At 62.6% G+C, this 207,099-nt stretch carries 160 protein-coding genes, 2 tRNA genes and 3 pseudogenes (1 of these 165 running past the window's edge); 74 read left to right on the forward strand and 91 right to left on the reverse strand.

The features are described 5' to 3' along the window. From mdcH to madM, 3 genes are all read left to right on the forward strand, one after another. On the forward strand, positions 1-13 hold the final stretch of the coding sequence (mdcH, locus tag ALTERO38_RS20285) for a malonate decarboxylase subunit epsilon (RefSeq protein ID WP_159969500.1). 923 nt of this gene lie to the left of the window's left edge; 13 of the gene's 936 nt are visible here — the last part of the coding sequence; the start codon falls outside the window, past its left edge; its stop codon occupies positions 11-13. Positions 14-139: 126 nt separating this feature from the next. Then, the gene (gene madL, locus ALTERO38_RS20290; protein WP_159969501.1) at positions 140-538 is read left to right on the forward strand and encodes a malonate transporter subunit MadL; all 399 of its coding nucleotides are present in this window, start codon (positions 140-142) and stop codon (positions 536-538) included. Positions 539-541: 3 nt separating this feature from the next. After that, positions 542-1,306, forward strand: coding sequence for a malonate transporter subunit MadM (gene madM, locus ALTERO38_RS20295; protein WP_159969502.1), 765 nt, complete (start codon positions 542-544; stop codon positions 1,304-1,306). Positions 1,307-1,353: 47 nt separating this feature from the next. On the opposite strand, the gene ALTERO38_RS20300 is transcribed toward madM, so the two are convergent. Continuing rightward, a complete protein-coding gene (locus ALTERO38_RS20300; protein ID WP_159969503.1) occupies positions 1,354-2,274 on the reverse strand; it encodes a LysR substrate-binding domain-containing protein in 921 nt (306 codons plus the stop codon). A 343-nt stretch (positions 2,275-2,617) separates the two neighbouring features. On the opposite strand from ALTERO38_RS20300, the gene ALTERO38_RS20305 reads away from it, so the two are divergent. Beyond that, positions 2,618-2,812, forward strand: a complete 195-nt coding sequence (locus ALTERO38_RS20305; protein WP_148925681.1) for a hypothetical protein — start codon at positions 2,618-2,620, stop codon at positions 2,810-2,812. Between the two features lie 168 nt (positions 2,813-2,980). Here ALTERO38_RS20305 and ALTERO38_RS20310 read toward each other — a convergent pair whose 3' ends face one another. Continuing rightward, the gene (locus ALTERO38_RS20310) at positions 2,981-3,349 is read right to left on the reverse strand and encodes a PH domain-containing protein (protein ID WP_102837622.1); all 369 of its coding nucleotides are present in this window, start codon (positions 3,347-3,349) and stop codon (positions 2,981-2,983) included. 138 nt (positions 3,350-3,487) lie between these two features. Between ALTERO38_RS20310 and ALTERO38_RS20315 the strand changes: the two genes are divergently transcribed. Further along, positions 3,488-5,656, forward strand: a complete 2,169-nt coding sequence (locus tag ALTERO38_RS20315; RefSeq protein ID WP_178114611.1) for a TonB-dependent siderophore receptor — start codon at positions 3,488-3,490, stop codon at positions 5,654-5,656. Between the two features lie 9 nt (positions 5,657-5,665). Beyond that, positions 5,666-6,390 (forward strand): annotated as a pseudogene (locus ALTERO38_RS20320) (DUF4198 domain-containing protein). Positions 6,391-6,670: 280 nt separating this feature from the next. Here the strand turns inward: ALTERO38_RS20320 and ALTERO38_RS20325 are convergent. Beyond that, positions 6,671-6,747: transfer RNA gene (locus ALTERO38_RS20325), tRNA-Arg, on the reverse strand. A 330-nt stretch (positions 6,748-7,077) separates the two neighbouring features. On the opposite strand from ALTERO38_RS20325, the gene gabD reads away from it, so the two are divergent. From gabD to ALTERO38_RS20345, 4 genes are all read left to right on the forward strand, one after another. Next, a complete protein-coding gene (gene gabD / locus ALTERO38_RS20330) occupies positions 7,078-8,526 on the forward strand; it encodes an NADP-dependent succinate-semialdehyde dehydrogenase (RefSeq protein ID WP_159969504.1) in 1,449 nt (482 codons plus the stop codon). A gap of 439 nt (positions 8,527-8,965) precedes the next feature. Beyond that, on the forward strand, positions 8,966-11,071 hold the full coding sequence (locus tag ALTERO38_RS20335; protein ID WP_159969505.1) for a 3-hydroxyacyl-CoA dehydrogenase NAD-binding domain-containing protein: 2,106 nt from the start codon (positions 8,966-8,968) through the stop codon (positions 11,069-11,071). Between the two features lie 43 nt (positions 11,072-11,114). Next, positions 11,115-12,311 carry an acyl-CoA dehydrogenase family protein gene (locus ALTERO38_RS20340; RefSeq protein WP_159969506.1) on the forward strand — a complete coding sequence of 399 codons (1,197 nt, stop codon included), beginning with the start codon at positions 11,115-11,117 and terminating at the stop codon, positions 12,309-12,311. Between the two features lie 11 nt (positions 12,312-12,322). Then, the gene (locus ALTERO38_RS20345) at positions 12,323-13,465 is read left to right on the forward strand and encodes an acyl-CoA dehydrogenase family protein (RefSeq protein WP_159969507.1); all 1,143 of its coding nucleotides are present in this window, start codon (positions 12,323-12,325) and stop codon (positions 13,463-13,465) included. Between the two features lie 216 nt (positions 13,466-13,681). On the opposite strand, the gene ALTERO38_RS20350 is transcribed toward ALTERO38_RS20345, so the two are convergent. Further along, positions 13,682-14,584, reverse strand: coding sequence for a serine aminopeptidase domain-containing protein (locus ALTERO38_RS20350; protein ID WP_159969508.1), 903 nt, complete (start codon positions 14,582-14,584; stop codon positions 13,682-13,684). Positions 14,585-14,683: 99 nt separating this feature from the next. On the opposite strand from ALTERO38_RS20350, the gene ALTERO38_RS20355 reads away from it, so the two are divergent. Further along, a complete protein-coding gene (locus ALTERO38_RS20355) occupies positions 14,684-15,265 on the forward strand; it encodes a TetR/AcrR family transcriptional regulator (protein WP_102836427.1) in 582 nt (193 codons plus the stop codon). Between the two features lie 87 nt (positions 15,266-15,352). Here the strand turns inward: ALTERO38_RS20355 and ALTERO38_RS20360 are convergent, their stop codons facing one another. Next, positions 15,353-16,135: an IclR family transcriptional regulator gene (locus ALTERO38_RS20360; RefSeq protein ID WP_102836428.1), complete on the reverse strand. Its 783-nt coding sequence runs from the start codon at positions 16,133-16,135 to the stop codon at positions 15,353-15,355. Positions 16,136-16,753: 618 nt separating this feature from the next. On the opposite strand from ALTERO38_RS20360, the gene rpmB reads away from it, so the two are divergent. Next, positions 16,754-16,990, forward strand: a complete 237-nt coding sequence (gene rpmB / locus ALTERO38_RS20365) for a 50S ribosomal protein L28 (protein ID WP_019339373.1) — start codon at positions 16,754-16,756, stop codon at positions 16,988-16,990. Between the two features lie 11 nt (positions 16,991-17,001). After that, on the forward strand, positions 17,002-17,157 hold the full coding sequence (gene rpmG / locus ALTERO38_RS20370; protein ID WP_025243687.1) for a 50S ribosomal protein L33: 156 nt from the start codon (positions 17,002-17,004) through the stop codon (positions 17,155-17,157). A 196-nt stretch (positions 17,158-17,353) separates the two neighbouring features. Here rpmG and ALTERO38_RS20375 read toward each other — a convergent pair whose 3' ends face one another. After that, a complete protein-coding gene (locus tag ALTERO38_RS20375) occupies positions 17,354-18,673 on the reverse strand; it encodes an aspartate aminotransferase family protein (protein ID WP_159969509.1) in 1,320 nt (439 codons plus the stop codon). Positions 18,674-18,876: 203 nt separating this feature from the next. On the opposite strand from ALTERO38_RS20375, the gene ALTERO38_RS20380 reads away from it, so the two are divergent. Beyond that, positions 18,877-20,370, forward strand: a complete 1,494-nt coding sequence (locus tag ALTERO38_RS20380) for an aldehyde dehydrogenase (RefSeq protein ID WP_159969510.1) — start codon at positions 18,877-18,879, stop codon at positions 20,368-20,370. 96 nt (positions 20,371-20,466) lie between these two features. Here ALTERO38_RS20380 and ALTERO38_RS20385 read toward each other — a convergent pair whose 3' ends face one another. From ALTERO38_RS20385 to ALTERO38_RS20430, 10 genes are all read right to left on the reverse strand, one after another. After that, complete coding sequence (locus ALTERO38_RS20385) at positions 20,467-21,870, reverse strand: glycosyltransferase family 2 protein (protein ID WP_159969511.1); 1,404 nt, start codon at positions 21,868-21,870, stop codon at positions 20,467-20,469. Next, positions 21,867-22,982: a HEAT repeat domain-containing protein gene (locus ALTERO38_RS20390; protein WP_178114612.1), complete on the reverse strand. Its 1,116-nt coding sequence runs from the start codon at positions 22,980-22,982 to the stop codon at positions 21,867-21,869. Before ALTERO38_RS20390 ends, ALTERO38_RS20385 begins: the two co-directional genes overlap by 4 nt. Then, positions 22,972-24,111 (reverse strand): YaiO family outer membrane beta-barrel protein, encoded by a 1,140-nt coding sequence (locus ALTERO38_RS20395; protein WP_256663926.1) that lies wholly within the window; start codon positions 24,109-24,111, stop codon positions 22,972-22,974. The genes ALTERO38_RS20390 and ALTERO38_RS20395 overlap by 11 nt, the downstream gene beginning before the upstream one ends. Further along, a complete protein-coding gene (locus ALTERO38_RS20400; protein ID WP_159969512.1) occupies positions 24,108-24,497 on the reverse strand; it encodes a response regulator transcription factor in 390 nt (129 codons plus the stop codon). The genes ALTERO38_RS20395 and ALTERO38_RS20400 overlap by 4 nt, the downstream gene beginning before the upstream one ends. After that, on the reverse strand, positions 24,494-27,364 hold the full coding sequence (locus tag ALTERO38_RS20405) for an ATP-binding protein (RefSeq protein WP_159969513.1): 2,871 nt from the start codon (positions 27,362-27,364) through the stop codon (positions 24,494-24,496). The genes ALTERO38_RS20400 and ALTERO38_RS20405 overlap by 4 nt, the downstream gene beginning before the upstream one ends. A 175-nt stretch (positions 27,365-27,539) precedes the next feature. Continuing rightward, positions 27,540-29,171 carry a diguanylate cyclase gene (locus tag ALTERO38_RS20410; RefSeq protein ID WP_159969514.1) on the reverse strand — a complete coding sequence of 544 codons (1,632 nt, stop codon included), beginning with the start codon at positions 29,169-29,171 and terminating at the stop codon, positions 27,540-27,542. Continuing rightward, positions 29,164-29,553: a response regulator gene (locus ALTERO38_RS20415; RefSeq protein ID WP_159969515.1), complete on the reverse strand. Its 390-nt coding sequence runs from the start codon at positions 29,551-29,553 to the stop codon at positions 29,164-29,166. Before ALTERO38_RS20415 ends, ALTERO38_RS20410 begins: the two co-directional genes overlap by 8 nt. Continuing rightward, a complete protein-coding gene (locus ALTERO38_RS20420; protein WP_159969516.1) occupies positions 29,550-31,952 on the reverse strand; it encodes a PAS domain S-box protein in 2,403 nt (800 codons plus the stop codon). Before ALTERO38_RS20420 ends, ALTERO38_RS20415 begins: the two co-directional genes overlap by 4 nt. Before the next feature lie 34 nt (positions 31,953-31,986). Further along, on the reverse strand, positions 31,987-32,373 hold the full coding sequence (locus ALTERO38_RS20425) for a response regulator (protein WP_102836436.1): 387 nt from the start codon (positions 32,371-32,373) through the stop codon (positions 31,987-31,989). A 96-nt stretch (positions 32,374-32,469) separates the two neighbouring features. Next, complete coding sequence (locus tag ALTERO38_RS20430) at positions 32,470-35,424, reverse strand: PAS domain S-box protein (RefSeq protein WP_159969517.1); 2,955 nt, start codon at positions 35,422-35,424, stop codon at positions 32,470-32,472. 269 nt (positions 35,425-35,693) lie between these two features. On the opposite strand from ALTERO38_RS20430, the gene desA reads away from it, so the two are divergent. Both desA and ALTERO38_RS20440 read left to right on the forward strand, forming a co-directional pair. Next, positions 35,694-36,884, forward strand: a complete 1,191-nt coding sequence (gene desA / locus ALTERO38_RS20435; protein ID WP_159969518.1) for a delta-9 fatty acid desaturase DesA — start codon at positions 35,694-35,696, stop codon at positions 36,882-36,884. Positions 36,885-37,025: 141 nt separating this feature from the next. Then, on the forward strand, positions 37,026-38,024 hold the full coding sequence (locus ALTERO38_RS20440; protein ID WP_159969519.1) for a sensor domain-containing diguanylate cyclase: 999 nt from the start codon (positions 37,026-37,028) through the stop codon (positions 38,022-38,024). Positions 38,025-38,088: 64 nt separating this feature from the next. Here the strand turns inward: ALTERO38_RS20440 and aguA are convergent, their stop codons facing one another. From aguA to ALTERO38_RS20460, 4 genes are all read right to left on the reverse strand, one after another. Beyond that, on the reverse strand, positions 38,089-39,204 hold the full coding sequence (gene aguA / locus ALTERO38_RS20445) for an agmatine deiminase (RefSeq protein WP_159969520.1): 1,116 nt from the start codon (positions 39,202-39,204) through the stop codon (positions 38,089-38,091). 139 nt (positions 39,205-39,343) lie between these two features. Continuing rightward, entirely contained in the window at positions 39,344-40,222 is an 879-nt protein-coding gene (gene aguB / locus ALTERO38_RS20450) for an N-carbamoylputrescine amidase (RefSeq protein ID WP_159969521.1), read from the reverse strand. Positions 40,223-40,357: 135 nt separating this feature from the next. Then, a complete protein-coding gene (locus tag ALTERO38_RS20455; protein ID WP_159969522.1) occupies positions 40,358-41,014 on the reverse strand; it encodes a TetR/AcrR family transcriptional regulator in 657 nt (218 codons plus the stop codon). Between the two features lie 148 nt (positions 41,015-41,162). Then, positions 41,163-42,539 (reverse strand): glutamine synthetase family protein, encoded by a 1,377-nt coding sequence (locus tag ALTERO38_RS20460; RefSeq protein ID WP_102836442.1) that lies wholly within the window; start codon positions 42,537-42,539, stop codon positions 41,163-41,165. Between the two features lie 251 nt (positions 42,540-42,790). Between ALTERO38_RS20460 and ALTERO38_RS20465 the strand changes: the two genes are divergently transcribed. From ALTERO38_RS20465 to ALTERO38_RS20500, 8 genes are all read left to right on the forward strand, one after another. Then, a complete protein-coding gene (locus ALTERO38_RS20465) occupies positions 42,791-43,537 on the forward strand; it encodes a gamma-glutamyl-gamma-aminobutyrate hydrolase family protein (RefSeq protein ID WP_159969523.1) in 747 nt (248 codons plus the stop codon). Positions 43,538-43,582: 45 nt separating this feature from the next. Beyond that, positions 43,583-44,941: a glutamine synthetase family protein gene (locus tag ALTERO38_RS20470; RefSeq protein ID WP_102836444.1), complete on the forward strand. Its 1,359-nt coding sequence runs from the start codon at positions 43,583-43,585 to the stop codon at positions 44,939-44,941. Between the two features lie 68 nt (positions 44,942-45,009). After that, positions 45,010-46,368 (forward strand): aspartate aminotransferase family protein, encoded by a 1,359-nt coding sequence (locus ALTERO38_RS20475; protein WP_159969524.1) that lies wholly within the window; start codon positions 45,010-45,012, stop codon positions 46,366-46,368. A 205-nt stretch (positions 46,369-46,573) separates the two neighbouring features. After that, positions 46,574-47,671: a polyamine ABC transporter substrate-binding protein gene (locus tag ALTERO38_RS20480; protein ID WP_102836446.1), complete on the forward strand. Its 1,098-nt coding sequence runs from the start codon at positions 46,574-46,576 to the stop codon at positions 47,669-47,671. A gap of 228 nt (positions 47,672-47,899) precedes the next feature. Then, a complete protein-coding gene (locus ALTERO38_RS20485; RefSeq protein ID WP_102836447.1) occupies positions 47,900-48,985 on the forward strand; it encodes a polyamine ABC transporter substrate-binding protein in 1,086 nt (361 codons plus the stop codon). 105 nt (positions 48,986-49,090) lie between these two features. Further along, positions 49,091-50,242 (forward strand): polyamine ABC transporter ATP-binding protein, encoded by a 1,152-nt coding sequence (gene potA, locus ALTERO38_RS20490; RefSeq protein WP_102836448.1) that lies wholly within the window; start codon positions 49,091-49,093, stop codon positions 50,240-50,242. Continuing rightward, positions 50,239-51,135 carry an ABC transporter permease subunit gene (locus ALTERO38_RS20495; RefSeq protein ID WP_019340812.1) on the forward strand — a complete coding sequence of 299 codons (897 nt, stop codon included), beginning with the start codon at positions 50,239-50,241 and terminating at the stop codon, positions 51,133-51,135. Before potA ends, ALTERO38_RS20495 begins: the two co-directional genes overlap by 4 nt. After that, complete coding sequence (locus ALTERO38_RS20500) at positions 51,132-52,034, forward strand: ABC transporter permease subunit (protein ID WP_102836450.1); 903 nt, start codon at positions 51,132-51,134, stop codon at positions 52,032-52,034. The genes ALTERO38_RS20495 and ALTERO38_RS20500 overlap by 4 nt, the downstream gene beginning before the upstream one ends. Before the next feature lie 12 nt (positions 52,035-52,046). On the opposite strand, the gene ALTERO38_RS20505 is transcribed toward ALTERO38_RS20500, so the two are convergent. Next, a complete protein-coding gene (locus ALTERO38_RS20505; RefSeq protein WP_159969525.1) occupies positions 52,047-52,664 on the reverse strand; it encodes a DUF6436 domain-containing protein in 618 nt (205 codons plus the stop codon). Between the two features lie 86 nt (positions 52,665-52,750). Here ALTERO38_RS20505 and ALTERO38_RS20510 point away from each other — a divergent pair, with 86 nt between their 5' ends. After that, positions 52,751-53,689 carry an alpha/beta hydrolase gene (locus tag ALTERO38_RS20510; protein ID WP_159969526.1) on the forward strand — a complete coding sequence of 313 codons (939 nt, stop codon included), beginning with the start codon at positions 52,751-52,753 and terminating at the stop codon, positions 53,687-53,689. A gap of 25 nt (positions 53,690-53,714) precedes the next feature. Here ALTERO38_RS20510 and ALTERO38_RS20515 read toward each other — a convergent pair whose 3' ends face one another. Further along, positions 53,715-54,467: a hypothetical protein gene (locus tag ALTERO38_RS20515; RefSeq protein WP_102836453.1), complete on the reverse strand. Its 753-nt coding sequence runs from the start codon at positions 54,465-54,467 to the stop codon at positions 53,715-53,717. 107 nt (positions 54,468-54,574) lie between these two features. On the opposite strand from ALTERO38_RS20515, the gene ALTERO38_RS20520 reads away from it, so the two are divergent. Continuing rightward, positions 54,575-55,183, forward strand: coding sequence for a 2OG-Fe(II) oxygenase (locus tag ALTERO38_RS20520; protein WP_102836454.1), 609 nt, complete (start codon positions 54,575-54,577; stop codon positions 55,181-55,183). 60 nt (positions 55,184-55,243) lie between these two features. On the opposite strand, the gene dctM is transcribed toward ALTERO38_RS20520, so the two are convergent. The 9 genes from dctM to rfbB all read right to left on the reverse strand — a co-directional run bounded on the left by dctM (position 55,244) and on the right by rfbB (position 65,462). Beyond that, entirely contained in the window at positions 55,244-56,524 is a 1,281-nt protein-coding gene (gene dctM / locus ALTERO38_RS20525; RefSeq protein ID WP_102836455.1) for a C4-dicarboxylate TRAP transporter large permease protein DctM, read from the reverse strand. Next, the gene (locus tag ALTERO38_RS20530; RefSeq protein ID WP_159969527.1) at positions 56,525-57,151 is read right to left on the reverse strand and encodes a TRAP transporter small permease; all 627 of its coding nucleotides are present in this window, start codon (positions 57,149-57,151) and stop codon (positions 56,525-56,527) included. 239 nt (positions 57,152-57,390) lie between these two features. Beyond that, positions 57,391-58,386, reverse strand: coding sequence for a C4-dicarboxylate TRAP substrate-binding protein DctP (gene dctP, locus ALTERO38_RS20535; protein ID WP_159969528.1), 996 nt, complete (start codon positions 58,384-58,386; stop codon positions 57,391-57,393). Between the two features lie 380 nt (positions 58,387-58,766). Then, positions 58,767-60,158: a sigma-54 dependent transcriptional regulator gene (locus ALTERO38_RS20540; protein WP_159969529.1), complete on the reverse strand. Its 1,392-nt coding sequence runs from the start codon at positions 60,156-60,158 to the stop codon at positions 58,767-58,769. A gap of 1 nt (position 60,159) precedes the next feature. After that, positions 60,160-61,959, reverse strand: coding sequence for an ATP-binding protein (locus ALTERO38_RS20545; RefSeq protein WP_159969530.1), 1,800 nt, complete (start codon positions 61,957-61,959; stop codon positions 60,160-60,162). Between the two features lie 113 nt (positions 61,960-62,072). Beyond that, positions 62,073-62,984, reverse strand: coding sequence for a dTDP-4-dehydrorhamnose reductase (rfbD, locus tag ALTERO38_RS20550; RefSeq protein WP_159969531.1), 912 nt, complete (start codon positions 62,982-62,984; stop codon positions 62,073-62,075). Beyond that, positions 62,981-63,526 carry a dTDP-4-dehydrorhamnose 3,5-epimerase gene (gene rfbC / locus ALTERO38_RS20555; RefSeq protein WP_159969532.1) on the reverse strand — a complete coding sequence of 182 codons (546 nt, stop codon included), beginning with the start codon at positions 63,524-63,526 and terminating at the stop codon, positions 62,981-62,983. Before rfbC ends, rfbD begins: the two co-directional genes overlap by 4 nt. Further along, entirely contained in the window at positions 63,523-64,395 is an 873-nt protein-coding gene (gene rfbA, locus ALTERO38_RS20560) for a glucose-1-phosphate thymidylyltransferase RfbA (protein ID WP_148925644.1), read from the reverse strand. Before rfbA ends, rfbC begins: the two co-directional genes overlap by 4 nt. Further along, positions 64,392-65,462 carry a dTDP-glucose 4,6-dehydratase gene (rfbB, locus tag ALTERO38_RS20565; RefSeq protein WP_159969533.1) on the reverse strand — a complete coding sequence of 357 codons (1,071 nt, stop codon included), beginning with the start codon at positions 65,460-65,462 and terminating at the stop codon, positions 64,392-64,394. Before rfbB ends, rfbA begins: the two co-directional genes overlap by 4 nt. A 332-nt stretch (positions 65,463-65,794) precedes the next feature. On the opposite strand from rfbB, the gene ALTERO38_RS20570 reads away from it, so the two are divergent. Continuing rightward, positions 65,795-66,094, forward strand: a complete 300-nt coding sequence (locus ALTERO38_RS20570) for a hypothetical protein (protein ID WP_159969534.1) — start codon at positions 65,795-65,797, stop codon at positions 66,092-66,094. Here ALTERO38_RS20570 and ALTERO38_RS20575 read toward each other — a convergent pair. The 7 genes from ALTERO38_RS20575 to ALTERO38_RS20605 all read right to left on the reverse strand — a co-directional run bounded on the left by ALTERO38_RS20575 (position 66,091) and on the right by ALTERO38_RS20605 (position 74,634). Continuing rightward, a complete protein-coding gene (locus ALTERO38_RS20575) occupies positions 66,091-67,218 on the reverse strand; it encodes an ABC transporter permease (RefSeq protein ID WP_159969535.1) in 1,128 nt (375 codons plus the stop codon). The genes ALTERO38_RS20570 and ALTERO38_RS20575 overlap by 4 nt on opposite strands. 1 nt (position 67,219) lies before the next feature. Further along, positions 67,220-69,961, reverse strand: coding sequence for a ribosome-associated ATPase/putative transporter RbbA (gene rbbA / locus ALTERO38_RS20580; RefSeq protein WP_159969536.1), 2,742 nt, complete (start codon positions 69,959-69,961; stop codon positions 67,220-67,222). Continuing rightward, a complete protein-coding gene (locus tag ALTERO38_RS20585; protein ID WP_159969537.1) occupies positions 69,958-71,034 on the reverse strand; it encodes an HlyD family secretion protein in 1,077 nt (358 codons plus the stop codon). Before ALTERO38_RS20585 ends, rbbA begins: the two co-directional genes overlap by 4 nt. Positions 71,035-71,154: 120 nt before the next feature. Continuing rightward, positions 71,155-71,769: an ABC-type transport auxiliary lipoprotein family protein gene (locus ALTERO38_RS20590; RefSeq protein WP_178114613.1), complete on the reverse strand. Its 615-nt coding sequence runs from the start codon at positions 71,767-71,769 to the stop codon at positions 71,155-71,157. Next, positions 71,766-72,704, reverse strand: a complete 939-nt coding sequence (locus ALTERO38_RS20595) for an MlaD family protein (RefSeq protein ID WP_102836469.1) — start codon at positions 72,702-72,704, stop codon at positions 71,766-71,768. The genes ALTERO38_RS20590 and ALTERO38_RS20595 overlap by 4 nt, the downstream gene beginning before the upstream one ends. Then, positions 72,704-73,489: an ABC transporter ATP-binding protein gene (locus ALTERO38_RS20600; protein WP_372239389.1), complete on the reverse strand. Its 786-nt coding sequence runs from the start codon at positions 73,487-73,489 to the stop codon at positions 72,704-72,706. The genes ALTERO38_RS20595 and ALTERO38_RS20600 overlap by 1 nt, the downstream gene beginning before the upstream one ends. Continuing rightward, entirely contained in the window at positions 73,486-74,634 is a 1,149-nt protein-coding gene (locus ALTERO38_RS20605) for an ABC transporter permease (protein WP_234484683.1), read from the reverse strand. Before ALTERO38_RS20605 ends, ALTERO38_RS20600 begins: the two co-directional genes overlap by 4 nt. Positions 74,635-74,979: 345 nt before the next feature. Here ALTERO38_RS20605 and ALTERO38_RS20610 point away from each other — a divergent pair, with 345 nt between their 5' ends. Then, positions 74,980-75,387 carry a VanZ family protein gene (locus ALTERO38_RS20610; RefSeq protein ID WP_102836472.1) on the forward strand — a complete coding sequence of 136 codons (408 nt, stop codon included), beginning with the start codon at positions 74,980-74,982 and terminating at the stop codon, positions 75,385-75,387. 15 nt (positions 75,388-75,402) lie between these two features. On the opposite strand, the gene ALTERO38_RS20615 is transcribed toward ALTERO38_RS20610, so the two are convergent. Beyond that, positions 75,403-76,056 carry a DUF2238 domain-containing protein gene (locus tag ALTERO38_RS20615; RefSeq protein WP_159969539.1) on the reverse strand — a complete coding sequence of 218 codons (654 nt, stop codon included), beginning with the start codon at positions 76,054-76,056 and terminating at the stop codon, positions 75,403-75,405. 138 nt (positions 76,057-76,194) lie between these two features. Between ALTERO38_RS20615 and coxB the strand changes: the two genes are divergently transcribed. The 6 genes from coxB to ALTERO38_RS20645 are packed head-to-tail and all read left to right on the forward strand — an operon-like array spanning position 76,195 to position 82,651. Further along, positions 76,195-77,214, forward strand: coding sequence for a cytochrome c oxidase subunit II (coxB, locus tag ALTERO38_RS20620; protein ID WP_159969540.1), 1,020 nt, complete (start codon positions 76,195-76,197; stop codon positions 77,212-77,214). Next, positions 77,211-79,739 carry a cytochrome c oxidase subunit I gene (gene ctaD, locus ALTERO38_RS20625; RefSeq protein WP_159969541.1) on the forward strand — a complete coding sequence of 843 codons (2,529 nt, stop codon included), beginning with the start codon at positions 77,211-77,213 and terminating at the stop codon, positions 79,737-79,739. Before coxB ends, ctaD begins: the two co-directional genes overlap by 4 nt. Further along, entirely contained in the window at positions 79,736-80,161 is a 426-nt protein-coding gene (locus ALTERO38_RS20630; protein WP_159969542.1) for a hypothetical protein, read from the forward strand. The genes ctaD and ALTERO38_RS20630 overlap by 4 nt, the downstream gene beginning before the upstream one ends. Then, entirely contained in the window at positions 80,158-80,787 is a 630-nt protein-coding gene (locus tag ALTERO38_RS20635; RefSeq protein ID WP_102836477.1) for a cytochrome c oxidase assembly protein, read from the forward strand. The genes ALTERO38_RS20630 and ALTERO38_RS20635 overlap by 4 nt, the downstream gene beginning before the upstream one ends. Beyond that, the gene (locus ALTERO38_RS20640; protein ID WP_218581733.1) at positions 80,768-82,039 is read left to right on the forward strand and encodes a c-type cytochrome; all 1,272 of its coding nucleotides are present in this window, start codon (positions 80,768-80,770) and stop codon (positions 82,037-82,039) included. Before ALTERO38_RS20635 ends, ALTERO38_RS20640 begins: the two co-directional genes overlap by 20 nt. A gap of 3 nt (positions 82,040-82,042) precedes the next feature. Continuing rightward, a complete protein-coding gene (locus ALTERO38_RS20645) occupies positions 82,043-82,651 on the forward strand; it encodes a DedA family protein (protein ID WP_159969544.1) in 609 nt (202 codons plus the stop codon). Positions 82,652-82,701: 50 nt separating this feature from the next. On the opposite strand, the gene ALTERO38_RS20650 is transcribed toward ALTERO38_RS20645, so the two are convergent. The 8 genes from ALTERO38_RS20650 to ALTERO38_RS20685 form a co-directional block, all read right to left on the reverse strand. Next, positions 82,702-83,886 (reverse strand): polysaccharide pyruvyl transferase family protein, encoded by a 1,185-nt coding sequence (locus ALTERO38_RS20650; RefSeq protein ID WP_102836479.1) that lies wholly within the window; start codon positions 83,884-83,886, stop codon positions 82,702-82,704. Positions 83,887-83,894: 8 nt separating this feature from the next. Further along, positions 83,895-84,953 carry a nitroreductase family protein gene (locus tag ALTERO38_RS20655; RefSeq protein ID WP_159969545.1) on the reverse strand — a complete coding sequence of 353 codons (1,059 nt, stop codon included), beginning with the start codon at positions 84,951-84,953 and terminating at the stop codon, positions 83,895-83,897. Next, positions 84,950-86,278: a flippase gene (locus ALTERO38_RS20660; protein WP_159969546.1), complete on the reverse strand. Its 1,329-nt coding sequence runs from the start codon at positions 86,276-86,278 to the stop codon at positions 84,950-84,952. Before ALTERO38_RS20660 ends, ALTERO38_RS20655 begins: the two co-directional genes overlap by 4 nt. Before the next feature lie 600 nt (positions 86,279-86,878). Then, on the reverse strand, positions 86,879-88,537 hold the full coding sequence (locus tag ALTERO38_RS21665; protein ID WP_306109793.1) for a diguanylate cyclase: 1,659 nt from the start codon (positions 88,535-88,537) through the stop codon (positions 86,879-86,881). Positions 88,538-88,761: 224 nt separating this feature from the next. Beyond that, positions 88,762-88,837 (reverse strand) — tRNA-Thr (locus ALTERO38_RS20670). Positions 88,838-88,912: 75 nt separating this feature from the next. After that, positions 88,913-90,142 carry a methyltransferase gene (locus tag ALTERO38_RS20675; RefSeq protein WP_159969548.1) on the reverse strand — a complete coding sequence of 410 codons (1,230 nt, stop codon included), beginning with the start codon at positions 90,140-90,142 and terminating at the stop codon, positions 88,913-88,915. A 93-nt stretch (positions 90,143-90,235) separates the two neighbouring features. Then, a complete protein-coding gene (locus ALTERO38_RS20680; RefSeq protein WP_102836483.1) occupies positions 90,236-91,612 on the reverse strand; it encodes a TRAP transporter large permease subunit in 1,377 nt (458 codons plus the stop codon). Further along, on the reverse strand, positions 91,605-92,150 hold the full coding sequence (locus ALTERO38_RS20685; protein WP_159969549.1) for a TRAP transporter small permease subunit: 546 nt from the start codon (positions 92,148-92,150) through the stop codon (positions 91,605-91,607). The genes ALTERO38_RS20680 and ALTERO38_RS20685 overlap by 8 nt, the downstream gene beginning before the upstream one ends. Positions 92,151-92,344: 194 nt before the next feature. Here ALTERO38_RS20685 and ALTERO38_RS20690 point away from each other — a divergent pair, with 194 nt between their 5' ends. Beyond that, positions 92,345-93,445, forward strand: a complete 1,101-nt coding sequence (locus tag ALTERO38_RS20690) for a TRAP transporter substrate-binding protein (protein ID WP_148925617.1) — start codon at positions 92,345-92,347, stop codon at positions 93,443-93,445. Positions 93,446-93,505: 60 nt separating this feature from the next. Here ALTERO38_RS20690 and ALTERO38_RS20695 read toward each other — a convergent pair whose 3' ends face one another. The 4 genes from ALTERO38_RS20695 to ALTERO38_RS20710 form a co-directional block, all read right to left on the reverse strand. Continuing rightward, positions 93,506-93,931: an OsmC family protein gene (locus ALTERO38_RS20695; protein WP_102836486.1), complete on the reverse strand. Its 426-nt coding sequence runs from the start codon at positions 93,929-93,931 to the stop codon at positions 93,506-93,508. Positions 93,932-94,030: 99 nt separating this feature from the next. Beyond that, positions 94,031-94,339, reverse strand: coding sequence for a DUF2388 domain-containing protein (locus ALTERO38_RS20700; protein WP_159969550.1), 309 nt, complete (start codon positions 94,337-94,339; stop codon positions 94,031-94,033). 79 nt (positions 94,340-94,418) lie between these two features. Continuing rightward, on the reverse strand, positions 94,419-99,116 hold the full coding sequence (locus ALTERO38_RS20705) for a PAS domain S-box protein (RefSeq protein WP_159969551.1): 4,698 nt from the start codon (positions 99,114-99,116) through the stop codon (positions 94,419-94,421). A 223-nt stretch (positions 99,117-99,339) separates the two neighbouring features. Continuing rightward, the gene (locus ALTERO38_RS20710; protein WP_159969552.1) at positions 99,340-100,989 is read right to left on the reverse strand and encodes a murein L,D-transpeptidase; all 1,650 of its coding nucleotides are present in this window, start codon (positions 100,987-100,989) and stop codon (positions 99,340-99,342) included. A gap of 239 nt (positions 100,990-101,228) precedes the next feature. On the opposite strand from ALTERO38_RS20710, the gene ALTERO38_RS20715 reads away from it, so the two are divergent. Next, entirely contained in the window at positions 101,229-101,939 is a 711-nt protein-coding gene (locus ALTERO38_RS20715) for a murein L,D-transpeptidase catalytic domain family protein (RefSeq protein WP_159969553.1), read from the forward strand. Positions 101,940-102,006: 67 nt separating this feature from the next. Here the strand turns inward: ALTERO38_RS20715 and ALTERO38_RS20720 are convergent, their stop codons facing one another. Together ALTERO38_RS20720 and ALTERO38_RS20725 are read right to left on the reverse strand one after the other, a co-directional pair. Further along, a complete protein-coding gene (locus ALTERO38_RS20720) occupies positions 102,007-103,791 on the reverse strand; it encodes a GspE/PulE family protein (RefSeq protein WP_159969554.1) in 1,785 nt (594 codons plus the stop codon). 327 nt (positions 103,792-104,118) lie between these two features. After that, positions 104,119-105,483 (reverse strand): inorganic triphosphatase, encoded by a 1,365-nt coding sequence (locus tag ALTERO38_RS20725; RefSeq protein ID WP_159969555.1) that lies wholly within the window; start codon positions 105,481-105,483, stop codon positions 104,119-104,121. Positions 105,484-105,587: 104 nt separating this feature from the next. Here ALTERO38_RS20725 and ALTERO38_RS20730 point away from each other — a divergent pair, with 104 nt between their 5' ends. The 4 genes from ALTERO38_RS20730 to argA all read left to right on the forward strand — a co-directional run bounded on the left by ALTERO38_RS20730 (position 105,588) and on the right by argA (position 110,229). Next, the gene (locus tag ALTERO38_RS20730; protein WP_045164191.1) at positions 105,588-106,265 is read left to right on the forward strand and encodes a TIGR00153 family protein; all 678 of its coding nucleotides are present in this window, start codon (positions 105,588-105,590) and stop codon (positions 106,263-106,265) included. Between the two features lie 38 nt (positions 106,266-106,303). After that, positions 106,304-107,569: an inorganic phosphate transporter gene (locus tag ALTERO38_RS20735; RefSeq protein ID WP_102836492.1), complete on the forward strand. Its 1,266-nt coding sequence runs from the start codon at positions 106,304-106,306 to the stop codon at positions 107,567-107,569. 101 nt (positions 107,570-107,670) lie between these two features. Next, complete coding sequence (argE, locus tag ALTERO38_RS20740) at positions 107,671-108,825, forward strand: acetylornithine deacetylase (protein WP_159969556.1); 1,155 nt, start codon at positions 107,671-107,673, stop codon at positions 108,823-108,825. A gap of 102 nt (positions 108,826-108,927) precedes the next feature. Continuing rightward, entirely contained in the window at positions 108,928-110,229 is a 1,302-nt protein-coding gene (gene argA, locus ALTERO38_RS20745) for an amino-acid N-acetyltransferase (protein WP_159969557.1), read from the forward strand. A gap of 28 nt (positions 110,230-110,257) precedes the next feature. Here the strand turns inward: argA and ALTERO38_RS20750 are convergent, their stop codons facing one another. From ALTERO38_RS20750 to ALTERO38_RS20765, 4 genes are all read right to left on the reverse strand, one after another. Continuing rightward, entirely contained in the window at positions 110,258-110,437 is a 180-nt protein-coding gene (locus ALTERO38_RS20750) for a hypothetical protein (RefSeq protein ID WP_148925608.1), read from the reverse strand. A gap of 173 nt (positions 110,438-110,610) precedes the next feature. Beyond that, a complete protein-coding gene (gshA, locus tag ALTERO38_RS20755; RefSeq protein WP_159969558.1) occupies positions 110,611-112,200 on the reverse strand; it encodes a glutamate--cysteine ligase in 1,590 nt (529 codons plus the stop codon). 131 nt (positions 112,201-112,331) lie between these two features. Continuing rightward, positions 112,332-112,718, reverse strand: coding sequence for a PaaI family thioesterase (locus ALTERO38_RS20760; protein ID WP_159969559.1), 387 nt, complete (start codon positions 112,716-112,718; stop codon positions 112,332-112,334). A gap of 2 nt (positions 112,719-112,720) precedes the next feature. After that, positions 112,721-115,042, reverse strand: coding sequence for a Tex family protein (locus ALTERO38_RS20765; RefSeq protein WP_159969560.1), 2,322 nt, complete (start codon positions 115,040-115,042; stop codon positions 112,721-112,723). Between the two features lie 228 nt (positions 115,043-115,270). On the opposite strand from ALTERO38_RS20765, the gene ompR reads away from it, so the two are divergent. From ompR to ALTERO38_RS20800, 7 genes are all read left to right on the forward strand, one after another. Next, positions 115,271-116,005: a two-component system response regulator OmpR gene (gene ompR, locus ALTERO38_RS20770; RefSeq protein WP_102836504.1), complete on the forward strand. Its 735-nt coding sequence runs from the start codon at positions 115,271-115,273 to the stop codon at positions 116,003-116,005. A 109-nt stretch (positions 116,006-116,114) separates the two neighbouring features. Then, the gene (locus ALTERO38_RS20775; protein ID WP_159969561.1) at positions 116,115-117,455 is read left to right on the forward strand and encodes an ATP-binding protein; all 1,341 of its coding nucleotides are present in this window, start codon (positions 116,115-116,117) and stop codon (positions 117,453-117,455) included. Positions 117,456-117,537: 82 nt separating this feature from the next. Then, positions 117,538-118,152, forward strand: a complete 615-nt coding sequence (locus ALTERO38_RS20780) for a response regulator transcription factor (protein WP_159969562.1) — start codon at positions 117,538-117,540, stop codon at positions 118,150-118,152. Further along, positions 118,149-119,945, forward strand: coding sequence for a hybrid sensor histidine kinase/response regulator (locus ALTERO38_RS20785; protein ID WP_218581734.1), 1,797 nt, complete (start codon positions 118,149-118,151; stop codon positions 119,943-119,945). The genes ALTERO38_RS20780 and ALTERO38_RS20785 overlap by 4 nt, the downstream gene beginning before the upstream one ends. A 287-nt stretch (positions 119,946-120,232) precedes the next feature. Beyond that, positions 120,233-140,281, forward strand: a complete 20,049-nt coding sequence (locus ALTERO38_RS20790) for a leukotoxin LktA family filamentous adhesin (RefSeq protein ID WP_159969563.1) — start codon at positions 120,233-120,235, stop codon at positions 140,279-140,281. 56 nt (positions 140,282-140,337) lie between these two features. Beyond that, complete coding sequence (locus ALTERO38_RS20795) at positions 140,338-141,933, forward strand: ShlB/FhaC/HecB family hemolysin secretion/activation protein (RefSeq protein ID WP_159969564.1); 1,596 nt, start codon at positions 140,338-140,340, stop codon at positions 141,931-141,933. 48 nt (positions 141,934-141,981) lie between these two features. Further along, positions 141,982-142,710, forward strand: a complete 729-nt coding sequence (locus tag ALTERO38_RS20800; RefSeq protein WP_159969565.1) for a SapC family protein — start codon at positions 141,982-141,984, stop codon at positions 142,708-142,710. 58 nt (positions 142,711-142,768) lie between these two features. Here the strand turns inward: ALTERO38_RS20800 and rimK are convergent, their stop codons facing one another. After that, positions 142,769-143,674 (reverse strand): 30S ribosomal protein S6--L-glutamate ligase, encoded by a 906-nt coding sequence (rimK, locus tag ALTERO38_RS20805; RefSeq protein WP_019340871.1) that lies wholly within the window; start codon positions 143,672-143,674, stop codon positions 142,769-142,771. After that, a complete protein-coding gene (locus ALTERO38_RS20810; protein ID WP_256061602.1) occupies positions 143,671-144,138 on the reverse strand; it encodes an ATP-dependent zinc protease in 468 nt (155 codons plus the stop codon). Before ALTERO38_RS20810 ends, rimK begins: the two co-directional genes overlap by 4 nt. 101 nt (positions 144,139-144,239) lie before the next feature. On the opposite strand from ALTERO38_RS20810, the gene ALTERO38_RS20815 reads away from it, so the two are divergent. From ALTERO38_RS20815 to ALTERO38_RS20835, 5 genes are all read left to right on the forward strand, one after another. Further along, on the forward strand, positions 144,240-144,635 hold the full coding sequence (locus ALTERO38_RS20815; RefSeq protein ID WP_159969566.1) for an RNA-binding S4 domain-containing protein: 396 nt from the start codon (positions 144,240-144,242) through the stop codon (positions 144,633-144,635). 135 nt (positions 144,636-144,770) lie between these two features. Then, complete coding sequence (gene hslO / locus ALTERO38_RS20820; protein ID WP_372239390.1) at positions 144,771-145,664, forward strand: Hsp33 family molecular chaperone HslO; 894 nt, start codon at positions 144,771-144,773, stop codon at positions 145,662-145,664. Between the two features lie 155 nt (positions 145,665-145,819). Next, positions 145,820-147,361 (forward strand): phosphoenolpyruvate carboxykinase, encoded by a 1,542-nt coding sequence (locus ALTERO38_RS20825; RefSeq protein ID WP_148925601.1) that lies wholly within the window; start codon positions 145,820-145,822, stop codon positions 147,359-147,361. 256 nt (positions 147,362-147,617) lie between these two features. Further along, complete coding sequence (locus ALTERO38_RS20830; RefSeq protein ID WP_159969567.1) at positions 147,618-148,220, forward strand: nitroreductase family protein; 603 nt, start codon at positions 147,618-147,620, stop codon at positions 148,218-148,220. A 251-nt stretch (positions 148,221-148,471) separates the two neighbouring features. Continuing rightward, on the forward strand, positions 148,472-150,397 hold the full coding sequence (locus tag ALTERO38_RS20835; protein ID WP_159969568.1) for an ATP-dependent DNA helicase RecQ: 1,926 nt from the start codon (positions 148,472-148,474) through the stop codon (positions 150,395-150,397). A gap of 17 nt (positions 150,398-150,414) precedes the next feature. Here the strand turns inward: ALTERO38_RS20835 and ALTERO38_RS21885 are convergent, their stop codons facing one another. Both ALTERO38_RS21885 and ALTERO38_RS21890 read right to left on the reverse strand, forming a co-directional pair. Further along, entirely contained in the window at positions 150,415-150,954 is a 540-nt protein-coding gene (locus ALTERO38_RS21885; protein WP_372239433.1) for a methyl-accepting chemotaxis protein, read from the reverse strand. A gap of 327 nt (positions 150,955-151,281) precedes the next feature. Continuing rightward, positions 151,282-152,436, reverse strand: a pseudogene (locus tag ALTERO38_RS21890) (FIST signal transduction protein); the annotation flags it as partial. A gap of 328 nt (positions 152,437-152,764) precedes the next feature. Between ALTERO38_RS21890 and ALTERO38_RS21895 the strand changes: the two are divergent. Then, a pseudogene (locus ALTERO38_RS21895) lies at positions 152,765-153,541 on the forward strand (MCP four helix bundle domain-containing protein); the annotation flags it as partial. A gap of 78 nt (positions 153,542-153,619) precedes the next feature. Further along, complete coding sequence (locus ALTERO38_RS21900; RefSeq protein ID WP_372239434.1) at positions 153,620-154,399, forward strand: methyl-accepting chemotaxis protein; 780 nt, start codon at positions 153,620-153,622, stop codon at positions 154,397-154,399. A gap of 29 nt (positions 154,400-154,428) precedes the next feature. On the opposite strand, the gene ALTERO38_RS20850 is transcribed toward ALTERO38_RS21900, so the two are convergent. Further along, positions 154,429-154,572 carry a hypothetical protein gene (locus tag ALTERO38_RS20850; protein WP_256663927.1) on the reverse strand — a complete coding sequence of 48 codons (144 nt, stop codon included), beginning with the start codon at positions 154,570-154,572 and terminating at the stop codon, positions 154,429-154,431. A 324-nt stretch (positions 154,573-154,896) separates the two neighbouring features. Between ALTERO38_RS20850 and ALTERO38_RS20855 the strand changes: the two genes are divergently transcribed. The 5 genes from ALTERO38_RS20855 (at position 154,897) to ALTERO38_RS20875 (ending at position 159,092) form a co-directional block, all read left to right on the forward strand. Then, positions 154,897-155,814, forward strand: a complete 918-nt coding sequence (locus tag ALTERO38_RS20855; RefSeq protein WP_159969572.1) for an aldo/keto reductase — start codon at positions 154,897-154,899, stop codon at positions 155,812-155,814. Positions 155,815-155,851: 37 nt separating this feature from the next. After that, complete coding sequence (locus ALTERO38_RS20860; RefSeq protein ID WP_159969750.1) at positions 155,852-157,144, forward strand: NTP/NDP exchange transporter; 1,293 nt, start codon at positions 155,852-155,854, stop codon at positions 157,142-157,144. 67 nt (positions 157,145-157,211) lie between these two features. Then, a complete protein-coding gene (locus ALTERO38_RS20865; protein WP_159969573.1) occupies positions 157,212-157,793 on the forward strand; it encodes an Sbal_3080 family lipoprotein in 582 nt (193 codons plus the stop codon). 179 nt (positions 157,794-157,972) lie between these two features. Continuing rightward, a complete protein-coding gene (locus ALTERO38_RS20870; protein ID WP_102836518.1) occupies positions 157,973-158,395 on the forward strand; it encodes an HPF/RaiA family ribosome-associated protein in 423 nt (140 codons plus the stop codon). A 133-nt stretch (positions 158,396-158,528) separates the two neighbouring features. Next, positions 158,529-159,092, forward strand: a complete 564-nt coding sequence (locus tag ALTERO38_RS20875; RefSeq protein ID WP_102836519.1) for a fructose-2,6-bisphosphatase — start codon at positions 158,529-158,531, stop codon at positions 159,090-159,092. A gap of 731 nt (positions 159,093-159,823) precedes the next feature. Here the strand turns inward: ALTERO38_RS20875 and ALTERO38_RS20880 are convergent. Both ALTERO38_RS20880 and ALTERO38_RS20885 read right to left on the reverse strand, forming a co-directional pair. Next, positions 159,824-160,036 carry a cold-shock protein gene (locus ALTERO38_RS20880; protein WP_148925592.1) on the reverse strand — a complete coding sequence of 71 codons (213 nt, stop codon included), beginning with the start codon at positions 160,034-160,036 and terminating at the stop codon, positions 159,824-159,826. A 773-nt stretch (positions 160,037-160,809) separates the two neighbouring features. Then, on the reverse strand, positions 160,810-161,724 hold the full coding sequence (locus tag ALTERO38_RS20885; protein ID WP_102836776.1) for a LysR family transcriptional regulator: 915 nt from the start codon (positions 161,722-161,724) through the stop codon (positions 160,810-160,812). 102 nt (positions 161,725-161,826) lie between these two features. On the opposite strand from ALTERO38_RS20885, the gene ALTERO38_RS20890 reads away from it, so the two are divergent. From ALTERO38_RS20890 to ALTERO38_RS20905, 4 genes are read left to right on the forward strand one after another with little or no spacing between them, the layout of a single operon-like run. Continuing rightward, positions 161,827-163,065: a 3-hydroxyacyl-CoA dehydrogenase gene (locus ALTERO38_RS20890; protein WP_159969574.1), complete on the forward strand. Its 1,239-nt coding sequence runs from the start codon at positions 161,827-161,829 to the stop codon at positions 163,063-163,065. Between the two features lie 2 nt (positions 163,066-163,067). Then, positions 163,068-164,858: an acyl-CoA dehydrogenase C-terminal domain-containing protein gene (locus ALTERO38_RS20895; protein ID WP_159969575.1), complete on the forward strand. Its 1,791-nt coding sequence runs from the start codon at positions 163,068-163,070 to the stop codon at positions 164,856-164,858. A 24-nt stretch (positions 164,859-164,882) separates the two neighbouring features. Then, a complete protein-coding gene (locus ALTERO38_RS20900; protein ID WP_159969576.1) occupies positions 164,883-166,046 on the forward strand; it encodes an iron-containing alcohol dehydrogenase in 1,164 nt (387 codons plus the stop codon). 59 nt (positions 166,047-166,105) lie between these two features. After that, positions 166,106-166,549, forward strand: a complete 444-nt coding sequence (locus tag ALTERO38_RS20905) for a thioesterase family protein (protein WP_159969577.1) — start codon at positions 166,106-166,108, stop codon at positions 166,547-166,549. An 89-nt stretch (positions 166,550-166,638) separates the two neighbouring features. On the opposite strand, the gene ALTERO38_RS20910 is transcribed toward ALTERO38_RS20905, so the two are convergent. Continuing rightward, entirely contained in the window at positions 166,639-167,100 is a 462-nt protein-coding gene (locus ALTERO38_RS20910) for a YMGG-like glycine zipper-containing protein (protein ID WP_159969578.1), read from the reverse strand. A gap of 575 nt (positions 167,101-167,675) precedes the next feature. Here ALTERO38_RS20910 and fdhD point away from each other — a divergent pair. Continuing rightward, on the forward strand, positions 167,676-168,521 hold the full coding sequence (gene fdhD / locus ALTERO38_RS20915) for a formate dehydrogenase accessory sulfurtransferase FdhD (RefSeq protein ID WP_159969579.1): 846 nt from the start codon (positions 167,676-167,678) through the stop codon (positions 168,519-168,521). Positions 168,522-168,594: 73 nt separating this feature from the next. Here fdhD and ALTERO38_RS20920 read toward each other — a convergent pair whose 3' ends face one another. Together ALTERO38_RS20920 and yrfG are read right to left on the reverse strand one after the other, a co-directional pair. Continuing rightward, the gene (locus tag ALTERO38_RS20920) at positions 168,595-170,700 is read right to left on the reverse strand and encodes a PAS domain-containing sensor histidine kinase (protein ID WP_159969580.1); all 2,106 of its coding nucleotides are present in this window, start codon (positions 170,698-170,700) and stop codon (positions 168,595-168,597) included. A 166-nt stretch (positions 170,701-170,866) separates the two neighbouring features. Continuing rightward, entirely contained in the window at positions 170,867-171,547 is a 681-nt protein-coding gene (gene yrfG, locus ALTERO38_RS20925) for a GMP/IMP nucleotidase (protein WP_102836527.1), read from the reverse strand. A 120-nt stretch (positions 171,548-171,667) separates the two neighbouring features. On the opposite strand from yrfG, the gene nudE reads away from it, so the two are divergent. The 3 genes from nudE (at position 171,668) to ALTERO38_RS20940 (ending at position 176,027) form a co-directional block, all read left to right on the forward strand. Further along, positions 171,668-172,234: an ADP compounds hydrolase NudE gene (gene nudE / locus ALTERO38_RS20930; RefSeq protein WP_148925583.1), complete on the forward strand. Its 567-nt coding sequence runs from the start codon at positions 171,668-171,670 to the stop codon at positions 172,232-172,234. Further along, positions 172,231-173,046: a 3'(2'),5'-bisphosphate nucleotidase CysQ gene (cysQ, locus tag ALTERO38_RS20935; protein WP_148925582.1), complete on the forward strand. Its 816-nt coding sequence runs from the start codon at positions 172,231-172,233 to the stop codon at positions 173,044-173,046. Before nudE ends, cysQ begins: the two co-directional genes overlap by 4 nt. A 116-nt stretch (positions 173,047-173,162) precedes the next feature. Beyond that, positions 173,163-176,027 carry an ATP-binding protein gene (locus ALTERO38_RS20940; RefSeq protein ID WP_372239392.1) on the forward strand — a complete coding sequence of 955 codons (2,865 nt, stop codon included), beginning with the start codon at positions 173,163-173,165 and terminating at the stop codon, positions 176,025-176,027. Positions 176,028-176,036: 9 nt separating this feature from the next. Here ALTERO38_RS20940 and ALTERO38_RS20945 read toward each other — a convergent pair whose 3' ends face one another. Together ALTERO38_RS20945 and ALTERO38_RS20950 are read right to left on the reverse strand one after the other, a co-directional pair. After that, positions 176,037-177,029, reverse strand: coding sequence for an asparaginase (locus ALTERO38_RS20945; RefSeq protein ID WP_159969581.1), 993 nt, complete (start codon positions 177,027-177,029; stop codon positions 176,037-176,039). A gap of 58 nt (positions 177,030-177,087) precedes the next feature. After that, the gene (locus ALTERO38_RS20950) at positions 177,088-178,533 is read right to left on the reverse strand and encodes a sodium:alanine symporter family protein (protein WP_159969582.1); all 1,446 of its coding nucleotides are present in this window, start codon (positions 178,531-178,533) and stop codon (positions 177,088-177,090) included. Between the two features lie 151 nt (positions 178,534-178,684). Here ALTERO38_RS20950 and ALTERO38_RS20955 point away from each other — a divergent pair, with 151 nt between their 5' ends. Further along, on the forward strand, positions 178,685-179,506 hold the full coding sequence (locus tag ALTERO38_RS20955) for a helix-turn-helix transcriptional regulator (RefSeq protein ID WP_102836532.1): 822 nt from the start codon (positions 178,685-178,687) through the stop codon (positions 179,504-179,506). Positions 179,507-179,636: 130 nt separating this feature from the next. Here ALTERO38_RS20955 and ALTERO38_RS20960 read toward each other — a convergent pair whose 3' ends face one another. Further along, the gene (locus tag ALTERO38_RS20960; protein ID WP_159969583.1) at positions 179,637-180,395 is read right to left on the reverse strand and encodes an ABC transporter substrate-binding protein; all 759 of its coding nucleotides are present in this window, start codon (positions 180,393-180,395) and stop codon (positions 179,637-179,639) included. 166 nt (positions 180,396-180,561) lie between these two features. Then, positions 180,562-181,986, reverse strand: coding sequence for an aspartate ammonia-lyase (locus ALTERO38_RS20965; RefSeq protein WP_159969584.1), 1,425 nt, complete (start codon positions 181,984-181,986; stop codon positions 180,562-180,564). A 190-nt stretch (positions 181,987-182,176) separates the two neighbouring features. Here ALTERO38_RS20965 and ALTERO38_RS20970 point away from each other — a divergent pair, with 190 nt between their 5' ends. After that, on the forward strand, positions 182,177-183,103 hold the full coding sequence (locus ALTERO38_RS20970) for a LysR substrate-binding domain-containing protein (protein WP_102836535.1): 927 nt from the start codon (positions 182,177-182,179) through the stop codon (positions 183,101-183,103). A 45-nt stretch (positions 183,104-183,148) separates the two neighbouring features. Here the strand turns inward: ALTERO38_RS20970 and adhP are convergent, their stop codons facing one another. Next, on the reverse strand, positions 183,149-184,171 hold the full coding sequence (adhP, locus tag ALTERO38_RS20975; protein ID WP_102836536.1) for an alcohol dehydrogenase AdhP: 1,023 nt from the start codon (positions 184,169-184,171) through the stop codon (positions 183,149-183,151). Positions 184,172-184,419: 248 nt separating this feature from the next. On the opposite strand from adhP, the gene purE reads away from it, so the two are divergent. The 5 genes from purE to ALTERO38_RS21000 all read left to right on the forward strand — a co-directional run bounded on the left by purE (position 184,420) and on the right by ALTERO38_RS21000 (position 187,610). Then, a complete protein-coding gene (gene purE / locus ALTERO38_RS20980; protein WP_102836537.1) occupies positions 184,420-184,911 on the forward strand; it encodes a 5-(carboxyamino)imidazole ribonucleotide mutase in 492 nt (163 codons plus the stop codon). After that, positions 184,911-185,996: a 5-(carboxyamino)imidazole ribonucleotide synthase gene (locus ALTERO38_RS20985; protein ID WP_159969585.1), complete on the forward strand. Its 1,086-nt coding sequence runs from the start codon at positions 184,911-184,913 to the stop codon at positions 185,994-185,996. Before purE ends, ALTERO38_RS20985 begins: the two co-directional genes overlap by 1 nt. Before the next feature lie 101 nt (positions 185,997-186,097). Next, positions 186,098-186,349, forward strand: a complete 252-nt coding sequence (locus ALTERO38_RS20990; RefSeq protein WP_025243550.1) for a GlsB/YeaQ/YmgE family stress response membrane protein — start codon at positions 186,098-186,100, stop codon at positions 186,347-186,349. Between the two features lie 49 nt (positions 186,350-186,398). Further along, a complete protein-coding gene (locus tag ALTERO38_RS20995) occupies positions 186,399-186,929 on the forward strand; it encodes a DUF3299 domain-containing protein (protein WP_159969586.1) in 531 nt (176 codons plus the stop codon). Positions 186,930-186,932: 3 nt separating this feature from the next. Then, positions 186,933-187,610 (forward strand): uracil-DNA glycosylase family protein, encoded by a 678-nt coding sequence (locus ALTERO38_RS21000; protein WP_159969587.1) that lies wholly within the window; start codon positions 186,933-186,935, stop codon positions 187,608-187,610. Between the two features lie 5 nt (positions 187,611-187,615). Here ALTERO38_RS21000 and ALTERO38_RS21005 read toward each other — a convergent pair whose 3' ends face one another. From ALTERO38_RS21005 to ALTERO38_RS21095, 19 genes are all read right to left on the reverse strand, one after another. Then, on the reverse strand, positions 187,616-188,695 hold the full coding sequence (locus tag ALTERO38_RS21005; RefSeq protein ID WP_159969588.1) for an FAD-dependent oxidoreductase: 1,080 nt from the start codon (positions 188,693-188,695) through the stop codon (positions 187,616-187,618). 221 nt (positions 188,696-188,916) lie between these two features. Further along, a complete protein-coding gene (locus ALTERO38_RS21010) occupies positions 188,917-189,813 on the reverse strand; it encodes a D-hexose-6-phosphate mutarotase (protein WP_159969589.1) in 897 nt (298 codons plus the stop codon). Between the two features lie 144 nt (positions 189,814-189,957). After that, entirely contained in the window at positions 189,958-190,647 is a 690-nt protein-coding gene (locus ALTERO38_RS21015; protein WP_159969590.1) for an ABC transporter permease, read from the reverse strand. Further along, positions 190,644-191,339: an ABC transporter permease gene (locus ALTERO38_RS21020; RefSeq protein WP_159969591.1), complete on the reverse strand. Its 696-nt coding sequence runs from the start codon at positions 191,337-191,339 to the stop codon at positions 190,644-190,646. The genes ALTERO38_RS21015 and ALTERO38_RS21020 overlap by 4 nt, the downstream gene beginning before the upstream one ends. Positions 191,340-191,400: 61 nt before the next feature. Next, positions 191,401-192,156, reverse strand: coding sequence for an ABC transporter substrate-binding protein (locus tag ALTERO38_RS21025; RefSeq protein WP_102836544.1), 756 nt, complete (start codon positions 192,154-192,156; stop codon positions 191,401-191,403). A gap of 16 nt (positions 192,157-192,172) precedes the next feature. Then, the gene (locus ALTERO38_RS21030) at positions 192,173-192,946 is read right to left on the reverse strand and encodes an ABC transporter ATP-binding protein (protein ID WP_102836545.1); all 774 of its coding nucleotides are present in this window, start codon (positions 192,944-192,946) and stop codon (positions 192,173-192,175) included. 295 nt (positions 192,947-193,241) lie between these two features. Then, a complete protein-coding gene (locus ALTERO38_RS21035) occupies positions 193,242-195,299 on the reverse strand; it encodes a BCCT family transporter (RefSeq protein WP_159969592.1) in 2,058 nt (685 codons plus the stop codon). Between the two features lie 307 nt (positions 195,300-195,606). Beyond that, the gene (locus ALTERO38_RS21040) at positions 195,607-196,563 is read right to left on the reverse strand and encodes a DMT family transporter (protein WP_159969593.1); all 957 of its coding nucleotides are present in this window, start codon (positions 196,561-196,563) and stop codon (positions 195,607-195,609) included. Continuing rightward, positions 196,560-197,132 (reverse strand): TetR/AcrR family transcriptional regulator, encoded by a 573-nt coding sequence (locus ALTERO38_RS21045; RefSeq protein ID WP_159969594.1) that lies wholly within the window; start codon positions 197,130-197,132, stop codon positions 196,560-196,562. The genes ALTERO38_RS21040 and ALTERO38_RS21045 overlap by 4 nt, the downstream gene beginning before the upstream one ends. 286 nt (positions 197,133-197,418) lie before the next feature. After that, positions 197,419-197,754, reverse strand: coding sequence for a DUF3325 domain-containing protein (locus tag ALTERO38_RS21050; protein WP_159969595.1), 336 nt, complete (start codon positions 197,752-197,754; stop codon positions 197,419-197,421). After that, positions 197,747-199,324 (reverse strand): PepSY domain-containing protein, encoded by a 1,578-nt coding sequence (locus tag ALTERO38_RS21055; protein WP_159969596.1) that lies wholly within the window; start codon positions 199,322-199,324, stop codon positions 197,747-197,749. The genes ALTERO38_RS21050 and ALTERO38_RS21055 overlap by 8 nt, the downstream gene beginning before the upstream one ends. Continuing rightward, on the reverse strand, positions 199,325-199,666 hold the full coding sequence (locus ALTERO38_RS21060) for a hypothetical protein (protein ID WP_159969597.1): 342 nt from the start codon (positions 199,664-199,666) through the stop codon (positions 199,325-199,327). A gap of 4 nt (positions 199,667-199,670) precedes the next feature. Beyond that, positions 199,671-201,800 carry a TonB-dependent receptor gene (locus tag ALTERO38_RS21065; protein WP_159969598.1) on the reverse strand — a complete coding sequence of 710 codons (2,130 nt, stop codon included), beginning with the start codon at positions 201,798-201,800 and terminating at the stop codon, positions 199,671-199,673. Positions 201,801-203,356: 1,556 nt separating this feature from the next. Continuing rightward, positions 203,357-203,692 carry a hypothetical protein gene (locus tag ALTERO38_RS21070; protein ID WP_159969599.1) on the reverse strand — a complete coding sequence of 112 codons (336 nt, stop codon included), beginning with the start codon at positions 203,690-203,692 and terminating at the stop codon, positions 203,357-203,359. Beyond that, complete coding sequence (locus ALTERO38_RS21075; protein WP_159969600.1) at positions 203,692-205,212, reverse strand: DUF3631 domain-containing protein; 1,521 nt, start codon at positions 205,210-205,212, stop codon at positions 203,692-203,694. Before ALTERO38_RS21075 ends, ALTERO38_RS21070 begins: the two co-directional genes overlap by 1 nt. After that, a complete protein-coding gene (locus ALTERO38_RS21080; RefSeq protein WP_159969601.1) occupies positions 205,209-206,129 on the reverse strand; it encodes a toprim domain-containing protein in 921 nt (306 codons plus the stop codon). Before ALTERO38_RS21080 ends, ALTERO38_RS21075 begins: the two co-directional genes overlap by 4 nt. Positions 206,130-206,132: 3 nt before the next feature. Next, entirely contained in the window at positions 206,133-206,465 is a 333-nt protein-coding gene (locus tag ALTERO38_RS21085) for a hypothetical protein (RefSeq protein ID WP_159969602.1), read from the reverse strand. Continuing rightward, a complete protein-coding gene (locus tag ALTERO38_RS21090; RefSeq protein ID WP_159969603.1) occupies positions 206,462-206,761 on the reverse strand; it encodes a helix-turn-helix domain-containing protein in 300 nt (99 codons plus the stop codon). The genes ALTERO38_RS21085 and ALTERO38_RS21090 overlap by 4 nt, the downstream gene beginning before the upstream one ends. Beyond that, complete coding sequence (locus ALTERO38_RS21095) at positions 206,762-206,983, reverse strand: AlpA family transcriptional regulator (RefSeq protein ID WP_159969604.1); 222 nt, start codon at positions 206,981-206,983, stop codon at positions 206,762-206,764. It lies immediately after the preceding gene. Positions 206,984-207,099: the final 116 nt, after the last annotated feature.

Below are 207,099 nucleotides of genomic sequence, written 5' to 3' on the forward strand. Positions count from 1 at the left end.
CCAGAGCCGATAGATCGCGTGCAACTCAGAGCGAGCCGTACTCGCCACTGTTCGATGGATAAAAACAACGACCTCGACAACACACGCGCATTGGAGCCGGCATCGCCGGGGCTGAGCGCAACCCAAAAGGACAATAACAATGATTATTTTCGGTGTGGCCTTCCTGGCCTTGTGCACGCTGACGGGCATCTTTGTCGGTGAATTGCTCGGCAAGCTCATCGGCGTCCCAGCCAACGTCGGCGGCGTCGGCATCGCCATGGTGCTGCTGATCCTGCTTGGCAGTTATCTCAAGACGCGCGGCCTGTTCACGATGGATTCGGAGCAGGGCATCAAATTCTGGAGCGCCGTGTATATCCCCATCGTGGTCGCCATGGCTGCGCAGCAGAACGTCTATGGCGCGCTGAGCGGCGGCCCGATGGCGATTCTCGCCGGCATCGCCGCGGTCGCCATCGCCTTTGCCCTGGTACCGGTACTCGACCGGATCGGCCGAAAAAAACTTGAAGCCGATGAAGCCAAACCACTGACCAACGAGGGCTGAGCCATGTACGAATCTCTACTCAAGGTCGTTTCCGGCTACGGACTGATCAGCGGCTTCGCCATCATCGGCGCCACCATGTGGTTCTCCTACTGGCTGTCGGACAAGCTCACCAAGGGTCGTCTGCACGGTTCGGCGGTGGCCATCCTCATCGGCCTGTTGCTGTCTTATATCGGTGGTGTGGTGACTGGCGGGCAGAAGGGCCTGGTCGACATCGCCCTGTTCTCCGGTATCGGTTTGCTCGGTGGCTCCATGCTGCGCGACTTCGCCATCGTCGCTACCGGCTTTGGCGTCAGCGTCGAGGAACTCAAACGCGCCGGAATGGTGGGTGTGCTCGCCCTGTTCGTCGGCGTGTTCTCATCGTTTGTTGCGGGCGTTTCGGTCGCCATGGCCTTCGGCTACACCGATGCGGTTAGCCTGACCACCATCGGCACCGGCGCGGTGACCTACATCGTTGGACCGGTAACCGGCGCTGCGATTGGTGCCAGTTCCGAGGTGATGGCGCTGTCCATCGCGGCCGGTCTGGTCAAGGCGATTCTGGTGATGATCGCGACGCCGTTCTTTGCTCCGATGATCGGTCTGAACAATCCGCGTGCGGCAGTGATCTTCGGCGGGCTGATCGGTACTTCCAGCGGTGTTGCCGGCGGGTTGGCGGCGACTGATGCCAAGCTGGTGCCTTACGGCTGCCTGACTGCTGCCTTCTATACCGCGTTGGGCTGCCTGCTTGGCCCGTCACTGCTGTTCTTCATCATGCGCGGGCTGCTTGGCTGACCGGCACGGAGGTGGAAAAGGCGTTGCTGTTTTCCACCTCCCGCGCGTCAGCTTGGATTCTTGAGGCTGTACATGCGGCATTCGGCCAGGAGCGCGAGCAGGTTGGGATCGCGCTCCTTGGCCTTCAGAAACACCACCCCGATATGCTGCTGCAGGTGGTAACGCGCCTGCAGCGGCACCAGTTTGACCCGCGACTCGTAGACCATCCCCACCCGCCCCGGCAGCAACGCATAGCCCACGCCTGAATTGACCATGCTCAGCAAAGTGAAGATGTCATTCACCTGCATCGCCACTTTCGGTACGAACCCCGCCTGCTGAAACACCCGATTGCCGTCCTGGTGCGTCGCAAAACCTTGCGTCAGCGTGATGAATGTGGCGTCGCGCAGGTCGCTCAGGTCGACTTCTGCCTGCTGGGCGAAGGGCGAATCGGCCGGTGCAGCGAGAAAGATGTCATCGGCGAACAGCGGCAGCTGCGCACAGTCCTGGTCATTGCTGACACTCTCGTTCAGCGACACCAGGATGGCATCCAGCTCCATGTTTTTCAGCTTGTAGAACAGGTCAATATTGGAGCCGAGGATGAGGTCGATGTTGAGTTCGCTGCGGCGCAGCTTCAGGCCCATGATCAGCTGCGGAACGGTTTTAACCGTCAGCGAATAAAGCGCCCCGAGCTTGAACCGCTCGGCCGAGAACCCCGCCGCCTCGCGGGTCTGGCGCACGGTTTCGAGCACGTCCTGCACCAGCTTCTGCGCCTTTTCTTCCAGCACATAAGCGCTTTCCAGCGGAATCAGATTGCGTCCCTCGTGCTTGAACAGTGGGCAGCGCAGCGCACTTTCGAGCGAATGAATTGCGCGGTGCACGCTGACATTGCTGGTGTTCAGCTCGGCGGCCGCCTTGCTCAGATTGCCGCTGCGCATGAAGGCCAGAAACACCTCCAGCTTTTTCAGCGTGAGTTCTTCATCGATCTGCATGGCGCTTGCTCAAGGGCGGGTGGCCAATTATGCCCAAAGGCCGGCTTGTGCGTTCACCGGTGGCGAACGCTAACGGCTAGCGTGTTCGGACATGATTTCGGCTCCATTCTGTGACCTGCAGCACAGAAGCGTGAACTTGCACATCGCAAGGGTACAGTTGGCTGATCGTGCATCTTGCAACAGTGACCGTTAAGACGAATACCAGTAAGTCATTGATTTAAAGGATAAAAAAGTCTTTCAGGTGTTGGCACGCAGGATGCTCCAAGTCCGTATCGCCAACAGGCGTAGCGCAACAATTCGAACGCACGGCTGAGTGGGCGCACCAGCCTAGGATATGGAAAGCATGGATAACAGACTGAACGGCAAAACCGAGATATGGGCCGATGGCTATTCATTCATGGAAATGAGCGAGACGTTGTTGGTCGCGTTAGGTATCCGCGCAGAAGAAGCTAAACCTCCCGAGCCAAGTTCGCGCCGTGCCGACCTGGCGTCTTCAACGGCTAAAGAAGCCTGCCCTGGTGTGGGGATCGAACGGTAGCGACGCCCGTTTCGTTTCTGCGGTCGGATTCAAGCTGCTCGCTACCCTATGCTAGCGAGCGGAAGCTGCTGTTGTTTCGTTACCCTATGCACAAACACAACGAGTCGAACCGTGCACCGCGAAGCTGCGGTAAGAGCGCTGCGGCGCCGTCTGCGTTTACTCAACAGTTCAGAGCACGTGTTTGGATATGTACTTCGAGATTTCAACGATCGAAGTCCTGCCGGTGAACTCGAACCTGACCTTCCCCAGTGACGAGAAATACACCTCTAGCTCCGAGTCGAGATCGAAGGTCCCCGACGTCTCCACCGAATAGGCGACGATGTTGTTGTAGGGCAGGGACGTGAAATCCTTCTTGCTGCCGGTGATGCCCTGCACGTTGACGGCAATGATCCGCTTGTCCGTAAACACCACGCCGTCGCGCATGGACTTGTAGGAATCGATCACCTGTTCGTCGTCCAGTAGCAGCGAGCGGACCCGCTCTGCGTATTCATCGTTCTGCTTCAGCTTGAAGAAACCCTTGTTATCGAAATCGATCATCGCTGCGTTCCTCGTCATGGATCGTTGTCGCTGCATGCTGCCCTAGCTGAACGCGGCTTGCCAGAGCGCCCGCGGCCTTGACAGTTGCAGACAGCTTCCGATCAAATGTTACGGTATAACATTTGATCGGAAGCAGGCATGAACAGCAGTAGCGTTGCAGCAAGAATTTTGGGACTGGCCGCCGCGGCAGGTTTGGGCAGCATGTCAGCGTTGGCACAAGAGACGGACAGCGCGGTTCTCGAAGAAGTGGTCGTCACAGCCGATCGCGAACAGGTCGACGCAGAGGGCTACCGGACTCGGCGGTCAGCGAGCGCCACCAAGACGGATACGCCGCTGGAAGAGGTTCCGCAGGCGGTCAGCGTCATCCCCGCCACGGTGCTCGAAGATCTGGACAGTCCGCGTATCGAAAAGGCGCTGGACTATGCGGGCGGCGTGGCGCGGCAGAATGACTTCGGCGGCCTGACCATGTACGAATACAGCATTCGCGGTCTGACCACCTCGGAGTTCTACAAGGACGGCTTCAGCGTCAACCGTGGCTACATGAACCCGCAGGACCCCTCCAACGTCGAGCGCATCGACGTGCTCAAGGGGCCGGCGTCCAGTCTGTATGGCCGTGGTGACCCGGGCGGCACCATCAACATCGTCAGCAAGCGCCCGCAGAACGACAGCTTCGCCCGGCTGGACCTGAGCGCGGGCCGCTGGGATCGCTATCGCAGCAGCCTGGACGTCAACACGCCGCTGGATGAAGAGGGCACGATGCTCTATCGCATGAATCTCGCGGTGGAGGACAACAAGAGCTTTCGTGATTATCGCTCCAGCGAGCGGCAGTTCTTCGCGCCCGCCTTCAGCTGGGAGCTGACGCCGCAGACGCGCCTGCTGGTGCAGGCGGAGGTCATCCGTAGCAGCCAGGTATTCGACCGCGGCGTGGTTGCACCTAACGATCATCTGGGGAGCGTCTCCCGCTCCGACTTTTTCGGTGAGCCCGATGATGGCGACATCGACAACAACAACGAAAGCCTGCAGGCCGAGATCGAGCATGATCTGAACGCCAGCTGGACCGTCCGCCTGGCCAGCCACTACAAACAGGGCCGCCTGAGTGGTGGTGCCACCGAGGCGAGTTTTTTCGAAGACGACGCGCGCACCCTCAACCGTGAGTACCGCTACCGCGATTACGAGTGGCAGGACAGCATCACCCAGCTGGAGCTGCGCGGCCTGGTCTATACCGGCGACATCGAGCACAACCTGCTGATCGGGACAGAATACGAGCGCTTTGCCAAGACTGAAGAAGTGCTGCGCACCCGACCTATTTCGCAGATCGACATCTACCAGCCTGTGTATGGGCAGCCGCGGCCGCCATTCAGCATTGGCTCAGGCGGGCGTAGCACCGATCGCCACGAGTTGATCCATTCCAGATCGCTGAACCTGCAGGATCAGATGCGTTTCAGCGAAAAACTCTTCGGCGTCATCGGCGCGCGCTACGACCATTACGAACAACGGCTGGATAACGAAGTCGCCGGCACCCGTGCCGAGCAAACTCATGAAAAGGTCACGCCGCGCATTGGGGCGCTGTATCAGCTGACACCGGAAGTTGGCGTGTTCGCCAATGCCTCGCAGTCATTCAAACCCAATAGCGGCGCTGATGCGTCAGGCACGGCATTCGACCCGGAAGAAGGCGTCGGCTACGAAGCGGGCTTCAAATTCGACCTGCTTGACAGCCGTCTGGGCATGACCGTCGCTGCCTTTCACCTCACCAAGGAAAACGTCCTCACCGCCGATCCGGTCGACTCCGCGTACCAGATCGCCGCTGGCGAAGTGCGCAGCCGCGGCGTCGACCTGCAGCTGACGGGACAGTTGACCGACGAAATTCGTGTGATCGGCGCCTACGCCTATGTCGACGCTGAAGTCACGGAAGACAACACCCTGGCGCGCGGCAGTCGCTTGCTCAACGTGCCCGAGCACAGCGGCAGTCTGCTCGGTGTGTATGAGTTCCTCGACGGCGAGTTGCGCGGTTTGGAACTGGGCGGCGGGGTCAATTACGTGGGCGAGCGCTCCGGCAACGTAGCGGACAGCGGCTTCGAATTGCCGGGTTACACTTCAGTTGACCTGCTGGCACGCTACAAGGCCACGCAAGACCTTACCCTTGGCGTGAACCTGAATAATGCGTTCGATCGCACCTACTACGAGCGCTCCTACAGCAGTGTTTGGGTCATGCCGGGTGAACCGCGCAACCTCAGCCTGAGCCTGTCGCTAAATTTTTATCACGACCCGGCTCGTTCCCCCGAGTCGGCGTCACAAGGCCACCCTTAAGGAAAAACAATGAACAAGCAACATGCCAAAATCGCCGCTGCACTATTGGCCGCTATGCTGGCCGGACAAGTATCGGCTCACGGCATCTGGACCGCGGAGCGGCGCGGGAACATTGAAGTGATCTACGGTGATGGTGCTGAAGACAACGCCTATGACCCCAAGAAAATCTCCGGAGCCTGGGCAAGCGACCAGCAGGGTAAAAATGTTCCTGTCACTATCGAAAAGCTCGACGACCATGCGCGCCTCAAGCCGCAGAAGTCGCCCGCCGCGCTCAGTGTCGCTTTGGACAACGGCTACTGGACCCAGGCCCCTGACAAGCAGTGGGTCAATGTCGGTGAAACCCAGGTGCCCGACGCGCTGGATTCCGGGCGCTACTACAAGTACACCCTGGCTGTGCTGGAGGAGGGCGCAAAGCTGCCTCCGCTGGACGAGTTGAAGCTGGTCATCGTCCCCAACAGGACCCGTTGACGGTTGAAGCCGGCGAGGAATTGGAAGTTCTGGTCCTGGTTGACGGCAAACCGGCGTCCAACGTCGAGCTCGTCGCCGACTTTGTGAACGCACCCGACGAGGTCGCGACGAAAACCGACGCCGAGGGCAAGGCAAAGATCACCGTGCGCAACCGCGGCCTCAACGTCATTGCAGCGTCTACCACCGTTCCGAGCGATGATCCGGATGCGCGCGTACGTGGCATGTTCTCCTCGCTGAGTTTCGTCGGCGAGAAGCACGAGCACTGATTGAATCGATACCCACAGCAAACCAAGCTTGATTGAAGCGTAACCACCAAGCGTTTCTTGGTGGTTCGCGACGCAGCCAGCGCTCGAGTGCTCAGCGGTAGACCGGCTGTCAGAAAGCAATCATCGTTGAGGTTTTTGCACTATAGGCCATACGGAATCCACATGGGGTCCGTTGGCTCATGCCGATCAGGTCGCGGCGTAGAGCACATAGCCGTCTTAGAGACAGCCCTGAAACAAAAAAGCCCCGGATGAAACATCCGGGGCTTTTTTGCTTTAAAGATGGCGCACCAGGCGGGATTCGAACCCACGACCCCTGCCTTCGGAGGGCAGTACTCTATCCAGCTGAGCTACTGGTGCGTTGCGGGGCGCAATCATACGCATCTCGTCTGCGATCGTCCATGGCGCTTCGGCAGCTGCTCAGCGCGCGGCGCTATTGTTCTGATAGCCGATCGCGGCGTCATCAGGTCTGGTTATGGTGCGTTAATTTTTCCGAACAGGGTGTTGCCCGATGCAGGCCAGCAGGCCTAGCATGCGTTCGATATCTCAAACGCTTTAGCTCGCGGCAGGAACCCTGGGGCTGTCCCTTGCTCTGACTTAACTCGAGCAGTTCCACTGCCAATCGCCATTCCAATCGGCCAGATGGCCTCGGTCCAATCCCGGCACCCTGCCGGCTCTCAGGAGACTGCCATGCAACTCAAAGACACCAAGCTGTTCCGCCAGCAGGCTTATATCGACGGCGCCTGGCAGGACGCGGACAGCGGCCAGACCATCAAGGTCAACAACCCGGCCAGCAACGAGATCCTGGGCAGCGTGCCGAAAATGGGCGCTGCGGAAACCCGTCGCGCCATCGAAGCTGCCGAGCGCGCATTGCCAGCCTGGCGTGATCTGACCGCCAAGGAGCGCTCGCAAAAGCTGCGCCGCTGGTTCGAGCTGATGATGGAGAACCAGGACGACCTGGGTCGGCTGATGACGCTGGAGCAGGGCAAGCCGCTGGCCGAGTCCAAGGGCGAGATCGCCTATGCTGCTTCCTTTATCGAGTGGTTCGCCGAAGAAGCCAAGCGCGTCTATGGCGACACCATTCCTGGCCATCAGAAAGACAAGCGCATCATCGTTATCAAGCAGCCGATTGGCGTCACGGCGGCCATTACCCCGTGGAATTTCCCGGCGGCGATGATCACCCGCAAGGCCGGCCCAGCGTTGGCGGCGGGTTGCACCATGGTGCTCAAGCCGGCGAGCCAGACGCCTTTTTCCGCGCTGGCGCTGGCTGAGCTGGCGGAGCGTGCGGGTATCCCGAAAGGTGTGTTCAGCGTCGTCACCGGCTCGGCAGGTGACATCGGCAACGAGCTGACCGCAAACCCGACGGTGCGCAAGCTCAGCTTCACCGGCTCTACCGAAGTTGGCGCGAAGCTGATGGAGCAGTGCGCCGCGGGCATCAAGAAGGTGTCGCTGGAGCTGGGCGGCAACGCGCCCTTCCTGGTATTCGATGACGCCGACCTCGACGAAGCCGTCAAAGGCGCCATGCAGTCCAAGTACCGCAACGCCGGCCAGACCTGCGTTTGCGTCAACCGGATCTATGTACAGAACGGCGTGTACGACGAGTTTGCGAAGAAATTCCAGGCTGCGGTCGAAAAACTGAAGGTTGGCAACGGACTCGACGAAGGCACCGACATCGGCCCGCTGATCGACGACCGCGCGGCGGCCAAGGTCAAAGAGCACATCGAGGACGCCGTCGCCAATGGTGCACAGGTACTCACCGGCGGTAAGGCGCACCAGATGGGCGGCAGCTATTTCGAGCCAACGCTGATGGTCAACGTGCCGCACAACGCCAAGGTGGCGAAAGAGGAAACCTTCGGACCGCTGGCGCCGTTGTTCCGTTTCGAAGACGAGGCCGAGGGTATCGCCCTGGCCAACGACACCGAGTTTGGGCTGGCGGCCTATTTCTACGCCCGCGATCTGGGTCGGGTGTTCCGTGTGGCCGAAGCCATCGAGTCAGGGATGATCGGCATCAACACCGGGATGATCTCGACCGAAGTGGCACCCTTCGGCGGCGTGAAGTCGTCTGGTCTGGGCCGTGAGGGGTCGAAATACGGCATGGATGACTATCTGGAAATCAAATACCTCTGCCTGGGTCTGTAAGGCCTCAGTTCAGCTGCTCGGGGGGATGGTATTCGCCCCCTCGGGTTTGTGGTTGCTGCGGCTGATTGCTAGGCCGTTACCTCTTAAGCCCTCCCGGAACCGGGTGCCCGGCAGCTTGGAGCGACTGGTCGTCAGGGAGTACCGAGTGCATCGCGCAAGCGATTCGTCGCGGCGACGCCCATTTACCGCTTTCTGTTCCCTGCCACCTCAATGGTGAGCCGCTTCCTACCTTCCATCCCATCTCGTTGCATTTTCTCCAATGGGCGTCGCCCCAGATCTCACTTATGTTTCGAGCGCTGTCGCGGTTATGGCAGTTGCCAGTCGAAGCGATTATTGACAGTCTCTCGACATGCGGAAATGACTCGACTATTCTGCTGTGCGAAACATGATTCCGTGAAATAACAAGTCCAATCATTCATTTCACAAGCGGAGGCCAGCCATGACGGACGCCGTACGGCTCGAACTTCAGGGCGAGATCGCTCTGATCACGGTCAACAACCCACCGGTCAATGCGCTCGGGCATGCCGTGCGCGAAGGCTTGCTGCAGGCCTTTCAGAACGCGGAGGCGGACACGCAGGTGCGCGCCGTGGTGCTGGTCTGCGAGGGCAATACCTTCATTGCCGGGGCCGACATCAAGGAGTTTGGCAAGCCGCCGCAGGCGCCGAGCCTGCCGGAAGTGATCGAGGTCATCGAAGGCTGCAGCAAGCCGAGCGTCGCCGTCATCCATGGCACCGCTCTGGGTGGTGGGTTGGAAGTCGCGCTGGGCTGTCACTACCGCATCGCCCGCAAGGACTCAAAGGTCGGTCTGCCGGAAGTGAAGCTGGGCCTCTTGCCCGGTGCCGGCGGAACACAGCGACTGCCACGTCTGGCAGGTGTCGAGAAGGCGCTGGACATGATCGTCAGCGGCGCGCCCATCGGCGCAGCCGAGGCCGTCGAGCACAACATCGTTGATGAGCTGTTCGACGACGAAATGACCGAGGCGGGTATCAGCTTTGCGCGCCGTCTGCTCAATGCCGACCGCGGGCCGCGTCGCAGCGGCGAGCAAACCTTCGGTCTGGAAGGCGCCGACAACGAGGCGCTGATCCGTGCCAAGCACGCCGAGGTCGCCAAGCGCATGCCCGGGCTGTTCTCGCCGCTGCGTTGCATCGCTGCTGTCGAGGCAGCGACCCAGCTGCCACTGGCCGAAGGCCTCAAGCGCGAGCGGGAGCTCTTTGTCGAATGCCTGAATTCGCCACAGCGTGGTGCGCTCATCCATTCCTTCTTTGCCGAGCGCCAGGCCGGCAAGATCAACGATCTGCCAGCCGATGTGAAACCGCGTGCGATCAACACCGCCGCGGTGATCGGCGGCGGCACCATGGGCGTTGGTATTGCCCTGTGCTTCGCCAACGCCGGGGTGCCGGTGAAGCTGCTGGAAATCAACGATGAAGCGCTGCAGCGCGGTCTGCAGCAAGCCCGTGACACCTACGCGGCCAGCGTCAAGCGCGGCAGCCTCACCGAGGACGCGATGGAAAAGCGCCTCAAGCTGGTCGAAGGCGTCACCGAATACGCGGCCTTGGCAGATGTCGACGTGGTGGTCGAGGCGGTATTCGAGGAGATGGGCGTCAAGCAGCAGGTGTTCGAACAGCTGGACGCGGTGTGCAAGCCCGGTGCGATTCTCGCTTCGAACACCTCATCTCTGGATTTGGATGCCATCGCCGCCTTCACCAAACGTCCGGAAGACGTGGTCGGTCTGCACTTCTTCAGCCCGGCCAATGTCATGCGCCTGCTGGAAGTGGTGCGCGCTGAGAAGACCAGCCACGAAGTGCTCGCCACCGCCATGGCCATCGGCAAAAAGCTGAAAAAGGTTTCGGTGGTGGTTGGTGTCTGCGACGGTTTCGTCGGCAATCGCATGGTCTTCCAGTACGGCCGCGAGGCGGAATTCCTGCTGGAAGAGGGCGCCACGCCAGGGCAGGTTGATGGCGCGCTGCGCAACTTTGGCATGGCCATGGGGCCGTTCGCCATGCGTGATCTGTCCGGCCTCGACATCGGCCAGGCGATTCGCAAGCGCCAGCGCGCGACACTGCCGGCGCACCTGGATTTCCCCACTGTTTCCGACAAGCTCTGCGCTGCCGGCATGCTCGGGCAGAAGACCGGTGCCGGCTATTACCGCTACGAGCCGGGCAACCGCACACCGCTGGAGAATCCCGAGCTGGCGCCTATGCTCGAAGCAGCTTCGGGGGAAAAGGGTATCGAGCGCCGCGAGCTGGATGAGCAATACATCATCGAGCGGACTATTTATGCGCTGGTCAACGAGGGCGCGAAGATCCTCGAAGAAGGCATCGCGCAGCGCTCGAGCGACATCGACATCATCTACCTGAACGGCTACGGCTTCCCGGCCTTCCGTGGTGGCCCGATGTTCTATGCCGACAGCGTCGGCCTGGACAAGGTGCTGGCACGGGTCAAGGAACTGCACGCACGTTGTGGCGACTGGTGGAAGCCCGCGCCGCTGCTGGAAAAACTGGCCGCCGAAGGCCGCACCTTTACCGAATGGCAGGCCGGACAATGAGCGCCGCCCGCCTGCAATCCGAACGCACCATGAGGACCTTCCCATGAACGTCAACTACACGGCCGAAGAGCTCGCCTTCCGCGATGAAGTGCGCGCCTTCCTGACAAACGAGCTGCCGGCGGACATCGCCGCCAAGGTCAAGCTCGGCAAGCATATGTCCAAAGAAGACCACGAGCGCTGGCAGCAGATTCTGGTCAAGCGCGGCTGGTACGCGCCGGGCTGGCCAGTGGAGCTGGGCGGCACCACCTGGGGCCCGGTCGAGAAGCATATCTTTGACGAGGAGTGCGCCCAGTTCGGCGCGCCGCGCACTGTGCCCTTCGGCGTCAACATGGTTGCGCCGGTGATCATAAAGTTCGGCAGCCAGCAGCAGAAAGACCATTACCTGCCGCGTATCCTGTCGGGTGAAGACTGGTGGTGCCAGGGCTACTCCGAACCGGGCGCCGGCTCCGACCTGGCGAGCCTGAAGACCCGCGCCGTGCGCGACGGCGATCACTATGTGGTCAATGGCCAGAAGACCTGGACCACCCTCGGCCAGCACGCCAACATGATCTTCTGCCTGGTGCGCACCGATCCCGAAGCTCAGCAGCAGCGCGGCATCAGCTTCCTGCTGATCGATATGAGCACGCCGGGCATCAGCGTGCGGCCGATCATCACTCTGGACGGCGATCATGAAGTCAACGAAGTCTTCTTCGACAACGTTCGCGTGCCGGTGGTGAACCTCGTTGGCGAGGAAAACCAGGGCTGGACTTGCGCCAAGTACCTGCTGACCCACGAGCGCACCGGCCTGGCCGGCATTGGCGCCTCGAAGGCAGCACTGGCACACCTCAAGCGCATCGCCATGAAGGAAGTCTGCGACGGCAAGCCGATGCTCGATGACCCGCTGTTCCGCGCCCAGGTCGCGGAAGTTGAAATGCAGCTGATGGCCATCGAGATGAGCACCCTGCGCATCCTCGCCGCGGCGAAGGAGGGCGGCGTGCCCGGCGCGGAATCTTCGATCCTCAAGGTCAAGGGCACCGAGATCCGCCAGGCCATCACCAGCCTGCTGCGCAAGGTCATCGGGCCGTACGCGCTGCCATTCCTCGAGGAAGAGCTGCAGCTGGACTACGACGGCGAACTGCTACACGCCGACTACAGCGCATCGCTGGCCGGCGACTACTTCAACATGCGCAAGCTGTCGATCTTCGGCGGCTCCAACGAAATCCAGAAGAACATCGTCTCGAAGATGATTCTCGAGCTGTAAGGGGGCACCGCATGGACTTCAAACTGACTGAAGAGCAGCAAATGCTGCAAGACACAGCGGCGCGTCTGGTGCGCGACGCCTATCCGTTCGAGCAGCGCGAGAAATTCAGCGAGTCGGAACTGGGGTTTTCCGCCGAGTTCTGGGCGCAGCTGGGCGAGCTGGGCCTGACTGCCGTGCCGTTTGCCGAGGAGATCGGCGGCTTTGGCGGCGGCGGCGTGGAAACCATGCTGGTGATGACCGAACTGGGTCGCGGGCTGACCCTGGAGCCCTACCTGCAATCGGTGATTTTCGGTGGCGGACTGCTCACCCATTTGGGCAGTGACGCACAGAAGGAGGAGCTGCTGCCGCAGGTGGCGGCCGGTTCGCTGCAGCTGACGGTGGCGCTGGACGAGCCGCAGAGCCACTACAACCTCAACGACGTGCAGACCAAGGCCGAGTCGGCCGACGGCGGTTATCGCCTGAGCGGCCGCAAGGCTGTGGTGATCGGCGGGCACTGCGCCGGGAAGATCATTGTCTCCGCGCGCACGGCAGGCGCCAGCCGTGACGAAGCTGGCATCAGCCTGTTCTTGATCGACCCGAACGCTCAGGGCGTCAGTCGCCGCGTGTACCCGACCATCGACGGGCGCAAGGGCTGCGAGCTGTTCCTCGACAACGTGCAGGTCGGCGCCGACGCGCTGCTCGGCGAAGTCGGCAATGCTCTTTCAGCGCTGCGCTACCAGCAGGGCCGTGCTATCGCCGCGCAGTGTGCCGACGCGCTGGGCAGCATGGACGAGGCCTGCAAGCTGACCCTGGACTACCTGAAGACGCGCAAGCAGTTCGGCGTGCCGATCGGCAAGTTCCAGGTCCTGCAGCACCGCATGGTCGATATGCAGACCGAGCTGGAACAGGCCACCAGCATGGCGATCCTCGCCGCCACCTTTGCCGATGGCGAAGACAACGACGACCGCCGCCGTATCATCGCCGCCGCCAAATACATCTGCGCCCGCGCCGCACGCAAGGTGGCCGAGGAAGCGATCCAGCTGCACGGCGGTATCGGCATGACCTGGGAATACAACCTCGCCCACCACGCCAAGCGCCTGGTGATGATCGCCCACCAGTTTGGTGACGATGACCATCATCTGAAGGCGTACGCGAAGTTGATGCAGGTGGCGTAACCGGCTGACCGCGTGACTGCAGAACCCGCTCTCAAGAGCGGGTTTTTTTGTCAGAGCAAAACGTTGGCAAGGAACGGCACCGGTAGGGTGGATGTCGCCTTTCACATCCACGCGGGCGGTTTGGCGCGCATTGGTGGATCGGTGGAGCGTGAGCCACCCTATGATCGCAGGCGTGTATAGCGGCTCACGTAGATGATCTGGTTGGTGGCAATGAGGCTACGTCGCCGTTGCCAGTGCACCAGTCTGGCCCTGGTGGCTCTGCTCCAACTCAGGCAGCAAATAATCCGTCCACAACGTTGGCGCGAAGGCTCGGCGGAAGAAGCCGAAGTGGCCGATGCGATCTGCGCCGACTTCACTGGGCGAGATCCGGCGCATGGTCTTTGGCGCGCCGGTATAGAAGCCATGCAACGATTCGGTGTTGCGTGCCGACATCATCTCGTCATCGGTAAATGACAACGACGTCAGCGGCGTGCGCACGGCGGCGAAAGCCTGGCGCATCGGCTCACCTTCGATACCGACCAGATAGTCGGGGTGCAAACACCAGCGCCGCCACTGGCGAATGACGCCGGCGGGCAGGTCGCCCACGGCGCCGATACGGTCCCCCGGAAAGTAGCCGGCAATCGCCGTGAGCGCCGGCGCCAGGCCGTGCCAGAGCAACCAAGCCTTGCGCCGGATCTGCGGGCTGTTCTCGCGCCAGTAGCCGCTGCCCGCCGCAATGGTGACGATGCGGCTCAGCCGTTCATGGCCGTCGACCAGCGGCAGGATCTGCGCGCCAACGCTATGGCCGATCCAATAGATCGGCAACTCGCCAGCGGCTTCCACCACGGTCGCGAGCACCGCGCTACAGTCGTGGCGGGCCCAGTCGAGGATGTCGACCTTCAATTGACGCAGCGGTATCTGGCGGGAGCGGCCCATGCCCAGATAATCGAAGGTGACAACAAGATAGCCCTGGTCGACGAGCCAGCCGGCAAAAGTGGCGTAGAAACCTTGTTTGACACCCATCGCCGGGGCGATCAGCACCGCACCGCGGGGCGCGCCGTCTGGTTGATACCAGTGGCTGGAAATCGGGTGGCCATTGCCGTTGTCGATCGAGCGCTCTTCTGCCTGTATCGTCGCCATCTTGTTGTTCTCCCTCTTCTGGGTTTGCCGCGAGCAATGCAGTATACGAACAGCAGAATATAATTCTAGAAAAATATTCTAGTCGGTTGTGGAGGTTGGATGGCTCGCAGTAGCCGTAAACAGGAAATCTTGCAGGCTGCGCTCGCCTGTTTCACCGAGTGTGGCGTTGAGGCGACCACCATCGAGATGATTCGCGACCGTTCCGGCGCGAGCATCGGCAGCCTGTATCACCATTTCGGCAATCGTGAGCGGATCATCGCGGCGCTGTATCTGGAAGGCATCGGTGAATACGCCGCGTTGCTGGAGGCTGGACTGATCGAAACGCTGGATGCCGAGGCGTGCGTGCGGCTGTTCGTGACCAGTTATATCGACTGGGTGGTGGCGAACCCTGATTGGGCCCGCTTCGTCCTGCATAACCGTGGGCGGGTCGAGGCCGGGGAGATGGGTGAACGGCTGCGCGAGGTCAATCAGGCCCATGGCGAGCGCGTCAGCGCGATCTTGCGTCGACACCGGGAGAGCGGCGCCTTTAGACGGATGCCGGGTGATTGCTTTCTGGCCGTGGTGATCGGGCCCTGCCACGACATGGCCCGCAACTGGCTGGCCGGACGTTCACGTACGGCGCTGGCGGATTGCCGCGAATTGCTCGCGGACATCGCCTGGGCCAGCGTCAGGGCTCAGTGATGGGTTCGTGTGGCGAACGCTTTTGCTGATGACGCTGGATGGCTCCCGGAGCCCTGAACACGGGCCCTTGTCTGGCTGAGCAGCCGGTCAGACGCCCAAACTTTCGATATCACGCGCGAGCATTTCCAACTGGTGCGCCAACGAGCCCCGCAGGGTTTCTTCACTGAGCTGGAACGAGGGCGCGCCGCAGGTCAGCGCCATGATGCTGCCATCGGCCAGGTGCAACGGCACGCCGGCGGCCATTACGTTGCGGTCCCAGTCGCCGAGCGACAGGCAGAAGCCGTGCTGGCGGAACTCGGCAAAGGAGCCGTCCAGAGACTGCTTCATGTTTGCCCAGTCGTCACCGTATTTGGTTTCCAGTGCCCCCATTAGGTGTTCGCGCTCCTTGTCCGGGGTCGCAGCGAGGAAGGCGCGGCCTGCCGCCGTGGTGGCCAGGGGCAGGCGTACACCGGCGTCCATGCGCAGCGTCGAAACCTCGGCCGGCCGGCAGTTTTCGATATAGATCATCGACAACCGGTCACGGCAGGTGAGCCCCACCGAGGTGTTGGTGCGACGCGAGAACTCGTCCATGTACGGTTTGGCCAGCTGGCGCACGCGCAAGTTAGAAACGTAGGCATAACCGAGCGCCAGCACGCCTGAGTCGAGCTGGTACTTTTCCAGCTGCGGCGAGTAGCTCAGGTAACCGAGCTTGGTCAGGGTATAGGTCATGCGCGACACCGTCGGCTTCGGTAACCCGGTGATGCGTGCAATATCCTGGTTGCCCATGACCACCGAGCCGTGAGTGAAGGCACGCAACACATCCAGTCCGCGCGAAAGCGCTTCGACGAATTTGCGGTCCTTGGGAGTATCGGTGTCTTCGATGTTGCTCATGGTTGTGTCGGTCTGTCTGGTGGTAGGGCGGCGGCGCGCACGATAGCAGATCGCCCATTGCTCGGCAGGGCGGGCTTTGCCAAACGGGCAGGCCAGCCTGGGAAGCCGACTGCGGCTACGAGATAAACGCCAATTTGGTCATGATAGCCGAAATTAACGGTCCTGCATTCCGCACAGTAAAACGTTGGTTCGCTTATGGTTAAAAAAGAAGCTATTAGTGGCTTTATCTAGCCTCTTGCCTACGGATAGGATTCAGCGCTAAACGGCCTCGCTCCGTGCGTTTACGGAGTGGCGCCCGGTGGTCTTGGTCGTCTGACAGCTTTCTATATAGAAGTGGGCAATCTCGCAGGCGACGAACGGTTTCTTCCGGTGAGCCTCGCCAGGCGTGGGCTGGGAAGGAATTGAGCTAGAGGAGGCCGACGCCGAAAAGTCACACCGCGCTTGTTGCCAGGGGGGCTTTCTGATATAAAGCAGCGCTCTTTTCTAGGGGCCCGGTTTCTTCGCTTGCCGCGTAGCCGGTAAGACCCCAACGAAACGTGGCGCTGAGCGCCAAATGACATTTGAATTCAAGCGGCCAACCCATGCCGGGTTGGGCATGTGGTTTTAGAGGGCTGAGGCATGTCGAGAGTCTGTCAAGTTACCGGTAAGGGTCCGGTAACCGGGAACAACATTTCCCACGCGAACAACAAAACCCGTCGTCGTTTTCTGCCGAACCTGCAGCATCACCGCTTCTGGGTCGAGTCCGAGAACCGCTTCGTACGTCTGCGCCTGACTGCCAAAGGCATGCGCGTTATCGACAAGCGCGGCATCGACGCCGTTCTGGCTGAACTCCGCGCTCGCGGCGAAAAGGTTTAAGGAGAAATATCATGCGTGACCTGATCCGTTTGGTGTCCAGCGCCGGTACCGGCCATTTCTACACCACCGACAAGAACAAGCGCACCACCCCCGACAAGCTCGAAATCAAGAAATTCGATCCTGTCGTACGTAAGCACGTGATGTACAAGGAAGCCAAGATCAAGTAATTGATCGGCCCTTGAAGAAAAACCCGCCACTAGGCGGGTTTTTTCGTTTTTACAGCGCCGTGTGCGCCATCTTCAGGTTTTGGTGCAGGGGTGAGAGCCGCCCTGTACAGCCGGGAAGGGGCGACTCGTTCGGGCACGCGTTGCATCGAGCGCCCTTGTCGATCGAATGATCGCACCCGCCCCGGTCACCGCTTCGTCAGCCGGCCTTGCGGATCGCGCCGGCCAGGCGCTCGATCATCGCGTCGATGTGCTCGCGCTCGACAATCAAGGCCGGCGATAAGGCAATGGTGTCGCCACTGGCGCGGGCCAGCAGGCCATCTTCGAAACACTGGCGGAACACCTCGTAGCCACGCTTTCCAACGCCGTCGGCGTGCGCTGCGAACTGAATGCCGGCGACCAGCCCGACCGTGCGAATATCGGTCACGTTCGGCAGCTCCTGCAGGCTGAACAGGGCGTCCTGCCAGTAACCTTCGACTTCGATGGCTTTCTGGAACAGGTTCTCCCGCTGGTAGATTTCCAGGGTTGCCAGAGCGGCGGCGCAGGCCACCGGATGGCCGGAGTAGGTGTAGCCGTGGAAGAACTCGATGGTGCTTTCCGGGCCCTGCATGAAGGCCTCATGAATCTTCTCGTCCACCAGCACGGCGCCCATGGGTATCGCGCCGTTGGTCAGGCCCTTGGCACAGGTGAGAATGTCCGGCGTCACGCCCCAGCGCTGGGCGGCGAAGGCCTCGCCAACCCGCCCGAAGCCGGTGATCACTTCATCGAAGATCAACAGAATGCCGTGCTTGTGGGTGATTTCGCGCAAGCGTTGCAAGTAGCCAACCGGCGGCAGAATCACACCGGCCGAACCGGACATAGGCTCGACGATCACGGCGGCGATGTTTTCGGCACCATGCAAGGTGACCAGACGTTCCAGCTCATCGGCTCTTTCCACCCCATGCTTGGGCAAGCCGCGGCTGAACGCGTTGCGCTGCAGATCGAGCGTATGCGGCAGGTGATCGACGCCCGGCAGCAGTGCGCCAAAGGCCTTGCGGTTGTTGGTCATGCCGCCCACCGAGATGCCGCCAAAGCCGACGCCGTGATAGGCCAGCTCCCGGCCGATCAGACGGGTGCGGCTGCCCTGGCCGATCGCACGCTGGTAGGCCAGGGCGATCTTCAGCGCCGTATCGGCCGATTCTGATCCCGAGTTGGTGAAGAACACCCGGTTGAGTCCGGCGGGGCTGATCTGTGCGAGCCGCTCGGCCAGTTCGAAGGGCAACGGGTGGCCCATCTGAAAGGTGGGTGCGAAATCCATATGGGCAATCTGCCGGCTTACCGCCTCGCTGATCTCGCGTCGGCCATGTCCTGCGTTGCAACACCAGAGGCCAGCGGTGCCATCGATCACCTGACGGCCATCGGTGTCCGTGTAGTACATGCCCTCGGCGCGCTCCAGCAGGCGCGGGCTGCCCTTGAACTGACGGTTGGCAGTGAAGGGCATCCAGAAATGTTCGGCGGATGTGGCGTGATCGTGGGCCATGATTGCTCCGGCAAGGCAACGGGTTCGACGGCTATGCTGTAGCGCGACATCACCCAGGCGCCCAGCGGTTTTGGCGAGTCTATGTTTAATAAAACGAACAAAACAAGGCTGGAAAAGGCTGCCGCGTAAAAAATATTGATAGGCCTGGTGCCGCTGGTTTAGGGTGCCTTTCTGATTATTCGACAGATTACTGAGGACGCCCCATGACCACCCTGACACTTGCCGATTGGCAACAGCGTGCCCGCGACCTGCGCATCGAAGGCCGGGCCTTCATCCAGGGCGAATACACTGCGCCCAGCGCCGGCGCCAGCTTCGACTGCATCAGCCCGGTCGACGGGCGAGTGCTGGCTCAGGTGGCGAGCTGTGACGAGGCCGATGCTGATCGCGCGGTGATCAGTGCGCGCATGGCCTTCGAGTCTGGCGTCTGGTCACGGATGGCGCCGGCCAAACGCAAGGCCACGATGATTCGCTTCGCCAACCTGATCCAGGCCAACGCTGAAGATCTCGCGTTGCTGGAAACCCTGGACATGGGCAAGCCGATCGGCGATTCGCTGAATGTCGACATGCCTGGCTCGGCCAATGCGCTGCGCTGGTCGGGCGAGGCGATCGACAAGATTTACGACGAAGTCGCGGCCACACCCCATGATCAGCTGGGCCTGGTGACACGCGAGCCGGTGGGTGTGGTGGCGGCCATCGTGCCGTGGAATTTCCCGCTGATGATGGCTTGCTGGAAATTGGGCCCGGCGCTGGCCACCGGCAACTCGGTGGTCCTCAAGCCGTCCGAAAAGTCGCCCCTGACCGCCATTCGCGTCGCGCAGCTGGCCATCGAGGCAGGCATCCCGGCCGGCGTTCTCAATGTGTTGCCGGGCTACGGCCACACCGTAGGCAAGGCGCTGGCGCTGCATATGGATGTCGATACGCTGGTGTTCACCGGCTCCACCCGGGTTGCCAAGCAATTGATGATCTACGCCGGTGAGTCGAACATGAAGCGCGTCTGGCTGGAGGCCGGCGGCAAGAGCCCGAACATCGTCTTTGCCGACGCGCCGAATCTGCAGGCCGCTGCTGCGGCGGCTGCCGGTGCCATTGCCTTCAATCAGGGCGAAGTCTGCACCGCTGGCTCACGGCTGCTGGTCGAGAGTTCGGTCAAGGAGCGCTTCCTACCGATGGTGGTCGAGGCGCTTAAAGGCTGGAAGCCGGGCAATCCGCTGGATCCGGCCACCAATGTTGGCGCGCTGGTCGATACCCAGCAGCTCGATACGGTGCTTGGCTACATCGAGGCCGGTCGCAACGATGGCGCCAAGGTGCTGATCGGCGGCCAGCGGACGATGCAGGACACGGGCGGTCTTTACGTCGAGCCGACCATCTTCGACGGCGTCAGCAATGCAATGAAAATTGCCCGTGAAGAGATCTTCGGGCCGGTGCTGTCGGTGATCACCTTCGATACGGCGGCTGAAGCAGTGGCCATCGCCAATGACACGCCCTACGGTCTCGCTGCCGCCGTCTGGACGGCTGACCTGTCCAAGGCGCACCTGACCGCCAAGGCGCTGCGGGCTGGCAGTGTCTGGATCAATCAGTATGACGGCGGCGACATGACTGCGCCGTTTGGCGGCTTCAAGCAGTCCGGCAACGGCCGCGACAAATCCTTGCATGCCTTCGACAAGTACACCGAACTGAAGGCGACCTGGATCAAGCTGTAAAGACATCCGTAGGGTGGAGGTCGCTTTTTACCTCCACTTTGCTGCACAGCAAGGGTGGATCGATAACGCTTCATCCACCCTACGGTTTCTCGGCGTTTAGCTTTGCCCCCACTGCCCGCTACGACGCATGGCGCCCCATTGATGCTTGCGCCGTGAAAACCATTGCCAGAGTCCACGGCAGCGCCAGAGGGTGTTCAGTTGGCGGTAACCGAAATTCTCCAGCACGGCCATGAGAAACAGCCGTAGCATGTCGCGGCGCCGCTCGTAGACGCGGAATGACAGGGTTTCCAACAGCAAGCCGTTGACCGAGAGCAGAATGCCCATGCCGATGGCGACCAGCAGAAAGGCGGTCAGCGCCGTGTAGGACACCACGCCAAAAATGAACCCGCCGATCATGAATCCGTAACCCACCAGCTCGATCAGCGGGCCCAGCCATTCGAACAGGGCCATGAACGGCCAGGCCAGCCAGCCGGGCGTTCCACCGCGCAGGCTGAAGGCGAGGCGGGCGTGACGGCCCAGACTCTCGGCAAGCCCGCGTTGCCAGCGACTGCGCTGACGGCCGAGGGTGCCAAGGTCTTCCGGGCATTCGGTCCAGCAGATCGGGTCGGGCAAGTAACGGATGCGGTAGGGAATGCGCTTTTCCCGATGATAGCGATGCAGCCGCACCACCAGCTCCATGTCCTCGCCAACCGTGTCGGTGCGATAGCCGCCTACGGCCATGACCCGTTCCTTGTCGAACAGACCAAAGGCGCCGGAGATGATCAGCACGGCGTTCATCGGCGACCAGCCGAGCCGACCGAACAGAAAGGCCCGCAGGTATTCAACGATCTGGAAGCGCGCCAGCCAGTTGCTCGGCAATCCGGCGCGAATCAGGAAGCCACCGCGTACCTCGGAGCCATTGGCGATACGCACCGTGCCGCCCGCCGCAACGGTGCGTTCGTCTTCGAGAAAGGGTTGGACCACGCGTAACAAGCTGTCGCGCTGCAGAATCGAATCGGCATCCACCCCGCAGAACAAGCCGTGCCGCGCGGCGTTGATGCCGGCATTCAGCGCATCGGCCTTGCCGCCATTGGCCTTGTCGATCACCCGCAGGTTGGCGTAGCGCCGTGAGCGGTAGATGGCCTGCACCGGCTGATGGGCGACGGCCTGACGCAGCGGCTCGGGGTGCGGCACCAACTCGAACTCCTCGATCAGCACCGCGAGGGTGTCGTCCTTCGAGCCGTCGTTGATCACCACCACTTCGAATTCGGGGTACTGCAGCTGCAGCATCGAGCGCACCGAGGTACGGATCGTCGCTTCTTCGTTGAACGCAGGCATCAGTACCGAGACCGGCGGCTCTACGCCCAGATAGGGCGCGATCTCGCCGGTTTCGGCACGTTGGCGGATATAGCCCATCAGGCTGACCATCGATAGCACGTTGAGCAGCAGGTACATGCCGTTGAGCAGCAGGAAATAAACGATGAAGCCCAGTTGCAGCCACCACAGCCAGTCGATAGTCACCGCCTGACCTCCGCCATGGCGCGGCGCAGGGCGTCTTGCCCGTAGCGATCATGCACTTGCCTGAACAGCGTCTGCAGCCGTTCCGCGGTGGCGCCCGGTAGGGTGGCCAGACTGTCTGCGGCGGCCTGGCGAACCCACCAGCTGGGGTCGCCCAGCAACGGCATGAACAGTTCGCTGTCGTCACCGCGGGCTTGTTTATGCAGGGCTTGCAGGGCAGCCAGGCGCACATTCTCGTGGCGGTGTTGCAGAGCCCGCAGCAGCCGACCGCGGTCACGTGGATCGCCCAGCTCGCAGAGGCAGCGCAGGGCGACCTGCAACTGCTCAGGCGCCGCGTCCTCTTCCAGCCGCGCGCGGGCCCAGGGCGCGGCGTGACGGGGGTCGCCATGCACCAGCAAAGGCACCAGTCGCTCGCGGCGCGGATCTTCGGAGCCGGAGAGGGTGACCAGCAATGGCAAGGTCACCGCCTGCTCACCGGCCTGCTGACAGAGGCTCGCCAGGCGCGGCAAGGCCCAGTCGGGGCGGGTCACGGCGGTTGGCAAGATCAGCTGCATGGCGCGTGCCGCGTCCATCGCAATCAACGTTTGCGCCGCGGCCAGTGAAACGGTCACGTTGCGGTTCATCAGCAATGGTTGTACGGCTTGCCAATGGGCGGGGTCGGCCAGATGACGTAGACAGGTCAGGCCGATCAGTTTGCTGCGGACCCGGCCGCGCAGCAGCGCCAGGGCCTGTTGGTCCATCCCCAACGCGACCAGCGCGTGGTTCATCCGCTCACGTGCTGCGCCGCGAAGCTGCAGCTGGGTGCGGTTCCACTGCAGCAGAAACCACAGCTGGTGACCCCGCGGCAGCGCAGGAGCCGGCTCTGGCAGCTCGTCACCCAGGCTGCACAGGGCAAAGAAGGGTCGCCACTGGTCATTGAAGGTTTGCCGTCGTGCTGAGCGGCGCCGAGCGACCTCACCGAGCAGCATGACCTGGAACATCACCAACAGCGTCAGCGCGCCCAGGCTCAGTGCACAATAAAGAGCCAGTTGCAGCATGCCGTCTTCGGGCCAGATGCCCAGCCAGGCTTTGCGCGGCGCCTCGCACAGCCAGACCGGGCAGGACTCAGAAAGCATGTCGCAGGCCGAGTTGCAGCCAGCGCCGCGTGTAATAGTCGCCCTGGCGATGCTGACCGACTTCCCAGGTCAGCGCCCAGCGGCTGTCCAGCCAATGGCGGCCCTGCAGGCTGAGGGCGCGTACGTCGCTGGTGATCAGCTGCTGTTCCTCGACCGCTTCTTCCTCACCAATGGTCATGCGTAGACCGGCATAGCTGAGGCCTGCATAGTAGTAGTCCAGCGCCAGATCATGGCCGACCGGCGTGCCGGCATTGGCCACATCGGTGATGTTCAATGTGTAGCCCGCCCGCCATGAGTCCCAGTAGCGTTCGGCGCTGAGGGCCAGCCGCTCGACGCGGGTGGTCTCGTATTCGGTACGGCGTACGCTGACAGCACCGAGGAAGCCCGCCGGCAGTCGCCGTTGCAGACGTAGATCGGCATGCCATTCGGGCAAAAAATAGGGCGAAGGCTGATAGCCGACTTCGGGTTGCAGCGTCCAGTTGTCGTCCAGCGCGATCACCGCGCCCGCCTCGACGCCCTGGTCCCATTCGCCAAAGCGCTGCTCGCGCAGCAGTGCGCCGTACCAGCCGAGCCCTTCCGGTTGCGTCGAGGTGTAATCCAGCCGTTGGCTGCGCCAGTTGTCGAAGCCGCTGTCCAACCAGTCCTGGCGGGCTGAAAGCTCCAGTTCATGTCGCCGTTGTGCCGTGGTGGCGCTGGCAGCCGGCGCTGTGGTCGTGATGGGCGAGGTCAGCGATGCCCGTGCTTGCTGCATCGCCTGCTGGACGTCCGCATAATCCGGTGCGATCTCCGCGGCGCGCTCCAGCGAGAGCAGGGCGGCCTGGGGGCGACCTGCCCACAGCAATGCCTGGCCCTGGCCGAGCAGGTAGTCGGCGTTATCCGGCTCGCGTTCCAACAGCTGCTCATAGAGTGGCAATGATTGCTCGGGTTGTCCCTGCCAGGCGCGCACACGGGCCAGCAGGTACAGCGCCTCGCTGTCGCCGGGTTGCCTTGCCAGTTGCGCTTCCAGCGTTGCTGCCGCGGCGCCGAGTTGCTGGGCATCGACCTGGCGTTGGGCGGTCGCGACGTCGGCCAGTGCCATGGAGGACAGCAGGCATGCGGGCAATGCCAAGGTAAATGCCGTTCGCATCATCGTGGACGCCTCAGCAGACGACGGATACGCGCCAGTAGTTCCTCCGGCTGGAAAGGCTTGGTGACGTAATCGTCGGCACCCAGTTCCAGCGCCCGGACGATATCCGCCTCACGAGCCTTGGCGGTCAGCATCAACACCGGCACCTGTGCCCAACCGGCCTGTGTGCGGAGCCGCTCGATCAGCTCCAACCCGTCGTGGTAGGGCAGCATGATGTCCATCAGGGTCAGATCGGGCGGGCTCGATGTGGTGATCTTCTCAATGGCCTGGCGACCGTCTGCCGCGTGATCGACGACAAATCCGTGCCGTTCAAGCATGAAGCGAATGAGGAACGCGATGTCCTCCTCGTCCTCAACCATCAAGATGCGCTGGCTAGCGGAGTCGCTCATGCGTTGACCTCTTCGGAAATCTGGGTTTGGCTGGGCGGCCATGTCTGCAGCAGTTGCTGGATCAGCGCGGCGAGCTCGTCGCCGTCATGGCGAGACTTGACCAGCTGGCGCAGGGCCAGGCGGCTGTCGTGCACCGGTGAATCCAGCGCGGAAAATATGATCACCGGCGGCGGCGGCGTGCTTTGGGCCAGCTGGTCGAACAATTCGCTGCCGTCGCCGTCGGGCAGCATCAGGTCGATGATCGCCAGGTCGAAGTATTGCTCGTCTATCAGGTGACGGGCCTCGGTAAGCGTAGAGGCGCCATGGAGATCAATCGCCAATGGCTCGACCAGCCGGGCGAGCAGAACGCGCAGATCCTCGTCGTCCTCGACATGAAGAATTCGCGGGCGGGCTCCGTTGGTTCTGAGACAGGCCTGCACCACCTCCATGACCCGTGACGGGTCGACCGGCTTGTGCAACCAGTCGATCACACCGACAGCCCCGCCGCGCAGGGCGCCATCGTCATTGTCGCGACGTTGTGGCTGCAGGCTGACAATCAGCACCGGCAGATGCCGATAGGCATTCTGGCTACGCAGGTTCTGCAGAAAGGCAATGCTGTCTTCGTCGTTCAGTGCGGGGCTGAGCGTCAGTGCCTGGATGCTGAACTCGGCCAGCATTTCTCGCGCTTGAGCCGCGGTGTCGGCGATCAAGGTGCCGTACCCGTGTTGCTGCAGTGCAGTCGCCAGTTGTTCGGCGGCAGCTGCGTCGGGTTCAAGGACGAGGATACGTTCGACCGGTCCATCCTTGCCCGCCTGCGGCAGCGCTTGCGCAACGGTTGGCGGGCTGGCTGACGGAGTCGACGCGACAGGCAGACGGAGCCAGAAACGCGTGCCTTGGCCTTGCTGTGAGTCGAAGCCAATCCGACCGTGCATCTGCTGCACCAGGGAACGGGTGATCGCCAGGCCCAGCCCGGTGCCGCCACGCTTGCGAGCGTCGGAGGAGTCGGCCTGGGCGAACCGCTCGAATATGCGGGCGCGGAAGTCTTCTGGAATGCCTTGCCCCTGGTCCTGGACGCCGATCTCCAGACTGTCGCCGTGGCGACGTACATCGACACTGACGACAGCGCTAGCCGGTGAGTGCTTGATCGCATTGGACAGCAGATTGGCCATCACCTGGGCGAAGCGGTCTGGATCGAGGTTCGCTTCGCCCAGATGCGCGCCGTTTGGCGTCACGAGAACAAGACCGACGCCGTACTCATCGCCGTACGGCTTGAGATCGACCAATGCCTGTTCAACCAGAGTCAGCACCTCGCAGCGGGCAAAGTGGAACGGCAAGCGCCCGGCTTCGAGTTTTTCGATGTCGAGGATGTCGTTGATCAGGCGGACCAGGCGCTCGCTGTTCTTGTGTGCGATGTCCAGCAGTGGTCGAGCGCCTGCGTCGATCTCGCCGGCAACCCCGCCGACCAGCATACCCAGGGCGCCGCGAATGGCAGTTAGAGGGGTCCGTAGCTCATGGCTGACGGTGGAGATGAATTCGGTCTTCATCTGCTCCATGCCTCGCCTGAGCGACATGTCGACCGCAACGGTCACGACATAGCAGGCCCCGTTGGACATGGTCATGGGGCGCTTGACCACCTGCAGCCAGCGCTCCTGGCCGTGCGTATCGGTGAGGCCGACCTCGGTGATGCGCAGTTCGCCACTGCCACACAGCAGCTCGGCCTCGCCCTGCAACAGTGGCAACAGCAGTTTCGCCCCAGTGATGTCTTCGGCCCGGCGACCTTCAATGGCCTCGGGTCGAGTATCAAGCAGGGCGGCAAAGGCACTGTTGCACAGCAGGAAGCGCCCCAGCTCGTCACGCACGAAGATCAGGTTCTCATCAGTGTCGACGACCCGTCGCAGAAAAACTTTCTGGTCCTCGAGCGTATCGCGGTTGCGTTGCAGCTCGGACACGTCACGTGCAATCGCCAGGTGATCACCGAGACCGGTCGGCACCAGACGAACCTCGAAGATCCGCTGCTGATCCAGTTCGCACCAGGTGGTCTGGCGCAGCTGGAGCGAGTTATCGCTATGGGGAAGCAGCCCGAGCAGCAGCGGCTCGATGGTCTGGGCCGCCGGAGCCTGCACCGCGTTTCCTTGCGACAGGGCGGTGATCCTGCGCTGGCCGTCTATGGCATAGAGGTAGTCGGGAACCGCCTGCAGCAGCGCGCCCAGACGCGCCTCGCCAGCTTGCGCCTTGATCGCCAGGGCCTGACGAATCTGCAGGTTGCGGCGGATGGCCCAGAACGCAGCCAGGGACAACGCTGCAACCAGCAGGCTGCCGATCAGTGCAAGCCTGCGGCTGTGTGCGATGGTTTCGGTCACGGCCTGGTTGGCGGCGGCGAGCTGCTTGCGCTCCTGTCGCTCGACCGCATCGAGCAACGCCCGCAGGCGATCCATGATCAGTTTACCGCCGGCCTGGTGCAGGCGCTCGGCCGCCGCTTGCAAGCCGGCAGTGCGGCGCGTCTGGATGTTGCCGGCGGCTATCAGCAGACGCTCGGCGATATTGCGATCCAGTTGCTCGAACCAGCGCTGGTCCGGAAAGGTCCGTTGCTCCAGGAGCCCCTGCAGCTTGCGGCGGTGCGCCTCAATCTGCCGTAGTCCGAGTTCATAGGAATCGAGGTAGTCGGGATCGCCGGTCAGGACGAAGCCGCGCGACCCGGTTTCGATGTCCTGCAGTGAAGACAGCATCGACTGGGTCGCGGTGATGATTTCCAGGCTATGGCTGACCGAGAGATTGGTCGCCAGAACCTGTTCCTGGGTTTGCTTGCCTTGCCAGCCCAATGCGACGAGCAGAATGAAGGCGATCAGGAACGCGAGCCAATGCCAGCTGATCTGGGTTCTTGCGGGCAAACCGGAACTCCTTTCGCCGGTTGAACGAATAGGGACGGCTTCGAAGGCTGGAGCCAGCGCAGGCGTGCCGTCGCCTGCCAGCGCCTGCGAACCGGCCGCGACTGCTATGCAGTGTAGTTGGAGTCCTCAATCGCGTGACGGTTCGCTCGTTTTTCCCGCCAGCCAGCTCGGGTCGTTAGGCGACCTGCACCTGGTTTCGACCGTTGTGCTTGGCGGCATAGAGCGCCTGGTCGGCCAGTTCGAGCATGGCGCCAGCACTGGAGTGGCCGTCGGTCTCGCTTATTCCAGCGCTGAGTGACACGCTGAAGGTGCGCGCGCCGGCGTGGAAGCTCAAGGCGGCGAAGCGCAGGCGGATCTCGTCAAAGATCCGCTTGGCCTGCTCGGCCGGGCAATCCGGCAGCACCGCGACGAACTCTTCGCCACCGTAGCGGCCGATGCTGTCGATACGGCGCAGCCGCTGGCGCATCAGGTTGGCCAGCGAGCGGATGACGTTGTCCCCCGCGGCATGCCCGTACTGGTCGTTGACCTGCTTGAAGTGATCGAGGTCAAGCATCACCACGCTGGTGGGCTTGCCACTGCGTTGCGCGCGTTCCACTTCCAGCGCCACCTGTTCCTTGATGTCGGCGTGCTTGAGCAGGCCGGTCAGGCTGTCTCGCGACAGCGCCATGCTCAGCGAGCGTGCGCGCTGCACGCGCGAGAACACGGCGGCGGTCAGGGCATTGTCGCTGATGGGCTTGGTGATGAAGTCATCACCGGCCTTGAGCAGGGCGGCCATCTGCCGATTGATGTCGGTTTCAGCCGACAGGTAGATGATGGGCACCCGCAGCCACTCGTCATTCAGGCGAATCATCTGCGCCAGCTCGATCCCGGTGAAATCCGGCATGTTCATGTCGAGCAGAACCATTTCCGGATCGAAATCGCGCATCACCTCGAACAGCCGGCTGGGGTCGCTCAAGGTCTGCACCAGCATCTGCGAGTTACGCAGGACCAGGCTGTAACGCGCGGCAAGGTCGTCGTCATCGTCGACGATCAATACCCGGTAAGGCTCGCTCAGCTGCAGGTTGAGGATGTTTTCCAGGCTGTTCTCCAGCTGCGTGACATCCAACGGCCGGACGAAAAACCCCTTGGCACCGGCTCGCACGGCCGCCAGCTGACTGTCGAAATCGGCTCGATGACCAATGACCAGCAGCGGCAACGGCGCCTCCAGGGTTTGCTGCAGCGCGCTGATGGCATCCAGTTCGCCATCGTGCTGGCTGACGATCAGGGCGTCGGGCAGTTGTCCCTGGACAGCGCTCTGCAGCAGTGGGACGTCTGGAAAAATCAGCACTTCATAGCCGAAGTTGCCCAGGGTCTGGCACATGTTCTGGCCGGCATCAACGTCTTTTTCGAGCAGATAGATCCGGCACCCGGCGGGCAGCGCGTCGGGCATGCCGCTGTGCATCTCGCCATGCTGATCACGGCCCCCGGCGCGCTCGGCCGCGGCCATTTGGTTGACCGCTCGAACAAACGCGGAAAGCGCCTGCCCGCTAGGCTTGGCCGCCTCAAGCCAACGCTCTGCGCGTTGCTCGAGCAACCGCGACTGCTCGCCCAGGGTGGTAAAACCAAAGGTGCCCGCCGTGCCGGCTAGGCGATGCAGGCGTTCGTGCAGGTCGAGCATCAGCTGGCGCCGCTGTTCCTGTTCGCGAACCGACTGCAGCTGCTCGGCGTGTTGCTCGAGTGCTGCCAATTCCTCGCTCAAGCGTTCAGCAAACTTTTCGTTGAGTGCCTGCAGTTGGCGTTGCAGCGCTTCGTTAGCGCCCTCATTCATGCTCGGCATTCCATATTTCGTTCAGTTTTGTCGCCAGTTGAAGTGGGTCGAAGGGTTTATGCAACAGTTTGCGCACGCCCAGGCGCTGCAGTTCCTCAGGGTCGCCCGGCTCGTCCGGCTGACCGGTCAGGAGCACCACGGGGGTCTGCTGCAGGTCGATCAGCGGCGCAAGCTGGCGCAACAGTTCGATGCCGCTGATCTGCGGCAGCATCACGTCGAGCAAGATCATGTCTGGCTTGAATCCGGGTGCCTGCTGCAGCGCTTCCTGAGCAGAGGCGCAGCTGAGCACCTTGAACCCCCCCAGCTTCTCCAGCGCGATGCGAGTCACCACTTGAATGGAGGGCACGTCCTCGACGTGCAGAATGCGCAGCAAGGGCTTCACTCGGAGGCCCCATTCAGCGCATGGCAAGGCAGCTCGAACCAGAAGCAGGCCCCAGCACCGGGCGTCGAGTCGAAGCCGATCACGCCGTCCATGTGCTCGATCAGCTCCTTGCTGATCGCCAGGCCCAGGCCGGTACCGCCTTGCTTTCGCGTATCCGACGAATCGGCCTGGGCAAACTTGCTGAAGATGCGCTCACGAAAGGCCTCGCTGATGCCGGGACCCTTGTCGCAGACGCTGACCCGCACCCGCTGAGGGCCGATGAGCTGAGCGCTCATGGCAACGGTTTCGCCGGGCGGGGAATACTTCGCGGCGTTGGACAGCAGGTTGCTCATCACCTGTTCCAGACGCATCGCGTCGACAGTGATCGACACGGCCGGGCAATCCCCCAGCTCGATACTCACCGCATGGCTTTCTGCATAGCCCTGATTGCTGCGCAGCGCCTGCTCAAGCAAGGGTTGCAAGGGCTGCGCCCGCAACTCAAAACGCATCTTGCCGGCGTACAGCTTGTCGATGTCCAAGAGGTCGTCGATCAGTGTGCTCAGCCGCTTGCTGTTCTGGTGGGCAATCTCCAACAGCTCCTGCAGGTGCTCGGGCACCTCGCCCATGACCCGCCCGCAAATCAGTCCGAGCGATGCGGTAATGGACGTCAGCGGGGTGCGCAGTTCGTGGCTGACGGTCGAGACGAAGTCCCGTTGCAGGTTCTCGATCTGCTTGCGCTCGGTGATGTCGTGCAACACCACCACCGCACCGTTCTGCTGGCCGTTAGAGGCGTACATCGGATCGGCGTTGGCCAGCACATAGCGCGGCGTGCCATGCAGCACGATGGCCATCTCCAGATTACGGATGTGCTCGCCACGCAAGGCGCGTATCAGTGGGAGCTCATCCGTCACCATCGGTGTGGTGCCGTCCGCATGATAGAGATGATAGGCATCGGGCCACTGCTCCGGCGCAATCTGCTCGGCATCGAGGCCGTGCCAGCGGCGGGCGGTGTGGTTGAACAAGGTGAGGTTGCAGTCGGCGTCGCAGGCCACTACCCCTTCGGACAGGGCCTCGAGCAGGCGTCGATTCATTTCCTGTTGCTTGTCCAGCTCCAGCTGCTCGGCCTTGCGCTCGGTGACATCGGTCACCAGCCCGTGCCAAAGCACTGAACCGTCCGCTTGACGCATGGGCGTGGCGCGGGCTTCAACCCAGATTATGCCCTTGCGAGGATGGTCGATCCGGTGCTCGAAGTGCCACGGCGTCAGGGTCGAGGCGGCTTGGCGGATGCTCGCTAGTACATGCTCGCGGTCCTCGGGGTGAACTCGCTCGTAAATCGGCCCGATGCTGGGCGCCATCTCGGCGGCGCTCAGGCCGTAGATGTCTTCGACACCCTCACTGAGGTACGGGAACGAACTGTTGCCGTCGGGGCGCCAGCAGAACTGGAACAGCATGCCGGGAACCTGCGCCGCGATCTGCTGCAGGCGCAGTTGCAGGTGTTCCTGGTGGGCCAGGTCATAGGCACTGACGATGTAGCCGCGCAACAGCTCGCGCTCATCGTGTATCGCCGAGACATTCAGCAGCACCGGCACGCCACTGCCGTTGCGGTGCAGCAGACGCCACTCGCGCATTTCGCGGCGGCCTTCGAGCAGCGGTGCGGTGAGCACGGCGAATCCCGGCTCGATGGGTTCACCCAGCGCATTGCCGAGAATGGTCGCGCGGCGCTGCAGCGCCTCCTCCGGGAACAGCACTGACGTCAGCGGCTGGCCGATCAGCATCTGCTCGGAATAGCCGAACAGGCGCTCGGCGGTGGGGTTGACGCCCGATATGTGCCCGTCGTCGGTGGTTACCAGCATCGCGCTCGCGGCGCTGTTGAGCAAAGCCTGTTGCAGCGCCGCTTGCTCGGCGTAGCGGTGGGACTGCAGGCGTTCTTCGAACAGCCGCATGATCTGTCGACTGAGGCGTTCCAATGCACCGCGTTGCGCTTCGCTGAGCTGTCGCGGCTGACGGTCGATGACGCAAAGGGTGCCGAGGTTATAGCCGTCCGGTGAGATTAGCGGCGCACCGGCATAGAAGCGGATGTGCGGGTCGCCGGTGACCAACGGGTTATCAGAAAAACGCGTGTCCCGATGCGCATCCTCGACTTCGAAGACGCCCTCGCCTTCGATGGTGTAGGTGCAAAACGACAGCTCTCGCGGGGTTTCACTGACCTCAAGGCCGAGGCGGCTCTTGAACCACTGGCGATGGTCGTCGACCAACGAGATCAGCGCGATGGGGGTGTCACAGATGTAGGCAGCCAGCTCGGTGAAATCGTCGAAAGCGGATTCATCAGGCGTGTCGAGAATCTCGTAGCGCAGCAACGCTGCGAGTCGGGACAGCTCGCGGGGCGGGGAGGGGGCGGGTATCGATTTCGATGACTCCATCTGGCTGGGCTCTCTCGGATTCAGGGCCAACGGCTTACTTGCCGCCAGCCTCCCAGATGGCTTGGATCTGGCTGGCCAGGCGCATCGGATCGAAGGGTTTGACGATCACATCGCGGGCACCGAGGTTGCGCAGGTGCTCAATCTCGCTTGGCTGGACCTTGGCGGTCATGAACACCACCGGGACCTGTGCCAGATCGATCCGCTCGCTGAGCCGGGTGAGGGTCTCGGGGCCGCCCATTCCGGGCATCATCACATCCAGCAGGACGAACTGTGGGGCGAAGGCTTCCACCTCTTCGAGCGCCTGGTGGCCGGATGAGCACGACTGCACCTGATAACCCCCGATTGCCTCCAGCGAGACTTTGACCACCGCCTGAATGGACGGATCGTCCTCGACATGCAGAATCCGTTTCAGCTCGCCCATGCGAGACCTCCAACAAAAGCGTGCCTGGCGCGCTCGAAAATGAACAGTTTGCCAGCTTGCTCATCGGCTGACGCGGCACACTAGAAAAATAGTCGCTTAACCAGCTTCCTGCATTGGCAGTTCGAACCAGAAGCGTGCGCCCTTTTCCCGCTCCGAGTCGAAACCGATGCTCCCGTTCATGTGCTCGATCAGCTCCTTGCTGATGGCCAGGCCAAGGCCTGTACCGCCCTTTTGGCGGGTATCAGACGAGTCCGCTTGGGAAAACTTCTGAAAAATCCGCTGGCGGAAGCTGAGGGGAACGCCGGGGCCGGCGTCGTCAACGATTACGCGGATCTGATCACCATGGCGCTGGCTGCTTAAGGTTACGACTGCTCCCGGTGGGGAGAATTTCGCCGCGTTGGACAGCAGGTTTGCCAGCACCTGCTGCAGACGGTGCGCGTCCACGCTAACGGTTGCCGCGGCTTTCTCGCCCAGCTCGATACGTACCCCGAGCTGTTCGGCATAGGCCTGATTCGAGTGCAATGCATCCTCCAGAATCGGCGCGAGAGGCTGCGGCTGCAGCTGGAAACTCATCTGCCCGGCAATCAGCTTTTCCATATCCAGCAGATCGCCGATGAGTAATCCGAGGCGCTGGCTGTTCTGTTGCGCGATGCCGAGCATTTGCCTCATGGCCGGCGGAGCCTCGCCAACGGCGCCGCCAAGGATCAGGCCCAGTGCCCCGGAAATCGAAGTCAGCGGCGTGCGCAGTTCATGACTGACGATGGAGACGAACTCGCTCTTCATTCGATCGACGCGCTTGCGCTCGGTGATGTCGCGCACCAGCCCTATGAACTTACGTTCACCGCGGTGACTGATTTCCGAAACGCGCAGCTCGATGGTGAACAGTTCGCCGTTGCGGCGAACCGCCTGCAATTCGCGGTTCTGCTCCAGGCTGCGACCTTCCCCGCGTCTTTCGTAGTCTTCTAGATACCCGTCATGGGCAGCGCGATGGGGCTCGGGCATGAGAAGCGACAGGTTGCGCCCAAGCACTTCCTCTTCGCTGTAGCCGAAGGTGCGTTCCGCGGCGTGGTTGAAGGTCTCGATCAAGCCGCGCTGGTTGATGATGATGATGGCGTCGATGACATTGGCGATCAGCAGGCGCACGTAGCTCTCGCGCTCATGGGCTTCGCGCTCGGCCAATGCGCGGGCGGTGACGTCGCCGATGAAGCCGTCGTACCACTGCACCCGGCCATCGGCGTCGCGCAGCGCGCGTCGGTTCTCTTGCACCCAGAGCGTTTCACCGCGGGCGTTGATCAGTCGGTAGGTGCGCTCGAACGGGTCCGCGCCATCGTCCTCTAGACTCGTGCGGTCTTCAGGGTGAATAACGCTGCTGTACTGGCGTGTGCCTGGCGCTACGAAGTCGCTGGCGGGGTAACCGGTCAGGCGTTCGATGCCGTCGCTCAGGTAACTGAGGGTCCGTTCGGTATCGACGCCGCGGCGGTAGACCACGCCCGGCAGGTTGCTGACCATGCTGCGGAAGCGGCTTTCGCTCTCACGCAAGGCGAGCGTCGCGCTCATCAGTGGGGTGATGTCAGCGATGAATCCATGCCAGAGGACGGACCCGTCGCGAAGGCGCTCGGCGTTTGCGCGCACTTCAACCCAGATCAGTCCCTTGTTTGGATTTTTGATGCGGTAGCGCGTAGCACCACTGCCCAAAGTGACTACCGAGCGTTCGATCGCGGCTCTGAGGTTGGGGCGGTCAGGGTCATACACGGCGGCAAAGGCAATGTCTGCGTTTTCGACCAGCTGTTCCGGGCTGATCCCGTACAGTTCGCGTGCACCTTCGCTGGCATAAAGGAAGCTGTAGCTGCCGTCGCCGGAGCGCTTCAGCTGGTAGACCATGCCCGGCAGCAGGCTGGTGATTTTCTGGCCGCGTTCGAGCAGGCGACGGCGGGCGCGCTCCTGCTGTGTGGAACGGATCTGGTGAAGACGTTGCACGATGCCGCGGCGGTGCAGCATGAACCCCAGCATGAGCAGCAATGCTTCGGCGATGAGCCACGCCAGGCCCCATTTCAAGAGCAGACGGCGTTCAGCCTGTTGCTGCTCACGAAGTGCCAGGGTGATGTCGCGCCAGACCAGCGCAACCGCCATGGGCAAGCGACCGGGACTGTATTCAGCCCGGACGTCATGCAGCGGAATCTGGTTGAGCAAAAAGCTGCGGCCGTTTGATTCAAGCATGCGCAGGGCCTGCCCCGCTTCGGGTGCCGGGAGCGACTGCTGCTCTGCCCATTGCAGGATCTGGGGTGCCGAGTGGGTATCGAGTAACCAACCGCTTAGGCCCTCGAGCTGGATGCCCACCGGGCGCGCCCAGAGCATTTCCTCCAGTTCGGCACGGTTGACCAGCAGACCGAGACCGGCATTCAACTGATCGCCCAGTTCGGGCAGATCCGGAAGAATCTCGAACCCCACCTCCAGAGCGCCGATCACTTCGCTTTCAGGGCTGCTGCTGGCGCGTATCGGTACGATCGCCCGGTTGCCTGCGCTGTGTTGGCCGATGTCCAGGCCAGAGACGGTCTGTCCTTGGGACAGGGCCTTGTAGAGCAATGGTCTGCGGTCGGCCACCGCGTCGCCAAAGGCGTCCAGGTCCTGCATGCGCAACAGGGCGATCCCAGCCTCGCCCCAGTAGAGCTGCAACTGACGGGCACCATGGGCCTGCATCGCCGTCCAGGTTGGCATCAGCGACTGGGTCAGTTGCTGGCGTATGCGCGCCATGCGCGGGCCGTGCCACTGGGCACCCGCCTTGATGGCCCGGTCTGCCTGGCGCACCAGACGCAAGGTTTCGGGGCTGGCACTGAGCGTTCGGGCAATCAACCGGGCCTGTTTTTCCAGGCCCTGCTGGGCGCTACGCAACGCCAATGCCTGCAGCTCGCCCTGTTGCGCCGTTTGTAACGACCAGAGTGTGCCTCGGGCCTGAAAATCATTGAAGGCCAAACCGCCGAAGAGCAGGGCCAACAGCAGGCTGCCGACGCCAAGTAGCCATCGAGGGCTGGAGGAATGGGGGTGAGTGCTCATGGCTCTGTTCTGGGCAAAGACCGGCGCGCCTCGCGCGGCTTCGCGTGGGGCAGACGTCCGACCGGACGAAAAAGAGTGATGGCTATATGCTATCGCGAAAGCGCCGTCCGTTGCTTTGCTGTATCGGCCGCGTGGGCTGTTTCTGTCAGACCCTGAAACGAAAAAGAAACGCTGAACGACAGGCGGCGGCTTATCCAGGCAGGCAGCGTGGATAATGAGTCAGGTCCGTGTTTGCGGATCGGCTTTCTACACCGCGAGGCAGCGACACTATGTGGTACACCGGTTTTCTCAACCTTTCCGCCTGGCAGGTCGTTGCGACCACTCTCATTCTTACCCATGTCACCATCGTTGCGGTCACCGTTTATCTGCATCGTTACTCCGCTCACCGCTCACTTGAGTTGAATGCGGGGCTCAAGCATTTTTTCCGCTTCTGGTTGTGGCTGACCACGGCGATGAATACCCGCGAATGGACTGCCATCCATCGCAAGCATCACGCCAAATGTGAAACCCCGGATGATCCGCACAGCCCGGTGCAGAAGGGGCTGGGCACCGTATTGCGTAGCGGCGCCGAGCTGTACATGGAAGAGGCGAAGAACGAGGAGACCCTGCGGATCTACGGGAAGAACTGCCCGGACGATTGGATCGAGCGCAACCTGTATTCCCGCTTTCCCAACCTCGGCATCGTGCTGATGCTCGGCCTCGACCTGGCGCTGTTCGGCGTGATCGGCCTGACGGTCTGGGCTGTGCAGATGATCTGGATTCCGCTGTGGGCTGCGGGTGTGGTGAACGGGTTGGGGCATGCGGTGGGCTATCGCAATTTCGAATGCCGCGATGCCGCGACCAATCTGGTGCCCTGGGGCATCCTCATCGGTGGCGAGGAGCTGCACAACAACCATCACACCTACCCGAACTCGGCCAAGCTCTCGGTGCGCAAGTGGGAGTTCGACATGGGCTGGGCGTGGATCAAGCTGTTCAGTCTGCTCGGCCTGGCCAAGGTCAACCGCACGGCACCCATTGCCCACCGCGTCACGCCCAAGCATCAGCTGGACATGGACAGCGCCATGGCCATTCTCAACAACCGTTTCCAGATCATGGCGCAGTACCGCAAACTGGTGATCAAGCCGCTGGTTCAGCTCGAATTGCAGCGTGCCGATGCCTCCATGCGGCATCAGTTCCGCCGTGCCAAGCGGTTGCTGTCGCGTGAGCCGAGCCTGCTGCAGCACGACCAGCAGGCGCATATCGAGGTAATCCTGGAGCAGAGCCAGTCGTTGCGGGTGATCTACGAGCAGCGCCTGGCCCTGCAACAGATCTGGAGCCGCACCAGTGCCAACGGCCACGACATGCTGGCCGCGATCAAGCAGTGGGTCCAAGACGCCGAGGCCAGCGGTATTCAGTCGTTGCGTGAATTCGCCGAGCACCTCAAGACCTATTCGCTGAGACCGGCTGTCGCCCAAGCCTGACCTCTGATCGGCGCGACCTATGGCTGGCGCGCCGGCCGGAACTTTGCCTTCTTGCCACTCTCTGAACTGCATTCTGGTGCTATTGCGACAGTTACCCAGCGGGTCTCCGCCGGTGCCTGACGCCATTTTTTGGAAGCAGGTATGAATCTGGTGAAGCAGCGAAGCGACACGGGTGTCGGGATCCTTCCGCCGACCGAGGCGCAAACCCTTTTAGCGTTGATGCACGCGCGTGCCGAAGTCGAGCGCCTGAGCGAGCGCGAGCAGTTGTTCAGCACCCTGATGGGGGCTGTCAACGCGGTGCTCTGGGCATTCGACTGGCAAGCCCAGCAGATGATCTACGTCAGCCCGGCCTATGAGCAGATCTTTGGCCGCTCGGCCGCCTTGCTGCTGTCTGACTTCGGCGAGTGGCGCAACAGCATCTACCCGGACGATCTGGAGTACGCCCAGCAGAGCATGCTCGATGTGCTCGACAAGGGCGCAGTCGAAGAGCGTGAGTACCGCATCATTCGCACCGATGGGCAGCTGCGCTGGCTCAGTGATAAGTGCTTCATTGCGCGTAACGCGGACAGCACGCACGGGCCGATCATCGTCGGGATCGCCGAGGACATCACCGAAAAGAAGCAGCTTGAAGGCGAGCTGCAGCGCTTGGCCACGATTGACGTCCTGACCCAGAGCAGCAACCGGCGTTACTTCTTCGAATGCGCTCAGCGCGAGTTCGATCTGGCCCGGCTATACGCCACGTCCCTGGCGTTCCAGCTGCTGGACATCGATGACTTCAAGCGCATCAACGACACCCACGGTCATCAGATGGGCGATCAGGTGCTGCAGCGCGTGGCCCAGTGCGGCTCGTCGGTATTGCGCCGCGGTGATCTGTTCGGCCGGATCGGTGGTGAGGAGTTTGCCTTGCTGCTTCCAGGTTGCCAGCCGGACCTTGCCGAGCAGATCGCCGAACGCTTGCAGCGTGAAATCCAGCGGCTGGTGTTCACCAGTCCCGACGGGCAGCGCTTCGGCGTCACCATCAGCCTGGGCGTGACCTACCTGAGAGCCAGCGATCCTGACCTCAGCGCCCTGTTTGCTCGCGCCGATGCGGCCATGTACACCGCCAAACGTCTGGGTAAGAACCAGGTGATCGTCGCCTGAAGCGATGTAATGCAGAAGACCGCTGCGTAGCCTGGGCTAGCAGCGGTTTTTTTGATTCGCGGACTCAACCTTTGTGCGTCAAGGTCGCGATCGGCTGTTGCTGGGTGATGCAGTGGATGTTGCCACCGCCGAGCAGGATTTCACGACCCGGCACCATGACGACCTGATGCTGCGGGAACAGCCTGGCGAGGATGGCCTCGGCTTCGGCGTCCAGCGGATCATCAAAGGAGGGCGCGATGATGCCGCCGTTGACGATCAGGAAGTTCACATAGCTGCCGGCCAGGCGAATCGATGGATCGCGCGGTTGACTGCCAACCAGCGGGACCACGCCAGCGCATTCCTCTTCGCTTGCATGCAGCGGCCCCGGAATCGGCATCTTGTGCACGATCAGCCGACGGTCCCAGGCGTCGGTTGCTGTCTCCAGCACCTGCATGGCGGCCTGACAGCGTTCGTAATTGGGATTGTCGCGGTCGTCGGTCCAGGCGAGTAGCACTTCACCTGGGCGAACGAAGCAGCAGAAGTTGTCCACGTGTCCGTCGGTTTCATCGTTGAACAGGCCGTGCGGCAACCAGATGACCTTGTCGATAGCCAGGTAGTCGGCCAGCACGGCTTCGATGTCTTCGCGTGACAGGTGCGGGTTGCGGTTGCGATTGAGCAGGCATTCTTCAGTGGTAATCAGCGTGCCTTCGCCGTCGACGTGAATCGAGCCGCCTTCCAGTACGAAACCTTCGGTGCGGTAGCGGTCACAGCGTTCGAGTTCGAGGATCTTCTGCGCCACCTCGTCGTCGCGTTGCCATTCGCTGTACAGCCCCCCGTCGAGGCCGCCCCATGCGTTGAAGGTCCAGTCGACGCCGCGTAGGCCGCCCTTGCCATTGATCAGGAAGGTCGGCCCGGTGTCGCGCACCCAGGCGTCGTCGGTGCTCATCTCCACCACCCGGATGCGTGGGTCGTCCAGTTGCGCGCGGGCGGTAAGGAACTGCTCGGCTGTCGCGCACACGGTGACCGGCTCGAAGCGCGCAATGGCTTTGGCGACCGTGGTAAAGGCCGCCTGCGCTTGCGTGGCCTGCTCGCGCCAGTTGTCCGGGCGCTGTGGCCAGACCATCCAGGTCTGATTGTGCGGCGCCCACTCGGCGGGCATGTGGAAATCGTCGGCGCGCGGTGTCGTGGTCAGAGTGGTCATCGGTCTACCTGGGGGACGGCAATCTATCGTGGCCGGATGCAAACGGCCGTTCATTAGCGGCGATATATCTGACCATGGCGGACGGCGTTCAGCCGCAACGCGAGGTGCGACTGAAAGCTTTGCCGATCAAAGGCCAGACTCAGGACTCCAGGGAACCGTCCAGCGTCTTGATCGGGCTATACAGGTTCGGACGGCGATCACGGAACACGCCCCAGGCGCTGCGGATGTGCTCGAGCTTGTCCAGATCGAACTGGTGCACCAGCACGCCTTCGCTGGTTTCGTCCAGCTCCTCGACCTTGGCACCGAAATGGTCAGCAATGAAGGATGAGCCGTAGAAGGTAATGTCGTAGCCGTCCTGCTCTTCGCGGCCGATGCGGTTGCTGGCGATCAGCGGCATCAGGTTGGCGCCGGCATGGCCCTGCTGCACGCGCTGCCAATGGTCGCGCGAGGTGATGCTCGAATCATGCGGCTCGCTGCCAATCGCCGTCGGGTAGAACAGCAGCTCGGCACCCATCAGCGCCATGCTGCGCGCAGTTTCAGGGAACCACTGGTCCCAGCAGATGGCCACGCCAATCTTGGCGTAACGGGTGTTCCAGACCTTGAAACCGGTATCGCCCGGGTTGAAGTAATACTTCTCGTGGTAACCGGGGCCGTCCGGGATATGGCTCTTGCGATAGACGCCCAGCACCTTGCCATCGGCATCGATGATGGCGATCGAGTTGAAGCGTGCTCGCCCAGAGAGTTCGAAGAAGCTTACCGGCAGTACCACTTGCAGCTCAGCGGCGACCTTCTGGAAATGCTGAACGGCCGGGTTGTCTTCCACGGAAGTGGCCAGCTGCAGGTATTCAGGGTTCGGCTTCTGGCAGAAATACGGCGTCTCGAACAGCTCCTGAATCAGGATGACCTGCGCGCCCTTGGCTGCAGCCTCGCGGACCAGCTTCTCGGCATTGGCGATATTTGCTTCGCGATCCCAGGAACAGGCCATCTGGGTGGCGGCAACGGTGACGGTACGGGACATGAGAAACCTCGCGGATGCTGGCGTAAGGGCAGCCCAGTTCGGGCATGGCTAAATCTATTCGATAATTATCCGGAACAAAAGCGCTTTCTATCGGCTCGCTAGGGTGCTGGCACGTATTATTCAGATAAATATCGGCTAATTAGGTGCGGCTCGCTTTGGGAGGAACGGCGGCAGGTACAGCCCCAGGTAAGCGTCGAATACCCGCATGCCTTCCTCTGCCATACGTGGCGTGATGCCGCCATGCAGGTGCACCGAGCGCGCATAGACACGATCGCCAAGCTCCATCGCCAAGGCGAACACGTCCACCTCGCTGGGCAGCGCCGGTAGCTGGAAATGCCGTTCAAAGAGGACCTGCATCAACCCGGCGAGTTCGATGTCGTGCTGGCGGTCAGCCTGGGTGACTTCCGCCAGACCGTGCTGTGCCAGGATCAGCTGGCGAGCCGCGGCATCGCTCTGATAGATGGCGAGCATACGTTGCTCGATCAGTCGCGAGAGATCGTGCCAGCTATTGAGAGCGTCGTGCTCAACCGGCTCCTGCAGGCTGGCCCGGAAGGCTGCGTGGATATCAGCGGTGAGCGCCTCGAGCAGGGCTGGCACGCTGGCAAAGAAGTGGTAGACCGAGGAGGGTGGAATCGCCGCGCGCTCAGCCACGCTGTAGATCGACAGCCCACCCACGCCGGAATCAACGAGCAGCTCTCGAGCGGCGGCAAGAATCTGCGCAATCCGCGCCTGGCTGCTGGCGCGAGGCTTGCGGTGGGAAGACGTACGCGGGGTTGGTTCGGCTGTGCTCATGGCCGTATTGGATGCCAGGCTGCCGACAGATGCAACCGCTGGCATCTCGGCTCATACCGGCTACGCCGCTGCAGGGGCTCACACGGCCGCTGCGAACGAGCCAGGAGACAACCAGGCGGCCCCGTACCCAGCGGTACGGGGCCGGGCGTCAGACGGTGTGCAGGTACCAGTTGTACTCGAGGTCGGAGATCGAGTGTTCGAACTCCTCCAGCTCGCTCTCCTTGCAGGCCACGAAGATGTCGGTGTACTGCGGGCTGATGTAGCGCGCCATGATCTCGCTGTCGTCCAGCTCGCGCAGCGCATCGCGCAGGTTGGAGGGCAGGCTTGGCTCGACCTGCTCGTAGGAATTGCCCTCAATCGGTTCATCGGGCGCGATCTTGTTGGTCAGGCCGTGGTGAATGCCGGCCAGCACGCTGGCCAGCAGCAGATAGGGGTTGGCGTCTGCGCCGGCAACGCGGTGCTCGATGCGCACGGCGTCGGGGCTGTCAGTTGGTACGCGCAGCGCCACGGTGCGGTTGTCCAGGCCCCAGCAGGGCGCGTTCGGCACGTAGAACTGCGCGCCGAAGCGGCGATAGGAGTTTACGTTCGGGCAGAGGAAGGCCATGGACGCAGCCATGGTCTGCTGGATGCCACCAATGGCATGGCGCAGCGTTTCGCTTTCCAGCGGATTGCCGGTGGCGAAAATATTGTTGCCGTTCTTGTCCAGCAGCGAGATATGCACGTGCAGACCGTTGCCGGCCTGGCCCGGGTAGGGCTTGGCCATGAAGGTGGTGTCCATCTCATGGTCGTAAGCGATGTTCTTGATCAGCCGCTTGAGCAACACCGCGTAATCGCAGGCCTTGATCGGATCGGCGACGTGATGGAGGTTGACCTCGAACTGCGCCGGGGCGCTTTCCTTGACGATGGCATCGGCGGGAATGCCCTGCTCCTTCGCACCTTCGAGAACGTCCTGCAGGCAGTCGACGTACTCGTCCAGGTCATCGATCAGATAGACCTGGGTGGAGTGCGGGCGCTTGCCGGAAATGGGCGAGCGCGGTGGCTGCGGACGGCCGTTCACGTTTTCCTGGTCGATCAGGTAGAACTCCAGCTCGAACGCGGCGCAGATGGTCAGGCCCAGCTCATCGAACTTGCTCACTACCTGGCGCAGCACTTCCCGCGGATCGGCGAAGAATGGCGAGCCGTCACGCTCGTGCATGGTCATCAACAGCTGGGCAGTGGGGCGTTTCTGCCATGGCTCGTTGCTGAGCGTGTTGGGAATGGGGAAACAGGTCCGGTCGGAGTCACCGATGTCCATCCCCAGTCCGGAGCTCTCCACAGTGATCCCATTGATGTCGAGGGCGAACAGCGAGGCCGGGAGGTTGATGCCTTTTTCATACACCTTGTGCAGGCTGGCGCGCTCGATGCGCTTGCCCCGGACGACACCGTTCATGTCTGCAATCAGCAGGTCGACGTACTGGACCTCCGGGTGTTCCTTTAGAAATGCGTTCGCTTCGTTGAGCTGAACGGCACGCGGCGGCGGAAGCATGATGAAGCACCTTAATTGTTAAAAATTTCAATCATCAAACAGCTTGTCTTGGAGTCAATCGAAAAGCCCTGTCGCTGTCAATAGCGCCTCGAAATGCCTCGTCAACGCCCACTGTGGGCGTTTTCGGGGCAATCAGGGAGGCAATCCCGAAACGCTGACATGGCTTTGCGAAGCGGAAACCCTCGGCTATTGTCTATAAAAACGAACAAGACTACTCTCCGACGAGCCCTATCTGGAAAGACGAGTATCCCATGCCTCGCGTGCCATTGATCGGCGTTTCCGCCTGTACCAGGCAGATCGGCCACCACAGTTTCCACATAGCCGGTGATAAGTACCTGCGCGCGGCGGCTGTAGCCGGCATGCCGTTGGTCATCCCGGCGATTGGCGATCTGATCGACTCTGCCGCCCTGTTAGATAGCTTAGACGGCCTGCTGTTTACCGGCTCGCCATCCAACGTCGAGCCGCACCATTATGGCGGCCCGGCCAGTGCCGAGGGCACCGATCATGATCCTTCACGTGATCAACTGACGCTGCCGCTGATCCGTGCGGCGGTTGATGCGGGTGTTCCGGTGTTCGGCGTATGCCGCGGGTTTCAGGAAATGAACGTCGCCTTCGGCGGCAGCTTGCACCAGAAAGTCCACGAGGTGGGGCCCTATGCCGATCACCGCGAGCGTGCCGAGGATCCCGTTGAGGTGCAGTATGGTCTAAGCCATCCGTTGCACGTGCAACCGGGTGGTTTGCTGCAGCGTCTCGGATTGCCAGCGCAGATAGAGGTCAACTCGGTGCATGGCCAAGGTGTCGAGCGGCTCGGCGAGGGTTTGCGTATCGAGGCCTTGGCACCCGATGGGCTGATCGAAGCGTTTTCCGTCGAAGGCGCGCGCAGCTTCGCACTCGGCGTGCAGTGGCATCCGGAATGGAAGGTGCATGAGCATCCTTATTACCTGGCGTTGTTCCAGGGCTTTGCCCGGGCTTGCCAGGAACGCGCAGGACGGCGCTGAGCGCGGGCCGGCACGGCGCTCGTTTCATTAATTTCTGAGGTCGATATGTCCAGCAAGCTCGACCAGCTCACCGGCTGGCTGAAAGAACGCAAGATTACCGAGGTGGAGTGCCTGATCAGCGACCTGACCGGCATTGCCCGCGGCAAGATCTCGCCCACCAACAAGTTCCTTGATGAAAAGGGCATGCGCCTGCCGGAGAGCGTGCTGCTGCAGACCGTGACCGGTGACTACGTCGAGGACGATATCTATTACGAGCTGCTCGATCCCGCCGACATCGACATGTTCTGCCGGCCCGACCCAGACGCGGTGTTTCTGGTGCCCTGGGCCATCGAGCCGACTGCGCAGGTCATCCACGACACCTACGACAAGATGGGCAATCCCATCGAGATCTCGCCGCGCAACATCCTCAAGCGCGTGTTGAAGATGTACGCGGACAAGGGCTGGCAGCCCATCGTCGCGCCGGAGATGGAGTTCTACCTGACCAAGCGCTGCGAGGATCCGGACCTGCCGTTCCAGCCGCCGATCGGGCGCTCGGGCCGGCAGGAGACGGGCCGGCAGTCGTTTTCCATCGACGCCGCCAATGAGTTCGACCCGCTGTTCGAAGACATGTACGACTGGTGCGAGGCCCAGGGGCTGGATTTGGATACGCTGATCCACGAAGAAGGCACCGCGCAGATGGAAATCAACTTCCGTCACGGCGAGGCGCTGCACCTGGCCGACCAGATTCTGGTGTTCAAGCGCACCATGCGCGAGGCGGCGCTCAAGCACAACGTCGCGGCCACCTTCATGGCCAAGCCCATGACCGGCGAGCCGGGCAGCGCGATGCATCTGCACCAGAGCGTTGTGGATCTGGAAACCGGGCGCAACATCTTTTCCAACAGCGACGGCACCATGAGCCAGCTGTTCCTGCACCACGTCGGTGGCCTGCAGAAATACATCCCCGAGCTGTTGCCGCTGTTCGCGCCAAACGTCAACTCGTTCCGCCGCTTCCTGCCGGACACCTCGGCACCGGTGAACGTCGAATGGGGCGAGGAAAATCGTACTGTTGGCTTGCGGGTTCCAGACTCCGATCCGCAGAACCGCCGCGTCGAGAACCGTCTGCCGGGCGCCGATGCCAACCCTTATCTCGCCATCGCCGCCAGCCTGCTGTGCGGCTACATCGGCATGGTCGAGGAGTTGCCGCCGAGTCAGCCAGTCAAGGGCCGCGGCTATGAGCGTCGTAACCTACGCCTGCCGCTCACCCTGGAAGCGGCACTGGAGCGCATGGAGACCTGCCGACCGCTGGAGAAGTACCTGAGCCCCAAGTTCATCACCGGCTACATCGCAGTCAAGCGCGCCGAACAGGAGAACTACCATCGGGTCATCAGTTCCTGGGAGCGGGAATTCCTGATGCTCTCGGTGTAACGAACAGCCGTGGGGTGGATGAATTTTCTTTCATCCGTGACCAAACAAACACTACCAAGAGGTGATTGATGAGCGATTCGCAAACCCTGCAATGGCAAGCCCTGAGCCGCGACCATCACCTGCCGCCGTTCACCGACTTCAAGGCGCTCAACGCCAAGGGCACGCGCATCATCACGCGGGGCGAGGGCGTCTACCTCTGGGACAGCGAAGGCCACAAGATCCTTGATGCGATGGCCGGGCTCTGGTGCGTCAACCTCGGCTATGGCCGCGAAGAGCTGGTCGAGGCAGCGACTCGGCAGATGCGCGAGCTCCCTTATTACAACCTGTTTTTCCAGACCGCCCACCCGCCGGCGCTGGCACTGGCCAAGGCCATCGCCGAGATCGCGCCGGAAGGCATGAACCATGTGTTCTTCACCGGCTCCGGCTCGGAAGCTAACGACACCGTGCTGCGCATGGTCCGTCACTATTGGGCGATCAAAGGGCAGCCGCAGAAGAAAGTGGTGATTGGTCGCTGGAACGGCTACCACGGCTCAACCATCGCCGGCGCCAGCCTGGGCGGCATGAAGGCCATGCACGAGCAGGGCGACGGCCCGATTCCGGGCATCGAGCACATTGATCAGCCCTACTGGTTCGGTGAGGGCGGTGACCTCGATCCGGACGAATTCGGCGTTCGCGTGGCGCAGCAGCTTGAGCAAAAGATTCTGGAAGTCGGCGAAGACAAAGTCGCCGCTTTTATCGCCGAACCGATCCAGGGTGCCGGCGGCGTGATCATTCCGCCGGACAGCTATTGGCCGAAGATCCGTGAAATCCTCGCCCGCTACGACATCCTGTTCATTGCTGACGAAGTCATCTGCGGCTTCGGCCGGACCGGCGAATGGTTCGGGAGCGACTACTACGGCAATGCGCCGGACCTGATGCCCATTGCCAAGGGCCTGACGTCTGGCTATTTGCCCATGGGCGGCGTGGTGGTGCGCGACGAAGTGGTGCACACCCTCAACGAGGGTGGCGAGTTCTATCACGGCTTCACCTATTCCGGGCATCCGGTAGCGGCCGCGGTGGCGCTGGAAAACATCCGCATCCTGCGCGAGGAAAAGATCGTCGAGCGGGTGAAAAGCAAGACGGCACCCTATTTGCAAACTCGTTGGCGTGAGCTGGTCGAGCATCCGCTGGTGGGTGAGGCCCGAGGCGTCGGCATGCTTGGCGCGCTGGAGCTGGTGAAAAACAAGAAGACCCGCGAGCGTTTCGCTGACCCTGGCGTGGGCATGCTCTGTCGTGAGCACTGCTTCCGTAACGGTCTGGTGATGCGCGCCGTGGGAGACACCATGATCATTTCGCCACCGCTGGTGATCAACGAGGAGCAGATCGACGAGCTGATCAGCAAAGTCCGGTTGTGCCTGGACGCGACGTTGAAGGATGCACGGGGTTGAGTGAACTGGCGCCGGCAGGATGCTTCCGGCGCCGGATAGCGACTTGAAACGCGTCCGCGCGGAACGTATGCAAGCTGTTGAAAAACAGCCAGCGACCTTGCCAGACTGCGCGCGTGCTTTGGCCTGACTTACCGAGGGTGTGTCGATGCCGGCACACCATGAGCTGCCCACAGCCCAACAGATGACTACAACAGGAGCTGCACGGATGAAAACCTTTGCCAAGACCCTACTTGCGATGACGCTGGCTGGCGCGGTCGCCGGCGCTGCGCAGGCCGAAGACAAGGTACTACACGTCTACAACTGGTCCGACTACATCGCCGAAGACACCTTGGAGAATTTCACCAAGGAAACCGGCATCAAAGTCGTCTACGACGTATTCGACAGCAATGAGGTGCTGGAAGCCAAACTTCTCGCCGGCAGCTCCGGCTATGACGTAGTCGTACCGTCCAACCCCTTCCTGGCGAAGCAGATCAAAGCCGGGGTGTTCCAGAAGCTCGACAAGAGCAAGCTGCCAAACTGGGAAAACCTCGACAAGGATCTGCTAAAAGCGCTCCAGCCGAGCGACCCGGACAACCTGTACGCGGTGCCGTACATGTGGGGCACCATCGGCATCGGCTACAACCCTGAGAAGGTCAAGGCTGCTCTGGGCGAAGACGCTCCGGTCGATTCCTGGGACCTGGTGTTCAAGCCGGAAAACATGGAAAAGCTGAAATCCTGTGGCGTTTCCTTCCTCGATTCGCCCACCGAAATCCTTCCGGCTGCACTGCACTACCTGGGCTACAAGCCTGACACCACTAACAAGGACGAGCTGAAGAAGGCTGAAGAGCTGTTCATGCAGATCCGTCCGAGCGTGGCCTATTTCCATTCCTCGAAGTACATCTCCGATCTGGCCAACGGTAACGTCTGCGTTGCCATCGGCTACTCCGGTGACATCTACCAGGCCAAGGCGCGTGCCGAAGAAGCCGGCAACGAGGTCACGGTCAAGTACAACATTCCCAAGGAAGGCGCAGGCACCTTCTTCGACATGCTGGCGATCCCGGCTGATGCGAACAATGTCGACGAGGCTCATGTCTTCCTCAACTACCTGATGAAGCCTGAGGTAATGGCCAACATCACCAACTATGTGCAATTCCCCAATGGCAACGCTGCCGCCACGCCGCTGGTGGATGAAGCGATTCGTACCGACCCGGGCGTCTACCCGAGCCAGGCCGTTCTGCAGAAGCTCTACACCTTCCCGGACCTCGATCCGAAGACTCAGCGCACCATGACTCGCAGCTGGACCAAGATCAAATCCGGCCGTTGATCCACCCGTCTCGCCAGGCCTGTTCGCGGGCCTGCGCGAGGCTTCACCAACCCTTTCAGGCGGCGAAGTACCGACCCGCAACGCTGGCTTGCGATCCGGCTGCGGTGCCTCCTACGGGCGTGACCGTCTCGTCTGTTACGCCGTGCCAGTTGATTTTTAGAGGTTTTTCCAATAAACAGCCCGCCTTTCGCCCACTGATCGCGCGGTCTGCACCAAGAGGACACTCTCATGCGCTCGACATTGAAGTCGCTTCTTATAGCCGCTGCGGTCAGCGGTGCTGCATCCGCTCAGGCTGCCACGGTGCATATCTACAACTGGTCCGATTACATCGGCGAAACAACACTGGAAGAATTCGAAGAAAAGACCGGCATCAAGCCTGTCTATGACGTGTTCGATTCAAACGAAACCCTTGAGGGCAAACTGCTCGCTGGCCGGACCGGCTATGACGTGGTGGTGCCCTCGAACCACTTTCTCGGCAAACAGATTCGCGCTGGCGCTTTCCAGAAACTGGACAAGAGCAAGCTGCCCAATTGGGAGCACCTGGATCCCGCGCTGCTCAAGCAGCTCGAGAAGAACGATCCGGGCAATGCCTATGCGGCGCCCTATCTATGGGGCACCAATGGCATTGGCTACAACGTAGAAAAGGTCACGGCTGCGCTGGGCATCGAGAAGGTCGATTCCTGGGCGGTAATTTTCGAGCCGGAGAACGCCAAGAAGCTGGCCGGCTGCGGCATTGCCTTGCTCGACTCGCCTGATGAAATGATCCCGGCGATGCTCAACTACCTCGGCCTGGACCCCAACAGCACCGACCCGGACGATTACGCCAAGGCTGAAGCGAAACTGCTAGAAATCCGCCCCTACGTCCGCTATTTCCATTCATCCAAGTACATATCGGACCTGGCGAACGGCAACATCTGCATAGCCGCAGGCTTCTCCGGAGACATCTTCCAGGCGGCGGCGCGCGCCGACGAAGCCGGCAAGGGCATCGACATCGCTTATACGATTCCTAAAGAGGGCGGCAATCTCTGGTTCGACATGCTGGCCATTCCGGTCGACGCGCAAAATGTCGAGGAAGCCCATGCCTTCATCAACTATCTGCTCGAGCCTGAGGTGATCGCGTCGGTCAGCGATTACGTGGGCTACGCCAACCCCAATCTCAAGGCTGGCGAGCTGATGGATCAGGAGGTGCGTAACGATCCGTCGGTCTATCCCCCACAAGCGGTGCTGGATCGTCTGTACGTCTCCGCCGAGCTGCCACAGAAAATCATTCGCCTGATGACCCGTACCTGGACCAAGGTCAAGTCCGGTCAATAGCCACACCGGGCAAGGCGGGAGTCGCTGCTGGTCTTCCGTCCTGTCCTTGCAACATGTCGTTTCCCGGCGTTGTCCGGGTCCATCATTCCAATCGGGAGTTCGCGCATGGCCGTTGCCTCCAGCGCCTACAAAAAGGCTCTCACCGGTGAGAGCCAGAACAAGCAGGTGCTGCTGAAGATCGACCGCGTCACCAAGAAGTTCGACGAAACGGTGGCGGTCGATGATGTCTCATTGAGCATTCACCAAGGCGAAATCTTTGCCCTGCTCGGCGGGTCCGGCTCGGGTAAGTCCACCTTGCTGCGCATGTTGGCCGGTTTCGAGCGCCCCACAGAAGGGCGGATATTTCTCGACGGCCAGGACATCACTGACATGCCGCCTTACGAGCGGCCGATCAACATGATGTTCCAGTCCTATGCGCTGTTCCCGCACATGACCGTGGCGCAGAACATCGCCTTCGGCCTGAAGCAGGATGGACTGTCGAAGAGCGAGGTGCAGACCCGCGTCGACGAGATGCTCACCCTGGTGCAGATGAGCCAGTACGCCAAGCGCAAGCCGCACCAGCTGTCCGGCGGCCAGCGTCAGCGTGTCGCGCTGGCCCGCTCGCTGGCCAAGCGGCCGAAGCTGCTTTTGCTCGATGAGCCCATGGGCGCGCTGGACAAGAAGCTGCGCTCGCAGATGCAGCTGGAGCTGGTCCAGATCATCGAGCGGGTCGGAGTGACCTGCGTGATGGTGACCCACGACCAGGAAGAGGCCATGACCATGGCCGAGCGCATCGCGATCATGCACCTCGGTTGGATCGCCCAGGTCGGCAGCCCGATGGACATTTACGAAACGCCAGCGAGCCGCCTGGTGTGCGAGTTCATCGGCAACGTCAATCTGTTTGACGGCGAGCTGATTGAGGACCTGGAAGACCATGCTGTGATCGCCTGTCCTGGCTTGGACAATCCGATTTACGTCGGCCACGGCATTAGCACCCGGGCCCAGGACAAGCAGATCACCTACGCCATACGGCCGGAAAAGCTGCTCATCGGCACCGAGCTGCCCGACCTGCAGCGCCCCGGCTACAACTGGGCCAAGGGCGTCGTCTACGACATCGCCTATCTGGGCGGCCACTCCGTCTATTACATCCAGCTGCCATCCGGCGGCATTCTGCAGGCGTTCATGGCCAACGCCGAGCGACACGTGAAGCTGCCGACCTGGGAGGAACAGGTGTTCGTCTATTGGTGGGACGACAGCGGCGTGGTGTTGCAGGCATGAGCCGCTCACGCCTGAACCCGGGGCGTCGACTGGTCATCGGCGTTCCCTTCCTCTGGTTGGCGCTGTTTTTCCTGCTGCCGTTCGTGATCGTGCTGAAGATCAGCTTTGCCGAAGCCGATGTGGCGATTCCGCCCTACACGGAAGTTTTTGCCTACGCCGAGCAGCAGCTGCAGATCATCATCAACCTGGGTAACTACGTCTTCCTCAGCGAGGACGATCTGTACTGGGCGGCCTACGCCGGTTCGCTGCGCATTGCGTTTTTCAGCACGCTGATTTGCCTGCTGGTGGGCTATCCGATGGCCTACGCCATCGCTCGGGCGCGCAAGGACCTGCAGACGGTGCTGCTGCTGCTGATCATGATGCCGACCTGGACGGCGATCCTGATTCGCGTCTACGCCTGGATGGGCATCCTCAGCAGCAACGGTATTCTCAACGGCCTGTTGCAGGGCCTGGGCCTGATCGACGAACCGCTGCGCATCCTCAACACCGACCTCGCCGTCTACATCGGCGTGGTGTATTCCTACCTGCCGTTCATGATCCTGCCGCTCTACGCCAACCTGGTGAAACACGACCTTAGCCTGCTGGAGGCCGCGTCCGACCTCGGCGCGCGCAACCTGACCAGTTTCTGGAAGATCACGGTGCCCCTATCCAAAAACGGCATCATCGCCGGCTGCATGCTGGTGTTCATTCCGGTGGTGGGCGAGTTCGTCATCCCCGAGCTGCTCGGCGGACCGGAGACGCTGATGATCGGCAAGGTGCTGTGGCAGGAGTTCTTCAATAACCGCGACTGGCCGGTAGCGTCTGCACTGGCGGTGGTGATGCTGGCGATCCTCTTGGTGCCGATCATTCTGTTCAACAGGAACCAGACCAAGGAACTGGAGGGCAAGCTATGAAGCGTTACAGCTTTTCCAACCTGATCCTGGTGCTCGGGTTGTTGTTCATCTACCTGCCGATGGTGCTCCTGGTCATCTACTCCTTCAACGCCTCACGGCTGGTGACGGTGTGGGGCGGCTGGTCGCTGAAGTGGTATGCCGGGTTGCTGGACAATACCCAGCTGATGGGCGCAGTCATGCGTTCGCTGGAGATCGCTTTCTACACCGCTATTGCCGCAGTGGCACTGGGCACCATGGCCGCCTTCGTGCTGACGCGGATCCCCAACTTCCGCGGCCGCACCGTGTTCGGCGGTCTGGTCACGGCGCCGCTGGTGATGCCCGAGGTGATCACCGGTCTGTCCTTGCTGCTGTTGTTTGTGGCCATGGCGCAGCTGGTCGGCTGGCCTGCACAGCGCGGCATCGTCACCATCTGGATCGCCCACACCACCTTCTGCTCGGCCTATGTGGCGGTGGTGGTGATGGCGCGTCTGCGCGAGCTGGATCAGTCCATCGAGGAGGCCGCAATGGATCTGGGGGCGCGCCCCTGGAAGGTGTTCTTCCTGATCACCATGCCGATGATTGCGCCGTCCTTGGCGGCTGGCGGCATGCTGTCCTTTGCCCTGTCGCTGGACGATCTGGTTCTGGCCAGCTTTGTCTCCGGTCCAGGCGCAACGACGCTGCCAATGGAGATTTTCTCGGCGGTGCGCCTGGGTGTGAAGCCTGAAATCAACGCCGTCGCCAGCCTGATCCTGCTGGTGGTGTCGCTAGCGACCTTCATTGCCTGGTACATCGGCCGTCGCGCCGAAAAGCGCCGTGTGCGGGCGATGCGCCAGGCGATGGATGACAGCCATGCCAACCCGACCTGGCGTCAGGTGATCGACAGCCGCAAGGTGATGACGCCGCCCTCGGCGCACAGCTGACGGCGCTGGCGGTCAGCGATTATCCGCTGACCGCTGGTTGGCGGCGGCTTCAGCCGCCGGCGAAGGCCCCCAGTCACAGAAACAACCCACCGCGAGCGAGTGCGTCGCCTTGACCTGGCGGCCAGTCAGCACCGCTTCGAGGATGGGCTCGATGAAACTGTTGTCGGAGCTGCACACGGCCCCTTCGCTGTAGGGGCCGATGTAGATCAGCCGTCCACCGGCATCCCAGATCCCCACTGCCGGACTGGCAGGCAGGCTGCTGGCCCCCGGCAGATCAGCGAGCGCCTGCAGACCGCCCAACTGGTCCGGCAAGCGGCCCTGGCTGTCCGGCTTTTGCAGCGCGTAAAAGCTGACGCCCCGCCCACCGAAGCGTTGCACCAGCTCGGCCAGGTGTTGCTGATTGCCAGCGTTGCAGGGACAGGCCGGATCCCAGAAATGCACCACACGAACCGGCCCGGGACCGCTCAGTGACTCGGGCAATGCCAGCTGGTCGCCGGAGAACAGCTCGGCCCGCTCTGTCTCGAAGGGTCGCAGGTAGCGTGCTTCGAACCACCAGAAGGCGGCAAGCATGGCGCCACCCCAGAGCAGGGCAACGAGTGCCGCGATCAGATACTTGTTGCGTACGGACATGACGGAGCTCTTGAATGGATGTGCCAGCTTGCCACGTCGCGCGGCAGAGCTGAATATCCCGTTTACCCCTAGCAAGAAAACCGCTCATGCCTTCGCGAATCAATCCCGACGCACTCCGCGCGCAATTAAGCCCGCTTCGCCACGCCGCCGAGCTGACCGCCGAGGCACGTTTCTATCAGGCCTATTACGGGCTGGATCTGCCTCATCACGGCGGTATCCAGCGCCGCCTGGGACGCTTTCAGGTGCACGGTTATGAGGTGGTGGCTCAGGCCTGGTATCCCGAACAGCCGGTGGCGACGCTGCTGGTGCTGCACGGTTACTACGACCACATGGGCCTGTACCGGCACGTGGTGGATTGGGGGTTGCGCATGGGCTTTGCCGTGCTCGCCTGCGACCTGCCGGGGCATGGACTGTCCAGCGGGCCACGCGCCAGTATCAACGAGTTCGAGGAATACCAGGCGGTGCTGCAGGGCCTGTTGCACGAAGCTGCTGCGATGGAGCTGCCGCAACCCTGGCATCTGCTGGGCCAGAGCACGGGTGCGGCCATCGTGCTGGATTACCTGCTGTGCCAGCCGGTGCACCCTGCGCTGGGGCAGAGCATTCTGCTGGCGCCCTTGGTGCGGCCGCGGGCCTGGGGATGGTCACGCTTCAGCTATGAGGTGATGCGGCGCTTCGTCAAACAGATCCCGCGGCGCTTCAGTGAAAACTCGGGCGATCCGGCCTTTCTCCAGTTCATCCAGTCCAGCGATCCGCTGCAGCCGGATATCTTGCCGACTGCCTGGGTGGGCGCGCTGTCACGCTGGATTCAGCGTATCGAAGGCGCGCCCGCCAGTCCGCACAGTCCGCTGATCGTTCAGGGGGAGGCCGATATGACGGTCGACTGGCAACACAACCTGCCGGTCCTGCAAGACAAGTTCGCCGCTCCGGAAATTCTTCGGCTGCCCGCGGCGCGGCATCACCTGGTCAACGAGCAGGAAGTCTTGCGCCGGGAATACTTCGGGTTTCTCAGTGAACGCTTGAAGTAGGTCGGCGCGCTGGCAGGAAGGAAGCTTAAGCCTGAGTCTCGTTGCCGCTCACGCCGACCGCGAGCCCGGCACGCAGGGCCTGGAGGGCTGCGCTGTAATAGCGCTGTCCGACTTCCGACTGGGCGAACTGGACGAATTCCTCCAGTTCGGCGTCGGAGAGGTCGCGATAGATGTACAGCAGCGTGTTGTCCAGATCGCTCTCGACCTGCTGCTGCAGACGCTCGCGCTGGCTTTCCAGCAGCCCCTGCGCCTGGCCACCGCCAAGCAGGCCCGGAATCATCTGGCTGAGGCTGTCGGCCGCGACGCCAGCCAATGCCAGACTGACCTCTGCCCCGGCTTCGGCGGCGGGTATCGCCTGAGCCAGATGGCGGATCAGCAGCTGCCGGTTGCTGCCGGCTTCGATGCGCGGGATGCCGTTTTCATATCGAGCCAACTGCTCGCGGCGGCCGGCCAGGGTCTCGGCGGCGACCACCTTATGGCCTAGCGGCGACTGGAAAAAATCCAGCGCTGGTTGCGGATTGGCGAGGTTGTCGCGCAACGCCTGCTTGGCCCGCTGATCGATAGCATTGACCGCGAAACGGCGGTTGCTGTTCGTTACCAGCGCTTGGTAAACGGCCGGCGGCAGAGTGTTCTTGTAGCGTTGTTGAGCGGCCGTCAGGGCATCGCTGAAATTGGCGCGTTGTTCGGTCCAGCCGGCGGTTTCGTACAGCTCGTCGTAGGTGTCTGCGAGGGTGCTGCAGCTGAAGGCAAGTAATACACAAGCGATTAAAGCGCGCATGGAAGCTCCTGTTGGCGGGCAGTTTATTTTCAGCGCCCTGACGGCTGCTGTCGAGGCGCGAAAGCGCTGCTGCTAGACTCCGAAACAATCCTTTCGGAGTCTCTTCCTTGCAGTTCGATCCCATCATTGACGACCTCGCCGAGCATGGCTGGTCGCTTCGTCATTCGTTCCTGTCAGACGATCTGACCCTCGGTTTGGCAGCAGAGTGCCGCAAGCGTGAGGCACAGGGCGCTCTGGCCCCGGCGGGCATCGGCCGCGGCGACGCGCTGACCATTCGCGAAGGCATCCGTGGCGACCAGATTCAATGGATTGAGCCGGGCCAGTCGCCTTTATGTGACCGCTATCTGGAGCTGATGGATGGGCTTCGACAGCGCATGAACCAAACGCTGTTTCTCGGCCTGGAAGAGTTTGAATGCCATTTCGCCCTGTATCCGCCGGGCGCCTTCTATCAGACGCATCTGGATCGCTTCCGCGATGACGACAGCCGCTGCGTTACTGCGGTGGTCTACCTCAACCCGGATTGGCATCCGGCTGATGGTGGCGAGCTGCGCATGCATTTCGCTGACGGTTCTCAGCGCGACATCCCGCCGCTTGCGGGCGATTTGCTGGTTTTCCTGTCAGGTGACTTCCCTCACGAAGTCTTGGTCACCCATACCGACCGCCTTTCGCTGACAGGCTGGTTTCGCCGGCGTCCTGCGGATGTGCTCGCGCTGTAGTGCAGCGCAAAAAAAGCCCGGCGCGAGCCGGGCTAAAGGGAACGGTTTGACCGATGTGCGTTACATGCCAAGCAGGTTTGGCAGCGCCAGGGAGATCGACGGCACGTAAGTGATAATCATCAGGAAGCTCAGCAGCAGCGCGAGCCACGGCATCACGGCACGGATCACCTGAGTCACTGGCATACCCGTAACGGCCGAGGCGACAAACAGGTTCAACCCCACCGGTGGTGTGATCAGGCCGATTTCCATGTTCACTACCATGATGATGCCCAGGTGAATCGGGTCGATGCCCAGCTCTATGGCGATCGGGAACAGGATCGGTGCCAGGATCAGGATGATGGCCGACGGTTCCATGAAGGCACCGGCTACCAGCAGAACGATGTTCACTACAAGCAGGAACATCCACGGCTGCAGGCCGGCCTCGAGCACCATGGCAGTGATCTGCTGCGGGATCTGCTCAGTCGTCAGCACGTGCGCAAACAGCATGGCGTTGGCGATGATGAACATCAGCATGATCGACAGCTTGCCCGACTCCAGCAGCACCTTGGGGCAGTCGCGAAGCGTCAGGTCCTTGTAGACGAACAGCGCGACGAACGCCGAGTACACCGCCGCCACCGCAGCCGCTTCGGTCGGGGTGAACATGCCCGAGTAGATGCCGCCAAGGATGATCACCATCAGCAGCAGGCCCCAGACCGCCTTGCGTGCGGCGGACAGCCACTCGCGGAAGGTCGCCCGCGGCAGCGCAGGCAGGTTCTTTTTCACGGCAATGATGTAGATCGCCACCATCAGCCCGAGACCCAGCATCAGGCCCGGCACGACACCGGCCATGAACAGCTTGCCCACGGAGGTTTCAGTCGCGGCGGCGTACACCACCATGACGATCGATGGCGGGATCAGGATGCCCAGCGTACCGGCGTTACAGACGATGCCTGCGCCGAATGCCTGGGGGTAGCCCGAGCGGACCATGCCGGCAATCGCGATGGAGCCGACCGCAGCAACCGTGGCTGGCGACGAACCGGACAGGGCGGCGAACAGCATGCAGGCCAGTACGGCTGCGATGGCCAGGCCGCCGCGGATATGGCCGACGCTGGCATTGGCGAAGTCGATGAGCCGCTTGGCGACGCCACCGGTGGTCATGAACGCGCCGGCCAGCAGGAAGAACGGGATCGCCAGCAGGGTGTAGTGCTCGGACGTCTCGAACAGCTTGATCGCCAGCGAGGTGACCGAATCCGGGCTGAACAGCAGGATGGTCAGCGAGCCGGCCAGACCGAGGGAAACGGCCACCGGCACGCCGATGAACATCAGCGCGAAGAGCGCAACAAAGAGGAACAGGATAGTCATTTACTTCGGCTCCTCTGCACCCAGTTTCGCAGCTTCGGCGGCTTCGTCAGCCAGGCCAAGGCCGGTTTGCTCGTTGCGCAGGATGCGCACGAAGATTTCGGCGAAACGGATGAACACCATGGCGAATCCAATCGGCACGATCATGCCGATGTGCCATTGCTTGACCCCGAAATGACCGAGGTCTTCGGCGCCGATGTCTGCGGTGAACAGCGCCGAGATCCAATTGAAGCTGGCAAACGCCAGCAAGCCTGCATAGCCGAGGCAGAACAGGCAGGCCACAAAGCCGATGTAGCGCTGGACGTGGCGCGGCGCCAGTTTGACCAGCGCATCGATGCCGATGTGGCCAGCGGTACGCACACCGTATGCCAGGCCGGAGAAGATCAGCCAGGCGAACAGCGCCTTGGTCAGTGCCGTGCTCCAGGTCATCTCTTGCGCCAGACCGATGGTGAAGTCACCCATGGCGAAGAACAGATCGCTTGCGCCTTCATAGCGATCGCCGAGGCTGTAGAACACGGTGTAGAGGTTGTTCAAGACCACGTAAACGAAGGTCACCAATGTCATGGCGGCCAGAAGGAAGGCGATAAACGCTTCTTCGAAGTGGTCCCAGACGCGCCAGAGGGCGTTCATGGATGACATCTCCTGATGGATTGCATTGTTTCGGTGGGCGTACAGAACGTGCGCCATGGGCCGGTCGGGTGACCGGGTGACAGAACAATGAAAAACTCTTGTTTTACAGGCCTCTGGCTCGGGATCGCCGCGCCGTTGATGTTGCCTGACTGCGTTGTCTTTTCACTGGTCTGTCGATATCGCTGGTATTGCTCTATTCGGGACGCGGAGGGCAGCTTGTGGCTGCCCTCCGGCAAGGCTTACTGAGCCTTGTTGGCTTCTTCGGCGGCCTTGATCAGGTCAGCACCGATGTCATTCTCGAACTTGCTCCAAACGGGCTTCATGGCTTCGCGCCACTTGGCACGCTCTTCCGGCGTCAGGACGAGGATTTCGGTGGTGCCAGCAGCCAGGATGTCCTGCTTGGCTTTCTGGTTCAGGTCATCGGCCTGCTTGTTCACCTCAACGGTGACCTCGTCGATGATCTCGTCCAGCTCGGAACGCACGTCTTCAGGCAGACCGTCCCAGAACTTGGTGTTGGTGATCAGCATGTAGTCGAGCAGACCGTGGTCGGACTCGGTGATGTGCTTCTGCACTTCGTGCATCTTCTGCGAGTAGATGTTCGAGTAGGGGTTCTCGGCACCGTTGACCACGCCCGTCTGCAGGCCCTGGTAGACCTCGGCGAAGCTCATCTTGCGCGGGTTGGCGCGCAGGGCCTTGAACTGCTCGTCCAGTACGGCGGAAGCCTGTACACGGAACTTCAGGCCGCGGGCGTCTTTCGGCTCACGCAGTTCCTTGTTGGCAGACAGCTGCTTCATGCCGTTGTGCCAGTAGGCCAGGCCGGTAATGTTCTTGTCTTCCATCGAGCTCAGCAGCTTCTGGCCGGCATCGCTCTGCTGGAAGCGGTCAACCGCCTGGATGTCGTCGAACAGGAACGGCAGGTCGAACACCTGAACGCCCTTGGAGTAATGCTCGAACTTCGCCAGCGACGGCGCGATCAGCTGTACGTCGCCCAGCAGCAGTGCTTCCATTTCCTTGCCATCGCCGAACAGGGACGAGTTCGGGTAAACCTGAACTTCCACCTTGCCGGGCAGACGCTCTTCAACGAGCTTCTTGAACATGATGGCACCCTGACCTTTCGGGGTGTTCTCGGCAACCACGTGGGAGAACTTGATCAGGATCGGGTCGGCGGCCTGGGCCAGGCTTGCCATACCGAGGGACAGAGCACAGGCGAGCGCAGTAGCAGTCAGCTTGAACATTGTTGTGTTTCCTCTTGTTGTGAATGAGCACCCGCATTGGGAAAGGGCGCTCGGCTGAAACCAGCAAGACAAGTCTAGGCGTAATTGATTACATCGTTGCGCCGCACGACGGCCCGGCTTGCCGATCCATAGATTAGCGGGAGCAAGTGCTGTGCCAAAAATGGCAGCGGTCTCCCGTGCCGCGGGAGTTTACTCGTATGATGGCAAAATACTGACGAGTATTTCTCAGCTAGGCCGCTCTAGCCTGCAGGTTCTATACGGATACATGCGCCATGGGCGACGTGCCGGGCTACAGCAAAAAAACACGGGCCGGCGACATGTCGGCAGGCAATGAAGGTGGACTAGCGTGATCACAGCTTGGGTTGGCGGAAAACCGCCAGCTATTCGCCCTCGTCGGGCGGGGTTCCGCCAGCATCGTTGAACACCAGGCCATGCTTACGCAGTTTGTCGTGCAAGGTCTTACGCGGCAGCCCCAGAGCCTCGGCAACACTGCGCAAGGAGCCATGGGGCCGCGCCAGTTCGGCCGCGATCAGGGCGCGTTCGAACGCGTCCACCTGCTCACCAAGCCCGTTGGCTGCGCCAGCGCCGCTGACGTCAGCAGCGCGAGCGTGATCATCGAGGCCCAAATCAAGCCCGAGCGCGAAACGTTCGGCGGTGTTCTGCAGCTCACGCACGTTGCCCGGCCAGGCATGCCGAAGCAGCTGCGCCCGCTGCTCAGGGCGCAGCTCACGGATTGGCAGGGCGTGGCGGTTGGCGGCGGTTTCGGCAAAATGCTGGAACAGGAACAGCAAGTCTTCGCTGCGTTCGCGCAGCGGCGGGATACGCAGAAGGGCGACGTTCAGACGGTAATAGAGATCGGCGCGGAAGCGCCCCTGGTCGGCGGCCTGGCGCAGATCTTCCTTGGTCGCAGCGATCACCCGGATGTCCAACGGGATCGACTGATTGCCGCCGAGGCGCTCGACGATGCGTTCCTGCAGCATGCGCAGCAGTTTTACCTGAACGTCCAGGCTCATGCTCTCGATCTCGTCGAGAAACAAGGTGCCGCCGTTGGCAAACTCGAACTTGCCGATGCGGCGTTTCTGCGCGCCGGTAAAAGCGCCGGCTTCATGTCCGAACAGCTCGCTTTCAACCACCGACTCGGCCAGTGCCCCGGCATTGATTGCCACGAACGGCCCGTTGCGACGGCTGGAAAGGTCGTGCAGCGCGCGCGCTACGACCTCTTTGCCTGCGCCGGTTTCGCCAAGGATCAGCACGTCGGCCTGGGTCCCTGCGAGCGCGCCGATCTGCTCACGAAGACGTTGCATGGCCGATGACTGGCCGAGCAGCCGGGTCGACAGCTGCTGACGGTCGGCCAGTGCCAGCCGCAGGCTGCGGTTGTCGAGAACCAGTTGGCGCAGGGCGAGGGCGCGGCGCACGCTGTCGAGCAGCGCCTCGCTGGGGAAGGGCTTCTCGAGAAAGTCATAGGCCCCGGCCCGCATGGCTTGAACCGCCAGCTGGATATCACCATGGCCGGTAATCAACAGAACCGGTAGTTCGCGGTCGATTGCGTGCAGTTGTTGTTGCAGCTCCAGGCCGTCGATACCGGGCATGCGGATGTCGCTGACCACCACGCCGCCCCAGTCCTGGGGCAACATGCCCGGCAAACCGCGCGCATCACTCAGACTGAGCACCTTGAGCCCGGCGAGATCGAGGGTCTGGCTCAGCGCCTTACGCAGATGGGGATCGTCATCGACCAGGATGACCTGAGTCTGCGGGTCGATCGGGTGGGTCATGCTAGTCCTCGCTCGGAAAGGCAACGCCGGGGTCGGCGCAATGCAGATGGAGACTGATCTGCGCACCGCCCTCTGGATGGTTGGCCAGTATCAGTTCACCGTCCAGGGCGCGGGCCAGGGTATCGCAGATGGCCAGTCCCAAACCCAGCCCCTGAGCGCTGGTCTTGGTGGTAAAGAAGGGCTCGCGAGCACGTTTCATTGCCTCGTCGGAAAAGCCCGGTCCGTTATCGCGCAAGGTCAGCAGCACACCCTCGCCCTGGCGCTCGGCGCGCAGCCAGATGCGCCTCACCGGCGGGCGTTCGACCAGGGCGTCCAGCGCGTTGCTCAAGAGGTTGGAGATGATCTGCCGCAGGCGCGTCTCGCCGGCCTGTACCCAGAGCGTGGCGTCCGGCAGGTCGCGAATCAGTTCGACGCCCATGGCCTGGCGCCGCTTGGCCAGCAACGCCAGCGCGTCGTCCAGCGCCGGCTGCAGCGCGACCCGCTCCGGTGCATGACGGTCGCGTCGAGCAAAGGCGCGCAGATGAGCAATGATCGAGGCCATGCGCGCTGTCAGCTCGCTGATCAGGCGCAGATTATCGCGAGCCTCGTCGTTTCGCTGCTGGTCGAGCAGGACGCCTGCGTTTTCCGCATAGCTGCGAATCGCCCCGAGCGGCTGGTTGAGTTCGTGGCTGATGCTGGCGGACATGGTGCCAAGCGCCGAGAGTTTGCCGGCCTGAAGCAGCTCGTCCTGGGCACGGACCAGCTCTTGCTGGGCCTGCTCGCGCTCCAGCACTTCTTCCTTGAGCCGGCTGTTCAGCGCTTCCAGATCGTAGGTCCGCTCCTGTACACGTCGCTCAAGCTGCTGGCGCGCCTTGGCATCCAGGGCGATGCGCTCGAGATAATGACGGCGCCGCTGCATCAGCAGGCCAAGCAACAGCAAGAGCGCGGCGAGGGTGGCCGCGCCGATAGCGACGACCGTCTGCACGGGGCGCTCGACCAGGCTGATCGGTGCCAGGATGCGCACCGTCCAACCGGTTTCCTTGAGTTCGCGGCTCTGGATCAGCCAGGTATCGATATCGAGCGTCAGATCCCGAGGTTTGAGCGTGGGGTAGGGACGTTCAGACGCGATCTGCTCGCGCTCTTCAATATCGAGCGCGCGGCTGGCGCGAAACCGCCATTCCGGTTTCGAGGTAAGGATCACCACGCCGAAACTGTCGGTCACCATCAGTTGCTCGGGCGTGCTGCCCCAGAGCGTTTCGGTATGGTCCAGATCCACCTTGACCACCAGCACGCCGAGGACTTCGTCACCGTCACGGACCGCAGCCCCGAAATAGTAACCGCGCTTGCCCGAAGTGGTGCCGAGGCCGAAGAAGCGGCCCAGCTCTCCGGCCATGGCCTCTCTGAAATAGGGTCTGAAGGCGAAGTTTCGACTGACGAAGCTGTCTTCTTCGTTCCAGTTCGATGCCGCCAGCGTGTTGCCGTCGGGGGCCATCAGATAGATGACGTCGGCGCCGGTTTCCTTGCGCAGCTGATTCAGCAGGCGGTTGGCCTGGTCCTTGGCAGCCGGGTTGTCAGGCTGGCGCAGCGCCGTGCGCAGGGTCGGCAGATCACCAAGGATGCGCGGCAGCACTTCGTAACGGCGCAACGAGCCGAGCAGGTTGGCGACGTAGAGATCGAGCGTCTGGCGGTTCTGCTCGATCAGCTCGTTGCTGTAATAACTTTTGGCCAGCTGTTGCAGGGGCCAGAGTAGCGGCGCCAGCAACAGTGCAACCACGGCCAGGTTGCGCCAGCGAGGGCGGCGGGGGGAATCGGGTAAGGTCATGCAGATGCGCCTGTGGTTCGGGCGCCATTATGCACGTCCGGCCAGCTTTGGGGCTTGCGGCTGGTTGAGCGGTGCAGTCAACTCTACCGGCGTACGCCAGCCTCTCGGTGCTATCAGACGCTTTGCGCAGCAGGAACGGCGTGCTCTTCCCGGGCATGGGCCATATCGCCAAGGCACTGCTGCAGGGCGGTTTCCCAGTGCGGCAAGCTAATCTGCCAGTCGTGCTGCAGGCGTGCGCAGTTGAGGCGTGAGTTGAGCGGGCGCTGAGCTGCCGTGGGGTAGTCGGCAGACAGGATCGGCTCGACCCTTGCGCGCAGCCGGCCCTGGTTCTGCAGGTGCTGAGCGATATGACAGGCGAAGCCGTACCAGGACGTCTCGCCGCTGGCGGTCAGATGATAAAGCCCGCCGGGCCCACCGCTACCAGAACGTCGCTTTCGTACGATCTCCGCGGTGACTTGCGCGATAGTGCCTGCCCAGGTTGGCGCACCGACTTCATCATCGACCACCGACAGCGCGTCGCGCTCCTGTAGCAGGCGCTGCATGGTCAGCAGAAAGTTGCGTCCATGCAGCGAGTACACCCAGCTAGTGCGCAGGATCAGGTGATCGCCGCCTACAGCCTGAATCGCCTGCTCACCGGCCAGCTTGCTCGCCCCGTATACGCTCAACGGAGCTGGCAAATCCTCTTCCCGGTAGGGCTCGGTCTTGCTGCCGTCGAAAACATAGTCGGTGGAGTAGTGGATCAGCGGTACACCCAGGGCTGCCGCTTCCTCGGCGAGCACACCCGGGCCGGTAGCGTTTACGGCGAAGGCTCGCTCGCGGTCGCCTTGCGCCGAGTCCACTGCCGTATACGCGGCTGCGTTGACGATCAGATCGGGGCGTAGCAGACGAACCTGTCGACGGATCTGTGTCGGTTCGGCCAGGTCCAGCAGCTTGTGACCCAGCGCGAGGACTTTCCCTTCACCGGCCAACGCCAGTTGCAGCTCCCGAGACAGTTGCCCCGCGCTACCGGTGATGAGGATTTTCATGCAAACAGCTCCGCTTCGCTGAGTACCTTGCCGTCGATATCTTTCTGGGAAAGCTGGGGCGGCTCGGTGAACGGCCAATCGATGCCGATCTGCGGGTCATTCCAGAGCAGCGAGCGCTCGTGGGCTGGCGCGTAGTAGTCGGTGGTCTTGTAGAGAAACTCGGCGCTCTCGCTGAGCACCACGAAACCGTGGGCAAAGCCTTCCGGGATCCACAGCTGGCGCTGGTTCTGCGCGCTTAGATGGACACCAACCCAGCGACCGAAGCTTGGCGAACTGCGGCGCAGGTCAACCGCGACGTCGAACACTTCGCCCGCCACGACGCGTACCAGTTTCCCCTGGGGCTGCTGGATCTGGTAGTGCAGCCCGCGCAGCACGCCGCGCTGGGACTTGGAATGATTATCCTGAACGAAGCTGCGCTTGAGGCCTGTCGCGGCCTCGAAAGCTGCGGCGTTGAAGCTTTCGTAAAAGAACCCCCGCTCGTCGCCGAAGACCTTCGGTTCGATGATCAACACGTCGGGAATGGCGGTTTCGACGACCTTCATGCGTCTTCACCTGCCAACTTGAACAGGTACTGGCCATAGCCGGTCTTGCCCAGGGCATCGGCGCGCTGCAGCAGCTGTTCGCGGTCGATCCATTTGTGCTGATAGGCGATCTCTTCCAGGCAGGCGACTTTCAGGCCCTGGCGGTGCTCGATGGTCTGCACGTACTGCGAGGCTTCCAGCAGGCTGTCGTGGGTGCCGGTGTCGAGCCAGGCGAAACCGCGACCGAAGCGCTCGACATTCAGGTCGCCGCGCTTGAGGTAGGCATTGTTGACGTCGGTGATCTCCAGCTCGCCGCGTGGCGAGGGCTTGATCGACTTGGCTATCTCGACCACGTCGTTGTCATAGAAGTACAGACCGGTCACGGCGTAGCTGGACTTCGGCTTGGCTGGCTTTTCCTCGATGGACAGCGCCTTGCCGGTCTCGTCGAAATCGATCACGCCGAAGCGCTCCGGATCCTTGACCCAATAGCCGAATACCGTGGCGCCTTTTTCCTGCGCTGAGGCGCGCTGCAGTTTCTCGGTGAAGTGCTGGCCATGGAAAATGTTGTCGCCGAGGATCAGACACACCGAGTCATCGCCGATGAATTCTTCACCAATCAGGAAGGCTTGGGCCAGACCGTCAGGAGAGGGCTGTTCGGCATAGCTGATGCTGATGCCGAACTGGCTGCCGTCGCCCAGCAGGTTGCGGTACTGGGGCAGGTCCTGCGGGGTGGAAATCAGCAGGATGTCGCGAATCCCGGCCAGCATCAGCACCGAGATCGGGTAATAGGCCATCGGCTTGTCGTAGATCGGCAGCAGCTGCTTGGATACGCCCAGGGTGATGGGGTGCAGACGGGTGCCGGAGCCCCCGGCGAGGATGATTCCTTTCATGCGTTCTCCAGCGCGCCGAGGCGCTCACGTTGATAGCTGCCGTCCTGAACGCGACGGCACCATTCGAGGTTGCTCAGGTACCACTGCACGGTCTTGCGCAGGCCGGTCTCGAAGGTTTCCTGCGGGACCCAGCCCAGCTCGCGCTCGATCTTGCTGGCATCGATGGCGTAGCGCAGGTCGTGGCCTGGCCGATCCTTGACGAAGGTGATCAGGTCCTCGAAACGCTCAAGACCTTCTGGTTTCCCCGGTGCCAGTTCTTCGAGCAGGGCGCAGATGCCGCGCACCACGTCGATGTTCTTCTGTTCGTTGTGGCCACCAATATTGTAGGTCTCCCCAACCTGGCCTTCGCTGACCACCTTGAACAGGGCGCGGGCATGGTCTTCGACGAACAGCCAGTCGCGGACCTGGGTGCCGTTGCCGTAGACCGGCAGAGGCTTTCCATCCAGCGCGTTGAGGATCACCAGTGGGATCAGTTTCTCGGGGAAGTGATAGGGCCCGTAGTTGTTCGAGCAGTTGGTGATCAGCACCGGCAGCCCATAGGTACGCTGCCAGGCCCGGACCAAGTGATCCGAAGAGGCCTTGCTCGCGGAATAAGGCGAGCTCGGCGCATAGGGCGTGGTTTCGGTGAACAGGTCATCGACGCCGTGCAGGTCGCCGTACACCTCGTCGGTAGAGATGTGGTGGAAGCGGAACGCTTCGCGACGTTCGACCGGCAGCGTCTGCCAGTAGGCACGGGCCGCTTCGAGCAGCTGATAGGTGCCGACGATGTTGGTCTGGATAAATTCTGCCGGGCCGTCGATCGAGCGGTCGACATGGGATTCGGCGGCCAGGTGCATGATGGCATCCGGCTGGAATTCCAGCAGCGCTTCACTGACACGTTCGCGATCGGCGATATCGGCTTGAAGGAATTGATAGCGGTCGCTGCTGTGGACTTCTGCCAACGACTCGAGATTGCCGGCGTAGGTCAGCTTGTCCAGATTGAGGACGCTGTGCCCGGTGTCTTGGATCAGATGGCGGATCAGAGCAGAGCCGATGAATCCGGCTCCGCCGGTTACGAGAATGCGCATGATTGAGTGGCTTCCTTGGCGCGCTACAGAGCTACAGGCTCTTGGCATGTCGGCAGGATAGACCCGCCGAAAATACAAAAATTCCCGCTCACGGCTGTGAGCCATGAACGGGTGTGAATGTGCCGGTCCGCGTTGTTCCGGCAAACCGCTGGCCAGAGCCCTGCCCGCCGTGACGGGCCGCGTAGCCTATTTTTCTCACCGAATTGCCCTGGCTGACGCGAGATTGTCCGGGGTCTGTCCAGACGCTGTAGCGATTCGACCAGAGCGCTGGTGCTGGCAAGTGGCAGAAATGCAGTAAGATCATGGCGATATCAATTATTGGTGGCAATGGAATGCACACTTGTAACAAGCAATTGGCCGAGTTTTTGAGCCTGACCGCACGCAGCCTGTCGCAACTGAGCGACGCTCTGGCCACCCATTCGTTCGAGATGATGGCCAGCGAAGACCCTGCTGTGCGCATCGCCAGCCGCCGTATGGTGTCGCGGGTGGCGCAGATCCAATCGAGCTTTGATCATCAGCTGCGATTGGTCAGCGCGCTGACCGGGTTCGAGCACGCTGCGGGTGGTTCGATTCTCGAGGTCGAACTGCAACCTTCGCCCGAGAGCAACCAGTCCGGCGGCAACGACCGCTAACGCAACGACTGCCGCAGCCGCGACAACGCCCCGAAAAAGAACACCGCGCCAATTGCCAGCAGCGCCAGCAGTTGTGGCCAGATGACCGAGACGCCTGCACCGCGGAAGAGAATGGCCTGCGCCAGTTCGACGAAATGGGTGGTTGGCGCCGCCAGCATGATGTTCTGGATCAGCGTGGGCATGCTCTCGCGCGGGGTCACCCCACCGGAGAGGATCTGCAACGGGATCAGCGTGAGGATCACCAGCAGCCCCAGTTGCGGCATCGAGCGCGCCACCGTGCCGAAGAAAATGCCCATGGATGTCGCGGCAAACAGGTGCAGCGCGGCTCCGCCGGCGAACAGCAAAAGCGAGCCCTGAATTGGAATATCGAGCCAGCCCTCTACCACGATGCGCAGGGCGAACGCCGCGGCAACCAGCACTACCAGCCCCATCGCCCAGACCTTGCCCACCATGATCTCGACGGGCGTCACCGGCATCACCAGGAGGTGCTCGATGGTGCCGTGTTCACGCTCTCGGATCAGCGCAGCGCCGGTGAGGATGATCGCCAGCATGGTGATCTGGTTGATCACCTCATTCACTGCACCGAACCAGGCCCGATTCAGGTTGAGGTTGAATGCCGTGCGCACCACTGCCGTGACCGGCAGGGCATCGCCGCTGCGGTAGTGGCGGACGAACTCGGCGGTCTCGCTGGCGATGATCTGCTGGATATGCCCGGCGCCCGTGAACGCCTGGCTGACCTGGGTGGCGTCCACATTGAGCTGGAGCGTCGGCTGGCGGCCAGCCAGCAAGTCTGCCTGGAAGCCTGGTGGAATGTTCAGGGTAAAGGTGTAGAGGCCGGCATCCATGCCGCTGTCCATCTGCTGCAGGGTGATGGCCTTGGGCTCGATGAAGTAGGGCAGCTGGAAGGCGTTGACGATACGCAGCGAGGCCTGAGAGCGATCCTCGTCGACCACGGCAATGCTGGCGCGGTGTGGCGCCTCGGGCACGGCGGTGGCGCCTTCATAGATGGCCAGGGTGAACGAATAGATGATCAGCACCAGCATCGCCGGATCGCGGTAGAGGCTGCGCAGCTCCTTGAGGCCGAGCTGGATGATGTTGCTGAGCTTGCGCCGAATGCTTGCCATGCTAGCGCTCCTGCTTGCGCAGGCCGGCGACGCTGAGCAGGGTCAGCAGCGGAATCGCCAGTAGCATCGGAATGAAATAGGGGTACAGGTCGGCCAGGCCCAGTGCTTTGGAAAACACCCCGCGGCTTATGATCAGAAAATGGGTGGTGGGATAGAGTTTGCCGATAAAGGCGCCGGCGCCCTCCATGGCCGAGGTCGGATGGATCAGCCCGGAAAACTGGATGGCTGGCAGCAGGGTAACGATGGTGGTGCCAAAAATCGCCGCGATCTGGCTGTTCAGGATCGAGGACATCAACAGGCCCAGCCCGGTGGCGCAGGCCACGTAGAGCAGGGCGCCAAGGCAGAGGGTGAGGATGCTGCCCTTGATTGGAATGCCGAAGACAAACACCGCCAGCAACGCCAGGGTGGCGAAGTTGAACATGCCCAGGGCGATGTAGGGCAGCTGCTTGCCGAGCAGGAATTCCAGGCGGGTGGTCGGGGTGACGTAGAAATTGGTGATCGACCCCAGCTCTTTCTCGCGCACCACGCCTAGGGCGGTCAGCATCGCCGGAATCATCATCAAGAGCAGCGGGATCATCGCCGGCGCCATGGCCGGCAGGCTTTGCACGTCGGGGTTGTAGCGATAGCGGATGGCAACGTCGGCTGGCGCCAGTTGTCCGTCCACGCCGGCTTCGCGGGCCAGTTGTTGCAGGTAGGTCAGATGAATCCCTTGCACGTAACCCTTGATGGTGTCGGCGCGCATGGGCATGGCGCCATCGATCCAGAATGCAACTTCAGGCACGGCCCCGCGTTTGAGGTCGCGGCCGAAATTGGGCGGAATTTCCACCGCCAGGCTGATCTCGCCGCTGCGCAGGCGTGCATCCAGGTCGGTATGGCCGGCCAACGCCGGCTTCTCCAGAAAGTAGCGCGAGCCGGCGATGTTCTGCAGGTAGCGCTGACTGGTGGTGGTCTGGTCCCCGTCGAGTACCGCGTAGGTCAGGTCTTCCACGTCGAAACTGACCCCGTAACCCATGATGAACATCAGCAGCACGCTGCCGAGCATCGCCAGCGTTGCGCGGATCGGGTCGCGGCGCAGTTCCATGGCCTCGCGGCGGGTGTAGCTGAGCAGCCGACGCAGGCTGAAACGGGCCTGGCGGACGCTGGTGCTGGTCGCGTCGATCGGGCCATGCGTAGCGGCTGGCGCGGCTTCTAGCTGCCCGGCAACGTTGGCGGCAGCGGCTTCTTGCAGGTAGGCGATAAACGTCTCTTCAAGGGTCGGCAGGCCGCGCTTGGCCATCAGCGCCTGTGGTGTGTCGCTGTCGAGCACCCGGCCGGCGTGCATCAACGAAATGCGGTCGCAGCGCAGCGCTTCGTTCATGAAGTGGGTGGAGATGAAGATGGTCACGCCGTCTTCCCGTGACAGCTGCACCAGCAACTCCCAGAAGCCGTCGCGGGCCACCGGATCGACGCCAGAAGTGGGTTCGTCGAGAATCAGGATTTCCGGGTTGTGGATCACGGCCACCGCCAGCGACAGGCGCTGACGCACACCCAGCGGCAAGCGACTGGGCAGGCTGCCGGCCTCGCCGCTGAGGTCGAAGCGCGTGAGCATCTCCTGCACGCGCGGGCCACGCCGTTCGGCCGGCAGGTGGAACAGCCTTGCGTGCAGGTCGAGGTTCTGCCGCACGGTCAGCTCGCTGTACAGCGAAAACGCCTGGGACATGTAGCCGACCCGCTGGCGGGTCTGCATGTCATGCGGGTCCACCGGCTTGCCGAACAGCAGCGCCTCGCCCTCGCTGGCTGGCAGCAGACCGGTGAGCATTTTCATGGTGGTGGTCTTGCCGCAGCCGTTAGAGCCGAGAAAGCCGAAGATTTCACCGCGGGCAATGCGGAAATTGACCTGATCCACCGCGACGAAATCGCCGAAGCGCATGGTCAGCCCATGGGCCTCGATGGCAATGCTTTCGCTGTGCGGCTGCGGCGGGATGACCAGTTCACGATGTTGACTGCGCTTGGCTTCCGGCAGCAGGCGGATAAAGGCTTGTTCCAGCGAGTCGCTGCCAGTGCTCGCCAGCAGCTCGGCCGGTGTGCCGGTGGCCAGTACGCGGCCGGCATCCATCGCTACCAGCTGATCGAAGCGCTGCGCCTCGTCCATGTAGGCAGTGGCCACCAGCACGCTCATCTGCGGGCGCTCGTGGCGGATGCGTTCGATCAATTCCCAGAACTGCGCGCGTGACAGCGGATCGACGCCGGTCGTGGGCTCGTCGAGGATCAACAGGTCGGGGTCGTGGATCAGTGCGCAGCAGAGGCCCAGCTTCTGCTTCATGCCGCCGGAGAGTTTGCCCGCCGGTCGTTCGAGGAAGGGCGCGAGACCTGTGCTGCGCGTCAGTTCGGCAATGCGCCAGCGGCGCTCCTCGGTTGCCTGGCCGAACAGGCGACCAAAAAACTCGAGGTTTTCGTGCACAGTCAGTGTTGGATAAAGATTCTTGCCCAGGCCCTGAGGCATGTAGGCGATGCGCGGGCAGACCCTGCGCCGGTGGCCCGCATCAGCGATGTCACCGCCGAGCACCTGTAGCGTGCCTTGCTGAAGCTTGCGCGCCCCGGAAATTAACGCCAGCAGGCTGGACTTGCCTACGCCATCGGGGCCGATCAGGCCGACCATGCATCGCGCGGGCAAACTCAGCGTCAGCTCATCCAGCGCACGCGTCTTGCCATACTGCAGGCTGACACCCGCCACCTGCACCACTGAATCGAGCGGCTCGCTCATGGCGTGACATTGATCTGCAGGTCGGCGGGCCACTCGCTGTCAGCGTCGAGTTTCAGATAGGCCATGCCCGGCAGGCCGGTCTTCACCTGCTCCATGTGGCGCTTGAGCAGTTCAGGATCGATACGTGCCTTGACCCGGAACATCAGCTTTTCGCGCTCGCTTTCGGTTTCCACCGTCTTCGGTGTGAACTGCGCCACGCTGGCCACATAGCTGACCTTGGCCGGGATCACATACTGCGGAGCGGCGTCGATCACCAGGCGTACCTCGGCGCCGATGGCCACGCGGCCGGCCTGACGTTCAGGAAGAAAGAAGGTCATGTAGACGTCGGTCAGGTCGACCAGGTTGAGCAGCTTGCCCCCCGCGCCAAGGACTTCACCGGGTTGCGCCACCCGGTATTGCACGCGAGCCACCCGGTCGCTCTTCAATTCGCTGTCACGAATGTCCGCTTGCAGGCGCTCGACGCCAGCCTGCGCCGCCTCGACAGCTGATCGTGCCTCGACCACCTGGGATCTTGCGGCGGCAATGCCGGCGTCGGCAGATATCACCTGTGAACGTGCGGCGGCCAGCGCCGCCTGGGCGCTTTGCATTGCGGCCAGGTCATCGTCGAGTTGCTGTCGCGCCATGGCGTTGCGTGCGACCAGGGTTTCGGTACGTTGGTGGCGCTTCTGGGCCGCGGTCAGTTCGGCGCGGCGCTGGGTCACCACGGCTTCGGCGGTGGCGCGTTCGCTTTCGCGCTGGGCGACCATGGCCTCTGCGGTAAGGATGGCATTCTCGCCCTGGCGGACCTGCGCACGCGCCTGGTTCAATTGCGCCTGGAGTACATCGGTATCCATACGGGCCAGCACCTGGTCCGGTTGGACGAAATCGCCCTCGTCCGCGAGGATCTCCAGTACCCGGCCGGGGCTCTTGGTGGCGACATCGATTTCGGTCGCTTCGATACGGCCGTTACCGCTGGCGAAACCTTCGCCGAGACCGCTGGGGCGCAGTTCGCTCCACAGCAGCGCGCCGATGACGGCAATCACGGCGACGGCCGCAAGCACCTTGAGGGTGGCTCGGGTACGTGGCTGACTCATGACTCTGCTCCGGCTGTTAAATGTGCGGAGTCATCTTAGGCGCTCTAGTACGCAGTTTGTGTGTATCTGGATCAATTCCGGCGCGATTAGCGCCTAGCGTACGGAATTTGCTCAGGGCTGCTATTGGGCATGGCTCAGCGTCCACTCGAGAATCTCGGCGCTGAGCCTGTCACTGGCCTGACCGAAGGCCTCGACCACACTTTCCACGCTGGGGTCGGCACTCGGCTGACGTACTTCAAAGCGGTGATTGGCCAGGGTGCGCTGGTCGTTGCGATTGACCAGCCGCGCATCGAGGGTGATCACCACCACCGGCTTGCCATCGATGTACACGGCCTGGAAGGCCCGCAGATCGCTATGCAGGCTGAGATCGGCATAGAGGTTGACGTCCTCGTTGCTCACCGAGGGCATGCGCCCGTCACGCTGGAAGGCTTCGATCAGCCGGTCACGCAGCAACGCCGGCGCCGCATCGCTCCAGCGTGCGCTGCCGTAGGCGCTGATCTCATTGCCTTGTGGCACCACGGCGATGCGTTGGCTGGCGAGAATCCGGCTGGCCTGCGGGGTATTGATACGCAGCGCCTGCTGGATGGTCGGCTCGCTGGCCTGTTGCGGTGTCGGTGAGGTCGGCAGCAAGAAGATCCGCAGGGTTTCGGATTCCGGCAGAACCGAACAGGCGGTGAGCGCCGTGATCAGTCCAAACAGGGCGAGGCGGCGCATGGAACGGTGGCGAAAGCTCATGGGTTGAACTCCTGCACTTTGTCGCGGCCGAGGAGGAACCCGCTGGGGTTGTCTTCCAGGCGCTGGGTGACACGGCGCAGCGCCCCGAGAGTGCTGCGCAGTTCGTTGATCGCCGGGCCGAGCTCGTTGAAACCCTGCATGCCGTTGTTCAGCGCGCCCTGATTTTCTTCGAGCAGGGTATCCAGGCGTGATGTGGTGCGGTCCAGAGCGCTCATCGCCTGAGTCGCACTGTCCAACACGCTGCGGCCTTGGTCATCGAGCAGGCCGTTGGCGTTGCGCGCCAGGCTCGACAGCTCACCCATCACGGTATTGGCCTGCTGACTCAGCTGGTTGAATTGCTGGAGCGTCTGGGCCAGATCGCCGCGCTGCTCCGAAAGCACGCTGGTGGCCTGCTCCAGGTGTTCCAGCGTGCGGCTCAGGCGGGTGGTATTTTCCTCGGAGAAGATCTGGTTGGCGCTGAGCAGCAGGTTGTTGATGTTGCTCATCAGGTCTTCGCCGTTTTCCAGCAGGGCGCTGAGCGAGGACGGGTCGGCGATGATCAAGGGTGGATCGTCCCGGTCACCTTCCAGCCGCGGGGCTTCCGGTGTGCCGCCGTGCAGCTGGATGACCATGCTGCCGGTGATATTGGCCAGCGCCAGGCGCGCCTGGGTATCGGTCTTGATCGGGGTGCCGGCGTAGACGCGAATGCGCGCGCGCACCTTGCGCGGATCGTCCGGCTGCAGCCACAGCTCGGTGACATCGCCGACCTTGATGCCGCTGTATTCCACCGAGCTGCCACTGGACAGCCCGCTGACGGCCTGGCTGAAGCCGATGTCGTAATAGCTGTATTCGCGGTCCATGCTGGATTTGCCCAGCCACAGAGCGAAGAGCAGGGCGCAGCCAACCGCGACCACGGTGAACAGTCCGATCAGTACATGATGGGCACGGGTTTCCATTAGGGGTTCTCCAACCGTTGCGCGGCTTCGTGCGCGGCGCGGCCACGCGGGCCGTGAAAATATTCGCGAATCCATTCGTCGTCAGTGGCGGCGACCTTTTCCAGCGTGTCGACCACCAAGACGCGTTTCTGCGCCAGCACAGCAATGCGATCGCAGATGGTGTACAGGGTGTCGAGATCATGAGTGACCAGAAACACACTGAAACCCAGCGCATCGCGCAGGGTCAGGATCAACTGGTCGAAGGCCGCTGCGCCGATCGGGTCGAGACCGGCGGTGGGCTCGTCGAGGAACAGCACTTCCGGGTCCAGTGCCAGCGCGCGGGCCAGCGCGGCGCGCTTGACCATGCCACCGGACAGCTCGTCGGGATATTTGCAGGCGGCCTCCGGCGGCAGGCCGGCCAGCGCCAGCTTCTGCCGCGCCAGGTGTTCGGCATCGGCGCGCTTGAGGCCGATATGCTCGATCAGCGGCAGGGCAACGTTTTCCTGCAGGTTGAGCGAGGTGAACAGGGCTCCGCGCTGGAACAGCACGCCGAAGCGTCGCTCGACTTCCGAGCGGCGCTGGGCTGAAAGCTTCAGCAGGTTCTCGCCAAACACCTTGACGCTGCCTGCATTTGGCTGGCGCAGGCCAACGATGCTGCGCAGCAGCACCGATTTACCAGTGCCAGAGCCGCCAACCACGCCGAGAATCTCGCCGCGGCGGATGTTCAGGTCGAGATTGACGTGCACCGCCTGATTACCAAAGCGGTTGACCAGCCCCTGGACCTGAATCACGGGATCGCCATTCACCAGCCCATCTCCATGAAGAACAGCGCGGCGACGGCGTCCAGCAGGATCACCATGAAGATCGACTGCACCACGCTCGAGGTAGTGTGTTCGCCTACCGACTGGGCGCTGCCGCTGGCCTTGAAGCCTTCCAGGCAGCCAATTACCGCGATCAGGAAGGCGAACACCGGCGCCTTGCCCATGCCCACCAGGAAGTGATTGAGCGGAATATCCCGCTGCAGGATGGTGAAGAACATCGCCGGCGAGATATCCAGCGCCAGGGAGCAGACCACCAGCCCGCCGACGATGCCGCTGAGAATGCCGATAAAGGTCAGGATCGGCAGCGTGATCAGCATGGCCAACACCCGCGGCAGCACCAGCAGCTCGATGGGGCTCAAGCCAAGGGTGCGTATGGCGTCGATTTCCTCATTGGCTTTCATCGCACCGATCTGCGCGGCAAAGGCGCTGGCCGTGCGCCCGGCCAGCAGGATAGCCGCCAGCAGCACGCCAAATTCACGCAGGAAGGAAAAGGCCACCAGGTTGACCGTATAGATGGTGGCGCCGAAATCGGCCAGCACCGTGGCGCCGAGAAAGGCCACGACCGCACCGACCAGAAACGTCAGCAGGGCAACGATGGGGATCGCGTCCAAGCCGGTCTGCTCGATGTGCACCACCAGTGCGGTGATCCGCCAGCGGCGCGGATTGGGCAGCGCCGTGAACAAGGTCTGCAGGGTCAGGCCGATGAAACCGAGCAGGGTGCGTTGCTGGTTCCAGACGCCGGACACGCTACGGCCAACATCCGCCAGCACATCGGCCAGGCCATTGGTTGCCGGCGCCTGCTCGGCTTCAGGCTGGTCCAGCGCGGCGGCCACGGTTTTCAGCAAGGCCTGGCGCTCGGCGGGCAGCTGTGACGCCCAGTCGCTAAGGCGGGCAGCCCGCTCGGGGCCGAGGAGCTCGATCAGCAGCCCGGCACCGGCGGTATCCAGCTCGCCAAGCGAGTCGAGCTTGAGCTGGTCGGAGTCGGTGATCTGGCGCCGCGTGCGCTCGATTTCGCGCCGCAGCGTTGCGTAGTGCTGCAGGGTCCAGTCGCCGCCAATGGTAAGTATGGCGTGTGCGTCCTGTGTGGGCTGCCGCTGCAGACTGCCTGGCAGCGAAGTGGGGTGCGTCAAAATGGTATCCCGTAGTGCTGGTAGCGGAGCGCGGAGCATGCCGTTCCCCGTAGCATTGCCCAGATCCTACCAGTTCGGACCTCGAACACGAGGTTACGTTTGGGTCGCCAGGGTTCTGGATGTCGGCCGTCGGTCATGGCGGCGCAATTTGTTACAGGCCCGCACGAACTATCGATGGGCTTTGGTCCTCCATAGCGTGCACGCCGACGACCATGCTCGGTACGCACCGCGTCAAAGGGCTGCTATGTTACGCCGCCTTTGTAGTCGTCTTCATCACGCCCGCGATTCGGGCCCTGCCAAATTTCGCCTTTTCCATCTCATCTCAGCGAGAGCTTCCGATTGCCTATGAATTACTTGCGCATCCTGCCTTTCTTCGCGGTGCTAGCAATCATCCTTTTCAGCGGGCTGCGGCCCGAACCGGTCCCCCAGGTCTTCGATCAGCAGGACAAGCTGCATCACATGCTTGGCTTTGCCGCGCTGATGTTCTCGTTGCGCCTGGCTGTTCCGCAGTGGCACGTATTCTGGGCCGTGGCGGTGAGCCTGGTCGCGGCCACGCTGATCGAGGTCGGCCAGAGTCTGTTGCCCAATCGACAGGCGTCGCTGGGCGACATGCTCGCCAATACTCTTGGCGTTCTGCTCGGCTGGGGGTGCTCCTACCTGGCTTATCAGTGGTATTTGCGCCGGATCGGTGTGACCACTGATCCCGAGACCCCCGACGCGCCCGAGCGGCTCGGAGACGCCGCCCGACCCTGAAGCCGGTGGCCGTCGTCACTCCTGCGATTCTCTGTGCGGGCGCCGTGCTCGGGCCATGATTCCAGTGACGATCATGGCGATGAGTGCGCCGCCGGCCGCCAGCGCCATGTCCTTTTGCGGGTCCCAGCGATCATTCTGGGTGGCAAGAAAGGTGCGCCCCAGGCCGCCGTCCAACACTTCCGCGCCTGCCCATTCGATCAGCTCGTAGATCGCCGAGGTCGACAGCACGATGTCTATCGGCAGGACGAGGCTCCAGATCCCTGGGCGAATGCCCAGTCGGATCAGCACCTCACGCATTGGATAGGCCAGCAGCAGCCCATAGCTGAAGTGCGCCAGGCGGTCGAACTGATTGCGCTCCCAGCCCAGCTGTTCATTCAGTCCTTCGCCTGTCAGCGCCTGCCACCAGTCGTTGTAGGGCACGTTGGCGTAGGTGTAATGAGCGCCGAGCTGGTGAATGCAGAGGTAAAGGAATATCAGCGTCGCAGCACTGCGGGAGGGCAGGTAGTGCTTGTGGCCCAGCAGCAAAGCTGTGGCCAGCCCCACAACCAACAGGTTCTCCAACAGCCAGTCGTGGCGGTTGAAGGGGTTGATCGCCAACGCGCCCCAGATCAACAGGAACATGCCGACCAAGGTCAAAAGGTAACGTCGGTGGCGTCTGTCTGTAGCCATGGAATCTCCTGAGTCGTTCTCCTTGTTCTTTAGGACAAGCGCAACGACTCAAGGGTCCACCGCTTGCGAATTCGACCGTTTATCCAACTTTTTCTGCCTGCGGAGTGTCACAAAACGTGACCCACAGCGAGGCGGACCATGCGGCTGACTCTGACAAACGACCTCACCGGAGCATGCTTTCGAGCGCGTGGCGTCTCGCTATTGCTGCTGAGCGCCGTGTTAGCGGGTTGCGACGGTCAGCAGTCAGCGCTGAATCCGGCCGGGGTCGGTGCGCAGAGCATCGCCACGCTGTTCTGGTGGATGGCTGGCGGTGCGCTGGTCATCTGGCTGGTAGTGATGGGAATCGCCGTGTATGCCACCCAGGCCCACCCGGAAGCCCACGGCATTCGCGGTGCTCGGTGGTTGATCATCGGTGGCGGAGTCATTTTCCCCGTCGTGGTCCTGACCGGCCTGCTGATCTACGGGCTGATGCTGATGCCGCAACTGCGTTCCTCGGAAGACGTCGCCCTGCATGTCGATGTGTCGGGCGAGCAGTGGTGGTGGCGGGTGCGCTACCGGACCGAGGCGGGAGAGGCGGTCGAGCTGGCGAACGAAATACGGCTGCCAGTGGGGGCGCGAGTGGCTTTCAGCCTGACCAGCCCGGACGTAATCCACTCGTTCTGGATTCCGTCGCTGGGCGGCAAGGTCGACATGATCCCCGGGCGCACCAATGAGCTGGTGCTGGAGCCGACCGAGACCGGCACCTTTCGCGGCGCCTGCGCCGAATATTGCGGGACTTCCCATGCGCTGATGAATTTCGCCGTGGTGGTGATGACGCGCGAGGCCTTCGATCTGTGGCTTGCCAAACAGGCCGAGCCTGCTCAGCCGCCTACCACCGAATTGCAGCAGACCGGCCAGCAGGCGTTTCTCGCCAATGGCTGCGGTGCCTGTCACCAGGTGCGAGGCACCGAAGCAGACGGCACGATCGGGCCTGACCTGACCCACGTCGGCAGTCGTCTGACCCTGGCAGCCGGCACGCTTCCGACCGATGTCGATACGTTCAAGCGCTGGATCGGCCACAGCGGCGCGATCAAACCAGACGTGAAGATGCCCGCCTTTGGCATGCTGCCCGAGGCGCAGCTGAACGCCATGGCGCACTACCTGAAGGGCCTCGAATGAGCGAGCCGATCGAGTACCGCGACCCGCAGGAAGAGGCCCGCGCCAAGGCCCAGGCCGAACGCCTGGCCGCCGCGTGGAAGACCCCCACCGGCTGGCGTTACTGGTCCGCGGTAAACAACACCGAGGTGGGGCTCTGGTATACCGGCGTGTCGTTCCTGTTCTTCCTGTTTGCCGGCGTGCTGGCGATGCTGATCCGCGCCCAGCTGGCGGTGCCGAACAACGATCTGCTGTCTGCCGAAACCTACAACCAGGTCTTCACCCTGCACGGCTCGGTGATGATGTTCCTGTTCGGCGTGCCGATTTTCGAAGCCTTTTCCATCCTCATTCTGCCGCAGATGCTGGGTGCGCGGGATCTGCCCTTTCCCCGGCTGTCCGCCTACGGCTTCTGGTGTTTCATTATTGGCGGCGTGTTCGTCTGCGGCTCGATCTTTTTCGGCGTGGCGCCCCAGGGCGGCTGGTTCATGTATCCGCCGCTCACCACCACCTATCAGGACGGCCTCGGTGCGGATATCTGGCTGCTCGGGCTGTCGTTCATCGAGGTGTCATCGATTGCGGCGGCGGTGGAGCTGATAGTCGGCGTGCTGAAGACCCGGCCTCCAGGCATGCGCATCAACCTTATTCCGCTGTATTCCTGGTACATCCTGGTGGTCGCGGGAATGATCCTGTTCGCCTTCCCGCCGCTGATCGCGGGCGACCTCCTGTTCGAACTGGAGCGTGCCTTCGACTGGCCGTTCTTCGATGCCAGCCGTGGCGGCGATCCGCTCTTGTGGCAGCACCTGTTCTGGATCTTCGGCCACCCAGAGGTGTACATCATCTTTTTGCCCGCCGTGGCGCTGGTGGCGACCATCGTGCCCACCGCGGCCGGGCGGCCCATCGTCGGCTACAGCTTTATCGTGCTGGCTGCGGTGGGCACCGGGTTCATCAGCTTCGGGTTGTGGGTTCATCACATGTTTACCACTGGGATGCCCGGCATCTCGCTGGCCTTTTTCTCGGCCGCATCCGAGGCCGTGGCAATCCCTACCGGCGTGCAGATCTTCTGCTTCCTGGCGACAGCCCTGGCCGGGCGCTTCGTCAAATCGGTGCCGATGCTGTTCGTCGCCGGTGCGCTGGCGATCTTCGTGCTTGGCGGGCTGACCGGGGTGATGGTGGCGCTGGCGCCGTTCGACTTTCAGGCGCATGACACCTATTTCATCGTCGCGCATCTGCACTACGTACTGATCGGCGGCATGCTGTTCCCGGTGATCGCCGGCCTGTACTACTTCTTCCCGCTGGCGCGCAACAAGACGCTCTCGGACCGCCTCGGGCGCATTGCCTTCTGGCTGATGTTCATTGGCTTCAACATTGCCTTCCTGCCCATGCATTTCACCGGTTTGCTGGGCATGCCGCGGCGTGTTTATACCTACGGGCCGGACATGGGCTTCGACATGCTCAACATGGTCTCCACGAAGGGCGCGTTCATTCTGGCCGCTGGCGTGGCGGTGCTGGTCTGGGACGTCTTGCGACCCAAGGGCAAGCAACCCTACAGCGCGCGCAATCCGTGGAACGCCGGAACGCTCGAATGGCTCGCGGAAATGCCCGGCAGGGCCTGGGGTGCACGCTCGATTCCGATCATCAAGAGCCGCTACCCGCTGTGGGATCAGCCAAACCTGATGCGTGACGTCGACGCCGGGCGCTTCTACTTGCCGGACGCCGAGGAGGGTAAGCGCGAGACCCTGATCAGCAGTATCATCGACGCCGAGCCGATTCAGTGCCTGCGCGTGCCGGGCCCTACCTTCCTGAGCATGTGGGCGGCGATCTTCACCGGCGGCCTGTTTATCTTCGCCACCTACAGCTGGTACGTCGCCGCACTGGTCAGCGGTGGCCTTGCGCTGATCACCATTTTGATCTGGCTATGGACCGGCACGGCGGTGATCCCGGAGAAACCGAAAAAGGACATCGGCCTGGACGTGACGGTGCCGCTCTATGCCTCGGGCGCCAAGTCGGTGGGTTGGTGGGCCATGTTCATCACCATGATCGGCGACATGAGCGCCTTCGGCAGCCTGGTGTTCGGCTACTTCTTCTTCTGGACCGTGCACGAGAATTTTCCACCCGCCGATGCGGCCGGCCCCGGCGTGTTCTGGCCTGTGTTGGCGCTGGGGCTGATTGCCGTGTCCTGGGCGCTGACGCTGCTGGCGCGGCGCTGTAACTTCCGTGATCAGGCGGCCGGCTTCTATGGCGCGCTGGGGCTGGCGGCGATCTGCACCCTGGCAGGTGCCTATTCGATGTGGGCCGGGCCGCATTTCAGCGGCCTGGACCCGACCACCAATGTGTACCCCGCCACGGTCTGGGTGCTGGTGCTCTGGTGCCTGATCCACCTGTCCATCGGCCTGATCATGCAGCTCTATTGTCTGGCGCGCCGTGCTGCCGGCCGGATGACGGCGGTGCATGACATCGATATCCGCAATGTCGCGCTGTTCTGGCATTTCATGCTCATCACCATTGGCGTCACTGTGGCGGTCATCGCCGGCTTTCCGGAGGTGCTATGAGTGAACATCTGAACGAACGGCAACGGCCAATCGAGCAGCAGCCGCCCGAGACACCGCCGCAGGAGCGCGACACGCTGTGGCTGATCACCTTCAGCCCGACCATCTGGGCGGCGCATTTTCTGCTGTCCTACCTGGCTGTGTCTGTGTGGTGCGCGAAGGTGGCGGGCCGCAGTGGCGAGCTGGGCGACATTCGACTCGCCATCGGTGTGCTGACACTGATCGCCCTGGTCGGGATTGGATTGACCGGCTGGAAAGGCTGGCGCCACCACTCCTTTGGTCATGCAACGGCACCGCACGACTTCGACACACCGGGCGACCGCCATCGCTTTCTTGGTTTCGCCACGCTGCTGCTTAGCGGCCTGAGCTTCGTGGCGACGATTTTCGTCGCCTTGAGTGTGGTGTTCATCAGGAGCTGCACGTGATCTGGCGTCCGCTCTCGCTGCTGCTCGGCCTGGCCACGCTGGGTGCGGTCTGGCTCGGGCCTTTGCCGGACATGGCGGACCGGCTGTTCGTCGGCCATATGCTGATGCACGTGATGGTGGTAGCGGTGGCGGCACCGCTGCTGGCAATCGGTTTGGCGGGTGGCCGGTTTGATTTTTCCAACCGCATCCCGTTGCTGTTCTCGCCGATCCTGGCCTCGGTGATCGAGCTGTTCGTGGTCTGGGCCTGGCACATGCCGGCGCTGCACCATGCGGCGCGCACTTCGCAGTCGGCGGAGCTGCTGGAGCAGGGCAGCTACCTGTTCGTTGGCCTGCTGGTCTGGCTTGCGGCGTTCGGCGGCGTGCGGCATCAGCGCGCCCTGGCCGGCATCGCCGGTCTGTTGCTGACTTCAATGCACATGACGCTGCTCGGCGTGCTGCTGGCGATGTCGAGCCGACCGCTGTTCGAGCACACCGGCTCGGTGTTGTCGGGCATGAGCCCGCTGGAAGATCAGCAGATGGGCGGTGTGATCATGCTGGCCTTTGGCGGCAGCGCCTATCTCATCGGCGGGCTGTACCTGCTGTTCGGCCTATTACAGGACAAGCGCAATGCCGTTTCAGTCAGCTAAACGCAGGGTTCAGCGATGCTCGGCGCCCATGCGGCGCTGGCTGTGCTGGCTGACCGGCGGTTCCTGGAAGCGCGTCGTAGCGGCTGTCGCGTTGCTGGCGGCGCTCGCGGGGACCGGCACGTTTGTGCTGGTTTCGCTGGGGCTGGTCTCGATCAGTGCCAGCTCGGGTCATTGGAAGGCGACCGGCTGGATGCTGCACTACGCCATGCGCCGTGCAGTGAGCACTCAGTCGATGGGCATAGAGGTGCCGCCGCTGGACGATCCGGCGCTGCTGCTCAAGGGCGCCGGGCATTATCACACCGGCTGTCTGGCCTGCCATGGCGGCCCAGGTGAGGAGCGCTCGCTGATCGTTCAGCAGATGACACCCGAGCCGCCATACCTGCCGCCGCGGATCGAACACTGGGCGCCGCAGGAGCTGTTCTGGATTGTGAAGAATGGCGTGAAGTTCACCGCCATGCCGGCCTGGCCCGCGCAGAAAAGGGACGATGAGGTCTGGGCCGTGGTGGCCTTCCTGCAGGCGATGCCAGGCATGTCGCCCGAGCGCTACAAAGAGCTCGCGCTGGGCGGGCGCCGCGAGGAAACCATCAAACCCATCACGCCTGATCATCTGCGACCATTGCAGGACCCGCTCGGTTCGGTGTTGGCCAACTGCAACCGTTGTCATGCCGAGGACGGCGGCGGCCGAGGCGAAGGCGCTTTCCCGCGGTTGGCCGGGCAGAGCGAGCCTTATCTGCTCGGTGCGCTGCAGGCCTACGCCCGCGGCGAGCGGCATAGCGGCGTCATGCAGCCGATCGCCGCAGGCCTGGAGTCGGAAGTGCTCGAGGCATTGGCGCAACACTACGCCGAGCTGCCGCCGGTCAGCCGAACGGAGGCTCCGGAGCCGGCGCCGGACATTCTCGCCGAAGGCCTAACGCTGGCCGAGCGCGGTGTACGAGCGCGCGGCATCCCTTCATGCGTGCACTGCCATGGACCGAAGGACGGACCACGCAATCCCATGTACCCGAACATTGCCGGTCAGTATGCGCCCTATCTGAAGTTGCAGCTGGAGCTGTTCACCGAGGGTAAGCGTGGCGGCACGGAGTACGCGCATATCATGCACAGCGCTGCGCAGCGGCTTACGTCGGAGCAGATGCAGGCGCTGGCCGACTACTACGCATCGTTGCCGGCTGCGGCAGCGCCGCCCGTCACGGAGGCCACACCAACCCGTGCCGAGACCCCGGCGCAGAATTCTTCCACCCAACAGCAGAGGTAACCGATGTTCGACAAGATTGTGGAAATCGTCTCGGCGTTCGGCTACATCGGCGTGTTCTTGCTGATGTTGCTGGAGAATATCTTCCCGCCCATCCCGTCCGAGCTGATCATGCCGCTGGCCGGTTTCGTTGCGGCGCGGGGTGATCTCAACTTCATCGCGGTGATCCTGGTCGGCACGGCTGGTTCAGTCGTCGGCGCCTTGCCCTGGTACTACGCCGGCGCCAAGCTCGGCCAGGCGCGCATGAAGCGCTTTGCCGAACGTTGGGGGCATTGGCTCACGTTATCGCCAGAGGATGTCGACAAGGCCAGCGAGTGGTTCGACCGGCACGGCAAGGGCGCGGTGTTCTTCGGACGTCTGATCCCGGCGGTGCGTACCTTGATCTCTGTCCCGGCCGGTATTGCCGGGATGTCGATGACCAAGTTCCTGATCTACTCGACGCTGGGGTCGCTGAGCTGGACCGCACTGCTGGCACTGGCCGGCTATCTGCTCGAGTCGCAGTACGAGAAGGTCTCCGAGTACATGAACCCGATCTCCACCGGCGTGGTCGTGTTGATGGTGCTCTACTACCTGTACCGGCTGATCCGTCAGCGCTTCGGCAGGAAAGAGCACTAGGCCGTGACGCCAGCCCGCGACGCCACGGCGATCGGTCAGGTCAGGTCAGGTCAGGCCGCGCCAGCCCTGTGGTGTTGCGGCTGGTGAGCACGCTCGCACTGATCAATCACGGCGAATACCTGCTGCCACATCTGCTCTGACTGTTGCTTGAGTTGTTCAGTACGGGCCTGGATCAAAGTCTGGATCCGCGCCGCATCGTCTGTGATCAGGTCGATCTTGCGCTTGATTTCCGCCTCATCGGTGGTGACCTGAACCAGCCCTTCGGGGAAGCCATAGTCTTCGAAGAGCATCTGATACTTGTGGCTCCAGCCGGTGGCCAGCGCCGGAACGCCCTGTGACAGCGCGCTGACCAGGCCATGAAAGCGGCTGCCCAACGTGCCGCTGCAGGCGCCGAGGATGCCCTTGATCTCCAGCGCGCCGCTTTCCTTGACGATTGGAATGCCGCCCACCGCTGCGGACAATTCGTCAGCCAGGCGCTGATCGTCCTTGCCTTCGTGCACCAGCACGAACGGCTTGGCGCCTTTTTCCAGCAGGTACCGCGTGCAGCTGATGAGAAACGGGAGATAAGCCTCGCGCGTCTTCTGGTCGGTCTTATCGAGCATCCGGCAGTTGGGCACGATGCAAAAACGGTTCTGCTCGGTATCGAAGCCTTGCGGCAGCACGCCGGTCATGAGGTTGGTGAAGTCCGGCGATTGCTTGATCTTGGCCTGTTCACCCACCAGTTCAGTCAGGTGTTCGTAGGACACGCGCTCGCGCGGGAAAATCAGGTCGACGTTTTCGACCACCGTCTTCATCGCCGCGCGGTTTTTCTCGGACTTGAACGGCCCCAGCGCCTGCGGCAGCAGGATCACGCGGGTGCCGTTCTTCTTCCAGCGCCGGGTCGATTGCGCCAGTTCCGCGCAGGGATCCTCGCCCCATTGATCGCTGTAGGCGAAGCCCGCCGCGTCAACGACCACGTCGACTTCCCTATCCAGCACCACGCCGTACATCTCGCGCAGCGGGCGCGGGGCGAAGTTGGCGAGGGTGCCCCACTGTATGCCGTAGCGCCACAGCCAGGCCTTGGGGTAGAAGCCCAGCTGCACCAGCTTACGGAACGGTTGTTCGGCTTTCTTCGGGGTCGGCGCCATGACGAAGGTAGCGTCGGGATACCGGGTCCTCAGCTTCTGCAGCGCCGCGTGCAACATCAGCTCAGCGCCTTTATTGACGAAGCCTGCCTTTCTGATCTCGATAATCATCGCTTACCTCAGTTGTATACGATCAAGTCTTTCTCGGTCTTCTTGTCCGAATAAGGAATCCCTCCCGTTGGATCGGCATAGCCCACCGCCAAGAGCATCACGGTGCGCTCCTGATACGTTAGGCCCAGTATTTTCGCCAGTTGGCGTTCTCTTTCTTCAACGTCTGGCCAGTTGATCGAGCAGCTCGACAACCCCAGGCTTTCCAAGGCCAGCATCAGCTGCATCGCTGCCAGCGAGCCGTCGATATAAACCACGTGGCGGTCGCGTGCTTCCGGGTAGCAGCCGAGGTCGCCGACCACGGCGATCACGCAGGGCAGGTTGTCGTGGAAACCTGCGGTGCCACCGGCGCACTTGGCGACCTCGGCGGCCTTTTCCTTGCCGTTGCTGACATAGAAACGGAACGGCTGGCGGTTGCAGGCCGAAGGCGCCAGCGCGGCGGCCCGCACCGCCTGCTCGAGCAGCTCGTTGCTGACCGGCTTGTCCTGATACCAGCGCACCGAGCGACGACGGCGGAACAGCACCATCAGCTCGTCATAGCTGACCGGGCACTCAGGCAGCTGGCTGTGCGGGTAGGGCACGCAGCGGTTGGTTTCGTCAGGCGTCTGGGTGCTGGTGAAGGCGCGCTTGGCCGAGTCGATGCGTGGCGTGCTGCCAACGGCGGAAAAATAGTCGGTGAGCACATCGTTGGCCCAGCGCTGCTGGCCGTTGATGACCCCCGCCTGGGTCGCATTGGCATAGCAGCGAACTGTCGGGCCGATGTAGTCCTCGGCGAAGGTGCTGCGCCGAGGGCGCATGATCAGCCCTTTCTCCAGGCGATGAACGTTGCGTCGCAGAAAGGCGTCGTTTTCGCCCTGTCCGCGCATCCGTTTGGCGAAATTCAGCCGGCCTAGCAGCACTGCGCGGTGCTCCCGGTCGAACTCGCGGCTGATCAGGCAGTAATAGACAGAGGCCAGGAATCCGCTGGAAGAAAACAGGCGGACCAGGGCCAGGCCAGTGTTGTCGCGGGTGGCCTTGATCGCGTTCTTGACGGGATCAGGCAAGGCTCTGGCGAGCGACATCAGGCTCATCGGGCGGCTCCTACTGCGTTGTATGCGTAACGGACGGGGCTGAACATCGATTTGGTCATCATGTAGAACACCGGGCGGGTCTTCTTGTGCACCAGCAGGGCAGCGTAGGAAGCAACCGCATAAGAAATGAGCGTGGCCATGGCGGCGCCTTCGCCGCCGTAGTGTGGAATCAGCAGCAGGTTGATGCCGATGTTGGCCAGCGCGCCCAGGCCCTGAGTGATCAGCGAAAACATCAGGGCGCCCTCGATCAGAATCCAACGACTGAATGCGGCCCGCATGAAGATGAACACGCCTGCCCAGATATGGATGGTGAGGATCGCGGCGGAGTTCTGGTACTCGTCGCCAAACAGCAGGGCGATCACAGGTTCGGCGACGAGCGACACCAGCACTGCGACGGCAATGGCAAGGATGAACAGGACATCGAACAGCTGCTGGAAGCGCTTGTTGAAGAGCGCCGGGTCGGCGGCGTGCAGCTTGATCAGCTTCGGGAAGAACGAAGCGACAATGGCGATCGGCAGGAAGTACCAGGCTTCTGAGAGTTGCGCCGCAACGGCGTACACGCCGACTTCCTCGGCGCCCACCATCCACTTGAGCATGACCTGATCGATCTTCATGTAGACCACCGCAAAGATCGAACCGAGGTACAGAATCCAGCCCTGGCTGAGCAACTCCTTGGCCTTGGCCAAGCTGGCTTTCCAGCTCATCAGCGAGACGGTGGTGGTGCCTTTATAGAGCAGCGCGAGAATCAACGCCGCCATCGCGAACTGCGCCGTGTGGGCAAAGGCGAAAGCGATGACGCCTGCGCCGCTGAACACCATCAGCAGTTTGAGACCCGCCGACAGCAGGATCGCACTGGACTTGGCGATGGCCGGGTAGCGGGCCTGCACCTGGGACTGGAACCAGTATTCCACCACGTCGAAGGTCTGGAAGAAGATGGCCGAGGCGACGATCAGCAACATCCAGAACTCGGTACCGCCGACCTCTTCGAACAGCGATGCGTAAACGAGCACCAGGACGAAACCAATGGTCATGCCCGTCAGCTTAAGCATGAACGTGGTGCCCAGCGTCTCCGGAACCTTGTCCGGCTGCTTGACCACCTCGCGCACCACCAGGCCCGCCAACCCCATGTGACCGGCCGAGGCGAAGATCGCAGTCATGGAAATGGCGTACGCAAGAATCCCGAACTGTTCCGGTCCCAGGTAGCGGGCCAGCACGATCGCCATGAGAAAGCCCACGCCGATGTTCAGCAACCGCTCCGCCATCATCCATGAAGCATTGAACAGGTACAGTTTGAGTTTGTGGAAGAGGGTGGTGATTGCGCTCATCGAGTGGCTCGGCTCCTCAAGGCTGGCTCCGTGGTGGCAAGCATTGCCTTCAGTTGCGCTGGAGTGGCGACGCACAGCAGACCGTGGTTTGCCTGGCATGTTCCGGGCGTAAACAATTGGAAATGTATCGCGGGTCAGCCGGGCAAGGCGCTGGCGAAAGGCCGTTAGAGCAGGTCGGTTTGCAGGAAACTGGCGGGCTGACAGCAGGCGAAACGGTCGGCCGGAGGCTCATTTGGGCAAGCGTGCCCCATTGCGTAGCCGACTGACGGTTACGCGGGCATTTCCTGGCGGTGCTTAATCTGATGGCCTTTTCATTTCAAAAGTGGAACTTTTGCCATCACACCTGTTCTTAACCCTGCTGCCGCTGCTGGCCGTTCCCTGACCCATCTCGATGTGCCATGGAGCGCCTAGCACGGCGACCAGCCCTCCGCCTTGGGGCTGGTGCAAGGCTGCCGCGAAGGATCTCGCGAAACGTCAGGACTGACGCAAGGAATCGCTGCTGGAAGCGGCCGAAGGGACAGGACTCAGCCAGACAGAAAAGCCCCGCATCGTTTGATGCGGGGCTTTTTTGCGTCTGGCTATGCGACTAGGTTCGCTGACTCATACCGTTTCCGGGTGGTCCTGGTGGACGCTCTCGTTGCTTGCGAAGTTAAAGTTCGCGCGTCCCTTGCCTGCTCCCTTGGCCTGATACAACGCTTCGTCGGCCAGCATCAGCGCTTCAGAAAACTCGCCTCCGGACCAGAGTGCGCCGCCGACGCTGCCGCCGATGGTGATCTTTTCGCCCGCCAGCAATACCGGCTCAGCCAGCCTGGCAATGATGCGCTTGGCCGCGCGCTGCACATTGCGCACGGACTCGCCCTTTCGCAGGCGCAAAAGCAGGACGAACTCATCGCCGCCATGGCGCACCGCGATATCACCGTCGCGGATCGAGGCGGAGAGCCGCAAACCAACCTCATGGAGCAACGCATCGCCGGCGGCATGGCCAAAGCGATCATTGATCGGCTTGAAGCCGTCGAGGTCCAGGCATAACACGCCAAAGCTGCATTGAAGCTCGTCTGCTGTACGCACGGTTTCGACGTATTTCTGCAGCGCTGCTCGGTTTGGCAGTCCGGTTACGGTATCGCGATAAGCAATGCCTTCGACGACCGCCAACTGACTTCTCTTGCGGGTCAGGCTGTCCACCAGATGCCGTATCGCAACGCTCAGGGCTTCAACTTCCCGCGTGCTTGTCAGTAACGGGATGCGGACATCAGCTCCCTCGGAAATACGAGCGGCTGCGTCAACGATCTCCTTTAGCGGTCGTGTGATCATGCCCGCAGCAAACCAGCCAATCGCTGCGAAGGCCAAGGACAATAGGGCGCCCCAGGCAAAGATTTCGTAGCGCAACTGGCGTGCTTCGGCGAACGCGAGCTCAACCGGCTGACGGGCAATGACGGTCCACCCCAGTCCCGGATAGTCTTCGAAGCCCAGGCTTTCGGCAAAACCGGTCAAGTACTGCGTGCCGTCTGGCCAGTGCACAACAGTCCAATTCTGCACGGGGCGATCTTCGAGCCTGATGCCAATGGGCTTGCCGATCATCTCCCTGGGGCCGAGCAGCACCGTCCGGTCTTTGCTGACGACGAGAAACTCCAGCCCGGGCAAACGCTTCTGCAACGGTTCAAACAGTGACCGGCCCACCTCGTCGGCCCACTCCCACGACAGATGGGTCGCCAGCACGCCTACCAGCGCCCCGGCGGCGTCGCGCACCGGCATGCTGATGTCGACAAACTTCATCGCCTCTCCCGACAGGTTCGGGAGCAGCTGGGCCAGGAGCACCGCTTCGTGGACATCGCCGATAAAGGTGGTTTCCAGCCCGTTGGTGAACACGGGTCTGGCCGAAATATCCACGCCCTCCAGCAGGCCGTCGGTCGACGCTACGACCTTGCCACTGGCATTGGTGAGACCAATCCAGGAGTAGCTCGGAAAGTGATCGCTCAGATCATTAAGAAGCGCGCGGGCTTCGCCAACATTCTCCGGATTGCGAAGCGCCTGTAGCTCACTGAGCACAGCCAGTTCCTGGGAGCGCCCGCTCATGTCCCGGTCAAGGCGATCAACCATGGAAAATGCAGCCTCTCCAAGCTGCAAGCCTGTCCATTCCTCCAGACGCGAAATGGACGATTCACCAATGGCGGCGCCGAAGATGCAGCTGAGTACAAGGACAACCGAGGCGACAACGATTGCGAAACGAGCCCGCAAGCTGCGTAGAGGAGAGTTAAGCATCAAGCGCAACCGTGAGAAATTAAGTCAAAACGCCATTGTCTGCCCGGCGTAACACGCCGCTATGTCGGCCTCGGGTCTGGATTCTTCAATAAAATCAATCGTAGCGACCGATTTGCGGGCTCTCGCGCAAAGCCCCGGCACGCCGCCGATGAGGTCATTTCGTCTCGAGCGCGCATGAAACAAAAAAGGCCCACCATGCGGTGAGCCTTTTCTGTTGTTTCGTATGGTGCCGGCACCAAGAGTCGAACTCGGGACCTACTGATTACAAGTCAGTTGCTCTACCAGCTGAGCTATACCGGCTAAAAGATGGGCGCCATTATAGCCATTGCTCGCGGCGAGTAAACTGTTTGTTGCCAGTTGTTTGCATGAGTTTTCTCATGTGCTTGCACTTGGGTGCTCGAACTCGGCAATCAGCATCAGATTGCGAGGGGTCAGCTCGGCTGGGCAGAAGGTGCCCAGGCGTATCGCATAGCCGTTTTCGGCCAGCAGCAGCGCGCGGTCGAGCAGCAGCCAGATCTCTAGCGGCCGCCGAAACAGGCCACGCAGCAATTCCAGATTGCGCACTTCAGCGAGTCGTTGCCAGCCGCGTTTTTCGAGCGCGTCCCAGTCCTGCTCCGGTGGCTCGGGTAGTTGCTTGAGGGCCGCCAGGTCGCGGCAGTAGTGGGCGAAGCTTTTTTTCAGCCAGCTGCTGGGAAGTGACGGTGTGGGCAGGTATTCGTCCTTACTACGCAGATCACGCTGGAGCAGGTCGAAACCGAGGCGCCAGGCCATCGATTGGTCACGCTGACGGCGTTCGCGTGCGCCGGCGGTCACGGTTTCGCTGAGGGGTAGGCCAAGATCGTCGCGTGATAACACAAGGGCGGACTGTCGCGCGAGGGATGACATGGGCTGGTAGCGATTGGTCTGGATGCGGTTGTAGCAGCAGGGCGCTAGCGCCAGCTGGCGACAATGTTGCGCAATGCTCAGGTCGATCAGTCGAACATGCAGATCGCCGCAAGCATGTAGCGCCACTGGCGTCATCGTCGGCTCGATCCGTGATGACGCGCTGTCAGTCATCACGTCCTGCTGACAGTGGGTCGCAACGACGCCCAGCTTCTGACTGAGCTGGGTTCCGGCTGTAACCAAGGCCTTATCCCACTCGAGACAGGTCAGCCCGCCGCCGCGACTGGCCAGTTGACGGCCCAAGTGGCCCTTGCCCGCACACCAGTCGAGCCAGTGCTGGGGTGTTTCTCTGAGCCTCAGCGCTGCACCGAATGCCTGGATCTGCTGCCATTTTCGCCCCGGTACATCGACCGATTGCCGGGCGTCAGTGACGGGCGTCGACGAGGTGGGTAACTCATCCATCCAGCTCAGGGCGGCGGCCTGCGCAGCAAGCTGAGGAAATGGGGCGGGCGCTAGCAGCTGTGCAGGCTGGTTGTGCGCGGCTTCAGCATCTTCCAGCGAGCGGCCCCGCAGCCAGCAGGCAAGCTCGGGGAGTTCGGCTTCCCAGGCAAGGCGCCTATGAGTGAAGGGGCGCGGACGCCACAACGCCTGGTGCTGCAGCAAGAACTCGTCGAGTCGCCGAAAGCGTTCTGCCAGTTGTGCGTAGCTGAATGAGGTCGACATGAGGGTTCGGCGATGGCGGGTTCATGGCTATGATCGCGCCGAAAGCCGCTGCCGAAAAGCCAGACGCCCATCGAAACGGGCGTCTGCTTGGGGCTATTGACCGTAGATCTGTTCGGGTAGCCAGGTAACCAGCCCCGGGAACTGATAGGCAATCACCAGCAGCAGTAGCTGAATCAGGATGAACGGCAGCACACCTTTGTAGATCGTGCTGGTGGGCACAGATTTCGGCGTAACGCCGCGCAGATAGAACAGCGCGAAGCCGAAGGGTGGCGTGAGGAACGAGGTCTGCAGGTTCAGTGCGATCATCACGCCGAGCCACACTGGATCGAGCCCCATGGCCAGCAGTACTGGGCCGACGATCGGGACGACCACAAAGGTGATCTCGATGAAGTCGAGAATGAAGCCCAGCAGGAAGATCACGACCATGACCAGGAAGAAGGCACCGAGCACGCCACCTGGCAATTGGGCAAAGACGTCTTCGATCAGCACTTCTCCGCCGAAGCCGCGGAACACGAGCGAGAACAGCGAGGCGCCAATCAGGATCAGAAACACCATGGCGCTGATTTCAGTGGTGCCATAGGCCACTTCGCGCAGCTGGCCGAAGTTCAGCTTGCCCTTGTAGAGCGCCAGGATCATCGCACCTAGCGCACCCAGCGCCGCGGCCTCTGTCGGTGTGGCGTAGCCGGCAAGGATGGAGCCAAGCACGGCGCTGATCAGCAGCAGCGGCGGCACCAGAGCGTTGATCAGCTTGCCCCACTCGATCGGGCCCAGCTCTTCCTGCGGCAGTGCCGGCAGTTTCTTGGGTTGAAAGATGGCTACCGCGATGATGTAGAGGATGTACATTCCGACTAGCAACAAGCCGGGCAGTAGTGCACCGACAAACAGGTCGCCGACGGAGACGGTCTTCGGCGAGAAGATGCCCATCTTCAGCTGCGCCTGCTGGTAGGCGCTGGACATCACATCGCCCAGCAGGACCAGCACGATCGACGGCGGAATGATCTGGCCGAGTGTGCCGGTGGCGGCCAGAGTGCCGGTCGAGATGGCTGGATCATAGCCGCGGCGCAGCATGGTCGGCAGCGCCAGCAGACCCATGGTTACTACCGTGGCGCCGACAATGCCGGTGCTGGCTGCGAGCAATGCACCTACCACGCAAACGGAGATCGCCAGGCCGCCGCGCAGGGTGCCGAATAGCCGCGACATGGACTCGAGCAGGTCTTCGGCCACTCGACTCTTTTCCAGCATCACGCCCATGAACACGAACAGCGGGACCGCCAACATCGTCTGGTTGTTCATGATGCCGAACAGGCGGTTCGGCAGGGCGCTCAGGTAGCCGCCGTCAAAGGTGCCGGTGATGATGCCGAGGCCGGCGAACAGCAGTGAAACGCCGCCAAGCGTGAACGCCACCGGGTAGCCGGCCATCAAGGCCGCACAGATGCTGATGAACAGGAGTATTGCCATCAACTCAGCCATGCTTCACCTCCTGCTCAGGCAGGCGTCCAGCCATGGCGTAGCCAGCTTTTATGATCTCGGAAACGCCTTGCAGGATGAGGCAAATCACCAGCACGAGGATGATGCTCTTCTGCAGGTAAACGAATTTCAGCCCGCCAGACTCGCTGGAGCCTTCCAGCGTCGCCCAGGAGTTGGCGACATAGTCCCAGCTTGCCCAGCCGAGAAACAGGCAGACAGGCAGGAGAAACAGCAGGGTGCCGAGCACTTCGACCAAGGCCTGGTAGCGCGGGGTAAAGCGCTGGTAGAAGATGTCGACGCGGACATGGCCGTTGCGTTGCAGCACCCAGGCAGCGGCGCCCATGAACACCAGTGCATGTGCGTAAAGGACGGCTTCCTGCAGCGCAGTCGCGCCGATACCGAATCCGTAGCGCAGCACGACGACCACGGCGGTGCCCAGGACGAGGAAAAGGGTCAGCCAGGCGCAGGCCTGTCCGAAGCGGGCGTTCACGGCGTCGATGACTCTGGCGAGTCCGAGCAGTGGAGGGGCATGTTTCGACATGGCAGATCCTTTATTGTTATGGCCAGGCGGCCGGCGATTCTAGGCGGCTGTGCGAACGTGTCGCAACCGGCAGTACTACGTACGTAGTGCCTGTACGTAGTCACGGTGCTTGAGTGAGAGATAGCCATATGATAGCTAGAACTACCTGAGTTCGGGGTTCCGACATTCAGCATTACAACAACAAGGAGTGACTCATGAAACGTCGTCAAATTCTGGCCGCCGCTGGCGTTGGTCTGGCCGCAACCGCACTTGCCGGTTGCAACAAGGAAACCGAAACCGCCGCCAAGTCCGAAGGCACAGCAAGCACCGAGAAATTCAACTGGAAGATGGTCACTTCCTGGCCGAAGAACTTCCCCGGCGTGGGCGTTGGCGCTGAGAATTTCGCCAAGCGGGTCAACGAAATGAGCGATGGCCGGCTCACGGTCAAGGTCTACGCTGCAGGTGAGCTGGTGCCGGCACTCGAAGTGTTCGATGCGGTTTCACGCGGCACTGCCGAGATGGGTCATGGCGCGCCCTACTACTGGAAAGGCAAGGTTCCGGCTGCTCAGTTCTTCTGCGCTCTGCCATTCGGTCCCAACGCCCAGGAAATGAACGCCTGGCTGCATCGCGGCGGTGGCATGGAGCTGTGGGAAGAGGTCTACAAGCCGTTTGGCGTACTGCCCATGGCCTGTGGCGCGACCGGTGTACAGACCGCCGGCTGGTTCAACAAGGAAATCAAATCGGTAGACGATTTCAACGGCCTGAAGATGCGTACCCCCGGCCTGGGCGGTGAAGTACTGACCAAGATGGGCGGCACCGTAGTGAACATGCCGGCCGGCGAGATCTTCACCGCGCTGCAGACCGGTGCCATCGACGCCACTGAGTGGATTGGTCCATACAACGACCTGGCGCTGGGGCTGCACAAAGCGGCCAAGTACTACTACACGCCGGGCTGGCAGGAGCCGAACGTTACCTTCGAACTGGACGTCAACCTCAAGGCTTGGGAAACCCTGCCGGACGATCTGAAGGCCATCGTTCGTTCCGCGGCCCGTGCAGTCAACGGAGACATGCTCGACGACTACAACGCGAAGAACATGGAGGCTATGGAGCAGCTGCGTGAGCAGGGCGTTGAAGTTCGCCGCCTTCCCGACGAAGTGCTGGCCCGCCTGAGGGAAGTGGCTGCCGAGGTGGTCGACGCCTCTGCCGCAGCTGATCCGGTCGCAAGCAAAGTCTGGGAACAGCAGAGCGCCTACCTCAATCGCTTGTACGAATACGCCGAGCTGAACGAGAAGGACATCTACAACATCCGCGGCTGACCCAGCGAACCGCACGAACAAAAACGCCGCCCCATGGGCGGCGTTTTTGTTTGCGCGGACTTAGCTCTCCAGCGTCGCGTCCAGGCTGATCTGTGCATTGAGCACGCGCGATACCGGGCAGCCTTCCTTCGCCTGGTTGGCGATCTGTTGGAACTGCTCGTTGTCGGCTCCAGGCACCTTGGCCTTCAGCGTCAGGGCGATGGCGGTAATGGAGAAGCCTTTGTCATCTTTGTCCAGAGTGACTTCGGCGGTGGTGTTGATGCGTTCGGCAGTCAGTCCCGCCTGGCCGAGCATCATCGACAGGGCCATCGAGAAACAGCCAGCGTGTGCTGCGCCAATCAGCTCTTCCGGATTGGTGCCAGGCGCACCTTCGAAGCGGGTGTTGAAGCCGTACGGATTGTCCTTAAGCGCGCCACTTTCGGTGCTGATGGTGCCTTTGCCGCTTTTCAGATCACCTTGCCAGACGGCGGATGCGGTTTTCTTCATGGAGTTCTCCGGATGCTGCGAGTGGACGAATGGCGATGCGTTCTGCCGCTTCAGTGCATGCGGAGCGACATGCCGGCCGGCTGGCCGGCATCGCGTCACCTAGTGTTGTTCGGCTGCAAGGATGGCGCTGGCCAGCTGCATGTCGCTGGCTTCCAGTTGCGGTTGCTCGTGGCGTAGTTTGACGAGCATCGCTTCGAGATAAGGACCACGGATGGCACCATCGCTGGCCACAAAACTGCTGGCGTCCTCGCGTGCCGCAGCGACCAGCTTGTCGTCGCGGAACGTCATGTAGGTGGAAGCGGTGGTGGCGCCCGACGACAGAATCTGACGAACGAAGCCGTCATCCGCCATCGCCGCGCTAAAAGGGATACAGCTCAGGGTAACGGCTGCCAGAAAAGTTTTGCGCATGATGGATGCCTCTGCTTGATCCTCCATTAGAGAGTGCGCAGCGATCAGCAGAGTTCCTTGGGGCTCTCCGCTCTTGGGGCTATCCGCTGCGCTCGATCAGTTGGCGAACCTTGGCACCTAGCATGTCGATGCTGAAGGGCTTGGCCAGCATGTCCATTCCGGGGCCGAGGAACTCGCCACGGACCTGGGCATTGGGTGCATAGCCGGTGATGAACAGCACGTGCAGGTCGGGTCGGTGCTGGCGAGCAATCTCGGCCAGCTGACGCCCGTTGATGCCGGGCAGACCGATATCGCTGACCAGCAAGTCGATACGTCGCGTGCCCGTCAGGTGCGGCAGTGCACTGTTGCCATCCACCGCTTCGATGACCTGATAGCCGAGCTCTTGCAGCACCTCGACCACCAACATGCGCACCGCGGCTTCATCCTCGACCACCAGCACGGTTTCGTCGGCCTCGGCACCGCTGACGGCTACCGGTTTGCTGGATGGCTCCTCGATATGGGCCGCCTGTGCCCGGTTGCGCGGCAGGAACAGGGTGATCAGGGTGCCTTGTCCCGGTGTACTGTCGATGCGTACGTGGCCGCCAGTCTGTTTGACGAAGCCATAGACCATCGAAAGCCCAAGGCCGGTGCCCTGACCGATAGGTTTGGTGGTGAAGAACGGGTCGAATGCCTTGGCTACCACTTCCGGCGGCATGCCCGAGCCGTTGTCGGCCACGCTGAGGGTGACGTATTCGCCGGGCTCGGGGCCGTCTGGCTGCGAGCTATTGATCTGTACCGAGCCGGTTTGAATGATCAGCTTGCCGCCCTCGCTCATGGCGTCGCGCGCGTTGATCACAAGGTTGAGCAGGGCGTTCTCGAGCTGGTGCGCATCGGTGTAAGCCAACCAGGGGCTTTCCTGCAGACGGGTGTCGAACTCGATGTGCTCGGCCATGGTGCGGCGCAGCATATCTTCCATCGACTCGACCAACAGGTTGACGTTTACCGGTTGCGGGTCCAGCGATTGGCGCCGCGCGAAGGCAAGCAGGCGATGGGTCAGCGCCGCGGCGCGGGTGGCCGAACTGGCCGCCGCATCCACGTAGCGACCGAGATCGTTTACCTGACCATTGGCGACTCGGCGCTGGATCAGGTCGAGGGCGCCGAGCACGCCGGTCAGCATGTTGTTGAAGTCGTGAGCGAGGCCACCAGTCAGTTGGCCGATGGCTTCCATCTTCTGGGCATGGCGCAAGGTGTCCTCGGCGCGTTCCCGTTCACCCATTTCCAGATGCAGCAGATGGTTGATCTCGGCCAGTTCACGCGTACGCTCGGCGACGCGCCGTTCCAGATTGTCGTTCAGCTCGCGCAGTGCTTCTTCTGCGGTGACCTGAGCGGTGATATCGGTGTTGGTGCCGAACCAGCGGGTCACCTGGCCGAAATCGTCGCGAATGGGCACTGCACGCGCAAGGAACCAACGATACTGGCCGCTCTTGCCACGCAGGGGGAAGGTCTCTTCCCAGATCGAGCCAATTGCCACGGCGCGCTTCATCGAGGCGCTGACGCGCTCGTGGTGGTCGGGGTGATGCACCGAGCGCCAACCCAGCGCCCGCATGGCTTCCAGCGTGGTGCCGGTGTAGTCGTACCAGCGCTTGTTGTACCAGTAGATGCGGCCCGCGGGATCGGCCATCCAGGCAAACTGACTCATGTTGTCGGCGAGGGTGCGGAACTGCTCCTCGCTGGCGCGCAGTGCACTTTCCGCGCGCATCCGCTCATCGGCCGTCCAGGCCCGGTCAGCGACTTCGCGTATAAAGGAAATGTCTTCTTCGGCCCATTGCCGCGGTCGGTCCTGCAAGAGAATCAGGGCAGCGCTCAGGACGCCCTGCTCCTGCAGCGGCACGCAGACCAGGCTTTGTATGCGCCGTAGTCGCAGGCTCGCTGCTTGTGCGGCGGTCCGTGGGTCATGCAGCACGTCTTCGACCACCACCAGCTCGTCGTGCTGCAGGTCGTAGATGAAATCACCGTAGTCTGCAAAGCACATGCGCTCGCTGTAGTCACCCAGAGCGCCGTCGCTCCAGTAGCGCTCGACGGTGGCGTACTGTCCGCCCGGGTCGATGGACAGAAAGGCGGCGCGGGTCACCTGCAGCGTAGTGCCCAGCGCGCGCACGGCAGCCGTGACGATGGTGACGCTATCGGGTTGCCCACGCAGCAGATCGCCCAGCTCCATCAGTACCGATTGGCGCTGCTCGGTGATCCGGCGTTCCTGTATCTGCTCTTCGAGCAGCGCGTTCATGCGTAGCAGTTTCAAGGCAGCGTTGCGTTCGGCGGTAATGTCTCGGGCGGTACCGAGCAGGCTAACCCTGCCGTCGCCGTCGATCAGCCGGCGGCCACGGTTGGCCAACCAGCGGAACTGCTCGCTGCGCTCGTCATATACCCGGTAGTCCAGGCTCAACTCGCCGCCGCCGACGCCGTCGAGCGCATTACGAAAGGACGCTATGAGGGTGTGCCGGTCATCCGGGTGAACCCGCGCAAGGAACTGGTCGACCGACAGCGCCGGCTCGTTCGGCCCCAGGTTTGCGAGCATCTTGAGTTGCGCATCCCAGTGCAGGCGGTTGTGCTCGAAATCGTATTCCCAGACGCCGATTGCAGCAATTTCGTTGGCCAGGCTGACGCGCTGTTCGGCTTCCAGCAGGGCCGAGCGCGCGCGTGCCCGGTCGGCGGCGGCACGGATGCGCTCGACCACTTCTCGTACAAACGAAATATCGGTCTGGCTCCAGGCTCGCGGTTGCCGGCTGCCGAACAACAAAAAGGCGCAGTTGGCCGTTTGCTGCAGCAGTGGCGCCAGCAGCAGGCTGCGATAGCCGAAATGCTCATGCAGAACACCGAAACGGCCGTGGCAACCGGCCTCATCGAGGAGGTCGTCGAAGGGCACGATCAGGCCCTGCGACAACCGTAGGCGCAACGGTTCGGCACCGGCGCCCATCGTGTGAGCGGTGCGCGGCTTGCTGACAGCCTGCGGCCAGTACTCATCGACGATCAGGTTATCGCGCTCGTCGAGATGCCCCTGATAGATGCACTCCGCCCCCATCAGCTGGGCAAGCCGCTCGGCCATCATGTCGGCCAGCTCGATGCGGCTGCTGCTGTCCTGGAGCTGGTCGCTGAGCTCCAGCAGATAGGATTGCTGGGCTTCACCGCGGGTTCGTTCACTGATGTCGGTAAAGGTGCAGATCGCACCTTGCAAAACATTGTCCTGGTACAGCGGGGCGACCCGGTACTCGACGGGCAGGCTGCTGCCGTCCAGACGAAAGAACAGTTCGTACTCGACGTGTACCGACTCACCGGTTTTTGCCGTGCGTTGAATCGGACACTCTTCGATTGGGTAAGGCGAGCCGTCTGTGTGACTGTGGTGGATCAACGGGTGCAGCTGCCGGCCAAGCACCTCGTCCTTGCTGGTAAAGCCGAGCAGCTTGACGAACGCCTCGTTGCAGAGCGTGACCAAGCCTCGCGTGTCGATGGAATAGAAGCCTTCGCTGGCCGCATCCAACAGGCTGCGGGTGAACGCCTCGCTTTCCAGGCGCTTGATCTCGGCCAGGCGACGCTCGTGAATGTCCTGCGCGACCAATACCCAGTGCAGCAGCCGGCAATCGCAGTCATAAACGGGCGCCCCGCTGCCCTGAAACCAGCGTGAGCTGCCGTCGGCGGCCAGCAGCGGGACTTCGAAATTGCCGGCCTGGCCGGATTTCAGGGCGCCTTGCCATTGCTGCAGTATGGCGTCGCGGTGATCCGGCGCCACGGCCGACAGCCAGCCCATGCCGGCCGAGGCTTCGGCGCTCATCCCGGTGAAATCGCACCAGTAGCGATTACAGAAGATCAGCTGCCCGTCGGCATCGCACTGCCAGATCACCTGAGGGCTTAGATCGACCAGGGCCCGGTAGCGCTCTTCGGCTTGGCGGATCGCCGCTTGCTCATGAAGACGTTCGGTCAGGTCGCGCAGGATATGCACGAAACCCAGGTGCTGTCCGTGATCATCCTTGAGCGGCATCTGCACGCCGCTGGCCCAGAAGCGGCTGCCGTCCTTGCGCACATGCCAGCGTTCGTTCATTGCCGAGCCGTCGCGCGCCGCAGTGGCCATTTCCTTGTCAGGCACGCCGCAGGCGACGTCCTCCGCTACGTAGAATCGCGCCGCGTGGCTGTCGACGGCCTCGCACGATGGCCAGCCGAGGATGCGTTCGGCGCCCTGGTTCCAGCTGGTGATGACACCCTCGGCGTCGGTGGTGAGGATCGCGTAATCCACCGCACTATCTATGATCTGTCGGTTGCGCTCGTTGGCTTCACGGCTGCGACGCAACTCCAACAGCGCCATGACCTGGCGGCCCAGTGCCTCCAGATGGGCGGATTGGCGCTCCGACAGCTGCCGCGGCTTGCTGTCCAGAACACATAGCGTGCCGAGCGGCAGGCCCTCGGCGGTGCGCAGTACCGCTGCGGCATAGAAGCCCGTCATGCCGTTGGCCAGCGGCTCGTGGGTCAGGTCTTCGATCACCAGCGGTTCTGTGCACTCGAGGGCCCGGGAGCAGAGTGCTTCGTCCCGAGGGCGGTCGGCGCCCTCGACGTTGATCGAGGCCTTTACCCATTGGCGGTCCTCGTCGACAAACACGATGGCGGCGCTGGGACAGGCACATAGCTCGGCAGCAAGCTGCACCAGATCGTCGAATGCCGCCTCGGCGGGGGTGTCGAGAATGCGGTAACGCGCAAGCGCTGCCAGTCGGTCAGCTTCGTTCCATGTACTGCTTGGATTTTTTTTCTTCAAAACGTCTGCTCGGCTATCCGTGGCGGCAACGATCTTGGTGTTCCAGACTGCGTTGACCGAGCGCCTGCAGCGGCGAGGCAATGGCGTAAGTGCAGGCGGTTGTTGCTAGGCAAGATACCTGGGTTCGACCCCAAGGCAAGTAGACATCGGTCGACGATCAATCTGCCAGAGCCGCCGGTCTGGTCCTGAGCGGTAGCTCCCAGCTTATTGTGCTGGGCTGGCGTTAGTGCTCATCAATGGCCGGCATGGCGCGCAGCATGGCGTTGCGATCTGCTGCTTGCAACGCTGCGAGCAGCTTTGGGTCACGGTGATAGACGTCGGGGCGATAGCGTGGCAGGCCGGTGCGGTCGGCTTCGGCTGTCCAGTAGGCCAGGAGTATCGGGGTGGTTTCTGCCGGGCGGTATTCATAGGTCAGGCCGGTTTCAAGCAATTGGCTAACGCGCTCGTGTTCGTCCTCGTTCAATAAAAGATCTACCAATTGCATCACCGATTCGACCCTGACACAGCCCGAGCTGAACGCCCGCTGTGAGCGTGCAAACAGGCCTTGGCTGGGCGTGTCGTGGAGGTAGATGGAGTAGGGGTTGGCGAAACGGATCACCACCCGGCCCAGCGGGTTGTCGGGCCCGGCGGCCTGGCGCAGCAAGATCCGCCCCGGATTGCTCCAGTCGACAGTGGCTGGGTCGAGCACCTGACCCTGATAGTCCAACACCTGCATGTTGTGTTGCGAGAGGTAGTCCAGGTTGTCGCGGATCTGCGGCAGCTTATCCTCGCGCAGGATGGTCGGCGGCACCGTCCAGGTCGGGTTGAGAGTGAGGCGCGTGACGGTCGACTTGATGGACGGCGTCTGCCGGGTATCGCGGCCGACCTGGATGCGCGCTTCCCATTGAGGGCTGCTGTCGCGAAAGTAGATCACCCGTCCGCCGGCGATATCGACCAGCAGCGAGCGCGGCTCGATGTCGGCCGATAGCCAGCGGAACCGCTCCAGATTCACCCGCAGTTGATTCAGTCGGTCGGCTGGAGTGGCATTCAGTTCAATAAGGGTGTCGGCACCGAGGATGCCGTCGTCCTGCAGGGCGTGACGGCGCTGAAAAGCCTTGAGCGCCTCCACCAGTTGATCGCTGTAGCGTTCATTGCGGGTGCCCGGCGTGACTGCCGAAGCGGGCAGGTAACCGTCGGCGCTCAAACGATGGCGCAGTTGGGGAACACGCGGGTCCAACATGCCTGGGCGCAAGGTCTGGCCCGCGGGGATTGGTTGCCACTGGGGCTTGGGTTGATCGCGCAGCTGCGCATAGGCCTTGCGCAGGTTGTTGTATTGCTCCAACGACGGACGCGCTTTATTGAAGGCGTGCTCGAGATGCTCCAGCCCTTCGCTGGCGATCACCATCAGCTGCGCCTCGGCCTGTAGTGTCCCAGGTGCATCAGGGCTGTGCCAGACGGGCTCGATGCTGTCTTGCGGCAGGCGCCCCTGCGCCAGGTGACCCAAGGCCGACAGATAGGCGTGGCTGGCCAGTACATCGCTGCATTCGCGGTGCAGCGGATCACGGGTGGCGGTATGCATGACCCGACGAATGGTTTCGGGGTGGTAAGAAGCAGGTTGGAGCCCATCGTCCGCCAGCGACTCGAGCTGGGCTAACAGCGCGTCAATCTGCGCATAAGAGGTCCACAGCAAGGCAAAGTGGTTGCGTCGGTAGAGCTCGGAGAGCCGCGCCAGAGCTGTTTCGTCCACGTTGGCCATAGGCTGCCCGCACGCCGTCGGGAGGTTCTCCAGGACACCCTCAACTGGGCCGGCGGGCTCTACTGCGGGTTCCGCCATCGCCAGCCATGGCGCCAACAACCAAGCGAATAGCAGACTCGATGTATGTTTTTTGTACAACGCTTCACTCCTGGCGGTCCCGCCGACTGCTAGACTCCGCCGCTGAACAAGCCGCGGTGCCTGAAAAAAACATGGCCCGTTCAGGCTACTAGAACACGATGTATCAGACGACGTGGGAGCGCTTCAGGTCCCGTCTGATTTAATTTCGCTACTTTTTGATTGTTTGGGCCTGGTAGCGAGCAGGTGGCGTCGGTCGGCAGGGATGATCGGCATTGGCGCCCGCCGAGGTTGATCTACGAATGATGGTTTCGCTTCGCCGCCTCTGTCTGGCCGCCGGCTTGCTCTTGTCCATGCCGCTGTTGGCCGCTCCGCCTGCTTATCAGCCGCTGGTGGACGATCTTTCCCGCGTGGCACCAACGCTCGATCCGGTCGTGTTGACCCATGCTGTCGCGGCTATGCAGTGCGCTGTGAATCATGGCGCGACGCCGGCTCAACGGTTAGCCGTCATCGACTTTTCTCTGCCTTCCTCGGAGCGCCGACTGTGGATTTTCGACCTGCAGCGTGGGCGTTTGTTGCTCAAGGATTTCGTCGCTCATGGCAACGGTTCGGGTGAAAACCAGGCCACGCGTTTCTCCAACGTGGAGGGCAGTCATCAGTCGAGCCTCGGGCTGTTCCGCACCGCCGAGAGCTACAGCGGCAAGCATGGCTACTCGCTGCGCATGGACGGGCTCGAGCCTGGGGTGAACGATCTGGCGCGCGAACGGGCCATCGTGATTCACCCGGCCGACTATGTGAACCCGGCCTGGATTGCCACCCAGGGGCGTATCGGTCGTAGCCAGGGCTGCCCAGCGGTTCGCCCGGACGTGGCGCGCATGGTGGTCGATAGCCTCAAGGGCGGGCAATTCATGTTTTCCTGGTACCCGGATCAGCAGTGGCTGCAGTCGTCGGCTTACCTCAACTGCGAGTCGGGCCAAGTGGCTACGCTGGTGGCGTCGAGAGGCGGCAACTAAAAGGTCCTGCTGCCTTAGAGCGGGGAGGGGTTGGAGGCTGGTTTTGCCCTCACTCAAAGCCGTCCCGCTATTTCTGCTCGCTTTGCGGCGTGACCCTGAGAACCTCTTCCAGGGTTGTAAGACCCGCGGCGATCTTCTGCGCGCCGGACAGCCGCAAGCTGTGCATGCCGTCCTTGAAGGCCTGGCGGCGCAGGGCGATGAGATCGGTATCGGCGGTGATCAGCGGCTTGATCGCATCGTTGAGCAGCATGATCTCGTAGACCCCAGCGCGGCCGCGGTAGCCCGTGTCCCGGCATTCGATACAACCCACCGCCTGTTGCGCGTGGCTCGGCAACGGCGCGTTCCAGGGTTTGGTCAGCGCCTGCCAGTCATCCGCATCCAGCTGCACCGGTGCCTTGCAGTGCGGACATAACGTACGCACCAAGCGCTGCGCCATCACGCCCAGGAGTGTGGCCCTAAGCAGGTAATGCGGTACGCCCAGTTCCAGCAACCGCGTGATTGCCGATGGCGCATCGTTGGTATGCAGTGTCGACAGCACCAGGTGCCCGGTCAGTGCCGCCTGGATCGCCATTTCCGCCGTTTCCAGATCGCGAATCTCGCCGACCATGATGATGTCCGGGTCCTGGCGCATCAGGGCGCGCACGCCGCTGGCGAAGGTCAGGTCGATGTTGTGTTGCACCTGCATCTGGTTGAAGGCGCCCTCGATCATCTCGATCGGGTCTTCGATGGTGCAGACGTTCACTTCCGGCGTCGCCAGCTGCTTGAGGGTGGTGTAGAGCGTCGTCGTCTTGCCCGATCCGGTAGGGCCAGTGACCAGGATGATGCCATTGGGCTGACCGGTCATGCTCTGCCAGCGACGCAAATCCTCGGCGGAAAAGCCCAGCTGGTCAAAGCCCTTGAGCAACACTTCAGGGTCGAAGATTCGCATCACCATCTTCTCGCCGAAGGCGGTCGGCAGCGTCGAGAGGCGCAGTTCTACCTCGCCGCCGTCCGGCGTCTTGGTCTTGACCCGGCCGTCCTGCGGCTTGCGCTTTTCGGCGACGTTCATTCGTCCCAGGGACTTGAGTCGGCTGACCACTGCCATCGCCACCTGCGGTGGAAACTGATAGACGTTGTGCAGGACGCCATCGATGCGAAAGCGCACGCTGCCCTGCTCACGACGCGGTTCGATGTGGATATCACTGGCGCGCTGGTCGAAGGCGTACTGGAACAGCCAGTCAACGATGTTCACCACATGAGCGTCGTTAGCGTCGGGCTCCTGATCACTGGCGCCAAGGTTCAGTAACTGCTCGAAATTGCCAGTACCGCTGACCTTTTGATCATTGGCAGTGGCGCCGCTGACCGACTTGGCCAGGCGGTAGAACTCGACGGTGAAGCGCTGCAGGTCGACCGGATTGGCCACTACCCGCTTGATCGGTCGCTGGAGCACATGGGTGAGGTTGGCTTCCCAACTTTTCACGAAAGGCTGGCTGCTGGCGATGGTCACTGCCGAGCTGTCGACCGCCACCGCGAGGATCTTGTGCCGCTGGGCGAAGGCGTAGGACATCAGCGGGGTGACCGCCGCGACGTTGATCTTCAGCGGATCGATACGCAGATAGGGTTGCCCGGCCTGCTCCGCGAGCCAGACGGTCAGTGTTTCGAGATCCAGCTTCTTGCCGGGGCGAGCCAGATCATCGAGTTGTTGAGCGCCGAGAAATTCCAGCGGATGCTGCTGGCTGTTTGCCGAACTGCGCCGCAGGGTCATGCATTGCTCGGCCGTTTCCTGCGACAGTCGCCTCTGCGCGACCAAGTCACGCAGCAGGTCATTGAGGTCGAGGAAGCGATCCTGGCTAGGCGAGTTCAACACGGACATGGGGTCCTTCGGTCATGGCTGAGACGAGGGCCAAGCTTGCCGATAAATCGACGCGCTGTCTGCCGGCCGGTCCAACTTTACGTGATGCCGGGCTGGACCGAACTGGACAGCACGCGGTGGCGCGAACCGGCGACTTTAGGATGGCTTTAGCCCAACGGGGTGGCGGTGCCGGATGTAGGTTGGGTGTCGGATGGGAGGTTGCGGGTCACCGGTGGACTGAAGCCCACCGGTGACGCCGCCGCCCGTGGCGGGGCCCGCTACTTCACCAGTCCTTCACCGAGGGGTGAAACAGGCATAGGCCGAATGCCAGCGGGGCCGCACGGCGCGCTATTTCGTCAGCAGCTTCCAGGATTTGAGCGTCCAGACCACGCGAGCTTGCTCCACACGAGCCTCAAGCAGCTCGTCATCCAGTGGCTGTCCTGCCAGTTCGTACAACTTGGCCAGTTCGCCGAAGAGGCGGTCCGCTTCCGGCAGCTCCAGCGTGGTGCGGGCCAGGTGCAGCCAGACCAGCAGCCGCTCCATGCGCGGCCGTTGTTCGGCGAGGTCTTCGGGCTGTTGCTGGTAGCGCAGCAACTGCAATGCCTCGGCTTCCTCGCCCAGCAGGCGTGGCAGCCAGTTGCCCAGCTCGGCTGCGCCCTGGCGGTTGCCGCGGTTGTTGCGATTGGCGGTCCAGCTGCGCTGCAGCAGCCAGAGTGAGGCGTTCAGCGAGAACAGGCCCCAGCGTTGCGCAGACAATTCAGCGGCAAATCGTTCAGGCGCTGCCTGGCGCACGCTTTCATCGTCGCGTCCGGCTTCGACCTGGGGACGCCAATCCTGGATCAGCGCATCGAGTTGTTCGCGCAGCTCGCGACTGGTGGCGCGCGGAGCGGCTTGACCGAGGCTGCCCAGCAGGGCGCGCAGTTCGACCAGTTGCTGCAGCCATTCGCCCAGCAGTTTCCAGTGGCCTTTGAAACGGTACTGTTCGGCCAACCGCTGGCTATTACCCAGCAGCTGCCAGGCCAGTGCGGCAAAGGCGTCGTCCAGCGGCATGGTCGCCGCGAGCGTTGGTGCGGGCAGGCTCAGCGAGTAGCTGTCGGCGTCATACAGGCGGTAGCCGCGCTCGGCTTTGCTGATGTCGCAAGGCATCAAGGGGAGATCGGTGGCCAGCTCGGCGGCCAGTTCCAGCAGGGCCTCGGGTTCGCCTTGGCGCAGCTCCAGCTCCAGCTCGCAGATTTCCTCGCTCCGCTTGCCGACCACGACCTTGCCCAGGTCCAGCGCCGCTTCGATCACCACTTTGGCCTTGCCGCGACCCCAGGCGATTTCGGCTTTTTCGCGGACGAAGTCCGTGGTGAAAATCGGCTTCAGGGTTTTCTTGTCCAGCTCGGCCAGGCTCGCGGGCCAACACTCATCCGCGAGTTTTTTCAGGTCCAGCTTGGCCTTGTCCAGATACCAATCCCACTCGTTACGCTCGGACAGCCCAGCCACGCTCTGACCGCGGCTTTTCAGCGTCTGAATGAACTGCTCGCCGTCGCGGCGCAGACGCAGCGCAACCTTGGCCTGAGCCAGGTCGCGCTCGGGGGTGTCGTAGTACTGGTTGAACAATTCGTGCCGCTGCCAGCCGCTCTTGTTGCGTTTCTTCAGCAGCGGATGCTCGCGCAGGGCCGCCAGGGTTTCGCGACTGACGCGCAGTTTGATTTCGGTTTCTTTCTGCATGGTGCCGAGATGATGCCTATGTTTGAGTGTGACCTACGTCACTTGGTAGCGGCCCTTTGAGGTCATCCGTATACTTGCCGCCTTCTGAAGCCGGGGTGCTCCCTATGCCAATCAATCCTTTCGTCAGCCTGTTCGGACGTTCGCCCATCGGGCCGATGCAGCAGCACATGGCTAAATCTCACGAATGTGCCGCCAACCTGGTACCGCTGTTCCAGGCGATCACAGCCGAAGATTGGGAACGGGTCGAACAGATCCAGAAAGAGATGGCCCGACTGGAAAACGAGGCCGACAAGCTCAAGAAGAGCGTCCGTCAACATCTGCCCAAGAGCCTGTTTCTGCCGGTTCCGCGCTCGGATCTGCTGGAGCTGCTGAGTGTACAGGACAAAATTGCCAACCGTGCCAAGGACATCGCCGGTCTGATGCTGGGCCGTTGCATGACCATTCCGCCGGCCCTGCAGCCGGAAATGATGGCCTTCGTGCAGCGCAGTGTAGACGCCAGCTGCCAGGCGCTGAAAGCGCTGAAGGAGCTGGACTCGTTGCTGGAAACCGGCTTTGCCGGCCGTGAGGCCACGCTGGTCGAGAAAATGGTCGAGGAGCTCGAGGAAATCGAGCGCGAAACCGACCGCATGCAGATCACGGTTCGCCGTGCCCTGTTCAAGCTGGAAAAGGAATTGCCTCCAGTCGACGTCATGTTCCTCTACAAAATCATCGAATGGATCGGTGACGTAGCTGACCGTGCCGAGCGAGTCGGTAACCGTCTGGAACAATTGCTGGCGCGCTGAGGCGCCAGCGTCTTTTCTGGTTCAACAGGTAATTCCTTATGTCCTTTATCGCGGAATACGGCTTCGTACTTCTCGTGCTCGCCTGCGCTTTCGGTTTCTTCATGGCCTGGGGCGTAGGCGCCAATGACGTGGCCAACGCCATGGGTACCTCGGTGGGTTCCCGGGCGCTGACGATCAAGCAGGCCATCATCGTCGCGATGATCTTCGAGTTCTGCGGTGCCTACCTGGCGGGCGGCGAGGTCACCGAGACCATCAAGAACGGCATCGTCGATGCGGAAGTCATATCGCCCGATCTGATGGTGCTGGGCATGATGTCGGCGCTGCTGGCAGCCGGCACCTGGCTGATGATCGCCACCATGAAAGGCTGGCCGGTTTCCACCACGCACTCGATCATCGGTGCGGTGATCGGCTTTGCCGCGGTCGGCGTGTCCACCGATGCGGTGCATTGGGATGCCATCGGCCCCATCGTGGCCAGCTGGGTGGTGACGCCGATGCTGTCGGGCATCGTCGCCTTTGGCCTGTTCATGAGCGTGCAGAAGCTGATCATCAATACCGATGATCCCTTTCTCAACGCCAAGCGCTTCGTACCGCTGTACATGTTCCTGACCGGTTTCATGGTCGCGCTGATGACCGTTACTAAGGGCCTCAAGCATGTCGGCCTGACGCTGAACGGCGGCCAGGGCATCCTCCTGGCGTTCGCCATCGGCGTCCTGGTGATGCTGGTCGGGATCGCGCTGCTGTCGCGGATCAAGCTTGATGTTGAGGCTGATCGCACCTTTCACTACGCCAGCGTGGAAAAGGTCTTCGCTGTGCTGATGATCTTCACCGCCTGTTCCATGGCCTTTGCCCACGGTGCCAATGACGTCGCCAACGCAGTCGGCCCGCTGGCGGCCGTGGTAGGGGTTATCCAATCAGGCGGTGCGGCTGAGGTTGCTGCCAAGTCGGCGGTGCCGGGCTGGGTACTGCTGCTGGGCGCTGTGGGTATCGTCATCGGTCTGGCCACCTATGGCTACAAGGTGATCGCCACCATTGGTAAGGAAATCACCGAGCTGACTCCCAGCCGTGGCTTCGCCGCAGAGCTGGCAACCGCAACCACGGTCGTTGGCGCGTCCGCCATTGGCCTGCCGGTCTCGACCACTCACACGCTGGTTGGCGCCGTACTCGGTATCGGCATTGCGCGCGGTATCGGTGCGCTGAACCTCGGCGTGGTCGGCTCGATCTTCATGTCGTGGCTGATCACCCTGCCAGCCGGGGCGATCCTTTCGATCATCTTCTTCACCATTCTGAAGGCGATCTTCGTCTGATCTAGCCGTCGCCGCAGTTTTTACCTCGACGGTAAGGCTGCGGCGCCGCGTTTCATGTTTCACTGGGTGCCTCGTCTTTTTCGTCTTTCAGGAGGCTGTCGGTGCCCATCCCCTCGCTTAAAGACCAGTTCGCCGCGCTGATCGCTGCGCCATCGGTAAGTTGCACCCAGGCGCATTGGGATCAAACCAACCGCCCTGTTATCGATTTGCTGGCAGGCTGGTTGAGCGATCTCGGCTTTACCTGCGACGTGCAGGAAATCACCCCCGGCAAGTTCAACCTTCTTGCCAGCTACGGCAGCGGCCCCGGCGGCCTGGTGCTGGCCGGACACAGCGATACCGTGCCCTTCGATGCCGAGCTGTGGACGGCCGAGCCGCTGCAGCTGCGCGAAGCGGATGACCGCTGGTACGGGTTGGGCAGCTGCGACATGAAAGGCTTCTTCGCGTTGATCATTGAGGCCGTGTTGCCGCTGCTGGATAAGCCGTTCCGCCAGCCGCTGCTGATCCTCGCCACTTGCGATGAAGAAAGCTCCATGTCCGGCGCCCGTGCCCTGGCCGACGCCGGGCGGCCGCTGGGCCGAGCTGCAGTGATCGGCGAGCCGACCGGGTTGCGCCCAGTGCGCTTGCACAAGGGCATCATGATGGAAGGCATCGAGATTCAAGGGCAAAGCGGGCATTCGTCCAATCCCGCTTATGGGCATAGCGCTTTGGAAGCCATGCATGACGTGATGAGTGAGCTGATGACGCTGCGCCGGGAGTGGCAAAGCCAATACAACAATCCGTTGTTCGACGTGCCACAGCCAACGCTCAACCTCGGCTGCATCCATGGCGGCGACAACCCCAACCGTATCTGCGGCCAGTGCTCACTGGAGTACGATTTGCGGCCCCTGCCGGGGATGGAGCCTGATCAGCTACGCGAAGCTATCGCCGGGCGCCTGCGTCCGGTGGCTGACAGGCATCAGGTGAAGATCGACCTGGCCCCGTTGTTCCCCAGCGTGCCGGCCTTCGATCAGCCTGCCGAGGCCGAGCTGGTCAAACTGGCCGAACGCCTCACCGGTCATGTCGCCGAGGCAGTGGCCTTCGCCACCGAGGCGCCTTATCTTCAGCAGCTTGGCTGCGAGACGCTGGTGCTTGGCCCGGGTGATATCGCCTGCGCGCACCAGCCGGACGAATACCTGGACCTGGACCGAATCGAACCCACCGTGAGGCTGTTGCGCGGGATGATCGAACACTATTGCCTGCAACCAGGCCGAGGATAGGAGCAGGTCTGGCGACATGTTCGCAGCGTGAACCTGCTCCCTGCATCTCCATACTCGACCCGGCTTCCGGACTGAACAAAGCTGTTATTTAAGGCTTGCGCAATGCACAACTACGTCACCTGGCTTCGCGACTCATCGCCCTACATCAACTCCCACCGTGACCGCACCTTCGTGGTCATGCTGCCCGGCGATGGCCTGGAACACCCCAACTTTGCCAACATCGTTCACGATCTGGTGCTGCTGCACAGCCTCGGCGTGCGTCTGGTACTGGCGTTCGGCTCACGACCGCAGATCGAGGCACGGCTGGCCTCGAGGGGGATCGAACCGCGCTTTCACCGTGACCTGCGGATCACCGACACGGCCACCCTGGAATGCGTGATCGATGCCGTCGGGCATATGCGCATCGCCCTGGAAGCCCGGCTCTCGATGGACATGGCCGCCTCGCCGATGCAGGGCGCGCGGCTGCGGGTGGCCAGTGGCAACTTCGTCACCGCACGGCCCATCGGTGTTCACGACGGGGTCGACTATCAGCACACCGGCGAGGTGCGTCGTGTCGATCGCAAGGGCATCGGTCGGCTGCTGGACGAGCGCACCATCGTGCTGCTCTCGCCGCTGGGGTATTCCCCGACCGGTGAAATCTTCAACATTGCCTGCGAAGACATTGCCACCCGCGCCGCGATTGATCTGGAAGCCGACAAGCTGGTGCTTTATGGCTCCGAGCGAGGCCTGCGTGATGAAAGTGGCAATCTGGTGCGCGAGCTGCGTCCGCCGCAGATCCCGGCCTATCTCGAGCGCCTAGTCGGCACCTACCAGGCCGAGCTGCTGGATGCCGCCGCGCAAGCCTGCAAAGGCGGCGTGCGCCGCAGCCATGTGATCAGCTACGCCGAGGACGGTTCGCTGCTCAACGAGCTGTTCACCCGTGACGGCGGCGACGGCACCCTGGTGACCCAGGAGCAGTTCGAGCAACTGCGCGAGGCGACTATCGAGGACGTCGGCGGGCTGATCGACCTGATCACGCCGCTGGAAGAGCAGGGCATTCTGGTGCGCCGCTCACGCGAAGTGCTGGAGCGCGAGGTCGAGCAGTTCAGCATCGTCGAGCGCGATGGCCTGATCATCGCCTGCGCCGCGCTTTACCCCATCGCCGATTCCGACTCCGGTGAGCTGGCCTGCCTGGCGGTAAACCCGGAGTACCGTCACGGCGGACGTGGCGACGAGTTGCTCGAGCGTATCGAGGCGCGTGCCAGGGCGTTGGGCCTGAAAACCCTGTTCGTGCTCACCACCCGAACGGCGCACTGGTTTCGCGAGCGCGGCTTCGAGCCCAGCGGTGTCGAGCGCCTCCCGGCCGCACGCGCCTCGCTCTATAACTTCCAGCGCAATTCGAAGATCTTCGAAAAGGCGCTGTGATCGAGCGGCGGCCCTGCGCCGCCCCGGTTCAGTCCGGCGTCGGGTAGGGGCTCGCTGAGTGCACCTCGACCGCATCGCCGGTCAGGCGAAGCGCGGGGTCTGGGATAAGTCCATCAATCTGCAGAATCAGCCCGATCAGCAAGGCAATGGTGATTGCCGTGGTCAGGCTGCCTTTGCGGGCGGACACCAACAGGTCCAGTAGCGACATGAATGCACCTCTCTTCTTCTTGTTCTTTTGAGGCTTCGGCGCGCTGCATCGGCGCGGCGAAGACACACATTGGAACCCTGAGAAGGAGGGAAAAGTTCACATTTTGCCGCAGCATATCCGGCGCCCCGCCCAAGCCGCCGGACTAGAGCGATCCGCCGGACTGTTGGTGAGGACTAGGCTCCGCCGAGGCTGGTCAGGCTGCGCTGGTAGTCTTCGACAAAGCTGTCGAAGTCCTGAGTATCGGCGGCTTCCACCTGCGCCTGCTGTGTCAGCGAGTTACGCGAAGCCTCATCGAACCAGGCCATGTCGGCATTGGACAATGCACGGCTACGGAAGTCCTCGGCGTGCTGGCGGGTCTGACGCAGGGCGAACTGGCTGAAGCTTTCACCGTTGCGCTGCAACTCTTCGAGTACGCGGGCCGAAGGCGTCAGGCTGCTGTCGTCGACCTTGGCCTGTTGTTCGGCGACCGCGCGAGCATGCTCGTCACCGCCATGGCTGCGGTCGAGCAACGCGGCGACCTGGCCGATTTGCCCAATCAGTTCGCTCGCCCATTGCTGCAGGCTGACGTCTTCGTTGCAGCGACGCAGTTCCAGCCCCGGTTTGCGACCTTCCTTGACGACCTTGAGGAAGTTGTCGCTGCTGGCCCGGCATTCGCCTTCTATCAGGCAAGGGCTCTGCTGCAATGTGCAGAACAGGAGGAAAGCATCGAGAAAACGCGCTTCGCTGACGTCTATGCCCAGCGGCAGGAAGGGATTGATGTCCAGACAGCGCACTTCGATGTACTGGATGCCCCGCGCGCGCAGCGCATGCAGCGGGCGTTCCCCGGTATCGGTGACGCGCTTGGGACGGATGTTCGAGTAGTACTCGTTCTCGATCTGCAAGACGTTGGTGTTGAGCTGTTGCCAGTTGCCGTCAGCATCCTTGGTGCCCAGCGCTGCGTAATCGGGGTAGGGCGTCGACACCGCCTTGTGCAGGCTGCTGGTGTAACTCGGTAGATCGTCATAGCAGGGCGTAAGGCCAGCCTGGGCGTTGCTTTGATAACCAAGATCACTCATCCGCAGGCTGGTGGCATAGGGCAGATACAGGGTGTCTTCGTCGAGCTGCTCGAGCTGGTGCGACCGGCCCCGCATGAAGCTGGCATTCAGCGCGGGCGAAGCGCCGAACAGATACATCAGTAGCCAGCTGTAGCGGCGGAAGTTACGGATCAGTGCGATATAGCGCCAGGACTGATAGTCCTGCGCAGAGCGCTGGTCGCTCTCATCGGCCTGCAGCGTAGCCCACAGCGCCTCGGGCAACGAAAAGTTGTAATGGATGCCGGCGATGCACTGCATCGTCTTGCCGTAACGCAGCGCCAGGCCTTGGCGGTAAACATATTTCAGTCGACCGATGTTCGAGCTGCCGTACTCGGCGATCGGAATCTGCTCCTCCTCCGGAAGGTGCCCCGGCATCGACGGGCTCCAGAGGTATTCGCCATCCAGCTGGCTATAGGTATAGCGATGGATGGCGTCGAGCTCGGCCAGGGTCTTGGTCGGGTCGGTTTCAGTGCCGGTGATGAACTCCAGCAGCGCTTCGGAATAATCCGTGGTGATCTTCGGATGAGTCAGTGCCGAGCCCAGTGCACGCGGATGCGGCGTCAGCGCCAGCTGACCATCGGCGTCGACACGCAGGCATTCACGCTCGATCCCATGCAGGCATTGCGAGAGCAGCGACAGGTTGTGGTGCTCGGCCAGCAGCGCCAGGCGGTGGGAGAGAAGATCGCTCAATTGGGAATTCCTTCACGCGTCAGTCGGCACAATATGGGGGTGGATCGCACGCTCTACAAGAGGCCGTCAACGATGGAACGCGCACTGCTGCGGGGGCGTTTCCAGCGAATCCGACGCTGCAGTCCGATGACTCAGATAACCGAGAAGGTCGCCTGGGCCTTGGCTACCAATTTTTCGCCCTGATGCACCTCGGCTTCGATGACCTGGGTGCGCCGACCTCCATGCACCACCCAGGCTCGGCAGGTCAGCTCACCTTCAGTAACCGGGCGGATGTAGTTGACCTTGCACTCGAGCGTGACGCTGTTCGGCCCGCCGCCGTTGAGGCTGTGGCTGGCCTGGCCCATGGCGGTGTCGATCAGTGAGAACAGGGCGCCGCCGTGCAGCTTGCCGTGCAGATTGCGCAAGCCATCGTGCATCGCTAAACGCAGCAGTGCTTCTCCATTTGCGACCTGGACGATCTCCAGCCCCAGCAGTCGCCCGAAGGCACTGCTGCTGCCCACCGCTTCGACTTCGCGCACCGTTATTTCCTCAGATTTTTAGCGTTGGCGAACAGCGCAGCCATGGCGTTGTTGGCCGGAGCCGGCTTGGTCTCCGGCTTAGCCGCTTTGCGCTCGCCGCGTGCCTGGCCGCCACGGTTGTTGCCGTTGCCGCGCATGTTGTCCGCCTTTTCGCCGGGGGTATCGCTCATGCGCATGGACAGGCCGACGCGTTGGCGCGGGATGTCCACTTCCATGACCTTGACCTTGACGATGTCGCCGGCTTTGACCACTTCGTACGGATCCTTGACGAACTTTTCCGACAGCGCGGAAATGTGCACCAGCCCGTCCTGATGCACGCCAATGTCGACGAAGGCGCCGAAGTTGGTCACGTTGGTCACCACGCCTTCGAGCACCATGCCAGGCGTCAGGTCGCTGAGCTTTTCCACGCCTTCCTGGAACTCGGCAGTCTTGAACTCGGGGCGCGGATCGCGTCCGGGCTTCTCCAGCTCCTGAAGAATGTCGCTGACGGTTACCAGACCGAAGCTTTCGTCGGTGAACTGCTTCGGATCCAGGCGCTTGAGAAACGCCGAGTCACCAATCAGCGAGCGGATGTCGCGGCCAGTGTCGGTGGCGATGCGTTTGACCAGCGGATAGGTTTCCGGGTGAACGGCCGAGGCGTCCAGCGGGTTGCTGCCATTCATCACGCGCAGGAAGCCGGCGGCCTGCTCGAAGGTCTTGTCGCCCAGCCGCGGCACTTTTTTCAGCTCACTGCGTGCGGTGAACGCGCCGTTGGCATCACGGTAGGCCACGATGTTCTGGGCCAGGGTGGTGTTCAGCCCGGAAATGCGAGCCAGCAGCGCCACCGAAGCGGTGTTGACGTCGACGCCGACGGCGTTCACGCAGTCTTCTACAACGGCATCCAGCGAGCGTGCCAGCTTGAGTTGGGAAACGTCGTGCTGGTACTGGCCGACGCCGATGGCCTTGGGCTCGATCTTCACCAATTCGGCCAGCGGATCCTGCAGGCGACGGGCGATAGAGACGGCGCCGCGGATGGAGACGTCAAGGTCCGGGAATTCCTTGGCGGCCAGCTCCGACGCCGAGTACACCGAGGCGCCGGCTTCGGAGACCATCACCTTGGTCAGCTTGAGGCCGGGCACCTGCTTGATCAGATCGGCCGCGAGCCGGTCGCTTTCCCGGCTGGCGGTGCCATTGCCGATGGCGATCAGGTCGACGGCATGCTTGGCACAGAGCTTGGCCAGTACGGCCAGGGTGCCGTCCCAGTCGTTGCGTGGCGCGTGCGGGTACACGGTGGCGGTATCCAGCAGCTTGCCGGTGGCGTCGACCACCGCCACCTTGCAGCCGGTGCGCAGGCCGGGGTCGAGGCCCAGGGTGGCGCGCGGGCCAGCCGGCGCGGCGAGCAGCAGGTCATGCATGTTGCGCGCGAACACGCCGATGGCGTCGTCCTCGGCCTTGTCGCGCAGCTCGCCGAGCAAGTCGGTTTCCAGGTGGGTGTAGAGCTTGACCTTCCAGGTCCAGCGCACCACTTCGCTCAGCCACTTGTCGGCCGCGCGGCCGCGATTGGCGATACCGAAGCGCTCGCCGATCATCACTTCGCCCGGATGCATGGTGCCGGGTGCTTCGTCGCCCACTTTCAGGCTCACACTGAGCACGCCTTCGTTGCGCCCGCGGAAGATCGCCAAGGCGCGGTGAGAGGGCGCGCTCTTGAGCGGCTCGTCGTGTTCAAAATAGTCGCTGAACTTGGCGCCTTCGTTTTCCTTGCCGGGCACCACGCGCGCGCTGAGCGTAGCGTTGTGGGTCAGGAAATCGCGCAGCTTGGCCAACAGGTTGGCGTCTTCGGCGAAGCGCTCCATGAGGATGTACTTGGCGCCTTCGAGCACAGCCTTGACGTCGGCGAAGCCCTTTTCGGCATCGACGAAACGTGCGGCTTCGGTTTCGGGATTCAGCTCGGGGTCGGCAAAGATCGCATCGGCCAGTTCGCCCAGACCGGCTTCCAGGGCGATCTGGCCCTTGGTGCGGCGCTTCTGCTTATAGGGCAGATAAAGATCTTCGAGGCGGGTCTTGGTGTCGGCGAGGTCGATCTCGCGCTTGAGTTCGGGCGTCAGCTTGCCCTGTTCCTCGATGCTGGCGAGGATCGAGGCGCGGCGATCATCCAGCTCGCGCAGGTAGCGCAGACGCTCTTCGAGCAGGCGCAGCTGGGTGTCATCCAGGCTGCCGGTGACTTCCTTGCGGTAACGGGCGATGAAGGGCACGGTCGAGCCCTCGTCGAGTAGCGCCACGGTGGCGGCAATCTGTTGCGGGCGCACGCCCAGTTCAGCGGCGAGGCGAGAATTGATGCTGTCCATGAACCTACCTGGGTCAGTCAAACCATGCAGGCCGGGCCTGCGCGAAAGGGCGCGATTATAAAGGCAGCGGCTGGCTTGAGGCGGGCAGTCGGACGAAAAAGCCAGCAAGAGGCCTGTCGACCATTCCATTGGCTCTCGGCTTCGCCCTGCAAAATCTGCTAACAATGGCTTCAGTTGCGTTTACATCACTGTGCGCATAATGCATTGACGATTTTTACGGGAGTTTCCATGAGCAGCACTGCGCCCGCCAGCGAAGGCGAAAAGATCCTTATTGTCGATGACGATGCCCGGTTGCGGCGCTTGCTCGAGCGGTTTCTCGATGAGCAGGGCTATCGCGTGCGGACCGTGGAGAGTGCCGAGCAGATGGATCGTCTGCTCAGCCGCGAGCTGTTCCATCTGGTCGTGCTGGACCTGATGATGCCGGGTGAGGACGGGCTTTCCGCCTGTTCACGCCTGCGCGAAGGCGGCAATCAGATTCCGATCATCATGCTGACCGCCAAGGGCGACGAGGCTAGCCGGATCCATGGGTTGGAGCAGGGCGCCGACGACTATCTGGCCAAGCCGTTCAACCCGCGTGAGTTGCTGGCGCGGATTCGGGCGGTGCTGCGGCGCCAGGCGCCGCAGGTGCCAGGCGCGCCGGGCAGCGAGGACGAGACCGTCACTTTCGGCGATTACGAGCTGTTCCTTGGCACCCGCGAGCTCAAGAAGGGCGACCAGGTGCACATGCTGACTACCGGTGAATTCGCCGTGCTCAAGGCCCTGGTCCAGCATGCCCGCGAACCGCTGACCCGCGACAAGCTGATGAACCTGGCCCGCGGCCGCGAATGGGATGCGCTCGAGCGTTCCATCGATGTGCAGATCTCCCGCCTGCGCCGACTGATCGAGCCGGACCCTTCCAAGCCGCGCTACATCCAGACCGTATGGGGCGTGGGCTATGTGTTCGTGCCGGACGGCAACAAGTAAGTCGGCACGCATCACTTCTGGCGGCGGATGCTTCAGACTCCGCCGTTATCGCTAATCAGCCTGTCCGCACGGGCTGCTCGATAACCGGCGTTTGCGCCGTGGCTCTTCTATGAAAACCCCGCTCTGGTTCCCGCAAAGCTTCTTCGCCCGCACGCTGTGGATGGTGCTGATCGTGGTGCTGTTCTCCAAGGTGCTGATGCTCGTGTACCTGATGATGAACGAGGACGTGATGGTCGACCGGCAGTACAGCCATGGTGCGGCGCTGACCCTGCGCGCGTACTGGGCCGCCGATGAGGAGAACCGTGAGCGTATTGCCGATGCGGCCGGGCTGCAGCGAGTTACGACGGAAGATGTACCGCCCAGTGAGTACCACTGGCCCTATACGGAAATTTTCCAGCGGCAGATGCAGGCCGAGCTTGGTGTCGAGACAGACGTGCGGGTTCGCATCCAGCCTGACACGGCCATTTGGGTGCGCGCGCCAAGCCTCGGACCGGACTGGTTGCAAGTGCCGCTGTACGCATACCCGCTGCGCGGACAACGGATCTGGAGCGTGCTCGGCTGGTTTCTCGGTATAGGGCTGCTGTCCACCGCCGCGGCATGGATTTTCGTTAGCCAGCTCAATCTACCGCTCAAGCGCCTGGTCTATGCCGCTCGGCAGATCGGCAAGGGTCGCAGCGTGCGCTTGCCCATCAGCGATACGCCGAGCGAGATGACCGAGGTTTATCGCGCGTTCAATCAGATGGCCGAAGACGTCGAGCAGGCCGGCCGCGAGCGTGAGCTGATGCTGGCTGGTGTGTCGCACGACCTGCGCACACCGTTGACGCGCTTGCGCCTGTCGCTGGAGCTGATGACCAGCGATGCCGAACTCACAGAGGACATGGTTCGCGACATTGAGGACATGAACGCGATCCTCGACCAGTTTCTCGCCTTCGTCCGCGACGGCAGCGACGAGCCGGTGGAAAGCGTCGATCTGGGTGAATTGGTCCGTGATGTAGTAGCGCCCTACAACCAGTACGGAGAAACCGTTCGCCTCTGTGTCGAGCCGATGCCGCCACTGGCACTGCGGCGGGTGTCGATCAAGCGACTGCTGGTCAATCTGATCGAGAATGCGCTGCGTTATGGTGGCCATGGGGTCGAGGTGGAGGCCTGCGTGTCCGGCGACCGGCGCTCGCCCTATGTGGTGCTCAGCGTGCTGGATCGTGGGCAGGGAATCGATCCGGATGCGCTGGCGAGCATCTTCAATCCCTTCATCCGAGGCGATCACGCCCGTGGCGGGAATGGTGCCGGGTTGGGCCTGGCGATCGTCAAGCGCATCGCCGCGCAGCATGGTGGCAGCGTGGAGCTGCGCAACCGTCAGGGCGGCGGGCTCGAGGCGCGCGTCAGTTTGCCGCTGGGTCTGCTGCTACCGCCAGGCGCGGCGACAGCTGCAGGGGATCGGCAGGCTCGCTGAGCTGTCCCTGGCAACGATTGCTGGCATCGAGCTTGCTTGTTGCAATAAGATCGCCCGCATTCAATTGCGAGGTGCTCTTGTCGTGCGCAAGGCCCGATTACTGTTGATCGACGATCACACGCTGTTCCGTACCGGTCTGAAACTGATGCTCGCCCAGCTCGACTGTGTCGGCGAGATATTCGAGGCCGGTACCGTCTCGGACGCAATTACGCAGCACGGCCAGCGTATGGTCGATGTGATCCTGCTGGACGTCAATTTGCCGGGTATCAATGGGCTCGATGGCATCGCCATGCTGAGGCTGCACCTGCCCGCGGCCAGCTTGCTGGTCATTTCGGGTGAGGCCATGCCGGATGAATCTCGACTGTCCGGCCTTGATTTGCAGGGCTATATCTGCAAGTCCGCTGAGCCGGCAGAGGTCGAGCGGGCGGTTCTGGCCTGCCTCCCGGATGGTTGCGCAAGCCTGCCCCAGTCGTTGCCGGCATCAGTGGGTTGCAGCGACTCGGGCCTCACCGCGCGACAGGTCGAGGTACTGGGTCTGCTATGCCAAGGCAAGTCGAACAAGGCCATCGCCTACCTGCTCGGGCTGTCCGAGAACACCGTGCGCGTGCATGTCTCGGCAGTGCTTGACCAGCTACAGGTCAGCAGTCGCACCGAGGCAGTGGTCGAGGCCCAGCGGCGGGGCATCGTGCGCCTGTGAGTCGTTACCGCTGGCTGGGGTTTGATGAGCCGCGCATCCTTGCCGCGCAAATGAAGCTGATCGACGACAGTTACGCGGCCGGTGCGGCGGGCTGCTTTGGCGGTGCGTTGCTGATGGCCGCCACGCTCCGGCATGGTGGTGCAGGCGAGGGTGTGCTGGTCTGGGTCGGGCTGATGGGGCTGGTTTGCCTGGTCGGTCCGCTTGGGCGGCATTGGCTGCCGGATCGTCTGGGCGAGTCGGGTTCCCAGCGTTATGCCTTGCTGATGACCCTCATGTTGAGCCTTGCCGGTGGCCTCTGGGGCGCGGTAGCCCCGCTTTGGCTGGATCTCGGCTCGTTGTCGGGAACCGTCGAAGTCCTCGGCATGCTTGCCGGCATGAATGCGGCCGCGTTGGGCCTGTTCTGCCCGTGCCGGCCGGTGGCCACGGCCTTCTCGCTGGCTTCGGTGGCGCCGACCTGGATGGTCTTCGTCTTCGACGGCGATCCGCGGGCCGATGCGATGATCATCGCAGCGCCACTGTTCCTGATCATGATGATGATCTTTATCGCCCGGAACGCCTCGAACATACGCCGCTCCGTGGCCCTGAATTTCGAGAATCTGGATCTGCTGAACCAGGTGCGGCAGCAGATGGAGGAGGTGCTTCGTGCGCAGCAGCAGGCCGAGGAGGCCAATCGCGCAAAGTCAGTGATTCTTGCCTCGGCCAGCCACGACTTGCGCCAACCGCTGCATGCCCTGGGACTGTTTCTTGCGACCCTCGGGCGCACTCCGTTGCAACCGGCGCAGCAGGAACTGCTCGGCCATGCGCAGGCATCGGCGCTGTCTGCGCAGGAAATGCTCGACACCTTGCTGGACTTTTCCCGCCTCGATGCCGGTGCGATCCAGCCCCGCTGTGTCGGGTTCGCGCTGCAACCGCTATTGCGCAAGCTGGAGCGGGAACTCGCCCCGGAAGCGGAGGGCCGGGGTCTGGTCTACCGCTTGCGAGATACGGCCCTGCAGGTATGGGCCGATCCGGAGCTGGTCGAGCTGATCTTGCGCAACTTCATCAACAACGCGATCCGCTATACCGAGCGCGGCGGCGTTTTGGTAGCAGTGCGCCATAGGCAAGGCAGCGCTGTGCTGGAAGTCTGGGATACCGGCATCGGCATCCCTGCGGCGCAACAACTGCGGGTTTTCGATGCGTTTCATCAGGTGGGCAATCCGGAACGCGACCGCCGCAAGGGATTAGGGCTTGGCTTGGCCATCGTCAACGGGCTGGCCGAGGCGCTTGGCACCGAGGCGACGCTTGCCTCGGTGCCAGGGCGTGGTTCGGTGTTTCGCCTGCGACTGCCTCTGGCTCAAGCTGCGCAGGCGGTTGCGCCGCCTGTTGTTTCATCTCCTGGGCCGGTGCGCGCCAGTTGGTTGGCCGGCCGTGCCGTGCTGGTGCTGGATGATGATCCAGTCAATGGACTGGCCATGATGGCGCTGATTCGTAGCTGGCAGGCTGAATGCCGGGCCTGCGAAACGCTTGAAGAGGCCCTGCAGCGGGTGGCTGAGGGTTACCAGCCGGACCTTCTGATCGTCGACTATCGATTGCGCGATCACACCAATGGCTATCAGGCCATTGATGCGATAAGCGTGGCGCTGGGGCACCGACCGGGTGCGCTGGTCGTCACGGGTGATACCGCGCCCGAGCGAATCCGCGAGGGCCTGGCCAGCGGGGTGCCCTTGCTGCACAAGCCTGTCGGTGAGTCGGCGCTTTGCCAGGCGCTTGAGCTGCTCTCGCGAGATAACGAAAGGCTGGCGCCAATCTCCTGACGACTCTCCGTCATCTTGCTGTCATCTGCAGCGATTCAGACGCTAATAGAGCAAAAAGACTATAGCTGGTGACGGATTAATCTGGCCAAATAGCAATTGGCCAGCGTTGCCTTTCCGATCCCGTATTTTCCGCTTGCGATCCTGCCGCTGTTTTTCAGGGGCGGGCGCTGAGTGCGCGTGTTCGAGAGGAGTGGCACGTCGTCGAAACATCGAATGACGGGCCTGCTAACGATAAAAAACCCAGGTAATCACGAGTGAGGCTTGTCATGTCGGGTAAGGAGCACCCTGTGCGTATTCGCGTATCGACGAAAGGCGCCGTTCAGACATTCCAGCCGAACCGGATCACTCTGGCCCTGATGATGGCGATGGGGTCGACCCATGCGTGGGGCGCCAACATTATCGTCAAGGATGGGACAACGAACACTACCGTCACCACCGCGGGCTCGGTGACTGACATTCGCACCACGAGCGTGCGCGGCCAGACCGGCTTCAACTCGTTCAACCATTTCAACGTCGATACGGCCAACACGGTCAACCTGCACCTGCCAGCCGGCACGGCCAATCTTCTGAACCTGGTGCATGACTCACGCATCGTCATCAATGGCGAGCTAAACAGTCTGCTCAGCAGCGGCAAACTGGGCGGCAACGTCATCTTCGCCGACCCGCACGGCATGGTGGTGGGCGCCAGTGGCGTGGTGAACGTCGGCAGCCTCACCGTGACCACGCCCAACGCGCAACAAATGGCCCTGCTGCACGAGAAGGCCAAGGGCAACGGGACCTGGAGTGATACCGAATTCCTCGCCGAACTCGATCGTGGCGACTGGAACGGCGCCAGCGGCGGGACCGGCGAAGCAGGTGAGGTCCGTGTTGAAGCCGGGGGCAAGATCAACACCTCGGGCTCGATCAACCTGTTTGCCGCCTCGGCTGTGGTCGAGTCGGGTGCGGCGCTCAATGCAGGTGCCGCCATTTTCGGCGCGACGGTTAACACCGAGGGCGTGCTGAACGCCACAGGCGCCGTCCGCCAGGATGGCAGCATTCGTATCGTTGCCGCTGACAGCGTCGAAATCAGCGGCGAGCTGGCGGCGCTGATGGCCGACCAGAGCGGCGGCAGCGTACACGTTGAAGGCGGCAAGACCGTCGCGCTCAAGGGCGACGCGAGCATCGTCACCTCCGGCGCCGCGGGCAAGAACAGCGGCGATGTCACGCTTCGCAGTCGCTCGATTACCCTCGCCGATAATGCGGAAGTGGTCACCCGTGCGACGGGTGCCGGCCATTCCGGCGACATTGAGCTGGCGGCACTCAGCGACATCGGTTTCCAGGCGGGCGACGCCAAGACCCTCGACGACCTGGCTGCCAAGATGGAGGCCGAGCTCAGCGCCGAAGCCAAGCCGGTGCTGGCCACGCACGCCGGCAAGGCCGAGATTATCCTCGGCGCCGGTACTAATCTCGATGCCGGGCACGCCACCGACAAGACCAAGGCCGGCGATGTCACCCTGGTCGCGGCAGCGTTCGACAAGCAGATCAGCGGCTATGCCGATGCCAAGAGCACCATCGACGTCAAGGGCTCGATCACCGGTGGCTCGATCGACCTGCATGCCACCAGCACCTCGCAAGTCACTGGCTCGCTGCTGGGCAGCCTGTTCTCCAGCGATGAAATGAAGGCCGAGTTCGAAACGCTCAAGGGCGAGAAGGGCTGGACCGACGCCGAGACCTGGTCGCACATCATCGGCGTACTCGGCGATGCTGCCTCGCAAGGCGTTCGGCCGTCCGACCTGCAAACCGATAGCGCCATCATCACCGCGCTGGGCCTCGACCCGAGCGGCTGGTCGGAACTGGCCGCGCTGCTGCCCTACATCACCGTGGCCATCGCCAATGCCGATGCCGAGGTGAAGATCGACACTACAGCCGTGCTCAATGCCGTCGAAGACATCGACATCCGCGCCGAAGCCACGCGCCTGGTAGACACCAGCACCGGCTCCATTCCGCTGCTCAATGGCAAGCTGCCGTTCAACCTCGGCGCCGCCTACGGACGCATCAGCGGCAAGACGCTGGTGGATGTGAAGGGCGGCGCTCAGCTGACCAGCGGTCGCGACCTGCGCATGGAAGCGCTGAGCGAAAACACCCTGTCCCTGACGTCCAGCGCAACCAATTCCAAGGACGGCGACGGCAACCAGCTGTCCACCGCCGGCTTCGCCTTCGGCATGGCGCACAGCGATATCGACACCATCGCTCAGGTTGCCAAGGGCGCGGTGCTGAAGGTCACCCGCGACGTCTCTCTGGCCGCAGTGACCGAGCAGACGCTGTCCAACGAGGTGAGTTTCAACGCGATCGGCGAGGGTGCGGTCGGTGGTCCGGCCATTGCCTTGACGTTGTTCGACAGCGACACCAGGGCGGTTTTCAACGCCAACCTGTCTGGCGCTCTAAATCTTGACGTTACCGCCGTCAACCTGGTGCATGAACAGAGCAACAGCTCGACGGTAGAGGCCGGCAAGTCGACTGACGATCACATCACCACCGACGTTATAGCCACGACGAAGCCGCTGACCGACTACATGTTCGGCAAGGTCAAGGAGCTGTTCGGCAAGGACCCCAACCCGACGGAAACGAAGCCGACCGAGAGCAAGTTCCGCATGGCGTCGGCGCTGGCCATTGGTATCGCCGATCATGAAGCCGAGGCCATCATCGGCAGCGACGACACATCGCCAACATTGTCGCTGTCCGGAGACGTCAGTGTGCAGGCGTTGCAGCGTCAGAGCGCGCTGCACAACTCTGCTGAGAGCACCGTCAATGCTGACGCGGAACAGGATGATGGCACCAAGGTCGGGCTCAGCGTCGCCGCCGTATACAGTCAGCTGCAGCAGAATACCCGCGCGCTGATCGGCGATGGCACGAGCATCACCGCCGGCCGCATCGGCCTTGGCGCAAAGAACCAGCAACAGCTCGATCTCAACGGCCTGGACCGCTGGAGTTCGCTCGACCAGGTGTTCGATAACCTCAAGCTGCTGGCCACCTCCTTGCCGGAAATTCCCGGCATGCTCTCGACCAGCTACGCCAACTCCACAGGTGAAGCCGGCAAGCTCTCGATGACGGGCTCGATCTCGGTGCTGCTCAACGACCAGGATGCCACCGCCTGGGTTGGCGATAACGTCACCCTCAAGACCACCAGTACCAGCAACGAGCCATGGACGCGCAACCCGCTGGCTAGCCTGGATGTGCTGATGGATGGCGCCGAGGAAGACGAGGCTCGCAAGGAATTGCGCGAAATGGCCTGGAAGTGGGATGCCCCACTGAGCGTGCAGGCGGCCAACGAATTCGAGCAGCTCGCCATTACCGGTAACCTCTGGTGGTCGCTGTTCAACAACACCTCAGACGGCGGCGCTGTGGGCGCCGGTGTCAACGTCCAGATCACCGACAATGAGGCCATTGCCGGCATTGGCGCCAACGGTTCGGTCACGGCCAAGCGGTTGAACGTTAACGCCAAACAGAATGAGTTGATCGTCGGCATCAGCCCTTCGGCCGGCAAGGGCGCGACCCTCTCGGCCAGCGGTGCGGTGGTGGTCAGCGTGGTCGACTCCACCGTGCACGCCTCGGTGCACAACAGCACCGCGGTCACCGCTGACCAGGTCAGTGTCACTGCCGATCATGGCATCGGGGTTTGGACTGCTGCCGGCGCGCTGGCTGCGTCGGAAAACGCCGGCATCGGCGCCAGCGTGGCGGTCAACGTGCTGACCACCGATGTGCTCGCCCTGGTCGGCGACAACAGTGCCTGGCGCCCTGTCGAGCAGCTCGGCGCGGGTGGCACCGGGCTGACCAAGGCCCAGTGGCGCGTGGATGAAGTGCTGGTCAATGCACAGAGCACGGGCCAGGTCGGTGCCTTTTCGGTCGCCGGCGCGGTGGCGCGCACCGCCGAGGAGCAACAGAAGCAGGACGAAGCCAACGCCTCGGAAGGCGGCGCCGACAGCGGGTCGTCTTCGCTGGCAGGTAGCCTCGGGGAAGCGATCACCCAGACGCTGACCAACGGCGTCGACCTCATCGGCTCGGGCCTCACCTCGGTGAAGGACCAGGCTGTGGAGGTAAAGGACACCATCGTCGAAATACCTGACAAGCTCAAAGGCTACTGGGACAAGCTCAAGGGCATGTTCAGTGGCGGTGGCGGCGACGACAGCGGTCAGCAAGAGCCTGGCAGCAAGGTCAGCCTGGCGATTGCCGGTTCGCTGTCGCTCAACGTGTCCGGGCAGAAGACCCGTGCGCATCTGGGCGATATCGTCCTCGATCCGCGAGACCCGCTCAAGGGCAGCAAGGTCACCGTGCTCTCGCTGAACCAGACCAATCAGCTCAGCGGCTCCGGCTCTGGCGCTCTGACCCTGGCTGGCGGCAAGAAGAGCAATTTCAGCTCGGCTATTGCCGGCGCCATCGCTTACAACCACTTGTTCAACGTCACCGAGGCGCTGCTGGATGACGCCAAACTCAATGCCAACGACCTGTTGAAGGTCCAGGCGGCCAGCGGCGGTGACCAGATCGCCATGGGCCTCGGTCTGGCCGTCTCCACCGGCGGCGAGACCAACGTCGGCGTGGCCGTTTCCGCCTCCGGCGCGGTGGTTGGCAACACCACGCGCGCGGCGGTGGAGAACAGCGAAATCACCCAGCGCGAAGCATCGGTCGACGGCATCAGTGTGACTGCCTATGACCGCTCGCGCCTGCTGATCGGTGGCGGCGCCTTTGCCGGCACCAGCGGCAAAGGCGCTGCGGCGGGTGGCTCGGTGGTCGTCGGCGTGGTGACCAACAAGGTCAAGGCCGAGTGGCTCGGCAGCCAGGCGACCGGTTTCGACCGCCTCGACGTATCCGCCAACAGCGCCTCGCGCGTGTTGGCCGGGGCCATTGCCGGTGCGATTGCCGCCGGGTCCGAAGGCGGCGCGGGCGCCGGCTCGATCCTGGCGGTGGTGGTGAAGAACGACGTGGGCGCCCGGGTCGATGCCGGCACCGGGGCTTCCTCGCTCACCGGCGGCGCGATCAACGTCAACGCGCAGAGCGTCTCCGGCGCTCAGGCGATGGACAGCCTGTTCGACAACGCCGCGCAGACCGCGCTGAGCAATGCCGGACTCGATCTGGACGGCAAGACCACCACCGGGCAGATCGACGGCAAGGTGGAAACCAACGACAACCTGTTCGATGAGGGCGGCGACGCCGGCACCACCAGTTCGCACAATCTGTTCACCGGTGAACTCGCCGGCGAAGCGGTGCTGGGCGTGGCCGGTTCGCTGGCCGCGACTGGCGGCAAGGCTGGCGTCGGCGGCGCCTTCTCGGTGATCTACACCGGCAGCGACTACAGCGCCACGGTGGCCAACACGGCCATCGATCTGACCGGCGACCTGAAGGTCGCCGCCAGCAACAACACCGATGTGCTCGCCGCCGCGATCTCTGCGGCGGGCGGCTCCAATGTGGGCGTGTCCGGCTCGGGCACTGCGGTGATCGCCCGCGGTACGGTGACGGCCAGCGTCGACATGACCGGTCGTACCCTCAAGGCCGACGACCTCAGCGTCACCGCGGTGAAGAGTGGCGGTGCCTATTCGCTGGCCGGCAACGTCACCGGCAGCGCCAACAACGCCTCGGTCGGCGGCGCCTTCAGCCTCAGTGACATGCAGCAGACCACCTCCGCGACCGTTGCCAACGGCAGCTACCGCCTCGGCGGCGACGCCACCATCAAGGCCGGGCAGGAGAGCCGCATCATCACCGCAGCGCTGTCCGGCTCGGTATCCGGCAGCGGCGTGGCGGTTGGCGGCGCGCTGACCTACAACCGCGTGGCCGATACCACCAACGCATTGCTGAGCAATGCCAACCTGCAGGCCGACGACCTGACCGTCTCGGCCAGCCAGCCGAATCTCGGGGCAAGCATCTGGTCGCTGGCCTTCAACCTGGCCGCAGCAGGCGGTGCAGCCGGCGTGGGCGCCGGGGTCGCGGTGAACGTGATCGATGCCGATCGCAGCGCCAAGATCACTGGCAGCACAGTCAACCTGACCGGCAATGCGACCCTCGCTTCAGCCCTGGACGGACAGATCTGGGGCGTCGGCGTCGATGCGGGCGGCGGTGCCCAGGCCGGCGTCGGCGGCTCGATCGTGATCAACGTGATCGACGGCGAAGACAAGGTTTCGGTCGAGGACAGTACCCTGACCACCAGCGGCAGCGGAAAGGCGCTGCTGCTCGATGCCAGCGGCGGCACCGGGCTGATGATCGCCTCGCTGACCGGTTCGATCAAAGGCAGCGGCACTGCCGCGGTGGGCGGTGCGATCTCGGTCAACCGGATCGGTGCCGACCGCATCGCCCTGGCCAAGAACAGCACGGTCAGCGGCTTCTTCGGCGCCAGCCTGCTCAGCGGTGCGAAACAGGACATTTACGCCATCGCCATTGCCGGCGGCGGCGCCGGCAACGTGGCGGTGAACGGTTCATCGACCAGCAACGTGCTGCAGGGCGAGGAGCGCGCCACCATCGAAGGCGGCAGTTTCCAGGTCGGCTCGCTCACCCTGTCGGCCGCCGAGGGCGACCGGACCATCTGGAGTTTGGCCGGTGCCATCAGCGGTGCTGGTACGGTCGCGGTAGGCGTAGCTAACGCCAACAACATCATTCTGTCCAAGCGGATTGCCGAGACGCTGGATACCAGTCTGACCCTGACCGGCGCGCTGAAGCTGGAAAGCGGTGGCTCGGCGCACATTCGTTCCGCCGCTGTCGGTGGCGGCGGTGCGGGTAACGCGGCAGCCGGCGCCTCTATCGCGATCAACGTGATCGAAGGCGAAGAAAGCGCCCTCATCAAAGGCTCCACGGTCACCGGGGCCAGCAGCGTCACGGTCGAAGTGGTGCGCGGCGATGCCGATATCAAGACCCTGGCCGGCAACGTGCAGGGTGCCGGCAACGGCGCCGGTGCCGGTGCCGGTGCGGTCGCCATCAGCACGGTGAACCAGACCCGCCAGGCGCGCATCCTCGACAGCCAGTTGAGCATCGGCAGCGCCGCCGCGCGCGTCGAAGCCGCCACCCGGGCAACCATTACCACGCTGGCCCTCAGCGGCGCCGGTGCTGGCAACGCGGCAGTGGTGTTCTCCAACACCAGCAACAACATCGCCGCACGCACCCTGGCCAGCGTCGAAAACAGCGGCGGTACGGCAGGCAATCTCTCGGTCTTGGCCGCGGACACCTCGAGCATCTATTCCGGTGCCGGCGGTGTGGCAGGGGCGGCCAACGCGGCGGTCGGCGGTGCCACGGCGATCAACCGCGTGGACAGCCAGATCGAAGCGAGACTGCTGGGTACCAAGAACACCGGCTGGGCGCTGAACAACCTGCGGGTCGATGCGCATTCGGCGGCGGACATCGTCTCCGCCGCGGTCGCTGGCGGCGGTTCGGCCAACGCCACGGTGATGGCGGTGGCTGCCACCAACATCATCCAGACCCAGGCGCTGGCCCATGTCGGCAGCGGCGCGCAGGTCGTGGCGCAGAACAACGTCGGGATCAGCGCGCGCAACGTCGACAGCATTCTCGGCACCGCCGCGGTCGTGGCCGGCAGCGGTAACGCGGCGGTCTCCGGCATCGGCACGGTCAACGTGGTGGAAACCCGGACCCGCGCCTACATCGATGGCGCCACTACCGCGGTCAGCGCGCTGGCGAAGAATGCCGCCGATACCTTGCTCATCGACAGTGGCAACCTGGTCAACGCGCCGGGTAGCGACCACCAGTGGATCAGCGGCGATCAGTTCAACCCGCGACCGGACCTGGCCATTGCGCAGCACAGCGTCACCGGCCTGGCCGTACAGGCCAGCTCCGTGCAGCAGGTCGGTCAGTTGGCCATCTCCGCCAGTATCGCGGTGATCCCGCTCTACAGCGGCGCGGTATCGGGGGTCCTCAACACCACGGTACTGGCCGGCGACACCCTCGGCTACATCGACGCAGCCCGGATCAACGGGGCGAGCGGCGCGGGCACCGCGCAGAACGTGCGGGTCGGCGCCGACAGCTACAGCTATACCGGCGGCTACCTGGCTGCCATCGCGGGCGGTCCGAGTGCCGCTGCGGTGTCCGGTGCGCTGGACAGCACCGTCATCACCCGCACCACCCGCGCCTACCTGCGCGGCACCACCCTCAACAGTCGTGGGGCCACGCGGGTCGAGGCCGGCTCGCAGGCCTATGGCTCGACCCTGGTCGCCAGCTTCTCCGGCGCCATCGTCGGCGTCGGCGGTACCTCCAGCGTGCTCGTGCTCAAGGGTGAAACCGAGGCGCTGGTCGATGGGGGCAGCAGCCTGCAGGTCGGTTCGCTGGCGGTCGATGCCACCGCCAGCCAGCACCTGTCACCCAATGCCGCCACGGCCGCAGCCGGTGGCGTCGCTGTCGGCGGTTCGCTGGTTACCCTCTACAACCAGAGCGTCACGCGCGCCTGGGTCGGCACCAGCCTGGATGCGGCGGCCGTGGCCAGCGGGGCGCGGACCTCGGTGCGCGGCGGGGCCGTCACCATCAATGCCAGCAACCGCACCGGTGTGCTGCTCAACGTGGCCAGCGCGGGCGGTGGCCCGGTAGCGGTCGGCGGCTCGGTGGCAATCAGTGTCATCGAAACCACCACCGAGGCCGGCGCCAGCCAGGCCGACTTCGGCACCGCGGGCAGCAAGCTCGGCAGCCTGAGCGTCCAGGCCTTCGATCGTCTCGATGTCCTGAACAACGCCGGCTCCATCCAGGTGGGTGGGATTAGTGTGGGCGGCACCGCCAACGTACTGGTGGTCAACAGCGCCAACCGCGCCCTGTTCGACCGCAGCACACTGCAGGCCAGTGGCGCGTTCAGCCTCAAGGCCCTGCGCGAAGGCGACATCTACCTCAATACCCTGACGGGCGCCGCCGGTGGCATGGGCGCGGTCAGCGGCAGCCTCGGTTTGCTGCTGCTCGGCCCGGGCGCGGTGAGCGTCAGCGCCGAAGGCCAGACGGTCAATCCGCTCGATGAGCTGGACAAGAACGGCAACGGATCGCTGTCGCAGAGCAACCGCGACGGCCAGGCCGACAAGGTCAAGGCCATCGGCTACCAGGATTACGTACTCAACGAAACCACCGGCAAGTACGAACTCAAGGACCTGAGCGACAGCGCGACAGCCAGCGAGGTCAACGACAACAGCCGTGTGAGCATGGGCGACCGGCTCAGCGCCGGTGCGGTCAGCAAGCACCAGACCGTGGCGCGCATCAATAGCAGCACCGTGCAGACCGGCGGCAGCACGACGCTGCTGGCGCAGGACAAGCTGCACAGCAGCAACCTGGCCGGCAACGCGGTAATCGGCGCCGGCACCGCGGTGGGCGGCGCCTTTGCGCTGACCCTGTCCAACGCGCGGGTTGCAGCGGACATCCTCGGCGGCAGCCTGACTGCCGCCAGCCTGAACGTGAAGGCTGAAGCCGCCGACCTTGGCGCTGGCCCCGCCGTGCAGGTTTATGCCGTCAGCGGCGCAGGCGATCTGATTGCCGCGCTGGGTGCCGGCATCGGTGTGGCGATTCTCGACAACGAAGTCTCCAGCACCCTCGGCGGTACGCTGCAGACCAGCGGCAACATGAGTGTCGCCGCCGAAGACCGGCAGAACCTCGATGTTCAGGCACTGGGTGCCTCCTTCGCTGGCACCGTGGGTGCCGGCCTGGTGCTCGGCGTGGCGGCGCACGACAGTGCGGTCAAGGTGTCGGTGCTCGACTCAGCCCGCCTGACGGCAGCCAATCTGAGCATCACCAGCCTGTCCCAGTCGGCGGTCACCCTGACCGGGCGTGGCGCAGCGGCCGGTCTGCAGGGCGGCGTCAACGCGGTCATCCTGGTCGCCAGCGACCACAGCAGCGCCGAGCTGAAGGTTGGCAACAACGCCGAGTTGTCGGCGAGCGAAAACCTGAGCCTCATTGCCGAGGCCAACCCCTATGTGAAGACCGAGAGCCTCGGGGTCGCCCTCGGCGGCTCGCTGGCTGCCGGCGGTACAGTGGGCATTGCCCTGGCCGATGCGCTGGCCAGCCTGGATATCGGCAGCCAGGCGCTGCTACAGGCGAAGAACGCAACCCTGGCGAGCCGTATCGGTCGTCAGTCGGGCCTCGACAGCGTCACCGTCAAGGGGCTCGGCGTCAGCGGCGGCTTCGGCGTATCGGCCAACGCCGTGGTCGCCACCGCGCACAACGAAAGCCGCAGTCTCTTGCAGAGCGCCGATTCGGCCCGCTTCGTGGGCCTGTCCGGTGGCGACTGGACCTTCGCCGCCTCCACCGATGTGCGCCAGCGGACACAGACCGAGGGCTATGCCGCCGGCCTGCTTACGCTGGGCGCCAACATATCGGTCGCCACGGCTGAAACGAGCACCGAAGCGCTGATCAGCGGACGGTTCAGCGGTGATATCGGTGATCTGAAGGTCGCCTCCAGTGCCACGGTCGACAACGAGGCACGTTCCGAAGCCGGCCAGGGCGGCCTGGTGAGCGGTGCCGCCTCGGTGGTACGGACCAGCGACACCAGCACTACTCGTGCCGTGCTCTACGCCCGCGGCGCCACCGACAGCGTCGATGCGGTGTTCGATACCGTCGAACTCTCGGCGTATCACCAGTCGCGCTTCAACGGATTCGCCAACAGCATCAACGCCTCGCTGGTTGGCGCCAGCGGCGCGCATGTCAGCAACAGTCTGAATGTCACCACGCTCAGCGAGCTGGCCTCGGCCTCGCGCGTGCTGACCGGCGCCTACGATCAGAGTGCCTACACCGATGTCGTGAAGTCGTCCGGTGACTACAACGTGCAGTCGGGCTCCGGCGGCGTGGTCGATGCCGCCGCGGTGCGCAGCGCCACGACCATTGCGCTCAACACCCAGGCCAACATCGGCGCCAATGCACGGCTGCGGCTGGATGGCGACTGGCGCAATCCCGAACACCTGCGCGTGCAGGCGTTCAACAACGTCTATGCACGTGACAAGGTCAAACTCGACAGTGGCGGCGCGATTTCCATCGCCCTGGCGCAGTCGCTGATCGACGTTACCCAGGCCAAGGCCAGCGTCACCGTTGGCAGCGGCGCGGATATCTACAGCGTCGGCGATTTGATTCTCTCGGCCAGCGGCTTCTACGACATCGACGCGCGCGTCAACGCCAAGACCTGGGGCGCGGCCGGCGCCGCGCAGGGGCTCAGCCGTGCCCAGGTCAATGCCGACTACGCCGTGACGGTTGGCACCAATGCCAACCTGTTCAGCTATGGCGACGCCAAGTTCTACGCCGGTTACAACGTCTCCGGGCAGATGAACAAGGCGGTGCTCACCGCCCGCACCGACTTGTGGAACAACACCGCCTTCCCGGTGGTGACCGACCCCGAAGCCGACGCCATTTACGTGCGCAACAGCAACCTGCTGCTCAACGGCGGTAGCCATGTGCGCAGCGTGGGGGACATCTACGCCTATGCGGGCAAGGGCTACAGCATCCTCACCGGTGAAGGCATCGGCAAGGACCTGTACCGCGAAGTCGCCTCGGCAATCCTCGGCGCGATCGTCGGTGAGGTGTCGCTGGATATCACCGGCGGCAGCACCCAGAACGGTGGCAGCGCCAAGGTTACCGCCAACGGCACGCTGGATGCGGGCGTCTACAGCCAGCAAAAGCTGCACGTCAGCGGGCTGAAGTACCTGCTCAACGGCGTCGAGGTGGATCCCGCCTCGCTCAACGAAAACACCACCGGCACCCTCAGCATCGTGCCGGTGATCAGCGAGATCAGCGACGGCATCACCTACCGCGTGAAGAGTGGCGAATACTCGCAGCTGATCAGCGACCGGATCGTCCAGCTGAAAAAGCAACTCGCCGACTACGGGCTGTCGCCGTTCGAGAAGACTGCCTTCCAGGCCGAGCTCAACCTCCTCCAGCAGACCCTGGCGCGCATCTACACGCAGATGGGCGGCGACGCCGCCACCGGTACCCTGCCGGGCCAGTTGCAGGTGTGGATGCTGGAGGTCGATCCGATTCTCGCGCGGCCGGGCAACATCTTTGTCACCGGCGACGCGCTGGTAGGCAGCGGCAAGCTCAATGCACCGGGCGATGCGAAGATCGAAGTGATCAACAGCAGCTCGCTGTTCCTGGACATCAAGGGCCTGGAGATTCCAGACCGCGACGGCGGCCAGCTGCTGGTCAACGGCGCCAAGATGCTCAGCAACGCCAACATCCAGGCCGCCAACGTGGCGGGTCTGGGCAGTGCCGGCTTCACCGTGCAGGTGGCCGAGAACTCGCCGGCGCCGCAGGTGATCGTCAAGAACACCTACAACCCGGCCCATGGCTTCACCGATGCTGCCGGGCTGAAGGCACCGGCGCCGGACATCTACATCAACGGTGTCATCGCCAACAAGCGTGGCGATGTATCCATTACCGCCAGCTACGGCAGTATCTATGCCAATGCCGATATCCGTGGCCAGAGCCTGACCATCAGTGCCGGCCAGAACTTCGTGCTCAACAACCCCGATGCCTTCACCCACATCGGCGGCGACCCTGCGCATAACAATTCCGGCGGCGTGCTCACTGGGCCGCGGGCCGGCTCTGGTGTGGTCGCCGGCAATAACGTGGTGATCAGCGCGCTGTACCTGAACATCAACGGGTTCGTACAAAGCGGGGTCGCCGACTGGGCGGTCACCATCAACGAGAGCGCCTTCGGCAGCCTCGACAGCCTGCGCACTGCCTGGCGCAACGGCGGCGCAGCCGTGGTCCAGCTGGTCCAGACTGACGCGCGCACCGGCACCATCGGCTTCAGCTACGACTTCCGTACCGAGAGCATCCTGCTCGACCAGGTTGATGTCGGCGGCGGCTACATGGAGCTGACCGGCCATATCCTCAGCACCGGCAACGGCCAGCTGAAGGTGCTCGACGGCTACAGCCAGGTGAAGGTAGTCAACAACACCACCCGTCAGCTGAACATCGCCGGCATCGACTTGGGCAACGGGGTCGAGGGCACGCTGCGGATTAACGACGTCGGCCGCAAGGGTGGCGACGGCGTCTGGTCGACCATCTACAGCAACGTTGGCGACCAGGTGCAGCGCTACGAGGGCTGGAGCAACCAGATCCAGACCACCGGCGCCTTCTACCAAGGCGCCTCTGCCGGCAGCAGCACCAGCTACGGCACCACCACCGGCCGTAGCTACGTGTGGCTGCAGGGTCGCGACACCACCGACACCACCACCAAGGTGGAGTACTGGGACAAGTTCTGGGGTTTCGTGCCAACTGGCGACGGCACGCTGCTCGGTCCACCGGTGACAGTAAAGGGCGCCAGCACGCCGATCGAAGGCGCCGAGTACATGGGCTATATCGGCACCGATGCGCTAGGCGCAGGTAGCGTGCTGTCGCAGCTTTCCGAGCGTTATGAAACCGGCGGTGACGTGGAAATTGGCAAGTGGATGGGGGGCTACTGCAAGACCCATTTCATCTGGTGCCAGGTGTACCGCACCACGCGTACCACGGTTACCCAGCAGGGCTTCAAGGAGATCGACCGCTACACGGTGCGCGCCGACGTGCCGATTTCGGTGAGCTTCATCGGCTATGAGGCCGGCGGCATCGACCTAACCTCAGCCGGCAATGTGACCCTGCTCGGCTCGCTGTACAACCTGGGCGGCAACACCAACATCAAAGTGACCAACGGGGCGCTGACACAGGGCTCCGATAGCGTGGTTATCGGCGCCAACAGCCTGACCGTCGAGGCGCGCAACGGTCTGGGTGATCTGTCCCAGGCGCTGCGCCTGCAGATCGGCAACAGCCTGTCGGCGTACAGCGCCCAGGGCAACATCAACCTGCAGGCGGTCAATGGCGGCGTCAACCTGGCGCGCCTGGAGGCGGCACAAGGCAACATCGCGCTCAGCGCACAGGGCAACATCACCGGCAACGCCGGGACCGTCGTCACCGGCCGCTCCATCGACCTGCGTTCCACCCACGGCAGCATCGGCACCAGCGGCCAGTGGCTGAACCTCAACACCGGCAGCCATAGCCTGACCAGCACCGCGCTGTTCAACGCCGAAGCCGTGGGCAACATCTATGTCGAGGAAACCAGCGGCAACCTGGTGATCGATCAGGTCAAGGCCGGCGGTGACATCGGCATCAAGGTACGCAGCGGCGACCTGCTCGACGGCAACTCCGAAGTGTCCTATGACGAGCGCTCGCTGGCCGACCTCCAAGCCCTCTGGGCCGAGATGGGCCTGACCGGAGCGCAATCCGAGGCCGCGCTGGCCCAGCAGAAGCAGACCCTGGTCGAGGCCGGTCAGCAGAGCTATGCCCGCTACTGGCAGCTACGCAACCTCAGTCAGGACGGCGATGGCTCCTGGCAGGCCGATGCGTTCGACGCCGACCAGGCACGTCTGGGCAGCGCCCAGGCCGACCAGCTCAAGAGCCTTGGCTGGACCGACGCGCAGATCGATGCCGAGCAGGCGCGGCGCGTGGCGGACTACCAGGCCCTGGATGCGCAGTTCGGTGGGCAGGCCTATGACGCCGGTTACACCTACCAATTGTCCGCCGAGCAAACGGCTCAGCTCGACAACACCGCCAGCTGGACCGAAGACCAGCTGCGTTACTCGATTGCCTCCTCACTGCTCAACCGCGGGAGCGGCAGCTCGGGCTCTACCGAGGCGATGAACATCGAGGGGCGCAACGTCACCCTGATCGCCAACCGTATCGGCAAGTTGCTGGCCGACGACGTCTCGATCGACCTCAGCAACGGCGCCGGTTCGCTGACCACTGCCCAGCGCGTGGCCCTCGCCAGCGCCGAGCAGGACGACGTCTACTTCGACGAAAACAATCCGCTGCGCTTCAGCATCGTCCAGCGTGACGACGTCAACGTCACCGCCACAGGCACGCTCAGCGTCACCGCACAGGGCGACGTGTTCCTCGGTGGCGAGCAGGACCTGAACATCTACAACGTCCAGGGCGACTCGATCCGCATCAAGACCAATGGCAGCATCGAAAGCGCCAATGGCTCGAACGTGGTGATTAATGGGCATGACGTGGTGCTCGAGGCCGCAGGCGGCTCCATTGGCGCCAAGGCCGGCGGGTTGAACCTGCAGGCGACCGGCGACCTCACCGCGCGCGCCAACTACCTCAACCTGATCCAGCATGGCGACCTGAGCGTTCAGCGCCTGACCGGTCTCGACGCGCTGCACCTGAAGGTGCTCGGCAACCTGACCTCGGCTAGCCAGCTTGGCGAGAATCTGCTGGGTGGCTCGGTCAACCTGACGGTGACCGGCAATGTCGGCAGCAGCACCGACCGGGTGCAGATCGGCACCGGCGGTGTGGATGACCGGATCGCGGTGAATATCAGTGGCAACGCCTGGCTCGGCGGCCTGCAGGGCGTCGCGAGCCAGCCGGGCGTGCTGCGCTTCGCCGGTGCGACCGTCGGCGGCACGCTGGACATTGGCCAGACCTATAGCCTGACGCAGTACGGTGACTGGGGGCTCGGCGGGCTGGTGCTCGACCTGAACAACCAGTGGACCATGACCAGCGGTACCACGCTGACCACCAGCGGCGGCCTGTTCGCCGAGGTCGATGGCGCCGCCACGCTGGCGAACGTCAGTGCGACCGGAACCGGTGCCGACATCGATATCCGTGGGTACAGCCTCTCCGTCGCGGCCGATGGCAACCAGTGGCGTGCCGACGACCGGCTGGCCCTGAGCACCTACGGAGACATCGGCGGTGCAAGCCGTCATGCGACGCTCGGCGCCCAGCAGCTGGCAGTGGCCAGCACCACCGGTGCGCTGTTCCTCGATCTGCTCGGCGGGATTGGCCAGGGCAGCCTCGTCAGCGCCGGCGCGCAGACGCTCAAGACGCTCGGCAATCTGACGGTTACCGAGGTCCGCAGCACCGCCGCAGGCGTGACGCTGCAAGGCACCGGCAATGTGCGTATCGACACCCTGGCGGCCCGCGACGACCTGACCCTGGCGGGCGACAGCCTTGCCCTCGTCTCGGCGTCCAGCAGCCACGGCGACCTCAGCGCCACGTTGGTCAACCGCTTATCAGCCGACACGCTCAACGCGCTGGGTGACTGGATGCTCACCGCGGCCAGTGCTGACGTGGGCCTGGCGACCATCGGTGGCAACGTTCAGCAGACCCTCACCGGTACGTTGGACATGACCGATCTCGTCGCCGGCGGCAGCTGGACGCTTGACGGCGGCCAGTCGACCATCGGCAGTGCTGATATCGGTGGCGCGGTCAGCATGACCCAGAGCGGCCTGCTGACCCTCGGTACCCTGACCGGCGACAGCAGCTGGACCCTGAACGGCACCAGCGCCAAGGTCACCACCGCAACCCTCGCTGGGCAAGTCAACACGACCTTGAGTGGCGATCTGGACCTCGGCACGCTGACCGGCCAGCAGGGCTGGATGCTGGATGCGGCCAACGCCACCATTGTCCGCGCCGAACTGACCGGGAATGTTCAGCAGACCCTCGATGGCACCCTGGACATGACCGATCTCGTGGCCGGCGGCAGTTGGACGCTTGACGGCGCCCAGTCGACCATCGGCACCGCCGATGTCGGCGGCACCGTCACCATGACCCAGACCGACCTGCTGACGCTCGGTACCCTGATTGGCGACAGCAGCTGGACCATGAACGGCACCAGCGCCAAGGTCACCACCGCAACGCTCGCCGGGCAGGTCGACACGACCCTCACCGGCGATCTGGACCTGGGCACGCTCACCGGTCAGCAGGGCTGGATGCTGGATGCGGCCAACGCCACCATCGCCAAGGCCAAGCTCACCGGCGACGTGCAGCAGACCGTGACCGGCATGCTGGACATGACCGATCTCGCGGCTGGCGGAAACTGGACCCTCAACGGCGCCAAATCGACCATCGGCACTGCCGATATTGGCGGCACCGTCAGCATGACCCAGACCGACCTGCTGACCCTCGGTACTCTCACCGGTGACAGCAGCTGGACCCTGAAGGGCACCAGCGCCAAGGTCACCACCGCAACGCTCGCCGGGCAGGTCGACACGACCCTCAGTGGCGATCTGGACCTGGGCACGCTCACCGGTCAGCAGGGCTGGATGCTGGATGCGGCCAACGCCACCATTGTCCGCGCCGAATTGACCGGGAATGTTCAGCAGACCCTCGATGGCACCCTGGGCATGACCGATCTCGTCGCCGGCGGCAGCTGGACGCTTGACGGCGGCCAGTCGACCATCGGCACCGCCGATATCGGTGGCGCGGTCAGCATGACCCAGAGCGGCCTGCTGACCCTCGGTACCCTGACCGGCGACAGCAGCTGGACCCTGAAGGGCACCAGCGCCAAGGTCACCACCGCAACGCTCGCCGGGCAGGTCGACACGACCCTCACCGGCGATCTGGACCTCGGCACGCTGACCGGCCAGCAGGGCTGGATGCTCAAGGCGGCCAATGCCACCATCGCCAAGGCCAAGCTCACCGGCGACGTGCAGCAGACCGTGACCGGCATGCTGGACATGACCGATCTCGCGGCTGGCGGAAACTGGACCCTCAACGGCGCCAAATCGACCATCGGCAGTGCTGATATCGGTGGCGCGGTCAGCATGACCCAGAGCGGCCTGCTGACCCTCGGTACTCTCACTGGTGACAGCAGCTGGACCCTGAAGGGCACCAGCGCCGACATCGGTACGGCGAACCTGGCCGGGCCGGTTGTGCTCACGCTGTCCGGCGATCTGATCCTCGATAGCCTGACCGCTGGCGCCGATACCAACCTGAATACCGGCACCGGTTCGGCGATTGGCGATCTGGCTATCACTGGCGACCTGGCGCTCGACGTGGTCGGCGCGCTGAATCTGGGCAGCGCGAGAGTCTACGAGACCGCGACGCTGACGCACACCGGCACTGCCGGCACCCGTCTGAGTTACGGCAAGCTGGCCATCGGCAGCACGCTGGATGTCAGCGGGGCCGGTGATTGGGTCGGGGCCGAGGCAGTGGCGGCTGGTGATGTCACCTTCGATGTGGGTACGGCCAACCTCGGCTCGCTGGAAAGCACTACCGGCAGCCTGTCGCTGAAGGCCGCCGGGCTGTTCGGGGCTGATGAGGTACACAGCCGTCAGCAGTGGGTCGACCTGCAGTCGGGGTCGGCGCTGCTTGGAAACGTCAGCAGCTTGGGCACGCTGACCGTGAACACCAATGGCGACCTGACGATCGCAACGGGCCGCAGCGGCGGCGACATGGCGCTGACCACCACCGAGGGTTCGCTCGGCACCATTCGCTTCGGCATGCTGGCTGACCCGAACGTGCCCGACGTACTGGTCCCGGCGCATCTGAAGTCGGACCAGAATCTCTTGGTGAAAACCGATGGCGACGTCTTCGGCGGCAATGCCGAGGCGGAGCGCGAGGTGCGCATTATCGGGCGCAACCTGTTCTTCGGTCGCGTGCAGAGCCTGGAGGAAGATATCTTCCTGCAGGCGGGCGGTTCGCTGGACGAAGGCCACGGCAACATCACCGGCCTGCTCGTCGAGGCCAAGCGAGATGTTGGGATCGTCGCCAACGGCGACCTGAACATGCCGACCGTGAAGTACGGCGGCACCTATTCGCTGAAGGCGGGGCGTGACCTGACCGTGGGCATCGGCCGCGACCTCAACGTCAGCGGCTACGCCATCGCCGGTCGCGACCTGACCTTCCTCATCGCCGGCAAGGTGGATCTGGAGGGCGCCGAAGCCGGTCGTCACCTGCGGATCGAGTCGGGGCAACAGATAAACATCGCGCAAAGCGTGACTGCCGGTGGTGACATCACGCTGATCGCCCGGAATGGCGATATCACGGTAGGGCGGAGCATCTCGTCTACTGGCCTGCCATACGAGGGCCAAGCGCTGCAGGGTAAGGTGACCATCAGCGCATCGGGCAATGTGGTAACGCCGTTGATTGAGGCGGCGAAGGGCTTGATCGATGTCACCGGTCACGATCTGCTTGTAGACGACTTGCGCAGTAGCGAGCAGGTAAAATTGCAGTCGACGGGCCTGATTCGTATTAGCGGCACCAGCCAGAGCGAGGGCTATCAGCGCTGGGATGCGGCGGAGAGTATCGAGTTCGGCAGCCTGCTTGCTGAAGGCGACGCTAACCTGTCGGCGGTTGACGATGTGACCGGGCAGCGCGTCGTTGCCAGCGATGTTCAGGTCGATGGTTACAGCTTACGCTTCACCGACGTGACCGCAGCTAGCGACGTAGATTTGACCGCGCGGGGGTTGATTCATGTCAGCGGCACGAGCCAGAGCGATGGCTACCAGCGCTGGGATGCGTCCGAGAGCATTGAGTTCGGCAACTTGCTGGCTAAAGGCGACGCCAACCTGTCGGCGGTTGGCGATATTACCGGGGCGCAGATGGTCGCCAACTACGTCAACGTTGACGGACAGAGTCTGCGCCTGTCCAGCCTGACTTCGACCACTAACATCGATCTGCTGGCCCGCGGCGTGATCCAGATCAGCGGCACCAGCCAGAGCGGTGGCAACCAGACCTGGCATGCCGACGAAAGCATTGGCTTCGGACGTCTCCTCGCCAGTGGGCAAGCACTGCTCGACAGTCTGCTCGACACCCGCGGCAAGCTGTTGCAGACGGCTGATGGTGCCACTGTCAACGCCGGTTGGCGCAACCGCGTGGCCAGCAACGCCGGCATTCACCTCGATCAGGCGATTGCTCCGACGTTGAGCCTCTGGGCCGGCAATCTGATCCGTGTTTCCGACGCGGCCATCGGTCAGTCGATGGACCTGCATGGCATGGATATCGAGCTGTACGGCCGGCATACCGGCTCCGGGCAACTGAACCTCTGGGTCGAGGGCTCCGGTGAACGTGCGGCACGTCGTTTCGATACCCGTCTGGTGGCCGCCGACATCGTCTCGCCGCGTCTGTACGCGGTGGACGGTACGCTGCGTACCAGCGGCTCGAAGGTAGACATCAAGGATGCCTCGGCGGTGGATAACCTGCGCCTGTACAGCGCGCAGGCCACAGTGATGGTGGATAACCTGTCGCCGGCCTACCAGCCGCTTGCCGACGTGCAGCTGTACGAGATGGACAAGACGTTCCATCTGCGCCAGGACGGCCTGGTCAGCAGTACCAATGCCTATGTGGTACATCGCAAGACCACTCACCAGGTGCTCGTGCCCAACTTCAGCGAGGCCCATGTCGAGGCGCCCGAGGCGCAGGTGGGCAGCGGCGTGGTGTTCCAGGGCATGAGTGCCGCACGGTATTCCGAACAGCAACTGTCGGGCGGCCTCACCAAGCGCCGCACCGCGTCTGTGCCGCGCATGATCATGCCGGTATTGCCGCCTGAAACGTCATGGCTGCCCAATCCGGCCGCGCGACCCGAAATGCGGATGAATCTGGATCTGAGCCAGCCCTCCGCGCCACAGAATGAGGTTGATCAGTGGGAGCTTTGAATCGAAACGGCTGCGCCTGGCGCCGTGTATACGGCCCTTGCCTGGCGGTCGGCGTGATGGCCTCGAGCGCAGGCGCATTGGCTCAGGCAATCCCGCCGCAGGGCGTTGGACAGTTCGACCCGAACCTGCAGCGCGAGCAGCTCGAGCGCAATCAGCGGCAGCAGGCCATTGAGGAGCGGGCACGGCGCATCGAGGTGCCGGCCCTGCAGGGCGAGGCGCCTGCCGAGCAGGTGTTGCCCGAGCAGGAGGCACGCTTCGTCCTTTCCGGCATCACCTTCAACGCCTCGACATTCCTCGAAAAGCAAAAGCTGGAAGAGATCGCCGCGGCCTTTGTCGGCCGGCCCGTCTCGTTCGGCGAGCTCAACGAGCTGCTACGGACGATCAACAGCCTGTACGAGGCGCAGGGGCAACTGACTGCCCGGGCCATCATCCCGCAGCAGACCCTCGACAACGGCGTACTGAAAGTCGTCCTGGTTGAGGCCAAGGTCGATGCGCTCCAGTGGCAGAAGCCGACGCACGTGCGTCAGGATTTCTACGAGCGGCAGTTGCCGGTCGAAGCGGGCCAGACGCTGGACAGCCCCGCGCTGATCAGTGCGATCCAGCGCTTCAACGCGACCACGCCGGGGCCGCAACTCAGTGCCAGCCTTGCCCCAGGGCAGCGCTTCGGGACCACGCGCGTCGACCTGGAAGCGTTCGAGCCCGATCCCTGGCAATGGTCCTTGTTCGTGAATAATTACGGCAACGAGGCGACCGGGCGCGAACAGTACGGCGGCACGCTGACCTGGTTCTCGCCCACCGGCGTGGCCGATGCTCTGAATGCCGTGGTGGTCGCCACCGCGGGCTCACAATACGGCAGCCTGCGCTACAGCCGCCCGGTGAATCGCTACAACGGGGTGGCTTACGTCGAGGGAGGGGCCAACACGCTGACCATCGAGGCCGGCCCGCTCGCCGCACTGAATATCGAGGGTGAGTCGCAGACCTATGGGGTCGGTTACGACCAGCCCTGGTGGCTGGACGAGAATTGGGTACTGCTCGGTGGCCTCGGCTACAGCCAGCAAACGTCGGAGACCACCATCGAAGGGTTGGTACTCAGCGAAACCAGCGTCGACGAGGTCATCCTTAAGGGCCAGGTCGAGTACCGCGATGCGCCCTGGTATGTGCGCTACGAGCAGCGTATTCGCCAGGCCTCTGCCGACAACCAGGTGACCGGCGAAAGCGGCAACTATTCGCTGCTCGATGGCAACGCCTACCTGCTGCGCGCCTTCGGTCGGACTTTCGAAGCGGTCGGTCGGCTGGGCTGGCAATATGCCAGCGATCCGCAGGCCCTGCCGTCCGCGCTGTTCTACCAGTTCGGTGGTATCAGCAGCATTCGCGGTTACGATTCGGGGGTGATTTCCTCACCACAAGGTATAACCCTGAACCTGGAAGGCTATTGGAACTACAGCGAGTCGCTGCAGCCATTCGTGTTTTTCGACTATGGCCGGGCGATGGAGCTGGGAACCGCCGACGTGGATCTGCAGAGCGTCGGTATCGGCGTGAACTACAACTGGGGCCGTCACCTGAGCGTGAGCGCCGTGGCAGCCAACACGCTCAAGGATGTCGTGCCGGACCAGGACAGCGGCCAGGTCCTGTTGCAAATCACTATTCGCTGATGCGCGGCGGACAAGCCGCCCGCAAGCCTGAACAAAGGGGGAGACACCATGACCACGATGCTGCTTTACAAGGAAATCAAGGCGCTCAACCGTGAAGAGCACAAGGCTCTGCGGCTCAAGCCCGCGGCCGACTGCGCGTTTGCTGAAAGCACCCATCTGGTACCGCTGGCTGGCCTGGAATTCTTCCAGGCGGCCCGTCATTACCCGATCGTGTTCATCGGCGAGGGCGACAAGGCCATGCCGGTCGCGTTGCTGGGACTGAAAGACGGCCACAACGGTTACCTGACCGCCGAACAGCAGTGGCAGGACAATACCTATGTCCCGGCGTTCGTGCGCCGTTATCCGTTCGTACTGGCGCAGGACGAAGCGAACAACTTCACCGTCTGCTTCGACGCAGCCTACAGCGGCTGGAACGAGGAAGAGGGTCGTGAACTGTTCACAGAAGAAGGGCAGAACACACCGTTCCTCGACGAAATGATCCAGTTCCTGCAGAACTTCACTGCCGAGATGGAGCGCACCCGTCTGTTCGTTACCAAGCTCAACGAGCTGGAACTGCTGATTCCGCGAACCCTCAAGCTTACCCACGCCAGTGGTGAGAGCTTCGTTATCCGCGACTTCCACGCGGTCGACGAAGAGAAGTTTCTCAACCTCCCCGACGAGCGAGTGCTCGAGCTGAACAAGGCCGGGTTCCTCGGCTGGGTCTATGCCCATCTGATGTCCCAGGGCAACGCCAACCAGCTGTTCGCCGATTACCTGGCCAAAAAGGCGTCGGATTAACCTCCAACTGAGTGAGCCGGTGCCATCATGAGGCACCGGCTCGAGGTTTTCCCGCTGCTCAGCCCTTTCCCTTCGTTCGCGTCAGATGCGGTCCTGCGTTCTTCTCCAGGTACTGGATGATCAGGCCCGCCACATCCTTGCCGGTAGTTTCTTCGATGCCTGCCAGGCCTGGGGAAGAGTTCACCTCCATCACCAGCGGGCCATGGTTGGAACGCAGGATATCGACGCCGGCCACGCTTAGACCCATCACCTTGGCCGCGCGGATGGCGGTCATCCGTTCTTCCGGGGTGATCTTGATCAGGCTGGCGGTGCCGCCGCGGTGCAGGTTGGAGCGAAACTCACCGGGTTTGGCCTGGCGTTTCATGGCGGCGATGACCTTGTCGCCAACCACGAAGCAGCGGATATCCGCACCACCGGCTTCCTTGATGTATTCCTGCACCATGATGTCCTGCTTGAGGCCCATGAAGGCCTCGATCACCGACTCGGCGGCGGTGGCGGTTTCACACATGACCACGCCGATGCCCTGGGTGCCTTCGAGCACCTTGATCACCAGCGGCGCGCCGTTGACCATCTGGATCAGGTCGGCGATGTCGTCAGGGGAGTGGGCAAAGCCGGTCACCGGCAGGCCGATACCGCGGCGCGATAACAGTTGCAGCGAGCGCAGCTTGTCCCGCGAGCGGGCAATGGCCACCGATTCATTCAGCGGAAAAACGCCCTGCATTTCGAATTGGCGCAGCACCGCGCAGCCATAGAAGGTGACGGAGGCGCCGATCCGCGGGATCACCGCGTCGAAGCCTTCCAGCGGACGGCCGCGGTAATGGATCTGCGGCTTGTGGCTGGCGATGTTCATGTACGCGCGCAGGGTGTCGATGACGACCACCTCATGGCCACGTTGCTGGCCGGCCTCCACCAGACGGCGGGTCGAATACAGGCGTGGGTTGCGCGACAGCACGGCGATTTTCATTGGGCACCGGAAAGAGTGAGAGTCTGGGGTTTTTCCTGCACGTAGGTGCGGGCAGGGTCGACCAGCCATTTGCCGTCCATCAGGGCTTTTGACCCCAGTAGCAAGCGATAGCGCATGGTCTTGCGACAGGTAAGGGTGAATTCGACAGGCCACAGGTGGTCGCCCAGCGCCAACAGCGTACGCACCACATAACGAGTTTGTACGTGCCCGTTCGAGCTTTTGATGATCTTGCGCGCCACCAGCCGCGCTTCGCAGCGGTGGCGGCTCTGCACCAGCGTACCCAGGTGGGCCGTGAAACGGACCCAGCGTTCGCCATTGCGCTTGAATTCGCTGATGTCGGTCGCATGTAGGGCAGAGGTGCTGGCGCCGGTATCGATCTTTGCGCGCAGGCCGACCACGCCGAGTTCGGGCAGGGCGATCCATTCGCGCAAACCGATGATTGTCTGGAGGTCGGGACTGTTCAAAAGCGTATCCAGTAAATTTCCGCGCATTCTAGACAGGCTGCATGACAACCGCATCTCCCTGTTCCAACCTATGACAACGAGACGCTAGACAGAGTTGAACCATGAGTGAGAAAGACGACGGCAAAGTCCGTCTGGACAAATGGCTATGGGCGGCGCGTTTCTTCAAGACGCGGGCGCTGGCAAAGGCGGCCATCGAGGGCGGCAAGGTGCACTGCCGCGGTGAACGGTGCAAGCCGAGCAAGGAGCCCAAGCTTGGCGAAGAGCTGGTGATTCGTGCAGGCTTTGATGAGCGCACGGTGGTGATTCGTGCGCTGTCGGCGGTGCGCAAGGGCGCGCCAGAGGCCCAACTGCTCTATGAGGAGACGGCCGAAAGCTTGTCTCGACGCGAAACCGCCGCCGCCCTGCGTAAAGCTGGGAGTCTGGGTGTGGAAACCGATGGCAAGCCGAGCAAGAAGCAACGCCGCGCTCTGCAGCGCTTTCGTTCTGACGCTGGTTGAATGCGCCTGGTTGGACGGTCGCCACTTTCACCCTAGAATGCGGTCCCTTCTCTTTAGGCGCCGCCAGATTGCCGAGACCTAGACGTTTCGCTATTCGCTAACGGCCCCGAACGCCCACCTGCTCTGGTCATGCCCATGCTCGATACCGATTACACCCAACGCTTTCTCTTCGATGACACCGACGTGCGCGGCGAATGGGTCGGGCTTGAGCGCAGCTATGCCGAAGTCCTGGCCAAACATGCCTATCCCGAACAGGTTGCCCAGTTACTTGGCGAACTACTGGCAGCGGCGGCGCTGTTGGTTGGCACGCTGAAGTTCGACGGCCTGATGGTGTTGCAGGCTCGCTCTTCGGGCGCTGTACCTTTGTTGATGGTCGAATGCTCGAGCAGCCGCGAGATGCGTGGCATCGCTCGCTACGACGAAACGCAGCTGACACCTGGCGCAAGCTTGGCGGAGCTGATGCCCGATGGCGTGATGGCGATGACCATCGACCCGGCTCAAGGGCAGCGTTATCAGGGCATTGTTGCGCTGGACGGCGTGACACTTGCGGACAGCCTGTCTAACTACTTTGCCTCGTCAGAACAGTTGCCGACGCGCTTCTGGCTGGCGGCGGATGGTCGCCGTGCTTGCGGCATGCTGCTGCAGCAGCTGCCGGCCGACCGCATCCGTGACGGCGAGGAGCGTGAAGCCAGCTGGCAGCACCTGCGTACGCTGGCCGATACCCTGTCGACCGAAGAGTTGCTGGGCCTCGATACCGAGACCATCCTGCATCGTCTCTATCATGAAGAGCAGGTTCGGTTGTTCGATCCGCGTCCGATCGTGTTCCGTTGCAGCTGCTCGCGAGAGCGTTCGGCCAATGCCGTCATCAGTCTCGGTCAGCAAGACGCTGAGCAACTACTGTCGGAGCAGGGCGGAGCGATCACCATCGACTGCCAGTTCTGCAACCACAGCTACCGCTTCGACGCGGCGGATATCGCCCAGCTTTTTGCCGGTGCGGGAACGGAAGGTCCGTCCGGCACGCGACATTAAAGGCTTTGCGGGACTAGGAACCTTTTCGCCATCACGGCCTCATACCCAGCGCAGCGTCATTTCTGTCATAATCGCGCGCACTTTTTTTCGGTGTAGTCCACTACTCTGTGGGCTACAAAGCATGGAGGAATCGGCCCAGGGCCGACGGGAAACTCATGACGCAAGCCACTAACGCCGTATACATCGACATCAGCACCGCTCAACTGGTCGAAGAAGCCATCAAGCGCGGTGAAGGTGAATTGGCCGCCACTGGCGCGCTCGTCGTGAAAACCGGCCACCGGACCGGTCGTTCGCCAGCTGACCGCTATATCGTTGAGGAGCCCAGCACCCAGGCTTCTATTGCCTGGGGGCCGATCAACCGCCCGTTCCCGGCCGACAAGTTCGATGCGCTGTGGGATCGCGTCGAGGCGTTCAACCGCGGCCAGGATTTCTTCGTTTCTCACGTGCATGTTGGCTCCGCCGAAGATCACTACCTGCCGGTCAAGATGACCACCGCCACCGCGTGGCAGAACCTGTTCGGTCGCCAGCTGTTCATCAACCCGGAAACCTACAACCCGGCCGGCAAGGAAGAGTGGAAGGTACTCAACGTCGCCAACTTCGAGTGCGTGCCCGAGCGTGACGGCACCAACTCCGATGGTTGCGTGATCATCAACTTCGCAGCCAAGAAAGTGCTGATCGCCGGCATGCGCTACGCAGGTGAGATGAAGAAGGCCATGTTCTCGGTGCAGAACTACCTGCTGCCGGAAAAAGACGTGCTGCCGATGCACTGCGCCGCCAACATTGGCGACGATGGCGACGTGACGCTGTTCTTCGGTCTTTCCGGCACTGGCAAAACCACCTTGTCGGCAGACGAATCGCGTCATCTGATCGGCGACGACGAGCACGGCTGGGGCACTGGCGTGGTGTTCAACATCGAAGGCGGTTGCTACGCCAAGTGCATCGACCTGTCCGAGAAGAACGAGCCGGTCATCTGGAAAGCGATCCAGTTCGGCACCGTGCTGGAAAACGTCGTACTGAACGGTGAGCGCGCCGCCGACTACACCGATGACAGCCTGACGCAGAACAGCCGCGCAGCCTATCCGCTGGAATACGTCGAGAAGCGTAGTGAGAAGAACCTGGGCGGCGAGCCGAACGCAGTGATCTTCCTGACTTGCGACCTGACTGGTGTTCTGCCTCCGGTGTCGATCCTTAACGAAGAACAGGCGGCTTACCACTTCCTTTCCGGCTACACCGCACTGGTGGGCTCTACCGAAATGGGTTCGGGCAGCGGCATCAAGTCGACCTTCTCCACCTGCTTCGGCGCGCCGTTCTTCCCACGGCCGGCCGGTGTCTATGCCGAGCTGCTGATCAAGCGCATCCAGGCGTTCGGCTCCAAGGTCTACCTGGTCAACACCGGCTGGACCGGTGGTGGCTACGGCGTCGGCAAGCGCTTCAACATCCCGACCACACGTGCCGTGATCGCTGCGATCCAGAGCGGTGCATTGGTGGGTGCAGAAACCGAGCATCTGCCAATCATCAACCTCGACGTGCCGAAGGCCGTCACCGGTGTCGACACCCAGTTGCTCAACCCGCGCAATACCTGGTCCGATGGCAACGCCTACGACGAGGCCGCGAAGGAGCTGGCGAACAAGTTCGTCGAGAACTTCAAGAAGTTCGACGTTTCCGACGCCATCAAGGCCGCTGGCCCGCAGCTCTAAGCTGTAACGCCAAGCGTTGGAGAAGCCGCCTTCGGGCGGCTTTTTCATGGGCGTTTTTCTGCCGGTTCACTATGTCGATGGCCTTCCGGTCGCCCTTGGCGGGATTAGCCGCGAGTGCGGCCGTCCCGAACTGCGAAACATTGAACCCGAACCCTTCATCGGTTCGGTTGATAACTTCTATCAACCAAGACGGATGGATTCGATGCCCGTTGGCACATAGCATAACGGCCACGTACACCCCCATTGGAGCCACACCATGCAGATCGAAGAAGCCATCCAGACTCGCCGTGCTGTCAAGGCGTATGACCCCAGCTTTCAGCTCAGCCGCGAAGAGAAGGACGAGCTCTTGCAGTTGGCGTTGCTGGCACCGTCCGCGTTCAACCTGCAGCACGTGCGCTTCGTCGAGGTGAGTAATCCGGAGTTGCGCGCGCAGATCCGCGAGGTGGGCTGGAATCAGGCGCAGATGACCGATGCCTCGATGCTGGTGGTGGTCTGTGCTCAGGTCGACAGCTGGGAAAAGAACGTCCGCCGCGTCTGGGACGGTGCTCCGGCCGAAGTGCAGGACTACATGGCCGGCGCCATCGACAACTATTACCGCGGCAAGCCGCAGGTACAGCGTGACGAGGCCATGCGCAGCTGCGGCCTGATGGCGCAGACGCTGATGCTTGCTGCACGTGGCAAGGGCCTGGATTCCTGCCCCATGGACGGCTTCGATTTCGATGCGGTGGCCAAGCTGATCAACCTGCCGGATAACCACGTCATCGCCATGATGGTCGCGGTCGGTAAGCGCACGGTCGACCCCAAGCCCCGCGTGGGCAAGCTGCCGTTCGACGAAGTGATCATCCGCGACCGCTTCTGAATCATCCGAGCGAGCGCGCGAAGCGTTCTCTGCCTCTGCGCCGCCGCGGCACTTTCCGCGGCGGTGTGTTTTTGTCTGTTGCTGACGACGCTAGCCCGCTGCGTTTGCAGTCTCAAAGCGCGAGCGTCGCAGCTTCCCCATACGCGGCGTCTGTTTCTCTTCGCGAGGCTGTCTGCGCGTGCTAGTCGCTTTGCTGTACCGTCTCCCTCCTTTTGTTACCCTCCGGCCTCCCGTCCAAGGCGTGACCCCGCATGATCGAGCAGACCCTCAAGCAGACATTCGGCTACGACGGCTTTCGTCCCGGCCAGGAACAGGCCATCCGCGCGGTGGTGGCCGGTCGTTCGGCGGCGGCGATCTTCCCCACAGGTTCGGGCAAATCGCTGTGCTACCAGCTGCCGGCAATGCTGCTGCCACATCTGACTTTGGTCGTCTCGCCGTTGCTGGCCTTGATGCAGGATCAACTGGCCTTTCTGCAGCGCCACGGCATCGCCGCCGGCAGTATCGATTCCGCACAGAGCCGCGAGCAGGCCAGCGAGACCATGGCGAGGGCCAAGTCCGGCGAGCTGAAGATCCTGATGATTTCCGTGGAGCGGCTGAAAAACGAGCGCTTTCGCAATTTCATCAGCCAGGTGCCGATCTCGTTGCTGGTGGTCGATGAGGCGCACTGCATCTCCGAGTGGGGGCACAACTTCCGCCCGGATTACCTCAAGCTTCCCGACTACCAGCGGCAGTTCAATATCCCCCAGGTGCTGCTGTTGACCGCGACGGCGACGCCGCCGGTGATCGCCGATATGCAGACCAGATTCTCGATTGCCGCGGACGACGTGGTCACCACCGGTTTCTACCGGCCCAATCTCAATCTGCTGGTGGAGCCGGTCAGCGGTTTTAACAAGCAGCGGCGGCTGGTGGAGTGGCTGGCGGACAAGGGCGGTCAGCCGACCATTGTCTACGTCACCCAGCAGAAGACAGCCGAGCAGGTCGTCGAGCATCTGGCGCAGCGCGGCTTTCCGGCCAGCGCCTACCACGCCGGCATGGCCCATGAAGCGCGCGAAGCGATCCAGCGCCGCTTTATGCACGGCGAGCTGAACTGCATCGTCGCCACCATCGCGTTCGGCATGGGTATCGACAAGGCCGATATCCGCAACGTGGTGCATTACGACCTGCCCAAGTCCGTGGAGAATTACAGCCAGGAAATCGGCCGTGCCGGACGCGACGGCCAGCCGTCCGATTGCTTGGTGCTGGCCAACCGCGACAGCCTCAGCGTTCTGCAGAACTTTGTCTACGGCGACACGCCCGAACGCGAAGGCATCCGCTGCGTGCTGGACGAGTTGCTGCAAGCCGGCCCCGGCGGGCAGTGGGAACTGATGCTCAACCAGCTATCGGACCAGAGCAACATCCGCCAGTTGCCATTGAAAACTCTGCTGGTGCAACTGGAGTTGCGCGGCATCATTGCGCCACGTTTCGCCTATTTCGCTGAGTACCGCTTCAAGTACCTGCTCGAGCCCGAGGCGCTGGTGGCGAAGTTCGACGGCGAGCGGCGGCAGTTCGTCGAGGCCATCGTGCACAGCTCGGCACGGGCGCGAACCTGGTGCACCCTGGATTTCGACGCGCTCTACGGGCAGCACGGCGCCGACCGCGCGCGAGTGGTTAAGGCGCTGGAGTACTTCCAGGAAAAGGGCTGGATCGAGCTGGAGAGCAAGCAGATGACCGAGGTCTATGCGCTGCTCGATCCGCGTTTCGATGCCGATGCCCTGAGTGGCGAGCTGCATGCCTATTTCAAGGGGCATGAAGCCAGCGAAATCACCCGCATCGACAACATGCTGGCGCTGTTCGAGTCCGCCGAGTGCCTGAGTCAGCGGCTGGCGGCCTATTTCGGTGATCGCCAGGCACCGCAGCGCTGCGGGCATTGCTCGGTCTGTCGCGGACAGGTCGCACAACTGCCGGAACCGCCAGCCCTGGCGCCTCTGGAGCAGATGGATCTGAGCGCACGTTGCGCCGATTTCATTCAGCGCTACCGGCAACTCAAGGACGATGCGCCGGGCGCCGAATGCCTGACGCGCTTTCTCTGCGGCATCAGCGTGCCGGTGTTCACCAAGCTCAAGGCGCGCCAGATCTCCGGTTTCGCCTCGCTGGAGGCCTATCCCTACGCCGAGGTTCGCGCGCGCCTGACGCGCTAGATCAGTGGCGGAGAACCTCAGCGCGCGGTCAGACCGATCAGCCGGTCGGCGACGCCTTTGGTTTGCCTCGACGTACCGGCGGTGAGGTTACTCGAGTTTTCCAGCGCATCCAGCAAGCCGGTCAGCGAGCCGACACCGGCCGACTGGGTCTCGATGTGCTGCGCTACCGCACGAATCTCGCTGGCCAGGCGGTCGATGTCGGTGCCGATCTCCTCGGCGTTCTTGCCGGTGATCTCGGCCAGCTTGCGCACCTCGTCGGCCACCACTGCGAAACCGCGACCTTGCTCCCCGGCGCGTGCGGCCTCGATGGCAGCGTTGAGTGCCAACAGATTGGTCTGCCCGGCGATCTGCTGAATGGTCTGCACCACCGACTGAATGCGCTGGCTGGACTGCGCCAGATCGCGGGCGCTGCTGACCACCTCATCGGCTTGGTGGACCATTTGCTTGACCGAGCTGCCGGCCTGTTCGATGACGGTGCCTTGCTGGTTGATGTTCAGCGTCAGATCATCCATCGAGCCGTGCAGTTCGGTGGCGCACTGGCTCAGTTGCTCGGACATGGACTGCCGTTCATGGTCGGCCTGGGAGAGCACCTGGCCAAGGTCGGCCAGGCCGCGAAACACCGGGCGGATGTGCTCGTCGAGGCCGTTGATGTCTACCGCGCTGCTGTAGTCCTGGCGCTTGAACTGCTCGATCTGCTTGACCACTACTTGGCTGAGGCCGGTCAGCTTCTTGATCTGCCGGCGCAGGAAGAAGGCCTTGAACTCGCCGTGGTAGGCGATGAAGTTGTCGGTGTACTCGTCGTGGAACTCATCCTTGCCGTTGGTGCGGAAGAAGAACACCGCGGTCAGTGTCTGGTTGAGGTTGAGGCCGAGAATCTCACCAAAGGTCGAGTAACCGGCCACTGGGACGTCATCGAACACCGGGTCCATGCTACCCAGAGCCTGCTCGTTGTTCAGACGACGCAGGATGCAGTCGTTGAGGATGCCCACCAGCGGCTTGCCGGGCTTGTTCTGCATGAATTTCTGGTAGTCGCGGCGGGTGGTTTCGGCCAGCGGGGTGCGCTTGACCATGATCAGCTCCTCACCGGGCGCAACGTCGCAGAACAGGTGCACGCGCTCGTTGGCGAAGTCGATCTGCGAGATCGAGCGGACGAAAACCTCTTCGCCGACACGGATGGCGAAGGAGTAGTCGGAGAGCCGCTGCTCCAGCTCTTTTGGCGCGCATTTGAGCGCCTCGCACAGTGCCTGGACCATGCTGCGGATGTTGCCGCGGGAATCGATCACCTGGCTGATGTAGCGCTCTTCCAGCGAGGCACTGAGCACGCTCAGGCTGAGCGACGTGGGCTCGAAGTTCTGGCTCTTGAACACCCCGAAACGCACATCCCGCGCACACTTGAGGAAGACGATCAGCGCGTGGTTCTGGTAGCTGCGCTTGCCGTCATGCAGCTGGGTCTTCTGGAAATCCAGCTTGCCACCGGCCGAGCCACCGACGAACAGGCAGGGGAAGCGCCCGGACTCGTACAGCGCTTCCATGAAGAAGGATTCCGAAGCGGAGAGCCCGTCGAAGAAGATGTTGGCGAGGGTGTCGCGGTAGTCGATCTTCATCGACACCTGCACTCGCTTGATCGAGGCCGTCAGTTTGGCGATCCGCTGCGCCATGCTCATGCGGTTGCCCTGGCCGCGGATGTCTTCGCTTTCCAGGGGGACCTGAACGATCTCGGCGGCGGCGATGACGCTGGCGTCGAACAGCTGCAGCACCACCCGATCCCATTGCGCGCCGGTGGCACAGTAGAGCCGCTGGCCCTCGCTGGAGAGCTCTCCCGCCGTGGTGCACAGGCTGATCGTCGCCTGCGGAAAACGCTGCGACACCTGTCTTGCCACGTCATCCAGATTCACATGCGGCGAGACGAAGCCGGCAATGTAGGTCGGATTGAAGCGCAAGGCGGCGAGCTGCTGGGCCAGCTGCTGGGCCGAGCAGAGCAGACTTGCCGTGCCGCTGGATTGCGTGTGGCCTGGCTTGAATCGGGAAAGCGAAATCATGGGCTTTACTCGCGCTTTTAGAAAAGGAAGCGGGACACTCGGCCGCTCCCGCACTGATCAGCCATCGATCAGAAGCTAGTTGTTGTTATCGCCACCGTGGCCGTGAGGCGCATGCCGCTCGGTGGTGCCGTCGTCAGTGACGTTATCGGCCGCTGGATAAAAGATCGCCATGCCACCATGGTCTTCATCCGGAAGTACTGAGGGAGGCGGCGACTCCAGTTGACATGGCTCAACGGAAGTCGACTGCGGCTGTGCAATTGTCGACGAGTGACCTGTTGCCGCAGTGCTTGTGGCCGATAGCAAGGAAAGCCCCACAAGGAGCGACGTCATGTCTCGCTTGTTCACCGATCTCGGATTCCGCTGGAAAATTACCCTGCCCATTGCGGCGCTGGCGCTGCTGCTGGTGCTGATGGGGGTCGTCGGCATGCGTGGCGTCAACCATGTGGCCGATTCGAGCCAGCAGCTGGCGACACGGCACCTGCCCGCCATCGGGCTGCTGCTCAATGCCGACCGTGACCTGTATCAGGCCTTAGTCGCCGAGCGCAGCCTGCTCGACAGCGATGCGGGCGACCACGTCCAGGCGCTCAGGGCCAGCCATGCGGAAAACCTCAAGCAGGCCTACGACCGCGTGCAGCAGTACGCCGCCATGCAGCCAAGTTCGGAAGCGCTGGCGTTGGTCGAGCAGTTCAATCGTGGCTTTCAGCAATGGTCTGGGGTCTCGCAGCGGGTGATCGAGCAGATCGACCTCGATCCGCTGGCCGCCAGTGCACTGAGCTTTGGCGAAAGCGAGTCGAGCTTCGATGCCATGCGTGATGCCATCGACAAGCTGGGCGATCTTGAAGCGGCGGCGGCTAACAGCGAAGGCGAGGCCGCCATCGCTGAAGGCGCGGCGACAGCAGAACAGCAGATCATCGTGTTGGCTGTTGGTCTGCTCGGCTGCGTGTTGTTGGTGGTGGGTCTGCCTCTGGTGGTGCTGCGGCCGATGCAGCGTTTGCTCGAGCGTGTGCAGCAGATTGCCGAGGGTGATGGCGACCTGCGCGCCCGGCTGGATGTGCGGTCGGCCGACGAGTTGGGCCAACTCGGCAATGCCTTCAACCGTTTTCTCGACAAGCTGCAACCGCTGATCGCCGAAGTCGGTCGGGTTACCGGAGAAGTCGATGCGGCGGCGCGTGATATGGCCAGGATGGCGGCGACGAACGATCAACTGATCAGCAGTGAACATGCGGCCGTGGACCAGGTCAGCACGGCAGCGACGGAAATGAGCGCTGCGGTGCATGAAGTTGCGCTGAACGCACAGAACGCTTCCGATGCGGCGCGGAATGCGCAACAGCAGTCAAGCCAGGGCGCAGCGGTGGTCACCAGCACCGTCCAGTCAATCCGCCAGCTGGCGCAGGAGGTGGAGAGTACCTCGCAGACCATCGAGGTCCTGGCTGAAGAGACCGCCAGCATTGGTGCGGTACTCGAAGTGATTCGCGGCATTGCAGAACAGACCAACCTGCTGGCGCTCAACGCCGCCATCGAGGCCGCCCGCGCTGGTGAGCAGGGTCGCGGATTCGCCGTGGTGGCGGATGAGGTGCGGGCGCTGGCAGGCCGTACTCAGGATTCAACCAAGGACATCCAGCTACGCATCGAGCGGTTGCAGAGCGGGGTTGCCAAGGCCGTGCAGGCCATGCACGCCGGCAGTGGCAAGGCGCGCGACAGTGTGGAACGTGCTGCCGGCGTCGATCAGGTGTTGGCCGACACGGCCGAGTCGGTACAGCGCATCAATGACATGGCGACGCAGATTGCCACGGCTTGCGAGGAGCAGAGCAGCGTGACCGAGGAGATTGCGCGCAACATCAGCGATATACGCGACCTGTCCGATGATGCGGCTGCCAATTCTACGAAGAGCATGCAGGCCAGTCAGCAATTGTCCGGGCTGTCGCAGACTCTGGCGAGCCTGGTGGGTCGCTTCCAGGTCTGAACTGGCGCCCGCGCTTGCGCGGCGTCCGGCTAACCGGGGACGCGTACGCCCCATAGCAGTTTGCCCAGCCCGGTGTCGTCCGGTAACAACAACAGGCTGAGCATAAACACCAGCAGCAGGCCGAGCGCATAGGCCAGGCTGATCAGGCGCTGCTGGCGGCGGCGTCGTGTCACGGGTGCTGCTCTGGTCGGTTGTGCACTGGAACGTGAAGGGGATGGGTGCATCGTCCTCTCGATGGATAGCAAGCCATGGCTCATTTGGTGGCGCGGAGCCGACCTGTACCGTTCTGGCGGCGAAGTAAACCCGAAATGAAAGCATAATGCCACTATCGTGAAGACTGTCCCGATGGGCTGTCATTCGGGGTGGCTGCCATCCCCCAGCGTCTGCCATCGCAGCGCTGTCACAATCGGAAAAGCTCTAGCGCGGATATCAGCCGGCGCTCCTGGCTGTGTCGACCATACTCAAAGGTCGCCGCCGCCCGACCTGGAGATCCGCTCATGCAGACTCGCCGCCTGCTGCTAAGTCGTTCCGCCCTGTTAGCCACTGTCGCCGCCCTCGGGCCGCTGCTTCCATTGCTGGCAAGAGGGGCCGAACCGTTGCGCCAGCGCGCGATTCCCGCGACCGGCGAGATGCTGCCGGTGATCGGGCTGGGAACCTCGCGGACACATGACGTTCAGCTCGACGATGACGAGATGCGAACCCTGCTCGAGGTGCTGCGGGTGCTCGTCGAGGGAGGCGCACGGGTGATCGATACTGCGCCGAGCTACGGCAATGCTGACCGGGTGGTGGGTGAGCTGGTCCAGCGCGGCGATGCGCGTAGGCAGGTGTTTCTGGCCAGTAAGGTGTCTGCCACCGGCCGCGAGCGTGGTCTGGCGCAGATCGAAAAGAGCTTCGAGGCGCTGCAGACCGGAGTGATCGACCTGATCCAGGTGCACAACCTGCAGGACACGCGCACCCAGCTCCAGCTGCTCCGCACTCTCAAGGAGCAGGGCCGTATCCGCTACATAGGCGTGACTCACTATGTCGAATCCGCCCATGACCGGCTGCTAGAGGTGCTCAAGCAGGAGCCTGTCGATTTCGTTCAGTTCAACTATTCGGTCAGCGAGCGCAATGCTGAAAGGCGATTGCTGCCGTATTGCGCCGAGCACGGCATTGCCACGCTGATCAACCGGCCCTTTACCCGCGGCAACCTGCTCTCGCGGGTCAAGGGCAAGCCGTTGCCGGGCTGGGCGGCAGACATCGATGCCGGCTCCTGGGCGCAGCTGCTGCTTAAGTTCATCCTCGCCGAGCCGGCGGTGACCACGGTGATACCTGCCACATCCAATCCGCGCTACATGGCCGACAACCTCATGGCCGGGCAGGGCCGGTTGCCGGACGCGCGTCAGCGGGAACTGATTGTCGAAGCTTTCCGATGAACGTGGCTGAGGGACTCCGGGCTGGGGCTGGATGATCATGCCGTTTGCGGCGCGTGCCGCCGCGCTGATCAATGCCCGCCCGGGCGAGCTGCGCGCGGCGCTGTCAGGGTTCGCGCTGTTCTTCTGCCTGTTCAGCGGCTATTTCATGCTGCGGCCGATCCGCGAGTCGATGGGTATTCAGGGCGGCGTCGAGAACCTGCAGTGGCTGTTCACCGCGACCTTCGTCGCCATGCTGGTGGCGGTGCCGCTGTTCGCCTGGCTCAACTCGCGCGTGGCGCGCATCCATTACATCGACTGGGTGTACGGCTTCTTCTGCCTCAACCTGCTGCTATTTGCCGGGCTGTTCTTTCTCCTGCGCGAGAGCATCTGGCTGGCGCGGGTGTTCTACGTGTGGATCTCGGTCTACAACCTGTTCGTGGTCTCGGTTGCCTGGAGCCTGATGGCCGATGTGTTCGATGCACCCCAGGCGCGTCGGCTGTTCGCCTTCATTGCGGCCGGTGCCAGCGTCGGAGGGCTGATGGGGCCGGCCCTGAGCGCCTTGCTCGTCGGCGTGCTCGGGCAGTTCGGGCTGATGCTGCTGGCGGCACTGCTACTGGCGGTAGCGGTGGCGATCAAGCACTACCTGATGGCCTGGCGCGAAGTGCTGGGTGCCGGCCGCCCCGATGCCGAACACGCCGAAAGCCCGCGGCGACCGGTGATGGGTAATCCGTTCAGCGGGCTGACCCGGGTGCTGGGCTCGCGCTATCTGCTGGGCATCGCTGCCTTTGTGCTGCTGCTGACCACCGCCAGCACCTTTCTCTATTTCGAACAGGCACGATTGGTGGCCGAGCTGTTTCCGGAGCGTACAGAGCAGGTGCGAGTCTTCGGTGCCATCGACTTCGTCGTGCAGGCTGGCGCACTGCTCTCGCAGCTGTTCATCACCGGGCGTATCGCTCAGCGACTCGGGGTGCGGGTGTTGCTCAGCGCAGTGCCGGCGCTGGTCTGTCTGGGGTTCCTCGGCTTGGCGTTGGCACCGAGCTTTGCCGTGCTGGCGGCGGTCATGATTGTGCGCCGCATCGGTGAATATGCGTTTGTTCGCCCAGGCCGAGAGATGCTGTTCGCGCCGCTGGATGCCGAGAGCAAATACAAGGCGAAGAACTTCATCGATACCGTGATCTATCGCGGTGGTGATGCCCTCAGCGGCTGGGGCAAGGCTCTGCTCGACAGCCTTGGCCAGGGTGTCTGGCTGGTCGCTCTGGTGGGCGCGGCAAGCGCGGCGGTCTGGGGTGGGGTGGGCTGGCGGCTCGGCGTGCGAGCCGACCAGGTCAGCAGGCACCGCGGGCGAGACTAGGTAAGGCACGCGGAACTGATTGAATACTGGCAAAATGCCCGCGATTTTCTCCAGACAGGATGTCCCGATGCGCGTCGCCTTGCCGTTTCTTCTTTTCGCCTCGCTTTCCATCACCGGCTGCAGCATCAAGCAGACCGTTACGCCTGCGCATCTGTCGCCCGAGCTGGCGCCGGAGATCTGTGCCATTCCGGCCGTTGGGCTTCGCGCCGGCTTCAACACCACCTATCAGCAGTTGCTCAGTGACAAGGGATTCAAGGTCCGTCAGTTGGCGGCCGGCAGCAAACCCGACCGCTGTTCCTTGAGCACCACTTACACCGGGATCTGGCGCTGGGACCTTTTGCTCTACATGAGTTACGCCGACATCCGCGTCTACGAGCAGGGGCGTCAGGTGGGGCAGGCCGAATACGACGCGCGCTGGGGCAGTGGTCGCCCAGACAAATTCATCAGCGCCGAAAACAAGATTGCCGAACTCACCGACCAACTGTTCCCCGACGGGGCCAGCGGCCTGGGTGTCGCAAAGCCACAGGCCGTGTTGGGTGCGCCGCTGAGCCCACACGCGTACCGTCAGCAGCAACTGCAACGGTTGCAGGATGAGACGTTGTCTTACGAGGAATATCAGCGCCGCTATCGTCAGCTGATGGAGGAGTAGCAGGCTCAGGCGGCTGGGGGCTTCGATGCGCTGGCTTTCGGAGCTCAAGCGCTTCACTGATCTGGGTCAGCGAAGGCCAGTCCGCCGCTGGAGACAATTCAGCCAGACGAAACCGCTGAACCTCGGCGGTACAGACGCCTCGAACCTTAGTAGGTACGTCATCAATCAGGAGTAGTCGTATGCATGTTCAAGTCAACAGCCACCACATCCCCGGCAGTGTCGAGCTGCATGAGTGGGTCGGTTCGACCGTAGAGGAGCGGCTGGAGCGTTTCGACGATTTCCTCACTCGCATCGAAGTACACGTCAGCGACGAGAATGCACAGAAGGCTGGCGCTGATGACAAGCGCTGCCAGATCGAAGCCCGCCCGAAGGGCCATCAGGCCGTATCGGTGACACACAAGGCCGAATCCCTTCAGTTGGCGGTTGAAGGTGCCGCGGAAAAGATGCGCCACGCCCTTGAGCACCTGATCGGCAAGTTGGACACCAAAGTACTCTCTGGCGGCGAACTCAATGATCCATTGCGTGACGAGCAACCGCAGGCGGTAAAGGATGCGATGCTCGAAGAGGAATTCCTGGAAAAACAGGAAGAGCTCGACAAGTAAGGCGTCCGGCCCTGGTCTTTACCAGGGCCTTCCCAGCCAAACCCGCTTCACTCCTCGTTATTGTTGTGCCGTCCGGAACCAGCCATCGCCGTTGTGTTTCGAATGAGCAATGTCCTCCTCTGGTAGTCCCTTCATGCAGATCATCCTGGTGCGTCACGGGCGGCCTGACCACAACGCCGACCCATGGAGTACGCCAGCCGGCATGAAGCACTGGGTCGAGGTTTACAATGCCGCCAGTGTCGTGGGCAGCGAGCGGCCGGAAGCCTTGCGACGTCTTGCTGAGTCGGTTGGCATTGTCGTCTGCAGCTCGCTGATGCGCTGCGTGGAGTCGCGCGACCATCTGGACTGCCAATGCCTGCACCAGCCCGATCCCTTGTTTGCCGAGGCCCATCTGCCTTATCCGGACTGGGCTTATCCGTTGATGCCTTCTCGTGTCTGGCGTATTACGTTCCGCACGGCCTGGTTCCTTGGTTTCGCACGTCACACCGAGCCAGTGAGCGAATCGAGGCGACGTGCGAGTGTCGCGGCCGACAGGCTTATCGAGCTGGCGGAAACGCATGGCAGCGTGTTGCTGATGGGGCACAAAATCATGAACGCACTGATCGCCACGCAGCTGCGCCGACGGGGCTGGCAAGGGCCGGCACTGCCGCTGCTGTCGGGCTACTGGCATCCGAGCCGCTACCGCAAGCCATCATGATTCGTATGTCCTCAAAGTTGGCGGCAGTGACAGCGCAGACGTGGGCGAAGGCAGGCCTGAAAATCGGACGATCCAACACCCGCAGCTATTGATGAGGCAAAGTCAGGGGTAATACTCAGAAAAAATAGGGTTGTTGAGCGGGGCTCCATGCTTCATCGCCTTCCCTCGAAAAGGCCGATGGCAGCTAAATCCCGACGTTTTGGATGAAAAGCCAACATAACCACGCAAAGTTTGCGTGAGACGTGGGATTTGCAAGGGTGTCAGGGTTGGGCCTCGGCGGTGCGAATAGCCAAAGGCTTACATGAATCTGCGCGATCACGACTACAGCTCCAGCGTTCAAGTAATTAATCTATGCCCACTCTGAAGCGCAGGAAGCGCTCAGGATCAGGATGATCGACCATTGCCAGGAAGGCGCTCGAATGGAATCGGATAGGTCAGAAAAACCCGCTTCGGCGGGTTTTTGCTTTTCCGCACCCTGCACACGCGTTTCGCGTTAGGCATTGCGCAGCACAGTTTGGCGGCGCGCGGAGAATGCTTCCTGGCCAAGCCACAGACTGTTTCGGCAAGATTTGGCTTCTGCCATGCTGATGCTTTATGCAGTAACCGCCTAGTTTATCTCTGAAACTAGTGACTCAAATATGCCCATGGGTGGGCAGTACTTTATAGCTGAATTTAAATAATCCAGACGAAAAAAAGCCCCGCCGAAGCGGGGCTTTTTTATTTCAGGCGTCTTAAGAGACTTGAACCTGATCAGCCTGCATTCCTTTCTGGCCCTTAGTGGCCAGGAAAGAAACTGCTTGGCCTTCGCTCAGGCTTTTGAAACCTGCGCTTTCGATCGAACGATAATGAACGAACAGGTCTTCGCTGCCATTGGTCGGCGTAATAAAGCCGAAACCTTTTTCATCGTTGAACCATTTAACTGTGCCAGTTTGACGAGTAGACATGAGTATCTCCCAGGTGTTTTAAGGCTGCAGCGCTGAATTGTTCGGCGCCGAGACTGAGAAGCGAGAAGCAAAACGAACCGAGGAGATGAAACAGAGAAACATCATGTCGGGTGTCGAAGTGTTAATTGCGAAGCAGTGACCCGGAATATACGCACATAAAAAGATATGTACAGCATTGTTTGTCTTAAGGCTGTTTCAAGAAGGTGACTGCTGAACATCTGACAAAACTGAGTAGCCAGTTATTTCCATTATTTACCGCCACATATCTCGCCGTTTTCATAAGATTGAATGTTGTGAAATTTCACCGAAACTTTATGGGCCGTTTATCGCTCGGCTGGCGGCCAGTTCGCGCCTGCATTGAGAGATTACGGTCTGACATTAGCCCAATCTCCATGGCCCGTGCGGCGATAGCGCAGAAGCGACAGCGCTACGTTAACGCCTCAAGCGCATCGCTCCAGGATTTGTTTCGAGTCAGCGCTTAGAGAGGCTCCCGACGATGCGTTTGTCCCTTCCTATAGCGAAAGGCTTACAAGGATCCCAGTCTTTAGCTCTTCAGCTTGCTCGGCCGGATGATTAATCTATGCCCAGCTCTGAAGCGCAGGACGCGCTCAGGATCAAGGAAGATCGACCATCGCCAGGACGGCACCCGGAAGGATTCGGATGGTCAGGAAAAACCCGCTTTGGCGGGTTTTTTGTTGCCCATGGAAAACCGCCGGGAATGCCATAGCGTCCCGGCAACCGCGGCACGTGGTGCCACAGCACAGCCTATCGCCTCACCGCGGCAGACTATCGTGTTCACTTATCGCGACGATCTGTTCGATCAGCCATTGCAGGGCAGCATCCCGTTCACGTTGCGCAACGCTGACGATATCCAGCCGGAAGCTACCGAGATCGAAGGGCAGGTCAAACAGCTGGAGCGGTAGCATCTCGGCGAAATAGCGCGCCAGCTGCGTGGGCAACACCGCGGCCAGATCGCTACGCGCGACGATATGTGCTGCCTGCAGATAGTTCGGGGTGGTGTAGACCACATCGCGGCTGAGTCCTTGCTCCTCCAGCCATTGATCGACCATGCCGCGCGTCTGTCCGCCGTGGACCCAGAGGTGGCGCAGGCGCAAAAAACCGTCGAGGTCCAGTGTCTTGCCAACCAACGGATGACCCTTGCGCACCGCAATCTGCAAGGTTTCGCTGGCCCAGCGTCGGGTATGAAAACGGGTCGGCACTTCGACGAAGCGGCCAAGAACCAGATCCAGCTTGCCGTCATCCAGCGCTTCGACCGGCAGGCTTGGGGTCAGATGCTCGATGGCCAGCTGAATCCCCGGTGCCACGCTCGCCAGGCGAGCCATCAACGCAGGCATACAGACCAGCTCGACGTAATCGGTGACAGCAATGACGAAGCGCTGCCGGCTGGTGCTCGGATCGAAGAAATCCCCGGCATTCAAGGTGTGCTCGATCTGCTGCAACGCATCGCGAATGGGCGCTTCCAGGCTCAGCGCGCGCGGCGTGGGTTGCATGGCGCGGCCAACACGGACCAGCAGCGGATCATCGAGCAGTTCGCGCAGACGATTGAGTGCATTACTGACGGCCGGTTGGCTGAGCGAAAGCCGCTCCGCAGCGCGGGAGACATTGCGTTCGCGTAGCAGGGCGTCCAGCACGCGAAGGAGGTTGAGGTCGAAGTTGTAGATATTCATCGGGTGAATCTGAAACATCACAAGACTAAATTTCAAAAATAGTAGCGTCTTCGTCTATGGTTGGTCTCCAGTTTTTTCCGCCTTGCGATAAGGACAGCTGCTATGAGCCAAACCGGTTTCGATATCCAGACCGCCGCCGTGATCGGCGCGGGCACCATGGGCCGCGGTATCGTCATGAGCCTGGCCAACGCCGGTGTGCAGGTGCTGTGGCTGGACAACAATCCCGAGATGCTGGAGCAGGCGTTGGGCGTCGTGGCCGACACCTACGCGCATAACGTCCGCCAGGGGCGGATCGACGAGACTCAGGCGGCTGCACGTCGCGCCTGCATCAGCAAAGCGGCCGATTATCAGGCGTTAGCCGATGTCGATCTGGTGATCGAAGCCGTTTACGAGAACCTCGAGCTAAAGCAGACCATCTTCCGCGAACTGGACGGCATCGTTAAGCCCACCGGCATTCTCGCCAGCAACACCTCGGCACTGGACATAGACGCCATTGCCGCCGTCACCGGGCGCCCTGAGCAGGTGGTGGGGCTGCACTTCTTCAGCCCGGCACACATCATGAAATTGCTGGAAATCGTCCGCGGTGCGAAGACTTCCAAAGCCGTGCTCAAGGCGTCCACTGAACTCGGCAAGCGCATGGGCAAGGTCAGCGTGATCGCCGGCAACTGTCAGGGCTTCATCGGCAACCGCATGCTCGCGACCTATGTGCGGGAAGCACGAATGATGCTGCTCGAAGGGGCCTACCCGCATCAGGTAGACGCTGCGCTGCAGGGCTTCGGTTTTGCTATGGGGCCGTTCCGCATGTACGACGTAGTCGGCATCGACCTGGAATGGCGTTCGCGCGAATTGGCCGGCAAGGGCCAGGATGAGCCTGAGGTGCAGATCGACAACCGCCTCTGCGAGCTGGGCCGCTTCGGCCAGAAATCGCGCATGGGCTACTACCGCTATGCCGAAGGCAGCCGCCAGGCCGAACACGACCCGGAAGTGGACGCGCTCGTGCAGCGCGAGTCCGAGCGGCTCGGCTTTCAACGTCGCGAAATTGGCAGCGAAGAAATTCTCGAGCGCTGCCTGCTGGCGTTGGTCAACGAAGGCGCGAAGATTCTTGAAGAAGGCATGGCCGAGTCCAGTGCTGATATCGACACCGTTTACCTCTACGGCTATGGCTTCCCGGCCGAAGTCGGCGGGCCGATGACCTGGGCTGATCGCCAAGGCCTGCCAGCCATTCGTGACCGGTTGAATGCACTGGCCGAGCGCCACGGGCCGCACTGGCAGCCGGCCGAGCTGATCGACAGCCTGGCCACGCTCGGCAGTTGCTTCGTTGACTACAAAAAGGAAGCCTGAGCATGGAGTACAAGGCCCCCCTGCGTGACATGCGTTTCGTACTGCACGAGCTATTCGACGCCAGCGCTCATTGCGAGCTGCTCGGCAACGGCCTGGACCGTGAGCTGATCGACGGCGTGCTGGAAGAAGCGGCGCGCTACACCGGCGGCGAAATCGCACCGCTCAATTGCAACAGCGACGAAGAGGGCGTGACCCTTGAAAACGGCGAGGTGCGCACCCCGCAGGGCTTCGTCGAGGCCTACAGGCAGTACGTCGACAACGGCTGGGCGAGCATGACCGGGCCGACCGAGTACGGTGGCCAGGGCTTCCCGCAGCTGGTCGCCTGTAACTTCCACGAGATGCTGATGGGCGCGTCCCTGTCCTTCCGCATCTACTCGGGCCTCACCGAGGGCGCGGTGCTGGCGCTGTACAAGCACGGCAGCGACGAGCTGAAGAACGCCTATCTGGAGAAGCTGGTCAGCGGCAGCTGGAGCGGCACCATGTGCCTGACCGAGCCGCAGGCCGGCACCGATCTTGCGCTGTTGCGGACCAAGGCCGAGCCCCAGGCGGACGGCAGCTACAAGGTCAGCGGCAGCAAGATCTTCATCTCCGGTGGCGAGCACGACATGAGCGAGAACATCGTGCACCTGGTGTTGGCACGCCTGCCGGATGCACCGGCCGGGGTGAAGGGCATCAGCCTCTTGCTGGTACCCAAGTTCATCGCCAAGGCCGATGGTACGCCCGGCGAGCGCAACGCGCTTTCCTGCGGCGCCATCGAGCACAAGATGGGCATCAAGGGCGCGGCCACTTGCGTGATGAACTTCGACGGCGCCACCGGCTGGGTCGTCGGCGAGCCGAACCAGGGTCTGGCGTGCATGTTCACCATGATGAACGACGCGCGCTTCCAGGTCGGTTTGCAGGGCCTGGGCATCGCCGAACAGGCCTATCAGGGCTCGCTGGGCTATGCACGTGAGCGGCTGCAGTCGCGCGGTTTGGCCGGTGTTCAGCATCCGGACAAGGTGGCTGATCCGATCATCGTGCACCCGGACGTGCGGCGCATGCTGCTGACGCAGAAGACACTGGTCGAAGGCAGCCGGATGTTGGCGGCGTATTGCGCCCGGCAGCTGGACCTTGAACATGGCCATCCCGAACCGAGCTACCGCAAGGCCGCAAGCAAGCGCGCGGCGCTGCTGATTCCTATCGTCAAAGCCTTCTTCACTGACATGGGCCAGGAGGTCGCGAGCCTCGGCGTGCAGGTCTACGGCGGCCACGGTTATATCCGCGAGTGGGGCATGGAGCAGCTGATGCGCGACAGCCGCATCACTCAGCTGTACGAGGGCACCAACGGCATCCAGGCGCTCGACTACATCCGCCGCAAGCTGCTCGGCGATGGCGGTACTGAACTGTCAGCGCTGCAGGCCGAGTTCAGCGAGATTTGCGACCAGCAGGTTGATCGGCCAGCACTGCATGCCATGGCCAGCAAGGTGCAGGCGCGGATTGGGGAGTGGCGTGAGCTGAGCGCCGAGATCATCGCCGCCACCGGGCGCGACCCGCAGGAGATCGGCGCGGTGTCGGTGGATTTCCTGCAGTACTCGGCCTATGTGTTGTTGGCGGGACTCTGGCTACAGGCTGCAGCGCGGGCACAGGATGCGCTGGAGCAAGGGGTTGGAGATGAGGCGTTCTACCAGGCCAAGCTGGCCAGCGCGGACTTCTACTTGCGTCGCGTACTGCCGCGGGCGAGCGCGCATCGTGAGGCAATCCAGGGCGGTGCTGATTGTCTGATGGCGCTGCCAGAAAGTGACTTCGCGTTTTGAGCTAATTGATCACAGGAGGCACCGATGCATCCGTTCAGCTTTGCCACAACCGCCCAACTGATTTGTGAGCCCGGCTCGTCGCGCCGGCTGGCCAGCCTCTGCAAGGAGCGCGAGGCGCGTTCCGTATTGGTCGTGACCGATCCCGGGATTACCCGCTTCGGCCTGCTCAACGAGGTGCTTCCGGGTTTCGAGACGGAAGGGTTGAAGGTCGCCGTTTACGATCAGGTCGTCGCTGATCCACCGGAAGCCATCGTGCTGGCCGCCGTCGAGCAGGCCCGGTCAGCTGGCGCTGATCTGGTGATCGGCTTTGGTGGCGGCAGCTCGATGGATGTCGCCAAGCTGGTGGCCCTCCTGGCACACCCGGACAACACCCAGACCCTGCAGGATATCTACGGCGTCGGTAACGCCAAGGGCAAGCGTTTGCCGTTGATTCAGGTGCCGACCACCGCAGGCACTGGATCCGAGGTCACGCAGATCGCCATCATTACCACCGGCGAAACCACCAAGATGGGCGTGGTTTCGCCCCTGCTGCTGCCGGACCTGGCGCTGCTCGACGCTGACCTTACCCTCGGCTTGCCACCGGCGGTGACGGCCGCCACCGGGATCGACGCCATGGTGCATGCCATCGAGGCCTACACCAGCGCGTTGAAGAAAAACCCGATGTCCGACCTGCTGGCGCGCGAGGCGCTGCGTCTGCTGGCGGCCAACCTAGACGAAGCCGTACACAACGGCAGCAACCGCGAGGCGCGACAGGCCATGCTGCTCGGTGCCTGCCTGGCCGGGCAGGCCTTCGCCAACGCCCCCGTGGCCGCGGTGCACGCGCTGGCCTATCCGCTGGGTGGCAACTTCCACATTCCGCACGGGCTGTCGAACGCGCTGGTGCTGCCGCAGGTGTTGCGCTTCAACGTCAATGCGGCCACCACTCACTACGGCGAGCTGGCGCCGATCATCCTTGGTGATCGGCTGCGCAAGGATGATCCGTCGACTTATGCCGAGCAGCTGATCGAGGAATTCGAGCAGATGAGTGCACGTGTCGGCCTGCCGACCCGGTTGCGCGACGCCGGTGTGCCGGAGGAGATGCTGCCGCAACTGGCGAAGGAGGCGATGCTCCAGCAGCGCCTGCTGGTCAACAATCCACGCGAAGTGACCGAGGCTGATGCCTTGGCCATCTACCGCGCCGCGTACTGACTCCGTTGGTGCACCGCGTCGCCTGCGGTGTGCCGGTTTGCTGAACAAGGACTTCTCGAATGGCCGAACAACCACAGCACCTGCGCGCCAATTACCGTCACTTCCAGCCGATCACTACGCGCTGGCATGACAACGATATCTATGGCCACGTGAACAACGTCGTCTACTACAGCTATTTCGATAGCGCGGTGAACGCCTATCTGATTGCACGTGGCGGGTTGGATATTCACGAAGGCGAGGTGGTGGGGTTCGTCGTCAGTTCTTCGTGCGACTACTTCGCTTCCATCGCCTTTCCCGATGTGCTGGAAGTCGGGCTGCGGGTCGGCAAGCTGGGCAACAGCTCGGTGCAGTACGAGCTGGCGATCTTCAAGGCAGGCGAAGCGCAGGCCTGTGCGGCAGGGCGCTTCGTGCATGTGTTCGTGGATCGCGCCAGCAACCGGCCGACGCCGATCCCGAGTGGTTTGCGCCAGGCGTTGGAAGCGCTGGTAATGACGGCCGGATAAATCTCAGTCCTGCGGTTGGACAGCTGAACGGCCGAGCTTTTTCGGCCGTTTCACTGTGGATGGTCGCGCCGCGCTACGGAGCGGCTGACTCAGCGGTGATGCTTGTGTTTGTGCTTCCAGCGTCCCTTGGCTTTGCCTGGGTGGCCGTAGTAACGGCGGTCGTCACGGTAGCGACGGTCATTGCGATAGTCGTCATCGTCGCCGTAGGCATTGCCGATCGCGCCGCCGGCGCCGCCACCCACGGCTGCACCAATCAGGCCGCCGGTGCTGCCCCCGACGCGCTGGCCGATCACGTTACCGCCCGCTGCGCCAAGGCCACCACCGATGGCCGCTTCGGTGCGGCTGCGCTTGTCGGCGCCGACCATGCCGCCCGCAGCGCCGCCAACACCGGCGCCGATCGTGGCGCCCGTCGAGCCGCCAAGATGCTCACCGACGACCGAGCCGAGTGCACCGCCCAATGCTCCGCCGACAGCGGCTTCGGTGTTGCTCGCGGCGGCGATACCGCCGTAGGTCAGGCCAAGGGAAAGAACTATCAGCTGCAGGGACTTCATGTACACCTCGATAGCAAAGCCGGCGTGCGGCGAAATTGCCGTCATAGACCGGCTGGTCGGTGCCGGGTTCCACGGGCTGCCATCGGGTTCGCAAAACCTGGACGTGGTTCACATGTAGCTAAATCGTCCGCCCCTTCTCCGCCCGGAAAAGGCTCGTGGAGCCCGACCTCAGCGCCGCGTCAGGGCGTCACTCATTGACTGGTTTCATCGTTTAGCTAACAACTGGCAGGCCGCTACTGTGCGGCCTGCTGAATACAAATGTTGACGTCTGAATGCGTTCGACAAAGGAGCGCCTCGTTGATGGAGGCGCTGCCGAGGCGAACTCGATCTGTGAATATGCCGAGCAGCCTGGTACCTGTTGAATGGGTTTGACGCTTGTTGATGGTCCGCGTAGTTGCCGCTCGATAGAGTTGGATAGTCATCGCTCTCCATGCTTGAAATACGATCGGCCACCCGGTGCGTAAGCCCTGAGCAGAGCCCGACCACCACCTCGTAGGCTGAGCCTGAGCAGATCGAACCGCAGGTACAGCCCTGAGTCGGATATTCTTACAGCACGCCTGCACGGAGTCTTCGATATGCCTCGTCCTGCACCCCTGAATGCTGCCGCGCCCATCGCCAGTTCGGCGCCGGCCGCCTATAGCTATGCGGAGCTGAATGCCTCGGAAAATACGGGCGACGCGGTGCTGGCCGAGGAGTGCGCGCTGGCCATCGCCTACAACGGCATCAGCCACGCGGTGATGATGGTCTCGCCCAGCGCGCTGGAGGACTTCGTCGTCGGCTTCAGCCTGAGCGGCGAGCTGGTTGGCAGCGTCGACGAGATCTACGACATCCAGCTCAGTCGGCGCGGCGACGCGTTCAGCGCCGAGGTAGAGATCGGCAATCGAGCGTTCTGGGCACTCAAACAGCAGCGCCGCAACCTGGCCGGTACCAGCGGTTGCGGTCTGTGCGGGGTGGAGGCGATCGACCAGGCGCTACCGCAATTGACCCCGCTGGTGTCCAGCCCCTTACCGCCGGCCGCGCACCTGCAGGAGCTGCGCGCGCGGATCAACGATGCGCAGCGCCTGGCGCGGCAAAGCGGTGCGCTGCACGCCGCACTGTTTGTCGACGAACATGGCGAGATCGTGCTGTGCCGTGAGGACATCGGCCGGCACAACGCGCTGGACAAGCTGATCGGCGCGCTGCGCCGCGAAGGGCGTGACGGCTGTCGGGGCTTCGCGGTGGTCACCAGCCGCTGCAGCCTGGAGCTGATCCACAAGGCTGTGCGTGCGGGTTTGTCGACGCTGGTCAGCCTTTCAGCACCGACCGATCTCTGCGTGCGCTGGGCGCGCCAGCACCGGCTCAACCTGATCCATCTGCCGCACCACAGCGCGCCGAGGGTATACAGCCCGGCGCTTACGACCGAGCGCGCGCATCCCCGCTAACCTTCGGGCTTCCCGCCGTTTGCAGGCAAACGGCACCCCTAGACGTCTGTGACGCCGCTGTACCTGCACGGCTCTACTCGAGCTCCTGGGCCAGCATGGCGCGGATGCGCGTGGCCAGCAGGTCGATGGTGAAGGGTTTGCTGATCATGTCCATGCCCTTGTCGAGAAAGCCGCTGCTGGCCGCCTGTTCGGCGTAGCCGGTCATGAACAAGACGCGCAGGGTGGGCCGCTGCTGGCGTGCGATGTCGGCCAGCTGACGGCCGTTCATGCCGGGCAGGCCGACATCGGAAATGAGCAGGTCCAGCGGTTCGCCGCTGACCAGGATGGCCACCGCCGCGTTGGCCTCGGCCGCTTCCAGAGCGCGGTAGCCGAGCATGTCCAATACGTCCATGACCAGCATGCGCACCGCAGCATCGTCCTCCACCACCAGCACCCGTTCGCCCTGCAGCGCTTTCGGCACCTGCTCGGCAGGGGCGTCAGGTACAACCTGAGTTTGAAGATCGCAGTGTGCCGGCAAGTAGAGGGTGACCTCGGTGCCTTGGCCCGGCTCGCTGCGGATCTGCACATGGCCGCCGGCCTGGCGGGCGAAGCCGTAGATCATCGACAGGCCGAGCCCGGTGCCCTGGCCGATGGGTTTGGTGGTGAAGAATGGCTCGAACGCAGCCGCCAGGACCTTCGGCGTCATGCCGCAGCCACTGTCGATCACGCTGAGGCTGACGTAGTGCCCGGGGGCCATATCACCGATTTCACCGGGCTGCTGCAACATCACGTTAGCCGTGGCGATATACAGGCTGCCGCCGTCGGGCATGGCGTCACGGGCGTTGATGACCAGGTTGAGCAGTGCGCTTTCTAGCTGGTTGTCGTCGCTGTGTGCTGGCCACAGGTCCGGCTGCAGCTGAGCGTCGACCAGGATGTGGCTGCCCAGTGTGCGCACCATCAGGTCGTGCATGGACTCGACCAGCGCATTGATGTCGACCCGCTTGAGATTCAACGGCTGGCGACGGGCAAAGGCCAGCAGCCGGTGGGTGAGCGCCGCCGCGCGGTTGGCCGAGGTGACCGCTGCATCGATGAAACGCTGGGTTTCGGCGTGTCGGCCGGTCTGGTTATAGCGCTGTATAAGGTCCAGCCCACCGATGATGCCGGTGAGCATGTTGTTGAAGTCGTGAGCGATGCCGCCGGTGAGCTGGCCCACCGCTTCCATCTTCTGCGCCTGGCGCAGCGCTTCCTGCGCCTGCTCACGACTGGCCATTTCCTTGAGCAGGCGCTCGTAGACTTCCGCCAGCGCCTCGGTGCGCTCCTGTACCCGACTTTCCAGCGTCTCGTTGAGCTCACGCAGCGCCTGTTCTGCTTCCCAGCGCTCGGTGACGTCCTGAGCCAGCACGAAAAAGCCCTGTACCTCACCCTGGTCGTCTTGGCGCGGCAGGTATTGGACCTGGGTTTGGCGTGGTTTGCCGTCGCGGTGCGAGCTGTAGGCTTCGAAGCTCAGTTCCTGGCCGGCCAGTGCCGCCTTGATGTGAGCCTCGCGAATGGCATAGGCCTCTTCACCGATGACCTCGCGAACGCTTTTGCCGTATAGCGACTCGGGGCTTAAGCCATACCAGCTTTCATAGTGGCTGTTGTTGAAACGAAAGCGCTCATCTCGATCAACGTAGCCGATAAGCACCGGCAAGGCGTCGTTGATCATCTTGATTTCAGCGTTCCGGCGGCGCAGTGCCTCCTCTTCGCTTGGCCGAAGACAGAGCAGCTGCCCAACGATCTGTTGCCCGTCGCGGATGGGGCTGATGGCGATATCGAAGCCAACATTGCTGCCCGGCGACAGGCTGCTGTCGACAGGGTGATAGTCGCGCAGTGTGCAGGTCCGGTTGCGCTCAGCGAGCGGACTTGCATGGTGCAGATCCGGCCAGTTGTCGCCCCAGGATGTCGCGACTGGTGCCCCGAGCGCCCCTGGATGGTGGTCTCCGATGGCAGCGGCATGCGCATCGTTGTACAGCTGCAGGCTGGCTTCGCCCCACAGGATGCACATTGGCAGCGGCGTCTCGAGCACGGTGTCGAGCAGTACTCGCAGAACGGTCGGCCAGTGCTCGACCGGGCCCAGCACCGTTGTGCTCCAGTCGTGGTGGCGGATCTGCCGGCCCATTTCGCTGCGCTCGGAAGGCCAGAATCCTGCGTCTACAACCATAGTCCTTCCATTCTGGCGAGCCAGGGTTCTACCCGCATCGCACCTATGCCGAGTTCATGTACACGCTGGACGTCAGTCACCTGGATCGCCTTTTTCATCATCCGCTGGCCATCTCTTATAAGGCGGATACGCATGTGTCTGAGTTAAGCACGCCCGCATCTTTCGGTCAGGCCGAGAAGCCCTGCAGGCTGCGGATCAGCTCGAGATAATCGTCCACAGCGGTGAATTCTTCGGTGTCCTTCCTGCCTCGGCGACTGTCCGGTTCGCTGATGGCCAGCAGGTGAGCGATGCCGTAAGCCCGCGCACTGCGCAGTACGGACAGGCTGTCGTCAATGAAAAGCGCGGTTGCCGGATCGAAATCCAGATCCGTTTTCAGGGCATGCCAGAACTGGGCTTGCTCCTTGGGGAAGCCATAGTCGTGTGAACTGATCAGACGATTAAACCAGGGTGCCAGTTCGATACGTTCGAGCTTCAGCGACAACGAGTCGCGGTGGGCATTGGTGATCAACACCACGCGCTTGCCCGCATCACGCAGGGCGGCGAGAAATTCGTCGGCAGCCGGGCGCAGGGCGATCAGGTCAGCGATCTCTCGCTTCATCTCACGAATCGGCAGGTTCAGCTCGCGGGTCCAGAAGTCCAGGCAGTACCAGGTGAGCTTGCCCTCATGTTCGTTGAACAGCGGGGCCAGCTCCAGCTCGGCCATGGCGCGGCTGATGCCATGCCGTTCGGCATAGCGCTGCGGCAGCAGGTCGAGCCAGAAATGGTTGTCGAAATGCAGATCCAGCAGGGTGCCGTCCATGTCCAGCAGGACGGTGTCGATCTCGGACCAGGGCAGTGAAGCGATCATGGCGGGCTCTTGTTCGGCGGTTGGCACAATGGTGCGACAGCGGTCGGCTCGATGCAAAGCGTTCGCGGCGATCACAAAAAGCCGGGTTATGATTGGTCTTCGCGTTCCAAGGATATCCCCATGCGCCAGAAACCTACCGTACTTGCCCGTGAGATCGTCGCCAGCAGCCGCCTGTTCCGTGTCGAGGAGCTGCAGCTGCGGTTTTCCAACGGCGTGGAGCGTACCTACGAACGGCTGGTCGGCAAGGGAACCGGCTATGGCGCAGTGATGATCGTCGCGCTGGAAGCCGATGGCCGCGCGCTGCTGGTGGAGGAATACTGCGGCGGTACCGATACCTACGAACTGTCGCTGCCCAAGGGGTTGATCGAGCCGGGCGAAGACGTGCTCGACGCGGCCAACCGGGAACTGAAAGAGGAGGCCGGTTTCGGCGCGCGCAGCCTGGAACTGCTCACCGAACTGTCGCTGTCGCCGGGCTACATGAGCCAGAAGATTCAGGTGGTGCTGGCGCGCGACCTCTATCCCGAGCAGCTGCCGGGGGACGAGCCCGAGCCGATGCGTGTCGATCGGGTGGATCTGCGTGAGTTGTCCAGCCTGATCCAGAACCCGCAGTTCAGCGAAGGGCGCGCCCTTGCGGCCCTTTATCTGGCGCGTGATCTGCTCAGCCAGCGGGGGGAGTTCGAACAGTGAGCCATCCCTATCTGGCCCCCGTCATTGAGCTGGTCCGCGCTGCGGGCGAGGCCATCCTGCCGCACTGGCGCAACGATGTGCAGGTGCATGAGAAAGCCGATGCTTCGCCCGTGACCGCCGCTGATTTGGCGGCTCATCATCTGCTGGCCGATGGCCTCCGGGCGCTCGATGCGGCCATCCCGGTATTGTCCGAGGAAGATTGCGCGCTGGATCTTGCCGAGCGTGCCGGCTGGTCGCGTTGGTGGTTGGTCGATCCGCTGGACGGCACCAAGGAATTCATCGCCGGTAGCGAAGAATTCACCGTGAATGTCGCGTTGATCGAGCACGGGCGGGTGCTGTTCGGAGTGGTCGGGGTTCCGGCCAATGGCCGCTGCTATTACGGCGGTGCTGCGTTTGGCGCCTGGCGTGCTGAAGCAGACGGTGCGGCGCAGCCCCTGCGGGTGCGGCATCAGACCTCGGGCGAGTTCACCGTCGTTGCCAGCCGGCGCCACTCGAGCCCGGCGCAGGAACGCTTGCTCGATGGCTTGCGACAGCGTTTTGGCGAGCTGGCATTGGCCAGTGTCGGCAGCTCGTTGAAGTTCTGCCTGTTGGCCGAAGGAGCCGCCGACTGTTACCCACGGCTGGCGCCGACTTCACAGTGGGACACGGCGGCTGCCCAAGGCGTGCTGGAGGGCGCCGGTGGCGAGGTGCTGAATATTGCTGGTGCAGCGCTGTCCTACGAAGCGCGGGAGGATTTCCTCAATCCTTCATTCCTGGCGCTACCGCGTGACGTTGAATGGCGGGCCGAGCTGATCGAGCTGGCTGGCCGCTGACGCCGAGGTGCTCCGGAGGCCGGTTATTCGCGCGGTGACTCGGTCGCGCATAACGCCATGCTAGGATTCTTGCGGTGACCAAGCCGAGCGCTTGAGTTGGAACGCTGGAGCTGCCTGTGTCGAAAACCCCCACCGGGATACGTCAATGGATCTGGCGTGCCTTCGTTCAGACAACATTGATCCCACTGGTGCTGGTCGAGGTCGTGCTGATCGCGGCCTACCTGCTGACCAACAGCGCCATCCGCGATGCGCAGATCGAGCACCTGCGCGAAACGGCGCTTTCCGAATTGCAGACAGCCGTGGCGCGTGAGTCGCGGGTGATCAGCCAGCAGCTGCAGGAAGTGGCGAACGCGGCCACCCTGTTTCGTAATTTCTCCCGTCGTGCGTTGGAAGACGACAGCCCGGTGGCGCCGGTGCCGCTTGAACTCAATGCCGATGGGGTGCGCTATAGCCCCCGCGACCTGGGCGGCGCCGCCAGCTTCTACTCGGGGCTGACCCCCCCGGAACGCCAGGATCTGCAGAAGGTAGCCAAGCTGCAGCGGCTCGACCCGTTGATGAAGGAGCTGCACGCCAGCAACCCGCTGATCGCCAGCCTCTATTTCAACAGCTGGGACGGCTACAACCATATCTACCCCTGGTTCGATACGGCTCAGCAGTACGCGCCGGATGTGCACATCCCCAGCTACAACTTCTATTACCTGGCCAACGCCTGGCACAACCCCGCGCGCAAGGTGGTGTGGACCGACGTCTACCTCGATCCGGCCGGGCAGGGCTGGATGATGTCGGCCGTGGCGCCGGTGTACCGAGGGGACATGCTCGAAGGCGTCAGCGGTATCGACATCACTGTCAGCGGCCTCCTGAATCAGATCAGTAACCTGCGAGTGCCCTGGGACGGCTATGCCATGCTGGTCAGCCGCGACCTGAGCATCATGGCCCTGCCGGAGTCGGGCGAGCGGGAGTTCGAGCTCAACGAGCTGACCGATCACTACTACAACGATGCGGTGCGCCGGGAAACGCTCAAACCTGAAGATTTCCGCCTGGATCGCCGCGGCCAGACCCGCGAGCTGGCAAAGGCGGTCGCTACGCAGAGCGAAGGGGTCATGAGCCTGGAGCTGAAGGGTGAACAACGGCTGGTCGCCTGGACGACGGTGCCGCAAACCGGCTGGCACCTGATGGCAGTGGTCGACGAAAACGCAGTCTTCAGCCAGACCAATGCCTTGGCCAGTCGCTTTCAACAGATCGGCTATCTGCTGATTGCCGGGTTGGTACTGTTCTACCTGCTGTTTTTTGCCTTCATGTGGCTGCGCGCGCGTCAGCTCAGTCAGGCGTTGCTGAAGCCGATCGCGGGCATCTCGCAGATGATGGGGCAGATCGGCCTCGGTCGGTGGCGGCCGGAGCCCGTCTCGTCAGAGATTCGCGAGCTGGATGATTTGGCGCAACACACCCGAGGCATCGGCGCCCAGCTTGAAGACAGCGAGGCGCAGCGTACCCAGGCTCAGAAGCGTCTCGAACTGGTGCTCGAAAGCGCCACTGAAAGCCTCTGGGAAAACGACATGCGTCGCGGCGTGATGCAGCTTCGCGGGCGGCTGCCAGCGCGCTTCGGGTTGTCTTCGGCACAGCTGAGCGAGGCTCAGTTTCTGCAGCGTATCCATCCGCTCGACGTCGCCCAGGTACAGGCCGAACTCGACCGCATGCACGAAGGGCAGGCGCTGCGCTATGAAAGCGAGTACCGCTTCGCTGATGCGCTGGGTGAATATCACTGGCTGCTCAGTCGCGGCCGCGTGCTGGAGCGCGACCCGCAAACAGGCGAAGCGACCCTGGTGGCCGGCACCCATGTGGATATCGATGCCATCAAGCGGGTCGAGGACGATTTGCGCCAGGCCATCCAGCAAGCACATGCGGCCAACGAGGCCAAGACTCATCTGATCTCCAGCATCAGCCATGAGCTGCGTACGCCGCTCAACGCCATCCTTGGGTTTGCCCAGCTGATGCGCATGGACTGCTCGCCGGATGCGCAGCCGGAAGCTGCTGAGTATCTCGATGAGATTCTGTTGGCCAGCCGGCATCTGAACCAGTTGCTTGGCGACATTCTCGACTGGTCGAGCCTGCAGGCCGAGCGGCCGCAGCTGAAGCTAAAAACCGTCGAAGTCACTGCTTTGATGCATGAGTGCGCCGAGCTGGTGGCGCTTGATGTTCAGCGCCACGGCCTGCAGTTGGAATTCGATTTGCCGCCCGGGCCCGTCGAAGTGCAGGGCGAGCCGCGTCGGTTACGTCAGGTGCTGCTCAATCTGCTGTCCAACGCCATCAAGTACAACAAGCCAGATGGGAAGATTGTGCTGCGCATCGAGACGGTCGCGGGCCAGGCAAGGCTGGTGGTCGAAGACACGGGGCTTGGCATCGACGAGAGTTTGCAGGCTCAGCTGTTCGAGCCGTTTCGCCGGCTTGGCCGCGAGAGTTCGAACATCCAGGGTGCGGGTATCGGCCTTTCGCTGTGCCTGGAGTACGCCAAGCTGATGGGCGGCAGTATCGGGGTGAAGAGTGCGCCTGGAGCCGGCAGTCGCTTCTGGATCGCCCTGCCATTGGCGGGTGCGCAGAGCGCCCGGCCGCTTCGCCAGCGGCCGCGGATCGTCTATGTCGAAGATGACCCGGCCAGCCAGCTGCTGGTGCGCAAGGCCCTGGCTGATCTGGCTGAGGTCAGCGTAATCGGCAATGGACGGATGGCCTTGGAACACTTGCTGGTCGATCCGCCGGAGTTGCTGCTGCTGGATTTCAACCTGCCGGAGCTTGATGGTGAACAGTTGCTGCGTTTGCTGCGTCAGGCCCCGACCACCCAATGGCTGCCGGTGCTCGTGCTGAGTGCGGTGAGCGAGAAGAAGGCCGGGCTCGACTGCCAGGGCTGGCTGAGCAAGCCGCTGGACCTCGACGAGCTGCGTCGGCAGGTCCGGGATTGCCTTCAGGAGTTCGATCTCCATCCAAGTTGAGCCCGCAGATCAGTCGACGCGCTCACCGCAGAGGTCGAGGGCGAACCAGTGCTCGACTTCGGTCTGCGACAGCCCGGCGCCGAGCAGCGCGAACAACTTGCCCAGCGCCGCCTCCCGCGTCATGCCGCCGCCTGACATCAGCCCACTGGCAGCCAGTTTGCTGCCGGCCGCATAGATGCTGAATTCGACGTGCCCCTGCGGACACTGGCTGATCGCGGCCAGTACAACGCCGCGCTGATGGGCGTCCTGCAGCGCCTTCAGCAGATCAGCATCATCCGCGGGCCCCGTACCGCTGCCATAGCACTCGATGAGCACGCCCTCCACGCCACTGGACAGCAAGGCGTGCACCTGCGTCGCCTGAATGCCTGGGTAGAGCGGCAGCACCGCGAGGTTCACCTGCTGACGCGATTGGCGGTAGTCGAGTGTTGCGGGAATAGCGGGTGCGCGCTGTCCCTGACGCAGCCGTGGCAGCACGCCGAAGGCATCGAGGCTGGCGGTTCCGAGCTTGCTGACTCGAGCACCGTGCATCAGTTTGCCGGCGAAGTAGAGATGCACGCCTGGCTCGACGCCCGCGTGCAGCGCCTGCATCGCACCGAACAGGTTGTCCCAGGCGTCACTACCGGGCGCGCCGGCCGGCAACATCGCGCCCGTCAGCACCACCGGCACCGGGAGGCCCAGCAGCAGGAAACTCAGCGCAGCGGCGCTGTAGGCGAGGGTGTCGGTGCCATGCAGGACCAGCACGGCGTCGCAGTTGTCCTGCTCGACACCGGCTCGGATCGCCTCGACCATTGCCAGCCAGTGAGTCTGGTTCATGTTGGCGCTGTCGATGGCGGGTAGCAGTTCGCGGAGCTGCCAGTCTGGCAAGGTCAGCTCGGGTTGTTTGTCCTGCTGGTCGCGCAGTCGGCTGGCGAAGCCGGAAGCAGGCATCAGCCCTTCGGCGCTCTGCTGCATGCCGATGGTGCCGCCGGTGTACAGCACCAGGGTGTTTCTGGAAGCCGGCATAGGGGTCTCCTAATGAAAACAGGGGCCAGCGGCCCCTGTTCAGACGACGCGGAGCAACTTAACGCTGATGTGCCTGAGGGGCTGCCGTGGCGGTGTTGACCGTCGATTCACTGCCGACTCTGGCTGGCCAGACGCTCGGGTCCAGATCCAGATCGGCGAAGTTCTTCGGATCGAATACTGGCGACTCGATACCTGCCTTGCGCTGGCTATCGTAATCGCGCATCAGGCGCAGGCCTACCTTGAACAGCAGCGCCAGGGCAATCAAGTTGCAAATTGCCAGCAGGCCCATGGTGACGTCGGCAAAGCCGAACACCGTGCCCAGGTCCTGAATCGAGCCCCACATCACCAGGCCGATAACCATGACGCGGTACACCAGAACCGGCCAGCGCTTGCCGGTGAAGAAGCCCAGTGCGTTCTCGCCGAGGTAGTAGTTGTAGATCAGCGTGGTGAACACGAACAGCAGCAACGCGACGCTGATGAACACCCGGCCCCACTCGCCAACCACGGCGGCCACAGCGGTTTGCGTCAGCACCACACCGGCCATTTCGCTGCCCGGCTCGAACACGCCGGAGAGGATGATGATCAGTGCGGTGCAGCTGCACAGGATGATGGTGTCGATGAATACGCTCAGCGACTGCACGATGCCCTGCGCCACAGGGTGCTTGACCTCAGCCACCGCCGCTACGTTGGGCGCACTGCCCAGGCCCGCTTCGTTGGAAAACAGGCCACGCTTGACGCCCATGATGATGGCTGCGCCGATGCCGCCGGCGAAAGCGGGTTCCAGGCCGAAGGCACTGCGGAAGATGGTGCCGAATGCCTCAGGAATGGCGCTGGCGTTGGTGCCGATGACAAAGATCGCCATGGCGATGTAGGAGAACGCCATGATCGGTACCAGCACGTCGGCGAACTTGGCGATGCGCTTGATGCCACCGAAGATGATCAGGCCGATCACCACCATCAGCACGATGCCGCTGACGAAGGTGGGCACGCCGAAGGTGTCGTTCATCGAGCTGGCGACGGTGTAGGACTGCACGGCGTTGAAGCCGAAGCCAAAGGTCACCAGCAGCAGCAGCGACACGACGATGCCCAGCCAGCGCTGGCCGAGGCCGTGCTCGATATAGAAGGCTGGGCCGCCGCGATAGCCGCCGTCAGCTTCACGGCGCTTGTACAGCTGCGCCAGGGAGCATTCGAAGTAACTGGTGGCCATGCCGACCAGCGCCACGATCCACATCCAGAAGATTGCGCCTGGCCCGCCGAGCATGATGGCGACCGAAACACCGGCAATGTTGCCGGCGCCGACGCGGCCGGCGACGCTGAGCATCAGCGCCTGGAACGAACTGAGCTGGCCTGGCTGCCGTTTGAAGGCTTCAGCGAAGATGTGAAACATGCTGCCGAAATAGCGGAACTGGACGAAGCGCGAGGCAATGGTGAAGAACAGGCCGAGGCCTATCAGCATCACGATGAGCAGCTTGCTCCAGATGAGATCGTTGAGAAGATCGAGCATGGCGGAGAGGTCTCTCTTGTTGTTTTGACAAATGGTGAAACACCGACCCGGAATGGTTAGCCAGACCCCGCGGTCATTCAATTACGCGGGTCGCGGCGATCTGGCGCGAGTTGATGCTAGAATCGCGCCGCTCGCATCACCGGACATCTCAATGCAAGACCACCTCGGCGCCAATCTCAAGCTGCTCTGCAGCCATTACCGCTCGATCGCCGAGGTCTGTCGAAAGCTGACGATCAACCGCGCCCAGTTCAATAAGTACCTGAACGGGCAGAGCCGCCCAACCGCACACAACCTCAAGCGCATCTGCGATTTCTTTGGCGTGGAAAGCTACGAACTGAGCCTGCCGAGCGACCAGTTCACTCAGCTGATTGGCATGCGCAGTCACGACCAGGAGCGCATCGCTGCCAGCGACCCGCTGCTGGAGTTGTTCCAGCCCATGCGCGACAACGCCAACAGCCTCTCCCGTTATTGTGGCTATTACTTTGAATACGCCAACTGTATGTCGGTGCCGGGGCAGATTCTGCTGTCGCTGGTGCATCTGCGCGAGGACCGTGGCAGCTTCGTATTCGAGCGTCAGGAGCGCCAGGAACAGTCGCGTGCCGACAACCCAAGGGCCGAGGACTGGGTGGTGCGTTGTCGTTACCTCGGCGCGGCGTTCTACCTGCAGGATCGCCTGTTTCTGATCGATTACGAATCGCTGACCGGAAACGAGATGAGCCAGACCATCCTCATTCCCAGTTTCAAGAGCCGCATCAGCCGCCTCAACGGCCTGAAGACAGGCGTCTCCAGCGGCGACCGTCGTACCCCGGCCTGTACTCGCGTGGTCTGGGAGTACCTGGGCAGCGAGATCAATCGGGTCAATGCCTATCGGCAGGTGATGCTCTACGGCCTGGATGACCCGCGCATTGACCCGGAAATCCGCGATCGACTGGCTGCGGTGTCGTTGCAGGATGGTTTGTTCGAGATCGAGTAAGGCCGGTGCTAGCTGCCGAGCGGCTGCGGCGGTCACTTAGGCGCACCACAGCTCAGCAAGATGGAAGAGCCTGAAAGCGCGGTCGTCACGCGGCGATGGCGCCGCGCGCGCCACCGCCCTGGCGGCAGGTTCAGCAGAGTTCAGGATGCTTGACGCAGGTGCCGTAACCTTCGGCCTTCATCTCGTCGAGCGCGTTCTGCAGGCGGGTAACCACTTCATCAGGCGTGTCCTTGTTCAGTGCCAGGTACAGCGGGGCGGAGTTGAACACCAGCACGGTGTTCAAGGCGCCCACGCCTTCCTGCCGGGCGTAGTAGCGCCAGACCGGGTCGGAGGTTGCCCAGAGATCGATACTGCCGCTCAGCAGCTTCTGCAGATTTTCCTGATCCCGCAGCGAGTTGACCGGCGTGAGGCCCTGGGCTTCGACACGCTGGCTCACGGCGCTGCTCTTGTAGGCGCCGATGGTGTAGCCCTTGGCCTGTTCCAGGCTGGTCAGCTTGAGGTTCGAGCCAGGCGCCGAGAGCAGTACGCTTTCGTACTGGGCAATGGGGCCGACCCACTTGAACAGTGGGCGGCGGTCATCGGTCATGGAGGTGGAAAAAAGTCCGTGGTTGGGGAAATCCAGGGTCGCCTGGTAAACGCGATCCCAGGGAAATCGCAGCGTCATCGAGTAATCAATGCCGGCGCGCTTGAACATCTCCCGGACAGTGTCCGCACTGATGCCCTGAATGTGCTCTTCCTTGGCGAAGTTCTTGCCGCCCTCGGCCATGTTGAACGGCGGGAAGTTCTCGGTCTGCAGCACCACTTCGTAGCCTTGCGGCAGCTCTGCATGTGCGAGCGGCGCGCCGGTAATGGTGCTGAACAACAGGGTGATGGCGAGTAGTCTGCGCATGGGGCCTCCGTGAAAGCGGCGGAGTCTACGCAAGCGAAAAAAACGGCGGCATGTGCCGCATCACGCTTTGATCGGTACGCCTGGCGCCGCCTCGCACGGAGGACGGCGCTTGCACCATCACTGACGGGCACCGTGGCTCTGTTGCCGCTGGTTTGACTTGCCGGCGTTACGCCTTCAGCGGCACCAGCCGCGGTGCGATCATGTTTTCCGGGCGCAGGATGTCGTCGAGGGTGGCGTCGTCCAGCAGCTGTTCCTCACGCACCAGTTCCAGTACACCACGGCCGCTGAGCAGCGCCTGGCCGGCGATGCGGGTGGCGTTCTCGTAGCCGATGTAGGGGTTTAAAGCAGTGATCAGGCCGATGGAGTTTTCCATCAGGCGTCGGCAATGGTCCTCGTTGGCGGTGATGCCGACGATGCAATGCTCGCGCAGCATGTCCATGGCGCGCTGCAGCAGGCGGATCGAATCGAACAGTTTGAAGGCAATAAGCGGCTCCATGACGTTGAGCTGCAGCTGTCCGGCCTCGGCAGCCATGGTCAGTGCCAGGTCATTACCAATCACCTCGAAGGCCACCTGGTTGACCGCTTCGGGGATCACCGGGTTGACCTTGCCCGGCATGATCGAGCTGCCCGGCTGGCGCGGCGGCAGGTTGATTTCGTTGATGCCGGTGCGCGGGCCGCTGGAGAGCAGACGCAGGTCGTTGCAGATCTTCGACAGCTTCACCGCCAGGCGCTTGAGCATGCTCGAGAAGGTGACGAAGGCGCCCATGTCCGAGGTGGCTTCGATGAGGTCGGCAGCAGGTTTGAGCGGGTGGCCGCTGATGGTCGCCAGACGCTGCACCGCCAGGGCCTGATAGCTGGGGTCGGCGTTGATCCCGGTGCCGATGGCAGTGCCACCGAGGTTCACTTCGACCAGCAGCTGCGGCGCGATCAGGCGCAGGTGCTCAAGGTCCTCGCCGAGGGTGGTGGCAAACGCGCGGAATTCCTGGCCGAGGGTCATGGGCACTGCGTCCTGCAGCTGGGTGCGGCCCATCTTGAGGATGTGCGCAAATTCGCCCGACTTGCCGGCGAAGGCTTGTACCAGGCTGTCCAGGCTGGCCAGCAGGGTGTCATGACCCAGCAGCAGGCCCAGGCGGATAGCGGTCGGGTAGGCGTCGTTGGTCGACTGCGCCATGTTCACGTCGTTGTTCGGGTGCAGGTGGCGATACTCGCCCTTGGCGTGGCCCATGTATTCCAGCGCCAAGTTGGCGATCACCTCATTGGCATTCATGTTGGTCGATGTGCCGGCGCCGCCCTGAATCATGTCGACGACGAACTGGTCGTGGTGCTCGCCTCGGATCAGGTGAGCGCAGGCCTGACTGATCGCGGTGTGCTTGGCGCCGCTGAGGTGGCCGAGTTCGCGGTTGGCGTCCGCCGCCGCCTGCTTGACCATGGCCAGTGCCACCACCAGTTTTGGAAAGTGCGACAGCGGCACGCCTGAGAGGTGGAAGTTGCGCACCGCGCGCAGGGTCTGGATGCCGTAGTAGGCGTCAGCGGGTACTTCGAGGGAGCCAAGCAGGTCTTTTTCGAGGCGGAAAGATGCAGCGGAGGACATGAGGGTTCTCATCCGAGAGAAAAGCGGCATTTGCCGCGAAGGCCGCTACCATAGGGTTTCTGCGGGTTCTGCGGCCAATGCCGTTAAACGCTGGGTCATGCGTGATCGGCATAGCGGTGGTGTGACGTCATTCGGCTGAGAAGCGTTATTGCTGCCCATCAGCATCCTATTGATTGCTCCGGGAGTCGGCATGAACATCGAAACCAAGTGGCTGGAGGATTTGGTCGCTCTGGCCGCGACTCGAAGTTTTTCCCAGGCAGCGGAGCGACGCTTCGTCACCCAGCCAGCCTTCAGTCGGCGCATTCGCAGCCTGGAAAACTGCCTTGGGTTGACCTTGGTGAACCGCGCCAAGACGCCGGTCGAGCTGACCGAGGCGGGCCAGCTGTTCCTCGTCACCGCACGCAACATGATCGATCAGATCGGCGAGGTGGTGCATTACCTGCACAACCTCGAGGGGCAGCGCGGCGAGGTGTTGCAGATTGCCGCTGCGCATTCGCTGGCGCTGGGCTTCTTTCCCGAGTGGCTGGCGCGTCTGCATCAGGACGGTGTGCCGGTGAACAGCCGACTGGTCGCGACCAATGTCGGTGAGGCGGTGCACTCGCTGCGCGAAGGCGCCTGCGACCTGATCCTCGCCTACTACGATCCTGACGCCGCGCTGCAAATGGATCCTGAGCTGTTCCCATCCCTGTCGCTGGGCCGCACCGAAATCGTTCCAGTGTGCGCGGTCGATGCCGCTGGCGAGCCCCTGTTCGACCCAGACAGCGGGCAGAGCGTCCCGCTGCTGGCCTACAGCGCTGGCGCCTCGCTCGGCCGTTCGGTCAATTTGCTGTTACGCCAACGCGGCCTGCGCTCTTCCACGGTGTACGAAACGGCCATGGCCGACAGTCTGAAAAGCATGGCCATGCAGCGCCTCGGCCTGGCCTGGGTGCCGCGACTGAGCGTGACTGCCGAGCTGGAGCGCGGCGAACTGGTGGTTTGTGGCGGCGAGCACTGGCGCGTGCCGCTGGAGATTCGCCTGTACCGCTGCGCGTTGGTACGCAAGGCACCGGTTCGCCTGCTTTGGCGCAAGCTGGAGGCAGGCGCGGGGCAGGGCGTTGAGGGCGTGCTGAAGGAGTGAAAAGCAGCCGGACTCATCGGCGCAGGATGAGCCCGGGCGATCCTGCTAGATGTTCATCACGATTCGGCCCTCGATGGTGCCGGCGCGCATCTGGTCGAAGATCTGGTTGATGTCGTCAAGCTTGCCGCTGTGGATGGTCGCCTTGACCAGGCCTTCGGCGGCGAAATCCAGGGCTTCCTGCAGGTCCGCGCGGGTGCCGACGATGGAGCCGGTGATACTGATCGCCTTCAGCACCACGTCGAAGATCGGCGTCGGAAAGTCGCCTGGCGGCAGCCCGACCAGCGCCACGGTGCCGTGCCGCCGTGCCATGCCGATGGCTTGGCCAAAGGCACTGTTGGACACGGCCGTGACCAGTACGCCGTGGGCGCCACCGATGTCACGCTGGATCACCTCGACCGGATCTTCCGTTCGCGCGTTGATGGTGAGGCTGGCGCCCAGTTTTTTCGCCAGTTCCAGCTTGGCGTCGTCAACATCAACCGCAGCCACGTGCAGGCCCATCGCCTTGGCGTATTGCACTGCGACGTGACCGAGCCCGCCAACACCGGAAATCACCACCCACTGGCCGGGTCGTGCGTTGGTCACTTTGAGGCCCTTGTAGACCGTCACGCCCGCGCAGAGAATCGGCGCAATCTCGTCAAAGGCCACCTCTTTGGGTAGAAGCCCCACGTAGTTCGGGTCGGCGAGGACGTATTCGGCGTAACCACCATTGACCGAGTAACCGGTGTTCTGCTGTTCGGTACACAGCGTTTCCCAGCCGGTCAGGCAGTGCTCACAGCAGCCGCAGGCACTGTACAACCAGGGCACGCCGACCCGGTCACCTTCCTTGACCCGGCTGACGCCACTGCCCACTGCAGCCACGTAGCCAACGCCCTCATGCCCGGGAATGAACGGCAGCGGCGGACGTACAGGCCAATCGCCTTCGACGGCGTGCAGGTCGGTGTGGCAGACGCCACAGGCCTCGATCTTCACCAGGATCTGCCCTGGGCCGGGTAGGGGCACCTTCACTTCTTCGATGCGCAGCGGTTCACCGTAGGCGTGGGCCACGGCGGCTTTCATGGTCTGGTTCATGGCTGTCTCCTTGCGATCGGAACGCCGAGTCTGCGCCCGGTCTGATGACCGGACCATTGACCTCCGGCAAGCCAACAAACTTTTTCCGGCCGTTTCAGATGACCGGTCGCAGGTGCCGGGGGCTGGGGCGTGCGTTATACTGCGCGGCCTTTGGTCGGGCCGGTTCCGACCCTGTTCCTGCACGGCCGCGCTGTTTTCAGCGCGGCCGTTGTTCCTGATGCGCCTAGGCGCCGAAGAGAGGCACGACGATGACCGCACTGGTAGGCGTGATCATGGGCTCCAAGTCCGATTGGTCCACCTTGAGCCACACCGCAGACATGCTGGAAAAGCTCGGCATTCCGCACGAAGTCACCGTGGTGTCTGCACACCGCACGCCCGACCTGCTGTTCCAGTACGCCGAACAGGCTGAATCCCGCGGTTTGCGCGTGATCATTGCGGGCGCCGGTGGCGCCGCGCACCTGCCGGGCATGTGTGCCGCCAAGACCCATCTGCCAGTGCTTGGCGTGCCGGTGCAGTCGTCGATGCTCTCGGGTGTGGATTCGCTGCTGTCGATCGTGCAGATGCCGGCAGGCGTGCCGGTTGCCACGCTGGCCATCGGCAAGGCGGGCGCGATCAATGCTGCGTTGCTGTCGGCCAGCATCCTGGGCCATGAATTCCCCGAGTATCACGCCGCGCTGAAGAAATTCCGCGACGAGCAGACCCAGACCGTGCTCGACAATCCGGACCCGAGGGACGCGTAATGAAGATCGGCGTGATCGGTGGCGGCCAGCTGGGCCGCATGCTTGCCCTGGCAGGCACCCCGCTGGGCATGAACTTCGCTTTTCTCGACCCCGCTCCGGACGCTTGCGCGGCGGCCTTGGGCGAGCATCTGCGTGCGGACTATAACGATCAGGACCACCTGCGGCAGTTGGCCGACGAGGTCGATCTGGTGACCTTCGAATTCGAGAGCGTGCCGGCCGAGACTGTCGCCTTCCTGTCGCAGTTCGTGCCGGTCTATCCGAGCGCCGAGGCGCTGCGTATCGCTCGTGACCGCTGGTTCGAAAAGTCCATGTTCAAAGACCTCGGCATCCCCACGCCGGAGTTTGCCGATATCCAGTCCCAGGCCGATCTTGACGCCGCGGCCGCCAACATCGGCCTGCCGGCCGTGCTCAAGACCCGCACCCTGGGTTATGACGGCAAAGGCCAGAAGGTCCTTCGCAAACAGTCCGACGTTACCGACGCCTTCGCCGAACTGGGCAGCGTGCCGTGCATCCTCGAAGGCTTCGTGCCATTTACCGGAGAAGTGTCGCTGATTGCGGTGCGCGGGCGTGACGGCGAGACCTGCTTTTACCCGCTGGTCCACAACACCCATGAAAACGGCATCCTGCGGCTGTCGGTGGCGAGCACCCATCATCCGCTGCAGGCGCTGGCCGAGGATTATGCCGGCCGCGTGCTGAACGAGCTGGGTTACGTCGGCGTGCTGGCCTTCGAGTTCTTCGAGGTCGACGGTGGGCTCAAGGCCAACGAGATCGCGCCGCGCGTGCACAACTCCGGTCACTGGACCATCGAAGGCGCCGAGTGCAGCCAGTTCGAAAACCACCTGCGCGCGGTGAGTGGCTTGCCGCTCGGCTCGACGGCAAAGGTCGGCGAGAGCGCCATGCTCAACTTCATCGGTGAAGTGCCGGCCGTGGCCAAGGTGATCGCGGTCGAGGACTGCCATCTGCATCATTACGGCAAGGCGTTCAAGGTCGGACGCAAGGTCGGTCATGCCACGCTGCGATGCCCGGACCGCTCCACGCTGGATCGGCAGATCACTGCCGTCGAGTCGCTGATCGCCCGCGACTGACCGTCCGGCCGTCTGGCTTGCTGCTTTACGCGGCGAACTGGCTGACTCGCCTCAGGTCCGAGAATACGTAACGCCTATTTTCGGACTTGAGGAGATTGCCCATGGGCATCATCGGAACCATCATCATCGGCCTGATCGTAGGCCTCATCGCACGCTTCCTGAAGCCCGGCAACGACAGCATGGGCTGGATCATGACCATCCTGCTGGGTATCGGCGGTTCGCTGCTGGCTACGTACGGCGGCCAGGCGCTCGGTCTGTATGAGGCGGGAGAAGGTGCGGGCTTTATCGGTGCGGTAGTCGGTGCGATTATCCTGCTGGTCATCTACGGCATGGTTACCAGCCGTAAACATTGATTCGTCGGGGCCGTGCCCGGCGGCCCCATTCCCACAGCTTTCGGTTGTCATGCGCCCTTTAATTCTGCTCGTCCTTCTGTGCTGCGCTTCCATCACCCATGCCGCCCCGGCGGAACTCGACTGGCTTGAGCTGATGCCGGCTGAGGATCGTCAGGCGCTGGAAGACATGCCGGAAATCGAGCATGACTCGCCAGAAAACGATGGATTCAGCGATCAAGGCGCTCTCAAGCAGGGTGCTGGTCTGCCCGCGGTGATGTATTCCGCCAAGACCGTGCCGGCGCTCAACGGCAAGCTGATTCGCCTGGGTGGCTATCCGGTCCCGCTGGAAACCGATAGCCAGGGCCGCAGCACCGAGTTCTTTCTGGTGCCTTATCCGGGCGCCTGCATCCATGTCCCACCGCCACCGCCCAATCAGATCGTAATGGTCCGCTATCCTGCCGGGATCATGCTGGACGATATCTATGCTCCGCTCTGGGTAGATGGCACGTTGCAGATCGAACCCGTCAGCAATGACCTGGCCGACGCGGCCTACGCGATCTCGGCCGCTGAGGTAAAGCTGGTAGACGAAAGCGATCTTTAGCCGATGAAGCGACCATTGTCTCCTTCACAGCACAAGGCTTTCGCAGAGCTGGCGAAGCAGATCGAGGGCATCGATGAGGCGGTATACCAGGCTTTCGATAGGGATGCGCTGGAACCGATCATCGGTCTAGGGCCGGCCGACGCCCCCCTTGCGTTCTTTGGCCGTGATCCGGGGCGTGAGGAAGTGCGCTACGGTGAGCCCTTCATCGGTGGCGGTGGGCAGCTGGTGCGGCGTGGGCTATATCGGCATCTCCACGGCGCAGACATGCCGGATTTCGAGGCCAGCCGCTGCGTGGGTGAAGGGTTTTTCTGGATGAACACGGTGCCCTACAAGCCGCTCGGTAACCGCGCCTGGCCGATGGCCGTAAAGCGTCGTTTTCATCCATTGATACGCCAGTTGTTGATCGACAACTGGCAGGGCCGCGACATCGTCACGCTGGGACGTGAAGCGTTTCTCTGGTTTGGTCTGGATCAGCCACGCGAAGTGCGCCAGCAGCTTGAGGCGTTTTGGCAACGAGACGACCGTTTCACCGCGTATTTCGATCTCGAACTGACGACGGGGACGGGCAGTGGGCGTGCTTTTCGCCTGCATCCGCTGCCACACCCATCACCGCGCAACCTGACCTGGTTCAAGCGGTTTCCTGAGTTACTGCAAGTACGTCTGCAGCAGTTGCTCGGCTGACACCCTCAGCCCTCGGTGCTGTGGCGTTGCACGAAGCGGCGATCGAGATGATCTTTCAGGCGGCCGAGCACTCGGCCTTCGGCCGCGACCCCACCCCAACTCAGCAATGCCCCATGCTGGCCATCAGAGAGCAGTGCGAGACTGTGCGACTGGGGATGATAGTGGCGCAGTGGTTGGCCAATCGAGGCTCTTGTGAGATTGCTAGCCAGTACACTCGCCTGGCGCACTGCATGGACGCCGTTGTGAACGGCGCCCGGCAGGCTGGCGCAATCGCCGCTGGCGAACACGTGGGGATGCGAGCGACTCTGCAGCGATGCGGATATCTCGATGAAGCCACGCCGGTCCACGCGCAGGCCCGATTCGCGCAGCCAGCCGAGCGGGCTGGGACCTGTGGCGACGATCAGGCGTCGTCCGCGCCAGCGCACCTGACCCTCGCCGACGAGGGTGCTGCCATGTACGGTCTGGATCGGGGTGTGCTCATGGACCTGCACTTTGGCTACCTGCAGGTGCCGCAGGGCCAGCCGCCTGAGGCGAGGCGAGTGGCCGGCAAGCAGGTCGTCTGCGCAGAACAGATCGATCGCTGGCACGCGCCCTGCCATGGCCAAGGCCAGTTCCACACCCGCTGCACCGCCCCCGACTATGCCCACAGGCTCGGGAATCTCCTGCCACTGTTGCCAGCGGCGGATGAAGTCGGCGAACGGCTTGACCGAGAGCAACTCCATGCCGTCATCGGTCTGTTCCGGCATCCAGGGCAGTGAGCCCAGGTTCAATGACAGCCAGGTACTGCGCAGCGTCTCGCCGGTAGCCAGGAGCAGCTCTGGTGTTTCGGGAAGCAGGGCCACCAAAGTGCCCTGAATGAATTCGACCTCGGCTGCGGCGCACAGCTTGGGCAGCGCAACGCGGCAGTCGCGCGTCTGGTAGTGCTCGGCGATCAGGCCGGGCATCATCCCGGAATACCAGGCGTGCGGCTCGGCCGAGACCAGCCCGATCCGGCCCGCCGGGCGGTCACGGCTGGCCCATTGGCGCAGGACCCCAAGGTGGCTGTGTCCGCCGCCGGCCAGTAGGACATCGAAGTCGGCGTTCATAGCGTTTCAGCACATGGCTGACGCAGACGTGGCGCGAACTGGCCGGGACCCGTCTTCGGCGGCTTGGCTTCCATGGCAAAAGTCCTCCAGAGCATTGCGACTGGCCGGCAGGCTTTGCATCAGGCCCAGTCATCGACCGGCTGGGGATGGTGCTCGCTTGCAGTATAGATTCAATGCGTCCGGTTGCCCGGATCCTGGCTGACGGCAAGCGGCCGGACCGCTCAGACCGTTTCGACGCTGATCGAGACGCTCAGGGTATGGCGTGCGTTGGCCTCGAGCTGGACTGCATCGCCCATGACGTTTGCCGTTTCGATGCACAGCATGCGTTGCCAGGCATCGTCGGCGAACTGCGATAGCCGTTGCGCCTTGGCGATCCAGGGGTTCCACAGAACGGCAGAGCGTGAGCCTTGCGTCTCGAGCATGATCCGTCGCTTTAGGCCCGGGTCGAGCAGGCTCAGCCTCGAAGGAAGATCCAGATAGATGCGGTCGGTCTCACCGGCGAATGCCAGGTCGCCCTTTTGCTGTCGCTGCTGCCAGTCTTCCAGAGTTTCGATATAGGGGCATCCGTCCAGGCCCTCGACCGTCACCTGATGGATGTCACTGATGGTGAAGTAGCTGTGCAAGGCCTGTGACAGTGCAACTGCCGTATCGCCGCGGTTGTGGCTGGTCAGCGACAGGTGCAGGCCCTTGCTGTCCAGGCAGACCTGCAGGCTCAGCTCGACAGCATGCGTCCAGCCGGGCAAATCAGGGGTGGCGTTGCAGGTAAACAGCAGCGTGACGCTGTCGGCGCTGCTGTCGCTGCGTGCCATTACCCAGTCGATATTGCGCACCAGCCCATGTGCCGGTGCCGGCTGGCTGCCCTGGTAGCTGTCCTGAATCAGCCGTGGGTTGCGCGCCAGATCACCAAACCAGGGCCAGCAGACCGGTACGCCGCCCCGCACTGACTGACCGGATTGAAACGCGGCTTCCTCGCTGAGCCAGATGACTGGTGGTGCATCGCCCTGTCGATAACTGAGTAGCTGGGCACCTTGCTCGGCGACGACCGCTTCTGCGTCGCCGTATCGAATCCGCCAGCAGGCGAGTTGGTCCTTTGCGATGCGCTGAATGTCGACGGGCATGGGCAGTCTCGTTGGCAAATGGGGAGAGTTGAGACCCTGCCGGCGGCCAGGGATTCCGCAGGCTGGCAGGCGTGACGACTGGAGGGCAATGCTGCCGAACGGCCCGCGGCGCAAAGCGACCACGGGCCCATCAGCCCTGTGCCTTCAGCGCCCTTGGCAGGCGTCGACGCGCAACCAGCGCTCCAGCAGCTTGAAGCCCTGCATCAGCACAAAGGCGATGATCAGGTAGATCAGGCCGGCAGTGAGGAACATTTCCTCGTGCATGTAGGTGCGCGCGGCGATCTTGCGCGCCATGCCGGTCAGTTCCAGCAAGGTGATGGTGCTCGCCAGGGCGCTGGCCTTGAGCATCAGGATCACTTCGTTGCTATAGGCGGGCAAACCGATGCGGGCGGCACGCGGCAGGATGACATGGCGCAGGGCCTGATAGCGGGACATGCCCAGCGCGCGGGCCGCCTCGACTTCACCGGCCGGCACGTTCTGAATCGCGCCGCGCAGGATTTCGGCGATGTAGGCGGCGGTGTGCAGCGTCATCGTAATGATTGCGCACCAGTAAGGGTCGCGCAAAAACGGCCACATCCAGCTTTCGCGAACGGCCTCGAACTGGGCCATGCCGTAGTAGACAAGGAACAGCTGCACCAGCAGCGGCGTGCCACGGAAGAAGAAAATGTAGCCGTAAGGCAGGGCACGCACTGCAAGCAGGCGCGAGGACCGGGCGATGCCCAGCGGCAGCGCAAGAATCAATCCGGCCACTACCGAAACACCGACCAGCTGCAGTGTCAGCCAGGCGCCTTCGAGAAAGTCCGGCAGCCACTTGATGAACAATTCCCAGCTCATGCGGCGCTCCTGGCAAAGCCGCGACCGGCACGTCGTTCAAGAAAATACATGCCCGTCATGGCGATCACGGTTAGGCCCAGGTAAATCAGTGCAGCGACGACGAAGAAGGTGAAGGGCTCTTTGCTGGCGGTGACGGCAATCTGCGAGCTGCGCATGATTTCTTCCAGGCCGATGACCGAAACCAGCGCGGTATCCTTCATCAGGATCATGAACAGGTTGCCCAGGCCGGGAAGGGCCAGGCGCCACATCTGTGGCAGGATCAGTCGCAGGAAAATTCGCCGTTTGCCCAGACCCAGTGCCAGACCGGCTTCGCGATGGCCTTTGGGAATGGCCAGCAGCGCGCCGCGGAAGACTTCGGTGGCATAGGCCCCGAAACACAGGCCGAGAGCGATGGTACCGGCCGCGAAGGGGCTCAGAGCCAGATTCTCGATGCCGAAGATCTCGCCGATGCCGCGCACCAGGCCGATGGTGCCGAAATAGATCAGCAGTACCCAGAGCAGCTCGGGTACGCCGCGAACGATGGTCGAATAGGTGCCGCCCACCCAGCGCAGGGTGGCGTATGGCGATGTCTTGGCAAGTGCACCGAGCAAGCCCAGCACCAGGCCCAGGGCCAGGGATGCAAGAGCCAGCTGAATGGTCATCCAGGTACCGGCGATCAGCGCCGGACCGAATCCATGAAGGTCGGGAATCATATGGGCTCAAACACCAAAGCCCGACCTACCTATACGGCGGCCGGGCTTTGATTCAGACGGATCAGTAAATGTTGAAAGGGAAGTACTTGGCGTTGATCTTCTCGTAAGTACCGTCGGCTCGGATTTCAGCCAGCGCCTTGTTCAGCTTCTCGCGCAGCTCATCGTTGCCCTTGCGGACGGCGATGGCAATCTTGTCATTGTCGAACACCGGCTCACCCTTGAACTCGAAGTCCTTGCCAGCATCGCTCTTGAGCCATTCCCACTGCACGAACGAGTCGGCAAGGATGCCGTCGACACGGCCGGAGGCCAGATCGAGGTAGGCATTTTCCTGGGTGTCGTAGAGCTTGATGTCGACCACGTCGTCCATATTGTCTTCGAGCCAGGTGCCGGCGATGGTAGCCCGCTGGGCACCGATGGTCTTGCCGTCCAGGTAGCTCTCGTCAGTCTTGAAATCGACCGACTTGGGCGCTACGAACTGCAGCTTGTTGGTGTAGTAGTGGTCCGTGAAGTCGACCGCCTGCTTGCGTTCCTCGGTGACCGACATCGAGGCGGCGAGAAAGTCGAACTTGCCGGCGTTCAGCGCGGGGATGATGCCGTCCCAATCTGAGGTCACCACTTCGCACTCCACTTCCATCTTCGCGCACAGGGCGTGGGCGATGTCGAGGTCGAAGCCGACCACTTGGCCGCTGGCATCGATCAGGTTGAAGGGAGGGTAGGCGCCCTCGGTACCGATGCGCAGCTTGTCGGCGGCGAAGGCGTTGGCGCCGAGCATCAGGGTGGCGGCGGCAGTCAGCAGAATCTTCTTATAGCTTTTCATGCGATGTGTTGCTCCATTAGCGATGGCTGGACATGAACTGTTTACAGCGTGCCGATTGGGGGTTGTCGAACACCTGCTCCGGCGTTCCTTGCTCTTCGACCAGGCCCTGGTGGAGGAAGACGACCTCACTGGAAACCTGCTTGGCGAAGTTCATTTCATGGGTGACCAGCAGCATGGTACGACCCTCATCGGCCAGCGACCGGATCACAGTAAGCACTTCTTGTACCATTTCCGGGTCGAGTGCCGAAGTGGGCTCGTCGAACAGGATCACCTGTGGCTGCATCGCCAGGGTCCGGGCAATCGCCGCTCGTTGCTGCTGACCACCGGAGAGCTGGTTCGGGTAGACGTGACGCTTGTCGGCGATGCCCACCTTGGCCAGCAGTGCCTCGGCCGTTTCGGTGGCTTCGGCCTTGCTCTGGCCCAGCACGCGACGTGGCGCCTCGATGATGTTGTCGAGCACGCTCATGTGCGGCCAGAGATTGAAGTTCTGGAATACGAAGCCGAGCTTGCTGCGCATCTGGTTGATCTGCTTGGCATCGGCAGCGACCAGATCGCCGTCTTTGGCGCGTTTTAGGCGCAACGCTTCGCCAGCGACGATGATCTCGCCCTCATTGGGATTTTCCAGCAGATTGATGCAGCGCAGAAAGGTCGATTTTCCTGAGCCGGACGAGCCGAGGATCGAGATGACATCGCCGTCGCGGGCGGTCAGCGAGATGCCCTTGAGAACTTCCAGATCGCCGTAGCGCTTGTGCAGATTGCGGATTTCCAGTGCGGGTATGGCCTCGGCCATAGAGCTTCCTCTTCTCGAAACAGGTCATCGCCTGGTCCGTTTCTATGTAAATTGCGCTCCGGCCAACTGCTCGCCGTCCTGGCGAGGCGCAAACCTAGCATGGGAGGGGGCATGCGCCAAGCGCGGCGCGGCCCCGAGTGCCGTGACCGGCCAGTCACCTTGCTTGCCGCGGCCAATGTGCCTTTACCTGTATAGATGAAGTTGACCTCGCTTGCCCGATACAGCCTCAGACCCTGATAACAACCGCCGGCCGAACCCTGGTAACGGGGCCGGCCGTGTGTCGATGCGAGCGCGGCTAGGACGGCTCGCTCTTGGGCAGATCGGGATCGCCTGTGAGCATCTCGTCATGCTCGCCCATTTTCCACGGCAGGCTGCCGGGCGAGATGTGCAGGAAGTGCAGGTACTTCTCGAACTGGTCGAGGATGTCGCTAATGATGTCGGCCTGATCATAGCCATAGATGTCGTAGTGCTGACCGCCGCGGCGTAGGAAGACCTCGGCCCGGAAGTACTGCTCGTCGGTGTCCGGCCCCTCGGACAGGGCGAACGCTGGCATGGCATACCCGACAGCGCGGATCTCATAGACGAAATCTACCTGGTCCTCTTTGATCACTTCCAGATAAACCCGTGAATTGGCCTCGTCCGAGTGCACTTCGGCCGTCCACTCCTGACCGCCAAGCTCACGCTGCACACGGCGCATGGCCTTGAGTACGGTGCTGCCCATGAACGCATCGACCTGCTCGCGATCAGGAAAACTGACCAGGCCGGCCAGACGCTTCTTCCACAGGCCGGGACCGGCATTGCTGGCCAGTCGGCTGCTCTGCATATGGTTCTGCAGACTGGTTTCATGGTGCCCTTCGATTACCAGCGCGCGCCACATGCCCAGCGCGGCAATCATCATGATGATTGCGAAGGGTAGGGCACTGGCAATGGTCATGGTTTGCAGCGCGCTAAGCCCGCCCGCCAGCAACAGCGCGGAGGCGACTACGCCTTCGATGCTGGCCCAGAACACCCGCTGCCAAACTGGCGTATGAATTGCGCCACCGGCTGCCAGGGAGTCGATTACCAGCGAGCCGGAGTCGGAGGAGGTTACAAAGAAGGTGATGATCAGCACCACTGCCAGAAAGGAGGCGATGGAGGTCATCGGCAGCAGCTCGAACAGTTTGAACAGGGCGATGGCGTTGTCCGCCTGCACGTCGGATATCAGCGAGGTGTAACCCTCGACCATGATCAGGTGCAGCGCGGTATCGCCGAATACCGAGAACCAGAGAAAGGTGAAGATGGTCGGCACGAACATCACGCCAAAGACGAACTGGCGAATGGTCCGGCCGCGACTGATTTTGGCGATGAAGAGGCCGACGAAGGGCGACCAGGCAATGGTCCAGCCAAAGATGAACAGCGTCCAGTTGCCGATCCAGTCGCTGCGGCTGTAGGCCTGCAGGTTAAAGGTCCGTTCGATGATGTTGTTCAGGTAGCTGCCGGTGTTCTGCAGGAAGGTCTCGAGGATAAAGATGCTCGGACCGACCAGGAATACAAACACCATCAGCCCGATCGCCAGGACCATGTTCAGCAGCGACAGGTTCTTAACGCCCTTGTCCAGGCCGGCGACCACCGAGCAGATCGCCAGACCGGTGATGATCGCGATGGCGATGATCTGGACGTTGATGCTGATCGGTATCGAGGGCCAGAGGTAGTTGACGCCCGCATTGATCTGGGTGACCGACAATCCGAGTGTCGTGGCGATGCCGAACAGGGTGCCGAGAATCGCAAAGACATCCACAACATGACCGATCGGGCCGTAGATGCGCTCGCCGATGATCGGGTAGAGCGCCGAACGCATGGACAGCGGCAAGCCGTGGCGGAACGAAAAATACGCCAGGACCAGTCCGGTCAGCCCGTAGATGGCCCAGATGTGGAAGCCCCAGTGGAAGAACGCGATCTGCATCGCCTGCTTGGCGGAATCAACCGTTTCCGCCGCGCCAGCTGGTGGCGACGCATAGTGCAATACCGGCTCGGCGACGCCGAAAAACAGCAGTGCGATGCCGTAACCAGCTGAAAACAGCATCGCAAACCAGGCCGGAAAGCTGTATTGCGGCTCGGCGTGGTCGGGGCCCAGCTTGATGGTGCCCCAGGGCGTCATGGCGATGCCGACGATGAACACCAGAAAGAACGCCACCGACAGCATGTAGAACCAGCCGAAATTGGTGGTGATGAAGGCCAGCGTAGAGCTGAACACCTCGCCGGCCAGATCCGGGTTGCTCATCGTGCCTATGACGAGAAGGAGCGTGACGACCACGGCGGGGATGAAGACGGGGAAAAGGATGATGGCCTTGGGTAGTTTTTTGTTTGCTTCCATGTGTTTTCTGGCCTCTGACTGGCTGGAAACGGGGGACGGAAACGCGCAGGGACGCCTCGAAGCGAAACCGATATCAGAAGGGTAGACGGCGTTTGGCCAGGGAATACTCACCAGAAATTGCTGTTGCGGAGCGTTTAAGGCTCAAGGAAGTGCCAGCCCTCTGCCGGATGGACGAGCTTTCCCGAGCCCAAGTAGAGCTTTCGCCGCTGCACTGTCGTGTTGCGGTGCGCCAGGCCTGCTGGCGGGCCGCAGGAGAGCGTCCGCAAATTAAGCTTCGTCTCATTGGCCTCCAGCTATCCCGGCTGCGTTAGACGGCCATGCTCTTGATGCGCGATTGCCTGCTATAAAACGCCTGAATAGCCCACACAACGCCTATGAACAGCATCCCCGTGCCAAGCGCTTCGGCAGTAGACGGCCAGCGTTGCGAAATGAGCAGGCCCAGTGCCGTCGCGTAAAGGGTTTCACTGGCGATCAACTGACCGCTGAGCGCGAGGGGTAGCCTGCGAGTTGCAACTGACCATGCCCACGCTGCAGCCAGTGTGGCGCCGAGGCCTTGCACCATTCCACTGATTATCAGCGCCTGAGTTCCCGCCACCTCGCCTGGCTGGATAGCGAAATTGGACAGCTCCAAGTAGAGCCCAACCGGGATAAAGACCAGCATTTCAACGGCGCAACTGAAAATCAGCATGGCCGACCACAGCATCGGTGACATCTTTGGGCGTTTGGCCAAAGCGCTTTCATTGAACAGGCCGAACCCCGTCCAAAAGGCAATAGCCACCAGTGATGCAAGCAGCCCAAACAGTATTGAGCCTGTTGGGCGGTCCACCATCGCCCCGCTTGCGTTGAACACGCTGTAGTTGACCACCCCTATCCCAAGGGCTGCCATCACCAGCGGACCGGCAATTGCGCGCCAGGGGATGCTGGAGCTTCGCAAGTTAGCAGTGATGGCGAGCACTATCGGGACGGAGCCCATCATGACCGGAGGAATCACCGGACCTGCAGCCAATACCGCCGTCGTGATCAGAAAGAAGAAGCCGATATAGCCCAGGAACCCCAGCAGCGCTGCCCATGCCCAGTCGTTCAGCCGCAACTGTCGAACTTCACGACGGTAGATGAACAGCACTATCGCGCTGCCCACGCCGGCAAAGGCGTAGCTCACCACGGCCAGATCGAAAACGCTGTAGTCGCCAACCAGTTGCGGAAAGATAAAGAGCAGTGACCAGGAAAAGGTCGCAGCAATTGCTGCCAGCAGGCCGAGTGTCATGCGCTCTTCTCCTGTGATTCCTGTTGCTGGATCCAGCCCTGAGCCATCCTTCGAGCTGTATCGAATACCGGCGTGTCCTGGTTCATCGAACCGCTGACAAAACTGCCCTCCAGCAAGATAAACAGGCCTTCAGCCGCTATATCAGGGTCCCGTACACCGGCGCTCGCGGCCAACGCCGAGAGATTCTCGCGAATTCCCTGTTTATGCCGACTGACTGCCAGGCGCACAGGATGGTCCGGCTGCGGGAACTCAGCCGCACTGTTGACAAACAAGCACCCGCGCCCGCTGTCTCGCAGAAGAAAGCGCTCATAGAGGTCGAAAAAAGCAAGCATGCTGCTGACCGGATCGGGCTGCTTCGCCAAGGTGCGCGCTACCTCTTCACGCCAGCGCCGGTCGCGCTCATCAAGACAGGCCACTATCAAGGAATCTTTGGATGGGAAGTGGCTGTATAGCGTCATCTTGGTAACGCCGGCCACAGAGGCGATGGCTGTTACCCCAGTGATATGCACACCGTGCGATAGGAACAGTCTCAGCGCCGAATCAATCAAGCGCGTTCTGGTTTTGTCCATGGTGCAGATCTCAGCGTGGTGACAGCTGAAACTATACTGACCGGTAAGGTTGAGGTTTGCCCAAATACGACCTGGGTTCTGGCTGTTACGACAAGGACAAGAAGCGGTGACCAGGCGGCAGCGGAGAGCCTCAACATCTGGGCCTGGTCATTGGCCATAAGACGGGGCGCAATGCCGTGCTGGGCCGCTCACGCGGCGCGAAAGTCAGCCTTCTCTGCTGAGCGCTGCTGCGCCTTGGTGCGTGGGGGTGAGCCGGCGGTCAGGGGCTCGGTCCGGTCGGAGCGGTTTAGTGGATATTTCTGGCCGAGGAAAAGCCCCTTAGCAACAGGCGCAGCCAGTCGGGCTTCCAGCTCAACGTCAATGACAGCGTGAAGGCAGAGGCGCTGAGCAGCAGCGCCCAGAGCACCGCTCCGAAACCGCTGCCCTGTATCTTCAGCAGAATCACCAGCGCAGCGGTGAGGCACGTTACCGCAACGACCAATCGAGCAAACTGACCCGCAGGCGAAGCTGCATGGGCCAGCGGATCGACGGCCTTGCGATGCGGCGCCTGGGAGAGTGCCAACAGGGCGAAGGCGAAATAGCACAGCGCGAATGCCAACATCGAGGCGAGCAGTTCAGGCATGAGGCGGTTCGATCCGTGAAGGGCGCGAGGCGGGTGGTGCGCTGATCTGGGCCCTTCGAATTCGTCGCGACGCCAGCAGGCAGAGCCCAGCGAGTACCAGCAGCATCATGTCCATGCCTGCAACGGCGGCAGATCCGGAAAACAGGCTGAGCGGCAGTAGAAAAGCGGTGGTGAGTGCATTAAGCGCCACCGCTGTAACAGCCAGTACGGCAGCACATTGCAATTGCTGGCGCCACTCCTGCGCGGGGCACCACGCAGCATGCGCCAGTGCCAGAAGCCAGCTCAAATAGAACGCCCAAATCTCCAGCTCAGCACGACTGTGGCCAAACCATTCACTGCCAGCGGGCAGCAGCCGATTTGTGACGAAGAAGATCAGCGTCGCGATAATCAGCCCTGGGCCGGCCGTCACGCTCACAGCGTCGACCACCCGTGTGCCAATGCGTCCCTGACGTTCATGCCTGGCGCGCCGCGAGCCTGACCAGAACAGCAGGCCGGTGCCGATTAGCACGCAGCCACTCATGCCACCGATGAAATAGAGCCAGCGCAGCGTCCAATGCTCGAACTGGATGAAATGCAGGCCTGTCAGAAAGCGCTGCACGCCAGCAACAGGGGCGGCCGAGTGCTGGTGCAGCAGCTCACCCGTGGTGCCGTCGAACGTCAGCCGATCGACATTCATCGTCACCTCGTTGGCATGGGAGCGGCGAACCTCGACATAGGCGTTACGGTCGCCTGGATGCCAGACCCGCACGAAGTAAGCTTGGCCAGGCGTGCCGCTGCTTTCCCAAACATCTTTTGCGCTCGTCAGCATGCTGTCCAGCGACGCGATCTCTGCGGTCAGTCCGGCTGCCGGGCGTGAGTAATTACCCAGCGCCTCCAGCTGGAGCTGCGCCCGGCCTTGTGGATAGAGGACCTGGGTGATGCCGGGGAAATAGATCGAATAGAAAATGATCAGCCCCGACAGGCTGATGCCGAAGTGAAACGGCAAGACCAGCACACCGGTCAGGTTGTGCAGATCTAGCAGTTTGCGTTGCAGTCGCTTGCGCGGTCGAAACGTGAAGAATTCGGCGATCAGCTTCCGATGCGCGACGACGCCGGACGTCAGTAGCACCAACATGCCCATTCCAGCCGCGCCAACCAGCCAGTAGCCGATGCTGCGCCAGCCCAGGTGCAGGCTGAAGTGGAAGGGAAAGATGAACCGGGTGCCGGCCCAGCTGCCCTGGTCGGCCAACAGCTCACCGGTACGCGGATCGATATGACGGCGCACGGCATCTTGTTGTGGGCGCTGGTAGTCAAGCTGAAGCGTCGGCACGCGCGGAGTCGGCAGGCTGATGCTCCAGACTGGAGCGTCCTGCGCCAGTTGGCGCGCATGAGGGACAACGAGCCGGTCAAGCGAGAACTCCGCGGGAGGCGGCGGAAGGCGTGTGTCGGGTTGCATCCAGCGGTCGATTTCCCGATCGAAGACTGAAAGCGAGCCGGTCCAGAAGATTGCCAGAAGCAAGCCGCCAAATAGCGCGCCCGCCCAGGTGTGGAGCCATGACATCGACTGCCGAAAGCCGCTACCAGGCGCCATTCAGTCTGTCCCTAGCAGGGGAGCTAGCCATTGGCTTAGCGCCCCTCCGATCAGGATGCCCGTCAGCAGCAGCGCCCAGACCCGCCAGAGTCTGGGCTCGCTGAAACTCCAGATGAGCAACACGAGGTAGAGGATAAAGCCCAGCATTGCAGCCAGGATTACCGCTTCGCTGCGCGCGATGCTGCCAAACAGGACCAGCAGTTGCGCGCTTGCCGAGGCTAGCGCGACCGTGCAGGCATAGCCGCCACCAATGGCCGCGACAACACGCAGCGCCAGGCTGGCGCTGCGTGACCATCGATGGTTGGGAACTTGCCTATCAGGCTTTGTCGCGGCTGCGGCCATGGCCTCAGAAACTGACCTGATAACCGAGGGTGAACGTGCGTCCGCGGCCGTTGAACACTCGCCCGTTGCGGGTTGCGGGTGCGCCGGTATTGGCCGCCTGCGAGTAGTAGGTCAGGTAGTCCTCGTTGAGCAGGTTCTCGATCCCCAAGCGGGCTTCGCCGACCGGCAGGCGATAACCCAGCGTGGCATCGACCAGGGTGTATCCATCGAAATCCAGCCCAGGCTGATCGAAGCTCCTACTGGCGTAGTGGTTGGCCTGCAACAGGCTGTGCAGCTTGTCGTTCCAGTTGGCCTGCCAGCCGATGCCATAGCGATCCGGCGAGATGTTCGCACCATTGAGGTCGGTATCGACCTTGCCGTCATCGTCAGTATCGGACTGGCCGTTGACCTGTGCATACATCAGTTTCAGGCGGTGCGCCTCGGTGATCTGCCAGCCACCGGTGAACTCGATGCCATCGATTTCGGTGCGCTCGCGGCGAACCTGATAGACCCCGCCCACGCTGTCCAGACGCGATCCGAGTTCGGCATCCGACTCGTAGTAACTGATCTCTGCGTTGAACGGGCCATGGTTCAGGCGAAAGCCGATTTCACGGTTTTCGGTAACGACCGGTTGCAAGTCGAGGAAGTTGTCCACACTGGTTCCCGGAGTGCCGATGCCCCGCAGCACGCGACCGACATCCGGCATGCCGAAGCCTTCCGAGTAGTTGGCGAACAGTTGCGCCCAGTCATTCATTTGCCAGACCACACCGGCGTTGTAGAGCGTTTCCTCGAAGGTCGGGTTGCCCCCTTCAACGTCAACATTGCCCACCGGTTTGGTCGAAGCGATGGTGCGGAAGCCGTCGACGTCGAGGTCGGCGAATTCATGACGCACCCCCGCGTGGAAGGTCAACTGGTCGAGGGCGCGGATCTCGGCCTGGAGGAAGGGGGCATAGTTACGGAATACCGTTTCTGGAACCCACTCCCGATCAGTGAGGATCAGCTGCTGGCTGGTAGTGTCCTGCAGCACATCAAGACCGCCGGTGAGCATCAGGCGATTGTCGAGCATGCCGTCGCGGCTGACGGTCAGCTTGCCGCCGATCTTGTCAGACTCGTTCTGCGACTGGTCGAACAGCGTTCCCGCTGGCGCGATGCTGGGGTCCTGGAAAGTGGCGTTCGTGCCGCCACCAAAACGTGCACGAAATCGCTGGGTATAAAGCTGCAGGCCCAGTGCGTTGCCATAGAAATCGGCATGCTTGTAGGACAGGCTGGTGGCCAGCGTTTCGTTCTGAGGAGCCTTCCCCTGCGGGTCGCCTTTGCGCGAAGTGGCGGGAATCTCAGCGTTGGCGTTACCCGGTACGTTGACGTACTCGTGTTCGCCTTCGACTTCGTAGCGATTGATCATCAAGCCGATGTTCTGATTGTCATCCAGCCAGTAGCCGAGCTTGAGCAGCAGATCGGTGCCGGTCGAATCCATCACGTCGCCCTGGGTGTCGTCGACGCCGATCAGATCCCCATTGGCGTCGTAGAACATGCCCTGAGTCTGCCAACTGGCGGCGGCAAGGTAGTCGAGATCGCCCTGGGTGCCTTCGACACGGTAGTCAAGTTTGTAGCCCAGTCCTTCGGACTCGTAGTCTCCGGGTGCGGTGAAGCTGACGCCCGCGTGCTGGCGCAGCGCACCGCTGGCCGGGCGGCGGGTGACATAATTGATGATACCGCCCGTAGCGCCCAGACCGTGCTCGGCACTGGCACCGTGGATGACTTCGATGCGTTCGACCATCGACAGGTCGATGACGTAACCGTCGCGCTGGCTGTCACGCAGCGGTGTGGACTGCGGTACGCCGTCGATGAGAATCAGCGCCGAGCGGCCGCGGAAAGTCTCGCCGGCGCTGCTCATCTTCTGCCTGCTTGGCGAATAGGACGGAATCAGGTTGCTTAGCACAGCGCCATGATCCGAGGTAATCGCCAGTTGTTGTTCGATCTGCTCGCGGCTGATAACCGTAATTTTCTGTGGCGTCTTGCCGGCTTCGCTGCGGGCGCGTGTCGCGCTGATGGTTACCGCCTCAAGTTCAGCGGCCTTTTCGGCGAAGGCCGGGACGGACAAGAAGGAAATCGACGCGAGCGAAATGGACAGACACAGACAGGATTTGCGGAACACGAGAAGCTCCCGATATTGGTGTTGTTGGGAAATCGGGGCGGGAATGTAAACTAAATGAAAATAATTGGCATTAGCTTTGTCGTCACGCTGACGCCAATGGCTATCTCGCGGGTGTTATCGCCGGGCATTAAGTGCTCTGCCTCGGGCGTTCGACTGGGGAAGCCATCATTTGAGAGGCGTTGATACAAAATGTAAGCCGGCATTTCGGTGCCGGATGCCGCGCAGGTCGTCTTGACCTGAGGCGCGCTGGTTCGCGGCGGACATAGATGCCGCGCAGGGCAGGGCGATTGGCTTGATGCGCTCGGTGTTGCGAAGAGAGGCTGCTGCTGGGCCGCAGACGAAGGGTTCGTAGCAGAAAGTAAGCGGCAGAAAGCAAAAAGGCCCACCGCATGGGTGAGCCTTTTTGTTCGGATTAGTGGTGCCAGGGACGGAACCGAACTGCGCGCTGAAAGCTGCGTGATGTAAGGGTTTCGCTTGTGATCGGTAAATAATCTACGCACAAATCTACCCGCTTTTTCTTTTGCTGCCCCTGTTTTGAGGTTTCTGGGCGCTGTTGTGCCTTGGTGTTTTCTTAGCGTGCTCCGGCCTGCTGTCAGGGGATTGGAATCTAAACCTGTCTACTTTGGAAACCGTGCCGGGGTGCCTGAAATCCATTGATTGTTTTTCAGCCTCCCCCTTGGGGCAACCTTGGGGTTCCTCCCCGTAATCGCCCCGTTACCCTTACCGTGACCTTACCGTATCGCCTTGCGGTGATCTTGGGGTTACCTCGCCCTAATCTCGTCTCGTCCTACCGCTGCGACTGGTCACCGCGAATGGTCACTGACCGGTCACCCTTGCACTAACCTTGCCGTAATCTTGCCGTTCGCCTCACCCTGATATCACCCTTCCTGCCTCGCGTGCGTGCGCGTACTGGTCACTAAACCGGCTTTCATGGGGTTGATTCCCCGAAACGGGGTGCTGCGTGGAAAGTGCGCGTGAAAAATGCGTGCTTTCCGTGCGTACCAGCTTGCGTACCAGCTTGCGCACCAGGACTGCGAACCAATAGCGCGAACATTGCGAACCGCTGTCGTGATCGGCTTATCGGGTCATGCGGGGAATGCGGATTTTGGGGAAACAAGAATGTGGCTCCCCCTATCGTTCGGGAAAGCGAAGCGATGAACTTTCAACCCACCCCCTCCCACAAAGGGTCCTCCCGGCAGGGCGGCACGGGTGCGGGTGGTTCGTGCCGTGACCATTCGCTATATACGGCGCTGTCTGGTGGGTTGGTTGTTGTTTCGTTGTCTCGCTCCAGGCTTCGCCGGTCGGGCGCTGGTGCTGGGCAATAGGCCAACTGGTGCCGGTCGTTTCCGCATTGCTGGTGGCCGCTGCGGCGTGCTGGCGGGGCTTTCGGGTGAAGGCGGAACCGGAAGCGGTGGAAGCCCCCAAAAATCCATATGAAGCGAAAGGGCGGGGCACGAATCACCCCCATAGGCCCACCCCGTCAGGAGGACCCAAGGCCACCCCTTAGACCACGCGCAGCACGGGCGACAGCTTGAGCGTTCGAGCTTCGCTAGCTTTCATAGACTCGGCTCCTCTGGTGCGCCGTCTAGTTCGGCATCAGGCCAGCGCCAGCGAACGGCGGCTATGGCTTCGGAATAGGTCATAGGCTGGCCCACCATGTAGCCAAGCGGCTGGCCTGCTCGGGTTATCTTCCAGGCGGTGCGCTTTGGCTCGATGCTGGATATGTGCGTTGAGTCGTTGGCCGCGCTCAGCTCTGCCAGCAGCTCGGCCAAGTGCTCCCGAATGAACTGGCGCATTGGGTCGGTGATGCGCTCGACCGGCGAGACGCGCAGCCGGTCGGCCACGCACTCGACAGTCAGACCGGCCCGGCGCAGGTGGTCCAGGGCGGCCATTATCCGAAGTACTCCGCGTTGTCTTCGGTCTGTACCCTGTCTTTGTCCGTAACATCGTCACAAGCCGCGCCATTGCTTGCTTTCAGCCTGTTTTTATCCGTAACGATGGGCGCTTGCGTTACGCCTTTAAAACCGCTGTAAGCCGCGTGGTTGCTGGCTTGTGACGGTGTTACGGCTGTCGCGGGGGTGTCAGCGGACAGATACCGTTTGAACGCTTCGGTGAACTGCTCCCGCTTGTAACCCTTGGCAACCTTGTAGCCGATGCGGTGGGTGCTCGGCTTGATCCCAAACTCAGAAAGTCGCTTGGAAAGCTGGTGCGGTGTCATGGGTTTGCCTCGGTTCCACGCAGCCCACGGCGCTTCCTCATCTTCGGCCAGTGCCTCCAATAGATCGGCGGTCGCCAGACGCTCGGCGCGGCGGGTGTCGAAAGCGTCGCGGATCGAAGCCAGCAACTCCGCGCCGATGCTGGGGGTGTCTTCCTCCAGGCCGTGAAGTGTCGCGGCAGCATTACGGGCTATGCGCGGCCAGTTGCCCCCGGCCACTTCCGCGACGGCTAGCAGCGGTTCCCAGCAGTCGTTGGCGCGGTCATTCAGGCCGTCCACTTCGGCGGGTCTGGCTGTGCGGACGGCCTCTCGGTTGTCGATAGCGAAGCGTGCCAGCTTGCTCACAAGCTCGGCGAAGGCGGCGGGGTCGGCGTGACGAATCTTTACCGTACGCTCCCCCGGTAGCTTGCGGCGCAGGCGTAGCGGAATGCTCCGGTCGGACAGGGTGTCGGCAATCTTCCCGATACCGCATAGCGCCTTTGCGCCCCACACATTGAACCGGGTGGGCATGTGGTCATCGCCAACGCAGCGAATCACGAAAGCGGAGTCACGCGTAAACCCGGCATTGAGTATGCCTCGTGCTTCCTCGTGTTCGGCCAAGAAGGCGTCCACCTCGTCAATCAACAGGGTTGGCGTCCACAGCTCCAGGGCGCGGAACAACGCAGCCGGGGCGATGTTGGAGACGGCCAGCGAGCGGCAGGCTAGACGTGCCAGCACGCCAAGCATTACCGTCTTGCCGCAACGCTTCTCCGGGGCGGTGATGTTGGCAATCGGTGCCACGTTCACCACGTCCACAAACCATGTAAAAGCGGTCCACAGCGCAGCGGCGTGAACGGTGGCCGGGTCGGCTATCACATGGCGGCGAATGATCGCGGCCAATGCTTCCAGCAGCTCGGCACCGTCCACTAGATCAGGCCATAGCGTGACCTCGGGGAATAGCTCATCGGTGCCCCCGGCAGCTTCGTTGGCTGGGCTGGTCAGCTTGTCCAAGTCGACCATGCTTACCGTCTTGGCTTCCTTCACCGCGTGACGAACGCGTGCCCAGCGAGCAGGGTCGGCGTCTCTCACCTGGCGCAGCAGGGCCAGCACTTCGGGTTCGAAGATCGCTCCGGGATCTTGCTTGCTCCTGGCGAGTGTGTCCGCGATCGGGTCGGGTGCCGGTACGGGTTCGGGGATCAGTTCGGCAAGGTTGCTCATTGATTCGCCTCCCGCCATTGGCGCAGGTCGTTGAAGTCGGAAAGGCTCGGCGGCTCGGCTCCGCTCCAGGGCGGCAGGACCAGCCCACATTCCAGCGCGGCGGCGGCTTGGGTGGCTGCGGTGCGTCCGGGGTTGCCCTCGGTCTGGCGGTCATCGTCACCCGCGATAATCAAAGTGCTGTCCGGGTAGTGCCGCTGTAGGTGGCGCCCGACTTCCAGCAGATTGCCCGCATTCATTGCGCAGGCGACGGCGGCGCCTTTGGCTTCGTGGATAGTGGCGCCAGTTGCCCAACCTTCGCAGACGTACAGCGGCTGGCCTGGCTCCAGTGTGCCGATTGGTGAATAGCAACCCTTCACCCGGCCACCAGACAGAAACCGCTTGTCGCCGTCCGCTGCGATGCGTTGCAGGTTGACCAGCACGCGCCATAGGTAGAGCGGAACCAACAGGACTTCGCCACGCTGGCGCAGCCCATGGGAATTGCAGCCCTTGGCGCTCAGGTATGGGTGTCGCGGGTCAGCCGGGGCGCTGGTGTTCCATAGCCGTTGCGCCTCGATGGCTGCGGCTTGCTGGCGCTGGTGCTGCTCCGCTTCGCGCTGGTGGCGTGCCTGCTCGATGCGCTGGCGGATCAATTCGGTTTCCATCGGGTCGGCTGGTTTGCGGCTGCTCCAGGTGCTTGAGCCTCCCGCCTTCCAGCTGCCGAACGCACCCGACGCGATGCCGTCCAGGTGTAGGACGTACCAGCCGTTAAGGGTGCCGGGCTTGTCGTCTGGCACGCGGAAACGGTGAATGGTGCCGTCTGCAATTGGCAGCCAATCCAGTGGGCCGAATGTGGCTTGCAGGGCGTCGCGGAAAGCCAGTTCGGCTTTCTCCAGGCAAGCCGATCCCCTCGGCGCGCGGGCGCCGTTTTGAATGGTCATGGTTTAGCCCTCTGCGGTGGGGTGTGGCTCGGTGGCTTTACGGCGCTTCAGCTCGTACTCCGCTCCGTTGGCCACGTCAGTGAGCCGGCCCGATAGGTAGCCAAGCGATTGGAGCAGCCAGCCAATGTCGCGCGCGGTATGGTTGGTAAGCTCGCCAGCGTCGGCGGTGTTGGCCAGCAGCTCGCCAATGGCGGCGATGCCGTGCCCGACAGTCATAGCCTCGCACTCGGCGGTGCGCTCGATGGCGTCCAGATCATCGGCGGAAAGGGTGTTAAGGCGCGAAGGGTCCGGCAGTAGATGGCCCCAGCACACGGCGATGGAGTGCGGCGCGCTCATTCTGTTGCCTCCGCGCTGGTGCTGCTCAGGTAGTAAAGGGCGACGCCGTTATGGGTAATGCCGTCCTCATCGGTCAACGTGACCCGTTCGGTGCGGATGGGATGGCCAGCGGTGCGCAGTTCCTTGATGCGCCCCCCCGGGTGCATGACGTGAAGTTCACGGCGGGCGGTGAAGGTGTCGAGTGCGCCCATCCGTAAACGTGTCAGCAGACGGGCACGCTGCGCTTCGACGCTGGTACTATGAAGCTGCGTTTTCTTTGGGCTGGCCTGTTGGTCGGCCTTTTTTGTGTCGGTCATTTATGCAGCCTCCCCGCGTTGAGCAGCGAGCGAATCGCACCACTGCAAAATTTCCGATTCGATCCAGGCGACCGACTTCGGCCCAAGGGTGACCTGAGCGGGGAAGGTTCCGGCAGCGATGCGCCGGTAAATTTCGGATGTGGAAAGGCTGGTGTAGTCCTTCACCTTGGCCAGCTTGATAAAGCGCCGGGGGAGTTGGGCGGGGTTGGTTTGTGCGGCCATATCGTGTGCCTCTTGGGCTTTGTTGAACACGATTGGCATTGAATACAGCGAAGCGGCGGGCTAATAGCTAGGCGGGTTCAGAAAACCCACCACTGGAAAAAGGGACGGGGGTGGGT

Source organism: Pseudomonas sp. 9Ag, from assembly GCF_902506445.1.
Lineage (GTDB): Bacteria > Pseudomonadota > Gammaproteobacteria > Pseudomonadales > Pseudomonadaceae > Stutzerimonas > Stutzerimonas stutzeri_AB.

Bases quoted from the DNA above. Each gene is read 5' to 3' on its own strand.
- ALTERO38_RS20700 (WP_159969550.1), bottom strand. From the start codon at position 94,339: ATGCGCAAAACTTTTCTGGCAGCCGTTACCCTGAGCTGTATCCCTTTT.
- rfbA (WP_148925644.1), bottom strand. From the start codon at position 64,395: ATGAAAGGAATCATCCTCGCCGGGGGCTCCGGCACCCGTCTGCACCCC.
- purE (WP_102836537.1), top strand. From the start codon at position 184,420: ATGACCGCACTGGTAGGCGTGATCATGGGCTCCAAGTCCGATTGGTCC.
- ALTERO38_RS20855 (WP_159969572.1), top strand. From the start codon at position 154,897: ATGCAGACTCGCCGCCTGCTGCTAAGTCGTTCCGCCCTGTTAGCCACT.
- adhP (WP_102836536.1), bottom strand. From the start codon at position 184,171: ATGAACCAGACCATGAAAGCCGCCGTGGCCCACGCCTACGGTGAACCG.
- ALTERO38_RS20990 (WP_025243550.1), top strand. From the start codon at position 186,098: ATGGGCATCATCGGAACCATCATCATCGGCCTGATCGTAGGCCTCATC.
- ALTERO38_RS20630 (WP_159969542.1), top strand. From the start codon at position 79,736: ATGAGTGAACATCTGAACGAACGGCAACGGCCAATCGAGCAGCAGCCG.
- ALTERO38_RS20375 (WP_159969509.1), bottom strand. From the start codon at position 18,673: ATGGCCCACGATCACGCCACATCCGCCGAACATTTCTGGATGCCCTTC.
- ALTERO38_RS21005 (WP_159969588.1), bottom strand. From the start codon at position 188,695: ATGAACGCCGACTTCGATGTCCTACTGGCCGGCGGCGGACACAGCCAC.
- ALTERO38_RS20505 (WP_159969525.1), bottom strand. From the start codon at position 52,664: ATGTCCGTACGCAACAAGTATCTGATCGCGGCACTCGTTGCCCTGCTC.
- ALTERO38_RS20870 (WP_102836518.1), top strand. From the start codon at position 157,973: ATGCATGTTCAAGTCAACAGCCACCACATCCCCGGCAGTGTCGAGCTG.
- ALTERO38_RS20655 (WP_159969545.1), bottom strand. From the start codon at position 84,953: ATGAGCCTGATGTCGCTCGCCAGAGCCTTGCCTGATCCCGTCAAGAAC.
- potA (WP_102836448.1), top strand. From the start codon at position 49,091: ATGGCCGTTGCCTCCAGCGCCTACAAAAAGGCTCTCACCGGTGAGAGC.
- ALTERO38_RS20575 (WP_159969535.1), bottom strand. From the start codon at position 67,218: ATGGCAAGCATTCGGCGCAAGCTCAGCAACATCATCCAGCTCGGCCTC.
- ALTERO38_RS20815 (WP_159969566.1), top strand. From the start codon at position 144,240: ATGAGTGAGAAAGACGACGGCAAAGTCCGTCTGGACAAATGGCTATGG.
- ALTERO38_RS20390 (WP_178114612.1), bottom strand. From the start codon at position 22,982: ATGCTTTCTGAGTCCTGCCCGGTCTGGCTGTGCGAGGCGCCGCGCAAA.
- ALTERO38_RS20350 (WP_159969508.1), bottom strand. From the start codon at position 14,584: ATGGCGACGATACAGGCAGAAGAGCGCTCGATCGACAACGGCAATGGC.
- ALTERO38_RS20360 (WP_102836428.1), bottom strand. From the start codon at position 16,135: ATGAGCAACATCGAAGACACCGATACTCCCAAGGACCGCAAATTCGTC.
- ALTERO38_RS20610 (WP_102836472.1), top strand. From the start codon at position 74,980: ATGAATTACTTGCGCATCCTGCCTTTCTTCGCGGTGCTAGCAATCATC.
- ALTERO38_RS20530 (WP_159969527.1), bottom strand. From the start codon at position 57,151: ATGAACGCCCTCTGGCGCGTCTGGGACCACTTCGAAGAAGCGTTTATC.
- ALTERO38_RS20300 (WP_159969503.1), bottom strand. From the start codon at position 2,274: ATGCAGATCGATGAAGAACTCACGCTGAAAAAGCTGGAGGTGTTTCTG.
- rpmB (WP_019339373.1), top strand. From the start codon at position 16,754: ATGTCGAGAGTCTGTCAAGTTACCGGTAAGGGTCCGGTAACCGGGAAC.
- ALTERO38_RS20455 (WP_159969522.1), bottom strand. From the start codon at position 41,014: ATGAGCACAGCCGAACCAACCCCGCGTACGTCTTCCCACCGCAAGCCT.
- ALTERO38_RS20730 (WP_045164191.1), top strand. From the start codon at position 105,588: ATGCCAATCAATCCTTTCGTCAGCCTGTTCGGACGTTCGCCCATCGGG.
- ALTERO38_RS21070 (WP_159969599.1), bottom strand. From the start codon at position 203,692: ATGGCCGCCCTGGACCACCTGCGCCGGGCCGGTCTGACTGTCGAGTGC.
- ALTERO38_RS21055 (WP_159969596.1), bottom strand. From the start codon at position 199,324: ATGGCGCCTGGTAGCGGCTTTCGGCAGTCGATGTCATGGCTCCACACC.
- ALTERO38_RS20440 (WP_159969519.1), top strand. From the start codon at position 37,026: ATGAATCTGGTGAAGCAGCGAAGCGACACGGGTGTCGGGATCCTTCCG.
- dctM (WP_102836455.1), bottom strand. From the start codon at position 56,524: ATGACTATCCTGTTCCTCTTTGTTGCGCTCTTCGCGCTGATGTTCATC.
- ALTERO38_RS21060 (WP_159969597.1), bottom strand. From the start codon at position 199,666: ATGGCCGCAGCCGCGACAAAGCCTGATAGGCAAGTTCCCAACCATCGA.
- ALTERO38_RS20305 (WP_148925681.1), top strand. From the start codon at position 2,618: ATGGATAACAGACTGAACGGCAAAACCGAGATATGGGCCGATGGCTAT.
- ALTERO38_RS20945 (WP_159969581.1), bottom strand. From the start codon at position 177,029: ATGCCGGCTTCCAGAAACACCCTGGTGCTGTACACCGGCGGCACCATC.
- ALTERO38_RS21095 (WP_159969604.1), bottom strand. From the start codon at position 206,983: ATGGCCGCACAAACCAACCCCGCCCAACTCCCCCGGCGCTTTATCAAG.
- argA (WP_159969557.1), top strand. From the start codon at position 108,928: ATGCACAACTACGTCACCTGGCTTCGCGACTCATCGCCCTACATCAAC.
- ALTERO38_RS21035 (WP_159969592.1), bottom strand. From the start codon at position 195,299: ATGGAAGCAAACAAAAAACTACCCAAGGCCATCATCCTTTTCCCCGTC.
- ALTERO38_RS20615 (WP_159969539.1), bottom strand. From the start codon at position 76,056: ATGGCTACAGACAGACGCCACCGACGTTACCTTTTGACCTTGGTCGGC.
- ALTERO38_RS20660 (WP_159969546.1), bottom strand. From the start codon at position 86,278: ATGAGCGCAATCACCACCCTCTTCCACAAACTCAAACTGTACCTGTTC.
- rfbD (WP_159969531.1), bottom strand. From the start codon at position 62,984: ATGAAAATCCTCATCACCGGTAGCGCGGGGCAACTGTCTCGGGAGCTG.
- ALTERO38_RS20895 (WP_159969575.1), top strand. From the start codon at position 163,068: ATGGAGTACAAGGCCCCCCTGCGTGACATGCGTTTCGTACTGCACGAG.
- ALTERO38_RS20460 (WP_102836442.1), bottom strand. From the start codon at position 42,539: ATGCTTCCGCCGCCGCGTGCCGTTCAGCTCAACGAAGCGAACGCATTT.
- rfbB (WP_159969533.1), bottom strand. From the start codon at position 65,462: ATGCGCATTCTCGTAACCGGCGGAGCCGGATTCATCGGCTCTGCTCTG.
- ALTERO38_RS20345 (WP_159969507.1), top strand. From the start codon at position 12,323: ATGGACTTCAAACTGACTGAAGAGCAGCAAATGCTGCAAGACACAGCG.
- ALTERO38_RS20725 (WP_159969555.1), bottom strand. From the start codon at position 105,483: ATGCAGAAAGAAACCGAAATCAAACTGCGCGTCAGTCGCGAAACCCTG.
- ALTERO38_RS21000 (WP_159969587.1), top strand. From the start codon at position 186,933: ATGAAGCGACCATTGTCTCCTTCACAGCACAAGGCTTTCGCAGAGCTG.
- ALTERO38_RS20995 (WP_159969586.1), top strand. From the start codon at position 186,399: ATGCGCCCTTTAATTCTGCTCGTCCTTCTGTGCTGCGCTTCCATCACC.
- nudE (WP_148925583.1), top strand. From the start codon at position 171,668: ATGCGCCAGAAACCTACCGTACTTGCCCGTGAGATCGTCGCCAGCAGC.
- ALTERO38_RS20765 (WP_159969560.1), bottom strand. From the start codon at position 115,042: ATGGACAGCATCAATTCTCGCCTCGCCGCTGAACTGGGCGTGCGCCCG.
- ALTERO38_RS21885 (WP_372239433.1), bottom strand. From the start codon at position 150,954: ATGTCCGAGCAACTGAGCCAGTGCGCCACCGAACTGCACGGCTCGATG.
- ALTERO38_RS20640 (WP_218581733.1), top strand. From the start codon at position 80,768: ATGCCGTTTCAGTCAGCTAAACGCAGGGTTCAGCGATGCTCGGCGCCC.
- ALTERO38_RS20400 (WP_159969512.1), bottom strand. From the start codon at position 24,497: ATGAGCGACTCCGCTAGCCAGCGCATCTTGATGGTTGAGGACGAGGAG.
- ALTERO38_RS20920 (WP_159969580.1), bottom strand. From the start codon at position 170,700: ATGGTTGTAGACGCAGGATTCTGGCCTTCCGAGCGCAGCGAAATGGGC.
- ALTERO38_RS21020 (WP_159969591.1), bottom strand. From the start codon at position 191,339: ATGATTCCCGACCTTCATGGATTCGGTCCGGCGCTGATCGCCGGTACC.
- ALTERO38_RS20465 (WP_159969523.1), top strand. From the start codon at position 42,791: ATGCCTCGCGTGCCATTGATCGGCGTTTCCGCCTGTACCAGGCAGATC.
- ALTERO38_RS21090 (WP_159969603.1), bottom strand. From the start codon at position 206,761: ATGACCGACACAAAAAAGGCCGACCAACAGGCCAGCCCAAAGAAAACG.
- ALTERO38_RS20735 (WP_102836492.1), top strand. From the start codon at position 106,304: ATGTCCTTTATCGCGGAATACGGCTTCGTACTTCTCGTGCTCGCCTGC.
- madM (WP_159969502.1), top strand. From the start codon at position 542: ATGTACGAATCTCTACTCAAGGTCGTTTCCGGCTACGGACTGATCAGC.
- ALTERO38_RS20310 (WP_102837622.1), bottom strand. From the start codon at position 3,349: ATGATCGATTTCGATAACAAGGGTTTCTTCAAGCTGAAGCAGAACGAT.
- ALTERO38_RS20800 (WP_159969565.1), top strand. From the start codon at position 141,982: ATGACCACGATGCTGCTTTACAAGGAAATCAAGGCGCTCAACCGTGAA.
- ALTERO38_RS20510 (WP_159969526.1), top strand. From the start codon at position 52,751: ATGCCTTCGCGAATCAATCCCGACGCACTCCGCGCGCAATTAAGCCCG.
- hslO (WP_372239390.1), top strand. From the start codon at position 144,771: ATGCTCGATACCGATTACACCCAACGCTTTCTCTTCGATGACACCGAC.
- ALTERO38_RS20825 (WP_148925601.1), top strand. From the start codon at position 145,820: ATGACGCAAGCCACTAACGCCGTATACATCGACATCAGCACCGCTCAA.
- ALTERO38_RS21665 (WP_306109793.1), bottom strand. From the start codon at position 88,537: ATGCTTAACTCTCCTCTACGCAGCTTGCGGGCTCGTTTCGCAATCGTT.
- ALTERO38_RS20875 (WP_102836519.1), top strand. From the start codon at position 158,529: ATGCAGATCATCCTGGTGCGTCACGGGCGGCCTGACCACAACGCCGAC.
- ALTERO38_RS21010 (WP_159969589.1), bottom strand. From the start codon at position 189,813: ATGCCCGTCGACATTCAGCGCATCGCAAAGGACCAACTCGCCTGCTGG.
- ALTERO38_RS20420 (WP_159969516.1), bottom strand. From the start codon at position 31,952: ATGGAGTCATCGAAATCGATACCCGCCCCCTCCCCGCCCCGCGAGCTG.
- ALTERO38_RS20340 (WP_159969506.1), top strand. From the start codon at position 11,115: ATGAACGTCAACTACACGGCCGAAGAGCTCGCCTTCCGCGATGAAGTG.
- rbbA (WP_159969536.1), bottom strand. From the start codon at position 69,961: ATGAGCGAGCCGCTCGATTCAGTGGTGCAGGTGGCGGGTGTCAGCCTG.
- ALTERO38_RS21045 (WP_159969594.1), bottom strand. From the start codon at position 197,132: ATGGACAAAACCAGAACGCGCTTGATTGATTCGGCGCTGAGACTGTTC.
- ALTERO38_RS20955 (WP_102836532.1), top strand. From the start codon at position 178,685: ATGCAAGACCACCTCGGCGCCAATCTCAAGCTGCTCTGCAGCCATTAC.
- ALTERO38_RS20590 (WP_178114613.1), bottom strand. From the start codon at position 71,769: ATGAGCTTTCGCCACCGTTCCATGCGCCGCCTCGCCCTGTTTGGACTG.
- ALTERO38_RS20380 (WP_159969510.1), top strand. From the start codon at position 18,877: ATGACCACCCTGACACTTGCCGATTGGCAACAGCGTGCCCGCGACCTG.
- ALTERO38_RS20650 (WP_102836479.1), bottom strand. From the start codon at position 83,886: ATGATTATCGAGATCAGAAAGGCAGGCTTCGTCAATAAAGGCGCTGAG.
- ALTERO38_RS20865 (WP_159969573.1), top strand. From the start codon at position 157,212: ATGCGCGTCGCCTTGCCGTTTCTTCTTTTCGCCTCGCTTTCCATCACC.
- ALTERO38_RS20900 (WP_159969576.1), top strand. From the start codon at position 164,883: ATGCATCCGTTCAGCTTTGCCACAACCGCCCAACTGATTTGTGAGCCC.
- ctaD (WP_159969541.1), top strand. From the start codon at position 77,211: ATGAGCGAGCCGATCGAGTACCGCGACCCGCAGGAAGAGGCCCGCGCC.
- ALTERO38_RS20885 (WP_102836776.1), bottom strand. From the start codon at position 161,724: ATGAATATCTACAACTTCGACCTCAACCTCCTTCGCGTGCTGGACGCC.
- ALTERO38_RS20695 (WP_102836486.1), bottom strand. From the start codon at position 93,931: ATGAAGAAAACCGCATCCGCCGTCTGGCAAGGTGATCTGAAAAGCGGC.
- ALTERO38_RS20495 (WP_019340812.1), top strand. From the start codon at position 50,239: ATGAGCCGCTCACGCCTGAACCCGGGGCGTCGACTGGTCATCGGCGTT.
- ALTERO38_RS20795 (WP_159969564.1), top strand. From the start codon at position 140,338: ATGGCCTCGAGCGCAGGCGCATTGGCTCAGGCAATCCCGCCGCAGGGC.
- ALTERO38_RS20540 (WP_159969529.1), bottom strand. From the start codon at position 60,158: ATGACCCACCCGATCGACCCGCAGACTCAGGTCATCCTGGTCGATGAC.
- ALTERO38_RS20860 (WP_159969750.1), top strand. From the start codon at position 155,852: ATGCCGTTTGCGGCGCGTGCCGCCGCGCTGATCAATGCCCGCCCGGGC.
- ALTERO38_RS20395 (WP_256663926.1), bottom strand. From the start codon at position 24,111: ATGATGCGAACGGCATTTACCTTGGCATTGCCCGCATGCCTGCTGTCC.
- desA (WP_159969518.1), top strand. From the start codon at position 35,694: ATGTGGTACACCGGTTTTCTCAACCTTTCCGCCTGGCAGGTCGTTGCG.
- ALTERO38_RS20910 (WP_159969578.1), bottom strand. From the start codon at position 167,100: ATGAAGTCCCTGCAGCTGATAGTTCTTTCCCTTGGCCTGACCTACGGC.
- ALTERO38_RS20675 (WP_159969548.1), bottom strand. From the start codon at position 90,142: ATGTCGACCTCATTCAGCTACGCACAACTGGCAGAACGCTTTCGGCGA.
- ALTERO38_RS20880 (WP_148925592.1), bottom strand. From the start codon at position 160,036: ATGTCTACTCGTCAAACTGGCACAGTTAAATGGTTCAACGATGAAAAA.
- ALTERO38_RS20585 (WP_159969537.1), bottom strand. From the start codon at position 71,034: ATGAGTCAGCCACGTACCCGAGCCACCCTCAAGGTGCTTGCGGCCGTC.
- ALTERO38_RS20830 (WP_159969567.1), top strand. From the start codon at position 147,618: ATGCAGATCGAAGAAGCCATCCAGACTCGCCGTGCTGTCAAGGCGTAT.
- ALTERO38_RS20685 (WP_159969549.1), bottom strand. From the start codon at position 92,150: ATGTCGAAACATGCCCCTCCACTGCTCGGACTCGCCAGAGTCATCGAC.
- ALTERO38_RS20410 (WP_159969514.1), bottom strand. From the start codon at position 29,171: ATGAATGAGGGCGCTAACGAAGCGCTGCAACGCCAACTGCAGGCACTC.
- ALTERO38_RS20965 (WP_159969584.1), bottom strand. From the start codon at position 181,986: ATGTCCTCCGCTGCATCTTTCCGCCTCGAAAAAGACCTGCTTGGCTCC.
- ALTERO38_RS21030 (WP_102836545.1), bottom strand. From the start codon at position 192,946: ATGGCCGAGGCCATACCCGCACTGGAAATCCGCAATCTGCACAAGCGC.
- ALTERO38_RS20335 (WP_159969505.1), top strand. From the start codon at position 8,966: ATGACGGACGCCGTACGGCTCGAACTTCAGGGCGAGATCGCTCTGATC.
- ALTERO38_RS20315 (WP_178114611.1), top strand. From the start codon at position 3,488: ATGAACAGCAGTAGCGTTGCAGCAAGAATTTTGGGACTGGCCGCCGCG.
- aguB (WP_159969521.1), bottom strand. From the start codon at position 40,222: ATGTCCCGTACCGTCACCGTTGCCGCCACCCAGATGGCCTGTTCCTGG.
- ALTERO38_RS20680 (WP_102836483.1), bottom strand. From the start codon at position 91,612: ATGGCTGAGTTGATGGCAATACTCCTGTTCATCAGCATCTGTGCGGCC.
- ALTERO38_RS20985 (WP_159969585.1), top strand. From the start codon at position 184,911: ATGAAGATCGGCGTGATCGGTGGCGGCCAGCTGGGCCGCATGCTTGCC.
- ALTERO38_RS20430 (WP_159969517.1), bottom strand. From the start codon at position 35,424: ATGAGCACTCACCCCCATTCCTCCAGCCCTCGATGGCTACTTGGCGTC.
- coxB (WP_159969540.1), top strand. From the start codon at position 76,195: ATGCGGCTGACTCTGACAAACGACCTCACCGGAGCATGCTTTCGAGCG.
- ALTERO38_RS21080 (WP_159969601.1), bottom strand. From the start codon at position 206,129: ATGACCATTCAAAACGGCGCCCGCGCGCCGAGGGGATCGGCTTGCCTG.
- ALTERO38_RS20835 (WP_159969568.1), top strand. From the start codon at position 148,472: ATGATCGAGCAGACCCTCAAGCAGACATTCGGCTACGACGGCTTTCGT.
- ALTERO38_RS20355 (WP_102836427.1), top strand. From the start codon at position 14,684: ATGGCTCGCAGTAGCCGTAAACAGGAAATCTTGCAGGCTGCGCTCGCC.
- ALTERO38_RS20475 (WP_159969524.1), top strand. From the start codon at position 45,010: ATGAGCGATTCGCAAACCCTGCAATGGCAAGCCCTGAGCCGCGACCAT.
- ALTERO38_RS20715 (WP_159969553.1), top strand. From the start codon at position 101,229: ATGATGGTTTCGCTTCGCCGCCTCTGTCTGGCCGCCGGCTTGCTCTTG.
- ALTERO38_RS21085 (WP_159969602.1), bottom strand. From the start codon at position 206,465: ATGAGCGCGCCGCACTCCATCGCCGTGTGCTGGGGCCATCTACTGCCG.
- madL (WP_159969501.1), top strand. From the start codon at position 140: ATGATTATTTTCGGTGTGGCCTTCCTGGCCTTGTGCACGCTGACGGGC.
- ALTERO38_RS20595 (WP_102836469.1), bottom strand. From the start codon at position 72,704: ATGGAAACCCGTGCCCATCATGTACTGATCGGACTGTTCACCGTGGTC.
- ALTERO38_RS20905 (WP_159969577.1), top strand. From the start codon at position 166,106: ATGGCCGAACAACCACAGCACCTGCGCGCCAATTACCGTCACTTCCAG.
- rimK (WP_019340871.1), bottom strand. From the start codon at position 143,674: ATGAAAATCGCCGTGCTGTCGCGCAACCCACGCCTGTATTCGACCCGC.
- ALTERO38_RS20500 (WP_102836450.1), top strand. From the start codon at position 51,132: ATGAAGCGTTACAGCTTTTCCAACCTGATCCTGGTGCTCGGGTTGTTG.
- ALTERO38_RS20720 (WP_159969554.1), bottom strand. From the start codon at position 103,791: ATGTCCGTGTTGAACTCGCCTAGCCAGGATCGCTTCCTCGACCTCAAT.
- ALTERO38_RS20645 (WP_159969544.1), top strand. From the start codon at position 82,043: ATGTTCGACAAGATTGTGGAAATCGTCTCGGCGTTCGGCTACATCGGC.
- ALTERO38_RS20950 (WP_159969582.1), bottom strand. From the start codon at position 178,533: ATGCTCGATCTTCTCAACGATCTCATCTGGAGCAAGCTGCTCATCGTG.
- ALTERO38_RS21025 (WP_102836544.1), bottom strand. From the start codon at position 192,156: ATGAAAAGCTATAAGAAGATTCTGCTGACTGCCGCCGCCACCCTGATG.
- ALTERO38_RS20485 (WP_102836447.1), top strand. From the start codon at position 47,900: ATGCGCTCGACATTGAAGTCGCTTCTTATAGCCGCTGCGGTCAGCGGT.
- ALTERO38_RS20775 (WP_159969561.1), top strand. From the start codon at position 116,115: ATGAAAACCCCGCTCTGGTTCCCGCAAAGCTTCTTCGCCCGCACGCTG.
- ALTERO38_RS20570 (WP_159969534.1), top strand. From the start codon at position 65,795: ATGCACACTTGTAACAAGCAATTGGCCGAGTTTTTGAGCCTGACCGCA.
- ALTERO38_RS20890 (WP_159969574.1), top strand. From the start codon at position 161,827: ATGAGCCAAACCGGTTTCGATATCCAGACCGCCGCCGTGATCGGCGCG.
- ALTERO38_RS20515 (WP_102836453.1), bottom strand. From the start codon at position 54,467: ATGCGCGCTTTAATCGCTTGTGTATTACTTGCCTTCAGCTGCAGCACC.
- rfbC (WP_159969532.1), bottom strand. From the start codon at position 63,526: ATGAAGGTCGTCGAAACCGCCATTCCCGACGTGTTGATCATCGAACCG.
- rpmG (WP_025243687.1), top strand. From the start codon at position 17,002: ATGCGTGACCTGATCCGTTTGGTGTCCAGCGCCGGTACCGGCCATTTC.
- ALTERO38_RS20960 (WP_159969583.1), bottom strand. From the start codon at position 180,395: ATGCGCAGACTACTCGCCATCACCCTGTTGTTCAGCACCATTACCGGC.
- yrfG (WP_102836527.1), bottom strand. From the start codon at position 171,547: ATGATCGCTTCACTGCCCTGGTCCGAGATCGACACCGTCCTGCTGGAC.
- gabD (WP_159969504.1), top strand. From the start codon at position 7,078: ATGCAACTCAAAGACACCAAGCTGTTCCGCCAGCAGGCTTATATCGAC.
- ALTERO38_RS21050 (WP_159969595.1), bottom strand. From the start codon at position 197,754: ATGCCTGAACTGCTCGCCTCGATGTTGGCATTCGCGCTGTGCTATTTC.
- ALTERO38_RS20545 (WP_159969530.1), bottom strand. From the start codon at position 61,959: ATGACCTTACCCGATTCCCCCCGCCGCCCTCGCTGGCGCAACCTGGCC.
- ALTERO38_RS20750 (WP_148925608.1), bottom strand. From the start codon at position 110,437: ATGTCGCTACTGGACCTGTTGGTGTCCGCCCGCAAAGGCAGCCTGACC.
- ALTERO38_RS21015 (WP_159969590.1), bottom strand. From the start codon at position 190,647: ATGAGCTGGGAATTGTTCATCAAGTGGCTGCCGGACTTTCTCGAAGGC.
- ALTERO38_RS20470 (WP_102836444.1), top strand. From the start codon at position 43,583: ATGTCCAGCAAGCTCGACCAGCTCACCGGCTGGCTGAAAGAACGCAAG.
- ALTERO38_RS20690 (WP_148925617.1), top strand. From the start codon at position 92,345: ATGAAACGTCGTCAAATTCTGGCCGCCGCTGGCGTTGGTCTGGCCGCA.
- ALTERO38_RS20480 (WP_102836446.1), top strand. From the start codon at position 46,574: ATGAAAACCTTTGCCAAGACCCTACTTGCGATGACGCTGGCTGGCGCG.
- aguA (WP_159969520.1), bottom strand. From the start codon at position 39,204: ATGACCACTCTGACCACGACACCGCGCGCCGACGATTTCCACATGCCC.
- ALTERO38_RS21900 (WP_372239434.1), top strand. From the start codon at position 153,620: ATGGCGGCGACGAACGATCAACTGATCAGCAGTGAACATGCGGCCGTG.
- ALTERO38_RS21040 (WP_159969593.1), bottom strand. From the start codon at position 196,563: ATGACACTCGGCCTGCTGGCAGCAATTGCTGCGACCTTTTCCTGGTCA.
- ALTERO38_RS21075 (WP_159969600.1), bottom strand. From the start codon at position 205,212: ATGAGCAACCTTGCCGAACTGATCCCCGAACCCGTACCGGCACCCGAC.
- ALTERO38_RS20425 (WP_102836436.1), bottom strand. From the start codon at position 32,373: ATGGGCGAGCTGAAACGGATTCTGCATGTCGAGGACGATCCGTCCATT.
- ompR (WP_102836504.1), top strand. From the start codon at position 115,271: ATGAGCAGCACTGCGCCCGCCAGCGAAGGCGAAAAGATCCTTATTGTC.
- fdhD (WP_159969579.1), top strand. From the start codon at position 167,676: ATGCCTCGTCCTGCACCCCTGAATGCTGCCGCGCCCATCGCCAGTTCG.
- ALTERO38_RS20970 (WP_102836535.1), top strand. From the start codon at position 182,177: ATGAACATCGAAACCAAGTGGCTGGAGGATTTGGTCGCTCTGGCCGCG.
- dctP (WP_159969528.1), bottom strand. From the start codon at position 58,386: ATGTTCAAGCTGACTGCTACTGCGCTCGCCTGTGCTCTGTCCCTCGGT.